At 41.5% G+C, this 230,686-nt stretch carries 201 protein-coding genes, 3 tRNA genes, 1 other RNA gene and 5 pseudogenes (2 of these 210 only partly in view); 130 read left to right on the forward strand and 80 right to left on the reverse strand.

From position 1 onward, the window contains the following. Positions 1-135: the start of a hypothetical protein gene (locus tag CWC29_RS01705; protein ID WP_128728643.1), read on the reverse strand. The gene continues 378 nt to the left of window position 1, outside the view; only the first 135 of its 513 coding nucleotides appear in the window; its start codon is at positions 133-135; its stop codon lies off the left edge, out of view. A 12-nt stretch (positions 136-147) separates the two neighbouring features. Beyond that, positions 148-1,773: an LruC domain-containing protein gene (locus CWC29_RS01710; RefSeq protein ID WP_138522117.1), complete on the reverse strand. Its 1,626-nt coding sequence runs from the start codon at positions 1,771-1,773 to the stop codon at positions 148-150. 350 nt (positions 1,774-2,123) lie between these two features. On the opposite strand from CWC29_RS01710, the gene CWC29_RS01715 reads away from it, so the two are divergent. The 7 genes from CWC29_RS01715 (at position 2,124) to CWC29_RS24055 (ending at position 10,888) form a co-directional block, all read left to right on the forward strand. Beyond that, positions 2,124-2,861, forward strand: coding sequence for a hypothetical protein (locus CWC29_RS01715; RefSeq protein ID WP_128728641.1), 738 nt, complete (start codon positions 2,124-2,126; stop codon positions 2,859-2,861). Between the two features lie 185 nt (positions 2,862-3,046). Beyond that, complete coding sequence (locus tag CWC29_RS01720; protein WP_138522116.1) at positions 3,047-4,288, forward strand: WecB/TagA/CpsF family glycosyltransferase; 1,242 nt, start codon at positions 3,047-3,049, stop codon at positions 4,286-4,288. 2 nt (positions 4,289-4,290) lie between these two features. Beyond that, complete coding sequence (locus CWC29_RS01725) at positions 4,291-4,965, forward strand: sugar transferase (RefSeq protein WP_235956509.1); 675 nt, start codon at positions 4,291-4,293, stop codon at positions 4,963-4,965. A 389-nt stretch (positions 4,966-5,354) separates the two neighbouring features. Next, positions 5,355-6,491, forward strand: a complete 1,137-nt coding sequence (locus tag CWC29_RS01730) for a polysaccharide pyruvyl transferase family protein (protein ID WP_138522115.1) — start codon at positions 5,355-5,357, stop codon at positions 6,489-6,491. Further along, entirely contained in the window at positions 6,451-7,368 is a 918-nt protein-coding gene (locus tag CWC29_RS01735) for a glycosyltransferase family 2 protein (RefSeq protein ID WP_167815408.1), read from the forward strand. Before CWC29_RS01730 ends, CWC29_RS01735 begins: the two co-directional genes overlap by 41 nt. A 281-nt stretch (positions 7,369-7,649) precedes the next feature. After that, the gene (locus CWC29_RS01740) at positions 7,650-9,041 is read left to right on the forward strand and encodes a diguanylate cyclase domain-containing protein (RefSeq protein WP_138522113.1); all 1,392 of its coding nucleotides are present in this window, start codon (positions 7,650-7,652) and stop codon (positions 9,039-9,041) included. Between the two features lie 44 nt (positions 9,042-9,085). Next, entirely contained in the window at positions 9,086-10,888 is a 1,803-nt protein-coding gene (locus CWC29_RS24055) for a sensor histidine kinase (RefSeq protein WP_128728635.1), read from the forward strand. 144 nt (positions 10,889-11,032) lie between these two features. Here CWC29_RS24055 and CWC29_RS01750 read toward each other — a convergent pair whose 3' ends face one another. The 7 genes from CWC29_RS01750 to CWC29_RS01780 form a co-directional block, all read right to left on the reverse strand. Further along, positions 11,033-12,865: a DUF885 domain-containing protein gene (locus tag CWC29_RS01750; RefSeq protein WP_138522112.1), complete on the reverse strand. Its 1,833-nt coding sequence runs from the start codon at positions 12,863-12,865 to the stop codon at positions 11,033-11,035. A 79-nt stretch (positions 12,866-12,944) separates the two neighbouring features. Continuing rightward, positions 12,945-14,081: a radical SAM family heme chaperone HemW gene (hemW, locus tag CWC29_RS01755; RefSeq protein ID WP_128728633.1), complete on the reverse strand. Its 1,137-nt coding sequence runs from the start codon at positions 14,079-14,081 to the stop codon at positions 12,945-12,947. Next, the gene (locus tag CWC29_RS01760; protein ID WP_138522110.1) at positions 14,078-14,671 is read right to left on the reverse strand and encodes an XTP/dITP diphosphatase; all 594 of its coding nucleotides are present in this window, start codon (positions 14,669-14,671) and stop codon (positions 14,078-14,080) included. The genes hemW and CWC29_RS01760 overlap by 4 nt, the downstream gene beginning before the upstream one ends. Before the next feature lie 8 nt (positions 14,672-14,679). Then, complete coding sequence (locus tag CWC29_RS01765; RefSeq protein WP_138522108.1) at positions 14,680-15,114, reverse strand: DUF4426 domain-containing protein; 435 nt, start codon at positions 15,112-15,114, stop codon at positions 14,680-14,682. Positions 15,115-15,124: 10 nt separating this feature from the next. Further along, a complete protein-coding gene (locus CWC29_RS01770) occupies positions 15,125-15,658 on the reverse strand; it encodes a YggT family protein (protein ID WP_128728630.1) in 534 nt (177 codons plus the stop codon). 9 nt (positions 15,659-15,667) lie between these two features. Further along, a complete protein-coding gene (gene proC, locus CWC29_RS01775) occupies positions 15,668-16,489 on the reverse strand; it encodes a pyrroline-5-carboxylate reductase (RefSeq protein ID WP_138522106.1) in 822 nt (273 codons plus the stop codon). Positions 16,490-16,502: 13 nt separating this feature from the next. Then, positions 16,503-17,186 carry a YggS family pyridoxal phosphate-dependent enzyme gene (locus CWC29_RS01780; RefSeq protein ID WP_128728628.1) on the reverse strand — a complete coding sequence of 228 codons (684 nt, stop codon included), beginning with the start codon at positions 17,184-17,186 and terminating at the stop codon, positions 16,503-16,505. A gap of 30 nt (positions 17,187-17,216) precedes the next feature. Here CWC29_RS01780 and CWC29_RS01785 point away from each other — a divergent pair, with 30 nt between their 5' ends. From CWC29_RS01785 to CWC29_RS01850, 14 genes are all read left to right on the forward strand, one after another. Then, positions 17,217-18,263, forward strand: coding sequence for a type IV pilus twitching motility protein PilT (locus tag CWC29_RS01785; protein WP_128728627.1), 1,047 nt, complete (start codon positions 17,217-17,219; stop codon positions 18,261-18,263). A 14-nt stretch (positions 18,264-18,277) separates the two neighbouring features. Beyond that, entirely contained in the window at positions 18,278-19,399 is a 1,122-nt protein-coding gene (locus tag CWC29_RS01790) for a PilT/PilU family type 4a pilus ATPase (RefSeq protein WP_128728911.1), read from the forward strand. Positions 19,400-19,927: 528 nt separating this feature from the next. Then, positions 19,928-22,957, forward strand: coding sequence for an SDR family NAD(P)-dependent oxidoreductase (locus CWC29_RS01795; protein WP_138522105.1), 3,030 nt, complete (start codon positions 19,928-19,930; stop codon positions 22,955-22,957). Between the two features lie 26 nt (positions 22,958-22,983). After that, positions 22,984-24,750 (forward strand): non-ribosomal peptide synthetase, encoded by a 1,767-nt coding sequence (locus CWC29_RS01800; protein ID WP_138522103.1) that lies wholly within the window; start codon positions 22,984-22,986, stop codon positions 24,748-24,750. A 64-nt stretch (positions 24,751-24,814) separates the two neighbouring features. Next, a complete protein-coding gene (locus tag CWC29_RS01805; protein WP_138522101.1) occupies positions 24,815-26,005 on the forward strand; it encodes a beta-ketoacyl-[acyl-carrier-protein] synthase family protein in 1,191 nt (396 codons plus the stop codon). A gap of 31 nt (positions 26,006-26,036) precedes the next feature. Beyond that, positions 26,037-27,317: an acyltransferase gene (locus tag CWC29_RS01810; protein ID WP_138522099.1), complete on the forward strand. Its 1,281-nt coding sequence runs from the start codon at positions 26,037-26,039 to the stop codon at positions 27,315-27,317. Next, the gene (locus CWC29_RS01815; RefSeq protein ID WP_138522097.1) at positions 27,317-28,927 is read left to right on the forward strand and encodes an AMP-binding protein; all 1,611 of its coding nucleotides are present in this window, start codon (positions 27,317-27,319) and stop codon (positions 28,925-28,927) included. The genes CWC29_RS01810 and CWC29_RS01815 overlap by 1 nt, the downstream gene beginning before the upstream one ends. A gap of 3 nt (positions 28,928-28,930) precedes the next feature. Then, on the forward strand, positions 28,931-30,295 hold the full coding sequence (locus CWC29_RS01820) for a salicylate synthase (protein ID WP_138522095.1): 1,365 nt from the start codon (positions 28,931-28,933) through the stop codon (positions 30,293-30,295). Between the two features lie 5 nt (positions 30,296-30,300). After that, complete coding sequence (locus tag CWC29_RS01825; protein WP_138522093.1) at positions 30,301-30,528, forward strand: acyl carrier protein; 228 nt, start codon at positions 30,301-30,303, stop codon at positions 30,526-30,528. A 48-nt stretch (positions 30,529-30,576) separates the two neighbouring features. Beyond that, on the forward strand, positions 30,577-30,897 hold the full coding sequence (locus CWC29_RS01830; RefSeq protein WP_128728619.1) for a phosphopantetheine-binding protein: 321 nt from the start codon (positions 30,577-30,579) through the stop codon (positions 30,895-30,897). After that, complete coding sequence (locus CWC29_RS01835) at positions 30,894-31,358, forward strand: 3-hydroxyacyl-ACP dehydratase FabZ family protein (RefSeq protein ID WP_138522091.1); 465 nt, start codon at positions 30,894-30,896, stop codon at positions 31,356-31,358. The genes CWC29_RS01830 and CWC29_RS01835 overlap by 4 nt, the downstream gene beginning before the upstream one ends. Then, on the forward strand, positions 31,348-32,343 hold the full coding sequence (locus CWC29_RS01840; protein WP_138522089.1) for a beta-ketoacyl synthase N-terminal-like domain-containing protein: 996 nt from the start codon (positions 31,348-31,350) through the stop codon (positions 32,341-32,343). Before CWC29_RS01835 ends, CWC29_RS01840 begins: the two co-directional genes overlap by 11 nt. 17 nt (positions 32,344-32,360) lie before the next feature. Continuing rightward, positions 32,361-33,380 (forward strand): Rieske 2Fe-2S domain-containing protein, encoded by a 1,020-nt coding sequence (locus tag CWC29_RS01845; RefSeq protein ID WP_128728616.1) that lies wholly within the window; start codon positions 32,361-32,363, stop codon positions 33,378-33,380. A 114-nt stretch (positions 33,381-33,494) separates the two neighbouring features. Next, positions 33,495-34,301 (forward strand): metal-dependent hydrolase, encoded by an 807-nt coding sequence (locus CWC29_RS01850; protein ID WP_128728615.1) that lies wholly within the window; start codon positions 33,495-33,497, stop codon positions 34,299-34,301. A 36-nt stretch (positions 34,302-34,337) separates the two neighbouring features. On the opposite strand, the gene sdhC is transcribed toward CWC29_RS01850, so the two are convergent. The 7 genes from sdhC to CWC29_RS01885 form a co-directional block, all read right to left on the reverse strand. After that, a complete protein-coding gene (sdhC, locus tag CWC29_RS01855) occupies positions 34,338-34,721 on the reverse strand; it encodes a succinate dehydrogenase, cytochrome b556 subunit (RefSeq protein WP_128728614.1) in 384 nt (127 codons plus the stop codon). A 202-nt stretch (positions 34,722-34,923) separates the two neighbouring features. After that, the gene (ruvX, locus tag CWC29_RS01860) at positions 34,924-35,373 is read right to left on the reverse strand and encodes a Holliday junction resolvase RuvX (protein ID WP_017217006.1); all 450 of its coding nucleotides are present in this window, start codon (positions 35,371-35,373) and stop codon (positions 34,924-34,926) included. 42 nt (positions 35,374-35,415) lie between these two features. Next, a complete protein-coding gene (locus tag CWC29_RS01865) occupies positions 35,416-35,973 on the reverse strand; it encodes a YqgE/AlgH family protein (RefSeq protein ID WP_128728613.1) in 558 nt (185 codons plus the stop codon). A 19-nt stretch (positions 35,974-35,992) separates the two neighbouring features. Further along, a complete protein-coding gene (gene gshB / locus CWC29_RS01870) occupies positions 35,993-36,952 on the reverse strand; it encodes a glutathione synthase (protein WP_010379037.1) in 960 nt (319 codons plus the stop codon). A gap of 57 nt (positions 36,953-37,009) precedes the next feature. After that, entirely contained in the window at positions 37,010-37,744 is a 735-nt protein-coding gene (rsmE, locus tag CWC29_RS01875; protein ID WP_138522087.1) for a 16S rRNA (uracil(1498)-N(3))-methyltransferase, read from the reverse strand. A 69-nt stretch (positions 37,745-37,813) separates the two neighbouring features. Further along, positions 37,814-38,311, reverse strand: coding sequence for a hypothetical protein (locus CWC29_RS01880; RefSeq protein ID WP_128728611.1), 498 nt, complete (start codon positions 38,309-38,311; stop codon positions 37,814-37,816). Between the two features lie 11 nt (positions 38,312-38,322). Then, complete coding sequence (locus tag CWC29_RS01885; protein WP_128728610.1) at positions 38,323-39,216, reverse strand: DUF350 domain-containing protein; 894 nt, start codon at positions 39,214-39,216, stop codon at positions 38,323-38,325. Between the two features lie 79 nt (positions 39,217-39,295). On the opposite strand from CWC29_RS01885, the gene glnE reads away from it, so the two are divergent. Then, positions 39,296-42,094 (forward strand): bifunctional [glutamate--ammonia ligase]-adenylyl-L-tyrosine phosphorylase/[glutamate--ammonia-ligase] adenylyltransferase, encoded by a 2,799-nt coding sequence (gene glnE / locus CWC29_RS01890; protein WP_138522085.1) that lies wholly within the window; start codon positions 39,296-39,298, stop codon positions 42,092-42,094. On the opposite strand, the gene CWC29_RS01895 is transcribed toward glnE, so the two are convergent. From CWC29_RS01895 to tolC, 3 genes are all read right to left on the reverse strand, one after another. Beyond that, positions 42,091-42,699: a TcpQ domain-containing protein gene (locus CWC29_RS01895; protein ID WP_128728608.1), complete on the reverse strand. Its 609-nt coding sequence runs from the start codon at positions 42,697-42,699 to the stop codon at positions 42,091-42,093. The genes glnE and CWC29_RS01895 overlap by 4 nt on opposite strands. A gap of 26 nt (positions 42,700-42,725) precedes the next feature. Next, entirely contained in the window at positions 42,726-43,649 is a 924-nt protein-coding gene (gene lpxL, locus CWC29_RS01900; protein ID WP_128728607.1) for an LpxL/LpxP family Kdo(2)-lipid IV(A) lauroyl/palmitoleoyl acyltransferase, read from the reverse strand. Between the two features lie 105 nt (positions 43,650-43,754). Continuing rightward, entirely contained in the window at positions 43,755-45,101 is a 1,347-nt protein-coding gene (tolC, locus tag CWC29_RS01905; RefSeq protein ID WP_128728606.1) for an outer membrane channel protein TolC, read from the reverse strand. Between the two features lie 247 nt (positions 45,102-45,348). Between tolC and CWC29_RS01910 the strand changes: the two genes are divergently transcribed. The 8 genes from CWC29_RS01910 (at position 45,349) to CWC29_RS01945 (ending at position 54,149) form a co-directional block, all read left to right on the forward strand. Beyond that, positions 45,349-45,960 (forward strand): NUDIX domain-containing protein, encoded by a 612-nt coding sequence (locus CWC29_RS01910; RefSeq protein WP_128728605.1) that lies wholly within the window; start codon positions 45,349-45,351, stop codon positions 45,958-45,960. A gap of 11 nt (positions 45,961-45,971) precedes the next feature. Further along, the gene (locus CWC29_RS01915) at positions 45,972-46,427 is read left to right on the forward strand and encodes a DUF1249 domain-containing protein (RefSeq protein WP_128728604.1); all 456 of its coding nucleotides are present in this window, start codon (positions 45,972-45,974) and stop codon (positions 46,425-46,427) included. After that, on the forward strand, positions 46,414-47,190 hold the full coding sequence (locus tag CWC29_RS01920; RefSeq protein WP_138522083.1) for a metallophosphoesterase: 777 nt from the start codon (positions 46,414-46,416) through the stop codon (positions 47,188-47,190). Before CWC29_RS01915 ends, CWC29_RS01920 begins: the two co-directional genes overlap by 14 nt. Further along, positions 47,175-47,738: a YqiA/YcfP family alpha/beta fold hydrolase gene (locus CWC29_RS01925; protein ID WP_138522081.1), complete on the forward strand. Its 564-nt coding sequence runs from the start codon at positions 47,175-47,177 to the stop codon at positions 47,736-47,738. The genes CWC29_RS01920 and CWC29_RS01925 overlap by 16 nt, the downstream gene beginning before the upstream one ends. A 77-nt stretch (positions 47,739-47,815) precedes the next feature. Next, a complete protein-coding gene (parE, locus tag CWC29_RS01930; RefSeq protein WP_128728601.1) occupies positions 47,816-49,705 on the forward strand; it encodes a DNA topoisomerase IV subunit B in 1,890 nt (629 codons plus the stop codon). A 1-nt stretch (position 49,706) separates the two neighbouring features. Continuing rightward, positions 49,707-50,816 carry a PQQ-dependent sugar dehydrogenase gene (locus tag CWC29_RS01935; RefSeq protein ID WP_128728600.1) on the forward strand — a complete coding sequence of 370 codons (1,110 nt, stop codon included), beginning with the start codon at positions 49,707-49,709 and terminating at the stop codon, positions 50,814-50,816. 8 nt (positions 50,817-50,824) lie between these two features. Further along, entirely contained in the window at positions 50,825-53,128 is a 2,304-nt protein-coding gene (parC, locus tag CWC29_RS01940; protein ID WP_128728599.1) for a DNA topoisomerase IV subunit A, read from the forward strand. 457 nt (positions 53,129-53,585) lie between these two features. Continuing rightward, positions 53,586-54,149, forward strand: coding sequence for a phosphoribosyltransferase (locus CWC29_RS01945; RefSeq protein ID WP_128728598.1), 564 nt, complete (start codon positions 53,586-53,588; stop codon positions 54,147-54,149). 58 nt (positions 54,150-54,207) lie between these two features. Here the strand turns inward: CWC29_RS01945 and CWC29_RS01950 are convergent, their stop codons facing one another. Beyond that, positions 54,208-54,864: a Crp/Fnr family transcriptional regulator gene (locus tag CWC29_RS01950; protein ID WP_128728597.1), complete on the reverse strand. Its 657-nt coding sequence runs from the start codon at positions 54,862-54,864 to the stop codon at positions 54,208-54,210. 284 nt (positions 54,865-55,148) lie between these two features. On the opposite strand from CWC29_RS01950, the gene CWC29_RS01955 reads away from it, so the two are divergent. Further along, positions 55,149-55,367 (forward strand): YgjV family protein, encoded by a 219-nt coding sequence (locus CWC29_RS01955; protein ID WP_010379202.1) that lies wholly within the window; start codon positions 55,149-55,151, stop codon positions 55,365-55,367. Here CWC29_RS01955 and CWC29_RS01960 read toward each other — a convergent pair. Further along, positions 55,358-56,998, reverse strand: coding sequence for an amidohydrolase (locus CWC29_RS01960; protein WP_138521991.1), 1,641 nt, complete (start codon positions 56,996-56,998; stop codon positions 55,358-55,360). The two genes, CWC29_RS01955 and CWC29_RS01960, sit on opposite strands and share 10 nt — an antisense overlap. Positions 56,999-57,106: 108 nt before the next feature. On the opposite strand from CWC29_RS01960, the gene CWC29_RS01965 reads away from it, so the two are divergent. After that, complete coding sequence (locus CWC29_RS01965; protein WP_128728595.1) at positions 57,107-57,607, forward strand: DUF1543 domain-containing protein; 501 nt, start codon at positions 57,107-57,109, stop codon at positions 57,605-57,607. A gap of 17 nt (positions 57,608-57,624) precedes the next feature. Here CWC29_RS01965 and CWC29_RS01970 read toward each other — a convergent pair whose 3' ends face one another. Next, entirely contained in the window at positions 57,625-57,852 is a 228-nt protein-coding gene (locus CWC29_RS01970; RefSeq protein ID WP_128728594.1) for a hypothetical protein, read from the reverse strand. A gap of 361 nt (positions 57,853-58,213) precedes the next feature. Here CWC29_RS01970 and proB point away from each other — a divergent pair, with 361 nt between their 5' ends. The 4 genes from proB (at position 58,214) to gltX (ending at position 62,413) form a co-directional block, all read left to right on the forward strand. After that, on the forward strand, positions 58,214-59,359 hold the full coding sequence (gene proB, locus CWC29_RS01975) for a glutamate 5-kinase (protein ID WP_138521989.1): 1,146 nt from the start codon (positions 58,214-58,216) through the stop codon (positions 59,357-59,359). Positions 59,360-59,422: 63 nt separating this feature from the next. After that, entirely contained in the window at positions 59,423-60,391 is a 969-nt protein-coding gene (locus CWC29_RS01980; RefSeq protein ID WP_138521987.1) for a GGDEF domain-containing protein, read from the forward strand. An 85-nt stretch (positions 60,392-60,476) separates the two neighbouring features. Then, the gene (locus CWC29_RS01985; protein ID WP_128728591.1) at positions 60,477-60,842 is read left to right on the forward strand and encodes a glutaredoxin family protein; all 366 of its coding nucleotides are present in this window, start codon (positions 60,477-60,479) and stop codon (positions 60,840-60,842) included. An 83-nt stretch (positions 60,843-60,925) separates the two neighbouring features. Further along, positions 60,926-62,413 carry a glutamate--tRNA ligase gene (gltX, locus tag CWC29_RS01990; RefSeq protein ID WP_128728590.1) on the forward strand — a complete coding sequence of 496 codons (1,488 nt, stop codon included), beginning with the start codon at positions 60,926-60,928 and terminating at the stop codon, positions 62,411-62,413. Between the two features lie 117 nt (positions 62,414-62,530). Here the strand turns inward: gltX and CWC29_RS01995 are convergent, their stop codons facing one another. From CWC29_RS01995 to lptD, 7 genes are all read right to left on the reverse strand, one after another. Beyond that, positions 62,531-64,546: a methyl-accepting chemotaxis protein gene (locus tag CWC29_RS01995; RefSeq protein WP_128728589.1), complete on the reverse strand. Its 2,016-nt coding sequence runs from the start codon at positions 64,544-64,546 to the stop codon at positions 62,531-62,533. 233 nt (positions 64,547-64,779) lie between these two features. Further along, positions 64,780-65,577: a symmetrical bis(5'-nucleosyl)-tetraphosphatase gene (locus CWC29_RS02000; protein ID WP_138521985.1), complete on the reverse strand. Its 798-nt coding sequence runs from the start codon at positions 65,575-65,577 to the stop codon at positions 64,780-64,782. A 97-nt stretch (positions 65,578-65,674) separates the two neighbouring features. Further along, entirely contained in the window at positions 65,675-66,064 is a 390-nt protein-coding gene (gene apaG / locus CWC29_RS02005; RefSeq protein WP_010374721.1) for a Co2+/Mg2+ efflux protein ApaG, read from the reverse strand. After that, positions 66,048-66,854 carry a 16S rRNA (adenine(1518)-N(6)/adenine(1519)-N(6))-dimethyltransferase RsmA gene (rsmA, locus tag CWC29_RS02010; RefSeq protein ID WP_010606006.1) on the reverse strand — a complete coding sequence of 269 codons (807 nt, stop codon included), beginning with the start codon at positions 66,852-66,854 and terminating at the stop codon, positions 66,048-66,050. The genes apaG and rsmA overlap by 17 nt, the downstream gene beginning before the upstream one ends. Next, complete coding sequence (gene pdxA, locus CWC29_RS02015; protein WP_128728587.1) at positions 66,851-67,843, reverse strand: 4-hydroxythreonine-4-phosphate dehydrogenase PdxA; 993 nt, start codon at positions 67,841-67,843, stop codon at positions 66,851-66,853. Before pdxA ends, rsmA begins: the two co-directional genes overlap by 4 nt. Positions 67,844-67,848: 5 nt before the next feature. After that, positions 67,849-69,141 carry a peptidylprolyl isomerase SurA gene (surA, locus tag CWC29_RS02020; protein WP_138521983.1) on the reverse strand — a complete coding sequence of 431 codons (1,293 nt, stop codon included), beginning with the start codon at positions 69,139-69,141 and terminating at the stop codon, positions 67,849-67,851. A gap of 15 nt (positions 69,142-69,156) precedes the next feature. Next, positions 69,157-71,403, reverse strand: a complete 2,247-nt coding sequence (gene lptD / locus CWC29_RS02025) for an LPS assembly protein LptD (protein ID WP_128728585.1) — start codon at positions 71,401-71,403, stop codon at positions 69,157-69,159. Positions 71,404-71,515: 112 nt separating this feature from the next. On the opposite strand from lptD, the gene CWC29_RS02030 reads away from it, so the two are divergent. From CWC29_RS02030 to djlA, 3 genes are read left to right on the forward strand one after another with little or no spacing between them, the layout of a single operon-like run. Beyond that, a complete protein-coding gene (locus CWC29_RS02030; RefSeq protein WP_128728584.1) occupies positions 71,516-72,511 on the forward strand; it encodes an aminoglycoside phosphotransferase family protein in 996 nt (331 codons plus the stop codon). 8 nt (positions 72,512-72,519) lie between these two features. Continuing rightward, positions 72,520-73,212, forward strand: a complete 693-nt coding sequence (gene murU / locus CWC29_RS02035; RefSeq protein WP_128728583.1) for an N-acetylmuramate alpha-1-phosphate uridylyltransferase MurU — start codon at positions 72,520-72,522, stop codon at positions 73,210-73,212. Continuing rightward, the gene (djlA, locus tag CWC29_RS02040; protein ID WP_138521981.1) at positions 73,202-74,047 is read left to right on the forward strand and encodes a co-chaperone DjlA; all 846 of its coding nucleotides are present in this window, start codon (positions 73,202-73,204) and stop codon (positions 74,045-74,047) included. Before murU ends, djlA begins: the two co-directional genes overlap by 11 nt. 8 nt (positions 74,048-74,055) lie before the next feature. Here the strand turns inward: djlA and CWC29_RS02045 are convergent, their stop codons facing one another. Beyond that, positions 74,056-74,901 carry a DUF3530 family protein gene (locus CWC29_RS02045; RefSeq protein WP_138521979.1) on the reverse strand — a complete coding sequence of 282 codons (846 nt, stop codon included), beginning with the start codon at positions 74,899-74,901 and terminating at the stop codon, positions 74,056-74,058. Positions 74,902-75,013: 112 nt separating this feature from the next. Here CWC29_RS02045 and CWC29_RS02050 point away from each other — a divergent pair, with 112 nt between their 5' ends. Further along, positions 75,014-75,949: a DUF368 domain-containing protein gene (locus CWC29_RS02050; RefSeq protein WP_128728580.1), complete on the forward strand. Its 936-nt coding sequence runs from the start codon at positions 75,014-75,016 to the stop codon at positions 75,947-75,949. A 45-nt stretch (positions 75,950-75,994) separates the two neighbouring features. Here CWC29_RS02050 and CWC29_RS02055 read toward each other — a convergent pair whose 3' ends face one another. After that, the gene (locus CWC29_RS02055) at positions 75,995-76,684 is read right to left on the reverse strand and encodes a 2OG-Fe(II) oxygenase (RefSeq protein ID WP_128728579.1); all 690 of its coding nucleotides are present in this window, start codon (positions 76,682-76,684) and stop codon (positions 75,995-75,997) included. A 146-nt stretch (positions 76,685-76,830) separates the two neighbouring features. Between CWC29_RS02055 and nhaD the strand changes: the two genes are divergently transcribed. After that, positions 76,831-78,279: a sodium:proton antiporter NhaD gene (nhaD, locus tag CWC29_RS02060; protein ID WP_128728578.1), complete on the forward strand. Its 1,449-nt coding sequence runs from the start codon at positions 76,831-76,833 to the stop codon at positions 78,277-78,279. A gap of 58 nt (positions 78,280-78,337) precedes the next feature. On the opposite strand, the gene CWC29_RS02065 is transcribed toward nhaD, so the two are convergent. The 4 genes from CWC29_RS02065 to CWC29_RS02080 all read right to left on the reverse strand — a co-directional run bounded on the left by CWC29_RS02065 (position 78,338) and on the right by CWC29_RS02080 (position 85,886). Next, a complete protein-coding gene (locus CWC29_RS02065; protein WP_128728577.1) occupies positions 78,338-79,348 on the reverse strand; it encodes an ATP-dependent 6-phosphofructokinase in 1,011 nt (336 codons plus the stop codon). A gap of 146 nt (positions 79,349-79,494) precedes the next feature. Further along, positions 79,495-79,890, reverse strand: coding sequence for an MmcQ/YjbR family DNA-binding protein (locus CWC29_RS02070; RefSeq protein ID WP_128728576.1), 396 nt, complete (start codon positions 79,888-79,890; stop codon positions 79,495-79,497). 824 nt (positions 79,891-80,714) lie between these two features. Continuing rightward, positions 80,715-82,952, reverse strand: coding sequence for a putative bifunctional diguanylate cyclase/phosphodiesterase (locus CWC29_RS02075; protein WP_128728574.1), 2,238 nt, complete (start codon positions 82,950-82,952; stop codon positions 80,715-80,717). Positions 82,953-83,216: 264 nt separating this feature from the next. Continuing rightward, a complete protein-coding gene (locus CWC29_RS02080) occupies positions 83,217-85,886 on the reverse strand; it encodes an insulinase family protein (protein WP_128728573.1) in 2,670 nt (889 codons plus the stop codon). Between the two features lie 286 nt (positions 85,887-86,172). Between CWC29_RS02080 and sixA the strand changes: the two genes are divergently transcribed. The 5 genes from sixA to CWC29_RS02105 all read left to right on the forward strand — a co-directional run bounded on the left by sixA (position 86,173) and on the right by CWC29_RS02105 (position 91,563). Beyond that, entirely contained in the window at positions 86,173-86,634 is a 462-nt protein-coding gene (gene sixA, locus CWC29_RS02085; RefSeq protein WP_128728572.1) for a phosphohistidine phosphatase SixA, read from the forward strand. 554 nt (positions 86,635-87,188) lie between these two features. Next, the gene (locus CWC29_RS02090) at positions 87,189-89,492 is read left to right on the forward strand and encodes a TonB-dependent receptor (protein WP_128728571.1); all 2,304 of its coding nucleotides are present in this window, start codon (positions 87,189-87,191) and stop codon (positions 89,490-89,492) included. Positions 89,493-89,575: 83 nt separating this feature from the next. After that, complete coding sequence (locus CWC29_RS02095; protein WP_010374748.1) at positions 89,576-89,875, forward strand: hypothetical protein; 300 nt, start codon at positions 89,576-89,578, stop codon at positions 89,873-89,875. Between the two features lie 27 nt (positions 89,876-89,902). Next, positions 89,903-90,556 (forward strand): HAD family hydrolase, encoded by a 654-nt coding sequence (locus CWC29_RS02100; protein WP_128728570.1) that lies wholly within the window; start codon positions 89,903-89,905, stop codon positions 90,554-90,556. 167 nt (positions 90,557-90,723) lie between these two features. After that, positions 90,724-91,563, forward strand: a complete 840-nt coding sequence (locus tag CWC29_RS02105) for a DNA ligase (RefSeq protein WP_138521977.1) — start codon at positions 90,724-90,726, stop codon at positions 91,561-91,563. Positions 91,564-91,646: 83 nt separating this feature from the next. Here the strand turns inward: CWC29_RS02105 and efpL are convergent, their stop codons facing one another. Together efpL and CWC29_RS02115 are read right to left on the reverse strand one after the other, a co-directional pair. Continuing rightward, positions 91,647-92,216 carry an elongation factor P-like protein EfpL gene (efpL, locus tag CWC29_RS02110; RefSeq protein WP_010606026.1) on the reverse strand — a complete coding sequence of 190 codons (570 nt, stop codon included), beginning with the start codon at positions 92,214-92,216 and terminating at the stop codon, positions 91,647-91,649. An 83-nt stretch (positions 92,217-92,299) separates the two neighbouring features. Beyond that, positions 92,300-93,631 carry a tetratricopeptide repeat protein gene (locus CWC29_RS02115; protein WP_138521975.1) on the reverse strand — a complete coding sequence of 444 codons (1,332 nt, stop codon included), beginning with the start codon at positions 93,629-93,631 and terminating at the stop codon, positions 92,300-92,302. A gap of 1,998 nt (positions 93,632-95,629) precedes the next feature. On the opposite strand from CWC29_RS02115, the gene CWC29_RS02120 reads away from it, so the two are divergent. The 4 genes and pseudogenes from CWC29_RS02120 to CWC29_RS02135 all read left to right on the forward strand — a co-directional run bounded on the left by CWC29_RS02120 (position 95,630) and on the right by CWC29_RS02135 (position 100,312). Beyond that, complete coding sequence (locus CWC29_RS02120) at positions 95,630-96,481, forward strand: hypothetical protein (protein ID WP_138524075.1); 852 nt, start codon at positions 95,630-95,632, stop codon at positions 96,479-96,481. A gap of 110 nt (positions 96,482-96,591) precedes the next feature. Beyond that, positions 96,592-98,118, forward strand: coding sequence for a potassium channel family protein (locus CWC29_RS02125; RefSeq protein WP_138524077.1), 1,527 nt, complete (start codon positions 96,592-96,594; stop codon positions 98,116-98,118). A gap of 141 nt (positions 98,119-98,259) precedes the next feature. Further along, positions 98,260-98,553, forward strand: a pseudogene (locus CWC29_RS02130) (ISAs1 family transposase); the annotation flags it as partial. A gap of 967 nt (positions 98,554-99,520) precedes the next feature. After that, on the forward strand, positions 99,521-100,312 hold the full coding sequence (locus tag CWC29_RS02135) for a hypothetical protein (RefSeq protein ID WP_138524830.1): 792 nt from the start codon (positions 99,521-99,523) through the stop codon (positions 100,310-100,312). An 88-nt stretch (positions 100,313-100,400) separates the two neighbouring features. On the opposite strand, the gene ltrA is transcribed toward CWC29_RS02135, so the two are convergent. Then, complete coding sequence (gene ltrA / locus CWC29_RS02140; protein WP_138522546.1) at positions 100,401-101,738, reverse strand: group II intron reverse transcriptase/maturase; 1,338 nt, start codon at positions 101,736-101,738, stop codon at positions 100,401-100,403. A gap of 917 nt (positions 101,739-102,655) precedes the next feature. Further along, positions 102,656-103,810: an IS110 family RNA-guided transposase gene (locus CWC29_RS02145; RefSeq protein ID WP_128725700.1), complete on the reverse strand. Its 1,155-nt coding sequence runs from the start codon at positions 103,808-103,810 to the stop codon at positions 102,656-102,658. 113 nt (positions 103,811-103,923) lie between these two features. Here CWC29_RS02145 and CWC29_RS02150 point away from each other — a divergent pair, with 113 nt between their 5' ends. The 4 genes from CWC29_RS02150 to CWC29_RS02165 all read left to right on the forward strand — a co-directional run bounded on the left by CWC29_RS02150 (position 103,924) and on the right by CWC29_RS02165 (position 107,710). Further along, complete coding sequence (locus tag CWC29_RS02150) at positions 103,924-104,766, forward strand: pPIWI-associating nuclease domain-containing protein (protein WP_138524083.1); 843 nt, start codon at positions 103,924-103,926, stop codon at positions 104,764-104,766. A 101-nt stretch (positions 104,767-104,867) separates the two neighbouring features. Further along, a complete protein-coding gene (locus CWC29_RS02155) occupies positions 104,868-105,020 on the forward strand; it encodes a hypothetical protein (RefSeq protein WP_209319006.1) in 153 nt (50 codons plus the stop codon). A 25-nt stretch (positions 105,021-105,045) separates the two neighbouring features. Next, positions 105,046-105,291, forward strand: a complete 246-nt coding sequence (locus tag CWC29_RS02160) for a hypothetical protein (RefSeq protein WP_138524081.1) — start codon at positions 105,046-105,048, stop codon at positions 105,289-105,291. Positions 105,292-106,591: 1,300 nt separating this feature from the next. Then, complete coding sequence (locus CWC29_RS02165; RefSeq protein ID WP_138524079.1) at positions 106,592-107,710, forward strand: hypothetical protein; 1,119 nt, start codon at positions 106,592-106,594, stop codon at positions 107,708-107,710. Positions 107,711-108,291: 581 nt separating this feature from the next. Here CWC29_RS02165 and CWC29_RS02170 read toward each other — a convergent pair. The 3 genes from CWC29_RS02170 to CWC29_RS02180 all read right to left on the reverse strand — a co-directional run bounded on the left by CWC29_RS02170 (position 108,292) and on the right by CWC29_RS02180 (position 112,192). Beyond that, positions 108,292-109,370, reverse strand: a protein-coding gene (locus CWC29_RS02170; RefSeq protein WP_138524894.1) for an IS3 family transposase whose coding sequence is annotated in 2 segments (ribosomal slippage) — positions 108,292-109,118 and positions 109,118-109,370 — 1,080 coding nt in all. Because the reading frame shifts where the segments join, the coding sequence is not laid out codon by codon here. Between the two features lie 407 nt (positions 109,371-109,777). After that, positions 109,778-110,650, reverse strand: coding sequence for a glutathione-dependent disulfide-bond oxidoreductase (yghU, locus tag CWC29_RS02175; RefSeq protein WP_045965146.1), 873 nt, complete (start codon positions 110,648-110,650; stop codon positions 109,778-109,780). 363 nt (positions 110,651-111,013) lie between these two features. Beyond that, positions 111,014-112,192 (reverse strand): multidrug effflux MFS transporter, encoded by a 1,179-nt coding sequence (locus CWC29_RS02180; RefSeq protein WP_138524838.1) that lies wholly within the window; start codon positions 112,190-112,192, stop codon positions 111,014-111,016. 163 nt (positions 112,193-112,355) lie between these two features. On the opposite strand from CWC29_RS02180, the gene CWC29_RS02185 reads away from it, so the two are divergent. Continuing rightward, positions 112,356-112,826, forward strand: a complete 471-nt coding sequence (locus tag CWC29_RS02185; RefSeq protein WP_138524836.1) for a hotdog fold domain-containing protein — start codon at positions 112,356-112,358, stop codon at positions 112,824-112,826. Here the strand turns inward: CWC29_RS02185 and CWC29_RS02190 are convergent. The 6 genes from CWC29_RS02190 to CWC29_RS02215 all read right to left on the reverse strand — a co-directional run bounded on the left by CWC29_RS02190 (position 112,823) and on the right by CWC29_RS02215 (position 122,284). After that, on the reverse strand, positions 112,823-113,218 hold the full coding sequence (locus CWC29_RS02190) for a bactofilin family protein (protein ID WP_128728565.1): 396 nt from the start codon (positions 113,216-113,218) through the stop codon (positions 112,823-112,825). The genes CWC29_RS02185 and CWC29_RS02190 overlap by 4 nt on opposite strands. A gap of 37 nt (positions 113,219-113,255) precedes the next feature. Then, positions 113,256-114,338, reverse strand: coding sequence for a M23 family metallopeptidase (locus tag CWC29_RS02195; RefSeq protein ID WP_128728564.1), 1,083 nt, complete (start codon positions 114,336-114,338; stop codon positions 113,256-113,258). Positions 114,339-114,480: 142 nt separating this feature from the next. After that, a complete protein-coding gene (gene fahA / locus CWC29_RS02200) occupies positions 114,481-115,794 on the reverse strand; it encodes a fumarylacetoacetase (RefSeq protein WP_138524834.1) in 1,314 nt (437 codons plus the stop codon). A 132-nt stretch (positions 115,795-115,926) separates the two neighbouring features. Continuing rightward, a complete protein-coding gene (gene hppD, locus CWC29_RS02205; protein WP_128728562.1) occupies positions 115,927-116,973 on the reverse strand; it encodes a 4-hydroxyphenylpyruvate dioxygenase in 1,047 nt (348 codons plus the stop codon). A gap of 418 nt (positions 116,974-117,391) precedes the next feature. After that, complete coding sequence (locus tag CWC29_RS02210) at positions 117,392-118,828, reverse strand: peptide MFS transporter (protein ID WP_138524832.1); 1,437 nt, start codon at positions 118,826-118,828, stop codon at positions 117,392-117,394. A gap of 576 nt (positions 118,829-119,404) precedes the next feature. Further along, entirely contained in the window at positions 119,405-122,284 is a 2,880-nt protein-coding gene (locus CWC29_RS02215; RefSeq protein WP_128728560.1) for a hybrid sensor histidine kinase/response regulator, read from the reverse strand. 764 nt (positions 122,285-123,048) lie between these two features. On the opposite strand from CWC29_RS02215, the gene CWC29_RS02220 reads away from it, so the two are divergent. The 9 genes from CWC29_RS02220 (at position 123,049) to CWC29_RS24195 (ending at position 130,120) form a co-directional block, all read left to right on the forward strand. Then, positions 123,049-123,124, forward strand: a tRNA-Phe gene (locus tag CWC29_RS02220). Between the two features lie 63 nt (positions 123,125-123,187). Beyond that, positions 123,188-123,263 (forward strand) — tRNA-Thr (locus CWC29_RS02225). Positions 123,264-123,405: 142 nt separating this feature from the next. After that, positions 123,406-123,481: transfer RNA gene (locus CWC29_RS02230), tRNA-Phe, on the forward strand. A gap of 170 nt (positions 123,482-123,651) precedes the next feature. Then, entirely contained in the window at positions 123,652-124,338 is a 687-nt protein-coding gene (locus CWC29_RS02235; protein ID WP_138523834.1) for a response regulator transcription factor, read from the forward strand. Further along, on the forward strand, positions 124,335-125,672 hold the full coding sequence (locus CWC29_RS02240; RefSeq protein WP_138523832.1) for a HAMP domain-containing sensor histidine kinase: 1,338 nt from the start codon (positions 124,335-124,337) through the stop codon (positions 125,670-125,672). The genes CWC29_RS02235 and CWC29_RS02240 overlap by 4 nt, the downstream gene beginning before the upstream one ends. A gap of 89 nt (positions 125,673-125,761) precedes the next feature. Beyond that, the gene (locus CWC29_RS02245) at positions 125,762-127,912 is read left to right on the forward strand and encodes a TonB-dependent receptor (protein WP_128728541.1); all 2,151 of its coding nucleotides are present in this window, start codon (positions 125,762-125,764) and stop codon (positions 127,910-127,912) included. A gap of 59 nt (positions 127,913-127,971) precedes the next feature. Next, on the forward strand, positions 127,972-128,262 hold the full coding sequence (locus CWC29_RS02250) for a DUF3649 domain-containing protein (RefSeq protein ID WP_102057403.1): 291 nt from the start codon (positions 127,972-127,974) through the stop codon (positions 128,260-128,262). Positions 128,263-128,264: 2 nt separating this feature from the next. Further along, entirely contained in the window at positions 128,265-129,821 is a 1,557-nt protein-coding gene (locus CWC29_RS02255; protein WP_235956511.1) for a PepSY-associated TM helix domain-containing protein, read from the forward strand. Then, a complete protein-coding gene (locus CWC29_RS24195) occupies positions 129,818-130,120 on the forward strand; it encodes a DUF3325 domain-containing protein (RefSeq protein ID WP_138523830.1) in 303 nt (100 codons plus the stop codon). Before CWC29_RS02255 ends, CWC29_RS24195 begins: the two co-directional genes overlap by 4 nt. A 36-nt stretch (positions 130,121-130,156) precedes the next feature. On the opposite strand, the gene CWC29_RS02265 is transcribed toward CWC29_RS24195, so the two are convergent. Both CWC29_RS02265 and cysZ read right to left on the reverse strand, forming a co-directional pair. Beyond that, positions 130,157-131,374, reverse strand: coding sequence for a glycerophosphodiester phosphodiesterase family protein (locus CWC29_RS02265; protein WP_138523828.1), 1,218 nt, complete (start codon positions 131,372-131,374; stop codon positions 130,157-130,159). A 79-nt stretch (positions 131,375-131,453) separates the two neighbouring features. Then, positions 131,454-132,179, reverse strand: a complete 726-nt coding sequence (gene cysZ, locus CWC29_RS02270; RefSeq protein WP_138523826.1) for a sulfate transporter CysZ — start codon at positions 132,177-132,179, stop codon at positions 131,454-131,456. A 416-nt stretch (positions 132,180-132,595) separates the two neighbouring features. Between cysZ and CWC29_RS02275 the strand changes: the two genes are divergently transcribed. Both CWC29_RS02275 and CWC29_RS02280 read left to right on the forward strand, forming a co-directional pair. Then, positions 132,596-132,871 carry a hypothetical protein gene (locus CWC29_RS02275; protein ID WP_128728536.1) on the forward strand — a complete coding sequence of 92 codons (276 nt, stop codon included), beginning with the start codon at positions 132,596-132,598 and terminating at the stop codon, positions 132,869-132,871. A 47-nt stretch (positions 132,872-132,918) separates the two neighbouring features. Beyond that, a complete protein-coding gene (locus CWC29_RS02280) occupies positions 132,919-133,512 on the forward strand; it encodes a CBS domain-containing protein (protein WP_128728535.1) in 594 nt (197 codons plus the stop codon). 103 nt (positions 133,513-133,615) lie between these two features. Here the strand turns inward: CWC29_RS02280 and trmL are convergent, their stop codons facing one another. Beyond that, positions 133,616-134,080 carry a tRNA (uridine(34)/cytosine(34)/5-carboxymethylaminomethyluridine(34)-2'-O)-methyltransferase TrmL gene (gene trmL / locus CWC29_RS02285; RefSeq protein WP_128728534.1) on the reverse strand — a complete coding sequence of 155 codons (465 nt, stop codon included), beginning with the start codon at positions 134,078-134,080 and terminating at the stop codon, positions 133,616-133,618. A gap of 295 nt (positions 134,081-134,375) precedes the next feature. Further along, a complete protein-coding gene (locus CWC29_RS23635; RefSeq protein WP_235956684.1) occupies positions 134,376-134,513 on the reverse strand; it encodes a hypothetical protein in 138 nt (45 codons plus the stop codon). Here CWC29_RS23635 and CWC29_RS02290 point away from each other — a divergent pair. Continuing rightward, positions 134,458-135,264: a cation diffusion facilitator family transporter gene (locus CWC29_RS02290; protein ID WP_235956618.1), complete on the forward strand. Its 807-nt coding sequence runs from the start codon at positions 134,458-134,460 to the stop codon at positions 135,262-135,264. The two genes, CWC29_RS23635 and CWC29_RS02290, sit on opposite strands and share 56 nt — an antisense overlap. Here the strand turns inward: CWC29_RS02290 and CWC29_RS02295 are convergent. The 3 genes from CWC29_RS02295 to CWC29_RS02305 are packed head-to-tail and all read right to left on the reverse strand — an operon-like array spanning position 135,216 to position 138,232. Continuing rightward, positions 135,216-136,178 carry an alpha/beta fold hydrolase gene (locus tag CWC29_RS02295; RefSeq protein ID WP_138521993.1) on the reverse strand — a complete coding sequence of 321 codons (963 nt, stop codon included), beginning with the start codon at positions 136,176-136,178 and terminating at the stop codon, positions 135,216-135,218. The two genes, CWC29_RS02290 and CWC29_RS02295, sit on opposite strands and share 49 nt — an antisense overlap. A gap of 2 nt (positions 136,179-136,180) precedes the next feature. After that, the gene (locus CWC29_RS02300) at positions 136,181-137,542 is read right to left on the reverse strand and encodes an ATP-binding protein (RefSeq protein WP_128728532.1); all 1,362 of its coding nucleotides are present in this window, start codon (positions 137,540-137,542) and stop codon (positions 136,181-136,183) included. A gap of 3 nt (positions 137,543-137,545) precedes the next feature. Beyond that, complete coding sequence (locus CWC29_RS02305) at positions 137,546-138,232, reverse strand: response regulator (RefSeq protein ID WP_128728531.1); 687 nt, start codon at positions 138,230-138,232, stop codon at positions 137,546-137,548. Between the two features lie 207 nt (positions 138,233-138,439). Here CWC29_RS02305 and CWC29_RS02310 point away from each other — a divergent pair, with 207 nt between their 5' ends. Together CWC29_RS02310 and CWC29_RS02315 are read left to right on the forward strand one after the other, a co-directional pair. Beyond that, positions 138,440-138,901, forward strand: a complete 462-nt coding sequence (locus CWC29_RS02310) for a Spy/CpxP family protein refolding chaperone (protein WP_138521995.1) — start codon at positions 138,440-138,442, stop codon at positions 138,899-138,901. Positions 138,902-139,278: 377 nt separating this feature from the next. Further along, complete coding sequence (locus tag CWC29_RS02315) at positions 139,279-139,587, forward strand: helix-turn-helix domain-containing protein (RefSeq protein WP_128728529.1); 309 nt, start codon at positions 139,279-139,281, stop codon at positions 139,585-139,587. 79 nt (positions 139,588-139,666) lie between these two features. Here the strand turns inward: CWC29_RS02315 and yacG are convergent, their stop codons facing one another. Further along, entirely contained in the window at positions 139,667-139,909 is a 243-nt protein-coding gene (gene yacG, locus CWC29_RS02320; protein WP_128728528.1) for a DNA gyrase inhibitor YacG, read from the reverse strand. A 154-nt stretch (positions 139,910-140,063) separates the two neighbouring features. On the opposite strand from yacG, the gene CWC29_RS24060 reads away from it, so the two are divergent. Next, on the forward strand, positions 140,064-142,394 hold the full coding sequence (locus tag CWC29_RS24060; protein ID WP_138521997.1) for an ATP-binding protein: 2,331 nt from the start codon (positions 140,064-140,066) through the stop codon (positions 142,392-142,394). Between the two features lie 78 nt (positions 142,395-142,472). After that, complete coding sequence (locus CWC29_RS02330) at positions 142,473-142,922, forward strand: response regulator (RefSeq protein ID WP_128728526.1); 450 nt, start codon at positions 142,473-142,475, stop codon at positions 142,920-142,922. Between the two features lie 45 nt (positions 142,923-142,967). Here the strand turns inward: CWC29_RS02330 and CWC29_RS02335 are convergent, their stop codons facing one another. The 4 genes from CWC29_RS02335 to rapA all read right to left on the reverse strand — a co-directional run bounded on the left by CWC29_RS02335 (position 142,968) and on the right by rapA (position 148,722). Then, positions 142,968-144,326: an L-cystine transporter gene (locus tag CWC29_RS02335; RefSeq protein ID WP_128728525.1), complete on the reverse strand. Its 1,359-nt coding sequence runs from the start codon at positions 144,324-144,326 to the stop codon at positions 142,968-142,970. 361 nt (positions 144,327-144,687) lie between these two features. Then, positions 144,688-144,870: non-coding RNA, 6S RNA (gene ssrS / locus CWC29_RS02340), on the reverse strand. 197 nt (positions 144,871-145,067) lie between these two features. Next, a complete protein-coding gene (rluA, locus tag CWC29_RS02345) occupies positions 145,068-145,721 on the reverse strand; it encodes a bifunctional tRNA pseudouridine(32) synthase/23S rRNA pseudouridine(746) synthase RluA (protein WP_193554590.1) in 654 nt (217 codons plus the stop codon). 103 nt (positions 145,722-145,824) lie between these two features. Further along, positions 145,825-148,722 carry an RNA polymerase-associated protein RapA gene (gene rapA / locus CWC29_RS02350; protein WP_138521999.1) on the reverse strand — a complete coding sequence of 966 codons (2,898 nt, stop codon included), beginning with the start codon at positions 148,720-148,722 and terminating at the stop codon, positions 145,825-145,827. Here rapA and CWC29_RS02355 point away from each other — a divergent pair. From CWC29_RS02355 to CWC29_RS02390, 8 genes and pseudogenes are all read left to right on the forward strand, one after another. Further along, the gene (locus tag CWC29_RS02355; protein ID WP_128728522.1) at positions 148,721-148,927 is read left to right on the forward strand and encodes a hypothetical protein; all 207 of its coding nucleotides are present in this window, start codon (positions 148,721-148,723) and stop codon (positions 148,925-148,927) included. The two genes, rapA and CWC29_RS02355, sit on opposite strands and share 2 nt — an antisense overlap. A gap of 89 nt (positions 148,928-149,016) precedes the next feature. After that, a pseudogene (locus tag CWC29_RS02360) lies at positions 149,017-149,883 on the forward strand (PIN domain-containing protein); the annotation flags it as partial. A gap of 219 nt (positions 149,884-150,102) precedes the next feature. Then, on the forward strand, positions 150,103-150,303 hold the full coding sequence (locus tag CWC29_RS02365) for a hypothetical protein (protein ID WP_138522003.1): 201 nt from the start codon (positions 150,103-150,105) through the stop codon (positions 150,301-150,303). 1 nt (position 150,304) lies between these two features. Beyond that, entirely contained in the window at positions 150,305-151,687 is a 1,383-nt protein-coding gene (locus CWC29_RS02370; RefSeq protein WP_138522005.1) for a PhoH family protein, read from the forward strand. 194 nt (positions 151,688-151,881) lie between these two features. Next, positions 151,882-152,247, forward strand: a complete 366-nt coding sequence (locus tag CWC29_RS02375) for a hypothetical protein (RefSeq protein ID WP_138522007.1) — start codon at positions 151,882-151,884, stop codon at positions 152,245-152,247. Positions 152,248-152,452: 205 nt separating this feature from the next. Further along, complete coding sequence (locus tag CWC29_RS02380; protein WP_138522009.1) at positions 152,453-153,490, forward strand: hypothetical protein; 1,038 nt, start codon at positions 152,453-152,455, stop codon at positions 153,488-153,490. Further along, the gene (locus CWC29_RS02385; RefSeq protein ID WP_138522011.1) at positions 153,487-153,804 is read left to right on the forward strand and encodes a hypothetical protein; all 318 of its coding nucleotides are present in this window, start codon (positions 153,487-153,489) and stop codon (positions 153,802-153,804) included. The genes CWC29_RS02380 and CWC29_RS02385 overlap by 4 nt, the downstream gene beginning before the upstream one ends. A gap of 13 nt (positions 153,805-153,817) precedes the next feature. Then, positions 153,818-154,165, forward strand: a complete 348-nt coding sequence (locus CWC29_RS02390; RefSeq protein ID WP_138522013.1) for a hypothetical protein — start codon at positions 153,818-153,820, stop codon at positions 154,163-154,165. A gap of 157 nt (positions 154,166-154,322) precedes the next feature. Here the strand turns inward: CWC29_RS02390 and CWC29_RS02395 are convergent, their stop codons facing one another. From CWC29_RS02395 to CWC29_RS02410, 4 genes are all read right to left on the reverse strand, one after another. After that, positions 154,323-157,523, reverse strand: a complete 3,201-nt coding sequence (locus CWC29_RS02395) for an efflux RND transporter permease subunit (RefSeq protein ID WP_100912750.1) — start codon at positions 157,521-157,523, stop codon at positions 154,323-154,325. Between the two features lie 11 nt (positions 157,524-157,534). Continuing rightward, positions 157,535-158,824: an efflux RND transporter periplasmic adaptor subunit gene (locus CWC29_RS02400; protein WP_100912751.1), complete on the reverse strand. Its 1,290-nt coding sequence runs from the start codon at positions 158,822-158,824 to the stop codon at positions 157,535-157,537. Between the two features lie 53 nt (positions 158,825-158,877). Then, on the reverse strand, positions 158,878-160,095 hold the full coding sequence (locus tag CWC29_RS02405) for a TolC family protein (protein WP_100912752.1): 1,218 nt from the start codon (positions 160,093-160,095) through the stop codon (positions 158,878-158,880). 84 nt (positions 160,096-160,179) lie between these two features. Continuing rightward, entirely contained in the window at positions 160,180-160,530 is a 351-nt protein-coding gene (locus CWC29_RS02410) for a hypothetical protein (protein ID WP_138522015.1), read from the reverse strand. A gap of 178 nt (positions 160,531-160,708) precedes the next feature. Here CWC29_RS02410 and CWC29_RS02415 point away from each other — a divergent pair, with 178 nt between their 5' ends. From CWC29_RS02415 to CWC29_RS02435, 5 genes are all read left to right on the forward strand, one after another. Then, positions 160,709-161,611, forward strand: a complete 903-nt coding sequence (locus CWC29_RS02415) for a cation transporter (protein ID WP_138522017.1) — start codon at positions 160,709-160,711, stop codon at positions 161,609-161,611. 61 nt (positions 161,612-161,672) lie between these two features. After that, complete coding sequence (locus CWC29_RS02420) at positions 161,673-162,320, forward strand: class I SAM-dependent methyltransferase (protein WP_138522019.1); 648 nt, start codon at positions 161,673-161,675, stop codon at positions 162,318-162,320. 438 nt (positions 162,321-162,758) lie between these two features. Beyond that, positions 162,759-164,051, forward strand: a complete 1,293-nt coding sequence (locus tag CWC29_RS02425; protein WP_138522021.1) for a TolC family protein — start codon at positions 162,759-162,761, stop codon at positions 164,049-164,051. A gap of 52 nt (positions 164,052-164,103) precedes the next feature. Then, positions 164,104-164,994 (forward strand): efflux RND transporter periplasmic adaptor subunit, encoded by an 891-nt coding sequence (locus tag CWC29_RS02430; RefSeq protein WP_138522023.1) that lies wholly within the window; start codon positions 164,104-164,106, stop codon positions 164,992-164,994. A gap of 10 nt (positions 164,995-165,004) precedes the next feature. Then, the gene (locus CWC29_RS02435; protein ID WP_138522025.1) at positions 165,005-168,133 is read left to right on the forward strand and encodes an efflux RND transporter permease subunit; all 3,129 of its coding nucleotides are present in this window, start codon (positions 165,005-165,007) and stop codon (positions 168,131-168,133) included. Positions 168,134-168,200: 67 nt separating this feature from the next. On the opposite strand, the gene CWC29_RS02440 is transcribed toward CWC29_RS02435, so the two are convergent. From CWC29_RS02440 to CWC29_RS02450, 4 genes and pseudogenes are all read right to left on the reverse strand, one after another. Further along, positions 168,201-169,088 carry a cation diffusion facilitator family transporter gene (locus CWC29_RS02440; protein WP_138522027.1) on the reverse strand — a complete coding sequence of 296 codons (888 nt, stop codon included), beginning with the start codon at positions 169,086-169,088 and terminating at the stop codon, positions 168,201-168,203. A gap of 51 nt (positions 169,089-169,139) precedes the next feature. Next, entirely contained in the window at positions 169,140-169,538 is a 399-nt protein-coding gene (locus CWC29_RS23640; protein WP_328820798.1) for a transglutaminase-like domain-containing protein, read from the reverse strand. An 8-nt stretch (positions 169,539-169,546) separates the two neighbouring features. Next, positions 169,547-169,678, reverse strand: a complete 132-nt coding sequence (locus CWC29_RS23925) for a hypothetical protein (protein WP_268960295.1) — start codon at positions 169,676-169,678, stop codon at positions 169,547-169,549. Between the two features lie 10 nt (positions 169,679-169,688). Then, positions 169,689-170,348 (reverse strand): annotated as a pseudogene (locus tag CWC29_RS02450) (cation transporter). 79 nt (positions 170,349-170,427) lie between these two features. Here CWC29_RS02450 and cadR point away from each other — a divergent pair. The 40 genes and pseudogenes from cadR (at position 170,428) to CWC29_RS02650 (ending at position 210,000) form a co-directional block, all read left to right on the forward strand. After that, positions 170,428-170,817 carry a Cd(II)/Pb(II)-responsive transcriptional regulator gene (gene cadR, locus CWC29_RS02455; protein ID WP_138522029.1) on the forward strand — a complete coding sequence of 130 codons (390 nt, stop codon included), beginning with the start codon at positions 170,428-170,430 and terminating at the stop codon, positions 170,815-170,817. A gap of 482 nt (positions 170,818-171,299) precedes the next feature. After that, the gene (locus CWC29_RS02460; protein WP_138522031.1) at positions 171,300-171,680 is read left to right on the forward strand and encodes a hypothetical protein; all 381 of its coding nucleotides are present in this window, start codon (positions 171,300-171,302) and stop codon (positions 171,678-171,680) included. Between the two features lie 107 nt (positions 171,681-171,787). Further along, positions 171,788-172,285, forward strand: a complete 498-nt coding sequence (locus CWC29_RS02465) for a DUF411 domain-containing protein (protein WP_138522033.1) — start codon at positions 171,788-171,790, stop codon at positions 172,283-172,285. After that, positions 172,285-173,697 (forward strand): TolC family protein, encoded by a 1,413-nt coding sequence (locus tag CWC29_RS02470; protein ID WP_138522035.1) that lies wholly within the window; start codon positions 172,285-172,287, stop codon positions 173,695-173,697. The genes CWC29_RS02465 and CWC29_RS02470 overlap by 1 nt, the downstream gene beginning before the upstream one ends. Next, a complete protein-coding gene (locus CWC29_RS02475) occupies positions 173,697-175,454 on the forward strand; it encodes an efflux RND transporter periplasmic adaptor subunit (protein WP_138522037.1) in 1,758 nt (585 codons plus the stop codon). Before CWC29_RS02470 ends, CWC29_RS02475 begins: the two co-directional genes overlap by 1 nt. A gap of 15 nt (positions 175,455-175,469) precedes the next feature. Next, on the forward strand, positions 175,470-178,634 hold the full coding sequence (locus CWC29_RS02480; RefSeq protein WP_138522077.1) for an efflux RND transporter permease subunit: 3,165 nt from the start codon (positions 175,470-175,472) through the stop codon (positions 178,632-178,634). Further along, on the forward strand, positions 178,627-179,334 hold the full coding sequence (locus CWC29_RS02485; protein WP_138522039.1) for a PepSY domain-containing protein: 708 nt from the start codon (positions 178,627-178,629) through the stop codon (positions 179,332-179,334). The genes CWC29_RS02480 and CWC29_RS02485 overlap by 8 nt, the downstream gene beginning before the upstream one ends. Beyond that, positions 179,334-181,166 (forward strand): 2Fe-2S iron-sulfur cluster-binding protein, encoded by a 1,833-nt coding sequence (locus tag CWC29_RS02490; protein WP_138522041.1) that lies wholly within the window; start codon positions 179,334-179,336, stop codon positions 181,164-181,166. Before CWC29_RS02485 ends, CWC29_RS02490 begins: the two co-directional genes overlap by 1 nt. A gap of 24 nt (positions 181,167-181,190) precedes the next feature. Then, complete coding sequence (locus CWC29_RS02495) at positions 181,191-181,538, forward strand: copper resistance CopC family protein (RefSeq protein WP_100912761.1); 348 nt, start codon at positions 181,191-181,193, stop codon at positions 181,536-181,538. A gap of 174 nt (positions 181,539-181,712) precedes the next feature. After that, on the forward strand, positions 181,713-182,519 hold the full coding sequence (locus CWC29_RS02500; RefSeq protein WP_100912762.1) for a DUF4198 domain-containing protein: 807 nt from the start codon (positions 181,713-181,715) through the stop codon (positions 182,517-182,519). 34 nt (positions 182,520-182,553) lie between these two features. Continuing rightward, on the forward strand, positions 182,554-183,450 hold the full coding sequence (locus CWC29_RS02505; RefSeq protein WP_100912763.1) for a copper resistance D family protein: 897 nt from the start codon (positions 182,554-182,556) through the stop codon (positions 183,448-183,450). 14 nt (positions 183,451-183,464) lie between these two features. Next, positions 183,465-183,935 carry a YybH family protein gene (locus CWC29_RS02510; protein WP_100912764.1) on the forward strand — a complete coding sequence of 157 codons (471 nt, stop codon included), beginning with the start codon at positions 183,465-183,467 and terminating at the stop codon, positions 183,933-183,935. 27 nt (positions 183,936-183,962) lie between these two features. Beyond that, positions 183,963-185,786 (forward strand): copper resistance system multicopper oxidase, encoded by a 1,824-nt coding sequence (locus CWC29_RS02515; protein WP_138522043.1) that lies wholly within the window; start codon positions 183,963-183,965, stop codon positions 185,784-185,786. Then, positions 185,783-186,643, forward strand: a complete 861-nt coding sequence (locus CWC29_RS02520; protein WP_138522045.1) for a copper resistance protein B — start codon at positions 185,783-185,785, stop codon at positions 186,641-186,643. The genes CWC29_RS02515 and CWC29_RS02520 overlap by 4 nt, the downstream gene beginning before the upstream one ends. A gap of 278 nt (positions 186,644-186,921) precedes the next feature. Further along, positions 186,922-189,102: a TonB-dependent receptor family protein gene (locus CWC29_RS02525; protein WP_138522047.1), complete on the forward strand. Its 2,181-nt coding sequence runs from the start codon at positions 186,922-186,924 to the stop codon at positions 189,100-189,102. Positions 189,103-189,144: 42 nt separating this feature from the next. Beyond that, on the forward strand, positions 189,145-189,963 hold the full coding sequence (locus CWC29_RS02530; protein WP_100912768.1) for a methionyl-tRNA formyltransferase: 819 nt from the start codon (positions 189,145-189,147) through the stop codon (positions 189,961-189,963). Positions 189,964-190,041: 78 nt separating this feature from the next. After that, positions 190,042-190,461, forward strand: coding sequence for a hypothetical protein (locus CWC29_RS02535; RefSeq protein ID WP_100912769.1), 420 nt, complete (start codon positions 190,042-190,044; stop codon positions 190,459-190,461). Between the two features lie 232 nt (positions 190,462-190,693). Next, positions 190,694-191,380 carry a heparan-alpha-glucosaminide N-acetyltransferase gene (locus tag CWC29_RS02540; RefSeq protein ID WP_100912770.1) on the forward strand — a complete coding sequence of 229 codons (687 nt, stop codon included), beginning with the start codon at positions 190,694-190,696 and terminating at the stop codon, positions 191,378-191,380. Between the two features lie 2 nt (positions 191,381-191,382). Further along, complete coding sequence (locus tag CWC29_RS02545) at positions 191,383-192,219, forward strand: formyltransferase family protein (protein ID WP_138522049.1); 837 nt, start codon at positions 191,383-191,385, stop codon at positions 192,217-192,219. A 466-nt stretch (positions 192,220-192,685) separates the two neighbouring features. Further along, positions 192,686-194,851, forward strand: coding sequence for a TonB-dependent receptor (locus CWC29_RS02550; protein ID WP_100912771.1), 2,166 nt, complete (start codon positions 192,686-192,688; stop codon positions 194,849-194,851). A gap of 236 nt (positions 194,852-195,087) precedes the next feature. After that, positions 195,088-195,510, forward strand: a complete 423-nt coding sequence (locus CWC29_RS02555) for a hypothetical protein (protein ID WP_100912772.1) — start codon at positions 195,088-195,090, stop codon at positions 195,508-195,510. A 121-nt stretch (positions 195,511-195,631) separates the two neighbouring features. Further along, on the forward strand, positions 195,632-196,828 hold the full coding sequence (locus CWC29_RS02560; protein WP_232732230.1) for a porin: 1,197 nt from the start codon (positions 195,632-195,634) through the stop codon (positions 196,826-196,828). Positions 196,829-196,842: 14 nt separating this feature from the next. Then, positions 196,843-197,370 carry a c-type cytochrome gene (locus CWC29_RS02565; protein ID WP_138522051.1) on the forward strand — a complete coding sequence of 176 codons (528 nt, stop codon included), beginning with the start codon at positions 196,843-196,845 and terminating at the stop codon, positions 197,368-197,370. Between the two features lie 82 nt (positions 197,371-197,452). Further along, positions 197,453-197,866 (forward strand): MerR family transcriptional regulator, encoded by a 414-nt coding sequence (locus CWC29_RS02570; protein ID WP_138522053.1) that lies wholly within the window; start codon positions 197,453-197,455, stop codon positions 197,864-197,866. Between the two features lie 101 nt (positions 197,867-197,967). Then, entirely contained in the window at positions 197,968-200,211 is a 2,244-nt protein-coding gene (locus CWC29_RS02575) for a heavy metal translocating P-type ATPase (protein WP_138522079.1), read from the forward strand. 24 nt (positions 200,212-200,235) lie between these two features. Next, positions 200,236-200,589: a cupredoxin domain-containing protein gene (locus CWC29_RS02580; RefSeq protein WP_100912776.1), complete on the forward strand. Its 354-nt coding sequence runs from the start codon at positions 200,236-200,238 to the stop codon at positions 200,587-200,589. A gap of 8 nt (positions 200,590-200,597) precedes the next feature. After that, positions 200,598-200,951, forward strand: coding sequence for a P-II family nitrogen regulator (locus CWC29_RS02585; protein ID WP_085282000.1), 354 nt, complete (start codon positions 200,598-200,600; stop codon positions 200,949-200,951). Further along, positions 200,941-201,276, forward strand: a complete 336-nt coding sequence (locus CWC29_RS02590) for a DUF2933 domain-containing protein (protein WP_100912777.1) — start codon at positions 200,941-200,943, stop codon at positions 201,274-201,276. Before CWC29_RS02585 ends, CWC29_RS02590 begins: the two co-directional genes overlap by 11 nt. After that, on the forward strand, positions 201,269-201,904 hold the full coding sequence (locus tag CWC29_RS02595; RefSeq protein WP_100912778.1) for a methyltransferase family protein: 636 nt from the start codon (positions 201,269-201,271) through the stop codon (positions 201,902-201,904). The genes CWC29_RS02590 and CWC29_RS02595 overlap by 8 nt, the downstream gene beginning before the upstream one ends. A 12-nt stretch (positions 201,905-201,916) precedes the next feature. Beyond that, positions 201,917-202,339 (forward strand): hypothetical protein, encoded by a 423-nt coding sequence (locus tag CWC29_RS02600; RefSeq protein WP_138522055.1) that lies wholly within the window; start codon positions 201,917-201,919, stop codon positions 202,337-202,339. A 10-nt stretch (positions 202,340-202,349) separates the two neighbouring features. Beyond that, complete coding sequence (locus CWC29_RS02605) at positions 202,350-202,721, forward strand: hypothetical protein (protein WP_085282006.1); 372 nt, start codon at positions 202,350-202,352, stop codon at positions 202,719-202,721. Between the two features lie 44 nt (positions 202,722-202,765). Beyond that, entirely contained in the window at positions 202,766-203,116 is a 351-nt protein-coding gene (locus CWC29_RS02610) for a hypothetical protein (RefSeq protein ID WP_233143760.1), read from the forward strand. A 39-nt stretch (positions 203,117-203,155) separates the two neighbouring features. After that, positions 203,156-203,416 carry a DUF5676 family membrane protein gene (locus tag CWC29_RS02615; protein WP_085282010.1) on the forward strand — a complete coding sequence of 87 codons (261 nt, stop codon included), beginning with the start codon at positions 203,156-203,158 and terminating at the stop codon, positions 203,414-203,416. Between the two features lie 233 nt (positions 203,417-203,649). Next, positions 203,650-203,958 carry a flagellar hook-basal body complex protein FliE gene (fliE, locus tag CWC29_RS02620; RefSeq protein ID WP_157813456.1) on the forward strand — a complete coding sequence of 103 codons (309 nt, stop codon included), beginning with the start codon at positions 203,650-203,652 and terminating at the stop codon, positions 203,956-203,958. Between the two features lie 137 nt (positions 203,959-204,095). Beyond that, entirely contained in the window at positions 204,096-204,671 is a 576-nt protein-coding gene (locus CWC29_RS02625) for a recombinase family protein (protein WP_100912781.1), read from the forward strand. Positions 204,672-204,682: 11 nt separating this feature from the next. Then, entirely contained in the window at positions 204,683-206,443 is a 1,761-nt protein-coding gene (locus CWC29_RS02630; protein ID WP_100912782.1) for a KAP family P-loop NTPase fold protein, read from the forward strand. A gap of 1 nt (position 206,444) precedes the next feature. Then, positions 206,445-207,332 carry a hypothetical protein gene (locus CWC29_RS02635; RefSeq protein ID WP_075594018.1) on the forward strand — a complete coding sequence of 296 codons (888 nt, stop codon included), beginning with the start codon at positions 206,445-206,447 and terminating at the stop codon, positions 207,330-207,332. Further along, a complete protein-coding gene (gene qatC / locus CWC29_RS02640) occupies positions 207,325-208,659 on the forward strand; it encodes a Qat anti-phage system QueC-like protein QatC (protein WP_100912783.1) in 1,335 nt (444 codons plus the stop codon). The genes CWC29_RS02635 and qatC overlap by 8 nt, the downstream gene beginning before the upstream one ends. Further along, the gene (gene qatD / locus CWC29_RS02645) at positions 208,656-209,387 is read left to right on the forward strand and encodes a Qat anti-phage system TatD family nuclease QatD (protein WP_062566148.1); all 732 of its coding nucleotides are present in this window, start codon (positions 208,656-208,658) and stop codon (positions 209,385-209,387) included. The genes qatC and qatD overlap by 4 nt, the downstream gene beginning before the upstream one ends. A 51-nt stretch (positions 209,388-209,438) precedes the next feature. After that, positions 209,439-210,000 (forward strand): annotated as a pseudogene (locus CWC29_RS02650) (manganese efflux pump MntP). Position 210,001: 1 nt separating this feature from the next. Here CWC29_RS02650 and CWC29_RS23645 read toward each other — a convergent pair. The 10 genes from CWC29_RS23645 to CWC29_RS02695 all read right to left on the reverse strand — a co-directional run bounded on the left by CWC29_RS23645 (position 210,002) and on the right by CWC29_RS02695 (position 221,447). Beyond that, the gene (locus tag CWC29_RS23645) at positions 210,002-210,220 is read right to left on the reverse strand and encodes a GDCCVxC domain-containing (seleno)protein (RefSeq protein WP_062566147.1); all 219 of its coding nucleotides are present in this window, start codon (positions 210,218-210,220) and stop codon (positions 210,002-210,004) included. Beyond that, complete coding sequence (gene merC / locus CWC29_RS02660) at positions 210,208-210,597, reverse strand: organomercurial transporter MerC (protein WP_100912784.1); 390 nt, start codon at positions 210,595-210,597, stop codon at positions 210,208-210,210. The genes CWC29_RS23645 and merC overlap by 13 nt, the downstream gene beginning before the upstream one ends. A gap of 60 nt (positions 210,598-210,657) precedes the next feature. Then, a complete protein-coding gene (locus tag CWC29_RS02665; protein ID WP_138522057.1) occupies positions 210,658-211,035 on the reverse strand; it encodes a MerR family transcriptional regulator in 378 nt (125 codons plus the stop codon). A gap of 52 nt (positions 211,036-211,087) precedes the next feature. Then, positions 211,088-211,792: a coiled-coil domain-containing protein gene (locus tag CWC29_RS23650; RefSeq protein ID WP_235956513.1), complete on the reverse strand. Its 705-nt coding sequence runs from the start codon at positions 211,790-211,792 to the stop codon at positions 211,088-211,090. A gap of 74 nt (positions 211,793-211,866) precedes the next feature. Further along, entirely contained in the window at positions 211,867-212,448 is a 582-nt protein-coding gene (locus CWC29_RS23655) for a hypothetical protein (RefSeq protein WP_235956514.1), read from the reverse strand. Continuing rightward, the gene (locus CWC29_RS02675; RefSeq protein ID WP_138522059.1) at positions 212,441-214,672 is read right to left on the reverse strand and encodes an AAA family ATPase; all 2,232 of its coding nucleotides are present in this window, start codon (positions 214,670-214,672) and stop codon (positions 212,441-212,443) included. Before CWC29_RS02675 ends, CWC29_RS23655 begins: the two co-directional genes overlap by 8 nt. Continuing rightward, positions 214,672-215,115, reverse strand: a complete 444-nt coding sequence (locus tag CWC29_RS02680) for a hypothetical protein (RefSeq protein ID WP_209319008.1) — start codon at positions 215,113-215,115, stop codon at positions 214,672-214,674. Before CWC29_RS02680 ends, CWC29_RS02675 begins: the two co-directional genes overlap by 1 nt. A gap of 3 nt (positions 215,116-215,118) precedes the next feature. Further along, the gene (locus tag CWC29_RS02685; RefSeq protein WP_138522063.1) at positions 215,119-215,823 is read right to left on the reverse strand and encodes a hypothetical protein; all 705 of its coding nucleotides are present in this window, start codon (positions 215,821-215,823) and stop codon (positions 215,119-215,121) included. After that, complete coding sequence (locus tag CWC29_RS02690) at positions 215,816-218,185, reverse strand: hypothetical protein (RefSeq protein ID WP_138522065.1); 2,370 nt, start codon at positions 218,183-218,185, stop codon at positions 215,816-215,818. The genes CWC29_RS02685 and CWC29_RS02690 overlap by 8 nt, the downstream gene beginning before the upstream one ends. After that, complete coding sequence (locus CWC29_RS02695; protein WP_138522067.1) at positions 218,169-221,447, reverse strand: hypothetical protein; 3,279 nt, start codon at positions 221,445-221,447, stop codon at positions 218,169-218,171. The genes CWC29_RS02690 and CWC29_RS02695 overlap by 17 nt, the downstream gene beginning before the upstream one ends. A gap of 110 nt (positions 221,448-221,557) precedes the next feature. Here CWC29_RS02695 and CWC29_RS02700 point away from each other — a divergent pair. The 4 genes and pseudogenes from CWC29_RS02700 to CWC29_RS02715 all read left to right on the forward strand — a co-directional run. Next, positions 221,558-222,097, forward strand: a pseudogene (locus CWC29_RS02700) (PhoH family protein); the annotation flags it as partial. Positions 222,098-222,165: 68 nt separating this feature from the next. Continuing rightward, on the forward strand, positions 222,166-225,861 hold the full coding sequence (locus tag CWC29_RS02705) for a response regulator (RefSeq protein WP_128728520.1): 3,696 nt from the start codon (positions 222,166-222,168) through the stop codon (positions 225,859-225,861). A gap of 9 nt (positions 225,862-225,870) precedes the next feature. After that, positions 225,871-226,773, forward strand: a complete 903-nt coding sequence (locus tag CWC29_RS02710; RefSeq protein WP_138522069.1) for a GGDEF domain-containing response regulator — start codon at positions 225,871-225,873, stop codon at positions 226,771-226,773. Positions 226,774-226,912: 139 nt separating this feature from the next. Further along, a complete protein-coding gene (locus CWC29_RS02715) occupies positions 226,913-227,302 on the forward strand; it encodes a hypothetical protein (RefSeq protein ID WP_128728518.1) in 390 nt (129 codons plus the stop codon). 121 nt (positions 227,303-227,423) lie between these two features. Here CWC29_RS02715 and CWC29_RS02720 read toward each other — a convergent pair whose 3' ends face one another. Then, entirely contained in the window at positions 227,424-227,804 is a 381-nt protein-coding gene (locus CWC29_RS02720; RefSeq protein WP_128728517.1) for a DUF3192 domain-containing protein, read from the reverse strand. A gap of 197 nt (positions 227,805-228,001) precedes the next feature. After that, positions 228,002-228,949: a D-2-hydroxyacid dehydrogenase gene (locus CWC29_RS02725; RefSeq protein ID WP_138522071.1), complete on the reverse strand. Its 948-nt coding sequence runs from the start codon at positions 228,947-228,949 to the stop codon at positions 228,002-228,004. Between the two features lie 91 nt (positions 228,950-229,040). Between CWC29_RS02725 and zntR the strand changes: the two genes are divergently transcribed. Both zntR and CWC29_RS02735 read left to right on the forward strand, forming a co-directional pair. Continuing rightward, positions 229,041-229,448, forward strand: coding sequence for a Zn(2+)-responsive transcriptional regulator (zntR, locus tag CWC29_RS02730; protein ID WP_010606066.1), 408 nt, complete (start codon positions 229,041-229,043; stop codon positions 229,446-229,448). Next, a protein-coding gene (locus tag CWC29_RS02735; RefSeq protein ID WP_138522073.1) for an SO_0444 family Cu/Zn efflux transporter crosses the window boundary here: on the forward strand, positions 229,441-230,686 show its 5' portion. It continues 29 nt past the right edge of the window; 1,246 of the gene's 1,275 nt are visible here — the first part of the coding sequence; the start codon lies at positions 229,441-229,443; its stop codon lies beyond the right edge, outside the window. The genes zntR and CWC29_RS02735 overlap by 8 nt, the downstream gene beginning before the upstream one ends.

A 230,686-nucleotide genomic window follows, 5' to 3' on the forward strand; every position in this document is an offset into this window, starting at 1 on the left:
AAAGCTGTTAGTTACCACCTGCGAGGTATGTTTGGCTATTTCGTTTGTGTCGGCTTCGCGCTCACTTTGACCACACCCTAACAAGGCTACGCTCAGTAATGTAACTAATATTGAATATTGATTATATGTATTCATAATTGCCTCCGGTTATTTTTTGCTGTATGTGTGCGTTGTTCTTTCATTGGTGAGATACCAGTCTTGTGCTTCTTCACCGTTACTTTCTACCCACTTTTCATAATCAGGATAAGCCCATACGACGTCGATATACTCTCTTGGATAATTCCAGTCTTCACTTATCATTAGTGCCCAAGATAGGTTATCTGCAGTCCTAAAGTAGCGACCATTCTGTGCATCCGATGTATCATCTTTTCTGCCAAGTCGACTGTCATCGAATAGATCCGTTGGTGGATAATCCGCCATATGCACCTCAAGTGAGCGGTCCCATGTGCGGAAAAGGAAAAAGTCAAAGTCCGCCACTGTCAAAGTTGGAATGCTGTACTCGAACTTGACATCAAGAGTAAAAGGCACTGGGGTGAAATAGTCGCAGTTCATCACTGTGTTGAAATGTGAACAGCTACCTGCTTGGCCTGTCGTGGTAAACGCTTGGGTGTTACGCCATAGCGTGATTACGGCATTGGTTTGATATTCTTCAGCCTGCTTTTTATAATTTTTGTCGTTAATTGTGATACTCGCATCACCAATCAAGCCAGGTTCGCTATCCATAATTCTGAGGCCAAAGCCGTTATTATTTGCCGCACCTCGTGCCGTGATAAAACCATTTAAAACAAAACCGCTGACTTGGTTATTGTTGTCGAACGTGATTCTGATCCGCTGCTTTACTACTAAATCGTTGAGATCATGGTCACCGCGATAAGGCCAGTTGTCTTCAAAAGCAAAGGTTGCTACCCCATCTTGTGAAGGGAAGTATTGACTGCTCACCCGGGTATGATCATTTGGAAACTCGTCCTGGTCGTCGGGTACGCCATCAGCATCACTATCATCTGATTCAGGCATTGTGCTTAAATTTGAGGCTGAAATGGCGGTTTCTGGTGAACTTTTAACGCTGAACAGGGCATCGTTGAAATCATTATCTCCCCAAGTTCGTGGTAAGTCCTCAAATCCGATCACCACTTCATTTTGCTCTTCGTCGTGAAGTAATACACAGTGCTGTTTGAGCGACTCATCAGATTCTGGATTGAGATGAGACAGCGAGTAGTAATAGGGAACTTTGAAGGGCTTAACCCCTGTGTAGTACCAAAATCCATTAGCTGCAATAAAAAAGCCGATACTAGTTCCAGCTGGGAACTCTCCAATGCTCACACGGTGACCATTAGTTAAGTGGGGGTAGCTCAAATTTGGAAAAACAATTTTCTCTTGGACTTCTTCTGGTGTTTGAGGAGGGTTTTCGGGATCGAACGTAAAGTAACCGAAAGAGTTTTTATAACCCGCACCCTCATGGATAAATGTGATGAAGACCTCTGCATCCTCAGTCAAATGTATTGTTGAGCCTTGATCTCCAGTTATAAACGCTTCATTTACTCGACTTTCTGGTAAAGCGTTTGCAATCCGTTTAAAAAATTCAGGCGTATATTCCCCTCTGGCGTATGTTAGTTGGTCGGGTTTTCCTGTCGCTTGATTGTAACCCAGAGGCCAGGGCTGGCCAGAATTGAATTGCCAAACATAGTTTGAACCCTGCTTTTCGACTGCCAGTGCGTTAGAGACTATGGCGCTTAACGCAAAAATTGAACATGTTAACTTTGAAATGTTTTTCATGATTGCCTCCAAGGGCTGAAGTTCGCTTGGAGTACTTTAGTCAGTTTCCGTGCCAATTTTATAAATCATTATTTATCATTGAGTTATGATTTATTTTGGGAAGGGTGTTCATGTTTTTCGCATTTTGCAGTGCAGTCTGACTTGCAGATTGGTGATATATCTAAAATAAGTAGTTAAAACGACTAGCTCATTCTTCTAAAGAAAAGTAGCTTAGTGAGTGAAGATAGGGATACGAAATTTTATTTTTAATAAAAATCATATGTTTATGAATTTTATTTTTGCTAGGTGTTACTTAGGATTAATTGCTGGAGCAGTATTTGCACTGCCTGTTACAGTAAACAGGAGGCTTTATGGCAAGCAAAAATACTACACTTATATTCAGCATAGCACTTAACGGGTACCAAATTAGATATCGCCGCCATCTTGAGAGTCAGCGCAGATATGCGGAAAAAATGGGATACGAATATATTGTTGTTGAAAAGCCGTGGGTGACAAATCTTGGTGCTGAGTGTTGTTGGCTCAAGTTGTACTTATTACGCGCAGCATTGACAGCCGGCTACCAATACGTCTTATTTGTTGATGCTGATGCCTACATTCAAAATGATTGTCCTGAACTGACAAGTCTAGTAAAACCAGATAAATTTTTGTTTATGGCGAAAGGATATAGCGGCAAGCTAAACTCAGGGGTGATGTTAATGAAATCATGCCCTGAGTCTATTGCGTGGCTAGATCAAATCATTAACGCAATCCATGAGCCTGTTTCAGACATAGATACCGTGGGCTGGGGAGAAAACGGCCATGTAATTCACTTTGCAAAAGGCTGTGATGGGTTAGAAGTTATTAATGAAAAGTGGAATAACACAAGAAGTGAACAGTGTGAAGATTATATAAGACATTTTAATTATGGCCCAATGAAAAGCTCTTTCCTCGATATCATCTTCCATCGAATTGTTTTTAAATTTTCAAAATTAATGCTGCGTTGCAATTTAAATAAAAAGTCTGAGATGGCTGAAAAGTTGAAAAAGGTACAAGAGCGGATCCCAATATTGTTTAACAGGGTAATTTCAGAATATAAAGTTTTTTCATAAGACCTTTAGGTCTTTTTTTTTGTATTTTTAATCTTTTCTAAATTCATTTTCTAATTCGGAATTTATTTTGCATTTTGCGACCATTAACTTCATTTAATTTCCACATTTCAAATAAAAACAATAGCTTATACTTTTGGCACGGTAGTAGCAAAAGCTAGGTAAGGAAACTGGAGTCGAGGTGATTTATGAGAGAGTCAAATTTTGAAAAGAAAATCTCAAACGCAGCAGTAACAAGATATACATCGCTACTTATCGCGGCTATTTTTTTCATTCTATTATTGCCAATCTACAGCGTAAATTTTTTACTTTCAATACTGCTGATGAAGGCTCCGATAGAGAAAAAATCTTGGATTGATATCAGTGGTTCTAGAGTTGAGTTATATCAGTGGAGAAAAGGTTTTTTTATTGATAGCGCAGTGGTGTTCAATGTTTTAAAAGGAGATATTGGTTTCGTTGGAAACCCATTGCTGCGAGATAACATATCTATACCAAAAATCGACAACTTCAAATCGCCATTTACTCAACCAGGGTTATTTGACTACCTCCAACTTCATAGCCTAACAGGCTTAAAGGCAGAAGATCCCCAAACACTGCTACAGAAGCAAGCACAGCAAGGGTGGCAAGCTGATCTGTCCATGGTTGTAAGAATTTTCTTCTGCCGTTTATTTTATTCGAGTAAAGCAAAGCAGTGCGATGCTCGCTCAGTTTTTGGTATTCAGTTTAGTAACTGCCAGATGGAAGAGGCTGTAACTTGGGTGCTTAGCGCTTCGAATTTACCGGTCTGTCGTAGCGCTTATTTTATTAACGCAAACTCTATCAATCTAGCCGCCGATGACGACGCATTATTCTCTGTACTAAGAAGAAGTAACCGTAATTTCATTGATGGTTCAGGCATGCGTTTAGCGGTGAAAAAGGTTGGTGTTCAACTTGCTGACAACTGCAACGGCACTGATATGTTACCTATCCTTTGTGAGCAGATGGAGAAATCTGGGCAGTCGCTATTTCTACTAGGTGCTAAGCCTGGCGTTGCAAACAAAGCAGCGAAACTCTTGATACAGTCCTATCCCAAACTAAAAGTGGCGGGGGCACATCATGGTTATTTTAGTGATGACGACGCGGTAATTAAGCAAATCAATGAGAGCCAAGCTGACATTGTGCTAGTTGCATTAGGATCACCACGACAAGAGCTCTGGATTGACCAAAACAAACATAAAATCAATGCCAATTGTGCGTTAGCCGTTGGTGGGCTTTTCGATTTTTTCTCGGGTAACGTGCCAAGAGCACCACTTTGGATGCGTGAACTAGGTCTAGAGTGGGTTTGGCGTTTGATACAAGAACCCAAAACTAAGTTCTATCGCTACGTTATCGGTAACCCTACTTTTTTATTCCGAGTTTATATTCTTAATCAAGCATTGAGAGGGCTTTAATCATGAACACTACTAAAAAATTATCTAGTAACATGACATTTGCAGCAACACCTTCAAGCGATAACCCTGACGGTCTTCATCATGGGCTCCCTGTCATGCTTCAAAGACTTTTCGCAGGTATCGGCCTACTTCTTATATCTCCGTTATTATTGCTGGTAATGATGCTCATAAAGATAGAGAGTAAAGGTCCTTGCGTTTATAAGCAGGTGAGAGTTGGAAAGTTAGGTCGCCGTTTTACAATGTATAAATTTCGCTCTATGTATACTGCAGATGACCCTAAATTCAGTGCGCCAGACCCAAGAGAAAGTAACAGAGAAGGTGTATGCGCTAAGTTTCGTAATGATCCTAGGATCACGACTGTGGGACGCTTTATTCGCAAATATTCAATTGATGAGTTACCTCAGCTTTTCAATGTTGTTTGTGGTGATATGCTTTTGATCGGACCTCGGCCAGCCCTTGAGAAAGAGGTGAATGCTTATCAGGTAAATGAGCTTGAGCGATTGAACTGTGAACAAGGACTAACTGGTTTATGGCAAGTAACTGGGCGTGCTGACACGACATTTCAACAACAAGTAATGTTAGACAAGCTTTACATAGAAAACCAAAGTCTTACGCAAGATATTAAGATTATCCTCAAGACAGTACCTTGTGTTTTGGGCGCTAGAGGGGCCTATTAACATCAATCCACATTGATACGTAATCGTTTACAGGGAGTAAGTCCGGCGACAACGCTACTAACAGTTTCTTTCTTAGAGCAAGCAGTAGCAAAAATTTTTCCTTGTTGTCGCCGAGATTCTCTTGATTCTGACTTGTCTGAATCTTGGATACTTAATGCTTCCGCTGGTGTAAAGCATCAGCTGTACTCATCCACTACATATGTCAGCAAAAGCGTTAAAGCTAAACTGAGTTGCTCTGACTGGGACTCAGTTTTCATTTTAATATGCGATGCAATCTGCGAACAAATTGATAAGATAAAATAATATTTGTTTTAAATCAAGTGGTTACATATTGGCATGTTAACTGCTGTAGTAAACGTATCTTTTCATCTTAGTGGAAGCTACATAATATGATTAATCACTTTGACGCATACTTGGTTGGTTATTATGGCATGAGGAACAGTGGCGATGATGCACTCATGCAAGCGACTATTTTGGGCGCCAAGACGTTTTTAGGAAGTACAAAAATTGCCGTAAATGCTCCCATCGAAAACCCAATTTTGAAAGAGCTTGGCTGTACCGGTCAAACCTTAAGTCAGTTTCGTGGGCATCAGCGTATCAAACATTATCAGCGTGCGTTGCAATCAAAAGCAGTTATATTTGGCGGTGGTTCCGTGCTTCATAGTAGTCGAGACATCGCGCAAAAGCGCCACATGCTTGCTTTAGCAGGTGCGAAAAACTCGATGGCTTTAGGCGTTGGCATCGAAGGTTTCCGTGATATCCACGCTGAAAAGCAATGTAAAAAGCTGTTAAATGAGTGTGGCTTGGTCACAGTCAGAGACAAGCAAAGCTTTGAGATCGCAACGGCGTTAGCTCCTCAAGCTAACATCAAACACACGTTTGACCTTGCTCCCTCATTGCTACATCACTTTAGTGGCAAATTCAGCCCACTTGCCAGACAAGGCATTGCTTTTAACTTTTGCCCCAAAGTGATTAATCCTTTTGGTGATGTCAATACATATGCAGAGGAGCAAAGGGTTGAAAAAGCTGTGAAGCTAATCACGTCAATTTGGGAGAGCACGCAGGAGAAGATTTATTTAATCGAGCTCAACGATCAGCCGCTTATTAGCGATAAGCTTGTACATGACAAAATCGTTTCCGCATTGCCTAGTTGGGTTGACGTACAGCGGATCAGCTATGTCGCCAACCCTTTTGCAATGTTGAAATGCATGTCGATGTTTAAGGCGGTTGTTGGTATGCGTTTACACGCACTTATTTATGCCTACATGATGGAGACTCCGTATCTTAGTCTCGAGTATCATAATAAATGCACTCAGTGGTGCCTTGAAACAGCAACGAGCACTGACAATCGCTTTGACGCTGACACTTTTAATGTTGCGGATGTCCATAACCGCATTACCAACGGGTTAAGGTATGGTTTCACCCAACCTAAGTTACCCCTTCAACAAGCCGTTTCTTTATCAATTTCCAACTGGAGTGAAACTCATGAGCAAAGTACAGTTCTCCGTAATTATTCCGCTATATAACAAAAGCGACTGCATTGAACGTGCGCTACAGAGTGTAGCTGCTCAAAAGTTTCAAGCAGCTGAGATAATCGTTGTTGATGATGGGTCTACAGATGATAGTGTGGACAAGGTGAAAGCACTGAACTTGGAGAATTTACGTGTCATTCAACAAGCTAATCAAGGGGTGTCTAGCGCGAGAAACAATGGTGTTAAACACGCTACAAGCGACTATGTCGCGTTTTTGGATGCTGACGATGAGTGGTCGCCATTTTTCTTAGCCAAGGTTAGTAAGTTGATCCGTCGCTTCCCTGAAGGCGGTCTTTATGCGACTCGTTATCAAAAAGTGTTAGACAAGCAAAAATACATTGATGCAAAGATAGCGCTAACCAGCTGGGATCCAGATGGTTACATAATGAATAATTATTTTGAAATTGCTGCAAACGGTGATTTGCCTTTTACCGCATCAAGTATTGTACTAGATAAGTGTACCTTCACTAGTTTAGGCGGCTTTCCAGAAGGGGAATGGATGGGTGAAGATCAAAGTTTGTATGTGCAAATAGCGTTAAACTCAACCATCGTATATACCCCTGCAATAGAAAGTTTTTACTATATTGGGATTACTGATAGTGCTTGTGATAAAGCGCCACCAAGCACAATTTGTCCTTTTGCTGAAAGGCTGTTTACAGATATCCATATTGGTAAAGTAGCTGACTGTTCAGCAAAAATGGCAGAAAAATACATTGGTGCCCACTTGTGTGATTTAGCAAAACGAAACATCAAACACCGTAGCTATCGGCATGCACTAAGATTATTAGCGCATCCAGCGGCGAGAGCTAAATTATTACACTGGGGAATATATAGTTTAATTGCGGGTCCGATGTCTCTAATTTCTAGATAGGGCTGGGTGAAGGATGAGTAAGTTCATTTTTGATATTCATGCAATGAACTTCTCAGTTCGCCGTAAACTATTAGTCATGAAGCCAACCAAGAGCGAGCCATATTAGCTGTTAAAGTAACCTAGCTAACATAAGGTTTCAGTGTATTGTGTTAAGCCTAGCAAGAAGCCTCTTTTCGCGGACTTAGCGGAAAATTAGCGATTTCTGTGTTTTCGCCTATGCTTTTGTAACCAATCTGGTTTATTGTAAGACAGTGTTCAAACCTTGGTAGGTAAGAGAGGCGATGAAGGTAACCGTAGAAAAACAAACCATAGTGCTGTTATCGTTGTTTACCATCGTGTTCTGGAGTTTGACTTTCTACGCGGTAAAGCTTATTTCTCACTCTATAGTGGTTCAGGAGGTAAGTGAAAGAACTGAAACGGTAAGGTCAAATATTTCACTTATTCGTGCCAAAATTGAAAATGCCATTTTTATGGACACCTATCTGGCTGAAAGTTTAGCGACTTTCGTAACAATTGATCCTGATTTTGCTATCGAGCACTGGTCTCATGTGGTTGAAAAAGCGGTTGAAAAGTCGACGCTAATTCGCCATGTTGGTCTTGCACCAAATAATATTATTAGCCATGTTTATCCTGTTGAAGGAAATCGAGCGGCTATCGGTTTTGATTTTCGCACTAACCCTGAACAATATCGCACTGTTGAAATTGCAAGAAACTCTCGAAAGGTATTTATCGCAGGTCCATTACAGCTCGTACAGGGTGGAGAAGCCTTGATAGCGAGGTTTCCTGTATTTTCAGACTATCCGAGAAATAAGAACTATTGGGGCGCGATAAGTGTGGTTTTGGATTATCAAAAGTTGCTCGAATACAGTGGAATTAATGAGCTGGAAAACGCAGTTTTAGCTATTCGAGGCCGAGATGGGCAAGGGGAAAGCGGGGATGTATTTTATGGTACCGCCACCTTGTTTGCTACACCGGATTTAGCCATACCAATCAATTTACCATCTGGTGAATGGCAACTTGTGGCTAATTATCAAATTGACGAGAGCACTTACGCAAAAGCGAAGCAACAAGCTCAGGTTTTGGTTACTGCTGTCGCGTCGATATTGTTTCTATCATTATTAGTGCTCTATCGAGCTTATCATTTGGCGCGTATCGCATCGTTGCAGGATGATTTAACTAAATTGCCTAACCGCCGTTATGCGATTAGGCAACTTAATACCCTACTCAGTCGTTCAGAGCAGCCGTCATTTGTACTACTCAACCTCGATCTAAATAATTTTAAGCAAGTAAATGATAAGTTTGGTCATGAGGTTGGAGATAAATTGTTACTCCATGTCTCGTCTATTTTGATGAATTCAGTACGCGTGTATGACTTTATCGCGCGTTTAGGGGGAGACGAGTTTGTTATTATTTTACACAGAGTGTCAGAAGACGCTTTGGTCAACTCTATTATAAAAAATATTAAAGAGCAGGTTGCAAGTCAACCTCTACAAATTGATAAGCATACCATTCAAACATCGATAAGCGTTGGGTACGCTTTTCCTGCATCAAAACGGAGCAGTGTGTCTGAACTCATGGCGAGAGCGGATCACAATATGTATTACGATAAAAATCTGTCACAACATCAAAGCAAAGAAAATCATATTCTAAAGACAAATCAGGAAACTCATTAGAACTATACTAAGCTTACAGAGTATTAGTTAGGCGAGGGTGTACCGTGCAGTTAAAGCAGTCAGTTCTATTTTTTAAAATCGCCGCGTTTACCTCTGCGATAGTGATCATATTCGTCAGCTGGTTTTTGTATTATGAGGTGAGCCGTAGTGCACGTCTGACCGCGCAGTTGAGTCATGTACAAACAGCGCTGCAGCGCACTATGGACCAAGAAGAGCATATTCTGATTAGAGTAAAGAAGGAGCATGTGTCTGCTATTCCACAATTAAAATACAGCTATCAGGATAGCTTTAGCAATTTGCTAAATTCGATGGCCAATGAAGAGGATTTGCTACCTCTACTTTTAACCCTGAATGAGTTGTCAAAAGCCTATTTTGCAAAATTAGATGAACTCATTCGTTTGTATGAACAGCTTGGCTATGATGAAAATGCTGGCATTTATGGTGAGTTTAGACGCAGTGCTCATGCTTTGCAGGATAGGATTTCAGGCAAAGCTATGCCTCAGCTAGAAATTGCAGTATTGGAATTAAGACGCCGAGAAAAGGACTTTTTATTAAGATCTGACTTAAGTTATTTACAACAGCATGAGCAACTAGTGAAGCATGCTGAACAACTAATTAAAAGCAATGCGCTAAGTGAAGAAATAAGCAACTTGCTAAAGCGGTATGACGCGGGTTTTGCAAGCTATGTCACTATTTTGAGAAAGCTAGGTTTACACGACGGTGAAGGCGTTCGTGCTGAGCTGTTCACCGAGAAGCAAAAGTTAAGAAGCCAGTTTGAATTAGTATCAATCCGTACCCAAGCCGTTACGCAAGAACGTAAAGAAAGCATCATTTTATATGGCCTCATTTTAATTGTACTAATGAATATTGCCGTGCTTATCTTACTTAATTACCAAAATAGCAAAGTCACACGGCATATATTGGCTATCAATAAGGTACTGGTGAAAGTTGCCAAGCTTGAAGATTTTAGCCTAAGGGTGAATATTGACGGTAATGATGAAATTGCACAAATTGCTCATCAACTCGATGACTTATTAGCATTTATTGAAACCTTACTAGCGCGGCTGAGCGCAGCACAGCAACGCTTAATCGAAGAAGCCAAAATGGCGAGCTTAGGAAATATGGTAAGTGGCTTTGCTCATGAGTTAAATACGCCGCTTGGTGTTGCTATTACCAGCCAATCGCATTTAAAAGAGCAAGTTGCTACACTAAAATCGCAACTTGAACTTGGTAAGTTACAGCGACAAACCTTAACGACACTAATTACTGAGGCAGAAGCAGCATTATATTTATTAGAAAATAATCTGCATCGCACAGCTTCGCTGGTTGATGACTTTAAGCTAGTGGCCGTGAATCGAGAGTTTGAAGAAAAGAGCTCTTTCAACCTCAAGCATTTGGTTAAAAATGTCTTTGATTGCTACCAATCAGAGTTAAACCATGATGAGTATGCCATTGAGCTCGAAATCCCAGACAATTTAGTGTTGAACAGTTACCCATCCGTGTTTAGTCAAGTTGTTGGTTACAGTATTAATAATTGTATCAAGCATGCCAAGATTGACGGGCAAAAGCTCAATATTGTGGTATCTACCGTGTTAATTAACGATTATATCCATTTTTATTTTAAAGATGATGGCGCGGGAATAGATAAAGAGCTATTACCTGCCATTTTTGAACCTTTTGTTACTTCAAAGCGTTTTTCGGGTGGTACAGGACTGGGCTTGAGCATTGTGTATAACTTAGTAACGCAGAAGCTGAAGGGTGAAATCAAAATGCAAAGCCCAGCGCATGGCGGTGCCTGCTTGCATATTATTTTAACCGGAACAGAATTTAATTTTACAGAAGAGTAACCTGAGGGCGGAATAACAACTCGTTCTCTAGCGGCCATTATTTCTGATACCGATTTGCTTCTCCAAATACAGCTTATGTAATTGAAATAAAAAACCAGCATGATTGAGCATGCTGGCTTTCATTAAGTATATTGATAGTAGGAGTTAGCCTTTTTTGCTCGCTACCCACTCATCAACAAATGATTCAAGCACGTTTAGTGGAACCGGGCCATTTTTCAGTACGACGTCGTGGAACTCACGAATATCAAACTTATCACCCAGTTCTTTTTTAGCGGCTTCGCGAAGTTCTAGGATCTTCAACATCCCCACTTTGTATGCTGTCGCCTGTGAAGGCATAACAATATGGCGCTCTACCATCTTCACAGCGTCTGACTTAGCGTTGGGTGTGTTGTTTACGTAGTAATCAATACCTTCTTGACGTGTCCACTTCATTGCGTGGATCCCCGTATCTACCACTAAGCGGCACGCACGCCATAATTCCATCGCTAAGCGACCAAAATCTGAATAGGGGTCTTCGTATAACCCCATTTCTTTTGGTACAAGCTCAGAATATAAGCCCCAACCTTCGATGTATGCAGTGTAGCCACCAAACTTACGGAATTTAGGCATATCTTCTAGCTCTTGAGCAATCGCGATCTGCATGTGGTGACCAGGAATACCTTCATGATAAGCCAAGGCTTCCATTTGGTAAGTAGGCATGGCTTCCATATCGTAAAGGTTTGCATAGTATACACCAGGACGTGAGCCGTCAGGTGCGGGTTGCTGGTAGAAAGCTTTACCGGCTGATTTTTCGCGGAATGCCTCTACGCGTTTTACTATCATGTCTGCTTTTGGCTTAACGATAAACAACTCATCCAAGCGTGACTTCATATTATCGATCATCGCTTTCGCTTCGGCCAAATATTGTGCCTTACCAGCTTCTGTATTTGGAAGGTAGAACTGCTTGTCGGTTCTCATAAACTCCATAAAGGCTTTTAAATCGCCTTTGAAGCCCACTTTTTCTTTGATTGCTCGCATTTCGTTATGAATACGTGCCACTTCAGATAAACCGATTTCGTGAATTTCTTCAGCGCTTAGCGCTGTGGTTGTCGTGCGGGCTAGGGCGTTATTATAAAATTTCTCGCCATTAGGAAATTTCCATGCACCGTCACGCTTGTCTGCTTTTTTCTCAAGTTTATGTAGGTAACCAATCAACTTGTTATAAGCAGGTTTTACTGCTGTTGTTAGCGCGTCTGTTGCTTCTTTTACCAGTGCCGATTTCTCGTCTTCACTGATTTCAAGAGTTGCTACTTTGCGTTTGAAATCTGCCAGTAATGTTGAGTCGTCACCTGCTGCAAATGGCGCACCTTTGATGATATTTTCACTTGACTCAATGACGTGAGGGAAAACGAATTTCGGTGCAATAATACCTTTATCTGCACGCGCTTTTAAGTCGATGATGAGCTGATCAAATACAGCCGGTACGCCGTTTAAACGTGAGATATACGCTTTGGCATCTTTCACATCGGTAATTTGATGTTGGTTGATTAAAAATGCAGGCACCATTGAGTGTGTACCATACATCTGATTTACTGGATAAGAATGGTAACGCCATTTAAAATCTGCGATGGTGTTTTCAAGGCCTTGCTTGAATAAATCGTAGCTCACTTGCGTATTGGCATCTAGCTTACTGCGATCAATTGCATTAAGCGCAGCTAAGTCTTGTTTCGTCAGCTCAAGATCTTCAAGTTGGCGCGCTTCGCTGCCGTCATCCCACTTGTCGTAGTCTTGTTTGATACCCATATAAGTTTGGTAAACTGGGCTACGCATTACGCCACGGGTAAACGACGCTTCAAAAAGTGCGTTCGCCTTTTCAACTTCACTTTTTACGACTTGTTGTTCAGCTTTTTGAGCTGGTGCTGGAGAGTGTGTGGTTTGTTGACAGCCAGCAAAAAGCGCGACGCTTACCGCTGCTGCTAAAATGGTTAATTTACGCATTTTATACCCTTTTATTATATGTTGCCGAATGGCGGTTTTCATGCGGGTTGCAGTGAATATTACCCGCATAATTTCTATATTAAACAAATAACTCTAGCAGATCATTGAGGTATCGGTGGCCTTTATTTGTAACTAGCCATGAATCATTGGTTTCCTCAATCAAACCCTTATCTACGGCCTCAGCAATTTGCGTCGCAATAGCGCTAAGTTCAAGGCCAGTGTAGTCAATAAACTGTTGTTTTGATGCGGCAGTTTTTAAACGGAATACATTCATAAAAAACTCAAATGGCCTGTCATCGCTTGCAACATGCCACTGCTCATATAAATAGGGTTTACTCAGATCCATATAGCCGCGAGGATGCTTTACTTTTACGGTTCTTAGGATCTGTTGCTGCTCAGGCAAAGTGATTTTGCCATGCGCACCACAGCCGATCCCGAGATAATCGCCAAATTGCCAATAATTCAAGTTATGTCGACATTGAAATCCCGCTTTGGCATAGCCTGAGATCTCATATTGCTGATAGCCGTGCTCCGCAAGTAATGCCTGACCTTGTTCTTGGATGTCCCACAGTGTTTCATCCTCAGGTAAAACCGGAGGCTTAGAGGCAAACTGCGTATTTGGTTCAATGGTTAATTGATACCAAGAAAGGTGTGGCGGTGCCATTGCAATGGCTTTTTCTAAATCACTTAAGGCATCGCTAACAGATTGATTGGGAAGACCATGCATCAAATCAAGATTAAAGCTGTTTAACCCTGCTTGATGGGCTTCTTGTGCTGCGTTTAGCGCTTCTTGCTCGCCATGAATACGGCCAAGTTGAGTGAGCTTTTCCTGTTGTAAGCTTTGCACACCTATCGAAATACGATTGATGCCAGCCTCGACATAATGTTTAAAACGATCTGTTTCAACTGTACCTGGATTTGCTTCTAAAGTGACTTCAATGTCATCCTCAAAACCAATTAGCGCCTCGATTTCAGTGAGCAAATAGCGGTACGCTTCACCTGAAAGCAGGCTAGGGGTGCCACCGCCAATAAAAATACTACTGAGTTTACGGCCCTGAACATAGTGAAGATCGGCTTTGATATCGTGGAGTAAATGTTGAATATATTCCGTTTCAGGAATATCGCCTTTTTTACCATGGCTGTTGAAATCACAGTAAGGACACTTTTGCACGCACCAAGGTACGTGCACATAAAGACTTAATGGAGGTAGTTTCACGCGAGGCCTTGAAAGTGACTGACGAGTTGTTTAAGTGCCTGTCCTCTATGGCTGATTGCGTTTTTTTCTTCCTTGGTTAGCTCTGCTGATGTACAGTCTAAACCTTGTACCTTAAAGATTGGATCGTATCCAAACCCTTCTCGGCCTTGTTGTGTTGTGGTGATTTCACCTTCCCAACTTGCCTGACAAATAATCGGCGTTGGGTCGTCAGCGTGGCGCATATAAACTAAAACACACCAAAAACGAGCGCTGCGCTCAATTTGTTCACCAAGCGCTGCGAGTAAGTGATCAATATTTTTTTGGTCGTCGGCGTTAGCGCCTGCATAACGCGCGGAATATACTCCAGGTGCGCCGTTTAAGGCGTCTACCTCAAGCCCTGAGTCATCGGCAATGGCAGGTAAGCCAGAAATCTTAGCAGCATGACGCGCCTTGATAATAGCGTTTTCCACAAAGGTCGTGCCGGTTTCTGCAACCTCAGGCACGTCGAAATCACTTTGCGGTAATACCTCAATGTCATACTGGTTTAGCATCGCGCTAAGCTCTTTGACTTTACCTTGGTTGCCCGTGGCAAGTACCACTTTATTTGCCATAAGTTTCTCTACTCTACATAAAACTTTTGTGAGAACGTGAGTTTACGGCTTTGCTTACCTTCACTGATCTCAATGTCGAAACGAAAAATATCTTCATTGTCGTAATCTAATTGGGCGAGATAGTATATAGCCTCACCTTCTACGACTTCTTTAAACTCTAGTTGTACGGTTTTACCAAGCAGGTTCTTGGCACTCCCCGCAACGCGAGCTTGGACCGCTGGTTTGCCTGGCTTGTCGGCCAAAACCGAGATATTCACAATTGCTTTTTTGCCGCTACGAATTAAGCCATACGCTTTTGCAATTGTAGGCTGAACAAAGGTAGACGGGAAGGCGATATAATGCACTTCCCAAGGACCTAAGTCTTTAAATTGACCGCCTTGCTCATCTTGAGCGAACACGCTTGGTGCAAGCAGCATCATTAATGCAATAATAAATGGTTTCATTAGGGCGCTCCTATCTCAGTAAATCCATCATTAGAATTTGCAAAAATTGCATGCCGATAATTAGGACTAAAATAGATAAGTCCAGTCCGCCTAACGGTGGGATTACTTTACGAATAGGTCTTAGCATCGGCTCTGTTAATTGCTCGAATACGGCGGCAACTGGATTGTAGCCTTGCGCTACCCAACTTAAGATGGCGCGAATAATAAGGATCCAGAACACCAGACTAAATGCTTCTTTTACTACTGTAATTGCACCACCAACCAGCGCACCTAACGCGTCAAAGTAACCACCGAATAACGCCATCAGCGTCGCCATTTTGGCAAAGCCAATAATGAATGCCAGCACCAAAGAGGCAAGATCTAAACCGCCCACACCCGGAATGATTTTTCTCAGCGGGTTCACGGCAAAAGAGGTTGCTTTAACAACCGCTTGGCTTAGCGGGTTATAAAAGTCCGCTTTGACAAGCTGCAACCAGAATCGTAGTAATACGACCATTAAAAATAGATCAAATACGATCCCGACTAAAAATTGCATGGCATTCATTGGTCACCTTTAGATTTCTTTTTCCATTGCTTCAGCGCGCGCGATACATGCATCCATCGCGTCCGCTACGGTTTTTGGTAATTGCTGTGCTTTTAAGTGCTCAACGGCCGCATGGGTTGTGCCACCTTTAGAGGTGACGTTTGCGCGTAGCTGAGCGATGCTAATTTCTGGTTGTGATAATGCCATTTCAGCCGCACCTAGCGCAGTTTGCTGCACAAGCTTTCTCGCTTCCTCAGCATTAAAGCCTAGAGATTTAGCTTTTTCTTCGATGGCTTCCATAAACAAGAAGAAATACGCTGGAGATGAACCCGTTACCGCGATCACGTCGTTGATTTTCGACTCTTCATCAAGCCATAGGGCAATACCGGTGGATGAAAATACTTGCTCTACATAGTCTTTTTCTTCATCGCTGATGTCGACGCCATACAAGCCAGACACGCCGCGTCCGAGCAATGATGGCGTGTTAGGCATACAGCGCACCATTTTTACTGGTTGGCCGAGCATTTCTCTCAGTCGTGCAACGGTAATACCGGCGGCGACAGAGATAAACAGTTTATTACTAATATCAATATCTGCATCTTGAAAGGTCTGACACAGCTCGGCCATCATCTGTGGTTTTACAGACAAGACGATGACGTCGGCAGCAGCGACTGCTTCTAGATTATCTTGTGTTGTTCTTACCGATAATTGCTCTGCGACTTTGGCAAGTTTTTCTGCATTGCGGTTGGTGGCAATAATGGACTGCGCGTCAAAGCCACTTTTGATCATGCCACCGATAATGGCATAGCTCATATTTCCCGTTCCAATAAATGCAATTGTCTTGTTTGACATTGTGTTATTCACCTCACTGTCGTTTGCCAAAAATATCAGTACCAATGCGAACCATGGTGGAACCTGCTGCAATCGCAGTGTCTAAATCGCCACTCATTCCCATCGATAAGGTATCTAGCTGTTGATATTGGTCCTTTAGTCTATCAAAGCAAGCGCGCATTTGCTGGAAATATTGTAATTGCTTTTGTCTGTCATCGGTTTGCTCTGTGATAGTCATCAAGCCACGAAGCTCCAATTGACGACAGTCATTAATAAACTGCGCAAGCGTATCAACCTCATCAGGATGACAACCTGATTTGTTGTCATCACCGCTAATATTGACCTGCACCAGTACCTTGAGTGGCTTTAAGTTTGTTGGTCTTTGCTCATTCAGCCTGCGTGCGATTTTTTCTCTATCCACGCTTTGCACCCAATGGAAGTTTTCGGCGACTAATCTTGATTTATTGGACTGGATTGGACCAATAAAGTGCCATTCAAGCGCTTTGTTCTGTTTAAAATAGGCAACTTTATCAACCGCTTCTTGTACGTAAGATTCACCAAATTGGGTTTGGCCTGCCGCAATAGCAGCCTCAATATCGGCGATAGGTTTGGTTTTAGAAACCGCGAGTAATTGTACTGTTTCGCTGAATTGACAGTTTTGCTTGGCTTTTTCTATCCTGCCGTAGGCGTTATCTAAGCGTTCTGCTATTGTAACCATATAGTACTAGTGCTCATTGTGGAGTTATAAATGGATATTACTGAATTATTAGCTTTTAGTGTTCAACACAAAGCATCTGACTTACACCTTTCTTCAGGTGTTTCCCCTATGATCCGCGTTGACGGGGACGTACGCCGGGTGAATATCCCGCCGTTAGAAGCAAAAGACGTCAGCAGCCTCATCTACGATATTATGAATGATAATCAACGTCGTGACTATGAGCAAAACCTTGAGGTAGATTTCTCGTTCGAAGTGCCAAATCTGGCACGTTTTCGTGTTAACGCGTTTAATTCAAATCGTGGTCCTGCTGCGGTGTTCCGTACCATTCCAAATCAAGTGCTGAGCTTAGATGATTTGGGGGCGCCAGACATTTTTACCAAAATTTCAGATAACCCGCGTGGTTTGGTGTTGGTAACCGGCCCGACAGGTTCAGGTAAATCAACCACGTTGGCTGCCATGGTGGATTATATTAATAACAACAAACACCACCATATTCTAACCATCGAAGACCCGATTGAATTTGTTCACGACAACAAGCAAAGTCTTATCAACCAACGTGAAGTACATAGAGACACGCACAGCTTTAACGCGGCGCTGAGAAGTGCACTCCGTGAAGACCCTGACGTTATTTTGGTCGGTGAATTACGTGATCTTGAGACCATTCGTTTAGCGCTAACTGCCGCAGAAACAGGTCACTTAGTATTTGGTACTTTGCATACTACCTCAGCACCTAAAACCATCGACCGTATTGTGGACGTGTTCCCAGGTGAAGAAAAAGACATGGTGCGCTCTATGTTGTCAGAGTCGCTACAAGCGGTTATTTCACAAACGCTGGTGAAAAAAGTTGGCGGCGGGCGAATAGCTGCGCATGAAATTATGCTCGGGATCCCTGCTATTCGTAATCTTATTCGTGAAGACAAGATTGCACAGATGTATTCTGCCATTCAAACTGGTGGGATGCACGGTATGCAAACTATGGATCAATGCCTTACAAACCTATTAAACCGTGGCTTGATCACACAGCAAGATGCGCGTGCGAAAGCGCATGATAAAAACCAGTTTAATAGCGGCTATTAAGTAGTGGTGTAATGATGAATATAGAACCGTTTTTGCAAACGATGGCCAATCAGCAGGCATCTGACTTATTCGTTTCGGCTGGGCTTGCTGTGAGCGCCAAAATTGATGGAGAGCTAAGAGCGTTAAGTGAAGAAAGATTGGATGCCGCGCAGTCACTGAATCTTGTTACCTCGATTATGAGCGACAAGCAAAAGCAAGAATACTTTGACACTAAAGAGTGTAACTTTGCGATTGCTAACGATATCGGGCGTTTTCGTGTTTCTGCGTTTTGGCAACGAGATTGTGCGGGTATGGTTATTCGCCGTATTGTGACCGCTATTCCAGATGTCAATGAGCTAGGTTTGCCGTCAGTTTTGACTGATGTGATCATGTCCAAACGTGGTTTGGTGTTATTTGTGGGTGGTACGGGCACGGGTAAGTCAACCTCGCTTGCGGCATTACTTGGTTATCGTAATCGTAACCAGCGTGGTCATATTTTAACCATTGAAGACCCCATCGAGTTTGTGCATCAACACCAAAAAAGCATCATTACTCAGCGTGAAGTAGGCATTGATACTGACAGTTTCGAATCTGCCTTAAAAAGCTCATTACGCCAAGCGCCAGATGTTATTTTAATAGGTGAAATTCGTTCGCAAGAAACCATGGAGTATGCACTGAGTTTTGCTGAAACGGGGCATTTATGCGTTGCGACCTTGCACGCCAATAATGCTAACCAAGCTATTGACCGTATCATGCACTTAGTCCCTAAAGAAAAGCACGATAAACTAAAGTACGATTTGGCGCTGAACTTGCGTGCTATTGTGGCGCAACAACTTGTGCCTTCTTCAAAGGGAGAAGGGCGAGAAGCTGCCATTGAAGTGTTACTTAACTCCCCACTCGTTGCTGAGCTTATTAAAAAAGGCGATATTGGCTCAATTAAAGAGGCAATGGCAAAATCGAAAGACATGGGCATGCAAACCTTTGATCAAGCGTTGTTTGAGCTTTATAAGCAGCAGCGGATCAACTATGCAGATGCACTGCATCATGCTGATTCGCCAAACGATTTGCGCCTAATGATCAAGCTGCAAAATAATGAACAAAAAGGTGCGGGCTTCCTACAAGGGGTTACGGTAGATGGCCTAGACTCAAAAAATTAAACATTATACTAAAGTATAATGTTAAAAAATGTGCTCCATCTTGTTTGAATTTCAGATGGAGCGTATTGCAAAATCCCTTCTACCGATTTCCTTTTTGTTAATTTTTTGTTTTTTGCATTTCTGGTGAAATACAATTTAGTTCATCCTTTTTTCTGTCTTTATTTGCAATTTATTTTGCTATTAGTTACTGCCAATTTATTGATTCGCGTAATCTCTCATAAGTTATATTTTATCTAGCTAATGGGGGATTTTAACTTTCTGTTATTTATGTGATTTAGCTGCGTTTTAGCCTTAAATGTTAGGCTAGAAGTAAACCTTTTTTTCTCTCCTGATTATGAAAGAAATATTTCACTGAAAATATCTTTTATTGATTTGTATGCAATTTGTTTATTTGGTTTATGTAATGTTTTTTATGTAAATGTAAAGTTGCGCTGGTGTTTTTTAGGTTGTATATTCTTGCCTGCTTTGCGTTTACGGGGACAGCTTGTGAGCGCTGTCATCTTTGTTGTTTTATAAAAGGACGTTGCTGTGAATAGTATTCATAAGCGGGAGATAGAGGTTTCACCAGTTAACGCATCGGTGTATGCGTGTACATCAAGCGAGTTTTTAGAGCATGCGCTAACATTTCATCAATCAGAGCGCGTAAGTATGCTCATTGTCAGCTTATTTGTGTCGGAAAGTTTAGCTCAGTTAGCAAAAGTCTACTCAGACCTATTACAATCTTCTATAATCAAAGAGGATTACAAAACCTTTTTCAACAACTCATATGATGAGGCTATACACGCTGCAATCAAGCTGTGTCGTCACAAAGCTTATGAAAACAGCCGTAAACCCACCTTAAAAAAAATCGCTTTCCTCGGTGACTATCATTTCTTCCAAAAGTGGCTTCATGCTGGGTTGGGGGGGAGTTGTGAATTTACCACTGGTATCACCTTTTACGACTCCATTGAAGCGCTGTTAAACGCGTCTTTATCTGACGAAGTACATAGCGTGGTAGTTCAAGCTGAACCGGTAACTTCAAGCGATGAAGTTAAAGCTGAAAAACGTCGTCTCAATAAATTAAGAAGTGTTTGTAAAAAGAGCAATATCGCGTTTGGTTTGGACGAATCGCGTATTGAGCTAAAGGCGCAGCTATTGCTGTCCAAGCAAGTTGAACCTGACTTTATTTTATTAGGTGAGTCAGCCGTCGACTATCAAGCGCCATTTGGAGCGCTCATTATGTCGTCAGAAATGTATAAACCTTGGGATGACCCTCAGATGTGTTTTTTGCATTCCTCGACGTTTGGCGGCAATAATTTAATCTTGTCTTTTGCAATTGAGCGCTTAAAAAAAGCCGGAAGGCTATCTGAGGCGTTACGTTATAAACTAGATCAAATTGAGACTGATTTTGAAAGTCGCTTGGCGGCAACGGCTAGGTATATCAACCCTCAGGGCACTAGGTTATATCGTTTACTCGGCTTGGATGTTAACGTTAAATCGGCGAAAAGACTGAGTTTAAAGCTTAATAGTGGTGAGGATATTCTAGACTGTACTGGTAATTATGGGTGCAGTTTACGAGGTCACAACCATGATGCCATCGCGACTCACGTATTGCAGTCGCACAGTCAAGATAAAGATTATTGGGCGTTACTGTGTAAGAAAATATCTGAGCTTACAGGCTTCAATGTGGCACTACCCTCGGTGAGTGGTGCAAGTGCTGTTGATAATGCCATTTTAGCTGCTCGAATGGCTAATCCAGACAAACAATATATTGTTACCTTCAATAAAAACTACAGTGGAAAAACTCTGTTATCGATGAGCTTAAGTCAGTATGCATCCGCTGCGACTTGGGCCGATAGTACCGTATTTGCTCCTTATAGTGATAATGTCATCTATGTTGACCCTCATGCTAGTGATGCCGTTGAGCAGCTGGTAAAAGTATTGAGTAAAGGCAATATCTGTTTGGTTTGGTTTGAGGTCGTACAAGGGTTTGATTGTTTACCGATCCCGCAGGACATTTTAGATATCGTTGACTCCTATCGTGAAACGAGTGGATATCTAGTTGGAACTGACGATGTCCTCGCAGGAGTGTGGCGAACGGGGCGATTTTTGTCCTATCAAGGCAAAATTAACAAGCCAGATATTGTCACCTTGGCTAAATCACTAAGCGATATGTTTTTCCCAATTGGAATGACTCTTTTGAGCCAATCGATTGCGGCATCAGCGCAGCAGAATCAACCAGAGCTCTATAACAAACTCGCATCCCGTTATGTTAACCAACTAGGATCTCATATTGCGTACCAAGGACTTGAGGACTTATCTTCACGCCTAAACGAATCTCAAATCACACAAACTTATGCTCAATTTCGTACGGGATTAGAAACTGCAATCTCTAAGTCGAAGGTATTTTCTGCTGTGAGAGGGGAAGGGGGGCTGATTAAGCTGGTGCTGAATCAAACGTATTTTCCTTCAGCCAAAGCGCGCAAAATGCTGTTTGAGCCAGTGGTTTCTAATATGCTGATCACGCATGCGAACTTACTTATTTTTATGTCTCGACTCAATATGCCGCGAGACATGACTGAGTCTGAAATTGCGGTTGTCACTGAACGCTTGAAGCATGCACTCGAACACCAAATCAGTGTTAAGCGAGTTTGGATTAATACCTTTAAGTTGTTATTTAAACTCTGTTTACCCCTTAAAACGCCAACTGAAAGCAATAAGGCGTTTTATCGCGGCAAGCGCATATTAATTACAGGCGCCACATCTGGAATTGGCTTGAGCTTGGCAATGAAGTTAAGTGAGCTTGGCGCACACTTAGTACTTATTGGACGACGAGAGTTTGATAAGAAAAGCATGAATATGCTGAGAAAAAACACTAAGTGCCTCTTTATTCAGGCTGACATTTGTGACGAAAGTGCACGAAAAGACATTTACGAAAAGACGATGCAGCAATTCCATGGTATTGATATTGTCATTAATAATGCTGGTATGTCACTGAGAAAAAGCGTCCTTTCCATGTCCAGTGTACAAGCCCACGATGCAGACAGAACAGCGCAAGTCAATTACATCGCTGCGGTTGAAATGACCCAACTATTTCTTGCTCAAATGATAGAGCAAGGCGGGGGGCAAATTGTTAATTCTCAGTCTATTGTAACCAACTATCCTTCTCCAATGTTTGCGTGTTATGCGGCAAGTAAACAGGCACTTAAAGCGTATATGGGTACTCTGTCTGTTGAGAATATGGGAAACAATATAAAAGTAACCGATCTCAACCTGCCGCTTGTTGCAACGCCGATGTCGATGGCGACCAACGCTTATGGGAATGATGCATTGCTGTCGGTAGAACAAGTTCTTCCACAAATTTTAGACGGCATACGAAAGCAAAAGAGGACGGTCTATTTTGATAGATCCGCGTCGGTGGCTGATAAGTTGACTTCAATGCTTCCAGAATCCACTGAACGACTCATTGGAACTAAGTATACGGTAGATATGAATCGCCTACTTGGACGCAAAAATCCGCCATTTAAAGAAGCTGTCGAGAAGGTAATTACCAAACTTACTTGTCGCGCTGATCGTTAATTTACCTAGTCTAAGGAAGGTTCTAAATGACGGACTTATCTTTCAGTCACTCAGAGCGAGTGATGAATTCGTGTGCCATACGCGATGATAACCATAGCCTAACATATGCCCAGCTGTGCGATAAGACAGCGCAACTGGTTGCGGTATTGAATAATGCGATTTCAGCATCTCAAGCGGTTGCTATTTGTTTGCCTCGGTCTATGGCATTAGCAGCATCGGTAAATGCTTGTTTTGGTGCTCGCATTCCCTACATTCCCATCGATCCTGATTTGCCTGCTAAACGCGTCGACTATATGTTAGCTCAAAGTCAGCCAGCAGCTATCTTAACGACGCGTCAGATCGCTGAAAATTTAGATTACGATGCAAATTTTATTTATTTGGATAGCTGGCTAACAGATGATTCGCCTCTTTTAATTGCACGCGTGGCAAAGGGAACATGTGGGGCAAACTATTCTACAGACACCGCTTACATTATTTACACATCAGGCTCGACAGGAAAACCTAAAGGGGTCGAGATGACGCATTCCGCGATTGCAAATCTGCTTCAGGTCCAGCAAGAATTGGAACCCGAAATTGGCAAGTCATACCGTACAATTCAATTTACTTCGATTAGTTTTGATGTTGCTGTACAAGAAATATTGACGTGTTTTTATAGCGGCGCAGAGCTTGTGATCACCACAAAGGAAGACGTTCGTGATCCCAAGGCTTTGTTGAGAAAGTTATGTCAGCAGAGTATCGAACGTATTTTCATGCCGTCTCCAGTTCTTCAAGCTCTAGCTGAAGAAGCAAAACTTTGCCCTGAGCTTCGCCCTGTAACTCTGCAGGTGGTGATAGTCGCTGGTGAAAAGCTGCTTATTACATCTGAGATCAGAGCCTTATTTGCAGGTCTCCAAACACGATTGGTGAACCAATATGGCCCGTCAGAAACACATGTTGTGACTCAATACTCATGCTTATCTCCTTTATCGGATGAACAAGATGTCCCCGCGATTGGAGAAGCAATAAATTGTGTTGGCATTTACATTGTCAATGAGCAAGGACAAGTTGTGCCGTACGGTGAAGAAGGGGAAATTTGGGTAACGGGCGTAGCGGTTGCAAAAGGTTATTTACACGACGCTGCAAAAACAGCTGAAGTTTTTGTCCCAAATAAATTCGATAACTTATCGGAGAAACTATACAAGACAGGTGATCTGGCAATTAAAAATGCGCAAGGTGTGATCCATTACCGGGGACGTCGTCAGGGGTTGGTTAAGCTGAACGGCTATCGCATTGAGTTGGCCGAGATAGAGGCTGTCACAGCTGCACTAGCACAAGTGAAATATGCTCAATGTTTTGTACTTTCATCAACGACAGACGAGAGCAAAAAACAACTGGCACTGTTCGTTCAGGTAGAAGATGAAACGCTGAGTAGCGAGGAGGTGAGAAGCGAGCTTAGTGCGCACCTACCCAGTTATATGATCCCTACCCAAATACTTGTCTCAACCACACTGCCTCTGAATATCAACCAAAAAGTTGATCGCGAAAAAATAAAATCCTTATTTTCTACTTCGTCAGCGGCTACTTCCAAATTACCTACAGGTATTAATGAGCAGTTGTTACACCTCTTCCGTGAAATGTTAGGGCAGCCTAACTTCATGATGGCTGATGATTTCTTTCATGCTGGAGGCAGCAGTGTACTTGCGATGCTATTGGTAAGAAATTTAAGAAAACGGCTGAATATTGCAATTGATGTTAATGACTTCTATCGCTTGAAAACGCCAGAGGCATTGATGGCATTATTGAGCGGAAAATAAACAAAAGAGCACAACAAGGAATGGCGTTTCATTTTATTTTTAAAATCGAAATCAGGAATAACAAATGAAAAATAAAGTTGTAATTACTGGAATGGGTGTGTCTACAGGGTTAGGCCATACGGTAGAGCACTGTTGGCAACAACTTGACGCTGGAGTATCAGCGGTCAAGGCAATCGATCGCTTTGATACAACAGGTATGAAAACACATATTGCTGCTTATTATCGAGATAATGGCACCTTTGGAACACCTCGAGGGATTTTAGAGCAGTTGCTAGAGAAAGTAGTCGATGAGGCGATTGCCGCAGACGATGAAGGTTTTGATCGCTGCTACTATAGTTTGCCTAACGGTTTGTATGATATTGAACCGCGTTTCGCCAAGGAAAATGCGGACTCAGGTATTGAAGATCACTTTACGACCTTCTTCTACGAGTCAAATCTTGCGGCGCGAATTGCAGAAAAATATCAGGTTAAAGATTATCCCACTTTGGTTTCTACTGCCTGTGCATCATCGGCTTCAACATTACAAATGGCTTTTAATGCCATTCAGTCTGGGCTTGCAAATCGTATCTTAGTTATCGCTTCTGATTGCTCTGTGTCCAGAGAAACAATCACAAAGTTCTCCAACCTATCAGCGTTATCGACACGTAATGACTCGCCAGAAACTGCATCAAGACCATTTAGCGCGAGTCGCGATGGCTTTGTGATAGGAGAGGGGGCAGGAGCAATAATTCTCGAAAGTGAGGATTACGCGATACAACATGGCCACAATATTTATGCTGAGCTTGCAGGTTGTGCAAGTACCACTGACAACTATCACAGAACGAGAAGTAACCCCAAAGGGCATAAGATCCTAAGTGCAATGAGCAGCGCAGTTAAAGCAGCTGAGCTTGAATTGAAAGACATTACTTTTGTGAATGCGCATGGCACCAGTACTCCTGAAAATGACAAGCTTGAATCGGACACATTGAGCGACCTGTTTCAAGGCATGTCGATACCCGTGACGTCAATAAAGTCAATGACAGGCCATTGCTTGAATGCCTCTGGGATCGTGCAAAATGTCTTTAGTGTGAAAAGTATTATAGAAGATGTTGTCCCACCGACAATTAACTACGACGGTACCTGTGAGCATGACAACATTGTCGTGGTTACGCCTGAATCAGTACGTCAACGCCCTGTAAATCATATTTTGTCAAACTCGTTTGGTTTCGGTGGGCAAAACGTGTCCCTTGTATTTTCAAAATATAAACGTTCATAAATCTCTGCAATAGGAATTTAAGGGACATAACATGCAATATGAAAAACTAATTTCGCCAGTATCTCCACCACCACCTTGTGCACTAGGCGGGGTTGATCTGCTACTCGATACGTGGACGGATTATGTGCTTGAATACGACTACCCTTTGGATGACGCAAAGTTGTTTAGTGCCTTGTCGCAGGCTGTTGAACGCTATCCATATTTTTCTGGCCGTAAGGTCAGTGGGGTAGAGCAAGATCAAAATGTGTATATCGATTGTTTTAAAGGGATCAGCTTCAGCTTTCAACGAGTAGATAAACGTTTTGCTGATGAGGGAGGCATAACAGAGCAAGATTGGCAGATGTATTTGCCTGACAACTCAAAACGCAGAAAGCATAAGTTTTCAGCAACAAGTTTAAAGGTCCCTTTGTTTGCCGTAAAGCAGACAAATTATGATGATCACACCGTATTAGGTCTGAGCGTATGGCATGCGATTGCGGATGGCGGGGCCTTTTTTGATTTTCTTGCGGCTGTTGTTGCAGCCTATCGCGAAGAGGTAGTCGGTTGTTATCAAGCAAAGGATCCGCTACCGAATAATGATGAACACCAAGGCGAGTACCACGATAGCATTCGCCAAGTTTCACTTGCATCAGATGCAAGACAAGGTGAGAGTGCGATCGCCACCGCTGAATTTACTTTTGGCGGTAAAACGCTAGACAACTTGCTGACTTATATTACACCGCATGGCGTCCCACTTTCTGATTATTTATATGCTCTGGCGTGGAAAAGTGCGCATCATGCAATGTTAAGCCGTACATCAAATTCAGAGGTGACTAGCTTATATACGGTATATGACATTCGACAATTTACCGACATTGATAAACCGCTTGGCAACCACCTTTACTATCCAAAGACAGAGTTAACGAGCACTGAGCTTCGTTCTATAACCTCCATTGATATCGCCAAAAAAATACGTACATCGGTATTTTCAATGGTGGAGCATGCGCAAAGGATAGAGCAAGAGTTTGCTTGGCTTGATAAGCACATTACGAACAAAAACTATAAACAGTTTGCGATACGACCCGTTTTTGACGCCATCTACGAACCCGCCATTATGTGTAATAACCTCATGCATATCAGCTATGACATGTTTGATTTTGGTGCGGGAGGACCGGTGAGTTTTGACACACCGAATGAAGAATATATGCGGTTTATCTCAATACTACCAAGTCGTAATCAAACTGATGAAATACGCTTTAGAGTATCGTTATTTGAATCTGAACTTGCTGAGTTTAGCCGTAACTTTAATCAAGAACTTAAGGAGCTCGGCTAATGTATCCGCCAATTTCCTCAAGCGCTTTAAAACAACGAGCAGAGCTTAGTAACTGGAAGAGAGAAACGCTGTGTGATTGGTTACTGGAGTCTTGTGCATTGCATGGCGATCGTCTTGCATTACAAGATGAAGCTCATCGTGTCACCTATTCGCAATTAGCATCAAAGATAACAGCAAATGCCGGCTATTTTGCCGCATTGGGTATTTCAAAAGATGCGCGGGTCACCATAAGGTTACGTAACCGGGTGGAGTTTTTCATCAGCTTTTTTGCATTAATACGTATTGGCGCTATTCCTGTTTTGGCGTTGCCTGCGCACAGTGTAAATGAAGTCAGTGGGGTGATCCAAGATTCGAGTTCTGTTGCTTACATAGGTCATTATGCGGATGAGCCTACAGAACAACTTATTCTTGATTGGCTTGATAAGTCGGAGCAGATCCAAAACATATTTCTTGACTGCATGCCGGCGAAACCGCTAACGAAAACAGCAGTTCATACTTTGTTGCCTCAACCTGAGCAATGCTTTGAAGAGATACTCAAGTGCTGCGAATACAGTGAGCCCGAGGAAGTCGCTTTTATTCTTCTATCGGGTGGGACTACTGGTCGTTCTAAATTAATACCACGAACGCATAGTGACTATATCTATAACATTGAAATGATGTCTGCCCACTGCCACTTAGACGAAACCGTAAGGTATCTGGCTGCGCTCCCTGTTGCACACAATTTTGCCCTAGGATGTCCTGGTGTGTTGGGGGTGCTTGCTAATGGGGGAGCTGCGTATTTGGGAGATGCCAATAATATCTTGTCCCTTATTACGATTGTAGAAAGCAACTCAATCACACATACCGCGTTAGTGCCTTCGCTAGCGGATATGTTTGTTGAATCTAAAAAGCTAGCGGTTAGTGAGTTTTCTTCGTTACGTCAAATTCAAGTTGGGGGGGCGTATTTTGCTCCAGATAAAGCCAAAAGCGTAATTGATGAATTGCAGTGTGAATTACAACAAGTGTTTGGCATGTCTGAAGGTTTGCTTTGCTGTTCTAAGAAAGGTGATTCGTTAGAGCAAATTATTCACTCGCAAGGCTCTCCAGCCAGCCCAGAGGATAAGGTTCGCATCGTATCTTCTAGCTTGCAAGATGTATTACCTGGTGAAGTAGGTGAACTGATCACTAAAGGCCCTTACACCATTCATGGCTACCTCTTTAATGAGCAAGCAAATCACAAAGACTTTACTGCTGACGGTTGGTTTATCACAGGAGATCTCGCAAAAAGAAGAGCGGATGGCTGTATTCAAATTATGGGAAGAGCAAAAGAGCAGATCAATCGTTTTGGCGAGAAATTTTCACCAGCTGATGTGGAAGATGTGCTCCTTGAAGGGAATAAGATAATTCACAGTTGTTTAGTTGCTGTGCCTTGTACTGAACAAGGCGAAAAAACCGTGTTATTTGTCGTGAAGCAGTCAGAGCTCGACGAAAGTAAAGTACGTGCTCGGTTACATGAACACAATCTTCCTGCCTACAAACTGCCGGATGAAATAAAACTAATTAATCAATTACCGCTTACTCCCATAGGTAAAACGGACAAGCATCAACTCATCAAACTCTACGAGGAATAGAGCGTGAATAAAGGATATTTACAATACGAAATAGCTGGTGGCATAGACGCTTCACAGTGGATAAAAGGGATCCGAAAAAGTGGCCTGCAGCAAAAAGAGCTTTTTATTTATGAAGACAATGGCACTTGGCAAGTTGGCTTAGGTTGTGTCTACGAAGTGTCACTTGATGCAAATGGTCAATTGCTCGCTGGTAAACAAGGGGCATTACAGCCGGTTTCGTACCAAGGGTTGTCTACAGGTATTGAAGCGGCATTAGAGCAATGCGGTGTTAAAAATCCAATTTGTTTTGGATTCGCTAACTTTGAGCTTGCCTATTTAACACACGGTATTTCGGTTCAACGACTTGATGAGCCAAGTGAACTACTGCGTATTGTTGTTCCACAAGTGGTACTCACATTGGAAAGAGACAAGCATATTGAGGTGAAGCTGGTCGATGGTCTCGCTCAGACTGAGGTGGATGAATGGTTAGTACAACTAGAGAATGTTGCTGAACATATCAGTGAGCCGACGCTACCAGTTAAATTAGGAATTGAGCTGGAAGACTTACATCGCCATGAGCAGGAGTACAAAGACAGCGTACAGCTTGCGATTGAGAAGATTAAGCAAGGCGCATTTGAAAAAGTGATCCTCTCGCGACGTGTTCGCCTTGCCAATAAAGTCGACATGATAAATACATTTGTAAATGGTCGTCTAAATAACACCCCTGTACGTTCATTTATGTTCGACATCGATGGTTGCTCAGCAGCGGGGTACAGCCCTGAGCTGGTGGTTAAGGTTGATGTAAACAGAAAAGTTTATACCCAACCGTTAGCTGGTACGAGAGCGCTGGGTAACAATGCAGAAGAAACGTGGATGCTGAAACAAGATCTTTTGAGTGACCCAAAAGAAATTGCAGAGCACGCGATGTCAGTGCGCCTATCCGTTGAAGAGCTGGAAGCAGTGTGTGACAAAGAAAGCGTGATTGTTGATCAGTTTATGCATGTGGTCGAGCGCGGTACCGTTCAGCATTTAGCGTCTATGGTAGTTGGCGAGCTGAGTGAAGACAAAAATAAATGGGATGCATTTATTAAGCTGTTTCCTGCCGTGACCGCATCAGGAATAGACAAGTTAAATTCGGTTGATTTTATCCGCGTCACTGAGCCTGAACCACGCAAATTGTACAGTGGCTCCGTGTTTATGGTGAAACAAGATGGTTGTCTTGATGCCGCTTTAGTGTTGCGCTCTATATTCAATCATAACGGCAGCTCTTGGCTGCAAGCTGGTGCTGGGATTGTTAAGAACTCAAGGCCAGAGCGAGAGTTTGTCGAAACATGCGAGAAAATGAGCTGCGTTGCAAACTACGTCACTTTTGAAGAAGAACTAGGATAAAGCACATGTCAGTAGATCGTGGGAACTTAACAATGTTATTTGTCGACACGCTAAAGATTAATGACGCTGACTTGAATAAAAGTTTCAGTGAATCAGGTGGCAATTCTGTTTTGGCTATGAAGTTCATTCTTCGTGCCAAAAAAGAGTCTGGATTAGAGATCCCGATGGAGTGGCTATTTAATAATAAGCCGATTTCACAATTAATAGACGATATTCACGATTTATCGCTCTAAAAAATTATTAACCCCAATATTTTCAAATAAAAAACAAAGGATAGCAAAATGAGCAACTCAATCTCTTATGACGAAGCTTACGAAAAAATCACAGCACTTATTTTAGAGCAATGTGACCTGGAAGATCTAAATATTGAAAAAATAGAGCCGCATCACATTTTAAATGCGGATTTGGGACTAGATAGTGTCGACTTTTTGAATGTTATCTTTGACATCGAAAGTGAGTTTGGAATTTCCATTCCTTCAGAAGAGTGGATGAACCGTGCAAGTGAGCAAGCTCCAAATGCTGAAGATAGCGTATTCCGCCTTAGTAACTTTGTTGAAAGTGTACTAGAGCTGGTTGAAGAGCAAGGAGCTGTTCCTGCATGAACATAGAGTATAACCAGCTTATTGATCGGATTATTGAGCATAACAGCTTGGATGCGATCGTCTGCGAAAGTGAGGTGCCCGAAAGGGCGCCGATCTTTGAAGGGCACTTTCCTGGAAATCCGATTATTCCTGGCGTGATCCTTATCGAAATGATGGCGCAAGCAGGTGGCTATATTCACATGCTAAGCAAAAATTTTGAAGAGATGGCTTATTTAGCGACTGTTCGCTCTGCCAAGTTCAGAAGCTTTGTGACGCCTAATCAAGTGCTAACCATTAGAAGCAAAATAGCACACCATGGAGACGGTTATCTTATTTGTAAAGCTAAAATCTATGATGCAACGGGAGCTGTTGTTGCCGACTCGGAACTGATGTTAAAACTACAACGCTTTGCTAATGAACAAATGCGATCACATATAAAAAATATTGCATTGCAAGCAGGATGGAAAGGACATGATTTATAATGCGTATATCTTAGGTGTTGGAGCATCTTTAGAAAATGAAATATTTAATACATTTTCAGATATTAATATAGATAACGATAGATTAATTGGGTTGGAGCAGATCCAATATTCAAATTATATTAAAAAAAAGCGTGATTTGAATAATATGTCGGAAAGCCAATGCTTATTGGTCGCGGCATCTGGTGAGGCCATTAATACTTCACCATTTTCAACGAAACCAGAGGTACTTGAAAATGCAAACATATATACGGTTTGCTCAATTGGTGAGCGTGATGTAAAGGTTGACGAGCGCACTAAACATGCTTGGACACAAGATGTGTCGACGGTTAACGCCGAAATAGCAAGGTTAAGACCGACTCAGTTGCTAATGGAACTTGCAAACCTATACTCAGCGAACATTTCTATACTATTCAACATTTGCGGCGAAAGTTTGACCTTTATCGGTGAGCAAAGCGGTGCTTCTCAAGCTTTTAAGCATGCAATTGAACACACGTTGACTGCGACTGAGTCGCCAATTTCACTCGTTGGTGGTGTCAGCAATGGCAGTCGAGAGATCATCGCTGAAGCAATCGAGCATTCGGTAAACTCGCTTGCTGAAGGTCGAAAGTTTGCGAAAGCTTCTGCCAGTGCATTGATCTCGACTAGTGAGGCTCATCGTGATATCGCAGTAGCTAAGGTCTCACTTGTAGGATCTTATGATGATGAAGCCGCTTTGCTTGAAAAAATCAATGAGCCGCAGTACGTAAGTTGTTTAGTTACCACAGAGCTTACTACGGATGTTGAAGGCAGTCTTGACTCAATCACTGAAGGAGATGGTACCAAGATTATAAATTTAACTAAGCGCTTTGGGTATCTTGCAGAGGCGTCATTGAGCTTCCAGTTTGCACTTGCCGTTGTGTTATTAAATAAGCAGCCAGAAAAGCACTTCCTTGTTGCTTGTCAAATGATAGATGGTCGCTATCAAACGTATGAAATATCTAAATAAAACTGAGAGATAGAGATATGTTAGTAGGTAAAGAAGCGCTCGAATACTCTTCAAGGAATATACTGAACAATCAGCGTTATCCTTTTTCTCCTTATCCTGAAGGGTGGTATGCCGTGGCAATGGCGGCTGATATCCCGGTTAAGGGCGTAGAGGCAACGAGAGTGTGTGGTGAAGAAGTCGTTGTTTATCGTGCACAAAGCGGTGAGATTAACGTCGTCAATGCTTTTTGCCCCCATCTCGGTGCACACTTGGGCTTTGGAGGCATTGTACAAGGAGAGTCTATTCGCTGTCCTTTTCATGGCTGGAGGTTTGATTGCTCCGGCAGCTGTGATGATGTCCCTGAAATGCAAAAACCCATAAAAGTTAAGATTGGTACTTTTCCCAGTAAAATTGTCAACGGAATGGTGATGGTTTGGTGGTCACCGGAGCGAGACAAAAAGCGCCAGCCAAGTTGGGATATTGAGCCGGTTGACTTAACGGGGTGGACTGAGCCTGTGTTGCATGAAGAGTGTATTTGGATATTGAATACCCATGTGCAAGAAATTGCTGAAAATGGGGTAGATATTGCACATTTCAGCGTGGTACACGGGGCAAATAAGGTCGGTGAAATCGAGTCGGTTGAATATGATGGTGCGGTCGCTACTTGGCAGTCGATAAGCCAAATTTCTACTCAAACTGGCGATGTTGACTCTGTTACACGCGTCCGTTTATTTGGCTTAGGATTGCAGCAAGTTCATGCACTATCAGCGAACAAATTTCCGTCTGCGAGAACCTTTCTACATTCTACCCCAATAGATGAACACTCTATTTGTATTCGTTTGGCGGTTTCGATTCAAAAAACCGGTAAAGAAAATCGCGACTCGCAAATGCTTAGCTTTTTAATCCCAAAACTTGCGGCTGAATTGGCTAAAGATTTTGATATTTGGGAGCGAAAAAAATATCTAGTAAACCCGCCAATAAGTAGAGTTGATGGTCCAATCCGACAATTTAGAAAGTGGGCAACACAATTCTATATTGAGTCACCAACTTCTGATTGATATCAGTTTTAGGGGGGACGGCAGTATTGTGTTTTTACGATATCAATGAAAACCCATTGATATTGACTAAGTCTCCCAATACAGAATTACAATTTTTGAATAGGGAACCTTTCTATGTATCTTTCTACAGAGGTTGAAAAAGTCGCGAGTAAATTCAGTGCGCCACCGTTTGATTTTGATGGTTGCTTTATTCATGACTATGACGGAGAGGCATATTTTAAGTTTATTCTGATTAATGCGTTTTCTATCGCTTTACCGAGTGGTGAAAAGTTTTTCATTGATAGCTTAAAAAAAAGCCTATCTAGTATTGAAGATCCAGAGACTAAAAGTGCAGTGCGTATCTTCATGATGCAAGAAGCGGTGCACAGCAAGTATCACAGCATTTATAACAAAACATGTTGTAGGGAAAACGGCTACTCGCTGGCCCGCTTAGAAGCGCCATTTTTATTTAATAGCGCTTATGTAGCAAACAATAATAGTGACCAATATTGCTTAGCCTTAACGGTGTGTTTAGAGCATTTGACTGCTGTGGCGAGTGAAGCTTTGCTGACCCATGATTGGCTAGATATTTGTGCACCATCAGTCGCAGAATTTTGGAAATGGCATGCCTTAGAAGAAATTGATCACCGCTCGGTTGCCTATGATCTGTATATGACTACGTATAAAGATAAGGCATTTTTAAATCAAGTGATGAGTGAGGTTTATCTAAAATTTGCACGCTTTTTGGAAAAAACCATGCACACAATGGCAAGTAGTGATGGTAAAAGCGCCAAAGCACTAAAAGTTTGGCTTCGAGAGTCTGATTTTATGGTAGGGCAACAAGGGGTGATCCCCTATTTTATGCAATTAATTGAGCGCTTCTATGAAGCTGACTTTCATCCAGATACACATTTTGACTTATCAATTTTAGCGTCTTTATAGTGAAATCGCCTCGCCGAGTTGGCGAGGCAATTAAAACTAGCCAAAAAGCTTATAAGCCATGCCAATTACAGCCACTGCAGTGGCGAATAACACGACGTAAGACATCTTCTTCGCTGAATCAAGTTCTTCACCATAGCCCATATCGTTGATCATGTGCTTGATACCAGCAAAAACATGGTAGATAAAGGCAGTGAAAACTCCTAAGGTGATCAGCTTAACAAACCAGTGGTCAAGCGCTGATACAACGGTATTAAAACCCGCTTCTGAAGCTAAGCTCAGATAGAAAGCGTATAGCACAAGAGGGAAAGAAAGAAAAAATAGTACACCTGTTACCCTATGTGCAAAAGACACATAAGCCGTGATCGGCACTTTCACTTTATGAAGACTAATAAAGACCGGTCGTTTCTTACTTTTATTCATACTAACTTCCGTTTACGATAGACATTTTGTTTACGCATTTTACGAAAAATGCAACATTGACACAAGTTATAAATATATTCAGATTTGCTACCGGACTCTATTAAATTTTTATTATTTATATACTTATCGTGCGCGCTGAGTCATGTGTAAGGTGGGGGACTCTAGCGCCAAAAACAAAGCTTTTAGCATTCGCTCAGAGATATCACTCCCACATTGCTTCAAAGTAGCTTTCAAGAATGATACAAGCAGACATGCCATCTACCTTACCTTTTGCAAGGTTCTTATAGCCACCTTGTTCAAATAAGCGTGCCCTGGCGTCTGCTGTCGTCAAGCGCTCGTCTTGCGTTTCTACCGGCAACCGGAAGTGGTTATGCAGGCGGTTGGCAAACTTTTTTGCCCTGAATGTTAAATCTTGATTAGTACCATCCATATTCAGTGGTAAGCCAACTACTAATAAATCAGGTTGCCATTCGTTAATAAATACCGCAATGTCATCCCAATTTGGGATGCCATCGTTTGCCTTAACGGCACCCAAACTTGATGCGGTTGCGGTGATTTCTTGGCCGATGGCCAAGCCGATACTTTTAGTGCCAAAGTCAAAACCGATGACGCTACGTTTACCTTTTGGTACTTTTTCTTTTTTGTTTTCCATGAATACTTCGTTTATTAACCTAAGCTCAAAATGGCAGGTTAGTTAAGCATGGCCTGCTTGTGAGCTTAATTGTGCAACGTCGATACCAAGCATTTGCACTGCTTTTTCCCAACGTTTTTCGGGTGGTGTATTAAATATGATTTCGGGGTCAGCCTCGACAACCAACCAAGTGTTGTCTTTGAGTTCTTCCTCAAGTTGGCCGCTAACCCAGCCTGCATATCCCAAGGTAATGATAAACCCTTCAGGAGAGTGTGCCGATGTTAAAGAGGCTAAGACGTCTTTGGAAGTGGTGATCATAATTTCAGAGCTAAGTTCTTGGCTTGAGGCGTAACCAAACTTTGGCGTGTGTAATACAAAGCCTCTATCGGTGTGAACCGGCCCGCCAGCGTAGATATTTACCTTAGCCGCATGACTAGACTTATCATTATCTATATCAATTTGATCAAGCAATTCGCCCACGGTGATATCGATAGGGTGGTTTACCACCAACCCCATCGCGCCATCTTCGCTGTGTTCACAAAGATAGGTTACCGTATGATTGAAAAAAGGGTCGTCCATGCTGGGCATTGCCACTAAAAAGTGATTAGCGAGTGATTTCATAACCAGACCCCCTTAATGGTTAGTTTTTAGTATGGTCGAGTTTTCGCTCGATCGCATCATAAAACTTATCCATAATTGAAATGTCATATGCTGCTTCAATTTCTTTCACACAAGTTGGTGCGGTGACGTTGATCTCGGTGAGCTTATCGCCAATGATATCTAGGCCAACGAATATCAGACCCTTTGCCTTTAACGTTGGGGCAATGGCTTCGGCAATTTTCCGGTCCGATTCGCTAATAGGTCTTGCTTCACCACGGCCGCCTGCCGCGAGATTACCACGAGTTTCACCGCCTTGTGGAATGCGAGCTAAGCAGTATGGCATCACTTCACCGTCTACCACTAACACGCGCTTATCACCGTCTTTAATGGCTGGAATATAGTTTTGCGCCATAGCATAGCGAGAACCATGCTCGGTAAGCGTTTCGCAGATCACACCAATATTTGCGTCATCTTGTTTTACTCTAAAAATAGACGCGCCGCCCATCCCATCTAAAGGCTTGAGAATGATATCGCCATGTTTAGCTAAAAACTCGCGAATTTGTGATTGATTACGTGTAACCAAAGTATCTGGAGTATGTTCGCTAAACCACGCTGTAAATAGCTTTTCATTGGCGTCGCGCAGGCTTTGTGGTTTATTTACCACCAGCGAACCCGCAAGTTCGGCGCGCTCAAGAATATAAGTGGCGTAAATATATTCGGTATCAAAAGGCGGATCTTTACGCATTAAAATAACGTCAAGGTCGCCTAAATCGATTTCTTGTTTCTCAGCTAGTTCATACCAATGGGAAGTATCGTCAAATACCTGCGCTTTTGCTGCGGTCGCTTTGGCAACGCCTTGGTACAAGAAAAGGTCATTCATTTCCATGTAATACAATTCATAGCCGCGCTGCTGTGCCGCCAGCATCATGGCAAACCCGGTGTCTTTTTTAATGTTAAAGCCACTGATTGGATCGGAAATGATCCCTAATTTAATCGTCATAGACGCTCCCATTGCGCTTGCTGAGTTTACCCATGATATGGGGGTTGCTCGGTGTATTTAAAGTGCTAAATCGCCAAATTGCAGCTGTAGTGCGCTCAGTACCGTTAGCGCTGCGGTTTCTGTACGAAGTACACGTGGGCCTAAACGGACATCAACAAACCGCTGTTGAGCAGTGGCGTCTAGCTCTTCATCGGTAAAACCGCCTTCTGGTCCTACTAAAAAGCGGATCCCAGACTGAGTATACGGCAGTGTTTTTATTGAATGTTCTGCACGAGGATGTAGCGTAATTTTTAGCTCGTCGCTTTGCTGTGCAAGCCACTCAGACAACTCCATCGGCGGGTGAATTACGGTGATGGTATTGCGCCCGGATTGCTCGGCTGCGGCAATTGCAATCTTTTGCCATTGCTGGTGTTTTTTTGCTAGACGCTCACCACTTAATTTAACGCCACAGCGTGTGGTAAACAAAGGAGTAATTTCGCTCACACCCAGCTCTACCGACTTTTGAATAGTGAAGTCCATTTTATCGCCGCGAGAGATCCCTTGTCCAAGGTGTATGGCAAGTGGAGATTCTACATTTTTGTCTTCAAATGACTCAGGCACAGCAACGACTTTCTTTTTCCCAACTTCACTTAATTGACATAGGTATTCGCCGCCTTGCCCGTTGAACAGGCTGACTTTATCTTTGGTTGTCATTCTAAGTACTCGGCCTATGTGCCCAGCAGCGTCGTCATCTAAAGTAACTGGCACACCAATGGCCAAAGGTGAGTTGTGATAAATGTGTGGAATACGCATAATTCGATTATTCAGTTGCTGTTTTGTGGCAATGGTAAGCGCTTGTGCGCGGTTAGTCTATAGGCTCTATTATCCCAGCACTTTAGCTTTACCACATAGTAACCCGGTGAGCTTGGCAAGCATCAAGTCAGGGTCGGGCAGGCCTGCGGTATCAGGATGGCAGGATAAGTGATTGATAGTCGCTTGTGAATGTAGTTTAGTAACTTGAAAACCTTGCAAAGATTGTTCAATTAAAAACCGGAGTGGATGAAGGGAATCAAAAATGAAGCGCTGCTCCTCGGTGGCTAAATGGTAGTCAAGAGAATAGAGCAGCACGGCATGAATGTTATGGTGACGATGCAAATAGCTCGCAAGTTCAGAAACGCTGATTTCATTGCTAAAGTCGCAATAGCAATAGTCTTTTATTTGTTCTTTAAACATCATCTTGAGCATTTGCTTAGTATTGTCACCTGCGATAACTATGTTGCTGGCATGGTTAGCGCGCACATTTTGCAAATGTTCGACGAGTTCTTGGCTAAAATCCCAATTACTATCGACCAGTAAAAATCCATCACTTAAAACATTCATGCAGTATTGCGTTACACCGAAAACAAGTTAATAAGTAAATAGCCTATGGAGCAGAAAACCGCAAACTCCAAGCACGCTATGCCAACGTTATCTTGGTGGTCTACCTCTAGACCAATATTGACCTTAGGTAAGGATAAGTGCAGTAACACGTAACTGCCGATGTAAAGGAAAAGCCACATTACACCGCAATGCATGACAACTGAAAACAAGTTTTCTACCACTTTTGCTCCATGGTAGGGAGCGCTGTGCAGTCCCGCATACATGGCTAAGGAGAGACCGATAGATTTACCCGCATAACGAATACCGATAGAAGTGTTTCTGAGATTAAAATTTTGCTGCAATGAAGCGCCTTGATTAAGCTTGGCAAAACGACTTTCTCTGATTTTACTATCTAACGCGAAAAGCAGTTGCAATAGCATAAAGCCGAGGGCCACGACTAATAAATCACTCCAGCCTTTCGGATGCACCCAATGATATAAGCCGAGTACCAAAATGGTATTACCAAGTAACATGCCTGAGTCCACCATAGCAGCGCAGATATTTTGTTTTAAAATCGCTTCTTCTTCGTCAAACTGGTACAAAATCCATTTGCGATGTATCCATTGGCCAAAGTATACAAAGGCAATGATCAACCCAATATGCAAGGCAACTTGCAGAGGGTGTGTTTGTGCTCTCACCACGCCTAAATCATTAAATAAGTAAGCAACACAAATACACAGCATCGTCACTTGACTGGCATAGCTGATCCCAAGTGCAAAGTTGTCACGTTGTGCGAGCTCATCATCAAGTAGATGATTGGCGCTACGTTGGATCATTAAGCGTAGCGATATCGTTAAACCGCAGACAATGGCAAAGCAAATCAAAATCGCTAAAAAGTTGATATTGTTTAAAGACAAGTAACTCATACTCGGTGTAAGGTTGTGTTTTAGATAGAGTTACTATAACACTGCTCACAAAGAGAGCCAGTCTACCGGGGAGTTTTTTATGTCGGAATTGTTTGTTCAAGCAGCGCTAAATACGCTTGCGCAAGAGCGGTACCAAATGATTTATGGTGACGCGCCGATGGAGCCCAAACTGGCACGGTTGCTGGCGCTAAGTGATTTTGCCGAGCGTACACTTGCACGATTTCCTGAGTGGGGAGCTTGGCTGCTTGATGATACACAGATGCAAATGCGCGACTGTCCTGATGTGTTTGACTTTTCCGCGCCATTGATTGAAGAAAAGCAAGCTTGGCAGCAACTGCGTCACTATCGATTAAAGTATTGGCTTAAAGTGATGTGGCTGGATTTGGTCGCAGGCAATGAGATTGATGACAGTATCCGCTACGTCTCGCAGTTGTCCGATACCTTGATTTCAAACGCTTATCAATGGGCATACTTAAGCGTAGAAGCACAATCATCAGGCTCACCAAAAGATGAAGATGGTAGCCCGATACCCATGACGGTATTAGGCATGGGGAAGCTTGGCGGTAAGGAGCTGAATTTTTCCTCTGATATCGATTTGATCTTTGCCTATCCAAGAAGCGTCGATACATCCGGTGGTCGGCGTAGTGTTGAGGCGCAAGTTTTTTACACTCGAGTGGCACAAAAACTTATTTCGGCGTTAAATCAAGTCACGATTGATGGTCAGGTATTCAGAGTCGATATGCGTTTAAGACCATTTGGAGATAGTGGTCCTTTGGTGATGAGTTATGCCGCAATGGAAGATTATTACCAAGATCAAGGTCGCGAATGGGAGCGCTATGCGATGTTAAAGGCGCGGCCAATTGGCGAGCCATCGCCGTATTGGCAGGAGTTTTACGACCTAATTCGGCCGTTCGTTTATCGCCGCTATATCGACTTTTCTGTGATAGATTCACTGCGAAAGATGAAAAACATGATTGCCCAAGAAGTGAGACGCAAAGGCTTAACGAATAACATTAAGCTGGGCGCGGGTGGCATTCGAGAAGTAGAGTTTATCGTGCAGGCTTTGCAACTGATACGCGGCGGTCGCGAAACGCCATTACAAACCCCTTCATTGTTACAGGCATTAGAAGAGCTTGAAGCGCTTGAGATTGTCCCTGTCGAGGTCAAAAATCGTCTGCATGAGAACTATTTAGTGCTGCGTAAAGTTGAGCAATACCTTCAAGCATTTGACGACAAACAAACGCAAACTTTACCCGATAACAACATAGACTGTCTGCGTCTGAGCCACTTATTGCAATGTAACGATTACGCTGAAGTAGAGCAAATGCTAAAGGTTGTGACGCAGCATATTCGAGCTGAGTTTAGTCAAGTCATTGGTGAACCGCCTGAAGAAGAATTAGATGAAGACGATAGCGCGGTTTATGCGTGGCAAACGGGAGAAATCGCGCAGCTGGGCCAGTGCCGAGCTGCACCGTGTTTTGATACATGGCAAACTGACTTGATGGAGTTTAAGCAAGGGCTAAGTAAAAAGCAGGCGGGCACTCGTGGTCGCGATATTCTCGATAAGTTAATGCCTGCTTTATTACGAGAGCTCAGTAAACAAAACATGGAGCCTGCGCTCGCTCGCGTGCTCAGTGTGATCAATAAAGTGGCGTCTCGTACAGCCTATTTGGAGCTACTGTATGAAAATCACGGTGCGTTGACTCAACTTATCAAGCTTTGTTGTCATAGCGCGTGGATTGCTGAGCATATAGCTAAATATCCAATTCTCCTTGATGAACTTATTGATCCGCAAACTCTTTATAAACCTTTGCCATTAACGGCCTATAAAAATGAGATCCAGCAAGCATTTTTGCGTATAGATGAACAAGATGTCGAGCTACAGATGGAAGCGCTGCGACAATTTAAACAAACGCATCAGCTAAAAGTTGCGGCTGCAGATGCCACAGGCGTGTTGGATATTATGAAGGTGAGCGATCATCTAACTGCGCTTGCTGAGGCGATTATTGCAAAGGCCGTTGATATTGCTTGGGGGCATATGGTGGCGCGTTTTGGTGCGCCTGAAGGTGCAACAATAGAAGAAAAAGGCTTTGCTGTAATAGCGTATGGCAAGGCGGGGGGATATGAACTCGGTTACAACTCAGATCTAGACTTAGTGTTTGTGCATAATCGTGACGGCGAAAGTCAAACTCAGGGTGATAAACCTATCTCTTCAAGACAGTTTTATATGAAGCTGGCACAGCGCTTAATGCATTTGTTCAATACCAAAACGCTCTCTGGCATGCTTTACGAATTAGACACTCGACTTCGCCCTGAAGGAAATTCGGGCTTACTCGCTATCAACCTCGAAAGTTTTTATCAATATCAGTTAGAGCAAGCTTGGACTTGGGAGCATCAGGCGCTAGTGAGAGCTCGTATGGTGTTAGGTGAGTCGAAAATGGCCACACGATTTGATGAAATACGTCATGCAATACTAATGCAGCAGCGAGACGTGCCTAAATTAGCGGAAGATGTTCGCAATATGCGTGAAAAAATGCGAGCTCACCTAAATCAAGATAGTGTCAGTCATTTTGACTTAAAGCAGGGGAGCGGTGGCATGACGGATATTGAATTTATCAGTCAGTACATTGTTTTACGATATAGCAGTCAGTATCCAGCACTTTGTTCTTATCCAGATAATATTCGTATTTTGGAGCAAGCGGGTGAAGTTGAAGTGATTGATGGTGATGAAATGAAGCATTTAATCTCTGCATATTGTTTGTTTAGAGATCAATACCATTTTAATAGCTTAAATCAATTAGGTAGAGTTGTGGAGCGTGAAGCATTTGACCAACACGCTCAACAAGTCGTTCAAATTTGGCAGCGGGTACTGGCTTAACCCGCTAGCTTACGGCAGTTTTCACGTACATAGATTGGTGGGTTTTCGGTGATAACCGCGGCGCGCTCTCGCGGACAGAAAAAAGTATAGACTTGAAATTCAAAGTCGTCGTTTATCGCCGTTCCAACTTGGTAAAGAGCCGTAATAAAGTCAGTATCAAGGCGGAAATTATATTTCACCACGTAATCACGCTCTAGATACCAAAATAGTTCCACACCTTCTTCTTTGGCTTGCTTGGTAAGCACATCTTTTAAGGTGTCGCCTGTATCAAAGCGTCTTGGTTGCTTTTCACCGGTCCATTTAGGATTAGATGGCTTAACAGCAAGTGCCCTTTGCGCCAGTGCATCATCAAGAGGATAGGTCGGTTTCCCGAGTGTGATAACGTACTTTTCACGATCAGTATCACGATTGCTCATGCTATTTCTAAAGCTTTCGTAAAATTGCGACAGGCCTTGCGCTGCAACATTGGTGGTCTCCCTAAAGTTCATATCTTTAGAAGCACCAAAAAGGAAATAGTAGGCAGCCCAAATGAGTAACACACCTAGTGATAGGTGTTTAGTCCAAAACCAGATTGACGATAATTTATTTTTTTTCTTCTTAGCCATTTCAAACTACTCCAAGACTCTAAGCCCTAATAAAACGAAGGTGCCTTTTCATCAGGTCGCGTTTTAAAGCGACGATGTACCCACATGTATTGATCCGGCGCACAATTGATTGCTTGCTCCATTCTCTCGTTGACGCGAGTAACATCCGCAAGATTATTGCCACTTGGGAATGATTCTAAAATAGGTTGTATATCTAAATGATACATCCCTTTTGCGTCTCTCGTACAGTGTAAGCTTAAAGTCTCAGCCTTTTTGCTTGCAGAAAATAATAAAGTACCAGTTGTTGTCGCTGCATCAGGGACCGCAAAGAAAGGTGCGAACTCACAGCGCTTGCGGCCATAATCTTGATCTGGCAAGTAATAACAAACGCGTTTGCTTGAGAGTGTTTTCAATAACCCTTTGACGTCTCGCTTGGTGACTAAGTACTCATTTGAGCGTAGTCGCCCACGGGTCATAAAAAACTCCATAAGTGGGTTATTGTGTGGGCGATAGAAGCCAACACCTTGCATTTTAGTGCCTAGCACTCGGCTGGCCATCTCAAGGTGCAACATATGGGGAACCAGCATAAGTACCCCTTTTCCTTGCTTTTGCACGGCTTCAATATGTTCTAGCCCTTTAATCGAGCCTACCACTTGATTGATGCGCCACTGTGGCCACCACCATGCCATCCCCGTTTCAAGTGTTGCTATGCCGGTATTTTCCATGTTTTTTAGTAGCATAGCTTTGTGTTCTGATTCACTTAGGTGGGGAAAGCAAAGTTTCAAATTGACATCAGCAATATGACGGCGACGCTTCATATATTTATGGACCAGACGTCCAAGGCCTCTACCCAGTGCAAATTGAACACTTTGCGGGAGCCATGAGATTAAATACAGGGCGAAAACACCAAGCCAAGTCAGCCAAAATTTAGGTGCTAAGAATGACCATTTGAAAGGTGAGTGAGTAACCAAAGTAATATACCTAAGACTTAATTTAAGCGGCTAGTTTATCTATATTGCTGTAAAAATACAAAAAGCCAGCATAGCTGGCCTTTTCAGAGGTGATAATCGAAGTACTTAGCCTTCAATCAAACCTTGGTTGATTGCTTCAAGGTCGGCACGAGATAGCGTACCTGCAGCTTGCTTTAAACGTAGCGATGATAGTACATAGCGATAACGAATATCAGCAAGGTTACGCTTCGCGTTATAAAGGTTTTGTGTGCTGACCAGTACGTCCACGATGGTACGAGTACCTACATCAAAACCAGCTTCCGTTGCTTGCAACGCACTTTCTGCAGAAACAACTGCTTGCTCTAGCGCACGGTAAGTTGCAACGTCAGACACCACTTGGTTATAAGACGTGATCACTGAGCGCGTCATGTTACGCATTGCCGCTTCCATATCTTCGCTGCTAGCAACAAAGTTTGCACGAGCTTGATCGGTTGCTGCAACCGTACGACCACCTGTGTAAATTGGTACGTCTAACGTTAAACCTACTGAAGTTCTGTCACTACGTGGTGCGTGTTGTCTACCTGCACTGTCAGCTAATGAATCAGAATAAGTAGCGTTTAAGTTTAGTGTTGGGTAGTGTCCAGCTTGAGCCAAATCAATTTGATCTTTGGCGATGTCTACCGCAGATTTTGCAACTTGAAGATCTAGGTTCTTCGCTTTTGCAATCTCGATAAAATCGCTCGTATTTTGCGTAGGCTTTACCGTTGAGAAGGTTTCAGTATTCAACTTATCTAGTTTAGCGTGATACTTACCCGTAATTGTACGTAATGTTTCACGTGCCGTTTCAACAGCATTACCCGCTATAATTTCGTCAGCAACTGCACGGTCAAATTGCGCTCTTGCTTCATGCACGTCTGTAATTGCAGTCAGACCTACTTCGTAGCGCTGTTTTGTCTGCTCTAGTTGACGTTCAATAGCACGCTTCTCTGCTTGTACAAATTCTAAGCTATCTAATGCGCTTAGCACATTAAAATAGCCTTCAGCGATACGGACGATCAAAGTCTGCTTTTGCTGCTCATATTGAGTCGATGCTTGCATTGCACGTTTTTCAGCGATCGATAGCCCCTGCCAAGATGCCATATTAAAAATGGTTTGGTTTAGGGAAATTGAACGTTGAAAAGTATCTGTGTCAGACTCATGTAATGTATAACCTGTGCCGTCATGTTGCTCGCTCAACGCACCTTCTGACGTGACATCGGTATAGCTCATTTGAAAGCCAAGCTGAGGTAGTAATACACCTAACGCTTGGTCTTGAGCATATTTTTGCGCATCAGCCTGCGCTTTAGCTTTTAATACGGTAGGATCGTTAGCAGTTGCAATGTCGTATACTTGCAGTAGGTCTTCCGCGTGGGACAGGCTGCTTGAAAGTGCGCACGACAACCCAACGACTAATGATAGTAGAGTTTTTTTCATTTTTCGCTCAGTCCTTAGACAATTTTTATACTGTCAGCATGTTACCCTGTTTTTGCGGCCCAATTAAAGACCCAATGCGTAAATCATCGCCAACAAGTGTAACAGAATATATTAATACCACTTGGGTATTGTAAAGTGGAAAAAGTTAAAGGTAAACGACTTCGTTTACTTATTCAGGCATGACCCTAATATAAGGGTGATTGGTTAGCTTTTAAACCATTGCTGTAAAAAAATGCAGGATTATTTTATGAAACCTTTGAGTCAGTTCAGTAAAGTCGATGTCACTGTTTCTTCAATCGAAACAATCTTCAATGGCTTTTTTACCATTCACAAGTACCAGTTTACCCATGCACTATTTAATGGTGGGGTATCAGAGCTTATAACACGCGAGATCTTAGAACGCGGTCATGCAGTTGCAATACTGCCGTACGATCCTATTACTGATAGCGTGCTGCTTATTGAACAAGTTCGAATAGGGGCGTTGGCTTCAAAAAGTTCCCCTTGGCTTTTGGAATGTATTGCAGGTATGGCTGAAGGGAGCGAAGATTATGAGTTTGTTGCGAGAAAGGAAGCCAAAGAAGAAGCTGGACTTGAGCTTGATAAGCTCATTTATATGCGCTCTTATTTATCAAGCCCTGGTGGTACAACAGAGCGACTATATTTGTATTTAGCGCTTGCTGATTTATCTGAAGCGGGTGGAGTCTATGGGCTGGCTGAAGAAGGTGAAGATATCAAAGTGCATGTAATGCCATTTGATGAAGCCCTCGCGCGCCTTGATAATGAGGAAATCGATAACGCTGCCACTGTAATTAGTCTACAATGGTTGGCATTAAATAAAGCGCGGATAGAAGCAGTTTAGGAGTCGTATTTTTGTCACAAGTGCTGAGCTCAAAGCAGTATATTCAATCTCTGCCCCGTTATATCACACTGTGCGAACGTAATTATTTACGGGCGCTAAAATTGCTACCTGAAGAAGTGGTCGGCGAAAGCCGAGTGATTGACTTAGCGTCTGCACGCTACTGTTTGAGCGTAGCTGGGGTCAGTAAATACACAACGGACGTTCACATCGAGCAAATGGCGACGATAAGCGCCCATTTACCACACTTTTCGTTGTCCGTGCGCCTTTATCATGATGCTAAAGTGGCCGAAGTTATTCACCGTGATTATCATCGCCGAATAAAGCCATCCTATGGTTACCCAAATCCAGATATGCATCAAAAAGATGAAAAATATCAAATTAATGCGTTTTTAGCTGATTGGCTTATGGTGTGCTTAGAAAAAGGCCGCGTACATTTAAACTGGGATGTTAACAATGGCTTGGTTTGATCTTGAGCTACAGTTCGATACTGCGCAAATTCGTATTGGCCATTTTACGGATTGTCATTTGTTTGCCACGCCCTCAGGGGAATATTTTGCGGTAAATACCGCCGCTAACCTTAAACGCACTCTAGCAGCGATGGCCAAGGATCATTTTGATTGTGTGGTGTTTGGCGGTGATTTAACACAAGATCACAGTGCGGCTTCTTATCATGAGTTTGCCCGTATAGTGAGGGAGAGTGAGTTGCAATGCCCTGTGCTTTGGGTGCCGGGAAATCACGACGAGCTAGCTTTACTTGAAGAAATAAGTATAGGGCAAATCGTTCGTCATAAGCGCATCTCAGGTCCGTTTGGCCAAGTGCTATTGTTAAATTCAAAAGGTGAAACTCCCGCCGGATGGTGTGCAAAGTCACACTTAGCGGCGCTCAAAGACATGCTTCACAATAATATCAACAACAATACGATTGTTTTTACTCACCACCATCCTAGGCCGATTGATGGCTATTTAGATAAACACATGCTCGAAAATGGTCCTGCACTTTTAAACCTGTTGGTGGACTCAGGGCAAGCTTCAGGGCTATTTCATGGTCATGTGCACAATGAATATCAACAACAATTTCGCACTTTACCTATCTATGCTACGCCTGCAACATCAATCCAATTTGATAAGCACACAAAGGACTGGTGTCAGTCTGATTTGGGTCCCGCTTATCGTGTCATCGCATTTAGTAAAAGCGCTATAACAACAGAGGTAAAATGGCTCGGAAAGTAGTTTATATTCACGGCTTTAATAGCTCTGAGCTATCCTATAAAGCAACGGCATTTGGTGAATATATGTTGGATAAACAAACGCCATATATTGTTCCAAGACTGCATTATGACCCGAGAGTCGCATTGGCACAGTTGGATAGCGTCATTGATTCTGATACTGTGTTATTAGGTAGCTCGTTAGGCGGTTATTACGCCACCTACTTTTCGCAACATCTTGGCTGTAAAGCGGTGGTGATAAACCCTGCAGTTAGGCCTTTTTCATTATTAAATGACTACCTTGGACCACAATACAATCCTTATCAGGATTGTCATTATGAGCTGCTGCATGAGCATATTGATGCGTTAAAATCCTTGTATGTCGAGCAGCTTAGTAATCCAAAAAACTTGCTATTATTGCAACAAACGGGCGACGAGGTGCTGCCTTTTGAAGAGGCTGTGCGTTATTATAGCCACTGTCGTCAAATTATTGAGTTTGGTGGGGATCATAGCTTTATTGAATTTCCACGCTATTTTGACACCATCACCAAATTTTTAACTATCAAAAATTAGAATTTATGCACAAAGCTCTGCTCAAAGCTGTACGTTGTGCATATACTAGCGGATAAAAAGATAACTAGAACTAGCCTATGAGTCAGCAAAACTATAATGCCGAAGCTATTGAGGTACTCAATGGCTTAGAGCCAGTTAAGCGCCGTCCAGGCATGTATACCGATACCACCAGACCTAATCATTTAGGCCAAGAGGTTATCGATAACAGTGTCGATGAAGCCTTAGCCGGACATGCCACCAAAATTGACGTGATCTTGCACGAAGACAACTCTTTTGAAGTCATCGATGACGGTCGAGGAATGCCTGTGGACATTCACCCAGAAGAGGGCGTGCCTGGGGTTGAATTGATCCTGACCAAACTTCATGCCGGGGGCAAGTTTTCCAATAAAAACTACCAGTTCTCCGGTGGTCTTCATGGGGTGGGTATATCAGTTGTTAACGCGTTGTCGACTCGAGTCGAAATTACCGTTAAACGCGATGCGCAAATCTATGAAATGGCATTTGAAAACGGCGATAAAGTCGAAGACTTACGAGTGACAGGAAGTGTTGGTAAGCGTAATACCGGCACCTCAGTACACTTTTGGCCCGACGCGAGTTATTTTGACTCAGCTAACTTCTCAATTACTAAGTTAAACCACTTGCTCAAAGCCAAGGCTGTATTGTGTCCTGGGCTTAGAATTCGTTTTGTAAATAAACAGACGAAAGAAACGCAAGAATGGCACTATGAGGCAGGTCTTGAGGATTACCTAAAAGACAGCGCTGAAGGCTATGAAGTGCTGCCGAAATCTCCATTTACAGGCAGTTTCAGTGGCTCAACCGAAGGGGTTGATTGGGCGCTTCATTGGTTGCCAGAGGGCGGCGAATCTATCGCTGAAAGCTATGTAAACCTAATTCCAACGGCACAAGGTGGAACCCATGTAAATGGGTTACGCCAAGGCTTACTTGAAGCGATGCGGGAGTTTTGTGAATTCAGAAACCTGATCCCGCGTGGCGTGAAACTGACGCCTGATGATGTTTGGGATCGCTGTAGTTATGTCTTGTCGGTTAAGATGCAAGACCCACAATTTGCCGGTCAAACCAAAGAAAAGCTGTCATCACGTTCGTGCGCTACTTTTGTATCAGGCATTGTCAAAGACGCCTTTAGTCTATGGTTGAACGAACACACTGAAACTGCAGAGTTACTTGCTGAACTGTGTATCAGCAATGCGCAAAAACGTTTGCGTGCTGCGAAAAAAGTGGTTCGTAAAAAAGTCACTTCGGGTCCTGCTTTACCGGGTAAATTAACCGATTGTTCTGGAAGTGAAACCGAACGCTCAGAAATCTTTTTGGTGGAAGGGGATTCAGCAGGTGGCTCGGCAAAACAAGCACGAGACCGCGAATTCCAAGCAATCATGCCACTGCGCGGTAAAATCCTAAATACTTGGGAGGTGGAATCTGGGCAGATCTTAGCCTCGCAAGAAGTACATGATATTTCTGTTGCCTTAGGTATCGACCCTGACTCTGAAGACTTATCTGGTCTACGCTATGGTAAAATATGTATCCTTGCGGATGCAGACTCCGACGGACTTCATATTGCTACTTTGTTATGCGCGCTCTTTGTAAGACACTTTCCAGAGCTTGTTCGTAAGGGACATGTTTTTGTTGCTATGCCGCCGCTATTTCGTATCGATGTTGGTAAGGAGGTTTACTATGCTCTTGATGAAGATGAGAAAAAGGGCATTTTAGACCGTATTGAGGCCGAAAAGAAACGCGGTAAAGTTAACGTACAGCGCTTTAAAGGATTGGGTGAAATGAACCCGTTGCAATTGCGTGAAACCACTATGGATCCAAATACTAGGCGTTTAGTTCAGCTGACATTAGATGAGCCTGAGCAAACCCTCGAAATGATGGATATGCTGCTAGCTAAAAAGCGCTCTGGCGACCGTAAAATTTGGCTTGAACAGCACGGAGATAAGGCAGAGGTTTAACATGAAAATACATAGTAAATTGACCACGATAGCGACGACGCTGGCAGCTGCGCTATTAAGCTCACAAGCACTGGCAAACGATATGCTTTCGCGCCTTTCAGTACCTAAAGGGTATGAGCTGAGCTATTTTGCTAAAGATGTTGAGAATGCAAGACAAATGGCGGTGGGCAAAGACGGCACTGTGTACGTTGGCTCTCGCAAAGCGGGCAAAGTTCACGCACTCATTGACAATAATCGTGATGGTGTAGCCGACAAGAAAATCTTAGTTGCAGAAGGGCTGAATATGCCCTCCGGTATCGCCCTAAAAGATGGTGACTTATATGTTGCTGAAGTTGAGCGTATTGTACGTTTTAAGCAAATCGCAAAAAACCTCAAGGCACCGATAAAAGAAGTGGTGTTCGATGATTTGCCTGACAAACGTCACCATGGCTGGAAGTACCTGACAGTATCGCCTGAAGGTGAACTGATCATTCCTGTTGGCGTGCCTTGTAATATTTGTGCCGAAGACCCGAAGTTTGGCCGTATATTTTCACTAAATCTTGAGACGAAAAAGCTTTCGACGATTGCCAAAGGCGTGCGTAACTCAGTGGGTTTTGATTATCACCCAGTAACCGGAAAGTTATGGTTTAGCGATAATGGTCGCGACATGATGGGAGATGACATTCCACCATGTGAAATTAACCGCGTTGACGAAATAGGTCAGCATTTTGGCTTTCCGTATGTTCATGGCGGCAGTGTGCTAGACCCTGAATTTGGCGAGGGTAAATCGGTGACTGACTACACCATGCCAGCACTTGCATTACAAGCACACGTTGCACCGCTGGGCATTCACTTTTACCGTGGCGAGCAATTTCCAAAGGCAATGAAACATCAGCTTTTTGTTGCTGAACATGGCTCTTGGAACCGCAGCAAAAAGGTGGGCTATCGAGTAATGCGAGCAAACGTGCAAGATGGCCAAATTAGAGGCTATGAGCCTTTCCTTACCGGCTTTATGGAAAACGAAACAACCTATGGTCGACCTGCCGCAATTGCAGAGCTTAGCGACGGTAGCCTGCTCGTTTCCGATGATTACGCCAATGCGATATATCGCATCAGCTACAACAACAAGTAAGGTGTAACATGACAGATCCTCAAGCCTTGTCCTTGCAAGGCATTGAACAACTTCCGATGGGGCGTTTTACTGAAGATGCCTACCTGAACTACTCCATGTATGTGATCATGGATAGGGCGTTGCCGCATATTGGCGATGGCCTGAAGCCTGTACAACGTCGTATTGTATATGCGATGAGTGAGCTGGGCTTATCTGCTCAAGCAAAATACAAAAAATCTGCCCGTACCGTCGGTGACGTATTGGGTAAATATCATCCTCATGGCGATAGTGCTTGTTATGAGGCCATGGTTCTCATGGCGCAGCCGTTCTCTTATCGCTATCCGTTGGTGGATGGCCAGGGTAACTGGGGCGCTGCGGATGATCCTAAGTCATTTGCTGCGATGCGTTATACCGAGGCGCGTTTATCTAAGTTTTCAGAAGTACTGCTGAAAGAGCTTGGTCAAGGTACGGTTGATTGGACCGCTAACTTTGATGGTACCTTAGATGAGCCACAAGTGTTACCCGCGCGTTTACCACATATCTTATTGAATGGGGTGACAGGTATTGCGGTGGGAATGGCAACTGATATTCCACCGCACAACGTGCGTGAAGTTGCTGAAGCTTGTTGTTTGTTATTGGATAAGCCTAAATCCGAACTAGAAGAAATTCTAGAATTGGTCAAAGCGCCTGACTATCCAACCGATGCGGAAATCATTACGCCGCAAGAAGAAATCAAAAAGCTTTACACCACAGGTCGAGGCTCAATCAAGATGCGTGCTGTGTACACCGAAGAGCAAGGCGAAGTGGTGATCACCGCGTTGCCACACCAATGTTCGGGTGCCAAGGTGCTAGAGCAGATAGCAGCGCAAATGACAGCGAAGAAACTCCCCATGGTAGCGGATTTACGTGACGAATCGGACCATGAAAATCCGACGCGTATCGTCATCGTACCGCGCTCAAATCGAGTTAAGGTCGAGCCATTAATGGCACACCTATTTGCCACGACGGATCTTGAAAAGAACTACCGTGTTAACATCAATATGATTGGTTTAGACGGCCGTCCACAAGTTAAAGACTTGCGTCAGATTTTATCTGAGTGGTTAGTATTCCGTCGTGAAACGGTACGTAGACGTTTGCAGTATCGTTTAGACAAAGTACTTGCGCGTTTGCATATTCTTGAAGGTTTGATGATTGCGTTTTTGAATATCGATGAAGTCATCGAAATCATTCGCAACGAAGACAAGCCAAAAGAAGAGTTAATAGCGCGTTTTGGTCTTTCAGATAAGCAGGCAGAAGCAATTCTAGACCTGAAATTACGCCACCTTGCAAAGCTTGAAGAAATGAAGATCCGTGGTGAGCAAGATGAGCTTGAAAAAGAGCGCGATGGACTGGAAAAAACCTTAGGCTCTGAACGTCGCATGTCGACGTTGATGAAAAAGGAAATTCAAGAAGCTGCTGAATTGTATGGCGATGATAGACGCTCACCGGTAGTTGAGCGTGGTGAAGCCAAAGCGCTTAGCGAAAAAGATTTGATCCCATCAGAGTCTGTAACTGTTGTGCTATCTGAAAAAGGTTGGGCGCGTTTTGCAAAGGGTCACGATATCGATGCTGAAGGACTAAATTACCGCTCAGGAGACAGTTATAAAGCTTCTGCGAAAGGCAAGAGTAATCAGCCTGCGGTGTTCTTGGATACCTCAGGGCGAGCCTTTGCAACCGATGCGCATAGTTTACCTTCAGCCCGAAGTCAGGGTGAACCGATGACGGGTCGCTTTAACTTGGCGCCAGGATGTAACTTTGAACATGTAGTCATGGGCGAAGAAAAGTCGACTTACCTGATGGCGACTGATGGCGGTTACGGCTTTATTAGCGATTTTGCCGATATGGTGAGCAAAAACAAAAATGGTAAAGCGTTCGTTAGTGTACCAAAAGGTGCCCATTTGATGGCGCCAATTCAAGTATTCGATGTTGCCACCGATATGTGTATGGCGATTTCGAGCGAAGGCAGAATGCTGCTATTCCCATTACGTGATTTACCTAAGCTTGGTAAAGGTAAGGGGAATAAGATTATCTCAATCCCTAGCGCGAAAGTGCAAAGCCGCGAAGAGTTTGTCAAAGTGTTAGCGGTAGTACCTGAAGGTGTTTCTGTTACCTTACATGCAGGTAAGCGCAAGCTAACCTTAAAGCCGAGTGATTTAGAGCACTATTACGGTGAGCGAGGTCGTAGAGGTAATAAGTTACCGCGCGGATTACAGCGTGTTGATAGCTATGACTTAGAGCACAGTGGTGGCGAGACACCAGAAGGCAATGACGCTAGCGTAGATACCGAAGAATAACCGATATAGGCCGCCCACCGCGGCCTTATTTTTATCTCTTGAAAACCATCGCGAGGTGAACTCGCTCCCACCAAATTAACAACCCTGTGTAGATTTCTGTTCACCCATTGAACTTTGTGTAGGAGCCGGTTCACCCGGCGATCTTTTAGCAGCTTAGCACATCGCGAGGTGAACTCGTTGCCACCAATTAAATAACGCTATGCGGTGTCTGTTCACCCATTGAACTTTGTGTAGGAGCCGGTTCACCCGGCGATCTTTAACTTTAGGATACGGCGTCCCAAATCAAAAAATGAAAATAAAAAGACACTATTATTGCAGCATTTTATTGCGCTTTACGTTAAAATATTCGGTTATACCAATCACACAAGTGCCTATGACTTGCAAATAATTGTAATTGGTATCAATTGGCAGCGCTTGCTGCTTGTCACCATTACACGGGCTTCCTAACGGGGTATTTATGTCAGATAAGTGCTATATCACAGCGCAACAATTGCTAGAAGATTCATTTCGCTTAGCCGCTAAAGTTTATGAAGACGGATTTAGACCTGACTTTATTATCGGTATTTGGCGTGGTGGTGCGCCTATTGGTATTGCAGTTCAAGAATACTACGATTACAAAGGTATAGAGACTGATCATATCGCAGTGCGTACTTCTTCTTACTATGGCATTGGTAAGCAATCTAAAGAAATCAAAGTACACGGCCTGCATTACATCGTTGAAAATGCAAATGCTGGCGATTCATTACTAATCGTTGATGATGTATTTGATTCCGGTCGCAGCATTTTTGCGTTGAAAGAAAAGCTCGCAGAGCTAATGCGTTTGAACTTGCCTAGCGATATTCGTGTTGCTTGCCCATACTACAAGCCTGCGAACAAGAAAGTACCAATGACACCAGATTATTTTATTCACGAGTCTGATGAGTGGCTGGTATTCCCTCACGAGCTATCAGGTTTAACACCGGAAGAATTAGTGGATGGAAAGTCTGACTTAGCAAATATTAAACACCTATTTGCAAAATAAGCTAATCAGTACTCAAGGGCGAGCAAGTACTCGCCCTAGTTATTCTTATCGAGAAAGATTAAGCTTGCGCGAAGCTATCAACAAAATCCTCAAGCGCATCAATATCGACTGGCTTTAAGCCTTCACTACTGCGTACTATCAAGCCCTTTTCGACCAATTCACTGACCACACGACGATATGCACGCTCAGTGGTCGCAAATCTTTCGGCTTCAGCACTTACCGTTGAGTAGGCACGAAGTAAAGTTGGATTTGAATTCTCGGCACGTAATAAACAATCTTTAGCGATGTTGTAGCTAAGCGGGAGCAGCAACTTGTCTAAATTTATCTTTTGATTTTCAGTAAACTTAGCGGCGATGGTCTGCGCGGTATATAGGCTCAGTTCCGGTTGCTCTAGTAGTAATTTTCGCCAATATTTTAGCTCAATGAGGTGATAGGTTACATCACTCAAGCAAGTCACGGTATAAATACAAGGCTGGTGATTCAGCGCTTCGATTTCACCAATTAGCGTGTTGTTACAGTCCAGCTGACCGAGCAATAAGCGGCGGCCGTTACCGACATCATAACTAAAAGACACAGTACCACTGGTCACCAATATGAGTTTACTCAATGGTTCATCTTGGTGGATCAAGACTTCTTTTTTACTGTGCTGAAAACTATTACCAGCAAAAGCGAGTAACTGTTCGACCAAATTGGTTGAAAAATGATATTGAAACATCTAGATGGCTCTTCGGACAAATGTCCTATTTATTAAACTATAATGACGTTAGCATGAATTTTTCAGTTTTACGCTAACTCACACCGTTTAAGTAGTATCGGTTTTATCTCAGCGCTGTGGCGAAGAATTTAATAAACGATATTACCATTAAACCCCCACTTCCCGTGTTAGAGCTAATTTATTGGTGCTAATTTCTAGGGGCTTGTGGGTTAGCCTTTTTATTCTGCTCGATACGTAAATCCGAGCATAAACTATATGCTAACGCAACTTAGGGGAGAGGACAAATGAGTTGGGAATATTTAGGCTATTTAGCCTCTGCTTTTTTGGTCGTTTCTTTGATGATGAGCGATGTTGCTAAGTTGCGTTGGTTCAATTTAATGGGTTGTATTTGTTTTACTGCCTATGGTGCACTTATACAAGCTTGGCCGGTGGCATTAACTAATGGTCTATTGGCACTAGTTAACACCTACCACTTGGTTAAATTACAAAAAGATCAACGCTGATATTTAAGTTCACCTGCAATCCACGTCTGCTCGACTTTAATATCATCAATTTTATCTTCGGTTACGGTAAAGTAATCTTGGTCAATTAAAATAAAATCGGCCCACTTTCCTTGTTCTAAACTTCCCAGTTTATACTCTTGAAATGCGGCATACGCAGCATCAACAGTAAATGCTTGTAGTGCTTGTTCTCTGCTTAGCTTTTCTGTTGGGCGCCAGCCATCTTTGGGTAAATCCTGATGGTCTTGCCTGGTGATTGCGGCATGCAGACCATGGAAGGGGTTTGCAAGCTCCACTGGAAAGTCAGAACCCGCCGCCACTCTACTTCCTTGCTTTAAGAATGTTTGCCATGCGTAAGCGCCACTAAGTTGTTTGTCGTCTAGGCGCTTTTCGGCCATATGCATATCAGATGTGGCATGAACAGGCTGCATTGATGGAATGATATCTAACGTCTTAAAGCGGGGGATATCATCTAGATGTACAATTTGTGCGTGCTCAATGCGGTTTCTGAGCAGTCTTCCACCTGCTTTTTTAAAAACGTGTTGGTATGAGTCGAGCACAATGCGATTCGCTCTATCGCCAATGGCGTGCGTGTGTGCGCTGTAGCCGCTGCGTATGGCTTGGGTGATCAATGCTTCAAGCGTCGCTTGATTTTCGAGCATCAGCCCTTTGTGGCCTTTGCGATCATGATAGTCGCGAATAAGTGCCGCACCTCGGCTGCCAAGTGCACCATCAGCATAAATTTTTACGCTACGAATAGAGAGTTGATCTCGTGTATCTTTGATTACTCCGGCGTCTAACATCTCCGCGAGTTTAGGTGAGCTTGCACTGAGCATAGCGTAGACGCGTAGAGGCATTGAGTGTTCCTTAGCGCGTGCTTGGTAAACCTGCCACGTGGTGTGGTCAATCCCAGCATCATGGGCTGAGGTAATACCTAGACTCAGCAAGTGTTCTCCGGCTTTATTCAGTGCCTTATTTACCTGTGCATCCGACTGAGCAGGGACATGAGTGCGAATAAGATCTTCCGCTTTGTCGATAAAAATTCCGCTCGGCATACCGCTATTCAGTGTAATGATTTCACCGCCTTCAGGCGTCTTTGTTGATTTCGAAATGTTGGCAAGCGCCATCGCCTTTGAGTTTACCCAAATAGCATGACCATCTACTCGAGTGAGCATGACGGGCTTATCTTTTACGTATTTGTCGAGATCGGCTGCGGTTGGGAACTGTCCGCCGGGCCATAAGGTTTGATCCCAGCCTCGACCTATTATCCATTCACCTTCATGGGTTTTTGCGTAGTGGCTAAGCCGCTTTCCTACTTCTGCAATGGTTTTGCTACCGCGTACGTCGAGTGTGAGTAAATTGTTGCCAAGGCCTATGATGTGGCCATGTGCATCAATTAAACCAGGTAATAGGGTTTTTCCCTCACCATCAAATTTGGTTGCACTCGGATATTGGGCGCTGAGATCCTTTGGACTCGTTTTTACGACTTTACCGTCTTTAATGACCAAAGAAGAAAAGCGCTCAACTTGCTGTGATTTAGTCGGTGTATAACCATTTACATTGTGAATTACGGTTACTTGAGCTGTTGATGACAGGCTAAAGCTAGCCAAAAGCGCGAGGAATGTTTTTTTCATTATATTGTCCTTCACTGAGAGTGTTTATTCAGAATAATCATCTAACTCAATAAAGCCAAGTCTTTGAGTTGAGAGTATACTTGGGTTTTAAAGGAGTGGAGTGTCAAAGTGAAGTTGTTTGTTGTATACCTAGGCGGCCGTATTCAAGGTTGCCATATTGAAATGCATGATGTGCGCTTTGTCGCGGCAAATACAATTGAAGAAGCTTATCCAAAATTAAAGCAGCAATGGGTTGGTGATAAAAACTCGGTGCATATGGATAGCTACACAATCATTGAACATGCCGATGGCTATGCTATTGAACTTACCGAAGAGCGTGTTGAGCAAGCTGAGCATTTGTATTTTGTGAACTTGGGAGGATATAAGCCTGATAGTTTAGTTGAGGCGCATGACTTTGGGCTGTTCGTTGCAACGAATGCGGATGAAGCAAAAGAGAAGGCAAAAACGTTTTTGCTTAACGGCTTTAGCCATATTCATAAAGACGATTTACATGATGTGGATGACTGCTTTGCGATTGATTTATTTGATCAAAACTTAAATATCAAGCTCTCGCACAGTGGCCAATCAACACCGCTTACCCCGTTGTGGTTTGGTTATTATCCTCTATAACCAATGTGAGGGATATTCTAACCCTCACCTTCATTGCTTTCATCGTTATCTGCCTTTATAGCTATTTTGATAGCGACAATCACAATGGCGAACATTAAAAATGGCAGTGCAGCTAGAGAATACTCAACTATGTGGCTGTCTTTGTAGCTAGGTTGCAAAATAAAATGGCCACCCACACACATTAAGATCACCACAAACAGCAAAGGCAGCATCATAATCTCTTTGTTCTTTTTGTGTTTTTTCATTCTGAACTCAGCTAGTTATTCTTAATTGAACAGTGATCACTCTCTCACACACGGTGCAAAAAAGCCTTGATCGAAATCAGTGCGGCGGATTATACCAATTCACTCTGAGTTAGAAATAAAATTCATGAGTTTATACCAATTGTATTAATTAAATGAGCTATTTGAAGCGGAGGAATAGCTTTAGTAGCAAGGCAAAAATTTTGCTATTTAGTTGTTCTAAATGAGAAATTTTTAACGACGCTAATATGGTATTTCACCCTTCAAATTGGTTGGAGAGTTAATGCAATTGGTATTATTACTTGGGAGGGGGGAAGGTCCGTGGTATAACGAAAGCCTATCGCTGTAAAAACCAACAAATACTATGACCAAAAACAATAAACAAACCATTGTTATCAAGCTCGGCACAAGTGTTTTAACTGCAGGCAGCCAGACCTTAAACAAACCCAGACTTGTTGAGCTGGTAAGGCAGTGTGTAACGTTACGCCAAGCAGGCCACCAAGTCATTGTTGTCTCTAGCGGTGCTGTGGCCGCAGGGCGCGGTGTATTACAGCAACCAATTGGTCATTCACTAGCTGAAAAACAGATGTTGGCTGCGATTGGGCAAGGCCAATTAATTCATTTATGGCAGTCATTGTTTAGTATTTACGACGTCAATGTGGCGCAAATGCTACTGACACGAGCCGATCTTGAACACCGCGAACGTTATCTAACGGCACGGGACATGCTCACTAAGCTTTTAGAGCATCATGTTGTGCCAATCATAAATGAAAACGATGCAGTGGCAACATCTGAAATCAAAGTTGGCGATAACGACAACCTCTCAGCCTACGTCGCAATTTTAGCAAATGCTGATAAATTGGTATTACTCACCGATCAGCATGGTCTCTTTACTGCGGATCCCAGAGCCAATCCAGATGCGCAGTTAATAGAGCAAGTAACACATATAAATGATGAGCTTAGAGCACTAGCGGGTGGCAGTGGTACACAGCTTGGCACGGGTGGCATGGCTACGAAGCTACAAGCGGCGGACATTGCTCAACGAGCAGGCGTTGATGTCGTGATAGCAAAAGGCAGCGAATATGACATTTTACCGCAAGTACTCAACCAAACCGCACCAAGCACGACGTTTTTGAAGTTTGACGCGCCTGTTGGAGGACGCAAGCGCTGGTTGCTTTCTGGCCCTAAATCAACAGGCAGGATAATTTGTGATAGTGGGGCTATCAAGGCGATATGTCACCAAGGTGCAAGCTTACTCGCCAAGGGAATTATTGCCGTTGAAGGCCAATTTCAGCGTGGTGAGTTGGTACAGGTATTTTGTCAAAAAGGCAAACTCAAAGCACAAGGGTTGACCAGTCTAGATAATCAAGAGCTCAGCCTTGTGCTTGGCTGCCACAGCAGTGAGTTTGCGCAGCGCCTTGGTTGTGAGAGCGCGGAGGAAATTATTCATCGTGATAATTTAGTTGTGTTAAACCAGCCTGATCATCAAGATGCGATAAATACGATATAAATTGCAGTAAATTCAGATAGCTGTTCTACACTTATTAGAGTCGCGTTTGCTAAGAGGTCTTGAATGTCTATCAGCTATTCACCTTGTGGTCATGAGTTGGCCCTAGAGCTTTTAGCGCAAAAGAGTGAACTGGTGTTAACACAGGCACTTGAACGGGTGATCTCCGGTGTTTGTAAGGAAAGTTACGCGTTTTATTTCAGCAAAAGCTTATCGGAAAAAGAAGTCCCCAAATCCATATTTGTGAGCCATCGCGACTTTTGTGTTGTGGTGGGGCCAGTGGATGCGGTGGTAGATAAATTACAGCAGCGCCAAGACGACAAACATCTCATACAATACCACGGCGATAGTGTCATCCCGTTTTATCACCAAGCTCAGCTCGTTGGTTTTTTATATATAGAAGGCCAAGTAAATCTAACCACTGCGACTTTAATGAAGCACTTACTCACTGTTTTTGCACATCAAATGGCAACGTTGTACTTTGCTCGTATCGATCCGCTCTCCGATCTACTCAATCGCCAAACGTTTGATGAAAAAGTGATGGAAATAACCAATGGGGACGGGTTTACGGTATGCCGTGATGACAGTGAAGACCGCAAGTGGTATTTAGCGATGGTAGATATCGATCACTTTAAACAGGTAAACGACAATTTTGGTCATGTGATTGGCGATGAAGTGATCCTGTTGGTAGCGCAAAAGATCAAAGCTAACTTTAGAGCAGAAGACTATGTGTTTCGCTACGGCGGAGAGGAGTTTGCGGTGCTATTTCAAAGTCGCAATGATGACTCTGCTGCAGTAGCACTTGAGCGCTTGAGAAGTACAATAGCTTCCAGCCGATTTCCGCAAGTAGAGCATGTTTCTGTGAGCCTAGGTTTTACTGAAGTGGTCGATACACTACAAGTTTCAGAGCAAGTTCATAAAGCCGATTTAGCGCTTTACCATTCCAAAGAGCATGGCAGAAACCAAGTCACAAATTACCTCACCTTAGGGTTAACTGAATCACAATACGCATGCGTGGAAATAGAACTGTTTTAAACTCACCTTATATATAGCGCTTAAAGATTATGCTAAACTCCCCAACCTATTTTTTAGCGAATTTAGCAAAGGTTTGGGAAACGTTATGCAATTTGTAAGATGGTTTTTAGGACGTCTGATTTTACTTTTTGATTTTATTTTTACCCCACGCAGTAAAAAACGTGCCGCAGAACAACAGCAAAAGCTAGATGCAATGACGGCAAACTTAAAGTTATATCAATTTAAGGCATGTCCATTTTGCGTTAAAGTGCGCCGTGCAGCCAAGCGTGAAGGGCTTAAGCTTGAAACCCGTGATGCCAAAAATGATGAGCAATATCGCCAAGAGCTACTAGAGCAGGGTGGTAAGGTGAAGGTGCCATGCTTGCGAATCGAAGAGCAAGGCAAAGTCACTTGGTTGTACGAATCCAATGACATTGTTGCTTATCTAGAAAAGCTTGAAAAAGCAGCTTAATTCACGCGCCTTACTATGCGCTAATCAGGCGCTATGCTAGCATAGCGCCATTAATCGACTAATCTATTTTTAAGAGAATTTTGATGACTATCCGTACTCGTGTTGCACCCTCTCCAACAGGTGATCCGCATTTAGGAACGGCTTATATTGCCTTATTCAACTATTGCTTTGCGAAGCAGCAAGGTGGTGAGTTTGTATTACGAATTGAAGATACCGATCAGGTACGTAGTACTGTTGAGTCTGAGCAAGCTATCATGGACAGCTTGCGCTGGTTAGGGCTTGACTGGGATCATGGTCCGGATGTAGGTGGCGAGTTTGGTCCATACCGTCAATCAGAGCGTTCTGACTTATATAAAAAGTTTGCACAGCAGCTTGTAGATGATGGTAAAGCGTTTTACTGCTTTGCAACGGCTGAAGAGCTAGACCAAATGCGTGAAGAGCAGATGGCAGAAGGCTTGCGTCCTAAATATGACGGCCGTGGCTTACGTTTATCTGAAGAAGAAGTAAAGGCAAACCTTGAAGCAGGCAAGCCTTACGTTATCCGCATGAAGATCCCAGAAGATGGCACATTTAAATTTAATGATTACCTGCGCGGTGAGATTGAGATCCCATGGGAAAACGTAGACATGCAAGTATTGTTGAAAGCTGACGGCTTCCCAACTTACTTCCTTGCGAACGTAGTAGATGACCACCACATGAAGATAAGCCATATCTTCCGCGGTGAAGAGTGGATCAACTCTGCACCTAAACTACTAAAGTTGTACGAAGACTTCGGCTGGGAAGCGCCTGTACTTGGTCACTTACCGCTACTTCGTAACCCTGATAAGTCTAAGCTGTCAAAGCGTAAAAACCCAACTTCAATTAACTACTACAAAGAAATGGGTTTCTTACCAGAAGCACTGCTTAACTATTTAGGTCGTATGGGTTGGTCAATGCCGGATGAGCGTGAAAAGTTCACTTTGGCTGAGATGATTGAACACTTTGATATGAAACGCGTATCACTTGGTGGGCCTATCTTTGATATCGACAAGCTTAACTGGTTAAACGGTCTGTGGATCCGCGAAAACCTAACCGATGCCGAGCTTATCCAGCGCTTTGTTGACTGGAAGTTTAACGGTGATATGTTGGCTCGCGTACTTCCTGAAGCCAAAGCGCGTATCAACACGCTATCTGATTTGGTGGGGCTAGCCGGTCACTTTGTAGCGGGTTTACCTGAATACGATCCCGCGTTATTAACGGCTGGCAAAGCGGACGAAGAAGTGGTTCGTCAAGCTCTGCAATTCTTTATTTGGGAATTGGAAAAGCTGCGTACGTGGAACAAGTCTGAGATCTTCTCTATCGCAAAGGCCGTTTCGACACACCATGAGTTGAAGATAAAAGAGTTCTTAGAGCCTATTTTCGTTGCTATTACAGGCAAAACATCATCGACTTCAGTAGTAGATGCGATGGAAGTGTTAGGCTCAGACCTTTCTCGTGCGCGTTTAAGAGTGGCGCTAGAGCATATTGGTGTATCTAAAAAGCAAGCTAAAAAGCTTGAAAAAGCATACCGTGAGTATCCGTCTATCGCGTAATGACGAGACTACATGAAAAAAGCCGCTAATGAGCGGCTTTTTTATTAACTGAGCTTTTAGTATCACTTAAGGTGATGAAACGCCCATGCAATCCATGAGTGTTTCATCGTTGTGTATTTATACTTTAAACTGCTCTACTGATAAGCGTAACTCTTCGGCGAGTTTAGCGACCTCAGAACTGGAGATTGAAGTTTGGCTTGCCCCTTCAGCTGTTTGCTCTGCAATGGTTACAATCGACTCTAAACGTTCGCTAATTTCCTGTGCTACTTGCTGTTGCTCATTCGCAGCGTTTGCAATCTCTTCACTCACATCGTGGGCTTGAGAAACGGCAGCAGTAATAGAGTTGAGTGCTTCATTAGCAAGGTCGCTCTGAGTTACGCATGACTCCGCCTGCTGTTTGCCTTTCGACATTGCACCTACAGCTTCTTCGGCACCAGCTTGTAAGGATTCAATCATTGCTTGAATTTCTTGAGTCGATTCTTGAGTCTTACTTGCAAGCGAGCGCACTTCGTCTGCTACCACAGCGAAGCCACGACCCTGTTCACCAGCACGGGCCGCTTCGATTGCTGCGTTTAGTGCAAGGAGGTTAGTCTGCTCGGCAATGCCACGGATAACATCCAAAATACTACCTATCGACGCGCTGTCTTGGTGTAGTTTGTTAATCACGCGAGAGGCTTCATCTACCTCTCTTGCGAGTTGCTCAATGGTATGTTTGTTCTCATGTGAGATACCTTTGACACGCTCAGCTTCTTTATCAGCATTTTTAATTTCTTGTAATGCCTGATGCGCGCTGTTACTCACACCGTGGGACGTACTACTCATCTCAGTTGTAGCGGTAGCTGCTTGCTCTACTTGCGCCTGCTGATTCTTAATTGCTTGGCTTGACTCTGTTGTGATGGTCGATGTCTCTTCGGACGCTGCAGCGAGCTGTGTTGAACGAGAAATAATGCCAGTGATAAGTTCACGCAAGCTTGAGATCAGCGTGTTACAACTTTTAGATAGTTCGCCAAACTCATCTTTTGCCGTATCATCTAAGCGCTGTGTCATATCGCCACTGGCGACAATGTTTAAAACTCGGTTTACTTCCGATAGTGGTTTCGTGATTCGGCTAACGGTAATGTAAGCAACACCCACGGCCATTAGCGTTGCCACAATCATCCCAATCCAAGTCCATAGGTTTGCTGTGCCTACATCGGCACGTACGCCTTGCTGTAAGTTAAAGGCGACTTGGCTTGCTTCAGAGAGTAAGTCATCTAGCTGAGATAGAGCGGCTTTTGTGGTTTTCTCTGCGTCTGATAATTCTTTACGCGTTTCGGCTAATGCATTGATCAAGCGTTTTTGATTTTCTGCGATGCTATTACTGCCAGTGACGGCATCTTTCAAGTTAGTGTAATAACCTTCGAGATCAGCAAACAAACTACTATCTAGTGTGCTAACTGGGCCGCGAATTAAATCAATATTACGACCTAACTCTTCAACGAGATAGCTTTGATCTCTACTTACAATTTCCAGCGTATTGATATCTTCAACAGTGACAATATCGTTGGCGCTGGTTACAACCGAAGAAAAGTTGTTTTCTAAGTTATTTGCAGCTTGAAAAGCGCGCTTGTCAGCATCTTCCAAGCCATCCAGATCGATAATATCAACTGTCACCATTGTCGCATCTTCTGCGGCAATATCGATAGTTGATAGCTGTTCTTTCAACTTGTCGCGTAGCGAAAGCTCAGATGTTTTCTCGTTTAGCAAGCTGTTCATCGCTTTGACGAAAGCATCGTAACTTTTGCCAACATCACGGCTGCTTGAGGCTAGTTTATTATTAGCGGCAACGACCTGCTGCAGCTCAGAGTAGGTTTTGTCAAAGATCTTCTGACGCTCAGTGAATTGTTGTTTAAGCGTCGCCAGCTCAGTCTCTGAGCGCGCGTAAAAACTTCCCTGAGCCATTTTGCTCATTAAAGTGAACTCTACTTGCAGCGCAGAGCTCTTCGAGAGCGCAGGTAGAGACAGGTTATTAACCTGCTGAGTTGAGTTGTCAATGTTTGCAATTCTTAATAAAGAATTGCCCCCGATAAGAAGAAGCAACAAAGTGATGGTAATAAAACCACCCCAAATACGTTGGCTAACAGTCAAATTCATAGCTGTCCTACAAAATTTACAAAGCAATACGGATACTTATCGGATTTATTGCGGATAAGTTAAGTATTTTATAGCAGATGTGACAAAAAATTTCAGTAAAAAAGGTCGGATTACAAAAAATAGCAGCTCAACGGATAAAAATAAAAGCTTCAGGTTTTCTTCGAGTGTAGTTCAGTTTAATAAAAATTGAAGTAAGTGTTTACCTTATCGTCGATTTAGGGCCGCTAAACGGGTTAACTGTGCTGATACTTTTCGCCACTGTCGATATTTACCATCGTCATAGGGCCTCCCCACACGCAGCCGGTGTCGAGGGCAATAATATTTTTTTTGTTAGTTTCGCCTTCTAAAGCAGCCCAGTGGCCGAAAAGTAGGGTAGTGTCGGCTGGTGTTTGGCTGAGTTCAAACCACGGAGTGAGATCAGCAGCATCTTTTAGGCCAGATTTGTTCTTAAGATCCAGTTCGCCATTTTGTTTTAGAAAGCGCATTCGAGTGAAGACGTTAACAATGGCTTTAAACTTATCTTGTTCACTGAGCTTATCGAGTTCAAGTCCAGGGTGAGCGCCGTACATATTTGCGTAAAACTCAGGGGCTTTTGTTGATTGATAAATAGCTTCGGCAAAGCGTGCATATTCTAGCGCTTGCGTAATACTCCAGCTTGGATGAATACCTGCATGAGAAATAAAAGTTTGCTGCGTTTCAAGCCAAATAGCGAGGGGCTGTGCACGTAACAAGTCAGCATATTTCTGGCATTTAGGACTAGCAAAAACCGCGTCTAAATTATCTTTTGGGTTCGCAGCGGTTCCCAAAGCAAGACAAGCTAAAAAGTGGAGATCGTGATTGCCGAGTGTAATGCTAATAGAGCCAGCATGTTGATAGAGGAACTCGAGGCAAGCAAGTGAGTCAGGCCCTCTGGCGATGATGTCACCGACAAAATATAAATGGTCTTGGCTTGGGTTAAAGTCGACTTGGTCGAGTAGCCCGATGAGTGGAGTGAAGCAGCCTTGCAAGTCTCCAATTGCGTATTTTGCCATCTATTACCTGTGTTTTTTATAACTCGATGTTTTTATTCCGATGTCTAACATGTATGAGGAACGCGGGCAAACCCGCTTCCGCACAATAAAAACGATATTAATGCAAAATATTTGGACAGGAGAGTCTAAATACATTGATTGGCGCTTTAAACTCGGTGCCAAACTCATTACGCATTAAATAATAGCCTTCCATCGTACCAACTGGGGTATCGAGTACCGCGCCGCTGGTGTACTGATAGCTTTCACCAGGACGAATGGTAGGCTGCTCACCAACAACACCATCGCCTTCTACTTCGGTCTCTTTGCCATTCGCATCGGTAATGAGCCAATAGCGACTATGTAGCTTAGCGTTACATAAGCTATGGTTTTTGATGGTAATTGTGTAGGCAAACACATATTTGTCCTTTTCAGGCTGTGATTGCGCTTCAACGTAAAAGGTCTCCACCGATACTTTGATCGGTGAGCCAATATTAGTTTGAGTTGTCATATATCCAATTTGCAATTTCAATAAACTGGTTAAGCGACAGATTCTCAGCGCGAAGCGTAGGGTCGATACCTAAGTTTCGCAACTGCTCTTCGGTTAACAGGTTCGATAAGCTATTTCTTAGTGTTTTGCGACGTTGATTGAACGCTTCCAAACATACAGTATTCAAAAGTTTAGTGCTCTTAGCTGTACGTTGTGACGGATCTTTTGGGATCAATCGAACAACGGCCGAGTCAACTTTTGGTGCAGGTTTAAAGCAATGTGGCGGTACTTCAATCACAGGAATAGCGTGACAATAGTACTGCGTCATTACGCTTAAGCGGCCAAAGGCTTTGCTACCCGGGCCCGCAACCATGCGGTTAACCACTTCTTTTTGCAGCATAAAGTGCATATGCTCGACTTGATCGGCAAATTCAAATAGGTGAAATAGCAAAGGGGTTGATACGTTGTAAGGTAAGTTACCAAAGATCTTTAGTTTTTCCCCTTCTTTGATTAAAGAAGAGAAGTCAAACTTCATCGCATCACCTTGGTGAACTGTTAATTTAGGTCCCAAAAATGGATGATGGATCAAGCGCTCGGCAAGATCTTTATCGAGTTCTACAACGGTTAGGTGACCACTTAAATCACAAACTGGCTCAGTGATAGCACCCAAGCCAGGACCGATCTCAACCAGATTGTCTTCAGGTTTTGGGTCGATAGCAGTTACTATCTTGTCGATAATATTGTTGTCATTTAAGAAGTTTTGACCAAAGCGTTTACGCGCTCTGTGTCCGAGATGTACTTTATCTGTCATGCATTCTGTGCTTTTTTGGTTGCGAGCTTAATTGCTTCGCGGATCGCTAATTCAAAACTACCCACTTCAACATCACCAGAGCCGGCTAAATCAAGCGCTGTACCGTGATCGACCGATGTGCGAACAAAAGGTAATCCTAGGGTGATGTTTACTGAGTTTCCAAAACCTTTATATTTTAACACAGGTAAGCCCTGATCGTGATACATTGCAAGCACAGCATCAGCATTATCTAAATATTTAGCTTGGAAAAGGGTGTCAGCTGGCAGCGGTCCAACCAAGTTCATGCCTTGTTTATTCAGCATTTCCAGTGTTGGCTCAATGGTTTCTATTTCTTCACGACCAAGATGACCACTTTCTCCAGCGTGCGGATTTAATCCACAAACTAATACTCTTGGTTGTTCAATACCAAACTTGGTTTGTAGGTCGTGATGTAAAATATGAATGACTTTGCTGAGACGCTCAGGCGTTATCGCCTTTGATACATACGCCAGTGGGATATGCGTCGTTACTAGCGCTACACGCAGCCCTTCGGTTGCGAGTAGCATAACGACATCAGCGGTATCAGACTGCTGTGCAAAGTACTCAGTATGACCGCTAAACGAGATCCCAGCTTGGTTAATTATACCTTTATGAACAGGGCCCGTGACTACCGCTGCGAATGTCCCATCCATATTTTTTTCAGAGGCAATGCGCAAGGTTTCGAGCACATAATGGCCATTAGTTTCATCTAATTGACCAGCGATCACTTCAGCACCTTTGTCTACTTGAAGGTAGTAAATGGCACCAGCGGGTGCCGCTTCAGGCGTAGCATCACTATCAAATGGCAGTAACTTGATTTGCTCACCAAGTTCTTTGGCACGTTTTTCTAGAATGCTTTTATCAGCCACCGCAACCAACTGAGCAGGCCATGCATGCTGAGCCAGTTTGATAACAAGATCTGGGCCAATACCTGCAGGCTCACCTGGTGTAATTGCGATTCTGAGTGTCATAGCCGTTATTCCGTTTCGATAATTTCAATATGCGCTTGGTCACGCATTTCTTTAATCCATTTAAAGCTTTCTTCTTTAAATTTACGGTTAAACAGCAGACGGTGTGCGCGATTTAACTTGGCTTGTTCTGTTTTATCGGCTACGCGTTTATCTAGCAGTTGTACTATGTGCCAGCCAAATGTACTTCTAAATGGTTCACTGATCTGATCTTTTTCTAGCGACAACAAAGTGTCTCTAAACGCTGGTACGTATGTAGTCGGATCTGTCCAATCGTATTCACCACCTTTAAGTGCAGAGCCTGGGTCTTCAGAATATTCTTTAGCCAGTTCTGCAAAGTTAGCGGTACCTGCGCGCAAGTCTTTTACAAAGCCCGCTAGCATCGAGCGTGCTTTTTCTTCACTTAGGATAATTGACGGCTTGATTAAGATATGACGTGAACGCACCTCGACAGTTTCAACAACTTCACGACCACGAATATCTTGTACTTTTAGAATGTGGAAACCCGCGCCTGAGCGCAGTGGACCAACGATGTCATCTTTTTTCGCGCCTTTAATCGCTTCAGCGAACAAGGTTGGCATTTCGTTAATCCCCATCCAGCCTAGTTGACCACCATCTAGCGCTTTTGAGCCGCTCGAGGAGGCAATTGCGATACGCTTAAATTCTTTGCCTTCGTTCAAAAATTTAATCACGTTATCAGCACGCTCACGAGCGTCTTCAATCTCTTCTGGGGTCGCTTTGTTTGGGATTTTAATCAAGATATGGCCGATATCGTATTCTTCTGAGTTACCTGTTTGCTCACTCAAGATTTTTTGTAGGTTAGTAACCTCTTGAGGGCTAATATAAATACGGCGATCAACGCTAGCACGACGCACTTGGCTTGTGGTTATTTCTTTACGGATCTCTTCTCGATATGCCTGAAAGCTTTCGCCACTCGCTTCCACTGAGCGACGTAAGTCAGCGATAGTACCGCCTTGATCTTGGGCAATATTTGCAATGGTCTGGTCTAATTGTGCATCAGAAATTTGCATTCCCATGCGATCACCCAATTGCAACATTAAAGATTGTTCAATGAGTTTATCGATGGCTTGCAAGCGTAATGTTCTATCGCTAGGAAGTTCTGTACCTTGCTGCTCAGCCTGTTCTTTAACACGATTTATTATTTGATCGACTTCACTTTGTAAAATTACACCATCATTAACCGTGGCAACAACAGTATCTAACTTTACACGCTCGGCATGTGCTTGAGTAAACAGGCCTGCACTTAATGAGGCCACTAATAACAACTTTTTTAAATTCATACGGCTTTCTAAATTCTATTTATTCAAAAAATACGGTCTACGGTAACCAAAAATACCCTGTTGAAGGAGTTTACTCGCATCACCACTGCTTTGGCTTCCAAGCCCTGTAAGGACAAATTTCAGGCTGAAGCCAGAATCAAACACTGCTTCATCATTGGTAAGTGTTTGGTTTAAGTTTGTTTCAATTTGACGATTCGCAGTCACCTGAATGGCCCAACAACAAGACTGATATTGAACACCCACAAAGGATTCAACGCTTCTGTTTGCTGTCATATCACGGTGATAGCTTGCTACAAATTGCCAGTTATCGTCAATTGGTAAACTTGTAAATAGACCGACTTGGTCAATTTCATAGTCTGAGACATCATTAACATAACGATGGTTCAATTGTACTAACTGCTTGTTGTCTCCTTTATAGTCCAAGGTAAAGTGAGACTGCACTAACTCTTTGCTATCCACGTCATATTGTACCCCACCCGAAAGGTACCACCGCTTATGCCAATGTAACATGGATTCGGCGGCAAACAGTGCATTATAGTTAGTATCATCAGTAAACAGCTGTTCAGAAGGCTTTACAGATGACTCGAGGTAAATGATTTGACCTGCACTGAAGTTAAAGCGTTCGACATTACTGCTATCGAATACACGAGTGGTTGCCCCCACGGTGAATTGGTTGGCTTCTGCAATACGGTCATAACCTGAGTAGCGGCGTGCTCTAAACAGACCAATGAAGTCATCTTGTAACTTAGCCGTGTCGTACCAGCCAATTTGGCTTTGCTCTCTGTGCGGTGTGTAAAGGTACTGAATTTGTGGCTCAAGTGTTTGTGTACCTTGTTCAAAAAAGAACTCGGTACTGCGTTCAAAATTCAGTTGTCCATGTACTCGTAAACTTGGCAAGGTACGTGTGACGGACTCTTCATAGTCTGTATCGGGGGCATCTATATTTTGTTCGTAGCGAGTGTGAAGTAGACGTGCTTCTGAGGTAAATGACCAAGCGTAGTCGCTGCGCGAAAAAGACACGCGAGGTTCTAAATGTAACCTCGATGCTTCAGAGATTGCCAATGTATCATTTTGAAAATAGGCAAACTCACCCTCAAAGTCCCAATCGAGGCCAACAAGTTCATAACTGTCACGTGTACGGAAGCTAATTTGCGGTAGTGCAGTGTAGGATTCTCTATGATCACCCAATACTTCAAAATCTTGCAGTTTTAAGTCAACCAACCAGTCGTCACCTAGATAACTCAAACTGCCAGTACGATACAATTGGGTGTCGGTTTCGTTGGCGTACTCGGATGTTAAGTCAGTGAGGTAGTTATCGTCACTGACATTGGTGACATCAACAAATGCGCGCCATTTATCACTTAAATAGCTTTTTTGTTGCCAATGCACTAAATAGCGATCGTCTAGCTGCGGCTCTGAATCATCCTTACTGAGATATTCCACCCCGATTTTACCTTGATGTTGTTCAGTTAGATATCTGAACTCGGTAATAAGCTGAAATCCTTTATTGGCCATGTATCTTGGCGTTAAGGTCGCATCATAGTTAGGGGCTAGATTGAGATAATAAGGGGTGATCAGCTCTAAACCAAACTTATTCGAGCTAGAAATTGTTGGCGTCAGCAAGCCAGATTTTCGTCTATCATCGATTGGAAACGTAAAGTAGGGTAAATAAATAATAGGCGTGTCCATAATTTTGAACACCGTATTATAGGTCTCACCCCAACCGTCTTCACGAGAAAGTACAATACTGCTTGCCTCGATACTCCAAAATGGGTCATCAGCAGGACACGTGGTAAAGCTGGAGTTGTCGAGTGAAATTTTGCTGCCAGAGGCATGCAATTTCTCTGCACCACCTCGGCCCTGCTGGTCTGTTAATTCATATTCAGCACCAAGCAAGCTCACGGTGTTAGCATTTAAATCCGCGAATAGCCCATTACTGTGAACTTTGGTAAATTGATCACGATAGAGTAGTGGTCCAGAAGCGCTGAGCAGGCCTTCTTTTTTATCGATTAGCGCACGTCTAGCTTCTAAGCTCATGGTTTCAGTGTTAATCACCACATTGCCAGAAAACTCAGCACTATCAGTACCTTGTAGTTCTAAGTCATCGGCAACGATATCAATGGCATGTTTGGGCAGCGAGGCTAACGGCTTCCAGTTTTCTGGCTGCATATAGTCTTTACATTGTGCGGTGACAATGTTCGTATTAGCAAAAGCTGTAGAATGAATAGCGGATAATACAGCCAAGCCCCAAATTTTGCGCATTTAATAACCTATTAGCTGAGCATTTAATAATAAGCTCATCATGATAAATGAAAACTGTCGGAAATACAGTAGCATTTAAATATTTACAAGTAGAAGGTGTAATAGTAAATCCATGAATAGTCAAAACCAGCGCGTCGAGTTTATTCAGCAAACACTACAAAGCGACGATTTTACATGTGAGGCTATCACCTCGGATGCCAGTTTCCGCCGTTATTATCGCGTCAAACAACAAACGAAGTCGTGGATCTTAATGGAGACACCGGTCGATAAACTCGATAATGCCCCTTTTATTGGTTTAAATACGGTGTTTGCAAAGCAAGGGCTCAATGTGCCACAAATCCTTGCGCGTAAAGAAGAGCAAGGGCTGTTACTGTTACAAGATTTGGGTTCTGAGCATTTGGCCGATAGGTTGGCATTGCCTTCTCGGCTAGAGGACTATCGTGCGTTGATAGCGCTTATTCCTAAAATAGCCAAAACACCAAAGAGTGAATGGATGAAACCCTATGATGCTGGGTTCGTTGATATGGAACTTAATATCTTTTATGAGTGGCTTGTAACAAAATGGCTTGGCTTAACACCCACCGAATATCAACAAGTGCAGTGGCATAATGTGAAGTTGAAACTCGTTGATGCGATGACTCGTCAGCCGCAGGTTACGATGCATCGAGACTTTCATAGTCGCAACCTGATATGTCATCAGTCTCAGTGGTATCTCATTGATTATCAGGATGCGGTACAAGGACCTGTCACTTATGATGCGGTTTCTTTGTTGCGGGATTGTTATACTCGCCTTGATGCACATGAGTTAACTGAGCTTCAGCAACATAGCTTTGATTGCTTAAAAGCGGCAAATTTATTAGGCGGTATGGATTTTAGTACCTACCAACATTACTTTGACTTAACGGGGATGCAAAGGCACCTTAAAGCGGCCGGAATTTTTACTCGCCTATTGCAGCGAGACGGCAAAGGCGGGTACTTAGAAAATATTTTGCCAACCTTACACTACCTCGTTGAAGTGGCGAATAAGTATAAAGAATTTCAGTGGCTTGCAAGCTGGCTAGAGAATGACATAATGCCTCAAGCTCAGGCCAAATTAGGCACAAAATAGAAGTAATAATGAAAGCGATAATTTTATCTGCTGGTCGTGGTAAACGTATGATGCCACTGACCGCAAACCAACCAAAACCTATGCTTAACGTTGCAGGAAAACCACTACTAGAGCACCATCTCGAGCGCTTAAAAGCGGCTGGGATCTGCGATATCGTGATAAATCTTGCATGGCAAGGTCAGGTGATAAAAGACTATTTCGGTAATGGTAGTCAATTTGGTGTCAATATTGAGTACAGTGATGAACCTGAGGGGGGATTAGAAACCGCAGGTGGAATCATTCAAGCTCTGCCGATGTTATGTGAACAGGATGACAGCTTTATTGTACTCAATGGCGATATTTTTACGGACTATGATGTTAGCAGCTTGGTGCAGTTACAGCTCGGCAGCGCAGCAGAGGGCCATTGCGAAGCGCACATTGTATTGGTAGAAAATCCCGAACATAACCCTGAAGGCGACTTTTGTCTTGCCCATCAGCCGCTCAATCAGCAAAAGTATACCTTGTCCGGCATTGGTAAATATCACCAAAGTTTTTTTGCCGAGCTTGGGGCTGGCTTTATAAAACTAGGGCCGTTGCTGCGCAGTGGGCTTGAGCAGCATAAAGTTTCTACTGAACTGTATTTAGGCGCATGGGACGACATCGGCACGCCGGAGCGACTAAAAATGATCAATGATAAGTTAGGATATAGCGATGTGGGGTAAGTTATTAGGCACAATTTTCGGCTTTTTATTTGGTCGTTGGTTAGGCGCTATTTTAGGTTTTTATCTCGGCCATTTATTTGATAAAAGTTTGCGTCAGGATTTTGATAAGGTCGGTGGCTTTCAAGGTTTCATGAAAGGTGAAGATTTACATGAGCGCCAAGCTTTGTTCTTTTCCAGCTGTTTTTCTGTGATGGGACATATTGCAAAATCTAATGGTCGTGTCAGCGAAATCCACATTCAAGCCGCGTCTGCATTTATGAGTGAAATGGGCTTGCAGGGTGAAGAGCGAAAAGAAGCGCAACATGCGTTTACAGCGGGAAAAAGCGGTGACTTTTCGATAAAAGAGGCTGTGACTGATTTTAAAGAGGCTTTTGCTAGACGCTATGATTTGAGACAGCTGTTTTTAGAAATTCAGATTCAAATGGCATTTTGTGATGGTCATGTGTCTGACGCGGAGAAGGCCTTACTTAAACAGGTTAGTAAGTATTTAGGCTTTGCAGAAACCCACTTTTTATTCCTGCTAAAGCGCTACCAAGCAGAATTTGAATTTCGCCGCTCGCAGGCGTCGGGGAGATCGCAACACCAACACCAGCAACAGGGCGGCCGTCAACCGGCATCACAAGATAATGGCTTAAACCGTGCTAAAGCGCTGGCTGTACTGGGGTTGAGTGAAGAGGCCAATGAGCGTGATATCAAAAAAGCCTATCGCAAATTGATGTCGCAGCATCACCCTGATAAATTGGTGTCACAAGGCTTGCCTAAGCATATGATGGAAGTGGCAAAGCGCAAAAGCCAAGACATTCAGTCTGCTTATGAATATTTAAAAAAGAGCTAACCTGAAAACTATAAGACGCTTAAAAAGCCGAGTAATTCCTTTCTGAGTCTTTGATGTTGGAGAGGATCGGTTTTTTCTCCAAAAAGCTCCCGTTGGCGATAATCAAGCTTACTATTCTTTCTTGCCCAGCGCGCTCTATCCTGCGTATTATCGACCACAATTGGATTGTCAAAACTGTAGTAAACATCCAGCAAAGCAGGGCTTATCAGAGAAAGGTTGGATGCCAGATGCTTTTGCCGTGTTGCATTAGGCAATTGTGGGCTAACAACGGCAAATGCATCTATACGTAGGTTGGGCAGTGTTGCTAAATACTCACCGAATAAACCTGCGCTATTACCAAATGCGACAACCACCAACTTTTCTGTTTGAGTCATGGATAGCGTGTTATAAAGTACCTCGAAGCGGCTGACCAAGGCCATTTTATATTCATCGAGATTTGATTCAGAAATGGGTGAAATCAGTTTCTGAACAGGCTTTTCAGCGTCGGGGAGCACGATGTCTTGCTCCAGCAAACTCGGTGCATAAGAAAGATCGGGCGGAGTGAGGGTATAAGTATCATAACCATCGTCGCTTAATCGCTTTGCAAGAAAGCTTATGCCGCTGTTATTGAGCGGTGGAGTTTGCATGTCGGGCAATAAGATCACGATGCCTTCGCGAGCGGCTGCCATATATTCTTGATGAAACACATAAAAGCTTTCATTTTCACTTTCCAGCTTGATTAGCTGCGATGGCTCGTAGAAGCGATTAGCGTCTTGCTGATAAAGAGAACCAAGCGGTGCTGCATCAATGTGCTCTGCTGCAAAAGTCGTGATGGATATAGAGGTTGCGAGTAATAAAAGCGTTCTTATGATCATGGTACAAGCGCATAAAACATCATAATTTGTTATCGACCAGTTAAGTGAAAGCTTTAGCTGTCGCTATTTTTTGGGTTAAACTGCTCGGCAGTGAAAATGAAAGGAGAAATTTGTGCAGTACAAAGATAGCAAACGAGACTATCTCTTTATGTTTTTAAAAGGGGCTGGAATGGGCGCTGCGGATGTGGTCCCGGGCGTTTCTGGTGGTACCATCGCTTTTATTACTGGTATCTATGCACGTTTTTTAAATGCCATTAAAAGTGTAAATTTACAGGCCTTGAGCACATTGCGCCGTGACGGTCTAAAAGCCACTTGGCAGCACATTGATGGTGGCTTCTTACTGGCGGTATTTTCTGGTTTGCTCATCAGTGCAGCGTCTTTGGCGAAGGTGATCACTTATTTATTGGAGGCACACCAAACACTGGTATGGTCATTTTTCTTTGGTCTTATCGTCGCATCTTTTATCTATGTTGCAAAACAGGTCTCTCATTGGAGTGGCCAAAATATTATCGCCTGCGCAGTCGGTGCTATCATAGCTTTTGCTATTACTTCCCTTTCACCGGCTGAAGCGCAAGCATCTCATTGGATGTTTTTTATTTCAGGTGCTATCGCCATTTGCGCGATGATCTTACCTGGGATCTCAGGGAGCTTTATTCTACTGTTGCTGGGTATGTATGGCCATGTACTCAGTGCGGTGAACCAGCTTGAATTTGGCTTAGTGAGTCTATTCTTACTCGGTTGTATTGTGGGGTTAATGTCGTTTTCGCGTCTACTCAGCTGGCTATTGGCGCACTATCAGCAAGTAACGTTCTCGCTACTAGCTGGCTTTTTGCTGGGCTCGCTTAATTTATTGTGGCCTTGGAAACAAGTGCTTACGACTTACGTGAACTCCAGTGGTATCGAAAAGCCATTGAGTCAGGCCAACATTCTGCCTGCGCAATACAGTACGCTGTACGGTCAAGACCCGAATACGCTGGCATGTATTGCGCTTGCCGTCGCTGGCCTTGCGTTGATCTTAACCATCGAAAAGATAAGCGAAAAATATTAATAAAATAGACATCTAGAACAATAGATACGTAAGCTCAACGAACGCCTATATGTCTATTGTTCTAAACCATCCCGTGACAGAGAGTCGCGGCGCTTTTGCAAATGGCGCGACGTAAGTCACAGAATGAATTTTACTCACATCGAAAACCACCAGTGAATTAAACTTAGGTGCATAACTTTTAGTGGGTGTGCCATCGGGTTCAAAAAACTGCAGTAGCCCGCCCCAGTCAGGGTGCCAACTTTTGCTTAGGCTGAGTACATAGGCATAAACCCGGCCCTCAGCTTCTACAATATCATTATGTCGCGTTAAATACTGGCCACCTATAAAGCGCGTTGCTTGGGCTGAGGTACGGATAATATTCTGGCTAGAAATTGCTGAAAAGCACGACTGTATAGCGTTACTGTTGAGATCACTGTAGAGCCTTTGCAGAGTCTCAGGGCTTGAGGATGCTATGGAATGGCGGCCATACATAAAACCAACACCACGCGAAGCATAACTATGTATATCTTCAAGCAAGGCTTGCTGCTCTTGTGGTGTTAAGGCAAGAATATCACTGTCCTTGACTGATTTTGCTGTCCCGTTATGAAACAGTGCGAGCTGGTAGTCTAGATTACAGAGGCACTCATGTAGTTGTTGAGCGTTTGTATCGTCTAGAATATTTTCAATCCGTGCAAAGCCTTCGTTGCTCAATTTTTGCTGTAATTCTGTTTGTTGTTGCTGCGAAAGTTGAAGCATAAATACCTACTGCTGATGTATGAGCCTGTTTGTACTACTGTAAACAGGATGCCTTAGACTTCAGTCCAATGCTGATTATTTTTTATCTATGCTAAAGTGAGTTTGGCTGAAATGCCATCCCTCTGCACTCATCGATAGGCAAAAAAATGAAAATCAATGGACTACTGCTATTCTGTTGCGCATGGGTCATATCCGTGATCCCATCACCAGCCTTGGCGGCTCAAGGCACCTTAGATCTTACTAGCTCGACACTCGGTTTGGTTTGTATTGTTGTCTTCGTTTTAGCATACGCACTTGTAATGCTTGAAGAAAAACTCCATATGCGAAAATCAAAGCCAGTGCTTGTGGCGGCAGGCATCATTTGGCTCATGATTGGGGCGTATTACGTTAATCAGGGACAACCTGATGTTACCGAGCACGCATTTCGGCACAATTTGTTAGAATTTGCGGAGTTGATGTTGTTCTTGCTGGTTGCGATGACTTATATCAACGCGCTTGAGGAGCGCCGCCTTTTTGATGCGCTACGAGCATGGATGATCCAAAAGGGTTTTAGTTATAAGAATCTCTTTTGGATCACTGGGTTCTTATCCTTTTTTATCTCTCCAATTGCAGACAATCTAACCACAGCCTTGCTAATGTGTGCCGTGGTGATGAAGGTAGCTGAAGGTGACAAAGAGTTTATCAATTTAAGCTGTATCAATATCGTGATAGCTGCCAATGCTGGTGGAGCATTCAGCCCCTTTGGTGACATTACCACTTTGATGGTATGGCAAGCCGGTATGGTACATTTCAGTGAGTTCTTAGCGCTTTTTGTTCCTTCACTGGTTAATTACATCGTACCAGCAGTCGTAATGAGTTATTTTGTGGCGGATAGAAAGCCCAGTGCAGTTTACGAAAGAGTAGAGCTTAAGCGCGGTGCTTTAAGAATTTTAACTTTGTTCCTATTGACTGTTGCAACTGCTGTGCTTTCACACAGTTTGCTGCATTTACCACCGGTACTTGGCATGATGATGGGCCTCGGTTACCTACAGTTTTTTGGTTACTTCCTGAGAATGACGTTACCGGGGTCATTAGCACGAAAGCGAGCGATGGCGGAAAGAGAAGGGGATCAAGAGCGTCTCGAGAAGCTAGGAAGTGTTGTGCCATTCGATGTCTTTAGCAAAGTTTCACGCGCTGAGTGGGATACCTTATTATTTTTCTACGGTATCGTTATGTGTGTTGGCGGTTTGGGGTTTCTCGGCTATTTAAGTTTAATGTCAGAGATATTATACGGTGAATGGTCTGCAACCTATGCTAACGTATTCTTAGGGGTTATCTCCGCTGTGATCGATAACATTCCTGTAATGTTTGCTGTGCTGTCGATGCAACCTGAAATGTCACACGGCCATTGGTTGTTGATCACGCTCACAGCAGGGGTAGGAGGGAGTTTACTCTCTATTGGCTCGGCGGCTGGGGTAGCACTCATGGGTCAGGCTAGAGGCTATTATACTTTTATGGGGCACCTAAAATGGGCACCTGTGATCTTGCTTGGTTATATCGCGAGTATTTTATGTCACCTGTGGCTCAACGAATCTGCTTTTAGTGTGTTTGGCTAGCGCTTAGGTAAGACGTAGTGAGAGTGAATAATAAATATGTGTTTCACTCTCACTGCATTTATCGCTCGGCGAGGTAGTGTTGATATCGTTGTACCCATTCCTGTGATACTGGCTTTTCCATATTTAGCACTTTCTCGACTTCAGTAACTACAATTGCACCATGTATTTTTCCCACCATAACGGGCGTCGCAACATCAGTGTTTGCTTTGATGTTACCATTAATCACTTCCACAGCAGCTACCCCTAATTCCGTTGCGAGCATTCTATCTTCAACAGATGGTGCGCCGCCTCGTTGAATATGGCCTAACACGCAAAGTGCGCAATTGATATCGGCATTGTTATTTAACTCTGTTTGAAGCGCTTGAGCGCCACCTGGCCATAAATTTTCCGCTAGTATAATCAAAAAGCTACCGTGTTGATGTTGATGCTTTATGGCATTTTTGAGATGAGCTAAGACCTGAGAGGTATTCTCTGCCGTGCAGTTTTCAAATGAAATGATAGCCTCAGCGCCTGTCGCTATGCCTACATGGTAAGCGATATGTCCGTTATGACGACCCATTACCTCGGTGATAAAGACCCGCTCAAAGGCATTTGCAGTATCGCGGATTTTATCTATTGCAGAAGTCGCAGTATTGATGGCGGTGGAAAAACCAATGGTGTTGTCACATCCCGAGAGGTCGTTATCTATAGTAGCGGGAATACCGACTAGTTGACCTTGCCAGTGCTCTGCTAATACTTGCAATCCTTTAAGTGAGCCATCACCACCAATCACAATAAGTACGTCAATATGGAGTTTTCTAAGTGCGTTTGCGGCTTGAAGGACGCCTGAGGGTCCTAGCATCGCAGGGCAGCGGGCACTTTTTAGAATTGTGCCACCAAGTTGGGTGATATCTGTGACAGAATCAGTATTGAGCTCAGTATATTCTTGGTTAATTAGACCATTATAACCATGAAAAAAACCAAAGCATTGAAATCCGGAACTTAGGGCACTTAACGTGATAGCCCGAATTGCCGAGTTCATACCCGGCGCGTCCCCGCCACTTGTCAGTACTGCTATCCGTTTTGTCATGTCGTCACTCTAACGTTACTTGGTTATTCTTTTTGTATACTACCAGAGTAACTTTAAGACAAGTTGATCGACATTAAAGATAGCCAATAAGTGTAGGGAGATAGAAAGGTAAAACGGCATTTAGCTTTACCTAAATGCCGTTTTAATTAACGTTGCGTGATCTTGCTAGCAAGTTCTTCACGTTGTGCGGTCGGTAGGTTATCTACGACGATTTGATAAGAATCATCGATCATTTTCTTTATTTCGTCTTCTGGAATAGTGCCATCCAAGATGACTGTATTCCAAAGCCGCTTATTCATGTGATAACCAGGCACAACAGATGAATACTTGTCTCTAAGTAACAATGCTTCGTCAGGGTCGCATTTTACATTTAACCACCAAACAGGTTCACCATTTTCATCTATTTGCCCCTCCTTCCCCTCAGTTAGAGTTGCAAACATTTTATGCTGAACTTTGTACACATCTACGTCTTGCGCAAAAGGCTTAGTGATAAAGGTAGCAGGCTTGGCCTGCAAATATTCATGTACGCTTTTCTGATCCATAGCCCGTGTCCTTGAAGTAACAGTTAATACTACATGAGAGTAAGTTTAGCAGCTCTTGTGATAATACTGTAATCGTCTATCAGTAAAAACTATCAGAAAGTCTATACTATGGCGTTATAACGCAGACAATTATTGAATAACTGACCGATTTGTATCGGTTTAACTCACAGTTGACGATTAAAATAAATACAGTGTGTAAAAGCACCAAAATTTCAGTCGTCTACAATATTAGAAAAGCTAACTTTTAATTTCCAGTTAAGGACTAAGCTGGCTTCACAAATTATGCTAAAAACACTCTCATAACCTAAGTGGACTAAGCTAGGAAATCATTGCTAGTTGACCGTAAAAATTTCCCCACTTGTCTCTGTTTCCCTAATCAGGGAAAGTTATGGAATAGCACTCCTTACGTAATGCTATACCTCTAAACAGTCCGCTATTAAATTAAATAATACAAAAATATGCAACAATAATTTCTGTATTGATTAAATATTGAACGTTGTGTAGACTCGTCGGCCGCATTAGTAAATAGTATCGAAATGCGATGTTTCTGCGCCAAGGAGAAAAGCCCTTGGTTTACTTGATAGATGAAAAACTTCAGGAGTATCAGTGGCTTTTACAATCATATCCTTGGTCTGTGCTGTGGTAATTTATCTTCAAACCCTCTGGACTGGAATGCCTAGAAAGCGCTGGCTGAGCTTAGCATTAATTACGGGCCCTGCGGCGCTTATTCTTTTTCGGGTGCACTACCGTAGAGCTTGGATGCGTCGTTGCGCGAATTTAGTTAGTTGGAAAGCGTAAATGGAGCTAGGTTAAATGAAATAGGGCTACTGTACGAGTTGAAGGTTTGGTTTCTCGCTCGGAGCATGTTGTTTCAAGAACTGTTCAAATTCACTGCTTGATAGCGGTTTTGAGTAGTAGTAGCCCTGAACCGTTTGGCAATTCAGTTGCTCTAAAATATTAAGTTGTTCTTCATTTTCAACACCTTCAGCAACAACGTGAAGGTCTAAGTTGTGCGCAATAGTAACGATGGAGTCTACCATGTTTCTACCACGTTCATTGTTCATATCGTCGATAAATGCCTTGTCTACCTTAAGTGTATTCAGTGGAAATTGCTTGAGATAAGCCAGCGAGGAATAGCCGGTGCCAAAGTCATCCATGGCTAAATGTATTCCCCTCGCACTAAGCGAGCGCATTATCGAAATTGCTTCTTTTGGATCGTCCATTACTGTTCCTTCCGTGATTTCTAATTCAAGAAAATAAGAGGGAAGTTGATTTTTTTGCAAGATGATATCGATCCGAGTTGTGAGATCTGGCAGGCTAAACTGTTTTGCTGATAAATTCACCGCAACTCTGCCATTAAACAGCCCTTTATCAATCCAATGTTTAACATCGCGGCATGCTTTGTCTAAAACGACTTCACCAATTTCGATGATCTGCCCAGTTTCTTCCGCGATAGGAATAAACACACCTGGACTTATCACCCCTTTTTTCGGGGTAATGAAACGGACGAGTGCTTCCATACCAACCAGTTCACCGGTTTTAATATTCATTTTTGGCTGATAGTAGACGACAAAGTGATCTTCTTTGAGGCCATAACGCATCAGGTTTTCTATTTGTAAACGCTTTACCGCTTGTTCGTTCATCGAGTCATTGAAGAACAAGTAGTGATTGCCTTTTTGTTTCGCATGATACATCGCTGTATCTGCATTTTTTAGTAAACTTTCAGGTGATTTACCATCTTCAGGGCAAAGCACAATTCCTACAGACGAGGTGATCACTAACTCATGATTGGCAATTTTAAAAGGTGTCGCAATCGCAGCCAAAAACTGTTTTGCTGTTCGTGTAATGGTGTGAATATCATTGGTGCCAGAAATAACCAGCGCAAACTCATCACCACCTAGGCGATAAAAAGTATCTTGTTGGCGGGCGAGCTTATTCAGTCGCATTGCGAGTTTTGCAAGCAGAGTATCACCAAGCTGATGTCCTAATGAGTCGTTGATTTTTTTAAAGTTATCTAAATCAAAAACAAGTAAAGCATGGTGAGTGCCCTGCTGAGATAGTTTTTGTAGATTAGTGAAGAATAAGTTGCGATTGGGAAGACCTGTTGTACGGTCGCGATTCGACAAATTGTGGAGTTGAGATTCCGCTTTTTTACGCTCGGTTAAATCAGAATAAACAACTACATAGTTGCTGATCTGGCCATGGTTATTTTTAATTTCATCTATGGTTATTTCAATTGGCAAGAGTACATCGGCTGCATTTCGTAGTTTTAACTCTTCTTGCCAGTGTTCAGTTTGCTTAAGTTGGGCTTTTACTTGAGCGACAAACTTTTGATCATAGCCTGGTAAATTGAAATGTTTATTCAGATAATGTTCCCGTTGACCACCAAATAGTTTCAAGTAGCTTGGATTTAGATCAACTAGATTATAGTGCTTATCGTAAATTGCAATTGCGTCAGTGAGCGACTCTACACATTTCGCAAACAGGTTTAACCTCTCCTCAGTGCTCTTAAAGTGGCTGATATCGCGAACTGTGCCTGTCATTCTCAGAGGGTTGAGATTGGCGTCTTTCTCAATAATTTTACCTCTGTCTAACACCCAGTGATACTGACCTAGTTCATCTTTAATTCGGTAGCTCGCTTCAAAAAAAGGGGTTTTTTCTGCGAAATGCTGCTTCATCAGTTTTTCGACGATTAATAAGTCTTGTGGGTGGATCCTATGCTGGTTGGGTATGATGCTGCCGGGCTTTGCGGAGTTCATACCGTACTTGTCATTGATCCGTACAATTTCTCCTGATTGAATATTCCAATCCCAAAGCGTATCGCCACTGCCTTCAATGGTGCTTTTAAATCGTTGTTCTGAGTGCTTAAGTTGAAATGTAGACTTCTTAAGTTGATGGTTTGACCAGATTAAGTAGGGGATGCTAAGTAGAGCAATAACACATGGCACAAACCAAGCGAGCTGGGCTGCAGTTAACACACTCACGTCACTGGCGTACGACGAGTACGAAATCAGTGATAAAAGTAGAGTGTTGATTGTTATTGTTTTTATTTTTAGGCTCATAAAGTGCGTAATTCATAACTGCAACCTTTAATCTAAATCAAGCTAGTGTTGTAGTCAAAAGGAAAACGTTGATTAAGGGGAAATTCAGGTTAATTCAGGCTTTTTACAATAGTGAAGCAAAGTTTAGGATGAAATTCATTGTACTAACAAGTAACGCTGAATATTTACTAAGCTCAAATAAAGCCTGAGGTCTGTGTGCTAAGTGAAAAAAGCCTTGATAGTAAGTGAAAGTGCGATAAGCGTCCCTTGCTTACACTAGAACTGCTAATTACACTTTAAAATCAATCGCGGAGCACTTGGCTCTAGCATCTTATCTATATAGGTAATCATGTCCTCCAATTCTAAATTGGTCAAAGCTTGGATTAACCTTTGTTGCATATCAAACTGGTGAAAGTCATTGGTAATTGAGATCCACAACCGTTGTGCTCTAAGTCTTAGGTTTTTGTCTCTCTCAGAAATATGTAGTAATAAGCTTTCTTTTGAACGTTGCCAGTCAGACTCATCCAATTGACGCAATTGCTTAGCGAAACACTTCAGAAATGCATTATGTCTAGTTAGTAGGTATTCACTATCAAAGTTGGGCGATTGAATGTAAAAAGCAATTCCCGCACGCGTATTGAATGGTGCATACCCCGCGCCAACTAAGTAACCAAGTTGCTCTTTGGTCCTCAATTGTTCGAAGTAATCTTGATTAATAAGATTATTAATCGCCATCATGGTGACTTTTTCTTTAACGGAATCGGTGCGTGATTGAAAATATTCAATAAAGGCATGATCACTGCCTTCGCGTTCGATGTGTTGTTCAGTCAGTCTAGTTAACTCGTTTAAGGGGCGCTTTAAATCTTCTAAAATTTCGCTGCTTGAAAACAGCCCGTGGACTGATGTTTTTAATTTTTCAGCATGTTTTAGTTGCCAGTTACCATGCATAAAGGCTTTGACGTGGATTGCTGAAAAGAACTGCTTTCGAAATAGCTGAAATTCATTAAAACTGGCACTTTTAAGTGCACTGGCTAAATCTTCAGGGCTTGGGTTCCATGGCATCAAATGTGCCCCCAGCCGGCTAAATAGTTCGCTAACTGGCTTATTTTTATTGTGACTTCTCCAGTGGCGAATAAGTTGCTTCTTATATTCGGCAAAACGAGCAGCATGAATTGGTTGATTCAATAGCGCCTCGACCAGCTCTAAAACTAAGGTGATTTGGTTACCAGTAAGTCCAGCAGTATGTAATGTTAGACCCCCTTGGTGAGAATTTATGTGATAACTAAGGCCTGCTAGTTCTGCGCTATAAAAACGTTCTGCGACTGCATCCATAAATAGATCGGCAAATAGACGGGAGAGTGCCATATGCTTGTGACTAGTAACGGATGGGGCAGAGTCTATTTCGAGATAAAAATGCCCTTTGGTGACTCTAAAAGTTAAGTCCTGCTTAAACCAAAACTCAAACCCTGGCTGATCAGCAAGTCGGATCGGCGTATCTTGATCGCTCTCTACATCGTGGAGTGGATTTTTCGCACTAAGGTATGGATTAATTAGTGGTAGCGACATTTGTGGTAAAGGCATATGCACATTATAGAGCGACTCAATCCAGTCCTTTGCTATCGGTGAGACACTGTATGGCGTGTTGTACCACTTGGCCTTTTTATTTACCTCTGCATTAGGGTGGATAAGCACGAGGCGCATATTGGTAGGGCACAGATGCATCAGTAGTTTTTCGTGCTGCTCTTGTGAAAAGCCATCCATGCGATAATCACCATAGAGAAAATCTTCTTCCTCATAGTGGTGCATATTAACGCTGATTGAATTTACCCAGTCCAACATTCGGCCGACTTCTTGGTTATCGAACGCGATATTCAATAATGTACTTTTATCTTGGTAAAGACGTGGCAGCGCTGCGGTGTTCTGCTTAATTAGCGCCAAGTACTCAAAGAGCATTTCCACTATGTCTTCATAGTATTCAATCCCTTCATCGGTCAGTGCAAAACTGATGTTAAAGTCTCTGAAATTACTACCTGTGATCCCACCACCAGCCGATAGTGCATTGATCCAACCTTGTGATTTGAGGATAGAGTACAGCGAGCCTTTACCTTCATACCCCAACAAATGGGCTAAAAAGCTCACACTTTTATGACGGTATAAGTCTGTAGGGTTGGGCATAGCAAAACTGACAATAAGCTTTTGCATATGCTTTCGGGGTTTGATCTTTAACTCTAATTGTAAGTCGCATTCACGATACATTGGGGCTTGTATCGTGGGCTTTTCCTCTTTAGTACCAATTATTTTCGCAAACGGTAAACTGTAGGATTCCAAGGTTGTCAAAGGTTGTGGTCCGGCAACAACAAGAGTCATCCACTGAGCTTTATAATACTTATTAAAAAATGCGCGTAGTTCACTGGCTATATTGCCATTACGATCCGCGAGAGTGTCGCGCGTACCAACAGAAAACTTGGCAAAAGGATGCTTAGGATTGATGGTTTCTTTGTGAACTTGGTAAATGCGACGGCCATCATCTTTGATTTTCATTTTAAACTCGGCATCAATGGCTTCGCGTTCTTTTTCGGTATCGCTTTCGTTCAGCAGTGGAGATACAAAAAACTGGCTAAAGCGTTCTAGCGCTTCATCTAATCGTTCGGCGTCACAGTCAAAATAATAGCTTGAGTGCTCGGTGCCAGTCCAGGCGTTACTCTGGCCACCATATTGACTAATAAACTGCGAAAACCCGCCAGAATCGGGGTGTTCAACGGTACCAAGAAACAGCATATGTTCCAAAAAGTGCGCCATACCTTGGCGATTTTCAGGATCGTCAAAGTGACCAACGTTAACGGTTAATGATACGGCGCACTTGGCGGTTGAATCGTCATTAATCAATAAGATTCTAAGACCATTGTCCAGTGTTAGGAATTGGTACTGCCGATTATCATTATTACTCAGTTTCAATATGCTGCTGCCGATAGATTAGTTAAAAGATAACTGAAGGTAATTAGAATTTCATTTCGTGTTAATCCTTCATTTGTTTTAATATAGCGAACAAACCAGTGAGATAGCTACCGGTTTAGAAGAAAATAATATCGAATTGCATATATGAGTAGTCAGTAAGCATAAGATCCTCTGTTGTGAGCGGCATAAAAGGGAAAGGCCATTAGCGACAATAGCTTAAATGCGGATCTCATTGTTCATGAGATAAATATATGCTGGGTGATATAAACAGAAGGTGCTGAACAGTATGAAGACTATCTTGATAATGCGTCATGGTGAAGCTGAGCCAATGCAGGCCGATGATGCGAGTAGAAACTTAACTGAGCTGGGGTTACAACAAGCCAAGGATATGGGTCAATGGTTGAAACAGTACTTTGAGATAGATGCGGCATTAATAAGTCCGTTTACCAGAGCGCAGCAAACGGCCGAGCAAGTGCTTGCTGTACAAGCTCCCCAATTGGTTGAAACCTGCGCAGATATCGTGCCGAGTGGCTCAGCACACACAGCCATTGATTATTTAGAAACGCTTATTTCTTTGCATCCTGAACACCAAACCTGGATTTTAGTGGCACATATGCCTGTCGTAAGTTATCTAGTTGACCGCTTATGTCCCGATACTATGCCTATTTTTTCAACCGCAGCTGTCGCTATCATTGAGTACAATGAGCAAACAGGCCGAGCGGAATTTACTTCGATGCAATTACCTTAAATTTTTCTCATATTTTAATGTAGAAAGGCTAAAACTTACCTTTAATCGGTCTAATGTCCTCTTTTTAATTTTGTTTGAACTTTATCATTACACCGGTGTCATAGCCTTGGCACCGCAATCATGATTACCGGAACAGTCAGTACATTTGTTTGGGCGCAAATCGTATTGTTCAGATAACCAGCACAGTTTCGACCACTGTGTTATGGTTCTGTTATCGGTAAATTTGGTTTTTTGGAACTTATATAGCCATAAGTTTAAAGGACAATTGTCCGCTTTTTTGTGTTTTTTGTTGCTAAATGTCGTAAACTGTCAGCTAACGTCGCTAAAAGTTACAAAAAAATTGATTTTTTAGTTCGGTTTATAAAGCAAAGTAGAATTTACCTGCTATAATTACCGCCGTCTCGTTCAGCCTTACAAAGTTGTATCGCACTCTCGACTGTAAGGTCCGCGTTTTTACATTTTAATCGCGAAAAATTGAACGTTCACGCCTAGTGAAACGGCGCCCAAATTTTAAACCGTTGAACAAAGAGTGCACTAAAAGGTCGAAAACCAACATGAAAGCAATGAAAAGATCTACGTTAGCTACCCTAATAAATGCTACGTTGTTCTCTGCTGTGGCAGGTACTTCATTTTCTTCACTTGCTGAGGAAGAGCAAGCCAAAAAAAATCAATTGGAAGTTATTCAAATCACCGCTCGTAAACGTGTTGAAAACGCGCAGGAAGTACCTGTATCTGTTTCTGCACTTCAAGGTGATAACTTGAATGCTTATAGCTCAGCGGGTATGGACATTCGCTTTATGAACGCGAAGATCCCAAGTCTATCGGTAGAATCTTCGTTTGGTCGTACTTTCCCACGTTTTTACGTACGTGGTTTAGGTAACACAGATTTCGATCTAAATGCGTCACAACCTGTATCTTTGGTTGTTGATGAAGTGGTTCAAGAAAACCCAATTCTAAAAGGCTTCCCTGTATTCGATATTGCACGTATTGAAGTATTACGTGGTCCTCAGGGCACGCTATTTGGCCGTAATACACCTGCAGGTCTTGTTAAATTTGACACTGTTAGACCAAGTCAAGAATTTGATGGCTATGCTGCTGTTTCTTATGGTAGCCGTGGTGCAGTGGACTTTGAAGGTGCGGTAGGCGGCTCAGTAACCGACCGTATCTCAACACGTATTTCTGCCTTGTGGCAGGAACAAGAAGATTATATCGATGTAAAAGCGCCAGGTTTTGAGAAAAAAGATTCGTTAGGCGGTTACAGCGAGCAAGCCGTTCGTGTTCAATTCTTATATGAAGGCGATGACTTCAACGGCTTATTGAATTACCACTACCGTGATTTAGATGGTCGCCCAATTGCATTTCGCGCAAATCTGATCGAGAAAGGCACAAATAACATTAACCCATTGTATGATAACGATGTGGTATACCATGATGCAGCCTCTCGTTCGACGCAACAGGTTGAAACTCAAGGTTTGAGCCTAAAACTTGAGTGGGACTTACCTGAGCATACCGTGACGTCAATCACTGCTTGGGAAAGTGCTGAAATCTACTCACGCGCAGACGTTGATGGTGGTTACGGTCCAAATGATGCAGGTGTTTCAGGCCCTGGTTTGATCATATTTACTTCAGAAACTGCGGATGTTATTCCTGAGCATAATCAGTACACGCAAGAGCTGCGCTTATCAAGCAACTTTTCTGGCGATTACAACTACCAAGTTGGTGTCTTCTTATTTGAAGAAGACCTAATGATTGAAAGCTATAGCTTCAATACTAATGGTTATGATTCTGCATATGCACAGTATGGCGTGCAAAATGGTTATGCTTACCAAGATCAAGACACATCAGCATGGGCAGTATTTGGTTCTTTTGATTACACCGTATCTGATGATTTAAAAGTAACAGCTGGCTTGCGTTATTCTGACGACGAGAAAGAGTTTTACGCCAAGCGTACTAAGAACCCAACACCTTGGAACGGTTCTCCAGATGTACTTGACGATACCGCTAACCCAAGCGATAGCCACGTAAGCTGGGATTTAAGTGCCACTTACAAGCTAACTGATGATGTAAACTTGTTTGGTCGCGTTGCTAACGGTTTCCGTGCACCAAGTGTTCAAGGTCGTATTTTGTTTGGTGATGAAGTGACTGTTGCTAAGTCAGAAACGACCAACTCAATCGAAGCGGGCATTAAATCTGATGTACTTGATGGCCAAGGCCGCGTAAACGCGACGGTATTTTACTATCAAATGGATGACCAACAGCTAACGGCTGTAGGTGGTGGTTCGAATTTCAACCGCTTAGTGAATACTGATAAAACAACTGGTTATGGCTTCGAACTCGATACCGAGTGGGTGTTAACAGACGAGCTAAATGCAACATTTAATCTGAGCTATAACAAAACCGAGTTGGAAGATAAAAACTTAGCTGTAGCGGTTTGTGCGCAGTGTACAGTGACTGATCCAACTTATATGGTTGAAGGTACTAATGGCCCTGAGGCGCGAGCAATTTTGGATGGTAACAGCTTACCTCACGCTCCTGAGTGGATTGCAAACGCAACACTTCGCTACACGAAAGAGTTAGAAGATGGCGAGTTCTTCGTCTATGGTGATATGTCTTATCGTAGTGAAGTAGACTTCTTCTTATACAAATCAGTAGAGTTTGAAGGTGAAGCGTTGTTTGAAACAGGCCTGCGTGCTGGTTATATGTGGTCTGAAGGCGATAACGAATATGAAGTGTCAGCCTTTGTTCGTAACCTATTTGATGAGCAAGTGGTTATCGGTGGTGTAGACTTCAATAACAACACGGGTATGCTAAATGAAGCGCGCTTCATTGGTGCTGAATTCAAAGTGAAATTCTTCTAATTCACGCTACAGTGATTATAATAGAGTAACTAAAGCCCGCGTTAAGCGGGCTTTTTAATGAAATTTTTATGTTAGGAGTGGATATGTCAGGTTTTTGGAATTATCGGGTGATATATTGTGAAGCGACAAAAGATGAAGCGGCTTTATATCAAATCCATGAAGTGGAATATAACTTAAATGGCAAGGTAACGAACTGGTCTGAAACGGGTGCTGCACCCTTTGGTCGTTCGATGGAAGAGTTGCAAGCGGATGCAGATAGACTGAAGTCAGCTTTCGATAAGCCAATTCTAAAAGTAATTAGACAGCCACGGGGCTATACATTAGTTGAAGTTGATAGCGGTGAAGAAGCTACTGCTGAGCCACCAGCAGGGATCAACGGTTAATTAATACAACCAAATTAAGGAGTGTAAATGCGTTTTCAGGCAGTTTTATTTGATTTTGACGGTACATTAGTTGATTCAGAAGCACTCCATTACCAAAGTTGGATGAAGGTGTTAGCCCCGTATCAAGTTACTTATACGGAGCATGATTTTTGTGATGAGTTTTCGGGTGTACCAACGCTTAAAGCCGCCAATATACTTAAAGAAAGGCACCAACTTGCGCCTTCTGCCCGTGATTTATGTGATGAAAAAAATATCGTCTTTGTCGCAACAGCTGCGGAAGTACTCCCCAGATTAATGCATTTTGCAAAACAAATTGTTGAACAAACCTCAAAACGTTGTTCGATCGCACTCGTGACTGGAAGCAGCAGAGCAGAAGCGCTCCCAGTTTTACGACACTATCAGCTACTAGAGCTGTTTTCTGCGATAGTGTGCAAAGACGATGTCGAACGGCCAAAGCCTCATCCTGAACCTTATCGCAAAGCGCTCGCTGCGCTAAAAATTGCGCCACATGAAGCTGTGGCAATAGAAGATACCTACACAGGGTTAACTTCAGCCAAAGAAGCTGGGTTAACCACGGTTGTTGTACCAAACATGCACTCAGCTAAGCAAGATTTAAGTCTTGCTGATCATTCATTTACCGATCTCGAAGCGGTTTTTGACTGGCTTTGTCCTGAAAGCTAATACGGATTGCTATAAAGAGGGGGCCTTTTAGTCAAAGCTTGTTTGATTTTACAAACTTCGATTGTTGTGTAATCTTTAAGCATGAAATTTATTAATTTTTAATATCAGTGAACGTAAACAATGCACCTAGTCGCTGGTATTAAATATCCACTGCAAAGGATTATGCTATGCGATATTTACCATTCTTATTCTGTCTATTATTAGGTTTTTCCAATCTCCTTTATGGAAATGAAACCGACACAAAAATCCAGCTTGCTTCGGTATATCAAGGCAACGAAGATATTTCTAATTATCTTGTTAGTGAAAAGTTCGATGGTGTGAGGGCCATTTGGGATGGCTCTCAACTGCGTACGCGTGGCGGTCACTTAATTAAGGCACCAGACTGGTTCACGCAAGGATTACCTGATACTTGGTTAGATGGCGAGTTGTGGGCTGGGTACAATAACTTCGCTTTTGTGAGTGCGATTGCAAGGCGCCACGCCCCTAATAACGAACACTGGCGTCAAGTGACTTATTATATATTTGACGCACCAAATTCTACAGAAATATTCGCTAAGCGTCATGAGCGTTACTTAAGCCTTCTCAGCCATACTGAGCTATCACACATTAAACCCGTCAAGCAGCTATCATTTGGCTCCGTTGAGGAGCTAAACGATTATTACCATAGTGTATTAAAACGAGGTGGTGAAGGGGTCATTTTGCATGCTAAAAATGCTAAGCACGAAGATGGAAGAACAACCAACGTATTAAAATATAAGCCGTATTTGGATGACGAAGCCATCGTGATTAAGCATTTACCCGGTAAAGGAAAGTACCAAGGAATGATGGGATCGCTTCTGGTGAAGAATGCACAAGGTAAGGAGTTTAAAGTCGGAACAGGGTTTAGCGACGAAGAGCGCGCATCACCACCACCGATTGGTAGTCAAATTACCTATCGATATCAAGGATATACTAAGTTTGGTAAACCGCGTTTCGCGCGATTTTTAAGAGTAAGGCCAAAATTATAGAATGGCACTACCGCTGCAAAGAAAACTTGGGGATTTTTATACGCTAGCGAGCACTACGGCTCGCTATCAAAAGCGCAATGGGCTTATTCTGCACGGCCCATGAACTTAGATTCAGCGGTGTTGATCTTAATTTTGTCACCGCTTGAAATATGTTCAGGAACTTGAACAACAAGGCCTGTCGTTAATGTTGCAGGCTTTGTTCTAGCACTAGCAGATGCACCCTTGATTGAAGGAGAAGTATCTTCAATCACAAGCTCTACGCTTGAAGGTAAGTCGATAGAAACTGGCATGCCCTGAACCACGACGATAGATAAACCTTTCGTTGATTCATCGATAAATAACAATTGCTCAGCAATAGACTCTTTATTCAGGTGGTATGGCGTGTAGTCTTCATCATCCATAAACACATATTCATCACCATCTACATATGAAAGCATTGCAGGGCGACGGTTAAGATCTGCAAGTGTTAGCATCTCTTCCGCTTTAAAAGTCTCATCTACTTTAGAGTTATCTACTACATCGTACATACGCATACGGTATAGGCTACCACCAGCGCGACCTTGTGGTACTGAGCGCTCAATATCACGAACAATCATTACGCGGCCGTTATACTCGATCGCGGCATGTTTTTTAATTTCACTTGCCTTTGGCATAGCTTAATTCCTAATACAAATAAAGTTGGCACAATATAATCATTTTTCGGCTTTTTGGCGAGTTTCAAAATTCACTCTCAGCCTCAAATACCGTATAAAGTCGTCATTTCTGAGTACTTGATCCCAAAGTGCTGGTCAAACCAACGGTTGATATAGTCATGCTCGGGCTCAAGCTTGGCACAGCGCAGGATATTTTCGCCTTTATTGGTGCCAAGTGCCTGTCCACAGTAATTTTGCTTCCAAGTTAGCGTAAGATCTTGAGAGAATTTTTTTAGTAATTCGTCAAATGTCTTTTCTGTTACCTGTGAAAGGTTAAGAAAGTCTGGAGACAGTGGTGTGATATTAAGTTGCTCAAAATCAGCCTGATGTGCGCGGGTTTTGTTATGCTTACTATCGCTTGCACTGCCTTTGATATAACGATGGGCTAAACTCGCCTCATAATTGACATTGATATCAAATTTTTCATCGTAGATGGTCACGGGATACGTGAACTCTCTTGTGACTTCTGCGGTATGCGTGTTATCTAAGTTATTTGGATCAGGTCGTTCAACTTTCTGTTGATAATGCTTACGCTGAATATATTGGTTACTGGTACGGTAATAGTCCGCATCTGCGTATAGCTCTAATGAAAGCTGTTGGCTACCATTACTATCAAACCAGAGGCTGTTATTAAATGCCGTATTTAGGTTTGAAATAAATGCGTTGTATTGTCCTTTGATTGAGTTGCCAAAGCGCAAGCCAATATCGACACGATCTCGTATGTTCATCGCAAAATAACGACTTTTATCTTGGTTATCTACACGTAAACGTTTTGGAGTTTGCCACGCTAAACAGTATTTTTCGGTGAAACTTTTTAAATAGAAGCGTTGTCCGCTGACTTGTCCTGCAAGTTCATCACACTTTTTCTGCGCTTGCGTTCTTAGCGTGTCGTAGTGGATGCTCATGGCGCTTGCTAATTGCGCATTGCTGATCAGGTGGCGATAGTTATGTTCAAAAAGCTTAAACTTGTCGGGGTAGGGGGTGTTTGAGAGCGAGCGGGCTTCGTCGAGTAACCATTGCCTCGCGTAATCAAGCTCTTCTCTTTGGGTATTTGCCATTGCACCATTCGGTTTCATCTGCCATTGTGCTTGGTTTTTTACGATTTCCTCAAGTCTGGTCGCTGCTGCCGTGTAGTTATTTGCTAAGCGAAGCATACGCACATCGATAAGACCTTTATCTATAAGCTTGTCTCGCGCCAGTGTTAAGCCTTGCTTTGCTTCAAGATCCTCGGGGTCTTTCGCGAGTGCTTGTGAATAATATTCAGCAGCTTGGCGGTACATACCCGCTTCGTAAAGTTTATTGCCTTTATAAACCAGCGATTTACAGCCGCTGATAGCTGCCAATATTGCAATGATGATGGCGGTTTTCTTGATCATAATATCATTCCATTCGCGCAAAAAGTTCCATAAGCACAGTTATTGATTTTAGTATCCATTCGCTTCAATTACAGGCGCACCCGTTCCTAAGCTTTTAACAGGCTTATAATACATAGTTCTGGCGAAATCTACATCACTGAATTGTTACGATTTTGTTTTGGGAGGTATTGAATCTCGCTGTGTTGGTTTGTTGTCCTCCTGACAGGTTTCGACGCCCATCCATGGGCTACGACATACTTTTCTTTGATGCCCAAAGAACAAGTATGCAAAAGAAAGGGCACTCCCAACATCACACTGACTCCTCAAGTAAATTGCCAATATGAACGTCACCGCTGTGTAAGGGACATCCCTGTCACAGCTTTTCACGCATCCATGCGTTGAAATGACTCATTGGTAATTTACTTTCGGGTGTGATGAGGGAGGAAAACGGTGCTGATAGTTTTGTTTGGTGCTTGCAGGCAAATTTGCTGCTTTGAGAGGAAAACTAGAACTTGCAGTCAATACTAATCCCCCTTTACCACACCCGAAAAACATAACAGCTCGGCGGGTGAACCACCTCCCACAAAACTATATGCACTGCTAATTAGGAGGCTATGCTGATAGTTTTTGCAACCCTTGCAAACAGCTTTATCGTCAAAATCGTAGAAGATCTCACAAGCAACTTATTCCCCCTCATCACACCCGCAAAGCATCAGTTGATATGCAATGTGCCGACAGGATGTCGGCCAAGTCTTGTCTGGCACACGGACGTGCCTTACAAGACGGTTGCACTATATCGGCTTAGGATTTGAGGATTGAGTGTGATGTTGGGGCGACGTTTTCTTGGTTCGTTCTTTTTCGTCGTTTAGAAAGAATGAACGAGGAGCGCATGGATGCGCTTTGATATTAAACATGGAGGTTTATGTTACTAACGGCTGATAACTCGAAATGTGTCGTAAAGCCAGCTCGTCCTCCTGACCGATTTCGACGCCCATCCATGGGCTACGACTACCTTTTCTTTGCTTGCCCAAAGAACAAGTATGCAAAAGAAAGGGCACTCCCAACATCACACTGACTCCTCAAGCATATTGCCAATATGAACGTCACCGCTGTGTAAGGGACATCCCTGTCCCTGTCACAGCTTTTCACGCATCCATGCGTTGAAATGACGCATTGGCAATTTACTTTCGGGTGTGATGAGGGAGGAAAACGGTGCTGAGAGCTTTTTTGGTGCTTGCTGGCAAATTTGCTGCTTTTAAGAGGAAGATCAGAACGCACGGTCAATATCACACCAGAAAAACATAACTGCTCGGCGGGTAAACCACCTCCCACAAAACGATTTAGACTGTTAATTAGGCGCTCACTCGGATCGCTTTTGTGGTGCTTGTAAGCAACTTAATCATAAAAGCAGTAGAAGTGTTGTGGTTCAAAAGATCTTGAAAGCAACTTATTCCCCCTCCATCACACCCGCAAAGCATAAGTTGATATGCAATGTGCCGACAGGATGTCGGCCAAGTCTTGTCAGGCACAAGGACGTGCCTTACAAGACGGTTGCACTATATCGGCTTAGGATTTGAGGATTGAGTGTGATGCTGGGGCGACGTTTTCTTGGTTCGTTCTTTTTCGTCGTTTCAAAAGAATGAACGAGAAGCGCAGGGATGCGCTTTGATATTAACCAAGGAGGGGATGCTTGATTAGGACTGATGTGTAAAATCAATTAGTTAACCTGCTTAATTGCTCAGGCTAGCGGCCTCCGTACGCTAAAAAATATAATTGATTATTAAGGCAAATTTAGGTGTAATGAATACATAATGAGCGCTGCAGGGAAAGCTTAATTAATAATAGATTAGCTGTTCAAACCAAATGATTTGGCTAATGTCTCTAAAAAGCAAATTCCCATAGCATAAACAACACCAACTCTGTCACACCGAGCAGGTAGCAGCTCAGTCCAACAAGCGATTATGCAACACAAACTGCGTGTCGCATAAATGCTAAAGTGTTATGTCACAAGGAGTATTCATGGCGAATCCAAAGCCTAAAGTAGTAAAAGATAATAAAGAGTGCTTTATCATTATGCCAATAGCCGATGCCGAGGGTTATCCTAACGGGCATTTTAAGCATGTGTATGACAATATAATTTCGCCTGCTTGTGATATGGCTGGATTCAAGCCAGTACGTGCGGATGAAGTCAAACAAACCAACTTGATTCATCTTGATATCTTAAAACAGCTTATTGAAGCTCCAATTGCAATTTGTGATCTAAGTAATAGGAACCCAAATGTACTTTTTGAACTAGGAATTAGGCAGGCTTTTGACAAACCAGTTGTGTTAATTCAAGAGAAAGGTACCCCCAAAATATTCGATATTGCTCCACTTCGATACCTCGAATACTGCAAAGAAATGAAGTATCACGATGTATTATCTATTCAAAAAGAACTAAAAGACTCAATTGAAGCTACGTTTGAAGCTGACGGAAAGCAAGGTAATGTAAACTCTATCGTTAAACTTTTGGCACTAAATTCACCTGCTCAATTGCCAGATATTGAACACAACAGAGAACTGCTATCTCTAGATGTGATGCATGCCGAAATGAGACAAATGAAGAGTCTAGTCGAGAATATGGCTATTCGTGGGGTTGGCAGTAAATCTTCAATTGAGATGATTGAATACGAGCGTATATCAAATGAACTTACGAACATTGTAAATAACAAACGAATGCCAGAGGGTGAGCGAAATGAACGTTTGCACTACCTCCTAATGGAAACAGAAGAATTTATGATGAGAAGCCCGTCAAAAGAAAATCATAGACATTATCGTAGTTTGATGGAAAGAGTTCATCGTGCGCTAGCAAGTGACATAACAAGCAATTAAACAGGGATAAAAAACTTGCGGGCTATTCGCTTTGCTCAATTTTAGCCCACAATTTTTTACCCGTTAATCGGGCGTTAGCCGTTTTAGATAATAATTTATAGTGTATAAGTATGTTGAATTTTAACAAAAGTGCTGAGCAGCTATGGTCAATGCCGCCACATGAATTTAACGAATGGCGAGCAAATAATGACTTGCCAAAACTATTTAGCTACTTAAAAGAACTTCTTCCTAGTTTTAGTGATTGGCTGGAAAGCTTACCCTTTGGTATGGATGTGGTACTTCGAATTGTGCCAACAGGAGCCATCTTTAGAGGAAAGAACAAAGTCGTTATTCGAAGAACAGAATATTCTCAGCATGACTTGATTGAATGTTACGAGGGTACAGAGAACGAAGCTAAGCAATGGTGGCAAAAACGGCAAAGTGATATTGAAATACTAGGTGAAATCGAACCTTATTTCAAGTGGGCTAAAAGAGAACTAGGAAGAAAGCGTTTTTTTATATGGGACCAACTTAATAAGCAAACTTCAGATAAGTTTATTCGAGGATCATGCACTGGGATCAACGTTCCAGGATGTGTAACTCACGCCCACCTTTTTAGAGATTATACACTTTTGAAATTGGGACAGGTCTGTTTAGGTAGTAGCGCGTCAATAGGAGGTAAAAACCTTGACTTTTGTGACTTAGACTTCCTAATAATAAAAGGTGATATGCATGGGTATGGTTCAACATGGAAAACTATAAGTTATTCTTCCTTCAGAGAGCTCACATTCGAAAATGCATCTGTACACTTTTATACTTTTCATGAATGCTGGCTTGGTAAGTTGTTCGTAAAAGATTCTAAGCTTCAAGATTTTTATTTTGAAAAAACCAATATAAGTGAATTGTATTTCGAAAATTCAAATATTTATAAGATTGGTTTTAAAGATTCAAGAATTAAACCTTTTATTAAATATACAGAGATGAGAGAAGTAACTTTTCAACCTAGTAAAAGTGTTGAGCCTTCAGAAATAGCTATTACCTACAGAATGTTTAGAGCAGCCTATCAGAACAACGGCCTAACGAAAGAAGCATCCGAGTGTTACTTCAAAGAAAAAACATTTGAAAGAAAGTCTTTCTTTCATCCTTATCACATAGATCGTCAGAGTTTTACGGGTATTATTTTTGATGGAAGAATTAGTAAAGTATTGGATTTGTACACTAGTGGCTGGTCTGATTTATCAGGTCTTCCTTCTTTAATCAATAAAGCCCTAGCCTCAAAATTAAAAAAATATATAAGACCTAAGTCACTATTATCCTTGTTAAAGTATCGGTTTAAGTGGCTTGTTTCTATGGTTAATAATATGGTTTGGGGATACGGTGAGAGACCTCTAAGGATAATGCTCTTTGCGGTATTTGTTATATCTTTATATGCGGGTGTTTATAATTCAGTAGACTGGGTTGATAAAGATGGTAATAGTTATGATTTGAGTCTTTTTGATAGTTTTTACTATTCAGTCGTTACATTTAGCACTCTTGGATATGGCGACATAACTCCTAATACGGAAGTTTTGAAAGTTTTGGCTGGTTCTGAAGCTTTGATTGGTGCTTTGACTATAGGCTTACTGATCGCTGGATTTTCTAATAAAAACAGATACTAATGACAGCTTTCGTACTTGACTAGCTACAACGGCTAACAAACAAATCAACGTGGACTAAAAATTGTGTACTCGCCAAGGCGGGATCGCACTTTTAGCTAGTTTATGATCAAATAGCACCAATCCCATTGCTAGGCGCAACCAATGAACCAGATTGAACACCTTACAGTTGTAGAAGAAACTTGCTCTGATATTAACAAAAAACACGACTTAGTTGATGTCATTTTCCTTGTTATTAGTGCCATCATGGCAGGTGCTGAAGGTTGGCAAGATATCCAGCTCTATGGCGAGTCGAAGGAGGATTGGTTGCGGCAGTATCGGCCATTTAAAAACGGGATCCCAAAGCGCCATACCATCGCTCGGATCCTCAAATCTGTGGTGGCAGAATCACTGCTGGAAGCTCTGTTAAACTGGGTCAACGAGCAGCGACAAACTGACTCCTCAAGTAAATCGCCAATATGAACGTCACCGCTGTGTAAGGGACATCCCTGTCCCTGTCACAGCTTTTCACGCATCCATGCGTTGAAATGACTCATTGGCAATTTACTTTCGGGTGTGATGAGGGAGGAAAACGGTGCTGATAGTTTTGTTTGGTGCTTGCAGGCAAATTTGCTGCTTTGAGAGGAAAACTAGAACTTGCAGTCAATACTAATCCCCCTTTACCACACCCGAAAAACATAACAGCTCGGCGGGTAAACCACCTCCCACAAAACGATTTAGACTGTTAATTAGGTGCTCACTCGGATCGTTTTTGTGGTGCTTGTAAGCAACTTAATCATAAAAGCCGTAGAAGATCTCACAAGCAACTTATTCCCCCTCCATCACACCCGAAAAGCATAAGTTGATATGCAATGTGCCGACAGGATGTCGGCCAAGTCTTGTCAGGCACAAGGACGTGCCTTACAAGACGGTTGCACTATATCGGCTTAGGGTTTGAGGATTGGGTGTGATGCTGGGGCGACGTTTTCTTGGTTCGTTCTTTTTCGTCGTTTAAAAAGAATGAACGAGGAGCGCATGGATGCGCTTTGATATTAGCCAAGGAGGGTATACTTGATTAGGACAGCTGTGTAAAACCAAGTACTTAACATGCTTAATTGCTCAGGCTAGCGGCCTCTGTACGCTAAAAAAATATAATTGCTTATTAAGGTAAATTTAGGTGTAATGAATACATAATAAGCGCTGAGCAATGCAGGGAAAGCTTACATAACACTAGCTAAACTGAATACACTAGCTAGGAAAGTGAGAGCCTCCAAAAAGCCTATTTTTTCTAAGTAAGCCATAGCATAAACAACACTAACTCTGATACATCGAGCGGGTAGCTGCTCAGCCCAACAAGCGATTATGCAACACAAATGGCGTGTCGCATAAATACTAAAATGTTAAGTTTTTAAATAGGTATGGTGCAATGTCTATAAAAACAGATGGAATTGATCCCGCAGTTGAGTCTAGTGGCGATAAAGCTCATAGAGTCACAAGAGCCATAATTGGAATGTCGCCAGTTCTCAGTGGTACAGTTTTAGAGGTGTTTAATGCATTAGTTGAACCCCCTTTAGAAAAGCGAAAAAGGGAATGGATGCTTGAGATTACAAGAGTTGTGAATGACCTCCAAAACAAATTCAGACTTAATATAGATGACTTGGTTGATAATGAACAATTCATCAGTATTCTGCTTCATACAAGCCAAATAGCTATAAAAAACCATCAAAAAGAGAAAATCAATTCGTTAAAAACAGCTTTGTTGAATAGTGCTCGGAATGAAGATCTGTCTGATGATCTGCAATTTATATTTTTAAGGTTATTAGATGAATTTACTGTTCCTCATATAAAGATTCTTGAATCCACAGCCATGGGTTTTTGCTGGTCACCAATAACAAGAGAATCAAGCCATTCAACTTGGTTAGAGTTTTCTAGGGTATTGCTAGGTGAATTTGATGAATTTAAAGGTAGGGCAGATTTGATTTACCAACTGGTGTCAGACTTAGAGTCAAAAAAGTTGCTCCGTACATTTAGAGTGCAGCAATTACAGGAACTACCCAATAATGAGGTATCTGTTGTTGGCACTTCTGAGTGGGGGCAACTTTTATCGTTTAAACCAGCAAAGCTCCATAGACTTGACAAGGAGTCTAGCTTCAAATATGTAACACTACCAACACAGCTTGGAATAGATTTTCTAAGTTATATTCTGTGCGATGAGTAAAAACTTAATCGGGTAGCCGAGGGTATCTAGCCCTCAGCCCCCACAACACCCTGCATGCGGGTCCGCACAGGGCGTTTCATCTAACAGATTACCCGTTTGGGTAATGCACTTTTATCCATCCGTCTCTGAGTGAATATAGTCCCTCGTTTTTCAGATAATTTAAGCTTAAAGCCTGTTGAATACCGGGTGTTTTGGAACTGCGCCAAGGCCCTTTACTTGTGATGCCACAGGCAACGGCTGCTTGCACATGAACTCCACGCTTCATCAGGTTTCTCACTTTAGTTCTCGGTTTTCGCCATTGTCGCCAGTAGCACATCCTGATCCTGCGCCTTATCCAGTGGTCTAGGTCAACACATTGCTGGTATGCGTTTGCAATACCAAAATAATTGATCCATCCGCTTAGATATTGGCTTAATTTAAACAACTGATATTGCATGCTCACGCCCCAATTACGGTTAGTTAGAATGCGTACCTGTCGCTTAAATTTATGCAGGGTTTTGTCATGCCATTTGATTGCACCACGTTTAAAGGTAAACCCTAAGAATTTACTTTGTGTGGTTTTAACCACCTGACTTTTATCCGTGTTAACAAGCAATTTGAGTTTAGTTTCAAGGAACCGAGTAACGCTGGCAAGTACACGTTCGCCCGCACGTTTTGATTTTATTAAGATTATAAAATCATCAGCGTAACGGGCAAATTGGTGACCTCGTTGCTCCAATTCTTTGTCTAAATCATCCAACATAATGTTGGATAATAAAGGAGAAAGAGGGCCGCCTTGCGGTACTCCTTCTAAACTCGGAATTAGCGTGCCATTGTCATCAATTCCAGCTCTGAGATAACGGCCAATGAGTTTGATCAAGCGTTTATCTTTGACATGACGTGATAAATTTCGCATCAATAAGTCGTGATTGACTCGGTCAAAGAACTTTGACAAATCGACATCTACCGCAATATTGCGTTTAGATTTAATGATTTGTTGAACTTGCTTCACAGCTTGTTGGCCGTTACGGTTAGGACGAAAACCAAAGCTGTTATCTGAAAATGTGTTATCAATGATGGGCGATAAAACCTGAGTAATGGCTTGCTGGATAACTCGGTCGACCACGGTGGGTATTCCGAGTTGCCGCTTTCCACCATCGGGTTTATCAATTTCAACGCGTTTGACCGGCTGAGGACGATAAGTCCCATTTTCGAGTTGAGCTTTGCACTGTTGCCAGTGTTGTTTTGCCCAGTCGATAAATTGGGCTATTTTCATACCATCCACACCCGCTGCGCCTTTGTTGGCTTTAACCTGCTTCCATGCGCGTTGAAGGTTATCGTTTGATAAAACGTGTCCGAATAAATCAAAGTTGAAGGTTGATTGCACTGCATTACGCTGCATATCAGAACCACAGGGCTGTGGCGTATAGTTATGTAAGTAAGACATGAAGTATTCCTTCGGTTAAATGTTCAGGCCTTCACCGTGTCTCATCCATTACGATGGGTGTTTGGCTACTATGCCGTCTGCTGACTGCTGGATAATCACAAAATAAATTGCTCTAAATTGCGCTGCGTGCGTATCGGTGGGTGTTGCAGTGGTTTCGCTCGTAGACTATTTCGCAACCAAATAGCAACGCCAAGGGGTTGATTGACCAGCCACTTACTGGTATTTTCCGCAGCGATAGCGCAGGCCGCATGTCATCCAGCTCTCCCCGAATAAGAACATTAACTTTCATTGCACAACTGCATCATTTACGGTGGCCGTTAGATCACGTGACTTCGTTATCTTGTGCTAACTCGTCTTCAGCCTACGCCTAGTATGATGTTTTTGTTCATCAGCTCGCAATTTTGCTAGCGGCTTCCTCCATACAAACCCTCGCGGATTTGCACTTGCCATTCGCTAGTAGTTATCTTTTAATAACAATCAGTTATTTAAACGGTGATCTTCCTACAGAGGACTTTCACCTCATTAGTTAATGCCCATGTCGGGCGTACACAAACGCATGTTGCCGGACTGGTTTTCCGCTGCGCTCCAAACCAGCCGCAAATGCGAACGTTGGTATGACTCCCACTGTCAAGTTAAACACACTGATCCTTGCCTAACTTTAAGCCATAATTTCTTAACTCGAATTAGAGAGAGTTAATGCATAGGATGAAGCAAGTAATTTCGTCGGTTTTCTTGCTGGTATTCGTTGGTTACTCATTTTCATGAGCAGAGCAGACCTTACTTAACTCGACGTGGCACCTGTTTTCAGTCTATGTTCGTGGTTCAATGCTGCGTTAGCTGCATTGCCATCCTAACGCCGTCGGTGGTTGTGCCACACCCGATGCTTGACCCAATACATTAACTCTAATTCGTTCATTTTAAGCTGGTACTCTGGATAATCTTAATTTGGGATTTACCGGTGAGAGCACAACCTGTTTTGCGATTGCCCAGATATAAGCAATCATTTCACGGGCAATGGCGGTGACAACGAGGTTGTAATGCTTGCCTTTATTTATAAGCTTTTTATAACGTTTACAGAGCCTTAATTGTGCTTTCCATGCAATATCAATAAGTTGCTTTGGTAAGCCTTCTTGTCGTTTTTGTAACTCAGTCGATATGTTGGCTGCATGACGGTAACTGTGAGCACCTTCGACTAATAAGCGCCTTGCACGACCATTGCCACATTTAGTAATTGCGCCAATATGCCTTTTACCACCACTCGAGTGTTCACTCGGAACGAGCCCAAGATAACTCATGAGTTTTCGCGGATGGTCGAAGCGGGTTAAATCACCAAGCTCAGAGACAATACCAGCGGCCACGAGTAAGCGAACGCCGCGCATAGCTTGGATTGCTTTAACTACAGGGTAGTAACGCCATTGATAAACATGATGAGAGAGCTCATTGTCGAGTCGCTCCAATCGTGCAGTTCGCTCGTTTATGGTTTGAATAAACTCTTGTAAAACGATTTGTTGTGCAGGATGTGGCAATACCAGCTCTGTGAGCCAACGTAAGTGTTTGAGAGACCAGTTTGCTGTGCCAGCATAGTTAATGTTGTTGCGAAGAAGCATTGCTTTTAGCTGGTACTTTGCATCTTTTAAATCTTTCATCGCAACTTCTCGAGCACGAGATAAATCACGAATAGCTTCATCTTCCGGCTCAGGTACATAAATAGGGGTTAAGTCTTCAGACTTAAGTAATTTAGCTAGTTTAAGTGCATCACGTTTGTCAGTTTTTACACGCTCGCCAGGTTTTTTAGGAATGAGAGAAGGGGCAACCACATAGCAGCAATGACCAAGACTAGTGATTAACCGATAAATCCAGTAACCGCAGGGGCCAGCCTCATAAACGAAATGGAGCGTAGTGTTAGGGTATTTAGATTCAAATTGTCTGATAAGCTTTTTAATAGTGACTTTAGATGAATAAATACGACCGAAATGAATGGGTTGTGCACCTCGATTGTCTTCAATATAGGCAACTTCAATGAACTCTTTATGAGTATCTAAGCCAATGAAAAGTATGTTATGTTTAGTCATGCTAGCCTCTGCTATTTAGTTATTTGACAAACTAATTATGGCTCTGGCTTTAAGCTAACCCACGAAATGCGGAGGCTAGCACCGTGTGGGAGTCATTATGTCTAGGAGGGTAGATGGATCGATTGAGAGAGCAATACCAAGAAAGAATTAACAGTGTCCTTCTTGATGGTTTTGAGAAAGAGTTATTGGACTCTGCCTTTGCTAACCTTTTGACACCAAACCCACTTAGATTAAACAACTTTGCTTACGCTCTGCGCGAACTGACAAGGCATGTTTTGCACCGATTAGCGCCAGATGATGAGCTTCGGCAATGCCAATGGTTTGCGCCGGATAAAACATCATCTACAGGGATTACTCGAAAACATCGCATTAAATTTGCGATTCAAGGTGGCCTTTCTGATTTCTATGTAACGAAAAAACTTTGCATTGATGAGATAGATGAGGTTTCAAGCGAATTGATAGCTATCATCAATCGTCTAAGTGGATTTACACACATAGAAGAAGCAACATTTAAAAGTTCAATAGAAGAGACGGAAAGAACCGCAGATGAATGCCTTTCAGCAACTCTTGATTTTGTAAACAAGATTGATGAGCTGAGAACAGAAGTTGCGGATAAGCTCTTCGATGATATCGATGGCGTTTTGATTGACAGAATAAACAGCGAATCGGTTGTTGAGTTAATGGAAATATCGACCCACCAGTACATTGAGGAAATAACAGCGGAAAAAATTCATGTTGTTAAGATCGGCGTAAACTCTCTGGAAATGCACGTCGAGGGGAGTATTGGCGCGAACTTAATGTATGGGTCAGCATCCGATCGGCGTAAAGGAGATGGGGCTGAAATTCCAGCTTCGTTTCCCGTTTACAGTGAAATGGAAGTTCTATTTAAACAACCATTGGGTAGCTCTATTAACCTTAATAGATTCAGCGTAGATATTTCGAGTTGGTATGAGTAAGTCTCCTAACAAGGCCAGGCACGGCGACGGCTTTTTCGTTGCGGCTTCGCCTTCACTACGAAGCCGCGCATGCTGGCGGCGTTAATTCAAAGAGAATTTAGATGAAATTTCCAGAACTAGAAACATCTCGGTTAATTCTTAATAAACTATCAAGAGATGATAGTCTTGCTTTGTTAGCTATTTTTTCCGATTACGATATTGAAGCATATAAAACTGAACATCAATCATTAGCGCTGATAGACTATTTTCAATAGTCGTTTTGCCGAAAGTAGGTAATCAATGAAACGCCTGCTGATAATCTATCTACTTGCCTCATGGGGCTGTACCGGGTTAGCTTGGATCAACGGCGCTATTCTTTTATGGGATGGTTTTGATAATCCAGAGTATCGGGTTATTACTTTCGCGGTCGCACTGCTTTTTGGCTTGATCGGCGGCACCGTTTTTGGGGTGGAAAGAAGTTTGCGTAGAATCTACCGATGCGCTTTGATATTAAACATGGAGGTTTATTTTGCTAACGGCTGGTAGCTCGAAATTTATCGTAAAGTCAGCCCGTCCTCCTGACAGGTTTCGACGCCCATCCATGGGCTACGACATACTTTTCTTTGATGCCCAAAGAACAAGTAAGCAAAAGAAAGGGCACTCCCAACATCACACTGTCTCCTCAAGTAAATCGCCAATATGAACGTCACTGCGGTGTAAGTGCCATCCTTGACCCTGTCACCGCTTTTCACGCATCCATGCGTTGAAATGACTCATTGGCAATTTACTTTCGGGTGTGATGAGGGAGGAAAACGGTGCTGATAGCTTTTTTGGTGCTTGTAAGCTAATCGGCTGCTTTAGTAGATAAAACCAGAAACAACAGTCAATACCACGCCCGAAAAGCGTAACTTCTCGGCGGGTGAACCGCCTCCCACAAAACGATTCAGACTGTGAGTTAGGAGGCTACGCTGATAGTTTTTGTAACCCTTGCAAACAGCTTCACCGTAAAAATCGTAGACGATCTCACAAGCAACTTATTCCCCCCTCCATCACACCCGAAAAGCATAAGCTGATATGCAATGTGCCGACAGGATGTCGGCTAAGTCTTGTCAGGCACAAGGACGTGCCTTACAAGACGGTTGCACTATATCGGCTTAGGGTTTGAGGATTGAGTGTGATGCTGGGGCGACGTTTTCTTGGTTCGTTCTTTTTCGTCGTTTAAAAAGAATGAACGAGGAGCGCATGGATGCGCTTTGATATTAAACATGGAGGTTTATGTTGCTAACGGCTGGTAGCTCGAAATTTACCGTAAAGTCAGCCCGTCCTCCTGACAGGTTTCGACGCCCATCCATGGGCTACGACATACTTTTCTTTGATGCCCAAAGAACAAGTATGCAAAAGAAAGGGCACTCCCAACATCACACTGACTCCTCAAGTAAATTGCCAATATGAACGTCACCGCTGTGTAAGGGACATCCCTGTCCCTGTCACAGCTTTTCACGCATCCATGCGTTGAAATGACTCATTGGCACTTTACTTTCGGGTGTGATGAGGGAGGAGAACGGTGCTGACAGTTTTGTTTGGTGCTTGCAGGCAAATTTGCTGCTTTGAGAGAAAAACTAGAATTAACAAGTAGAGCTATTACCCCCATATTCAAGAAAATGCGCAAGTTGCGCATTTTTATCTTTCTCAAAAAAATCGTAACTTGAACTTTTAATAATGTTGGCAATGAGTTATCAATTTTGTTAAAACTAAATCAATCATAAAAGTGCGCGATTGCAAATCAGAAATATGCGCGATTTGCGCACTATTAAATTGTTAGTTTTTTTATGAAGAGTCCTTGAACATGGATATTGATATCTGGAAAGTGTTTGCAAGCCTAGGTGTGCCAGGGTTGGCGTTAGGCGTATTTTATATGCTGTTCAAAAGTTTTCACTGGAAATTTCCTTCAGTACCTAGGGTATGGGTAGGCCCTTTAATTCTTTTGTTTATGCTAATAGTTGGGTCAATTACACTGTATGCCCTTACACTATGGGCACCGGTTAATGCAAATGGTGGTTCTGCAGATAATGACAAAACAAAAGTAGACGACTCGATCGATAAGGAAAAAATTGCAAGACTTATTGCACCATTGAAACGATGTTCTTTGGAAGATGACAGCTCTAAAGTAATTTCATATGACCTTATCTATAAGTTTGCGAATCCATTTTATCAGACCGAGTGGGTATACAGGTCGTTGAACCCTCGATTAACAGCAAAAGAATTAGATTATCCAATTAGGCAAAAACAAGACAGTATAGAAAATGGGTTCTATATCGCACGCTTTTGCTTATATACTGAGGATAAAGGTGTTACTGACACAACCATCACAATTGGTGCTCGGGACCACGATAAACGATTGCAGTCTACTAGATGGGAACAGCTTGATGAAAAAGCTTATGGTACCGCTAAACCACTGGTCCTAATCGACCAACCAGACCCAGATTGGGTTATCACAAAAAGCGCAAAGTGGCTTACTTCTAGTGAAGGCAAAAAAAGACTGGTCGTATCGCTCTATAATCCTTTTGACACTACTTACCCTGGGGCCAATATTAGCATGGCTCTAGGTGATTCCTATATGTACTGTATTTCAACTGGTAGCACTCAAATTATGAAAGTCGCATTGCGAAAAAGTGCAGATTTGGATCTCAGGTCTGAAGATCCTGATTTAGGTGAGCTCATTGAGAGAACGGCAAATATTCAATTGGGGCCGTGTGGAGAACATGATCTGCGTCTTGATTTTGGCGAATTTTCGAGTTTGAGTCCAAAAGAAGAAAATCGAATTATTTACACATTTGAGATATCTGGTGATTCAGATGGGATGAATCCTGATTACTTAAGCCGCTTCAAATATGGTGCGGTCTTTATAGATTCAGAGAAAGTAGTTCCAAATAAAGTCAATATCACTAATTTTGATGCGCTCTAAATTGAAAACTAACAATCCGCTACACAAGGACAAAATTTCTCGCTGGCGCTCGCAATTTTGCCTGTGAGCGGTAGCGTTAATTCAAAGAGAATTTAAGTGCAATTTCCAGAATTAGAAACATCTCGGTTAATTCTTAATAAGCTATCAAGAGATAACAGTCTTGCTTTGTTAGCTATTTTTCCGACGAAAACGTTGTTAAGTTTTACGATATTGAAGCATATAAAACTGAACATCAATCATTAGCGCTGATAGACTATTTTCAATAGTCGTTTTGCCGAAAGTAGGTAATCAATGAAACGCATGCTGATAATCTATCTACTTGCCTCGTGGGGTTGTACTGGGTTAGCTTGGATCAACGGGGCTATTCTTTTATGGGATGGTTTTGATAATCCAGAGTATCGGGTTATTACTTTCGCGGTCGCACTGCTTTTTGGCTTGATCGGTGGCACCGTTTTTGGGTGGAAAGAAGTTTGCTTAGAATCTACCGATGTTCCGACAATACTTCAGAGGAGCAGGAGAGGTCAAAATCTTCCAGTGCTTGTGTAACTCCACCCAATTTAGTACAGCTATTTCATAGAATTTTATGCAGCCTCAAGGTAACCAATTGGTGTCATATCGCCAAGTGAATCATGTGGTCGCTCATAATTGTAAATATCTAACCACTCATCAGTGATTTCACGTACTTCTTGAAGTGACTCAAACAAGTATAAATCTAGCACTTCTTCACGGTAACTCCGATTAAACCTTTCAACAAAACCATTTTGGTAAGGACTGCCAGGCTCTATAAATTCCAACTTGATGTCATTTTTCATTGCCCAATCTTCGAGTGCCGTTGAAGTAAATTCTGGGCCATTGTCCGCTCTAATCTGCTTTGGTTTTCCTCGCCAAGCAATAATTTGTTGTAGCGTTCTAATAACGCGTTCAGAAGTTAAGCTTGTATCGACCTCAATCGCCAGTGCTTGTCGGTTGAAATCATCCAGCACATTCAGTGTTCTAAAGCGATGTCCATAGCTTAATGCGTCACTCATAAAGTCCATTGACCACGATTCATTATGTTGTGTCGGTGCACTTAATGGTTCAGGTGTTCTTGTTGGAACACGGCGCTTCCCCTTACGTCTCAAGTTTAGTTTTAGCATGTTGTAAACGCGTTCAACACGCTTTTTATTCCACGGCTTACCTTTATTGCGAAGCCTTTTGAATAGCTTAGGCAGCCCCCACCTAGGATGGCGCTCTACCAGCGCAAGTAATGCGTCGATAACTTCATCATCTAACGGCCGTTTATGTTTGTAATAAAAAACTGAGCGGCTTAGCCCTGCCACTTCACAAGCAAATGCGACGCTGACGTTAAATTGAGCTCTTAAATGCTCTACCCAAGCTCTGCGCCTACTTGTTTTTACAGCTTTTTTGCGATGATATCCTCAAGCATCGAGTGCTTTAGGCTAAGCGTTGCAAACATATCTTTTAGCTTACGGTTTTCTTCTTCAAGCTCTTTGAGGCGTTTAATATCAGACGCTTCCATACCGCCATATTTTGAGCGCCATTTGTAAAATGTACTTTGGCCGATGCCATGTTTACGGCAGATTTCTGGTACAGGAATACCTGACTCAGCTTCTTTGATCATGCTGACAATTTGGGTTTCGGTGAACTTGCTTTTTCTCATCGTAAATTTTCCTATTTTAGTTAATGGAAAATTCTACTTATAAACTGTTTCATTTTTTGGGGGAGTTACACTTGGACACTACTCTATGTATGTCTTATTTTCGGAACGCTTCTTATAGGGGTGATAATGGGAAGCGGTTTAGTCGCGATAGTCGGAAGATTACATAGTGGATTTCATATCTTTGGGTAAACACTAATGCAGATGTGTTCGATGCTCTAATAAGAAAGTGCTGACTAAAGTGCTAAAAATCCGTTGAAGAATACCAGCAAAAGCATTTTGCGCTTCTAGCAAGGTACTAACACCATTCTTTTCTGACATACAGACAATCGGGTTTGATTAAATCTGATTATTCAAACCCGATAGATAAAGCTAACCCTTGTTAAACCAAGAATTAAACCAAGGTAAGGTTATGGTTCTAGTTTGTCTTGGGTGCTGGTATCAAAGTCGCTGGCGTCGTGTCTTTCATGAAGCTGCTCATGAGGTTCTCCCCATGTTCTATTTACCATTTTTCCGCGTTTGACCGCATCTCTTGAGGCGATGAGTCCAGCCCAGCGGATCACATGTTCATAGCCATTGACGTCTAAAAACTCTGCCGCATCATATAGGTGTCCTTGGGCTAGCACGCCATACCACGGCCAGATCGCCATATCCGCGATAGTGTATTCATCGCCACAAATATATTCTCTTGTAGCTAGGTGTTGATTCAGTAAATCCAGTTGGCGCTTCACTTCCATCGTGTAGCGGTTGATTGGATATTCGTAGTGCTCGGGTGCGTAGGCATAGAAGTGGCCAAATCCACCACCAAGAAGCGGCGCAGCCCCCATTTGCCAAAATAACCAGTTGAGGCACTCGGTGCGTTTTGTGGGATCTTGTGGAATGAACTTTTGGAACTTTTCAGCTAAATAAAGCAAAATTGAGCCAGACTCAAAGATTTTGGTAGGTTCCTTGGTGCTGGTATCTAATAACGCGGGGATCTTAGAATTTGGATTAAGTGCAACGAACCCTGAGCTAAATTGCTCACCTTCCATGATATTAATTAAAAAGGCATCATATTCTGCTTCTTTTACCCCGGCTGCTAAAAGCTCTTCTAGCAAGATAGTCACTTTCACGCCGTTTGGGGTTGCTAGGGAGTAGAGTTGTAACGGGTGTTTGCCTTGCGGTAGGGACTTTTCGAATCTTGCGCCTGCAGTAGGGCGGTTGATATTTGCGAATTTACTACCATCGCCACTTTGCCATGGCCACTGCCAAACTTTAGGTGGGGTATAACCCGATGTACTCATTTTATGAACTCCTTCTGTGACTGTCCAAATCCATTATAGAGTGTAGAAGTGAAATGGAAATGAACAAACTTCTGTGGTCACAGGCTTACTCGTTTTATCCAGATCTTAAGAGAGGGATATGAACAAGCTATCAACAAAAGGTGGGGGAAAGTAGTAAAATAAAAAATGCCGATCAAAAGACCGACATTCTTGAATTGGTTGGGAGTTAAAACACAACAGTTTGTGTTGCTAAACAGGCTGCATTGCTACCTTGCTCACATACTTGGTAGCATTATGTACCGCCGTCCTTAACACTGATGCTGTCTGTATGATTATTATCATTGTTAGTTGTGACAATTTTACTACTGTTACGATAAATAATGTTTAAGCTGCGCTGTGAAGCTGGTGGCGATGCTTTGTGGCTAGTAATAGCAAGAAAGGTAACGCCAGTAATAAGTGCAAGGCAAGTTGCATGGGGGCATCCAGTGCCAGTGGTTGCGTCATGGTTGCAAGCACACCCGCACCGCTCATCTGTAATACTCCAATCAACGCTGAGGCCGCCCCTGCTTGTTTAGCAAACCCTGATAACGCTTTACCAGCCGCAGCTCCGATCGTAAATGCAAAGCCAATTGATGCCATATACATTGGCAGTACAAAATGCGCTATTTCAGTTTGTGGCAAAGCCAGTAGCAACAGACCACTAAAGCTAAAAACGGCGAGACCGAAAGTTAATGACTTTTGGCTATTGCGTTTGATGAAGTGGGGAGCAACAAAACTTGCGACAATACTCAACGCCGCGTTGCCAGTAAACCAAAAGGTAAAGTCGGAAACACTGCCGCCCATTTTTGCCATGATCCACCCCGGAGCTGAGATCACAAATACCAGCATTGCTGCCATACCAAGCATCGTTAAGGCGGCATTGTATAAAAAAGTTGAGCTACTGAGCATTGGCTTAAAACGTCTCAAATCTAGGATATGACCGCTGTAATGTGTATCTTCGGGGCGAGTCTCTTTATAGATAAGAGAAACTAAGATGAGGCCAAGAACGGCAAAGCCAAACAAAAAGCTAAAATTACTCTGCCAGCCAAATTCGACAGTGAGCCATGCACCTAAAATTGGCGCTAACGCTGGGATAAAACATACAATACCATTGAGGTAAGTGATCATTTGGCCACTGCCTTTGTGCCCAAAACTATCACGAACAATGGCAAAGGCGCTGACAAAAGTAGCACACGCCCCCAAGCCTTGCAGCACTCGAGCTACCATCATGAGTGGCCAAGTGGAGGCATAGCTTGCCATTATAGCACCAAGCGCAAATAAAATTATTCCAACTAGCGCAATCGGCTTACGACCATATTTATCCGCAAGCGGACCTGCTATCAACTGCCCAAGACCCACAGCTAGCATATAGATACTCACTGTTTGTTGAATTTGGCTTTCCGATACTTGAAGACTGGACTGCATATCCACAAATGCAGGTAGATAGAGATCGATACCTAAAGGGCAAAAGATAACAAGTAAAGCGAGAATAAAAATCAGTGCTTTTGAGTTTGATTGGGTCATGGCGTCTCCTTTTGGTCGCTATTGTATTGTGGAGAACGAGAAAAGACAGGACAAAGCGCCGATTTAGCAAATTTTTAAGATATTTTATTCGCTGATAATTATAGATGGTTGATTAACTGGTCAGATGTGTTAATTTTAAGCAAAATCATTATAGAAAAATCTTATGTCTGCACCACTTTTAAAAATTTATAAAAGGATGAGTTGGTTGCCATTTGGTAAATGGATGTTCAGTAAGGCGGTATGTCGTAAAGCTCCTTACTTTGGTACCATCAAGCCTAAAATCACACAATTGAAGCCTGGCGTTTGTAGGGCGACCATTCGCAACCGTAAAGCCATTCATAACCACATAGGCACGGTTCATGCGATTGCACAGTGTAATCTTGCGGAGCTATGTGCTGGAGTCATGACAGACGCGACCATCGATCATAAGACCCATCGCTGGATCCCAAAGGGGATGTCAGTGCAATACTTAGCCAAAGCCGAGACCGATCTGCATGCCGTGGCGCAAATAGAGTACCCAAGAGCATGGCAAGATAAAGAAGAGTTAGTTGTACCGGTGGAGGTCTTTAATACTACAGGGGAGAAGGTATTCCACGCCGACATTAATATGTATATCAGCGCGAAAAGATCTTAATTGTTTATGGTTTGATCACCAGAAGAGTCAATTGCCGTGACGTTATTGGCTCGCTCATTACGGTGTGTTAGTTTTCCATCGACGTGCGCACCGGCTTCGATCGTTAGGGTTTCGTGTTCTATGTTGCCAAAAACTTGAGCGCTGGGAAGCAGCGTGACTTGTTTAGCCTGAATATTACCTTCCACTTTGCCTAATATAGTCAGCTCATTGGCTTGGATATTACCTTGTACTAAACCTTTATTGCCGATGATTAGTTTTTCTATGTCGAGGTTACCATGAACGGTGCCATCTAATTGTAGTTCACCTTCACAGACAATATCGCCCGTGACTTTAGTGCTATGAGCAATAATAGCTGGGACGTCGTTTCGTTGGTTTTTAAAAGAGTTAAACACGAATGCCTCACTATCGCAGCGTAATTGCAATTAGATGTTACTTATTGAATGCGCGAGCGATTTTAATTGGGTTAAGGTGTTTTTTACCTTGAATCACTTCATAGTGCAAGTGTGTCGCCGTACTTCTTCCTGTGCTGCCCATTAGTGCAATTACGTCACCTTTATTGATCTGCTGGCCTTTTTTTACCTTGATGGTGTGAAGGTGGCCGTAGCGTGTGGTGATGTTATTGGCGTGTTCAATTTCAATAAAATTGCCATAGCCGCCATTTTTCCCCGCTCGTTTAACGGTGCCAGAGGCTGGGGCTACGATCTGTGTTTTGTGCCAACCTGCGAGATCGATACCTTTATGATAAGCACGGCGGCCAGTTATTGGGTCTTTACGAAAGCCAAAAGCACTAGAGACATAATATTTTTCCTGAGCGACAGGTAATGTGTCTGGCAGTTGGCCAATCATCGTCGATAGCTGTGCATAAACTGCGTATTGGTCAATGGCATTAATAAAGCTGGCTTCTACCAATTCTAAGTCGGCTTGGAAGTAGGGGCCACCTTGCGCTTCTGAGAAATCAGATGATAATTGTAATCCCGCACTATCGATGGATTGTTGCATCGCAGCAATTTCAGCGCTGAATGATTGCCCAAGCTGTTCGCTGAGCTGTCGTTGTTGAATGAGTAGAAGACTGGCTTGGGGAGCAAACTCAGCTGTAGAGCTTGGTTGTGGATTTTCAATGTCTGAAGATATTTCTTCTAGCTCGCCTTCCGCTACGTTGTCGTCAGTTGTTTGGGTCGAGTCAACTAATGACTCAAGCACACTGTGCTGCTGTGACAGTTGGTCAAGCATGCCTTTTTGCTGTGCTAATCGTGCTTGAAGCTGTGATTTTTCTGCTTGCCACTTGGCTTGCAGCTGCGCAAAGTTTTGTTGCTCTTTAGTGAGCTTGTCACCGTTTTCTTGTAATTTGAGCGAGGCATTGGCTATCCACATAGCGAGCGCAAGCAAAATCAAAATCGAGCAAGCTTGAACCCAAGATGGCAATTTCAACATCTTGACAGTTGCGTCTTGACGAACAATTAATTGAGTTGGCTTAAACAGCTTTAGATATAGGCGCTTGAGTACTTGCAACATTCAACCTCGGATTTAAATCAGCGCTACACTCTAACAATTTTTAGTCAAATTTCCAGTTTTTAGAACTAAAAAAAGGCATGAAATCATCATGCCTTTGATTTAAAAGTAAATAAAATTGCGATTAACTCACAATTAATTGCGATTATTTTGCTGGAAGTATAGTGCCTTCAACAGAACCAAAACCGATACGGTTATAGCCATTAGCTTCACACCAGCCGCGCATAATTACTTTATCACCATCTTCTAAGAACTTACGTTCTTCGCCATTTTCTAGAGTAATGGTTTCTTTGCCGCCACGGGATAGTTCGAGTAATGAACCCGCTTCTTCGTGCTCAGGGCCTGATTGCGTACCCGAACCTAGCATATCGCCTGGTAAAAAGTTACAGCCATTCACTGTGTGATGTGTCACCATTTGCGCAACCGTCCAATAGCTGTGCTTGAAGCTGGATTCAGACAATTTGCTTGGTTTAGCGCCTTCGCTACGCATTTTTTCAGTCTCTAGTAAGACATCCATGCGAATATCAATAGCACCAGACTCGCGGTTTTGCGTTGATTCTAAGTATTCCAGCGGTTGTGGGTCGTTTTCATCACGGTGCCATTGAGTGCGGTATGGTGCCAGAGCCTCTGTGGTTACAACCCAAGGAGAAACCGTTGACGCGAAGTTTTTCGCAAGGAATGGACCTAATGGTTGATATTCCCAGGCTTGTAAGTCACGTGCAGACCAGTCATTAAATAAACAAAAACCAAAAACGTGATCTTCAGCATCTTTAATCGCGATAGAGTCACCAAGTTCATTACCTTTACCTAGATAAATACCTAGCTCAAGCTCGTAGTCTAGGCGCTTACAAGGACCAAAAGATGGGGTATCCGCATCAGGTGCTTTAGTCTGGCCTTTAGGGCGAGGGAATGTTTGACCTGAAACACCTATAGATGAAGAGCGACCATGATAACCGATTGGTACCCACTTGTAGTTTGGTAGCAGAGGGTTATCAGGGCGGAACAGGCTACCCACCGCTGTTGCGTGATAGATAGAGGTATAAAAGTCGGTGTAATCGCCAATGTGGCAAGGTAAAGCATATTCCACGTCATCTTGTGCAACCAATGCGCCTTCTAGGCTCGATTGCAGTTCAGAGCCTTCACGTAATGCACGAGAAAGCGCAAGTCTTAGAGCTGACCAGTACTGTTGACCCATACCCATAAATTCGTTTAATGCTGGGGCATTTGCCGCTTCTGCAGCCTCTGCTGCATCACCTGAAAGTAGGTTAGCGTCAACAACAGCACCAAGATCTAGTACTTGATCGCCAATCGCAACACCGCCACGAAATTCTTCGTTACTGTTCTTACGGCGAAATACTGCAAAAGGTAAGTTTTGAATAGGGAAATCAGTTCCAGTCGCATTCGCACTAGCTACCCAACTCTTTAATTGGATGTCGTGTGTTTCGTTAATTTGAGACATTGCCCTTCCTTTAATTTTGGCTTTCAACTTGAGTTATGGTCAAAAGTGAAAAACTCAAGTCGTAATAGCAATTTGATAAACCACAAAAAGCAGCTATCGCTAGCTGCTTTTTAATTAATTTAATAGGTGTACTTAGATCACGCCACGGCGCTCTTGGTCACGTTCAATTGACTCGAATAACGCTTGGAAGTTACCTTCACCAAAGCCGCCATCGTCAACACGTTGGATCATTTCGATGAAAATTGGGCCAAACAGATTTTTAGTGAAAATCTGTAGTAGGTAGCAATCTTCGCTTTGGCTATCTACCAGAATTTGGTGCTGTTTGATCTTTTCTTTATCTTCTTTAACCCAAGGCACACGGTCAAAGATAGTGTCGTAGTAGTGATCTACGATATCTAAGGTGGCAATGGTGCTCTTGTCGAGCTTATCTAATGAGCCAACCAAGTCGTCAGTCAAAAAGGCTAAATGCTGTACTCCTGGACCATTGTACTCATCTAAGTACTCATCGATTTGGTTGTTGTTGTCATCTTTACCTTCGTTGATTGGAATAGAGAAGGTGCCACATGGTGACTTAAGTGCATAAGAAAGTAGCGCCGTTTTTTGACCTTTGATGTCAAAGTAACGAACTTCAGTAAAGCCAAATACGTCTTTATAGAAGTTAGCCCAAGTTTCCATCGTTCCTTTATAAACATTGTTTGTTAGGTGATCGATGCGCTTAAAGCCTTTGTCTTCAACAACCTTTTGCTCTTCTAGGTCTACGAAGTCTTGCTCGTAGATAGAGCCTTTATCGCCAAAGTTTTCGATGAAATAGATAAGGCTATCGCCAATACCGTAAATCGCTGGGTATGGTAGGTCTTTGTGTGTTGAATCAGTCGCTGGTTTTGCACCACGCTCAACCGCAGTATCAAATGCCTTTTGCGCATTTTCTACACGCCAGCCCATAGAACAAATTGCCGGACCGTGGCTTTTCGCAAACTGTGCCGAGAAGCCTTCACGCTCGTTATTCAACAAAAAGTGAATATCGTGCTGGTTGTAGTAAACGATATCTTTGTCTTTAAATTTCTTTAGTTTTGAGAATCCAAAGTCAGTGAATACCTTATCCATGTAATCAGCGTCTGGTGTTGCATATTCTGTAAACTCGATGCCGACTAGGCCTAGTGGATTATTTACTTCACTCATTGTTTTACTCCCGTATTAAGCACTGGGTGACTTGTTAGTATTTATGACTGGATGATTAATCAAATTACTGCAAAGGGGAAGTTAGAGGCAGTAAATAGCAGTAGGAGAGTTTGTAAATTTAGTTGCACAATTGCCATGTAAAAGACACAAAATTGATACTGGCTTGACGATAATTATTTTTGCTTAAATTTTGACTGAAAATAGCAAGAAGTTTTGCAGGATATTCATTGGGGTTACTCTCTATTACTATGATTTTATTTGGTTTTTATGCTTTTTGTTGAGGGGTAACATGAAAAGGAGGTTTTTTATCATATCACTAAATTGAGAGGTCAAATGACGCTAAGTGTATTTAAATGTTTACATTTGACTGTTGAGAGAGAAGTAAACCACGCTAAATTAGCGTGGTTTACAGCAAATATTATTGCTTCTCAGCGGATACTTCTAGTTCTTCTGCAAGGTAATGCTCTTGCGTATGAGGTTCGTGCTTACCCTCAGCGCCGTGCATCCAATCTACAAGCTTGTTGCTTAATAGATACATTAACACAGCAGACAGCAAGGCTACGCCACCTAAACCAATGAAGATGCTCATCGCATTTTTCATCGCTTCTTGGCCTTCACCGATGAAAGAGCCCACAAGACCAGCAAGTTTGTTTGCAACAGCCGTACATAGGAACCAAATACCCATTAGTAGTGATGCTAAACGTAGTGGCGCCAATTTACTTACCATAGAAAGACCGATTGGTGATAAACATAGTTCGCCAAGTGTGTGGAACATATAGAACAACACCAACCAAATCATGCTGATCTGCAGTGTGTCACCCGCTTCGCCGCCCTCTGTTGCAAGTGCTAGCATCATAGTTAAGAAGCCTAACGCAAGGAAAACAAGGCCAATGGCAAACTTAACAGGAGAGTTTGGCTCTTTGTTATCTAGCTTTAACCAGATCATGGCTACTAATGGCGCAAATACGATGATGAAAATAGAGTTCAGCGACTGGAACCAAGAAGCAGGGATCTCAAAGCCCATAAACATACGGTTGGTATAGTCGTTTGCGAATAGGTTCATCAGGCCACCTGCCTGCTCAAAACCCATCCAGAAGATAATTGAGAAAACACTCATAGTGAAAATAACACGAATACGATCTTTTTCTTTCTTCGTAAGCGGCTCTTTTGTCAGAGAGTCAGACATCTGTTGAGAAAGTTTAGCTGAAGGTACTTTACCGATATCGCCAAGGTATTTCTGGCTTAAGATAAGCTGCATAACCACAGAAATGATCATACCTACACCCGCCGCGATAAAGCCAGCCTGCCAGTTAACTACTGCCGCTACATAACCGGCAACAAGTGGACCTAATGCACCACCTAAGTTGATACCCATATAGAAGATAGTAAATGCACCGTCACGGCGCTTGTCACCTTCTTGGTATAAATCGCCAACCATCGTTGAGATATTAGGCTTGAATAAGCCATTACCTAGACAAAGCAGTGCTAAGCCAAAGTAGAAGACGTTTACTTCTTGTCCTGCCACAACACTGTGAGGAATACCCATAATAAAATGACCTGCGGCCATTAAAATACCACCAATAATGATGGCTTTACGCTGACCTAATACGTTATCTGCAAGCCAACCACCAAACAGCGGAGTAAGATAAACGGCCATGGTAAATGTGCCGTAAAGGCTTAGTGCGTCGGCATTGCTCCAACCAAAGCCGCCATTTTGTACTTGTGCTACAAGATAAAGAACTAAGATGGCACGCATACCGTAGTAGCCAAAGCGCTCCCACATTTCGGTACCAAATAATAAGAAGAGGCCTTTAGGGTGACCCAGAAATTCTCCGGCCTTCGGAACTGAATTCATATGTACTTCCTAATCTAATCAATGTGTTGTATCTGGCCATTTTTATAAAGAATGCGTTATTGCATCTAATGTTTTCAATCAACACTGAATAATGAGCCATATACTTAGCATGCAACGTTAGAAACGATGCGCGGTAAATAGAACACTTTTCAATGCAGATTGGCATTGCTTGTTGAGTCACCGAGTAAAAACCTTAATCAGATATCTACTTGTTGAGCTCAGGCATGCCTGTACTTTTTTTGAACGGGTGGCCAGTACCTATTTCAACTAGCGTTTGTTGTATGTAACGACTAACTAATTTAAAAAAGCGCGTCAGTATACTCAGTGAAAATTAATAGGGGAAGTGTTTGGAGTCAGAAAGCGAATAAAATGCGGTCAGTGATTCAGGGAGGGATCATTCTTGTGGGTGGCGTTTATATCTAAATGAATGGCGTGAGCATAAATATCGCTGATATTTACCATTCATTGCAGGTGTCGGTGCAGGTCGACCCTGCGATCCATTTCTCTTTACCTTGTTGAGAAAACGCTTGCCCCTAGTGGAGGCTGGAGTTGCGAGGGGGCAGTGCCCCCACATCATTAGGCCTCTTGGCTCAAATATTGTTGAATAAACTCTGTAGCGGCTAAAAAGTCCTGCTCCAACTTATCACGCATCTGAATAAGCTGATCGGTGGTAAGTGTGCCTTCTTTACACAAAGATTCAAACTCGATGGCTGTTTCTGCTACTTTTTCGGCACCGATAGTTTTAGAGATAGACTTAAGTTGATGGCAAGCTTCAATGATTTCCTCTTGGCTCATCGTGATCACCGCGCCGTTTATATCTCGTGTTAACTGACTACTTTGTTCTAAGTACATTCTGAAAAAGCGATTTCGTTTTGCTTCATCATGGTTTACATACTTGTTGAGCATGTCCATATTGATAGCTGGTGCAGGCTCACTGCCCTCTGTCGCAATAACTTCAGGCTCTACAAGCATAGCTTCATTAATCGCAGGCTCTAGCTCTGTTTCTTGCTCTTCTCCTGCCTGTACCTGGCTAACGGCTACTGACGCAGCTGATGGCTCAGTATTTTGTTGTGGTTGCTGTGTTTTTGGTAAGCTTTCAATACACTTATTGAGTGTTGCTTCTAGTACATTTAACTCAACCGGCTTAGTAATATAGTCATTCATGCCACCAGCCTCACAACGCTCCCTTTCGCCTTTTAGTGCATTAGCTGTCACGGCAATGATGTATGGTTGCTCAATGGTATCGGTTGCGGTTTCTACATAGTCTCTAATATGCTTTACCATGTCGTAGCCCGACATCTTCGGCATATGTAAATCAGTCAGTACGATAGGAAAGTGCTCTTTTTTCCAAAGTTCTAGGCCTTCCTCACCATTTTCCGCAACTTCGACGCCATAGCCTAGCAGGTGTAATTGGTCGGTCAGCACTTGTTGATTTAATACGTTATCTTCAACTAACAACACCAATTTGTTGGTTGCTCTTGCTTCATCAACGCTTAAGAAGTCGTTGATAGTGCGTGAAGGAGTGGTATCTTTTGGTTTATGCAAGCCCGCAGCGACCAAGATGGCCGTCATAAAGCTAGACTTACACAATGGCGAAGCATTGAGGTAGAAAATATTTTTATGATTGAGCGCAGCTTCGTCCATTTTACTTAATACAACAACTTGTTGTTCATTTTTCTCTAGCGAATAGACTACGGTTCTTAGCTCTTCATTGACCTTATCCATGCCGTCTAAGCCGTCGAGCACCCAAATTAATTGGTCTTCGTGCTGGTGTTCAGTTATCTCGCTTTCATCGATGGCAATCACGTTTGCACCCATAAATGATAGGTAGCGATTCAAAATAGTGCGTCTCTCGTTATTTGGGGTGAGTAGGGCAATGGAACGCCCGTTTAACATTTGCTTGTTCGCGTAATTTACTTTGCCATCCACACTAAATGGCAACTCCACAACAAACTCACTTCCCATGCCAATATCAGAATTAACATGGATACTACCAAGCATGAGCTCGATTAAACTTTTACAAATGGAAAGGCCAAGTCCTGTACCGCCAAATTCTCGGGTGATAGAGCCTTCAGCTTGAATAAACGGATTAAAAATCTCTCTTAATTGGGCTTTTGTCATACCTTTACCATTATCTGTAACGGTAAAGCGCAAAGTATAGTGCTCCGAGGTATTTTGCGAAACTTCTACGGAGATTTTTACATAACCTTGTATTGAGTCGTCTGTAGTCGTGAACTTGATGGCGTTACTGCAAAGGTTATAAAGTACTTGCCTCACGCGGACGGTATCACCAATTAAATTGGTTGGAATGTCAGGAGCGATAAATAGTTGCAAGTCTAGCTTACGCTTTTTCGCTACAGATGAAAGTACACGTGCGACTTCCTCTGTGGTTTCAGCCACTGAGAAAGCACTATTATCTATGCGTAATTTACCCGCCTCAATTTTAGAAAAGTCGAGAATATCATCGAGTATACCAAGTAACGAGAAAGCCGAGTCGCGAATAATAGTGGTAAGGCGATGCTGAGCACCGTCAAGATCAGTTTGACGTAGTAAATCAATGGTACCAATTACACCATTCATTGGTGTGCGGATCTCGTGGCTCATGGTGGCTAAGAAAGTGGTTTTTGCATCACTTGCACGTTCCGCATTTAAAATCGCCTTTTCTAGCGCCAGCGTGCGGGCTTGAACCTCAGTTTCGAGACTTTCTTGAAGCTGTTTTAATTCATTTTGTGTTGCTTGGTCGGATTCTATGGATGATTGTACTTGCTTTAATAGTGCATTTATTGCTTTAGCAACCTCAGCCAAGCCACCACTATAATAAGTACCAACCGCCGACTTATAGTTTTTATCCATCGTCAGATGATTGATTTCTGAGATAAGCTCTTCAGTATCGTTACTCGATGCACCAGAAAGCTTGCGTGCAGTAATCACAACAATCAGCAAGGTACTAATAATAGCGACAGCGAGTAGTATATAAGCAAAGAACGGGTCGCCTGATGACGCAGCTGAAACGGGTGGGGTATAAGTCAAAATAAGCTCACCAACACTTTGCTCATCTAACCGCAGTGGGACGTGGTAAACCTGCATCATGCCTTTGATATAAGATTCTTCACGATTCAATGCAATGACTTGCTCACCTGAACTTTGTTGAAATACCAAGTTTGGTTGTCCCACCCCTGTATTGACATACAAATAGGCGCCCAAATGTTCGTTAGATGCTATTAATGCGGACACAATCTGCTTGGCACTATCAAAACCATGTTGTGTAACTACCTTAGCAAGGGGAGCTGCAACTGTTGTTGCTTGCTGTTGCAGGTTCACGGTCGGCGCGGAAGAGACTGCAGCTTGCTTTGGCAGTAAGTAAGCACCTACGGCGCTGCACAGTCCAACAGTCAGTATTGCGATGAATAAAAAAAGTATCCGTCCATTTGCATTGGTATTCGCGCTATTTGCCATGCTTAATCCCAAAAGAATTATTTATACTTAGTAGTTGTAGTAATCCTATCACCTTCGGCAAGTTTTTACCTCTCGTTTTTCAATCAATAGTAGTAATAGGGTGAGAGGTAAGACTATTTTAAATCTCTGAATAATCAGGTTGTTACAAGTGCATTGTCGGTCTCGGTAAGAGAGCTTGGAAGGTTGGGTTTTAATAGAAGCTAAATTTTACTTAATTCTTTTGTTAAATGATGAGTGTCCATGACGGTAATTGCGGTGGCTAATATAAACTTTAGCTCAAAGGCAATATTGCTTGCAGAGTTAGGTATAGGTAGCTCAGGTGAATGAGAGTTGCGGTAAACTAATGGCCGGCATGTCGGCTAACTACTGCTGCGTAAACTAGCTTCGTAATCAGAGGGTCAGTGCTAGAGTTGTCGCAAGGTAGCTACCTGTATTTTGACTTTATATAAAGATGAGAATCTAAAAGAGTGGGTAAGTGTCGTTTAGCTGTGATATCGGAAGAATAAAAAACATACCTTCTTGTTTGTTTCACTTCTTTATATGTACATTAGCCTCAAGATGTGGATTTCTATTTGTTATAGGCCTACGGTAATTTGTCTTACTCATAGAAATAAACCGATAAATGCAGTAAAACATGGCTAGTCGGGCGTTTTTTCATCGAAAAAGCGGTATTTTAACCGCTTTGTCTGAAAACTGTGCAAACGATAAATGTATTTAAAAAAAGGGTTGACTTAGAACCGCAAAACCCGTTTAATACGCCGCACGCCCAGATAGCTCAGTCGGTAGAGCAGAGGATTGAAAATCCTCGTGTCGGTGGTTCGATTCCGCCTCTGGGCACCAAATTAAAATCATTGCATTAGCAATGTGGTGCATGCAGAAACTGCATGGTACACGAATTAGTGTGCCGACTTAGCTCAGTTGGTAGAGCAACTGACTTGTAATCAGTAGGTCATCCGTTCGACTCGGATAGTCGGCACCACTTTATTTAGGCGAAAGCCTGTATTTTCTAGATATTTTAGTTATTTAGATACCAGAAAAAATTGCCCAGATAGCTCAGTCGATAGAGCCATTTGGAGTTGTATTGAAAATCCTTTTAAGGATTTAGATACTAGAAAAAATTTGCCCAGATAGCTCAGTCGGTAGAGCAGAGGATTGAAAATCCTCGTGTCGGTGGTTCGATTCCGCCTCTGGGCACCATCCTTTAAAAAACCTCGCAATCGCGAGGTTTTTTGCTTTCTGATACTTTGTATTTCTTATCTTCGCAAAAAATAGACCCATCTGGTTACAACTGAGATTTACTTTTCAAAATACAGTGCTTAATATGCAAAAATGAAACTGGTTATCATTTGCATTTTTAAAGGTTTGATGTGAGAGAGAGCAAGGTCTTGCTAATCGAAGACGACTGTACTTTAGGTACCTACTTGGTAGGTTTATTGCAAAAGTCAGGATATCAAGTTGATCAGTGCTTTGATGGTGAGTCGGGATTACGAGTTGCGCAGTTACAGCAACATGATTTGATCCTTTTGGACAATATGTTGCCAAAATTAGATGGTGTTTCTTTGTTAAAAAAGCTGCGAGCAACGAGTCAGATCCCTGTTGTAATGGTGTCTGCAAAGGGGGCCGAGGAGGAGCGCATTATAGGTTTGGCGCATGGGGCTGATGACTATATTGCTAAACCTTTTAACTCCACAGAGTTGCTCTTGAGAATGGAAAGTATTCTTAGGCGAAGCCAAAATATGATTCAACTCTCTATACCGTCAGAGATTTCCATTGATGGCCTCACACTAAACTCGCAGACTCAATCGGTTTATGTCCATGGCGAAATATTAGAGTTCACACCAATTCAGTTCAAGTTGCTTTGGGAGCTTGCTTCACGGCCACATACAATCATAACCAAACCTGACTTATATCTGTCTGTGCTTAATAAAAAATTAGGAGCGTATGATAGGAGTTTAGATATGCACTTAAGTCGAGTACGCAGAAAGCTTAATGAAGCAAACTGGCATGGTGAGCGTTTACAAACTGTGCATGGAAAAGGTTATTGTTTTAAATGAAACGAAATATTTTGTGGAAACTGAGCTTAATCCTAGCTGCTGGTTTGGTCGCTTTTTTCTATTTACTGCATGTTTTAACACTTAAAACAGAAGAAAGTATGAGTATGATAGCTGTAAGCGATAGAATCCAGATGAAGAATTGGAAGTCTGAAGCTGAAAGACTCTACTTGGCTAACAACCAAGAAGCGCTAGAGGCTTGGATAAAAAACCTGATGGAAGAAGAATCTACATGGGTATCAATCGCGAGTTTTGACGCTATTCATTTAGCTGGAGAGCCAATAGATCAGAATATCGTTGGAAGCTATCACTTTGGTCGGAGCATTGAATGGAAAATACATTTATATTTTGAATCAAATCCAATAATGGAGCTTCCATTCGAGTCTTCTAATGCAAGCTTACTCATAAAGTTGCCAGAGCGAATGCGGCCTGGGATCTACTGGAATACGACTAAATTTATGCTTCAGGTACTTATTCCTATGGCAGTATTGGCGGTATTATCCATCTTTCTTTATCGACATATCATTATTCCATTGCGACAGCTGGATAGTGCAACAAGTGCTTTTAGTAAAGGCAATTTTAAAGTAAGACTTGGAAAGTATCTTGGCAAGCGCAATGACGAGTTTTCACATTTAGCCTCTACGTTCGATCAGATGGCATCAAGGATCGGGGAGCTAATTGCAAGTCAACGTCAGCTAATCGCTGATCTGTCACATGAACTTAGAACTCCGCTAACTCGACTAGATATTGCGGTTAGTAACTTTGAAGAGAATGATAGCCAACGACACTTAGAGCGTATTGCTCGTGAATCTCAACAGATTAGAAAGTTGGTCGAAGATTCACTCACTTTGGCTTGGCTAGATAATGAAAATCCAATGTTACAGAAGGAAAGCGTAGATTTAGTAGACCTGCTGGATGTGTTGATCGATGACGCCAAGTTTGAGTTTCCTGATCGAACGCTGTTATTTGAATCGCCAAAAAGTGCCGTTGTTGTAAATAGTTGCCATAGAGCACTGTGCCCAGCAATCGAGAATATCATTCGTAATGCCTTACGCTTTACGCCTGAAGGTAAAAAAGTCGAGATAAAACTACAGCGAATAAGCAACGATTATTTAGTTGAAGTGCTAGATCAGGGGCCTGGGATCCCCGAAGAGTTTATTGAGAAAGTATTTGAGCCATTTTTCCGTGTGGACAATGCTCGTCTCGCACAAAGTGATAGTTTTGGTCTTGGTTTAGCACTTGCTAAGCGACACTTGAGAAGTGTTAGAGCGCGCGTGTCAGCACGTAATTTAGCCAGTGGAGGGTTGGTTGTACAAGTAATAATTCCGGTTTCGTAAAATGTAACAATTGTAAAAGTGATTGCTTGAGAAAGCTAAATAGTAATAATTCTGATTCAGCCTTTTAACTGTTGTTTGAGACATGAATCATGCCATTTTTATCCCAAAAAAGTCATTTCTTTAGAAAAACTACCATAGCGTCAGCCGTTTCTCTTGCTTGCTTTAGCCTGAGCTTTGGTGTACTCGCAGAGCAATCCGATACAGAAAAAGAACTAAAAAAAGTCGAAAGAATTACCGTTGTCGGGGCAACAACAAACTCCGAAATTACACCAGCAGTATTAGCTAACTACCAAGCAAATGACCTAGAAGATATTTTCCGCCATACTCCCTCAGTTACTGTTGGTGGATCGCTGGGGATTGCACAAAAAATCTTTGTTCGTGGAGTGGAAGACTCAATGGTGAATGTCACTGTAGATGGTGCTCCACAAACAAGTACACTATTTCATCACATAGGTCGTGTTGCCATTGAGCCTGAGTTATTGAAAAGTGTAGAGGTACAAGCTGGTGCTGGTGAAGCAACATCAGGAAGCGGTGCAGTTGGTGGCGCAATACGGTTTAAAACGAAAAGTGCGGCGGATCTATTGGATGAAAATGACAGGTTCGGTGGAACTGCCAAAGTAAGTTATTTTACCAATGACGGGCATAAAGAGAGTTTATCTTTATACGGTAAGGCAACTGATTCAATCGGTATTTTAGCTTCGTATGTAACAGTTAGCCGCAAAAATATGGAAGATGGTGATGGTAATACGCTTCCTGGAACCGCAGCAGATCAAACATTAGGATTTATTAAGCTGAATGCCAAGCTGACAGAATCTCAAGATATTACAGTTAGCTACGAACAAAGAAAAGAGGACGGTGAGTTTGGCAAGCAAACAAACTGGGCACCACTTGAAAGCGACCCACTGTTTGCATCTTGGGGTGAGCGCGAGACTTTAGTGCTTAACCACAACTGGTTTTTAAATTCTCTGGTGAATTTAGAGACAACAGTGTACCAAACAAAGTCATCATTCAAGCGCGAGTTATATACCTGGGATGCCTCAATTGAAACGATAGGTTTTGATATTCGCAATACCAGTGATATCGGCACTCACTCTATTACTTATGGAATTGAGCACAAAAACGATAAGGTACATTCGCACTCCTATGAAGACTTTGGTGGGATTTTTGACGAAGATGGTACTGTGTTAGGAGCTTATGTCCAAGATCATTGGCAAGTTTTTCCTGATCTGCGTTTAAGTTTCGGTCTACGTTTTGATTCCTATGAGTTGGATCATCAAGGTGTGGAAGCAAACTGGGTGAAGGTTGATGGTGTTTGGGTTGTTGAGACTGATGCAGCTGGTGCACCAGTTACATCAACCAGTGAGTTCTCAGCCAAAAAACAGGATGGTTTTAGTAAAAATGTTGGATTGCTATACAACCTTACTGATAACTTGACGTTGTCACTTGGTTATGCGGAAGCGCTGCGAGGCAGACAAATTGCAGATGCATTCACGATCGGTGAGCTAACGCCGAATGCAAACTTGGTTCCTGAAGAAGTAGAAAATGTTGAACTCGGTATTCAATATAATGATGGTACTTGGATGTTTGAAGCATCCGTATACTCTAGCACAATTAATGGTGTTGTCTTCGACAAGTTTAAAGGGCGTGAAGGGGTTTTCTACGAAAATATCGGTGACTTAGGTAGTGAAGGCTTTGAACTAGTTGGTGGTTATCAAGCGGACAATTTTGATGTAATTGTCAGCTTTAACCATAACAACGTTGAATTGGATAATGTGATATTTGATTGGCCAGATCCCACAGACGCGACATCCACAAACCGCATCGAAGTTGACAACATTGACTTGGCTGCCTACGAATACGGTGGTCTAGGTAATGCGGTTGGAGACTCATTGAACGTAAACTTTAACTATCGTTTAAACGATCAGATTAAACTTGGCTGGAATTACAAGTATGTGGCGAGCTTAAATGATATTGAAGTATTTCACCGTTCAATTGAGCTAGGTTGGGTTGAAAAGCTTGAGACAATTGACAAACCAAGCTACCAGTTAGTCGATGCTTATGTTAGCTACGAGCCATTCGACTCTTTGAGAGTCGACCTTTCAATACAAAATTTATTAGATGAGTCTTACCGTAGCCATGGTAGTGTCGCCGATTACGGTCATATTCCTGGTTATGAAGGTGTCGTCGGGATCAAAGAAGCAGGTCGCGATATTAGGCTGACAGTTGCCTATCAATTCTAGTGTTATTGTCAAAAGAGCTAACTTACAGGGTTAGCTCTTTTCATTTGGTTATTATGCTAATGAAACCTTTATTTAAGCCAACGCCAGCTGCGCATATTACTTGCCGAGTTTTACTTAGCGTGATTGGTGGTTATGTTATCGCTAACTTGAGTGCCATGCTTATTTCGTACTTACCATCAGACAATAAAGTCGATGGTATTGTCGCGGGAATGATGTCGAGTTTTATTATTTACACCTTGATTGTGATCGTGGTGTTTGCTGTTAAAAGCACTACTAGAGCAATATTTTTTATTGCGCTTTTAGTTGTTTTGCTAAGCGTTTTAGTCATGTATCTAGAAAAGGCTATTTGAGAATGAAAGCGAGATTTCGACAGTCTATGAGTTGGCTACATACGTGGACCGGCGTTGTTTTTGCGTGGATGCTGTACTTCATTTTTGTAACTGGCAGTGTCGGGTATTTTGAAAACGAAATTGATCGTTGGATGAAACCTGAAATCATGGTTTCGAAAGGACTTGAGGATAGCGCAATAACGAATATCGCGACCAGACAACTCAGCATACATGGTGATAATGCATCACAGTGGTATGTAAGCTTTCCCACATCAAGAGATCCATTTATTGAAATCTCTTGGTTAGAACCTGAGAATGCCGAAAGAAAAACAGCGAAACAATGGCACGAAAGCAGCCTCGACCCAATGACGGGAGCGCTTATCCGTAATAGACAAACTAGCGGAGGTGAGGCGCTTTACCGTTTGCATTATAATCTACATTATGTACCGCAACTTGTAGGCTATATATTAACCAGTATTGCTGCAATGCTAATGCTTATAGGGTTAGTTACTGGTCTAGTTATTCACAAGAAAATTTTCGTTGAGTTCTTTACGTTCCGGGCTCAAAAAGGGTTGCGTTCTTGGCTAGATATTCACAATATTTTTAGTGTGCTACCACTACCGTTCCACTTGATGATCACCTATAGCGGGTTATTGCTGCTGATGGGGATCACTATGTCTCCAGTTATTGACCTGCGCTATGGAGAAGGTCAGCAAAATCATCGCCAATTTTATGCGCAATCACAGATAGAGCAAAAGTCACAGCAAATAATCGAGATGCTCCCCACAGAGTTAAGCGTTCAAGCTGCTTTGGCCGATGCTAAACGTCGCTTCAAATCACATAAAGTTAGTTATGTTGGAGTCGTTGAAAGAAATACAGAAAAAGAACACATTGAGATCTGGTTTGAATCGAGAAGTGGTGTCGAATTCGCCTCGTTGCTTGAGTATCGTGCTATTGAAGATAAAGTTATGCTCGAAATCTCACTCGGAAAAGCTGGGGGAGCTGCAAGTGTTTATGATTTCTTGGAGCATTTACATGAGGGGCTATTTGCTGATATTTACCTAAGATGGATTTACTTTTTATCAGGTTTGTTTGGCGCAGCGATGGTAGCTACTGGCCTTATGATATGGTTGAAAAAGCGTAAGGCAGTGAGTAGCACTAATAAAATCCTAACGAGTATTATAGAGCGCATAAATATTGCGATGATCCTTGGGCTTCCTATCGCGATAGCGTCTTACTTTGCTGGTAATCGGTTATTGCCAATAGACTTTCCAAGCCGAGCAGCTTGGGAAATGCATATACTTTTTATAACGTTAGGTTTATGCATACTCTATTGTGGATTAGCCTCAAAAAAATGGCTTTGGCAGCGAATGTTATGCTGTGCTGCTTTGCTATATGGGGTACTACCTATACTTAACGCACTAACAACGGAACATAATATATGGCTTAGTTGGATAAATAGCGATTGGCTGATGGTTGGATTTGATTTAACGGTATTATTTATCTCTATTTGCTTTGTAGCAGCTTTTTGGGTTGTACGTTGCCGACAAGAAGACATCAGAGCTAAGGTGGCCCAATGAAGTTAATTGTTGTTTTGTTTGTATTACTTTTCTTAGCCTTTGCGTTGTTGAATTTATCCTTGTCACGACATAGGGTGAAGCTCTCTAACAGAGACGGAGCATTCGGTGTGGGTCAACAACGACGATTTAGGATATTCGGATACTTACTGTTATTCATTACGGTGGCTTTTGCTACAACGATGTGGGGTGTCTCTTTAGGGCTAGTTTATTGGTTCGCCACAGCAACACTCACATCAATTTTGGTGGTTTTGCTGTGGACTTACAAACCTAAATTTTTCAGCTTTTTAAATAGGTGCTAATGACTTTCTAATGGGTTTTAGTTTAATGCAGCTGGCTTACTCAATTCCCATGCAGTTGGCGTAAAAGCTGGTAGTCGCAGGCCAGTCACTAAAAACAGCAACTACGCCAACCTGTTTTGCCAATATGTCTAGCACCCTAAGTATATCGCCATCATGCTTAATTGCGTTCTTTACGGATTGATAATACCAACCACCGCCGTTCGCTAAAGGGCCTGAGCGCTCTAGCGACCAAGCAACTATCTTTAATCCTGCGCGTTTAGCGGCTAGGGCGTACTGCGACGGAATGATCTCGCCGTTTTTATCTTCGCTAATGAGCATCCAAATTGGTGGGGCGATAATTTTTACCTTATTTTTGGCTAAGTCTTCCATTGACGGTTGCCAAGTACTTGGTTTGTTAATATCAAAAGGTTCGCCAGCTTCTCTACCATCAAGAAATACGGCATGGTTTGCAAACTCTGGCGCATGTTTTATCCAGTACTGAATATCTTGGTAAGAAAAGGATTGTGGAAAAACTTGAGATGGGGGGACATTGTGCTCAGTATATTCATCCAGCATTTTTTGTGCGAGCTGACTTTGGCTTAACCCATTAAAGGGCATTGGCACTTCTGGCGTTTTTAACTCAGGAGTCATATTTACACCCAGCTGCTTAAATAAAGCAATGCTTTCACTGTGGGTCATTAATGTACCAGAACTTGCATAAAGATCTGTACGCCAATTGGGCGTACCTTTTACGTATTCGGCGGCAGTTGTGGCTTTATTATTTACGCCATCCATTTTACCGGTTAGCTGTTTAAACTCCGCTAATGTGAGATCTGAGGTACAACACTCTGCAAAAGCGGGCTCATTCGTGTCTGGATTGGCTGGTGTGAAAGGTTTTTTACATTTAGCCGCAAGCTGGGGTTTTAGTAAGATATCGGTTGTTGCATGAAGGTCACATTGTGCATGGCGGCAAACGAGAGTCTTGTCTTTGGTGAAGGTTACATCGCATTCGAGCGTGCCTGCTCCCATTTTTGCGGCGGCAATATATGATTCTTTGGTGTGTTCAGGGTAGAAAAGTGGCGCACCGCGATGTCCTATGGAAAAACGTGTGCGCTTGATTGGTTTATCTAAACAGCTTGCAAGCTTTTCTTTAAGCTCACCATCTGAAAGTTGCGAGACTAAAAATTGAGGCCGTGTACCGACATCAAACTGTTTTGTTGTTTGGCAACCCGGTAAAAATACCGTTAACCAGATAAGGCCTAATGTTAGGCGCATAGCGACTCCGCTTAATACTTGCAAAAAAGGTAAGTAAAGCATGAGTTTTTGACAGCTAGATGTCAGTCATACGAGCGTCTTAGCGATATTGCTGACGATAGTTCTCTACCCACAGTTTGGTAGCTCCGCACACTGCAACAGGCATCACGATGAGGTTAACAAATGGAATTGAGGTCAGTATAAATACCGCAAAGCCAAAGCCATAAGACAGCCCTTGTTTACTCTTCAAATCATCTTTCATTTGCTTGAAATGAATTTTATGGTTATCAAACGGGTAATCATTGTATTGCACGCTGTACATCCAACATGTAAACATAATCCATAAAATTTGCCCAACAATCGGCAGCATCCAAAGTAAGATGAAAAAGCCGAGTGCGCGTGGAAGGTAGTAGCAGAGTTTGGTCCATTCTCTACCCAACATTCGCGGCACATCTTTTATGGTATCAATTAACTTATCATCATTGATGTGTTGGTTGGTCAGGTAAAGTTCTACTTTTTCGGAGAGTAAGCCATTGAAAGGCGCAGCAATAAAGTTGGTTATCACCGTGAAAATCATACTATAACTGAAAAGTATCACTAAGATAGCAATTGGCCACATTAGCCATTCCAGCCAACTGAGCCAGTCGGGTAATAACCCGTTGAGGTAAGTAAACCCTTGAGTCAGCCAGTCATAAAGAAAAAAGAGCGACGCACCAAATAGCAATACATTGATTGTTAAAGGAATAAATACAAAACGTTTTAATCCTTTTTGGGTGATCAAAGAAAAGCCGGCAATAAAGTACTCGATACCGCGTGATAGTTGCACTGTACACCTCGTGTTGTAATACCAATTGGTCTTAATACTTGCTCAATTTGAAGGAGTAAACCTGACGCTAGCTGCGTTAAAAATTTCTCATTTAGAACAACTAAATAGCAAAATTTCGCCTGGTTATCGACAAGATTTTCTCGCCTCAAAATAGCTCACTTAATTAAGAAAATTGGTATGATTTAATTCTTTTGATTTAAGGTACATACCAAAAATATCAGCGTTAGTATAACGCTAAACGGCGCGCTACAAACAGGAGATTAGTAACAATTCATCTCAGCTCACACAGTGCTGAATGTGCGTACAAAAATTAACCTTAGTATATTTAAAAGCTTAGTAAATAGATTAGAAATAATACTTGTAAACGCAAGAAACTGCCCATACACTCAAAGTAAGGCAGTAGAAGTGAGAATACTATGCGGTTAGTTCGTTGGATGATTACATTTTGTATGTTGAGTCTGTTGACTGTGTCAACGGCCGATGCTGCTAAATGTGATACCACGCTTTCAATCGCACCTATCGTTGTCGACCTAGACAACTCGAGCTCCAGCCCTGATTTAGATGATTGCGTTGTATCAACGACTCATCGTTTCGCGGTTCCTAGTAGCTTTATCATAGCGCAATCGCAACCAGCCTATTCTTATTCAAACTCAGTAAGCGAGTCTATTAGAGCACCACCTGTCGCAGATTAATTTAGTCCTTTTCCGTGCTTAATTAATTTTAAAGATAGAGGTGATCTATGAACACTTACACAGTATTGAAAACTCAACCTGTTGCAAATCATGAACTTGCTGAAAATAACTTCCCAGCTTGTAACACTGACAACCTAGAGCAAGCACCAGCGCATTGCCTAATGCACAATTTACATTTGGCACCAATGCAGCATATTGATGAAAACAGTAGCATAGATGAAGCTACGTTAGTGCTAGATAAAACGCACCGCAGAGCAAGCTTTGTCGTAGATAGTAAAGAAAAGCTTGTAGGTATGATCTCTAACGCAAGAATTGGTAGTCGCTACGTGTTGAGTATTGCAGAAAGACGTGGCTGTACGAGACGTGATTTAAACGTCAATGATGTCATGATCCCACTATCCGATCTTCGTCAAATCACCTTAAAACAAACTAGCCAAACTGTGGTTGGCAATGTGCTAAAAACAATGGAAGAAGGTGGCTTCGAGTTTTTGCTAGTGATCGATGAAGTGACTCAGCATCCAGTTGGTTATTTTGACCTCATCGATATGATGAAAGCTTGTGGACGTGCAGTAAACTCAATGAAACCGGCAAATAAATTCAGTGATATTGTTGGTACGATTTTGCACCACGCAGAAATTTAAAAGAATCCCTATAGTTAATGTAAATTAAAGTTAGCAAGGCGTCGTAAGGCGCCTTTTTTGTGCTTCAAGTTTGCTCCTATGCAGCAGAAGCTAGGAGCGGTTTTTACTTTGCGCCTGCAAACTCAAGTTGTCGCCAAGACTCATAAACAAAAACAGAAACGGCATTAGATAGGTTCATGCTGCGGCTATCGGGGCGCATTGGAATACGGACTCGTTGAGGCTCAGGCAGTGAAAAAATAATGTCTTCTGGCAAACCACGAGTTTCAGGGCCAAACAATAGGCAGTCACCTGCCTCATAGGCTACTTCATGATGGTATTTGCTACCTTTTGTCGTGCAAGCAAATACTCGCTTAGGATTTCGTTTGGCTAAGTATGCTTCAAAGTTTGGGTGGCGCTCAACTTCGCTAAACTCATGATAATCAAGGCCTGCACGTCTAACCCGTTTATCATCCCATTCAAATCCTAGCGGCTCTATTAGGTGTAATGAATATCCTGTATTGGCACACAAACGAATAATATTGCCAGTATTAGGCGGGATCTCGGGTTGGTATAAAACGATATCTAACATGATAGGCCTCTATTAAATTTTGCCCGGCAGTATAGCTGAAACTTGTCGACATTTATATGTGCTGCGCTTGATAGAGCGAAAGGCATTACCCTGCAGCTTTTAAAGTGAGATTGTTGTGAAAAAGTATACAACCGTAATCTGTTTTTCATTTCAAACCATTACCCTGTAATATAATAGCATCGCGATGCATGAACATGTTGCGAGTGGTTTGAAGACTAATCAGAAGTTTAGGTTTTCAGTTAGCCAAACTTCAGATTAAATAACATGAAAGAAATGAGGTGCCAGTGGATCGCAGCTATGAGTTTTGGGTGAGGTTTTCGAGTGTATTCACCATAATAATGGTGGGATTGATGATCGCGGCTAAATGTTGGGCTTGGTTGTCTTCGGGTAGTGCCGCTATGCTCGGCTCTTTAACTGATTCACTGCTTGACATTAGTGCCTCTTTAATGAATTTCTTTGTACTGAGCTACGCATTGCGTCCTGCGGACGATGATCATCGATTTGGTCACGGAAAGGCAGAAGCTTTAGCTGGGCTTGGACAAGCTGCATTTATCGCGGGCTCTGCGAGTTTATTGGCTTTTCATGGTGTAGAGCGCATTATCAATCCAACCCAAATTCCACATTCGTTGTTTGGTGTGTGGGTGAGTTTATTTGCGATAGTGTGTACTTTGTTGGTGGTTGCGGTGCAGTATCAAGTGGTTAAACGCACGCAGTCCATCGCCATTAAGGCCGACTCGTTGCATTATAAGGGCGACATTTTATTAAACCTTGCTGTGCTCCTAGCGGTATTGCTTAACTTTTATGATGTAGGTTACGCCGATCCAATTTTTGGTATTTTGGTGGCGATGTATTTACTTTATAACAGTTGGGATATTGCTAAGGAAAGTGCTGCGCACTTGATGGATAAAGAGCTGCCAGACGAAGAAAAAGCACAGATCATACTTATCGCGTCGAGTCATGAGGATGTTTACGGAGTACATGATTTGCGTACTAGGCAAGGTGGAAAAATCAAGTTTATTCAACTGCATCTAGAGCTTGACGATGATATGCCGCTGATGCGAGCACATCAGGTTGCAGATGAGGTGGTTGCTAGCATTAAAGAAGAGTTTGATTGTGAGATGGATGTACTTATCCATCAAGACCCTGTTTCTTTAGCGGTAAGTAGCTCCGCTGTAAACGCATAAAAATCATCTAGCACAGCTTTGCGGGTGTTATCTTGCTCGCAAAGTAGTTCATGTTTCCCGATAAATTTTGTAAGTGTCACATTGTCTCTGTGTGCGGCAAATTGACTCTGCGCCTGATTATCAACAATGCTGTCTTCACTGGCTGTCGCGATACGGATTGGCAGATCTAATTTAATATTCTGGAGCGAGCGGCATTTATGCAGCGCCGTGTATAGCCAAGCAAAACTGACACCACCGAGCTGTAGCTCGGGAAATTGATCGTACAGACCTCTAAATAGCGCATATCTGATTGGGCAATCAGTAAGGTCATTATCTTGAAAAGGCTTGTTGTGGTAGTGCACTTGTCCCAATGCATAATGCTTACCTAGCCCAAATAAACAAGCTGTGCCCGCCAGTCCCTCGGCAAACCAAGCTGGGTAGGGAGTCGTATTGATCCCAAGCATCGGGGCTGATAAATACACTCCCTCAATGTTGTGAGGCCGAAATAACGATAAATAGTCGCAAGTAATGGCACCACCCATCGAATGCGCCAATATAAAAAGTGGTAAGGTATTTTGCTCGGCAACGATTTGATCCATAAAGCAGTGCAATGTTGCGGCATAATCTTCAAAGCGCCTAACATAGCCGATTTGCTTGTCTTTAAGTAATCGTGGCGAGTAGCCTTGTCCTGGATGGTCATAGGTAAATACCGCTATGTTGTTTTGCGCCAACTCCCACAGTAGTTCTCTGTATTTATGCGCCGATTCAATACGGCCATTAACCAATACTAGGCTGAACGTTGCCTTTTCTGGAATGTGGTAGGCGTAAAATAGCCTACCATAAGGGGTATCAAAAAAGCCTTTTTGGCAGCCTTGCCAGTGCTTATCAATTTCAGGAAGATGTGATTCAAGTTGCTGACTTTGGCTATAAAACATGGCTACCTGTGTAATGGAATTCGAATACTGACCTGCAAACCAATATTATTACTAAATTCGATATGGGCGTCATGTACTTTTAACGCATGCTGCGCAATGGCAAGACCCAACCCAAAGCCTCCCATTTGATTTTTAGTCGGCGTACGTGCACTCGACACTCTGAAAAATGGAATGCAAAGCTTGTCCAGTAGATCTTTATTTACGCCTTTACCATCATCACTGATAGTGCATAGCAAGTGTTTACCATCACTTTCAATCTCGACATTAATAAGGCTAGTTGCATATTTAATCGCGTTACGAATAATGTTTTCGAATGCGCGGTTAAGTAGCATTGGGTCGCCATAAAGTATTGCCTCGGGTAGCGCTGAGACGACAAGATCCTTCCCCAATTGTTGTGCTTCAAACTGAGCATCTTCCAGTATCGGGTCGAGCAGTTCATTGAGCTTAATTAGTTGTTTATCGATTGGCGCTTGATCCGCTTCAAGCTTAGATAAATGCAAAATATCGCTGAGCATATTTTCAACTAACTGAGCTTCGCGCTCAATGCGCTCGATATAACTTTGGCTTTGCGCAGTGGCATGGCCCGCCGCAAGCCCTGTGGCCATTTGCAAGCGGGTGAGCGGTGAACGTAGTTCATGGGATATATCAGCAAGTAAGCGCTTTTGATTGTTAACTAAAGACTCTAATTTATCAGCCATTAGGTTAAAATCATGACCCAGTTGACCGAGCTCGTCTTGGCGCTTGGTATTTATATCGGCTCTGCTCGACAGCTCTCCACGAGAAAGTTTTGCAGCGGCTTTTTGTAGCTCTTTAATAGGTAACAATAGATCTCGAGTAAACCAAAAACATAGCAACAAGCTTGCGCCCAGTACGACCGCGACTTTTATCCAAAGTGGTAGGGCTCTTAATTTGACGAGTGCAGTTGGAGTATGGTTTTCAAAAATTAAATAAAGACGATAACTTTCACCTTGAAGTGTAAGCTCTAGGGGGCCAAAAGCCTTGTACTCTGGGGTAAAAATAGCGGTCGGTTTGGCATCCTCAGTAAAACTGAGTAAATCTAAATTCAGCGTTTTTATATTGGGATCGGCGGCAACGCTTTTTTCGGCATCGCGGTGGCTCAAATAGATATTTCGCGCCTTTCTTTTACGTAGTTTGGTGATCTCATTTAACTCAAAATTAGGACGCTCGCTTGCGCGTATTAACGCTTTTTCTAATTGTTTTAGATTTTGCAGCATGGATTTTGAGATACGCTGAGTTTCCACAACATCAGGTTGTAGCATGCTGATCCCGAGTAGCAACAACATAGTGGCAATGATAGTGAGCCAAAACCAGGCAAAAACCTTAACAAGTAAATACCGCTTCATTCATTACGCCTTTAGAAAAATATAGCCAGCGCCGCGGATCGTTTTGATATAAGTATGCTCACTTAATGCGGCAATTTTTTTACGAACATTAGAGACATGCATATCGATAGAGCGATCATAAGGCACAAGTGGTCGGCCTAGTACTTGTCGTGAAATAGTCTGCTTGTCGACCACTTCTCCTGCGGTTCTGACCAGTAAGTGTAGTACTTCGTATTCGGTGCCCGTCAGCGACAGCATTTCGCCATTAACAGTGGCGCTTCTCGAAGCCACATCTAAACGCAATTGATGGATAGTAAAGGTATCATCCGGACTGTGTTGCTTATAATGATCGACGCGACGCGTAATGGCTTTAACGCGCGCAAGTAGCTCCCGGTGGTTAAACGGTTTTGGAATATAATCGTCAGCACCTAGCTCCAAACCAAAGATGCGGTCAAAGTCATCGCCTTTTGCCGTTAACATAATAACGGGTGTCATCTTCTGGACACGTAGCGCTTTCAGTACTTCAAAACCATCCATTTCGGGAAGCATTACGTCTAATAATATTAGGTCGAAATTTTGTTTTAATGCCAGCTTCAGACCTTCAGTTCCAGTGTGGGCCATCGCCACCTCAAAGCCTTCAGCAGTAAAGTATTCTTTTAACAGGCTGCAAAGTTCTTGGTCGTCATCAATAAGTAAAATGGAATGTTTCATTGTCATACTTAGTCCAGCATTGTTGTTTGGCGTTGGCCTGAATAGTTTGGCTCTAGCATATTACACCTTACTTCAACGCCTTATGTAAATTGCCTTTGCTTTTTTTTGCAAAGCACTGACAAAACTTTACCTCTGTCTGACGTTCCTTTTCTTTGCGCTTGCTAAATTTGATGGTGACAAAGCAATGGCGAACAAGGAGCCAACATTATGAAATTACTATCTACTTTAGCATTAGTTACAGCGCTTGGCGTATCGACTTTCAGCTTCACCGCAAGTGCAGGTCCTGCGGGCGGGCATCTTGAACACTCAGCAAGGTTGTTACTATCAGATAAAGGGCAGAAGTTATTAGAGTTAACAGAAGCGCAGCAAGGCCAACTAAAGACAATTTATGCGGACTACAAAACTGCCAAAAAAGCGCTAAAAGAAAGTGGGAAAGAAGCACATTCAAGTTATCGTGAAGAAATGAAAGCACTCATGTTAGCGCCAAATTTTGATAAGGCTCAAGCGCAACTTTTATTGGAAAAAAGCCAAGATAAAAAGCAAGCGTGGGCACTACTTTCGATGGAAACTCGTCACAAAGTGTTTCATGTGCTAAGCGAAGAGCAGCGCGATAAACTCCAAGCACTTAAGTCACGTCGAAGCCACAAAGGTAATAAAAAGGCAGATTAAATCTCAATGTTTTCCTCCAATCTAGCCCTGGCCTTCCTGGTAAGGGCTCTATCAATCACTTGCTACTTATCATCTTCTTATAAAATAAGAGCCTGTACTCCAGTTTGATATAAAGAACTGATCCATTGCAATCAATGTATAGAATAATACGACTGTTTACATAGGTTTAAGTTACATGTTGATAACATGTGTGCGTTGTGGTACTTTTCGATTAGGAGTACATCTAGCGAGTCTGCGGATAACTCTTTGAAATAGTGTCGAATTGAAAAATTCTTAATTTACGCACACAAACTTTCCAATAACTTTTATTTTCTTCAGAGTAACTAAGGGTATTCTTTGTTGTTGGCTGTTTGTTACTAGGTATCACTGAGGGAGACATGCAGACACCTGAAGAGTACGAGGTGACACTTAGGATCCGAGAACTGCTAAAAGAACTCAAAAAGCGTAGAGGCTATACTAAAAAAACCATTAGCCAAAAGCTCGGAATAGGTCTCACCACACTAGACGATTACCTCAACGGAACAAGCTCATTTCGCTTGGGCACCTTAATTAAATTGTCGGAAATTTGCCGGATCCAGCTAAGTGATATTTTAGAAGGGGCGGGGCATATAGCTAAAACCTATCAAAGTGAGGTGAGAAGTACGGAGCAAAAGGGGGAAGAGGAACAAGCAAAAAAAGATAGCTAGTGATTTGTCGAGTTTGCTCTTTTACTAGTTTAATAAACTAATATCAGAGAGTGAAAGCCGAGGAAACCGGCCCGCAGGTCTATTCTTTAAAAAAGCTATCGTCGTTCTTGGCCAGCATCGCTTCTATATCTTCAATCAAACTTTCCGCATCTTGGGGGGTGAGTTCACCACTTTTTATCGGTGTAGAAATCGCGTTTGATTCGTCAGACCAATCACCTAAATCAATTAATTGGCAGCGCTTTGAGCAAAACGGGCGAAATGGACTTTTATCTGACCATTCAACAGCCTGTTGGCAGGTTGGGCACTTTACTGTGGTTGTCATAATACACTTACTTTTTTACTTCCTAATTGTGCAAGTCTAATCGCATTTAATCGCTTTGTGAACCGAGTGTGTATCTACTTCGAGCTGCTTGCATACTAGGTGGGGATCCATGATACGATGATGAAGCTAGATAAAAGGAGGGGGGCATATAAAGGTGGAGAAGTTCGAAGCAACACTAGACAACTGTCACAAAGAGCCAATTCATATTCCAGGCTCGATTCAGTCGCATGGTTATTTATTGCTACTTGATGCTAACACATTGAAACTTCGTTACTTTAGTGAGAATTTTGCCGAGCTTGTAGGCTTTGAACCTAGCGCTTTAGTCAATACTCATGCTGAAAAGATTTTTGCGTCTCCATTTTTTGAGTTGCTTGCCAGCAATTATAAGACCTCTGATATTCACCGCTTAAATCCGATGGTGACCACGGTAACAACCAAAGATTCAAAACGTATTGAATTCTCTGTGGTTGCTAGCCAAAACGAAGAAGGGCTGATTTTAGAGCTTGAACAAAATACGGTGCATGGCATTGAAGGCAACCATTCAATGCAGCACCTTATGAAGCACTCCTTGTCTAGTATGGTTGACTCTCAATCTTTGCAGGCTTCTTACGAAATGGCCGTGGAAGAAATTAGAGAATTAACGCAGTTTGACAGGGTGATGCTGTATAAATTTGATCACGAGTACAATGGTGAGGTGGTTGCTGAATCGAAGCGTAGTGGCCTTAATTCGTTTTTAAACCAGCACTTTCCGGAGTCAGACATTCCAAAACAAGCAAGAGCACTTTATTTAAGAAATCCTGTTCGTTTACTTGCCGACGTTGATGGCGAAAATTCACTGCTTTATCCGCAAGATAAGCCAATAGATTTAAGCGCCTGTATTTTACGGAGTGTTTCGCCAATTCACTGCCAGTACTTACGTAATATGGGTGTAAAGGCGACCATGTCTATCAGTATTATTGTCGCTGGTAAATTGTGGGGGCTGATTGCTTGTCACCACTACGAAAAGCACGTAGTGCCATTTAACACTCGTGAAGTCGCCCAGTATATGGGGTTGATGTTATCTTATCTGATCTCTCTCAAAACCTCATCCTTAGAAGCAATGGCTGAAGCTAATGCACTGACATTAAGCTCTACTGTTACAGAGCGTATGGCAAAAGAGATCTTCTTTGCTGATGGTCTGCGGTATGAGTCTGCGGCATTGCAAGAAATGATGAAAGCTACGGGTGTCGCGTGGCGTGTTGAGAATGATTTGGAATGCTACGGGCAAACTCCCGCAAAGGTGGATATTGAAGCTATTTACCAATGGCTCGTAGAGCACCAACTTGGGGATGACTCTATTTTTTATTGTCATAACTTAGGTGAGCTTAACGAAACATTCAAAGCCTTTGCGAAAACCGCGAGTGGGGTGTTATTGATGCCACTTTCTGCGGATGCTAATCACTTCATCATATGGTTTAGAAAAGAAGTTATTCAAACCAAAAACTGGGGAGGGAAGCCTGAAAAATCCATTGAGTTTTTGGATGATGGTAGCCATCGCTTAATGCCACGCAGCTCGTTTAAGTTATGGGTCGAGAATGTGAAATGCAAGTCTCACCCTTGGACAGAAGCTGAAGTCAGTTGTGCATTGAAGTTTAGAAATACCTTGGTTAATTATGTGCTGGCTAAATCAGAGCGATATAAAAAGCTCAATGCAATTTTAGAGCAAAAAGTCACTAAGCGTACCGAAGCTTTGGAAAACGAGATCACCTCGCGTCGTACTGCAGAGCAACTACTGACGATAGCACTTGAGAAAGCACAAGAATCGAATCAAGAGCTGGAGCGCTTTGCCTTTTTAGCATCTCATGACTTACAAGAGCCGCTTAGAAAAATTCAAATGTTTGGTGATCGGATCCAATGTTCAGCTGAGGGGCTCAATGAAAAACATGCTTCTTATCTCAAACGCATGATGGATTCAGCCGAAAGAATGCAAAAATTGATTAAAGGGTTGCTGAGCTTTTCACGGATTGATCGTAAAGGTGAGTCATTTAAATCATTTGATGGTGATGAGGCGTTAGCTGAAACTTTACTGGATCTTGAGTTAGTGATTAAAGAATCAAACGCACAAGTGGATACCACAGGGCTTGGTGATGTATTTGGAGACCGCAGGCAATTGCAACGAGTGCTGCTAAACTTAATCAATAATGGGATTAAATTTAGTGCGCCACAAAGAGCGCCAAGAGTCACCATTAGCAGCGTACGCAAAGACAACGAACTGGTTATTGCGGTGAAAGATAACGGAATTGGCTTTGATCCTGAATTTAGTGAGCAGATCTTCAATCTTTTCGAAAGATTACATGGTCGTAGCGCATATGCCGGTACTGGGCTTGGACTTGCTATTTGTAAAAAAATCGTCGAGAGACATCATGGTCGCATATGGGTCGAAACGAAAGTAGGGCAAGGCTCTACTTTCTACTTTAGCTTGCCTGTTTCAGCGCAAGACAATTAATTTAGCTGTAGAGCCACAGATACGGCTCTGATATCAGCATACAAACTCGAGGTTAATGCGAGTTTAAGGAGAGTGTGAATGATCCATCATCATGATTTAATTAAGCGACTTCACTCTGTGAACTATATCTTGGTTGCAGATGATGATTTCGACGACCAAGAATTGATCCGTGATGCGTTTGAAGATAACGGCGTGGTGGATACGAAGTTGCAATTTGTAAGTGACGGCGTTGAATTGATTGAAAAACTTAATAGCTCTGAGCTATTACCTAGCCTTATTATTCTTGATTTAAATATGCCCCGAAAAAGCGGCAAAGATGTATTAGCTGAGATGCGCGGGGCGGCAAACCTTAAGCATATTCCAGTTATTATGTTTAGCACATCAGACTCAGAGTTAGATATAAAACAGTGTTATTTGCTAGGGGCAAATTCTTATATGACCAAACCGTCCCAATACCACGAGCTGGTGGATTCAATGAAGTCCTTGTTGTCTTTTTGGCTTGGCACTGCAAAGCTTGTGATTGATTAAAAGTGTAGGGCCAGATAACTAACTGGCCCTTAAGCTGTCATAGCACTACATTGCTTCGTTAGTATGCTTTTGCTTTAACAAGCGACTTGTCACTGTACCTGCGGTCATTGAACCCGATACATTGAGTGCCGTTCTTGCCATATCAATTAATGGCTCAATAGAAATTAGTAGCGCAGCAATTGTCACTGGTAATCCCATCGCAGGCAGTACCACCAGCGCCGCGAAAGTGGCACCACCTCCAACACCCGCAATACCAAACGAGCTAATTGCAACCATAGCCACTAAAGAGATAATAAAGTCGAGTGCGAATGGGTCAATTCCTACGGTTGGCGCGACCATAACAGCAAGCATAGCAGGATAAATACCAGCACAGCCATTTTGTCCGATAGTTGCACCAAACGATGCAGAAAGGTTTGCAATCGCAGGTGGAACATTAAGCTTGTGGATCTGCGCTTCAACGTTCAGTGGGATGGTTGCCGCAGAGCTTCGTGAGGTGAAAGCAAAAGTTAAAACAGGCCAAATTTTTTGGAAGAAATGCTTTGGATTTTCACCCACTAAAGTAACTAACAAACCATGTACGGCAAACATCAGTAAAATGGCAACGTAAGAGGCAATAATAAAACCGAGCAAGCTAATAATGTCAGCCATGCTTGATGTGGCTATCACTTTGGTCATCAAACCTGCTACACCATAAGGCGTGAGGGCGATGATCATACGTACTAATCTCAGTACAACGGCCTGTGCGCCTTCTACTGCATTTTTTATAGGACTACTTAAATCAGACTCTTCCATGATAGCTCTACGAGCGGCAATACCAGTTAACACACCAAAAATCACTACGGCGATAATCGAGGTAGAGCGCTCGCCTGTTAAGTCAGCAAATGGGTTGGTTGGTACAAAGCTAAGCAGCATTTGTGGAATGGTTAAATCGGCAACGGTTGTTGCGCGTTCCTCAAGTACCGCTATTCTGGCTGTTTCGCGTGCGCCTTCTACTAAGCCAGCTGCACTTAGTCCAAATGCTTGAGTGATAAAAATACCAATAAGGGCAGCGATGGCCGTGGTAAACACTAATATAGCGATAGTGACAAACGAGATCTTTCCAAGAGAGCCTTGATTATCTAGTTTTACGACCGCGGCAATCATAGAAACTAAGACCAGTGGCATAATCACCATTTTGAGTAGATTGACATAGCCGCTACCAACAATCGCAACCCAATCTAGTACAGTCTGTTTGGTGGTTAAGTCACCAGAGAAAATAAATTGCAGCGCGAGTCCAAATAGGCTACCTGCAACTAAGCCTAGTAATACCGTCCGTGACAGGGTTTCGGAGCGCTGTTGGAAGCGATAAAGACCGAAAAGTATGGCAATAAAAACCGCCAACGCGGCGATAACAGCAAAAGACATCAGAATACCTTTCGAAATACATGAAAATAACGCGCTACTATAGAGGTTTTATTGGCTGGGCTAAAATATTCTTTGACTATGGAATAGAACAAAAGGTTATCAATAAAATGAAAGTTTATGACAGCTTTTTCTTTCATATTAAGATGCCTTGTGGTGAGTTGGTACTCACTTGCATTAAATAAAACACTAAAATATGAGATTGGCTTGTAATTGTCTTTCGTAGACTCGTTTTAGCGTTTATTTCTTGACTCTCTTTCCCCTACCTTACCCGAGAGGTTTTTTTATATTATCGGTTTTATCGTATTGAATTGGGATTGAGAGCGCGTGAAGTCGATGGTAATCAGGTACATAATGAGGAAGGTTGTTCCCCGGCTTCGCGGATGCCGATGTCAGCCCTTGAACCCTGAGGTTCAAGGCGGAGAGCAACAGCCTACCGTAGGCTTCTCGGTACATGCCGAGCATGCTCAATAGTAAACAAACTGCTATCCTAAACGAAATTTATCGGCTCAGGGACTTAATCAGCTGTCCTACGAGCTAGGGAACAATTACAGTATATAAAACATATGCCGATCACGAAACCATAGTAATGCAATTTATGTGTTAACCGCGTGCTTTTTACCCGCTTTGTTTAGTGACTAAGCAAACGTTAATCTGAGCGTTAGCTGGCAACGCTCAATTTGCTTAATTTTTCGAAGGCCACAGTTTCGAAACCGTTTCTAACTAACACAGTAAACAGGTTACTTAGAAAGGAGCCGGTGCGGTAAAGGTCATCATCTCATTGGTTGTTGGATGTGAAATTTGCAACATCTCAGCATGTAATTGTAAACGTGAAGCAGCCGCTAACGCCTCGCCTTTGGCATATAGTCGATCGCCAAGAATTACATGCCCAAGCGAAAGCATATGTACTCTGAGTTGATGAGAGCGTCCAGTGATGGGGGTTAGTTTAACGCGTGTTGCCTGTGCTTCATATTCCATGACTTCAAAATGTGTTAATGAAGGTTTTCCGGTCTCATGACAAACCATTTGCTTTGGGCGATTAGGCCAATCACACACCAGCGGTAAATCAACAGAACCCGTTTGCTGTTGTAATTTGCCATGAACTCGGGCGATGTAGTGCTTGTGGGTCAAACGGTCTTGAAATTGAATACTCAGATGGCGATGCGCTGCTTTATTCATAGCAAGGCATAGCACGCCAGATGTTGCCATATCAAGGCGATGCACAATTCTTGCCGTAGGGTAGACAAAATTCACTCTGGCGATAGCGCTGTCCCAATGCTTTGGATCTTTACCCGGTACGGTGAGTAACCCGCTTGGTTTGTTGATCACCAACATATCTTCATCTTGGTACAAAATATCAAGATAGGGAGAAAGGGGGGGAGCGTAATTTAGTAACACCAGCTGCCTCAGCATGAACAGAACGAAGCCGCGTATTATATATGAGTTGCTAAGTGAGCGGTAGCGAGAAAGAGAGCCGAGGCTCTCTTTCGGTGTGGGAGATTTATTGGTTGGCAACCACAATTAAACGAATCGCGTCCAACTTAAGCTGCGCTTTTTCAATGTGTGTGCTCAACTCAGCTCTTTGTTTATCAAACACTTGAACTTCCTCGTCACGGATGTTCGGATTGATAGCTTTAAGTGCTTGCAAACGACCTTGCTCATCACCTAATTGCTTTTGCATTTTATCCATCGCGTTGGCTTGAATGCTTTCAAGTTGAGCTTGTGCAATATCGCCAGCTTGAGTAATAAGCGGGTGAATAGCGCTTTGTAGGGCATTAACTAGTTTACTGCCAGTTTGCCTACCAACGGCAGAAAGCTGTTGATTAAATGCATCAAACGCAACGTTTTGGGCTAAGTCATTGCCACCTTTATCCATTAGGACACGAATTGGTGTTGGTGGTAAAAAGCGGCCCACCTGAAGAGACTTAGGCGCAGAAGCTTCTGCAACGAAGATCATTTCAACAAAGAAAGTACCGACAGGTAGTTTGTTGTTTTTGAGCAGCGCCACTGACGCACAACCAAAGTCATCGTTACAGATCATATCCATCACGCCGCTGACCATGGGGTGATCCCAGCTGATGAAATGTGCGTCTTCTTGTGACAGTGAGGTGTTACGGTCAAAAGTCACTGTGATGCCATCGTCTTTCAAACAAGGGAAAGAAGGGTTTAGCATGTGTTCGGTTGGTTTGAGAATAATCGTATTCTCACCTTTGTCTTCCTGGTTAACACCAAAAGTATCAAACACATTAATCATAAACGCAGGCAAAATCACGTCGTTATCAAGTGCTTCAAGTTCAGCAACGATATTATCTGTTTTACCTTGACCACTTGAGTGAAGCTCAAGTAGGCGGTCTCGACCTTGCTCCATCTTTGTTCGCAGCTGAGCATTTTCTTTTGCGGCTTGCTCCAATAAAGGGTCTAATTCGTCTTCGTCACAGTTGTGCTCGGCGATCAGTGCTAACAAATCATCAGAGAAAGACTTATACAGCATTTGCCCCGTGGTGCTGGTGGTTTCAAACGCATCTAAGCCTTCGTGATACCAACGTAGTAATACTTCTTGTGCGGTGTTTTCAAAGTAAGGCACATGAATATTGATGTCATGTTTTTGCCCAATACGGTCAAGACGACCAATACGTTGCTCAAGTAAGTCAGGGTTAAGCGGTAGGTCAAATAATACTAAGTGATGCGAAAACTGGAAGTTACGACCTTCAGAGCCAATTTCTGAGCAAAGTAATACTTGCGCACTATCGTATTCATCTGCAAAAAATGCTGCCGCACGGTCACGTTCAATGATGGACATGCCTTCGTGGAATACCGCAGCTTTAATGGCTTCGCGTTCGCGTAATATTTGCTCAAGGCTAATTGCGGTTTCTGCTTTGGCACAAATAAGCAGTACTTTTTCATGCTTTAACTCTTTCAATTTAGCAATTAACCACTCAACGCGGGGGTCGAACTGTGCCCAGCCGCTTCCTTCACCTTCAAACTCTTGGAAGATCTTTTCAGGAAATAACGCACGCATCGCATTAAATTCAGGGCTTTGAATACCGCCAATGTTACCCATTACCGACATTGCTGTTTTATATTGCTTAGGTAAAGGTACTGGGTATTGATGTAATAAACGACTTGGGTAGCCATCAATGCCACTGCGGCTATTTCTAAATAGAATACGGCCAGTACCATGACGGTCTAATAGCATAGACAAGATTTCTGCTTTGGCATCGCTATCGCCATTTTGTGCCTTTGCTAGAAGCTCAGAAATATCGGTTTCTTTTAGCAGTGTACAAAGTGTTTGCTCTTCTTTTGCATCTAGCTTTTTATCTTGTAGTAAGTTGTTAGCGGCTTCTGCAACCTCTTTATAATGACTTTCTTCTTCAACAAATGCGTCGTAGTCGTAGAACCTATCAGGGTCTAGTAGCTGTAAACGGGCAAAATGACTGCGATGGCCCAGTTGGTCCGGTGTTGCAGTCAACAAGATAAGTCCAGGAATGTCTTGAGAAAGCTCGGCAATACGTTGATATTCAGTGCTTGGCTTTTCCTTAGTGACCGTCAGGTGGTGTGCTTCATCGACAATCAGTAGATCCCAATCAGCGAGTGTGGCTTGCTCAAACCAGCGGCGCTTTTTGGTAATAAACTCTAGACTAACCAAAACTAGTTGTTCTGTTTCGAATACATTCGGTGCATCTGCATAAGCTTCACTACAACGTTCTTCGTCAAAAATCGAAAAGTGCAGGTTGAAGCGGCGTAGCATCTCTACAAGCCATTGGTGCTGTAAGTTCTCTGGGACCACGATTAACACACGGTTGGCACGACCAGAGAGAATCTGCTGGTGTAAAATCATGCCCGCTTCAATGGTTTTGCCTAGGCCTACTTCATCAGACAGAAGTACGCGAGGTGCAAAGCGCTTACCGACTTCATCGGCAATATACAGCTGGTGCGGAATAAGGCTAGCGCGCTGACCTATCAATCCTTTAAGATGAGATTGCTCTTTATCAAACTGGTGTTGCCAAGTTTGATAGCGCAGTGTGTAGCGATCAAAACGGTCTATTTGGCCTGCAAACAGACGATCTTGAGGTTTATTGAACTTGAGGAAGTGATCAAGAAAGGTCTCTTTAAATGAAGTCTCTTCTTCATTATCTACTCGAGTACCATGATAGCAAAATAGTCCATTTTGCTCTTCCACGCTGTCAACACGTAGTTCCCACTCTTCAACATGGCGGATCACATCGCCTGGGTTGAATACGACTCGAGTTACAGGTGCTTCCTGTACTGAGTAAACACGGTTTTCTCCGCTAGCGGGAAATAAAATAGTCACTTGACGCCCCTCAAGTGCCACTATTGTACCCAATCCTAAATCTGATTCAGTATCACTGATCCAGCGCTGACCTAAGGAAAAATTCATGGTTATCTCGTCTATGCAGAAAAAAGGCGGCTATGTTACCTATTCATGTCGGTTTGTTCAATACACAACAGCGACTCAAGCCTTTATTTATCAAGCGCTGGTGCTTTTTCAATTTAGTTGGCATGACAATCGCCAACTAGTTGTTTTTTATCAATATGCAAGTTGGATTTTCTACTGTCATAAAAGCGACTTTTGTGACAAATAGACTAAACTTGAACTATATCCAAAACATAATCAGTCACATCGTTGTGTATTGGGTATAGCATAATAATCTGTAAACAACAGGAATGCGCTATGGTAAAACAAGACAAAGACCATAAAGTGTACGTGCTCGACACCAACGTACTTCTCCATGAACCACTCGCTTACCTCTCCTTCCAAGAACATGATGTCGTTATTCCCATGACTGTCCTTGAAGAACTTGATCACATTAAAGATCGAAAGAGTGACGTGAGCCGAGACGCAAGAGTTGCAATTCGTGGGTTAGATGATGTGCTTCGCGATGCAACACCAGAGCAAATGCTAGAGGGGGTAGCGCTACCAACATTGAGGATAGAAAGTCACCGAACGCCCAGTTCAGGTAAATTGATTATTGTAAACGATCACCTTTTTCAAGACTCCATCTCCGGGTTACCCGGCAACGAAAATGACCACCGCATTATAAATTGTGCTGTACACCTGCAAACTCAGTACAGTGACAAAAAAGTAGTGCTGGTTACCAAAGACATCAACATGAGACTTAAAGCGAAAGGCGCTGGACTCAAGTATGTTGAAGATTACCGTACCGACCAGCTAATTGACGACATTGCGTTGTTGACCAGTGGCTTTAAAAAAGTTGAAGGCGACTTTTGGCAAAATGTAGGTGAGTGCCAAACGCAGCAAGATGGGCGTTACACCGTGCATGATGTACCAAAGTCGCTCGTACCCGATGTGTTCTGTAATGAATACTTAATAGATGATACTAATCACTTTGCAGCCCGGGTTGTGGGATACGACTCTGAACATATTCGATTAAAAGACTTAGGTGTTGAACGTTTGATGCACCGTCAAGCATGGGGAGTGAAACCGAAGAATATTAACCAAGGTATGGCACTGGATGCGTTACTTGATACTGACATAGAGCTGGTGATACTAACCGGGCCTGCGGGATGTGGAAAAACAGGTATTACTGCAAGCTTTTTTTCAATATTTGTGCAGACCTATCTACAGACCTTATTCTTACTGAAGAAATTGAGTATTTATAGCAGGCTCAGATCTAATCTCTCTAACATGTCATTACGTGTGACTTAAAGGGTAGAACCATTAATCAATAAATATAAATAACGGATTTAACCTGCAAGAAGGCACAAACAAAAATAATAAAGCTAAGGTAAATCTAAAATGACAATAAATAGAAATCAACTCGATACCTTTTCAGTTAACTGGTATTTGAACGAAGAAAGAAAAAGAAAAGAAAGAATCGCAAGATTCAGGAAAGCAACAGACAAAAGCTCATGTGAAGATGGGTTTGATGAATATTGTGATGACGAATGTTTAAGTGAACAGAATCATCAAGAAAAAGAATTAAATGAGGGAATCTAGTATGAAGAACCCAAATGAAAACAGAAGTCCGCGAGTATTAGATACATCGGCATTAGTTCATGATCCAAAGTCATTGCTCGCTTACAGTGAAGATGTATACATTTGTCTAACAGTCCTAGAAGAATTAGATAATTTAAAAGAAAGAACTAATAAATCGGTAAGTGCTGATGCTCGTGTATGTATCCGTATGCTTGAAGACATTATAAACGGGCATAGTGCAGAAGAAATGGAAGCAGGTATTCCACTGCCTTCTACTGAAACAGCTAAAAGAGGCAAGTTGTTCATTGGTATTGATACTCAATTGGACATGGCAAAAGAGTTAAAGCACACGATTGGTAGCGATGCTGACAACAGAATAATTAACTATGCACTACATCTTCAGAAAGAGTTAGATAAAGACGTTACCATTGTTAGCCGCGACATTAATATGCGACTAAAAGCTCGAACTGTTGGTGTTATGGCTGAAGATGTATCCGTTGATAATCAAATCGCAGATATAGATTTGTTATATACAGGAGTGCAGGCATTTGAGGGAGATTTGTTTGATCGAATTGAATCAGATAAAGATTTCAAAGTGTCAGGAGAGGTTTATACATTCCCAATAAGCTTGTTCAACGATGAAGTTCAGCCAAACATGTATTGGTACGATGAAGCCGGACACATTGGCCGGATTTCAGAAGTAACTGATACTGAGGTTTACACAAAGTTATTGCCGCGTAAGCAAGAAAAAGTATGGGGCATATTGCCTAAAAACCAGCGTCAGGCGGTAGCTTTAAGTCAATTAACAGACCCTTACTATGACTTAAATATCATCCTTGGCCCTGCTGGCTCCGGAAAAACTTTTTTGGCAGTTGCTTCGGCGCTGCATCAAGTATTGGAGTTGAAAAAGTACAAAAAAATTGTTGTGGTGCGGTCAAGAGACTTTATGGATGACGATCCGGGATTCCTACCGGGGGATTTAACCGAAAAATCAATGCCTCTTCTAGCAGGTATTACAGATGCCTTAATTTCGATGCATTCAGATGATAATCATGAAACAAATATTCATGCAACAGTCGAGCATGTGATTGAAAAAGCCAATATAGAATTTACTAGCATGGCTTACTTTCGTGGCCGTTCAATAGACGATGCTGTGTTAATCATTGATGAAGCTCAAAACATGACTAGAGCGCAAATCAAAGGCATGTTAAGCCGTGGTGGGAAAAATTGTCGGACAATAGTATTGGGAAACCTAGCCCAAATTGACGATAAGTTTGTAACACCAGCTTCGTCAGGTGCAAGTGCGGCTGTTAATGTATATAGAAATTATGAGAAAGGATCAGTTCTGATTTTTGATGAGGTAGAACGTAGTAGCTTGGCTGAGTTCACTGAAAAGAATATGTAGACATCAAACTACAATTCACATTTCCTTATAATATTGCGACAATAGCCACTGCTTTTTGCAGTGGCTTTTCAGAGAAGCCAGTTTCCACACAAGCGGACGAAATGGATTTACTCTGGGTTTAAAAGATTAATCATACATTGAAGATGTAATGACTTGGGTGCTGTGGACCTTAGTTGTTATGTTTTGGTGTGCGTATGTCTTTTGAATCAGAAGCGCTTATAAGCAATGTAAAGCGTCAGGCAAAGAGGTTGTCAAAAAAATTATCACTTCCCCTTGGACAGGCCCAAGAAGGGGTATCTATTTGTCTTTACGGCTGTGACAGTTACAGCGATTTACTAGTAAAAATAAAAGCTGAATCCTTTGACAATCCTTTGATAGCACTGTCTGCTCTCTCACCAAACTCGGAAATATTTTTAGTAAAAATATTAGCTAGCCACCTAGATAGCATCATCGGAAATTTTGAAAAAAAATTTCCCGGCTCCAATATTAATGAAGAAATGGTCGTATCCCTTTTCGGGCTTAACATTGAAGAGTTCAACGTCAAAGTATCTAGCCAATAATTGTACAAATACGTAAGTTGTTATTTTATTTTTTGACGATAATATGAGGTGAAGGCTGAACGGACAGCCTACGCCTACACATGTTTTTCGCCTGAAGAACGTGAACAGTGAAGCGGAGCATCCGTAAAAATTTGGTTATTTGAACAATAAATAAAGCAATGTGTTGGTAGGCCATTGTTTATTGGAAAGTTGTTTGGAGAACTAAATGATCTCACTTTATCAATTAAAGAATAAGCTTAACAAACAAGCAAAAGAGTTTGCTGAGTTATTAGAGTTTCCTGATCTTTACGCCCAAGGTCTGTGGGCGAGAGGTGTTTATAACAGCCCTCATTTTTCTGACACCCATAGCTGTCTCACTGAGGCATTTGAACAGAAAAAGCTGGACTCAATTCTAAAGCACGATTCCCTGAAATACTTATTGATCAACGAATATGATGATCAAGAAATTATTGAGTCGCTTCATAAAGAAATTGAGTCAATGGCAAACCGTATTGAAAGCCTAATGCTAGTCGATATCGAAACGCTAGAGTTAGTTTCGGTTATATATCAAGTTTTAGGACTACCTGATGACGCTAAATTTGTAATAAATACAGGTCCTGATTTCCGTCTAGAATGGCGACCATACTTTGATGCCTTTGATGATCCGTTGATAGTCCAATATGCTGATTTAAAAGTTCATGATTGCTATTTCAGGCTAATCGCGTGCAAGTTTCCGTTTGAAAAGCTTTCCTTGGATAACATTAAAAAATACATGTACATCAATCATGTAAACCATGATGGTGAGTTCGAAGGCTGTATTTCTGAAGGCAATACATTTTCTAAGCATGAGCACTGGCTGGTGTTGACACTTGAATTATTCAGTAGCGGCAAAGTAAATAAGGCTCAGTTCAATCCAACAACCTTCAAAATTGAAGGTATGCGCTATTTGGTATATGGCTTCCCACTGATTCCTTCCTTTGTATCTGATTGGCACAAACCTGATTTATGTCTACAAGTCAAAAATCTAGATGGCGATCAGAAGTTCATTGTTCGTGTCGACCAGCAAGCTCTTGTTTTCCATGCACGCCGTGTCGATACCAATTTTTTTAACACCATCGATTATGAAAAATACATTTCGTTGTATCAAGCTAGCGTTCTGTCACATTTTGATGCTGACAACAATTTACTAAAAGTTGATGGGGTTAAGTACCTTAGTTTTTTCCGCCCGTTTTGCCTAGAAGACAAGAAGGAAGTAAAAGCATGAGACCAAGAGTAAAACTAACTAACGCCACACTCATCTCAATTAAATCTGACTTTGAAGACAAGGTTGAAAAGGTGCTTTACGCCGCATTTGCTGAGGATAATGAAAGCGGTAAAAAAGGTGAGGCTTTGTTCACTACAAAAATTATGGAAGTCAATGGTCTTGAATATAGAACTTTTGGTGCGGATTTTTATACCTTAGATGCTGAACCCAAAGAGTTTGATGTAAATGTATTTGAATTCAATTTAATGCATGAGTGTATGTACTCTCCTAATGAGTTATTAGAGCTGAGAGAAATGCTCCCTGCTGGCTATTAGTAGGGAGTAACAAATGGACAAAACATATTTAAAGGATGCTTACATACTCTCGGTCTATGACTATAAAGACTTTGAAAAATCATTTATTGGGGAGTTTTTATCAGGAGTTGTTATTGACGATGAAACATTCAGGTTTAGGCCATTTGAGCAAATCGTGACTTCAAAGATTGTTAGCAAATCTGATGTCGAGGATAAATTAGAAATCATCACACATAATGGGAGTTATTATGTGATTGATGCTGACCATAAGTTAATTGATATTTCGTTTGTTGAACTGGTTGTTATGAGAGCAGGAGCTTATTCAGCAGATCGAGTTTTAGAAATGAGGGAACAACTAAAGTCTCGAAATAAAATTCATTAAATAACGAAAATAAGGAGTCTAGAATGACTTCAACAAATTCAATATTCGATCAGATTAGTAATTTTACGTAATAGCTAGCTTTTTAGTGATAGCAATAAAGTGAAGCTTCCAATTCATATTCCTTGATTCGGAAGCTTCACAATTGATGAAAATTGAATTAGCGGGATAACTCCTCAATTTTCTTTTTGGAGAACCAGCGATATAAAACAGGCAAAACAAACAATGTGAGTAATGTTGCTGTTATCAAACCACCAACTATAACACTTGCCAGTGGTCGTTGTATTTCAGCTCCTACACCATTTGACATTAACATCGGTATTAAACCTAATGCAGATGTTATTGCTGTCATAAGAACAGGTCTTAAACGCGAAGTTGCTCCTTCAAATACTGCTTGGGCAACATCCAAGCCATCCCTAATTCGTTGGTTTATACTCTCAACCATAACCACACCATTTAACACGGCAACACCAAATAGTGTAATGAAGCCAACGGAGCTTGGCACGGACAAGTATTGCCCAGACAAATATAAGGAGAAAACACCGCCGATAACAGCTAATGGGACATTAACTAAAATCAACATGGCTTGACCAACTGAGCCAAATGCGAAGTAAAGCAAAAGAGCAATTAGGGCTAAAGATAGAGGAACCACTATAGCTAACCGTTGTTGTGCTCGTTGTTGACTTTCAAATTGACCACCTATTGAAACAGAGTAACCAGCAGGCAAATCAACCTTTTCTGCGATGACTTTACTGATGTCGGTAACAACACTACCCATGTCTCTATTTTGCACGTTGGCTTGGATAACAACACGCCTTTGCACGTCGTCTCTTCTCACTTGTGGTGGGCCAGATTCAAAGGAGACAGTTGCTACATCACCCAGACGAACCCAAGCCCCTGTTGGAGACTGAATGCGAATATCAGAAATAGCTTCTTTATTACTACGATATTCTTTTTCTATACGCACATATATATCATAACGCTCATTACCGTTGATGATTTGTCCTGCTTCTATACCACCAATGCCATCTCGTACAATTTCCATAACATCACTGACAGAAAGGCCAAAGCGAGAAAGCTCTTGTCTGTTAGGCTTTACAACTAACTGAGCTTCACCAGCGATTTGTTCAAGAGCGACATCTCTAGCGCCTTCAACGTCTTTGATTGCCAATTCAATTTCCTGCCCTTTAGCTGCCAATATGTCTAGATTTGGGCCAAAAAGTTTTATCGCTAATTGTGCTTTTACACCAGATAATAGTTCGTCAACTCGTGTCGCAATAGGTTGAGAAAAGTTGAGTAAAAGACCCGGAAACTCTTCTAAAGAACGTTCCATTTTATTTTGCAGTTCATAGCGATTCGAGGCAGAGGTCCATTCGGCGACTGGCTTTAAACCTATATAAATTTCAATATTATTAACAGGCTCAGGATCACCTCCGATTTCGGCTCGTCCTATTCGGCTAAGCGCATAGGTTACTTCAGGAAATGCCATCAATTTATCCTCCAAGATAGGTGCGACACTTAATGCTGTATCCAAGCTTGAAGAAGGAGCGAGTGTAACCCTTAAGTTAATTGTACCTTCTTCCAGTTCTGGAACGAACTCTGTGCCAATATAAGGCACGATTGAAAATGCAGACACAACCATTATTAAGGATGCTGATACAATTAATTTGGTGTGTTTAAGTGCGAACTTAAGCCCTTTTCTATAAAGGTTATTTAATGGTTTAAGTACAAAGCTTTCTCTCTCCTTCACTCCTTTTTTGAACATATAAGTAGCAAGTGCAGGAACGATAAATAAAGCAACTACAATGGCCGAAATAATAGCCAAAATGATACTAACAGCCATCGGTTGGAAGAGTTTGGCTTCTACGCCTTCAAAGCTAAACAAAGGTAAGAACACTACCAAAATGACAGATGCAGCAAAAAAGACAGGTCTTGCAACTTCTTTCCCTGCTTGTTTTAGTCGTAATTTAATTCCATGATCGTCTTGCTCTACAGCATGTGGATCAATATCAGAACTTGGTACGCGTTCTTGCACATTTTGTTTATGAGTAGCGTCTGGTCGGTTTAAATGTTTAAACATGTTTTCAACCATCACAACCGAGCCATCGACCAGCATACCAATTGCTACCGCAATGCCACCTAGCGACATAAGGTTTGCCGATATACCCCACCAAGCCATTATCATCAGCGCAATGCCTATTGAAATAGGGATCGAAATAAGGACAAGAAAAGTCGCTCTTAAATTCATTAAGAAAAGTGCTAGTACGATACAAATAAAGATAAAGGCAAGTGAGAGTGCATTTACTACGGTACTGACTGCTTTTTCGATTAAATCAGCTTGATCATAGAAGGGTTCGAAGCGAACACCGTTAGGTAACGCCTGATTGATCAAAGGGATTCTTGCGTTAATACCATCAATGGTTGCTTTTGTATTTGAACCCATACGTTTTAGCACAATGCCTGATACGACTTCACCCAAGTTTTCAACCTTTCCATCTGCTGTTTTTCGGGTCATAGTGACCGCACCTTGTCGAATCTCACTGCCTAATTCGACTTTGGCGATATCGGAAACTGTCACGACTGTTCCATCAACGGTTTTTACAGGTACTTGCTTAATGTTGCTAATGCCTGCTTCACCACTTTCGAACCAGCCTGTTCCTCGGATGACAAGTTGCTCTTGCCCTCGATTCATATACCAACCGCCAACGTTGGCATTGTTACTATCAAGCGACTTAACGATATCTTCTTGTGATAATTTATATGCAAGGAGCTTAGATGGATCTACGTTAACTTGATACTGCCTAACGTTTCCGCCGAAAGATAAGACGTCGGTGACACCATCGACTGGCATAATGAGCAATTTAATTATCCAATCATTTAAACTTCTTAATGCCATTGAGTCATATCCTGCGTCTTTATCTGACACGAGCAAGTATTGAAATACTTGTCCTAGCCCAGACGTATTTGGTCCCATTTCAGGCGTACCTACACCGTCAGGTATCAACTCTTTTGCTGCTTGAAGCCGTTCAAAGACGAGCTGCCGAGCAAAATAGATATCTGTCCCTTCTTTAAAGACGACAGTAACGCCAGATAATCCTGTTTTGGAAATTGAACGTACTTGTTCAACATCAGGTAACGCATACATGACCGCTTCAATCGGATAAGTAATGAGTTGTTCCACTTCTTCTGCTGCAAGCCCCGGTGCTTCAGTGTTAACAGCGACTTGAACATTGGTTACATCTGGGAAAGCATCTAAGTTCAGTTTGGGGATCACCATTATTGCGCCAACAATAGTGGCAAATAAGGCAATCAATATAAGGAGTCGGTTGTTTACAGACCAATCTATAATTTTATTAAACATAGCGTCTCTCCTTAATGGTTATGCGGATCAAATCCGCCTTTAGCTATTTCAGAAGCAACAAAAAACGCTCCTTGAGTTACCACACGAGTACCACTTTCTAAACCAAAAATTTCTCTGAAATTACCTAGTGCACGACCTAACTCAACCTCTTTCGCTTTGAATTCACCGGGATGATCCTCAACAAAGACGGTCCAGTCTCCGTCCGCACTTCTAATTAAAGCTTCTTCTGGAACAGCCATAACTTTTTGTTCAGTGGCAAATTGAAAATATACTTTAACAAACATGCCTGAATGGAGATTGTCATCTGCATTATTAACACTTAGGCGAATGATTCGAGTTCTAGTGATGGGATCAATCGTGTGGGCTTCCTGAATAACTTTTGCCTTATAATCCTCTCCTTCTAATTTAACTATTGCCGGAGAGTTGATTGATAGATTGAGCTTTTTGTTGGGTGATACTTTAGCTTCCACCCACAGCTTATTTTCATCTGCCAAAAGCATGATAGTATCACCCGCATCGACTCGTTGGCCTTGGGTGAAGTCATCTTGTAAAACTACTCCTTCTCGCTGAGCTACTAGCGAATATTGGCCAAACGAAGTTATGTCTTTATTTGATATGTCTTTTATCGCTTTTTCAGTTAACCCTAGTGCGATAAGTTTTCCGTATGTGGCGTTAAATGTGGTTTGAGCCTGAAGTAAACGACTTTCACTTACTGTTTTGTTGCCTAATTTCTTTACTCGCTGCCATTCAGTTGACGCAATCAAGTAGTCAGCTTGAGCTTGAGCCATTGCTTCACTAAATAGGGTGACCAGCTTTTGTCCTTTTTCTACGTGTTCACCGAGTGCAGTATGTCTGCTTATTATCACTGACTCGGTACGGGGAGAAACGACATAGCTGCTATAACCATCTACTTTGACCTCTCCGGGCGCATAGATTGTACTGAATTGATAATCAGGTCTTATGCTTTGAACTTTAATATTGGCTAGTGACATTTTTTGAGGGCTTAGAGTAATACCTTCTTCATGTTCCTCTTCAGTTTCTTTATTTTTGCTCTCTTGGTCGTGACCATGTTCGTCATGTTCTGTGTCTTTTTCAGAATGGTTGCCTTCATTTTCCTGATGGCCTTCTTCTACATGATTTTCTTCACTTTCCGAGTGTTCGTGTTTATGTTTTTTGGGATTTGCTGTTACAGGTTCAATTGTATTTACTTGTAGAGCATACACTTCACCGCTTAATGTCCCACCTAAAAAAAGTCCACTAATTACTATTGCTAATAATTTTTTGCTAAATAATGTATTCATTTTTTACCTATATTCTTTTAACGTTTAAGATTTCTAATTGCCGTTTTAACTAATTAAATCTTAAACTTAGATAATTGACCCATGCTCCAAATGAAGGCTATTTCAGAGAGTCTAAATTGTTTTTCTAGTTGAATGCCCGAGTGCAATCCATCAGCTCTTTGGCTCAACGCTATTAGATAGTCTGAAGTATTGATGTCTCCAGCCTCCCAACGAGCGTTTAGCAACCTCGCGCTATTATCAATTCGGTTTTGCATAAGGTTTTGCCATCGCTGATAGTATTTTTTACTGATCATGAGGGATTCATAGTTGGCCTGAGCTTCAAAAGAGCGTTTTCGATAAATGGATTGGAAATAAGCTTCCGCAGCAACGGCTTCTGAATATGCCGCTTTAGTAGCATCGGAATAGTTATTTCTGATATTCAAAGGCATAGAGAATGTTAAGCCAACGATATTATCGTCACTATTTTTTCCTGCGCTAATCCCTATGGTGGGATTAGCTTTATTCTCTATGGTTGTTAGTTGTGCTTTAGCTTGTTGCTCTTTCCATTTTGCTTTAGCCAATTGTACTTGGGGGTGTTGTTCAATCCATTCAGCTTTGTATGAATAGTTTTCAACATCGAAATCAATAGAGATTTTACTGGCTAACTCTGGTGTCCAATCAGGCAGCAGCTCTTTAACTTTAACCTCAGCATTTTTTAGCTCTATTTGATATTCAGCTATTTCACTAAAAACTTGAGACAAGTTTAAGTAAACCAGCTCAGCATCTAGAGGCTCAAGTATTCCCGCCTTTTGTTTGTCTTCCACAATACTAAGTAAGGTTTGCAGTTGACTTTCTCTCTCCGTAGATAGCTGTGCAGTATCTTTCGCTGATTGCCAATTTGTCAAAGCAATTAACGCATCGGCCTTTTTTGAATCGATTAAATTCAATAAGTGCTGCTGGCTGGCATAAAGAGTTATCTCGCCAATTGACGTATTGGCAGAGCGTTTATCCCAAAAATCAATGGTCTGACTCAAACCGATTGAATAGTTATTAAAATCACCTTCTTTCTCAAAACTTGCGTCAAGCTCAGGGTTATAAATTGCCTGAGTTAAGCTTTTTGCATGATGATTGCTTGCGATTAACAACTCTCTCGCTTCAATGATTTCGGGATCTTTGTTTATTTGAGCATCTAGCCACGAAACGTTTTTTTGCTTGCTATAAGCCACATTTGAAATGCTTACAAGCAGGCAAAATGACAGGCATACGCCTGTATTTTTTAAATATTTATACATAGGACTTCTTAAATTTTTAATTAATAAACATCAACCCATTTACCGATTTTTAATCGATGAATGGATGGTTATAAATCTACAAATTTAAGAAATAGGGGGGCGCAGAATTGCGTTTAAAAACTCTTTTGTCTGATCAAACTGATAAGGAATATTAGTGTAAGTGAATAACTTGGTGGAATTGTTAATATTATTGATCAGAATCCATGATAAATGACTGCCACTGCAATGACCGCAGTGATGACAATCTTTGATGTCGTGGTCATCTTCCCCAATTTCTTCAGCATTATTGCTCAAGTCATCACTATGATCATGTTGAGTTTGAAGGTGCTCAAAGTCTATCTGGTGGCTTTGTGAAGTGGCAGACGCAATAGAGCTTATCGATTGCAAAGCAATCGAAACTATTAACAGTAGTTTAAGCACAACACCAAAGTTCAAAGTAACCACTCAGTGGGAAAATAACACAAAAACGATAGCATATAGTTTTATGAGGAGCTAGTAATTTCAGTCAAGTTCATACCGTACCTTGCAAAAATCTAATTGTTTGATAAATATTCTTGACTCTATAGTTGGTATAGAGTCTACACTGATTGCAAAAATTTAATGGAATGATTTTATGTCTGAAAAATGCACTGGGCAATGTCAGTCCTCTCCAACTAACAATGACCTGAATAATAACCACATCGATTCAGACGATTTTGGCGGAAAGTTTGTCAGTACATTTAAGGTTCCCAAAATGGATTGTCCTTCTGAGGAGCGTTTAATTCGACTGGCTATAGAAGGAATTAGCACAACTATTGGGTTGCAGTTTGATATTCCCAGTCGGTTAGTTAAAGTTTTCCATGATGACAATTTAGATGAGATTACTAACAAAGTGCAATCTCTCAATTTAGGTGCTTCACTAGAATCAACAAGTGAAAGTTGCAGTAAAGAAGCTGCAAAAGCGAGAAAGTTAGATCAATCAAACAAAGCAAGTGAAATGTCAGCACTTAGATGGCTGTTATTGATTAACGGAGTTATGTTTCTTGTTGAAGTGGTCGCCGGAGTTATTGCTCAATCTGCCGGACTCATTGCGGATTCTTTGGATATGTTTGCGGATGCTGCTGTGTATGGACTAGCTATATATGCTGTTGGTAGGACAGTTAGCCTGAAATTAAGGGCAGCACATATATCTGGATTATTGCAGGTTATTTTAGCGCTTGGAGCTTTAAGTGAGGTAATTCGGCGCTTTATTTATGGGAGTGAACCGATTTCATCGTTGATGATGATATTTGGTGGGGTCGCTCTAATTGCTAACGTGGCTTGTTTGTTTTTAATTTATAGAAATAAAGAAGATGGTGCTCATATGAAAGCGAGTTGGATATTTTCAGCCAACGACGTTATTGCAAATGTTGGTGTTATCTTAGCTGGCCTTCTCGTGACGCTGACAGATAGCCGTTATCCAGACTTAGTTATCGGGTTAATAATTTCCCTTGTTGTATTGAACGGCGCACGCCGAATTCTACAGTTAAAGTACTAATAGCCATTATTCATGACTGTTTGAAAGCAACGTATTCAGTATCAAGACAGGGAAATTTACAATGAAAAAAAATACACCTTATATACCTCCGTTACGTTTTCACTGGTTGACTCGTTACTATGACAGAATCGTTGCAATTACTACACGAGAAAAATTTTTTAAAAGTTTAATTGTGAAGAAAATAGCTCAAACCAAAGGAAATGAACTGCTAGATGTGGGCTGTGGTACAGGAACATTAACGAAAACAATTGCTGAAAATTTTCCTCATTTTAAGGTGACAGGCTTGGATGCTGACCAAACAGCATTAGATATTCTTCGAAAAAAACTCAGTGAGAAAGTACTTAATATTTCGCTGATACAAGGTTTTGGTCAAGATATGCCTTTTGGTGAAAACTCTTATGATATAGCTGTTTCGAGTTTGTTTTTTCACCACCTTACTCGTTTAGATAAAATAGCAACACTAAAAGAAATTCGTAGAGCGCTCAAACCGAGCGGGGTATTGTACATTGCTGATTGGGGCAAGCCGACCTCCATTTTACAACGAGCATTATTCTTAATAGTTCAATGTTTAGATGGTTTTAAAACGACAAAAGATAATGTTGATGGATACCTCCCGTCATTGATAGTAGAAGCGGGGTTTGTCAACGTTTATGAACAAGATGCTATCCCTACTGTATTAGGGACAGTTAGATTGATTAAAGCATGTTAGACTTGAAATGACCTTTCTACGCTTACCTAGTTACACAACATATTTAACATATGTGATGCTGTTATTAATTGCAGCACATTCTGTGATTTGTTCGCCGAATGATTTTGATGATCTTTCTTTTTTTTCGCCAATAAATTCTTCTTATGTTTTAGAGCAATCAACAGAAGCTACGGAGCTTACTCAGCTCCAGAATAGCAGCTCGTTAGTAGATGAGTGCAATTTTTGTTGTTGCCAATTATTCATATATACAGATGTGCCTTCCGAGCCTAACCAAGTGATTGATTTTCCTTTTGCTGAGACCATAGTTTCTAGCGAGCAAAAAGGTTATATATCCTTGCCATTTCGACCACCAAAACTAGCTTAGATTCCCCCAAGAATTAGGTAGAGCCATCTTCTACTCCCACAGTTTTATAGAATAAAATTAATAGGAAAGTATACATGAGACTTAATGTATCACCGCACCGAAAGGTAGCTAAGGTGAGGTGTATAACACCTCGGTATAAATATTTTGCGTGCTTAATGATTTCGCTTTTAACATTTAATGTTAACGCTTTTGAAAAGGAGCTTAATCTACAAGAGGCAATACGTTGGACACTCAAGCAAAATCCAGAGTTAAAAATATTTGATTTCAAGCAACAAGCTTTAATTGGACAAGAACAAACAGCAAGCTTAAATCCGGCATTTGAGCTTGAAGTAGAAGCTGAGAACTTTGTAGGTTCAGGTGATTTCAATAAATTTGATAGTGCTGAATTAACGATTGCTCTTTCTTCCGTGATTGAAATGGGAGATAAGCGTTCTGCAAGAATTGGACTTATTTCTAATTCTAAAAAGCTGTTGAATGCTAAAACGGAAGTTGAGGCGTTAAATTTGATAGCTCAAGTTACTCAACAATTTATCGAAGTGCTCGCCTCACAAGAAAGAGTCTTATTAGCCGATAATGCGTTAAGCCTAGCTCAAGAAGCATTCAATGTTGTTGATGAACGTAATCGTGCAGGAGCAACCCCTAATGCTGAGGTAAAGCGAGCGAGGGCAGCGATTGCCCAAGCTAAGCTAACCTCTCAATCAGAAAAGAAACGCCTAGAATATTTAAGGCTGTCTTTAGCCGCTTTTTGGGGAGAATCAACGCTGAACTTCTCGAAGGTAACAGGTGATTTATTTCAATTTGGAAATGATAGTGATTTTGAGACGCTTTTTGCAAAGTTAGAAACAAATCCTGCCATTCAAATTTACGCCAATGAGGAGCGACTTAAGGAAGCTGAGTTGCGTTTAGCCAGAACTGAGTCAACTGCCAATATTCAGTGGTCTGTAGGGGTTAGACGCTCTCAAGAAAGTAATGATACTGCCTTAGTCGCAGGCTTTAGCCTACCGTTATTTGCTGACAAGCGAAACTCAGGAGCAATCGCGAGTGCCTTAGCTGAGCGTGATCAAGTTGCCATTGAAAAAGATGTAACGAAATTAAAGCTTAGAAATCATTTGCTGCGAGCATACTCGAATAGGCAGCAAGCTATTTTGACGACAAATGCACTAAGACAGTCGGTAATTCCAATGTTAGATCAGGCACTAGATGATACCCAAATTGCTTATCAAAAAGGTCGTAATGGCTATCTTGACTATGTATCAGCTAGAGAAGAACTACTAAACGCTCGTCGCACGCTGATTGATGCTGCTTCTGCTGCTTTGTTTTACGGGGCCGAGATTGAAAAATTAACGAATGAAGCGTTATCACTTTAATTTAAAAATTGATTTTTAATTCGACCGATAATCGAATTACTTAGGAAAAAAAATGAAAAACTATTTAATTGCATTATTTATTTTTGTAGGGATTTCGTCGCTGTCTCAATTGGTTTGGGCAAGTGATGAGGACTCCGAAGAGAGTATAAGTAAAATAAAAAACGAGATGTCGGAAAAAGTAGGCATAGAAACAACTAGGTTATCACCTAGAAGACTTAATCAAGAAATTTCTGTTTATGGTAAGACAACCATAGGGGTAGAGCAACTGTTTCAGATAAACGCTAGATACAATGGCGTTATAAAGACGATTAATTACACTATTGGAGATAAGGTAAAAAAAGGAGATCTTCTAGCTGTTATTGAATCGAATGAAAGTTTAAATACCTACGAGGTAAGGTCTCCGGTATCAGGTTTAGTTATACAAAGAAATGGGAATGTTGGAGCAACAACACAACAACGAATTTTATTTGAAATAGCCAATGTCGATACGCTGTGGGCGGAATTTAGAGTTTTTGCTACTCATTTTATTAAAGTTGAGGTCGGTCAAGAAATCGAAATTGAATTTAATGGGGAGGTAATCACCTCAACAGTAACCAATATTATTCCAACTAAAGATCAGCCATTCGTCTTTGTTCGAGCACTTTTAGATAATACAAAATTTAACCTTTCTTCAGGCCAACTGTTAAAAGGATATATTACGACAAATCAATTCGACGTTGACTTAGCAATCGAAAAGCTTGCATTACAAGAACTAGGTGGGCAGCTAGGTGTATTCGTTAAAGAAGGTGAAGAATACGAATTTACACCGTTAATATTGGGCCGTTCAGACAAAAATCACATAGAAGTTATCGATGGACTTGTACAAGGTTCTGAGTATGTAAGTAAAAATAGCTTTTTGATTAAAGCGGATATTTTAAAATCTGAAGTAGAAGACGACGATTAGGAGACGTAAGATGATTGAATCAATTCTGCGTCTAGCTATAAATAGGCGCTATCTAATATTAAGTATGCTGTTTGTCATTGTTAGTGTTGGCTTATGGAGCTATCAAAAACTCCCTATTGATGCAGTTCCTGACATTACCAACGTGCAAGTACAAATTAACACGTCTGCCCCCGGTTATTCCCCTTTAGAGGCTGAACAACGGATAACGTTTCCGATAGAAACAGCATTGGCTGGGTTGCCAAAGCTATCTCACACTCGATCTCTGTCAAGATATGGCTTGTCTCAAGTAACTGTCATCTTTGAGGAAGGGACAGACATTTACTTCGCAAGAAATTTAATCAATGCCAGATTAGGGGCGATTAAAAGTGTTCTTCCTAATGGATTGGAACCTGAAATGGGGCCGATTTCGACAGGGCTTGGCGAAATTTTTATGTATACCGTGCAAGCTTCACCTGATGCAAGAATGCCTAATGGTAAAGAATATACGGCCATAGCATTAAGAGAAATACAAGACTGGATCATAAAGCCTCAATTGGCCCAAGTTAAAGGGGTCATTGAAGTCAATAGTATTGGAGGATATAACAAGCAATATCATATCACTCCAAGCCCTGAGAAGTTGTTGTATCATCAAATAAGCTTTGAAGACTTGTCTAACGCGTTGCGAAATAGTAACGATAACCGTGGAGCGGGTTATATAGAGCAAAATGGGGAACAAGTGCTTGTTCGTTCTGTAGGTCAACTTGCTAAAATTGATGAAATTCTCAATGTTGTTGTTAAAAAAGATAATGGCATTCCTGTAAGAATTAGTGATGTTGCCAGTGTCGCCATTGGTAAAGAGCTTAGAACTGGGGCCGCAACTCAAAACGGCATTGAAACCGTTTTGGGCACCACTATGATGTTGATTGGCGAAAATTCTCGCACAGTTGCATTGGAAGTTGAAAATAAGCTTAAACAAATTCAAACATCTCTTCCTAAAGGTGTAATAGCAGAGCCTGTTTATAATCGTACAACGCTCGTTGATAAGGCAATTGCAACAGTGACAAAAAACCTTGTTGAAGGGGCACTTTTAGTCGTTGTAGTTCTATTTCTATTATTGGGGAATTTACGTGCTGCCCTAATTACTGCGGCGGTAATACCTTTATCAATGTTGATGACAATAACAGGTATGGTAAAAACAGGCGTCTCTGCAAATTTGATGAGTTTAGGCGCATTGGATTTTGGCTTAATCGTCGATGGTGCCGTCATTATCGTCGAAAACTCAGTTCGTCGTCTTGCTGAAGCTCAACACAATGGGCATAGGCAAGATTTAAGAGAACGACTCAATACCGTTTTCGAAGCGACCTCTGAAGTTATACGACCCAGCTTATTTGGTGTTGCCATTATCACAGTAGTTTATATACCGATTTTCACGCTCACAGGTGTAGAAGGCAAGATGTTCCACCCAATGGCAGCAACAGTAGTCATGGCTTTAATTTCTGCAATGATCTTGTCAGTTACTATCGTGCCTGCTGCCGTCGCAGTGTTTATGAAAGGTAAGATTAGTGAAAAAGAAAGTGTTGTGATCAGTTCAACAAAATCTGTGTACAAGCCACTATTAATTCTGGCATTAAAATTTCGCTGGGTCATTGTATCAATATCAATTGCTTTAATGGGGTATAGCCTGTGGATAGCGACAACGCTGGGTACAGAGTTTGTCCCGCAGTTAAATGAAGGCGATATAACCGTGCAGGCTTTAAGAATACCATCAACCAGTCTAGATCAGTCTGTTGAAATGCAGGAAGTATTAGAACAGAGAATAAAAGCTTTTACTGAAGTTGATAAAGTCTTTTCTAGAATAGGGACGCCTGAAGTGGCGACAGATCCAATGCCACCGAGCATTGCTGATATTTTTGTCATCTTAAAACCTCGAAGTGAGTGGAGCGAACCAACAAAGGCGAAGAGTGAACTTGTTGAAGAAATGGAAGAGGCATTAAAAAGTATTCCCGGAAATAATTATGAATTTACTCAACCAATCCAGATGCGTTTTAATGAGTTGATTTCTGGTGTTCGAGCAGATCTAGGTATAAAGGTATTCGGGGATGATTTGGATCAATTGTTATTTACTGCTAACGATATACTCAATATTGTCAAAACAGTTGATGGAGCTGCCGATGCACGTATGGAGCAAGTTACAGGAATACCATCGTTATCAATTCTTCCTAAAAGAGAATCTTTGGGAAGGTACGGGTTAAATGTAACTCAGCTTCAAGATTGGGTAGCGGCTGCAATAGGAGGAGAGTCAGCCGGAATTATATATGAAGGTGATCGCAGATTCGAATTAGTGGTGCGCCTCCCTGAACTAATCAGAATGGATATTGAAGGGTTGAAGTCATTACCACTTCCGCTTGGCAACGGTAATTATGTACCTCTTGAAGAAGTTGCATTACTCAAATCGGAGTCATTGCCAGCACAAATTAGCCGAGAAAATGGAAAACGCAGAGTTGTAGTTACCGTTAATGTTCGTGGCAGGGACTTAGGAAGTTTTGTGAAGGAAGTTAAGGCCAAAATAAGTAGTGAGGGTGAAGTTCCAGCAGGCTATTGGCTTGATTATGGAGGTACATTTGAGCAACTTGAGTCGGCAAGTAAGCGACTGAGTCTGGTTGTGCCTATTACATTGGTTGTTATATTGGGTATTTTAGTTATTGCTTTTGGTTCGATTAAAGATGCCTTGATCATTTTTAGTGGTGTGCCTTTGGCTTTAACTGGCGGGGTATTTTCGCTCTATTTTCGAGATATGCCTCTTTCAATTTCAGCAGGTGTTGGCTTTATTGCACTGTCAGGAGTAGCTGTTTTAAACGGCTTAGTTATGTTGGCTTTTATTCGCGATTTATGGCACGAAAAAGGCGATCTTTATTTAGCTATTGTAGAGGGAGCTATTGTTCGTCTTAGACCAATATTGATGACAGCCCTAGTGGCAAGTTTAGGTTTTATACCAATGGCTTTAAACACAGGCATTGGTGCAGAGGTGCAACGTCCACTTGCTACCGTGGTCATCGGAGGCATCATATCTTCGACCATTTTAACTTTATTTGTATTGCCAGTTTTATACCAATGGGTACATGGCTCAGGTAGTAGTAAGCAACTTTCAAATGATATATAAGTAAAGCCTAGCAGCTTAATTCGCTATTAAAATTAAGCTGCTTTTTTAAGGCTAAAGGACGGAAAGCTTAAAGTTTAGACATTGTATCTCGACAATTTTCATTAGGGAATTCAAATTCAATTGTTGTATGTGACAAATTATATGATGAAAGCTCTATCGATATTTCTTGTTTAAGCTCGATAAGTTTATCTATATCTAAATCTTGAGCTAACTCCAAGTGCGCCGTTAATACATGACTCTCTCCATCTAATGACCAAAAGTGTATATGATGAACGTCATTAACTTCAGGTAATTTAATAAGAGATTGTTTGATACTTTGTTGAGTTTGTTCATCCGGTGCGGCTTGAAGAAACAAGACAAGTGTAGATTTTAGATTTCTGAAAACATTGAACAAGATAAATAATGTAAAGCCAATTGATAACAGTGGGTCTAATATTGGTAATTCTACAAATAACAATACGATTGAAACAATAAGAACTGCAACCCAACCCAGAATATCTTCAAGTAAATGCCAAGTTAGTACTTTTTCGTTTAAAGTTTCCCCAGCTTTTAATTTGAAAACGGCATATCCATTTACGGCAACACCGAGTATCGCTAACCCTAACATTCCTTCAACTACAGGCATTTCAGGGTTGGTTAGCCTTGGTATTGCTTCAAACAAAACCCAAATTGAGCCAATAACCAATACAATGCCATTTACCAAAGCGCCGAATAGTGTAAGTCGGCGATAACCATAGCTGTATTTATCTGGTGCTGCTTTGTTTGAAAAGCGACTTAATACCCATGCAAAGCCTATAGATAAACTATCACCCAAGTCATGCACCGCATCAGCCATAATAGCCGTACTATTGGTAAGCCAACCACCAATAAACTCGATGATCGTAAAGGTAACATTCAGAAAAAACGCCCAACCAATCCTTTCGTCTGTTCCATGTTGATGACTATGGCTATGCATTTTGTACCTCCAACGCTTTACTTTTTCTTAGATTAGCGACATTGAAATTTATTAGGTGTCGGTTCCGCGCCAATCTGTATCTGGAGATGATAAACATTTTGTTGCAACACCATAACCACAGAAATTATCTTTTATTTGATTAAACTTCTGTTGTAACGAAGTTAGATATTTATCATCTAAAATAAAGCCTTCTAAATTGATCCAACGCTCTTCAAAGTAAACTTCAACCCAACTGTGAATTATGTATTTAGGCGCTAACCAAAATACGTAAGTTGGAATAGCTCCTTTTTGTAATTGCTGATCTATTGTAAACCCGTGAAATCGGCACTGAATTCCTAATCCACGTAATAAGGCCATTAAAAGGTTGCCCTTAGTGTTACATTGCCCGTATCCGTCAGATAAAACTTCACTTGCGGAAATATCGTCGCTTTCGTTATAGCAAAATAGTATTTCGTCTTTTACAGACTGATAAGTGGTGCAATCTTGTTGTAGTCATCAAGCTCATGCCATTTTCGCTCTGTTATTAATGATTGGATAGTGAGGTGTTCAAAATTAACTATCTCAGTTTTTTCTAGATATTCTTGATTCATAAGAGCTTCCTTACTTTGAATTGCAGCAGGTTGATTGTTTATTTTTATCTGATACTTCAGATGTATATTGAGCCGATACTAATTCTTGTTTGGTATCCGTTAATATCCTGTAAGCACCTCGAAGAATTAACATTGAAATGATGCTACCAATGACAATATCAGGCCAGCGCTGTTCTAGCACCATGACAAGTATGCCAGCGAATACGACACCAAGGTTTGCGATCACATCATTAGCTGAAAATATCCAGCTAGCCCTCATATGTACTTCATCATTATTGTGCTTTCGTATAAGCATCAAACAAATGACATTAGCGATTAAAGCCACAGAACCAACTCCAATCATAAATCAAGAGTGAGGCTCACTTTCTCCAGCTAGTCGTCTAGCTATATCGAGAAGAATTAGAACCCCTAACCCCAATTGGAAATAACCACTTACTAATGCTGCATTAGCTTTATGTTGGGTTGACTTCCCCACGGCATATAAGGCAATGGCATAGACGATTGCATCAGCTAGCATATCTAAAGAATCAGCAATTAATGCGATTGATTCAGATAACCAACCTAAACCAATTTCAAATACAAACATCGTGGTATTTGTAGCTAAAAGCCCATAAAACACAGTTTTTTGTTGGTCATCTTTTAATTCTACTTTATAGCCACAACCGCTCATTTTTTAACTCCGCCTTGCTTGTATAATTCAAGTGTAAAACCTATAGTAACTATAGAATCAAGTTTAAAAAGAAAATATTATGAAAATAGGTGAATTATCGAAAACATCCGGCTGTTCTATACAAACTATCAGATACTATGAAAGAGAAGGATTACTTTCTGATCCAGAGCGTACAGAAGGTAACTTCAGATTGTATGACGTTACTGCTTTGAAGCAATTAGAATTCGTAAAACATTGTCGCAGTCTCGATATTTCTCTTACTGATATCAAACGTCTTATCGACCTAAAAAATAAACCAGAAGAAAGTTGCTCAAGTGTAAATGCGCTGATTGCGCAACAATTAGCTTTAGTAAATAAACGTATGAAAGAATTAAAAGCCTTAAAAAACGAATTACAACAAATGGCTAGTACGTGTAATTCTGATAATACCATTGAAGAGTGTGGGATAATTAAGTCATTAGATAGCTAAAGTGAATACAAAAGACTCGGTTTTAACTCACCTTAATTATTGATACAGACTAATTAATACTTATTTTCTTACCCTCACGAACAGATTTGAGTTCCCCGGCAAAACTCACTCTACTGACAAGAGAGATTTGCCGCTTGTATCGTGAGCACCTAACGTGACCATTTTGAGCTTACGGGACATTAAATTTATGTCATTAAGGACGTAATGTTTATCAATAAGTGAGCATACTCCTTCGCTGTATATCAATTAATTTGACGGGGATCTATATGCATTACAAGATAAACTAGTTGGACTTATAGATGTTCCAATTATGCGCAACGGTTTAACTTTTGACTACTAACAGTCAAACGAGATTATTAATGTTACATGTTCCCCTTTCAAAAATTGACGATAGTCAAATATTCAAAAATATTTACATGACATCAATTTACTTATTCGAAAATTTGCATTAGCATAGAGGTGTATATTTTTATGAGAATTTTATGTCTAAAGCATTTTCAAAAGTCTTAGTAATAACGCTTATGCTGGTTGCCTTTGTAGGGCAAGCATTTGCGTATTCTGCTATGTCTTGCGAAATGTCATCAGGTTCTCACGAATCACACATGAACATGGATCATTCCAAAATGAGTCATCATGAAGGAATGAATCATGGTGATATGAATAAAAGCAGTAATGGTCAATCAGAAGATTGTTGTGATGTTGAATGTGTTTGTCCTGCAAATGCTTGTTCATCTACTACAGTCCTAAATTCCAGTTTTGATTCGACAGATATTCAAATATTGAGTGAATCTGTAGCTGCTCTGCAATCTAAACAACCTCATTCAATTTCCACTTCCCTTTATCGTCCACCAATTTTTGCCTAATATAGGATTAGTGCGTCCAAATTTCACGCACAAGTAATTAATTTTTCTGTTAGTCAATATAGCGTCGTAGCGCTATAGCTATTTTCCAGCGATGTCTGGGGGCAAAAGTGATCAATAAGTATTTAAAAATAGCAGTTGTAATGCTGCTTTCACCTGCGTTTGCAAACGCTAATGAACATAAACATGCACACAATAACGACGTAACACCTTTGGAGTTAATCGTTTATAAAACCCCTACTTGTGGGTGTTGTAAAAAATGGATAACTCATATTGAAGACGAAGGGATCGTTGCGCATTCCAAAGATTTCCGAAACATCGGCAATATCAAAACTAAGTATGGTATTAAGCCTAATTACCGCTCCTGCCACACGGCAGTGAGCAGAAATGGATTTGCCTTTGAAGGTCATGTACCCGCTAAATTTATTCAGCAGTTCTTATCAGAAGAGCACCCGAATGCGATTGGGCTTTCAGTTCCAGCAATGCCAGTTGGCTCTCCCGGTATGGAAGTCGGTGACCGCTTTATGCCATACAACGTGTTAATTCTATTCAAAGATGGAACGAGCGAAGTCTATGCAAAAGTTAAAACATACGAGGAGCAATTCTAATGAAATTGAACGCTTCAAACCTTACTTCACTTTCAACTGCACTAATACTCGGCTTATCTGTATTCTCAGCTCAGGCTGAGAAAGTAGTGTCACTCGAACAAGCTATCACTTTAGCTCAGGAAAATGATCCTTGGCTTCATGGTAGCCGATTGAAACAAAGTGCGGTTGAAAATAGAAGTATCGCTTCAGGTACTTTGCCTGATCCGAAAGTATCTCTAGGGATAATGAATGTACCAACAGATACTTGGGATTTAGATCAGGAAGGAATGACTCAGCTAAAGGTTGGCGTCTCTCAAATGTTTCCGAGAGGAGATAGCCTAGAGATCAAACAAGACCAGTTAAAAATAGAGTCCACGAAATTTCCACTGCTACGCGAGAATCGTAAAGCGAAGTTGAAAAGCCAAGTGTCACAGCTCTGGTTAGATGTCTACTTAGCCCAACAAACCATTAAATTGATTGAATCGGATTGGGCGCTTTTTGAGCAGATGGCGGAGGTGGCTAAAGCTAGCTACTCAAACGTTGTTGGTAAAACCAGACAGCAAGATGTTATTCGTGCTCAGTTGGAAATCGTGCAGTTAGATGACAGATTAACTTCGCAAAAGCAGAAACTAGAAACGACAATCGCTCGTCTTAATGAGTGGCTTCATATTTACGATTCTGCTCGCTTAAATGAATCATTCAACTTTGATGCACAACCACTAGAGTTTAGCGTTTCAAAAGAATTGCCTTCGATTCGATTAAAGAATCCAACCGTTCTTAAAGCATCTAATTACTCACGAAATCGATTGGCTCAGGAACTTGCGAATCATCCAGCAATACTGGCAATTGATGTGAAACGCAAAGCTTCAGAAAAAGGTGTTGAATTAGCTAAACAGCAATATGAGCCGCAATGGGGTGTCAATGCAAGCTATGCCTATCGTGACAATATGCCTTCTGGTGATAACCGAGCTGACTTATTTTCCGTTGGGGTAACGTTTGACTTACCGTTGTTCACAGAAAATAGGCAAGATAAGCAAGTTGCAGCTTCTATTGCTGAATCAGAAGCGGTTAAAACCGAGAAGTTATTGCTGACAAAACAAATGATCAGTGAGGTGGAAAAGGAGCTTAGACAGCTTAAACGCTTATCTGATAGACAATCTATCTATCAAGAACAACTCCTTAAACAAACTCATGACCAAGCGGAAGCGTCTTTGACGGCATACACCAACGATGATGGTGATTTTGCCGAAGTTGTTCGAGCAAGAATCGCAGAATTAAATGCCAGAATATCAGCCTTAAGAATTGATGTTGATGCCCTTAAAACAGTTGCTCGCATCAACTATTTCTTTGCGCATACTCAATCTAAATCAAATGCTGAACATAAGCCAATGCACACTCAGCACTTATCCAATCATCAATTTGGAGAAAAATAATGTCAACGAATACAAAAACAGTTATTGCCATCATCATTGGGGCAGCACTAGGTGCTGGAGCATTAAGTTTATATCAAGGTACAGGTTCAAGCAGCAATGGCAATGAAGCTACATCAGCAGAGAAAAAACCGCTGTATTGGGTTGCACCGATGGATTCTAATTACCGCCGGGACAAGCCCGGTAAGTCGCCTATGGGGATGGATTTAATCCCCGTGTATGAAGAAGAATCATCTAGTGACGACTTTGGCCCCGGAGCAGTAAAAATTGCGCCTCATGTTGTGAATAACCTTGGGGTTCGCACTGCACCTGTTGAACTGAAAAATATGCATACTGAAATATCAACGGTAGGTTACGTTCAATATGATGAAGATAAGCTAATTCACATCCACCCACGTGTTGATGGTTGGATTGAAAAACTCTATGTCAAAGCCGCAGGTAATCCTGTAGAGAAAGGGCAGCCTCTGTACACACTTTATTCTCCTCAGTTGGTTAATGCTCAAGAAGAGCTGTTAATAGCGTTAAAGCGCAATAATAGTTCCTTAATTTCGGCGGCGAAAGATCGCCTTAAAGCGTTACAGCTTTCATCAGACTTCATTCAAAAGCTAGAAAAGACCCGAAAGGTTCAGCAAACCATCACCTTTTACTCCCCTCAGGCGGGTGTTGTTGATGGCCTGAAAGTTAGAGAAGGCTTCTACGTCAAACCGGGTAATACTCTTCTAAGCATTGGTCAGTTAGATCAAGTTTGGGTTGAAGCAGAGGTGTTTGAACGGGATGCCGCCCTGATTAAAAAAGGTCTGCCAGTATCAATGACACTTGACTATTTACCTGGTGAGGACTGGGCTGGTGTCGTTGATTATGTCTATCCAACATTGAACAGTAAAACACGCACACTCAGAGTGCGATTGAAATTCGACAACACAGATTACCAGCTAAAACCAAACATGTTTGCACAAGTCTCTATTCACGCTAATCAAGCTGATAACACCATACTCGTGCCTAAAGAAGCCGTTATTAGGACAGGTAAACAAGATAGGGTAGTACTTGCTTTAGGTGAAGGGCAGTTTAAATCAATTGAAGTAACCATCGGTCGGGTTGATAGCAACAATATCGAAATTTTAGACGGGCTTAATGAAGATGATGTTGTGGTGACATCAGCTCAATTCTTGATTGATTCTGAATCAAGTAAAAGCTCTGACTTTAAACGAATGACTCATGATGAAGTACCTAACTCTGTTTGGATGCAAGGTGATGTTAATAGTGTCATGGCTGGGCACCGCATGGTTAATATCAGTCACGGCCCTGCTGAAGCTTGGGATTGGCCTGAGATGGTTATGGATTTTACTGTAGCTGAAAAAGTCGATATTGACTCATTAAAGTCTGGTCAATCTTTGCACTTTGAGGTGAGTAAAACCGAAGATGGTGGATATGAAATTACTGGAGTTCATATCATGAATGAGTCTGCTGATATGAGTGAAGAAGTATCTTTTGCAACAGTATCAGGTCTAATCAATACGATTGATACTGATACACGGATTCTAAATATTAGCCGAGGCCCAATAGATAAATGGGATAGACCTGCTGCGACGATGGATTTTATCGTCGAGGACAACATAGAAATAGTTGATTTCAACGTTGGTGATAACGTCATTTTTACTTTCGAGGTGAGAGAGGATTTGGTTATCACAGAAATCTCCCTTGAATCAGATGATCAACACGAGCATGAACAAAAAAGTGCTGTTGACCACTCAAACCATTAAGTAGGGAGATAAATGATGATTGAATCAATTATTAGATGGTCGATAGGCAATCGCTTCTTCGTTATCTTAGCTACCTTAATTTTGATTGGTGGTGGGCTATTTTCAATAAAGAATACGCCTGTTGATGCACTACCAGATTTATCTGACGTTCAAGTAATAATTAAAACGAATTACCCCGGTCAGGCACCGCAAGTTGTTCAAGATCAGGTTACTTATCCACTGACAACTGCAATGTTGTCTGTTCCCGGCGCTGTTACTGTTCGTGGCTATTCATTTTTTGGTGACTCATTTGTTTACGTCATCTTTGACGAAGACACTGACTTATATTGGGCAAGGAGCAGAGTACTTGAATATTTAAGTCAAGTAGCCCCTTCACTACCCGCTAGTGCGCGTCCACAACTAGGGCCAGATGCGACAGGTGTTGGCTGGGTTTACCTATATTCTCTTGTAGATAAAACGGGCAACTTGGATATTAGCCAATTGCGTAGTATTCAAGATTGGTTCTTAAAATATGAATTGCAAACTGTCCCCGGAGTGTCAGAGGTTGCTGCCGTTGGTGGAATGGTTAAACAATATCAAATACAAGTCGATCCCGATAAGTTAAGAGCCTACGGTATACCACTTAGTCACATTCAAATGGCCCTTAAGCGTGGTAACCAAGAAACAGGTGCCTCTGTTGTTGAAATGGCTGAAGCAGAGTACATGGTTACCGCTACTGGCTATATCAAAAGTATTTCAGATATAGAGTTGATCCCTCTCGGTGTGAACGAACAAGGAACGCCGCTTACTATTGGCGATGTGGCAGAAGTTAACTTAGGTCCACAAATGAGACGGGGCATCGCTGAACTTAATGGTGAAGGAGAAGTTGTTGGTGGTGTGGTTGTTATGCGCTTTGGTGAAAACGCACAAAAAACCATTGATGGAGTAAAAGCCAAATTAGAAGAGTTAAAAAAAGGTTTACCCGAAGGAGTTGAAATAGTTACGGTTTATGATCGCTCTGGCTTAATAGGAGAGGCGGTAGAAAACCTATGGAGTAAATTGCTCGAAGAGCTTGCTGTCGTCGCGATTGTATGTGTTGCATTTCTGTTTCATTTGCGATCTTCGATTGTTGCAGTTGTCACTCTACCTATTGGCATCTTAGCTTCATTTATCATCATGCATATGCAAGGTATCAATGCGAATATTATGTCATTAGGTGGTATCGCTATTGCAATTGGTGCGATGACAGATGGCGCAATAGTGATGATTGAAAATATGCATAAGCATATGGAAAAGACACCGCTAACAGATGAAAATCGTTGGCAAATAGTCTCAAAGGCGGCAAGTGAAGTCGGTCCTGCATTATTCTTTAGTTTGCTCATCATTACAGTCTCATTCTTGCCTGTATTTATTTTGGAAGCGCAAGAAGGAAGAATGTTCTCTCCTCTTGCTTACACAAAAACATATGCAATGGCTGCATCAGCAGGCTTAGCGATAACATTGGTGCCTGTATTAATGGGGTACTTTATTCGAGGCAAAATTGTTTCAGAAAAGAAAAATCCGTTAAACCGATTGCTAATTGCTATTTACATGCCTGTTTTAAAGCAAGTAATGAAGTTTCCAAAATCGACAATTGTAGCAGCAATATTAGTGACTATCGTCGGTTTTTGGCCTGTTGATAAGATTGGTAGCGAGTTTATTCCTCCTCTAGATGAAGGAGATTTAATGTACATGCCGACTACATATCCGGGGATCTCTATTGGTAAGGCAAGAGAGATTCTACAGCAAACCGACAAGCTAATTAAAACAGTGCCTGAAGTTGAAACTGTATTTGGTAAGGTCGGAAGAGCTGAAACTGCAACTGATCCCGCGCCTTTAACTATGATTGAGACCTTCATTCAGTTGAAGCCTCAAGAAGAGTGGCGTGAGGGAGTTACAACAGAATCTCTAAAAGCTGAGTTTGATAAGTTGGTTAAGTTTCCGGGCTTGACGAATGCTTGGGTTATGCCAATCAAAACTCGTATTGATATGTTGGCAACAGGTATTAAAACGCCAGTAGGTATTAAAGTAGCAGGAGCTGATTTAAATACGATTCAAGAGATAGGGCAACAAATAGAGCAATTGTTACCAGAGGTGACAGGGACAGCTTCAGTTTATTCTGAACGAGTTGCAGGTGGACGATATATAAAAGTTGATATTTCTCGTGAGAAAGCAAGTCGTTTTGGATTAAACATCGATGACGTACAACAAGTAGTTTCAACTGCTATTGGTGGGATGAATGTCACTCAAACAGTAGAAGGTCAAGAGCGTTATCCTGTCAACTTGCGATACCCACAAGATTATCGTGACTCTCCAGAGCAGTTGTCGCGCTTGCCTGTTGTCACTCCAAATGGACAACGCATCGCACTAGGTGACGTAGCTGAAATAAAAGTAGAAGTAGGCCCTCCGGGGATTAAAAGCGAAAATGCTCGTATTAATGGCTGGACATTCATTGATATAGAGGGCGTTGATGTTGGTACTTATGTTGAAAGTGCAAAAAAACACTTAGCCAACAACCTAATATTACCAGCAGGATATTCAATTACGTGGGCTGGCCAATATGAATATATGGAAAGAGCGAAGGCCAAGCTAACTTATGTTGTTCCATTGACGCTCGCCATAATTGTTATTTTGCTTTATTTGAATTTCAGAGCGTTTAGTGAGGTTGCGATCATCATAGTGACCTTGCCAATGGCGATGATCGGTGGCTTATGGCTGATGTATTTAGAAGGCTTTAACTTCTCTGTAGCAGTTGGTGTAGGCTTTATTGCTCTGGCTGGAGTAGCTGTTGAGATTGGCGTAATAATGTTGGTATATCTCAATCAGGCGCTCGCTGAACTTAAGGAAAAAGCGAAAGAGCGAGCAGAACTCATCTCAGAAGATGAATATCAAGATGCCTTATTGCACGGTGCTGGATTACGTGTTCGTCCTGTAATGATGACAGTAGCGACAATCATTATCGGCCTAATGCCTATTTTATATGGTACAGGAACAGGCTCTGAGGTAATGAGTCGTATTGCTGCACCAATGGTAGGTGGGATGACAAGTGCAGTCCTGCTAACTCTAATTGTTTTACCCGCGATTTATTCAATCGTTAAAAAGCCCGAAGTAAACGCCTTTAACAAGGAACTTTCTAACTCGGAGCTAAAAAACAATGCTTAGAAAAGCTAGGAAGTACCACAAATGGCTAATGGCTTTTGTCGGAATACAATTTCTGTTCTGGTCTATTACTGGTGTGTATATGGTGACTATGGATATTCACTATATACACGGCGAAACCTTGGCTAAGAGTGAGGAAGCCAAAATAGATTTAGCTAGTGTGGATTACTCCATTGCAAAGCTTGCTGCTGATTACTCTGAAGCTAGCCAAGTCACGCTTACCCAAAGCATGGGCGACCCTTTGTATTCTTTTATTAATGGAGAACAGGGGAAAGTAGCAATTGACGCTAAAACTGGGGCTGTTCGTCCACCTGTTGATGAAGTCAAAGCTAAAGAAATCGCGCAATACCATTACGCAATGAATCATGAAATCAACGGCATAAGGCTGATTCAATCAATCACAGATATGCCTGCTGAGTTATCTCCAAGACACTTACCCGTTTGGAGAGTAACGTTTGACCAATTCGCCACGCCGACATTTTATATCAGTCAACAAACAGGCGCACTTGTTGCCAAGCGACATGATTTCTGGAGGTTGTTTGATTGGATGTGGCGTTTTCACATTATGGATTACGATGATGGAGAAAACGTATCTAACTGGTTTTTGTTCTTGGTCGCAACTCTAGGTCTAATGGGAGCAATTACTGGCGCTGTATTGACTTATTATCGAGTGCTTTCCCCAAATAAAAAGGGAGTCATTTGATGCGACTATTTAAGTTGAATACAACGTTACACAAATGGCTTTCTTTATTTGTTGGTTTACAACTGCTTATTTGGTTGGGAACGGGTCTTTACTTCAATTTGATGGATCACAGTAAAGCCAGTGGTAATGAGCTTAGAGTTCATTCTCATCATGAAGGTAACATTACAGACTTTATCTTTACCCCTATTAAAGACATTACTAGTGAAGCACCTCAAGAAGTAAAACTTATATGGATTTTACATCAGCCTTACTATCATTTTGTGTTCGATAAGGGCCAGCATAGCTACCAAGAACGCCACTCAAAGCTATTTGATGCTGTAACAGGAAAGCCATTTAATCTGTCTGAAGAACAAGTACTAACTTTGGCAAAAAACTCTTACTCAGGTGAGGGCAAGCTAGCTACTCCAGTGTTATCTCAGCCCCCATTTTCTGATCACGTAAGGCAACAAAATCCTATGTGGCAAGTTGTCGTTGAGGATGAGAATAATACAACTATTTATTTAGATAGTATTACAGGCCAAGTGCTTCGCCATGCCAATGATGATTTCAGATTGAAAGATCTGATGATGAAGCTTCACTTTATGGACTATGGCAATTCTGGCGGATTTAACCATTGGTTGATCATTGCATTTGCTTTTGCAACGCTATTCCTTTCAGTTACTGGTGTTACTTGGCTGATACAACAGTATCAAAATGGTTTGCTGAAGCTAAGTTGGGGCAGCAACAGGCAAAAAGTATCAGTGACTTTTTCCAATGAAAATACTATCGCCGACGTCTCAGCAGATGCTAATTCAACAGTATTAGAAGGACTAGCAAGTTCACACGTATACCTATCGTCAAGTTGTGGTGGCGGCGGTACATGTGGCAAATGCATGTTCTTAAGTTCAACTCAATTACCTATCACACTTTCTGAGCAGGAACATTTATCAGATGAGCAGCTAAAGGAAGGTTATCGGTTAGGGTGTCAGCATCGGTTCTCTGAAGTTAGCTCGATTGAAGTTAATACGGATCTCAATATTGAATATCATGAGCTAGTTGTGGTTGCGACTAACTTCATTACTCCTTTTATCAAGGAATTGAAATTTAAAGTGAAATCAGGAAAACGATTGGCATTTAAAGCTGGTGCATATATGCAATTTGAAGTGCCAGCAGGGATGAATAGTTTACGCCCAGATGATATACCAGAGAACTATGAAAAATACTGGGAAAGTTACTCTCATGGAAGATTTTCTCATGACGGTGTAATTCGTCACTACTCATTAGTTAACTTTGACGAGGAATCAGATGAGTTAACGTTTAATATCCGCTGGCAAACTGCTAAGGATGGTTTTAGAGCAGGTATAGGTTCAAGTTATTTAAGTTCACTTCAAGTAGGTGAAACTATAACCGCAAAAGGTCCTTTTTCTGACTTTTACGCCACTTCAAATAAAAAGGTTCGTCGCATCTTTATTGGTGCTGGATCAGGACTTGCCCCACTGAGAGCCATTATTTTTGAACAGTTGAAAAAGCACCATTTTCAAGGTGATATGACACTCATCTATGGTGCGCGAACTGAAGAACATTTGCTATACCGCGATGAGTTAAACTCATTGAGTGAGCAGAATAAAAACTTTTCTTATATTCCTACACTTTCTAACCCTTCAGAGCAGTGGGAAGGACACTCAGGCTATGTGCAGCAGGTGCTATTGAATCATTTGGTTAAAGGAATACAAGCCTTTTCAACAGAATTTTACTTGTGCGGCCCAGAAGCAATGATGAGTGAAGTGGAACAAATAATTACTGATGTTGGTATACCCAGCAATCAAATTTTCAAAGACAAATTTAGTCGTTAATACATAAATTAAATAGAGGTAAATATGAAAACATTAATTAAATTTTTAACCGTAATCAGCATTGTTTTTAGTAGTGCGGTGTTCGCGCATGTGCATCTGGAAAAAAGTGTGCCTGCTGATAATGCAATGTTAATGAAGACTCCAGAAAAATTGACATTGGGGTTTAGCAAAGAGGTTCGTGTAGTCAAAATCACATTGAAAAATAAGCATGGTAAAAAGATTAAGTTTGGCTTCAAACCTACTAAAGAAACTAATACCGAATTTACGTGGAAACTACCGAAACTAGCACCTGCTAACTATGTAGTTGATGTTACTTTCTTAGGTAAAGATGGGCACAAAATGAAAGATAGCTTTGGCTTTATGGTTCACTAATTTTGAATTGAAAACATCTAGCAGATGTTTAGCAAACTCAGGTTTAAATAAGGCTGTAATGGTGCTTTTTTAATAGAGCACCCTTATTGCTTTATTAGCTCTCATCATTCAGAGAATGTAGTAACTCTGTAAGATTATTGGGAATAGTATTTATAACGAACACGGGAATTTAGAGTGAACATAATTAAAAACTTAAAAGTTAAACGAGTAATTACTCGACTATTAGTTACCTTGAACATGCTTGTATTGCCTACAGTTCTGGCTCACGAGACATTTTTGCTTCCAATTCAAAGTGTTTGGGAAATGAATAGTAACGTAGAGGTTAGAATGGCGAGCGGATTAAGCTTTCCTGACCTTACATGGGGCGTAAACCAAGAGCGTATTTCTTCGTCAACGGTTCAACTTAATGGAAAAAATGTAGCCAGCCCATTATTTAAAGATGGTAAAGCTTTTTTAACCGTTAGTTTCAAGGCAAGCGAAGCTGGCTTTGGAGTGGTAGCTATAAGCACTAAAAAGCGCTCTGGTGATATCGAACATAAAAATACCGAAGAATATTTGGAGGAAATAGGTGCATCAGAATCTATTAAGCAGGCTTTTAGAGCATTACCGGGCAAGCCTCCATTACACAGAAGTTACGTCAAACATACAAAAAGTTTGATTTGCGTTAAAAGCTGCAAAAAAAGCCAAGATTTAAGTTTGAAACCTGTTGGTCAAAAGCTTGAATTTATAACTGCTAACGAAGATTTAAATCGTTTTCAACTTCTGCTCGATGGCAAGCCTTTACCTCATCATGACGTGAAGGTACGAAACTCTGAGAAAGAGCTTTATCAATATAGAACTGATTCTCGCGGCATGTTTTCTATTGGAGAGCAGGTATCGGGTGCTGTCATGCTTGCAGCCGTTGCTATAACTTTGCCCGAAAAACCAGATGGGCTGTATCACAGTGATTATGCCTCTTTAGTGTTAAACACTAAGCAATAGGTTTGTATTTTCTCAATATAAAAGAGTGTTTGTTATGGAAATGATTATCTGGAATACCGTTATTGTACTGTCCAAAATTGTATTTTACGTTGGCTTTGCCTGTATTGCTGGTTATACATTTTTCAGGCAAATATTTGAGCATAACGAATCTCATAATAATGTTGTAATAGCGAACCTAAAATGTACAAAGACTTCAGTCGTCGTAGCTTTGATTGCTAATGGCGTTTGGTTCTTTTCCAGCACTGGCGCAATGGCGGAAGAAGGCATTCAAGGGGCACTGGACACTGATATGTTGGCTATTATGTGGGACTCGTCTATTGGTGATGGCGCTTTGCTTCGAGCCACAGGATTAGCACTAGCGATAATCGCATTAGCATCTCCTTTCAAGTTCAAATCAGTTGTACTGAATAAGTACTTAAAACAAGGTGTTTTGGTGTCTAGTTTATTATTACTTGCCTATACCTTTATCTTAATAGGTCATGTATCTGAGCTAGGACTGTTCGAAAAAGCGTTATTAATACTCCATGTGCTTGTCATGACTTGGTGGTTTGGGGCGCTTTTCCCACTTAAACAGGCTTGCCAACAACTAAGTAATACAGAACTTCATTTGCTGATGGAAAGCTTTGGTAAGCAAGCAAGTATTGCCGTGAGTTTATTGCTGGTTGCTGGTTTTTGGCTAGCTATCCAATTAGTCGGTAGTGTTCAAGCGCTGTTGACTTCAAGCTACGGGCAAACTTTGTTATTTAAGCTCTTTCTCGTTATTTCGATATTGGCTATCGCCGCTAAGCATAAATTAAAACTCGTGCCACAACTTAAAAATAACGATGGTAGAGAAGCACTATCTAAATCTATCTCGGTAGAAATGATAGTTGCTTTTGCCATTTTAACCGTAACCGCAGGGCTAACAAGTGTTGTTGGTCCAGCAAATTAAAACCTAGATAGAGAATGAAAATGAAAACAATAAATATATTACTCGTTTTATTAATGACGTTTAGTTTCGCAGTAAACGCGCACGGTGATAAACACAAAGGAAAAGGCTTGTTTAAAGGTGTAGATACACCTGCCGCAAAAGTCGTTTTGGCATTTCATCAGGCACTAGAAACGGGTAATAAGGAGCTAGCGAGAGAACAGCTAGCGGATGATGTCACCATCTACGAGGGAGGTCGCGTTGAAAGAAGTGCTGATGAATATGCTCATCACCATATGTTGTCGGATATGAAATATTTAGCAGCCATGAAGAGCGAAACACTCGAACATCAAGTGACGATTCTTGGAAATACCGCTATATCTGCTTCGCGCAGTCATACTAAAGGTACTTACAAAGGTAAAGAGCGCGATTATCAAGGCATGGAAACGATGGTGCTGGAAAAACAAAACGGTGAATGGAAGATCAAACACATTCATTGGTCACATTAATTTATTGGTCAAACAACGGAGAGTAAAATGAGAAATAACAATCCATTACATCAAGTTTCTACGCCACGTAGACGCTTTGTACAAGGATTAGCTGCTGGCGGTGTATTAGCTGCTTTTCCAAGTATTCTTCACGCTGCTTCATCTTTAGTGGAGGGAACAATAACAGGTACTGTGCCCGAACTAAGTGGGGAAGTAATAGATCTGGTGATAGGTGAGTCACCAGTAAACTTCACAGGTGTTGTAAGAACCGCTACGACAATAAATGGCTCAATACCAGCGCCTACCTTGCGCCTAAGAGAAGGTGATGATGTTACGATTAGAGTAACGAATAAATTATCAGTACCGAGTTCAATTCATTGGCATGGCATCATTCTTCCGTATCAGATGGATGGCGTTCCGGGTATTAGCTTTAAAGGGATAATGCCGGGTGAAACCTTTGTTTATAAATTTAAGCTGCAACAAAGTGGCACGTATTGGTATCACTCACACAGTGGCTTTCAAGAAATGACAGGTATGTACGGTGCATTAATCATTGAACCAAAAGAAAAGGATATTATTAGTGCTGATAGTGAACATGTTATCCAATTATCTGATTGGACAGATGATGACCCAATGGATTTGTTTCGTAAGTTAAAAGTACAAAGCGATGTATTTAACTTCAATCAACCTACCGTTCCAGAGTTTTTTGATGACATTTCAAATAGCAGCGTTTCAAATGCGCTACAGCGCCGTGAAATGTGGAATAAAATGAGAATGAACCCTACAGATCTTACAGATTTATCAGCATCAGCAATGACTTTCTTAATGAATGGCACTGCGCCAATGGCAAATTGGCGTGGAATGTTTAAAGCCGGAGAAAAGGTTAGACTCAGGTTTATTAACGGCGCTAGCAATACGTTTTTTGATGTAAGAATACCTGAGTTGAAGTTAACAGTTGTACAAGCTGATGGACAAAATGTTGAACCTGTGACAGTAGATGAATTTAGATTTGGCCCCGGTGAAACTTATGACGTGATTGTTGAGCCAAAAAATGATGCGTATACCATTTTTGCTCAAAGCATGGATCGTTCAGGTTATGCTAAAGGAACTTTATCAGTGGCACCTAATATTGATGCACCAGTACCTGCTCTAGATCCTGTTGAATGGCTAACGATGACAGATATGATGGGTAAAATGGCCCAAGGCAGTGAGCATTCCACAATGGCTGGTATGGCAGACATGCAGGGTATGAATTCTAAAAAAATGGATCATAGCTCAATGGGCCACGGTTCGATGGCGATGGATCATAGTAAACATAGAATAACTAAAAGCCCATTGGCTGTTGCTAGCACCAAAGTGCGTCATGCAAAAACAGAGTATGGAGCTTCAGTTGACATGCGTGTTGATATGCCTAGAACAAATCTTGATGATCCCGGTATAGGTTTACGTAAAAATGGTCGCCGTGTTTTAACACTTGCAGATTTACATTCTCTTGAGGGAATTACAAACCAGCAAGAGCCAGAAGCTGAAATTGAATTACATTTAACTGGAAATATGGAGCGTTATAGCTGGTCATTTGATGGCTTGGAATTCGGAAAAAGCACGCCAGTTCACATGAAACACAATCAACGTTTAAGAGTTATTTTACAAAACGATACAATGATGACACACCCCATGCACCTGCACGGTATGTGGAGCGATTTAGAGAATGAGCAAGGAGATGTTCAGGTTCGTCGCCATACTATCCCCGTGCAACCAGCGCAAAGAATTAGTTTTTTAACAACACCTCATGACGTAGGTCGTTGGGCATGGCATTGCCATTTATTATTCCACATGGATGCAGGTATGTTTAGAGAGGTAGTTGTATCATGAAATCATCAATACTAACCAATACGTTAAGATTATTATTAATAGGTTTACCTATTATAAGTGTATCTGTATCTGCAAAAGATGAGATGGCAGAGATGAGTGACTCTAAAATGCAGGCACAAGGTGGTGATGCACCTAAAGATGCTAGAGACCCTCATGCTTATGCAGCAGGTACAACATTGACTGAAGGTCCTTATGCACTCGATAGCGACAAACGACTGACTTTGGCAGATGAACATTCATTTTATGCGCTACTAGGGGATCGTCTTGAATATAATGAGCAAACAAACGCAGGTGTATTTGACTTTCAGGCATGGTACGGCACTACTTTTGATAGATTAGTCATAAAAACCGAGGGTGACTTCAGCAAAGGTAGTTTAGAAGAAAACCAAACTGATATTTTATGGAGTCACGCAGTTTCAACATATTGGGATACACAAACGGGGATACGATTTGATTACAGCAAGGACGGTGAAAACCGCCAGTGGCTAGCCTTTGGCATGAGGGGGCTTGCTCCATATTGGTTTGATCTCGACATGACTGCCTACTTGGGCGAAAAAGGCAATACAGCACTATCGCTTAGAGCGGAATATGAGCTATTACTTACACAAAAGTTAATTGTTCAACCACGTGCAGAGTTGACGCTTTACGGTAAGGATGACGTCCAAAATAACCTTGGTAGCGGTTTATCGAGTAGTGCTATTGGTTTTCGTGTTCGTTATGAGTTTACCCGCCAGTTTGCTCCCTATGTTGGCGTTGAGTGGACAAATAAATTTGGTCATACAGCCGACTTTGCCAAGTTAAGTGGGCAAAGTACTCGTGATACTGCTTTTGTTGCAGGTATCAAATTTTGGCTTTAAATACATTTATTAAAACGTAATTATGAAACTTTCAGCACTAGTCTTCGTTAAAAGTGTTCCAAACGTTTCTTTTTTAAAAGGTAAATGGAGAGTGGAAGGTATTTCATACGCATTCTTCAGCGAGAAACCGCCGTTAGTTGATAAAGGCTGGGGGTCTAGCTAAGTCGATAAAAGGACTTATCGCTATCTAGATAACCCAAGCTGGTTTTAAAGGGTGTAGTCGATAATTATTTAAATAATTATCGTTTTGGTTGTTGTTGTTTTTAAGTATAAAAAAAATGAATTGTATTGTTAAATTAGTAAAAAATTCGATAAGCATTAGTTTAATTGTAAGTTTTAGTCATACGGCTATGGCAGAAGTAAATAGCCCAAATAGTATTGAACGCTTGACCATTGTAGGCAAATCCAATGGCATTAGTAATATTCCGGGAAGTGTTCAGGTTTTAGCTGAAAAAGAATTAGCCACCTTTGATTACTCTGACATTATGCGAGTACTAACGAGTGTCCCCGGTGTATATGTGTTAGAAGAAGACGGTTATGGTCTAAGGCCAAACATAGGAATGCGGGGGTCGGGCCAAAACCGGAGTGAGAAGATAACGGTTCTTGAAGACAATGTGTTAGCTGCACCAGCGCCCTATTCAGCTCCTTCCGCATACTACTTCCCAACATTTGGGAGAATTCAGCAGTTAGAAGTTCATAAGGGAGCATCGAGTGTACTTTATGGTCCTCGCAATATAGGAGGAGCTATAAATTTGTTGTCGAGGCAAATACCAGAAGAGAACCTTTCAGGCTTTTTTCAAGTGAACGGGGGACAAGATGGTTTCGCTAAAATACATACCTATGTAGGAGGACAAAGCGATAATATTGGTGGCTTGATTGAGGTTTTTAGTTATCAAGCTGACGGCTTTAAAGATATTAATCAAACGGAAGTAGATTCGGGCTTCAACAAAAATGATGTATTGATGAAAACGATGTTTAGCTCAGATGCTTTCTTTGGTACTTATCAAGAAATCGAATTTAAACTGAAGTATTCAGATGAAAAAGCCAACGAAACATACATGGGTTTAACTAATGACGATTACCAAAAAAGCCCTTATAGCAGGTATGCCGCATCCCAGAAAGACAACATTGAAACAGAACACTTTCAATTTCAAGTAAATCACTTTGTGCAATTAAATAGTTTTTCTTCAATCGTTACAAGCTTGTATTTTAACGACTTTAATCGTAATTGGTATAAAGCGAGTAAAATTGGAGGGAAAGGTTTATCTGACGGTGGGATTGAGCTAGCGGCTATGTTTGATCATGGGTTGCTAGATGAACCGCTAAACGTCGATTTGAAAGCAAATAATCGAAGTTATATATCTAAAGGGCTTCAGTCTCACTTCGACTTCGATATTGAAGATCACAATCTAAAACTAGGCATAAGAGTTCATTATGATGAAATGGATAGATATCAGTGGATAGATAGCTACAGTCTGAATACAGATTCTTCCATGACATTAACCTCTGCTGGAGTAGCTGGTACTGATTCAAACAGAATTGATAGCGCCGAAGCCTTATCACTATTTTTATTAGATGAATATCAACATGACGATCTGAATATTCGGTTGGGGTTTAGATTTGAAGATGTAGATATAAAAAGAAAAGACTGGGGGAAGGCTGATCCAAGTAGAAATTACTTACCTAAAGAAACTAAAAATTCGTCATCAGCTTTTCTACCCTCTTTAGGCTTCACATACGCTATGACAGATAATTTTGTTGTATTAGCCAACGTTAATAAGGGGTTTTCTCCTCCAGCTCCCGGAAATGAGAGTAGTGAAGCTGAGAAAAGTACCAATTACGAAATTGGCTTAAGAAGTAGTCTAGGTTCTGTTAACAGCGAGGCCATAGTTTTTTATTCGGATTATAAAAATATGCACGGAAACTGTACGGTCAGTCAGGGGTGTAGCGATGATAATGTGGGTGACCAATATAATGCGGGTAAAGTGCAAGTAGAAGGGGTGGAGTTAAAGCTAGGGTATGATTTCACTGCGAGTAATATTCGTTTTCCTATAAATGCCTCCTATACCTATTCAAAGAGTAGGTTTAAGAATAGCTTTGAATCCAAGTTGGATACTTGGGGAGAGGTTTATTCAGGTTTTGAGTTACCGTATATCCCTGAAAATCAATTACAGCTATCACTAGGGGCACATGGAGAAAGCTGGGAAGGAAACTTACTCTTTAGGTATGTTGGGAAATCGCGTTCTTCGGCGGGTAAAGGACAAATACCAGTTGATCAATTAATCGAAGCTAGAACATTGCTAGATTTTCGAGCTATCTATGAACTATCTCATAAACACACAATGAGTATTAGTGTAGATAATTTATTAGGAAAGAAATACATGGTCTCTCGCGCACATGGGTCGATTATGGTTGGAAAACCGCGCTCATTAATATTGGGGTATGAATACTCTTTCTGATTTGAGTTTTATTAGATCGATTATTTTTTGTAGGAGTTAATTATGAAATTAGCTTATTTTGGCGGAGATGTATTTTTTTCCTGCTTCGAATCAATTTTAAATAAAGGCTTTGAAATTACTAAGGTATATATTAATGAGCCAATAGACAGTGCAGTCAAAATTTCACACTACTGTGAAAAATTAGGTATTGAACTGGTGTCAACTAGGCCCTGTTATGAGGATTTATTGCGGTTAATTGACGACGGAGTTGAACTATTTGTTGTTGCTAGCTACAAATTTAAATTACCTCAAACAAGAGTCAACTATGCAATCAACATTCACCCGACTCTACTGCCTGCTGGTCGAGGACCCACTCCTTTACCTTATGTTGTTGAAGCCCCTGCTTTTGCTGGAGCAACAATTCACAAATTGGCAGGTGAGTTTGACGCTGGAGATATCATATTACAAGAGAAATTGAGCATTTCAGAAGGTGAATCCGTATCTTCTATAATGGTAAAAACAAGTTTACTGGCAAGTAAACTGTTGAAGAAATTTTTAAACAACTTAGAAGAAGCTTATAGCAACGCTATCCCACAAGACTGCAAGGATTTAAGTTATTGCCCAGCCTTATCTCTGGAAGATAGAGTGCTTAATTGGGATATGAATATTGAAGAGATTAAACGTTTAGTTCGACGGTTTGGTCACTGGGGAGTTTTTATGAAAATTGACAATAAGCCTGTATTAATAAACAACATTGAAGCGGTCTGCTTTGAGCATAATTATGGGACCGGAACTCTAATCTATGAAGACTGTGACTTACTGGCAATTGCTGTAATAGACGGTTTTTTATGTATCCCCAAGTGTAGAAGTATTCAGGGGTAGAGCAGCCATAACTCCATTTTAAGTTATTGGAATTTATTAAAGTGTAAACTATCGTGTTACTAAGGTTTATAGGAAAAAATGTTAAAACTGTTCAACTGGTTAAAAATAGTAATTCTTACGGTGTTAATGACGCAGCACAGCTATATTATTGCTAAACCAATGAACTGCATTGAACATTCCAAAGAGCCTTCAATTACAGAAATAACCCAAAGTAAAGAGCATAAGTATCAGAGTATCGATGTATCCAGCCATCAACACTTAAGTGATAATGACAATATGCAGCACAGTCATACTGATAAAGATTGTGAGAAATGTAAAGTTGGGAATTGTTTGTGTTGTGAAGGTGGCTTTTGTACAAGTTTTCTAGTGACCGCTTACCTATCCCAAGAAGGGCCTTCTTATTTTAAGGTAATTGATTCAGCATCAATTATGCACAGGATCTCATCTCCAAACTCAGGTATTCATTTTATACCCTATCGCCCTCCAATAATAGGCTAATCACAGGGGTCTTTGACTAGTCAATACAACCCAATATTAAAACATCTTGTTTATTGAATCGGTTCATTAGTATCAGGCAGCTATTTACTGCTACGAAGGGCTTAACTTATGAAATGGTCAATAACATAGAACGAGAGTTGAGAGCTTCGCTTGGTAAGTTTTTTCTAAACATATTTCGCTTAGCAATTAGATAGTCAGTGAAAGTTCTTTCTATATATTTAAAGAAGGTAAAATGCAAAGGAACAGTTATATCGATTTTATGAGGGCAATTGCAATTATTTTGATGGTTGCGTTTCATTTTGTCTGGGATTTAAACCATTTTGGTTACATTCGGGCAGACATACCTAATGGTTTTTTCTGGAAAGAGCTAAGAGCAGTAATCGTCAGTTTGTTCTTGTTTTCTGTTGGTGCCAGTTTGGTTTATTCCTACCAAGGTGGAATATCATCGAAGAAGTTGTATTGGCGGCTATTTAAGATATCTAGTGCAGCGTTTCTGGTGACTTTATCCTCACTCATTACTTTACCTGAGCATTGGATTTACTTTGGTGTTTTACACTTTATAGCTGTTGCTACCTTTTTGTTAGTATGGTTGGTCGGGAAGCCTAAACTTGCTTTGCTATTATCTATGCTTACTTTTACAGCATATATAGTTTTAGATATACCTTGGAATTGGCCATTCAACTATATTCAAGGTTACATTTCAAAACACCCTAGTGACTTAGTTACTCCGTTTCCTTGGCTAGCTTTGCCCTTGCTTGGTATCTGGGCTACACATTTTCGAATTTTTGCTTTAGGTCCAGCCAATCAAAAAGCAATATCCCCTTATGTGACATCGCTTAGTCGACACTCTTTACTGATTTATTTACTTCATCAACCTTTACTTTTTGCTGGTTTTAGCGCTATAGAATGGCTCAATTGAATATGAAAGTCGTCTATTTTGGGAACAATCTATTTTCAAATTGTTTAGCATTTTTGATTAAGCAAGGCTTAAGTGTTGAAGCTGCCTATATCAATGATATAAAGGAAAACGCAAGTTTCGTTAAACGGCTTTGTGATACACATAAAATAATGACACGTTCATTAAAACCGACGAAAGAAGAGTTTGATGAACATATAAAATCTGGAGTGACTCTTTTTGTCGTTGCTGACTATGGATATAGACTGCCGATAACGAATGTAAAATATGCTTTCAATATTCACCCCTCACTTTTACCTAAAGGAAGAGGACCTACGCCACTAACATACTTAGTTGACTTACCGGAATTTGCAGGTGTTAGTTTACATAAACTTACGGATATGCTCGATGGTGGAGATATCTTACTCCAAGAACAATTTGAAGTTGAAAAAAATGAATCCATTTCCTCTTTAATGGTGAAGTCAAGCTTGCTTGCGGAATCTTTACTACAAACCTTGTTAAATGATCTCGAAACTATCTATGAGAGCGCTACGCCACAAGAAGAACGATTAGCTACTTATTGGAAGCTTCCTAGTATAAAAAGAAGAATCATGTCGTGGCGTGATGACACTCAGCAATTTAGGCAAGCACTACGTCAATATGGACATTTTGGCATCTTAGTCGAACTGAATGGCCAACTTTTCATTGTAAGTCATTTGGAGGTAACTGATTTCAAGCATGACTGCGACATAGGCAGCATAATTTTTGAGGATCAAACAGTAATTAGTATCGCTATTAATGGCGGTTATGTCGTTTTTACGAAAAACAATATGGCGTTTTCCAATTCTTCGGTTCAAAAATAATGCGTGTTGATGAAAGTTTTATGGTCTAGCTACATGATGAGAAATTTAAGAGCAGAGTATAAGGGTTTTAATGCAAAACAGATGTGCTATGTGTTTTGTTTATTATTCACGTTTCTGTTCACTTCGCATTTGGCTATTGCTCATACATACGACAATTAAGAGCATATAGCGTATGAATATTGTCAACACTGTGCGCAATATACTCCTTTTGATAATAACAATTGTGGAAGTACTGTTTCCCAGAAGCTTTTAAGAAAACAACCGCCTTCTCCAATATTATTTTTGAGAGATTTACACCCCTCTAGTTTTTTCACAAAAATAGAAATTAGAGGGCCTCCTCGTATCTAGGTTTAACGAATAAGTAAAGTTTTCCCCTCCGCTATCTAGGTAGCAGAGGTTTAGTTTATTGCTACTTCCTCACAAAGAATATCACGGAAGTAGCTCGTTATTGATATGAGAGGAAGCTATGAAATATATAGCATTATTATTTAGTTTAATTTATTCGATCCAAGGGATTGCGTCCCCGCAGTCTATTGAAGGAAAAATTGTTTTTACAGATGGAACACCTGTAAAGAATACCTTATTGCATTTGGTTGAGCCTCAGATAAGTGTTACAACAAATGAGTTAGGCACTTTTAGTTTATCCAAGCTTAAACCGGGTTCTTATACCATCCAACTACATCTTTCAAGCGGCCTAGTTGTCGTAGAAAGGGTTGATTTTTCAAATGACAAAAATACTAATGTAATTTTGGATAAACCTGATATTGAAAGGATAGTAGTTACTGCTAGTTTAACGCAACGCTCGGCACTTGATATGTCTATTCCTGTCAATGTGTTGAGTAATGAAGAGTTAGTTAGTAAACGAGGTTCAACAATTGGTGAAACCCTTGCTGATGAACCGGGTATATCGGCGTCACCTTATGGAGCGGGTGCTAGTCGCCCTGTAATTAGAGGTCTATCAGGAAATCGTGTAAGAGCTTTGCAAAATGGTATAGGTACATTGGATGCATCATCAACAAGCCCAGATCATGCTATTTCTAGTGAACCATTACTAGCTCAACAAATTGAAGTATTGAAAGGCCCGATCACATTGCTTTATGGTAGTGAAGCAATTGGTGGTGTTATCAATGTTGTTGATGGAAGAATTCCAAATCAATCATCAATTGAGCCTTTAAATGGCTCCGCCGAAATTCGTTACAATTCTGGCAATAATGAAAAAGCTGGTGTCGCTAGGCTAGATGGTGGAACTGGCATGGTAGCTTATCATGTAAGTGGTTACTTTAGAGATAGTGGCGATCAGTCTTTACCGTCCTCACTAAATGGCGATTTACTTAATAGTGACGTTGATGCGAATGGGGCTACGGCAGGTATATCATTATTTGATGGCAAAGAAGGGTATTTTGGGGTTGCGATAGGTAAGTATGCTAATAATTATGGACTGCCAGCAGAGTCCAAACTAGAGGAGTTCATTAGACTTGATATAGAGCAGAACAGGACGGACATTGAGGGTAAATTGTATTCGCCATTCAATGGAATAAAGTCAATACACTTAAAGTGGGGTAAAAATGATTACCAGCATGTTGAGCTGGAAGGAGAAGAAATTGGGACTGTATTTTCAAACGATGCTGATGAATCTCGTCTTGAAATCATGCATGAAGCTTTAAGTGGCTGGCAAGGTGCGCTAGGAATTCAATTTAATAATCGTGATTTCTCAGCGCAAGGTGAGGAGGCTTTTGTACCGCCATCAACTACAAAATCTACTGGAATATTTTGGGTAGAAGAAAAACGTTTTGGTGAGATAAAAATAGAGTGGGGTCTTCGTCATGACACTCAAACAGTAACGTCAAGTGCAATATTAGAGGAAATGGAAACGAAATCTTTTAGTACCTCGATAGGTGCTTTGTGGCGACTTAATCCGTCGTACTCGTTTGCACTGGCTCTTTCAAGAGCACAACGTCCACCAAATGCAGAAGAATTGCTTTCAAATGGTCCACATTTAGCAACTCAAACATACGAATTAGGTAATATTAATCTAGCTAAGGAAACAGCCAATAATATTGACATTTCACTAAGGAAACACTTAGGAAAACTCAATTTTACAATCAATGGTTTCTACAATAAATATGATGACTTTATCTATGAACGAGCTACTGGCGAGATAGAGGATGAACTACCTATCTTCCAATTCGAACAAAAAGATGCTTCTTTTAAAGGTATAGAGATTGATTCAGATTGGCTTTTGTTTGAAAACGGCTTGGATAAAATATCAGTTCAAGGCCAAGTGGATTATGTAAGGGCAACGCTTTCAAATGGAGAAAATTTGCCAAGAATTCCTCCTATCCGCTTCGGAGTTGGAGCTTTGTATGAAACAACTAACTGGTTTGTTGACGTAACAGCTAGACGCTACTTTAACCAAAATAAAACTGCGCCGTTTGAAACGAGCACTGATGGTTACACTTTGGTTGATGTTAAATTCAACTACCAATTAAGCTCCGGTTTTTTTGACTATACATTCTTTATTCGCGGTCAAAACTTATTGGATGAAGTGGTGAGAAACCATGCTTCTTTTATAAAAGATATTGCGCCTTTACAAGGGCGCTCAATTACAGCCGGAGTTAGAGCAGCTTTTTAATTGGTTTAATTTTCTTTAAAGACTATATGGAGCCTTTACTAAGTGAAACTTTTATATTTTGTACTGGCTTCCTATTAGTTATAGAGAGCTAAGGTATAAAATAAAAAGTGCACAGACATTTTAGATGTAGAAGAGTTACAAGGGTTAGAACCTAAGTTTCAGTTCAAACTTTGATCAAGATCATTGAAATATTTGCATAAGCTGTTAGTGTTAGTTGTACTATAGAAGGAATTAAAATGTTTAGACTTTTCAAGTGGTTTAAAATAGTGGTGATTACCGTGCTGCTTACGCAGCATGGCTTTGCTGCGACTAAACCAATGAATTGTGAAGAACATCATAAGGACTCTTCCGATACGCATATTATGCAACCAAGCGAAAATATGCATCATCAAACAATGGATAGCAATAGTCACCATCACGCTGAAAATTCAAAAGATGCTAAGCACAATCATGCTGATGAGGAGTGTGAAAAATGTAAAGCTGGTGATTGTCTTTGCTGCGAAGGTGGCTTTTGTGCAAGCTTTCATTTAAATGCCTATCTTGTGCATGAGGAAGAAGAAAGTAACAGCAATATTAACTTAGACTTAATTATTCAACGGATACCCCCGCCAGCCTCTGGCATCCACCTCTTACCTTATCGTCCCCCAATTATTGGCTAATCACGGGAGCAGTGCGTCTTTTTTTCGCCAGTCCCATCAAAAATAGAACGATTTATTCATTGGTTTAAATAACCAACTGTTTTGAACAATTAGCACAATATTTTTGGGAGGCATGATGAACATGCTCAAATTATTGCCGTTTGCAATAGCTACCGCTGTTGCGAGTGGGCACCTCTTAGCGAATGAACAACAAAATAATAGTCGCTTCGCGTTAGCGGGGTATGGAGACGTAAAATACGAAGACAGTAAATTGATGGATACAAGTGCATTCAGTGCGCGATTTGTACCTATTTTCTTGTTTAGTCTCAATGACAAAATGCATATAGAAGCTGAAACTGAGATCTCAGTCGATGAAAACGGGGAAACTGAAGTCGAGCTTGAATACGCTGATATTCATTATTTCCTTTCTGATACAACTACTTTTACCGCAGGTAAATTTCTACTCCCATTCGGCCAGTATGGGCCGAATCAACACCCTAGTTGGATAAATCGCTCAGCATTTTCTCCCGGTATTTATGGCGGGTTAGGTGGTCATGGTGGTTATCAACCTATGCAAGGTTTGTTACCCGTGATGAGTGATATTGGTGTTGGCATTCAACACATTATTCCTTTGGGTAAAAATCAGAAGATTTTCTTTGATGTATATATGACCAATGGTCTTGCTGCCGAGGCTCCGCATGACGATGAAGAAGATGCCCATGATGAAGAACCTGTGCAGGATGGACACGAAGAAGAGGTTGTCGATGAACATGCTGAAGAGGAAGACGAGCATGAAGAAGTTGATGATCACGCTTTGGAACTTCCTGAACTAGCGTTTGAAGCAACGAGTGCGGATAACAACTCTGATAAGGCGTTTGGCGGTCGTATTGCTTATGCTTTTCTTCCCGGTATTGAGGTTGGCGCTTCCTATTACACTGCAAAATACGATGACGATGAAAAGCTAGGATTTACAGCAACTGGCTTTGATATCAACTGGATTGGTAACCATTACATCGTCAGAGGGGAATACATCAAAACAGAAACCGATGCCTTCGAAGAAGATGAACATGAAGAAAACAAAGTGATCACATTTGATCGCAATGGTTGGTATCTCCAAGCAACCTTTATGGCTGGAAAAATGTTCAATGTATTACAGGGGACAGATTTCGTCGTTGAATATGCCGAAACCAATAAAATTAACGAAGCGGAGCGTTGGGCTTATGGCATTAATTACTGGTTAGACAGCCGAGCAGTCATTAAGGCGACATACGAAGATACAACCGTTCACGATGGTGAAGATGACAAGCGCTTCGCTATCCAATACAGCTATGGCTTTTAAGGGGAGATACTTAGATGAAATCAACTATTCAAATATTACTGGTTGTCAGCTTATCTCTTTTGTCTGCTTTTAGCTCTCATGCAGAAGAGAAAATTTCCGGTGCGGAAGTGATCAATAACAATTGTGCAAGATGCCATAACGCTCGCGCTGTTCATGAATTTTCTATTCCCGAATGGAAAGTCATTATGCCGCATATGCGAGAAAAGGCGCATTTAACAGGTAAAGAAACGCAAGCTGTTCTTGAATTTTTGGAACTCACTAGCCAAAGCGTACCTTTGGCAAAAAAAGTAGCGCCAGAAAAGATGATAGCGCCTGATGGAAAGCAATTGTTTACTCAATTTGGTTGCCAAGGCTGCCATTCATTGAAAGGTGATGGTGGCACTGTTGGGCCAGCGTTAGATGAAACGATTAAAAACAAAGGGATCGGCTTCTTTATTAAGAAGCTCCAAAACCCTCAGTTTAATAACTCATCTTCTCCTATGCCTAAAATGCCGCTAAACGAGCAACAGATAAAAGCGATAGCTGAGTACATTAAATCATAAGGATGTGCTTGACCTGTGTCTTAGACACAGGTCTAGGCTGTAGGTGAGAGTACAAACTTAGGTGAAAAACTAAGGAGTAAATATGAAAGTAACAGAGCTGGCAAAAAGCCTTGGAACGACTGCTGATACGGTGCGCTATTACACGCGATTGGGACTGTTAAAACCTGCTAAGTCAGTGAACGGCTACAAGTCATACTCGAATAAAGAGGTATCGAGACTTAAATTCATTTTAAGTGCCAGAAACCTTGGTTTTTCTGTTGCTGATATCAAGCAAATCCTTAATGAATCTGAAGATGGTAAAAGTGCGTGCCCATTAGTCAGAAGTCTGATCAAAGAGCGGCTTGAAGAAACAGAAAAACAGTTTCAAGCAATGTTGGCACTTCGAGGAAAAATGTCTTCAGCTCTTTCTCAATGGGAAGAAATGGAAGACAAAGCACCCACTGCAAACATGGTTTGTCATCTCATCGAAAACTTTGAACAAATTAAAAAGGCATAGGAGGAAAAATGGTGACTACTAATACAAATATAGAAACCGAATCAGGCTGTTGCTGTCAGGAAAAAGCTCAATCCTCTTCGTGTAAAAATAAGAAGAGTACGTTGGAGAAAGTATCACATAACCAACAGCTCATCATTGAAGGAGCTGGGTGTGCTAGCTGTGTAGGCAAAATTGAAGGAGCGTTAAAGGCAACTCTTGGTGTCGTCAGTGCGGAAATGAATTTTGCTGATAGGACTGTAACAGTTTCTGGGACAGCCAAGACAGAAGAATTGGTCAAAGCTGTTGAGTCTGTGGGGTATAACGCGAAGCCAATTGATGATAGCTCGGCAGCAGATGCGCTTGACGAGAAAGAAGCGGCTGATTGGGCATATTACAAAAAGCTAATGCGCGATACGTTTATTGCCCTTTCACTCGGTGTTCCTTTGATGATCTACAGCATTGTGGTTGGAGAAATGACGGTTGAAACAAACCTTGAACGCATGTCTTGGTTGATTGTAGGCATTTTAACTTTTGGTGTTATGTATTTTTCAGGTAAGCATTTTTATGTTGGCGCATGGAAAAGCTTTAAAAACCACTCCGCTAATATGGACACTCTAATAGCGTTGGGAACAGGTACTGCTTGGGTGTATTCGATGGTGGTGGTGTTTGCACCTGACGCCGTTCCATTGATGGCACGGCATGTTTATTTTGAAGCTACCGCCATGATTATTGGCTTAATTGATTTAGGTCTAGCATTAGAAATAAAAGCCAGAGGCAAAACCTCTGAGGCCATTAAACGTCTTATCGGCTTGCAGGCTAAAACAGCAACCGTGGTTCGTGACAACAAAGAAGTTCAGATTGGTATTGAGCAGGTTTTACTTAACGATATTGTGAAGGTAAAACCGGGTGAAAAAATTCCCGTCGATGGTGTGGTATTGGAAGGGCACACCTCTATTGATGAGTCCATGCTGACAGGCGAACCTATGCCTGTTGAAAAAGCCGAAGAAGATGAGGTTGTCGCTGGTACTTTGAACAAATCAGGCATGATTTTATTTAGAGCCACACGCGTTGGTAAAGACACGGCGCTTGCACAAATCATCAATATGGTTAAACGAGCACAAAATTCAAAACCGCCGATTGGCCGCTTGGCCGATGTTATTTCAGCTTTTTTCGTGCCTGTTGTCATGATCATCTCTGTGTTAAGTGCGCTAGCATGGCTTAACTTTGGACCTGAGCCAGCAATTGCTTTTGCAATCGTATCAGCAACTACCGTACTCATTATTGCCTGCCCATGTGCTTTGGGCTTAGCAACGCCCATGTCTGTCATGGTCGGAGTAGGAAAAGCAGCAGAAGCCGGAGTGCTTATTCGAAACGGTGAAGCACTGCAAACCGCCTCTAAAATCACTGCCATGATTTTAGATAAAACGGGCACTATTACTGAAGGGACACCTAAGGTAACCGATATTGTTTTAGCAAAAGCTACTGACGAAAAAGACGTACTACAGCTTGCAGCAAGTTTAGAAAGTGGCTCAGAGCACCCTTTAGCGCAAGCGATTGTTGAAAGTGCATTAGATAAGGATATTGAGTTACTAAAAATTGAAGCCTTTAACGCCATTACGGGTTTTGGTGTAGAAGCAAACTGCAACAATAAAGCCCTGCTTTTCGGAAACGATAAACTAATGAAAATTAAGGGCATTGACCTTACAGGTTTCGTTGGAAAAGCCCAATCTTTAGCAAAAGAAGCTAAAACACCAATGTATTTTGCTGTTAATGGCGAGCTGGCAGCAATTATTGCTGTTGCAGATCCTATTAAGTCAGACTCAATTTCCGCGATTAAACGGCTTCAAACCAATGGGATTCGCGTCATCATGCTAACGGGCGATAACAAGGAAACCGCCGCCGCTGTTGCCAAAAAAGCGGGTATTAGTGAGTTTCTTGCTGAAGTACTGCCAGAAGATAAAGCCAACAAGGTTCAAGAATTACAAGACAGTGGCGAAATTGTTGGTATGACAGGAGATGGCATCAACGATGCTCCTGCACTAGCGTTAGCCGATGTTGGTTTCGCCATAGGCACAGGGACTGATGTAGCAATCGAAAGTGCTGATATTACCCTGATGCGTGGCTCACTTCATGGCCTTGCTGATGCCATAGCGGTAAGCAAAGCCACTTTACGAAATATCAAACAAAACTTGTTTGGCGCGTTTGTCTATAACGTAGCCGGGATTCCTTTTGCTGCGGGGATTCTATATCCCTTCTTTGGCATTCTGCTTAGCCCTGTAATTGCAGGTGCTGCAATGGCGTTTTCGTCATTGACTGTAGTGTCAAATGCAAATCGACTTCGCTTTTTTAAAGCCCAAAACTCATAGAAAGTAAGCATTAGGAGAATCACAATGATGATAATTAACTTATTAGGCTTAGTGTTAATCGCACTGATTGTTTGGTGGTTTTGGCTATACAAACCCAATAAAACAATTGTTCAAGATAATGAAGTACTCATTGAAGTGAAAGATGGTGTGTATTCACCATCCTCAATCCAAGTGTCTGCTAGTCAACCTGTCACCCTGAAGTTCATGCGCAAAGATCAATCACCCTGTGCTGAAACAATGCTTATTCCATCATTAGAGATAAGCGAGCAGCTTAAATTAAATGAAATTACTCAAATTACCTTATTGAACTTATCAGCGGGAGAGCATGAGTTTCATTGTCAGATGCAAATGTATCGCGGTGTTTTAAAGGTTGTTTAGGAGGGGTTATGAACATGAAAAAAGTGACAGCCATTTTTGATGAAATGGTGTTAACACGAGTAGAAGAGGCACTACTTTCACATGGCTATAAAGGCTTTACCATTCATAAAGCAACAGGCAGAGGTGCATATGCTGATACTTACAACAGAAATCACTTATCAGCACATATAGTAATGACCATTTATGTTGCTTTTGATGATGCTGAACATGTTGCTGAAGTTTTGCTCGATGCTGCGCATACCAACATTGAAGGCGAAGGATTAGTTAGCATCTCTCCTGTGGATAATCTCTACTGGATAAATTCTAAGTCTGAAGCTTCAAAGGAAGATTTAAGGTCAATAGGAGGCCAATATGAAAAATGAGCACCCTAAATTTTGGTCAACACCTACGGGTTGGGCTGCATTGGTGCTTATTGCCGCAGCCACCTATTTTTTAATCTTTGAACATGGACAGCATGTACTGCAATTTCTTCCTTATTTGATTTTATTGCTATGCCCGTTGATGCACGTATTTATGCATGGCAGTCATGGCAAACATGGCCACGATCATTCACATGCGCCTGATGAGAAAAAGGAAGAGAGCTTTCAAGAACTAACGGATAAAAATGCTGCCTATCGCGATGGCTACATACAAGGCTTAGAAGAAGGACGTAAGGAATCACATAAAAAGGAGAAAAGTGATGAATGAGACATATGATTATGGCTTATGGTCAATGGTGATACTGAACTCTGCAATTTTTATCTTTTTTGCCTTTAGTTTTGTCAAACCAAAAACATCGACTGATTGGCGAAGTTTAGGAGCGTTCTCCGCCTTTATTGTCGCCCTATTTACTGAAATGTATGGCTTTCCTTTAACTATCTATTTTCTATCGGGGTGGCTGACGGAGACCTATCCAGAAGTAAACTTCTTTGCGCATGAAAATGGACACTTATTGCATACTTTCTTTGGTTTTGAAGGTGATGCCCATTGGGACCCATTTCATATAGCGAGTATGGTGTTTATTGTTGCAGGTTTCTTTATGTTGTCTTCAGCATGGAACGTATTGCATCACGCGCAAAAACACCATCAATTGGCTACTACAGGATGGTATGCGAGGTGTCGTCACCCACAGTACGTAGCTTTCATTCTAATCATGTTTGGCTTTTTATTGCAGTGGCCGACCATCCCGACACTTACGATGTTTCCAATCTTAGTCGTTGTTTATGTCAAGCTAGCCAAACGCGAAGAAGCACAAGCTATTGCAGAGTTTGGCTCTGAGTACCGCAGGTATATGGAATCGACACCAAGTTGGATTCCAAATTTTAATAAAATGTAGAAGGTAAAAATTATGAAAACATTAGGTAAATCAATTCTATTTTCTGGCTCACTGATGGTAGCCACAAGCTCATTTGCCCAAGATCATGACCATAAGCATGAAAGTGTGAACAAATATGATATGCATCAAGGCATGGAGATGTCACACGAAAATATGGAAAAAATGCATAAAAAGATGATGGAAATGAAAAAAGAAGTTTTAGCAATTAAATCTGAACAAGACCCTGATAAGCAACAGCGAATGATGCATCAACATAGACGTTCAATGATGAAAATTATGCAGATCATGCATCGAGGTATGGAAGACAAACCTATACATAAACAAATTGCAATGGCTGAACATCATCTGGAAATGATGGAAAACATGATGCCTCAAATGAAAGAAAAGATGACAGAAATGAAAGGCAAAAAACAAAACCACTCGCACTCTCATTAGGAGGTAAATTATGAGCGATTTAGAGCATAGAGTTGGCGTTAGAGAGCAGAATTTAGTTGTTCGCAATTTGAGGCTAAGTAATGTTACAGAAGAAAATTGTGACGAGCTAGTAAAAGAAATTGATCAGCTTTTTGGTATTGATGAAGTTAGCTACAACATCAAAGAAGGTGAAATACATCTCGCATATGATGCGGTGAACATAAACCTTGATGGGGTTGAGGAAGTAATTCGCAAACATGGTGCTGATGTTCATGATGATTGGTGGACACATACTAAAGAAAGCTACTACAAATTTGTTGATCAGAATGTTAAAGACAACGCTGCTCATAAACCGTGGAGTTGTCACAAAGTTCCTCCGGGTGCAAGCCGGAAAAATAAGTAAGCTTACGAAGAGCTTGCTCAGTTAATAAGTAAGATGAGGAGAAAATGATGAAAACATCCAATATGAAGATTCTACTTTTATTTGTATTTGGTATCTTTCTAGCGGGTTGTTCCAATACTGCGTTTTATCACAAAAATATGATGAGGGGTCAAGTGGTTGAGCAGTCTACTGATCGAACTCTGATTTGTATTGGTGCCAAACATGGCGCGGAGGTTGGACAAAAATACAGTGTTATTAGATTCCATGAGGAAATAGCGCCGGGTGAAGGTGATGATCCGTATACCATAGAAAAAGTGGGAACTGTTCAAATTACTAAAATTGTGAATGATCACTTCGCTACGGTAAAACTACTATCAGGTGATATTGCAGCGAAAGATATGGTGGAGCTTGAATAGTAATTAAGTGGTGGCGCAAGCCACCACTGGAGAATAACGATGAAACTTAATGAGAAAGCTTTTGCGTTGGCTTGTGCAGCCGCTTTTGGCATTGTTTGGTTGGTTTGTTCAATGGTGGTAATGATGCTGCCTGATATGATGTCTAGTATGACGGGCAACATGTTGCATACTGACTGGAAAATTCTGGGCTGGCAGATGTCCTTTATAGGAGTATTTATTGGTGGATTTTTTTGGGTGTTATTTGCAGGTGTAACAGGGGGAATTGTAGCAAAGATTTACAATAACCTGAATTCGAAATAGTAGTCACATTTAGATTGGTGGAAATAATTAAATTAACAACAGCGAATCCATTTAATCAATCATTAATTGAATGACGCTAAGCAAGAATGAAAAACTTTTTTCAGTTTTAAATATGAAGTCTAAGGTGTGTCTTAAACACACCTTAGCTGTTGAGTTTTAAGGAAAAAACTATTTTCTTTGGCACTCAATTTGCAATGTTCGTGAGAGACAATTAATTGACGAAGAGTATGTTTATGCTTCATATCGAAAACACTTTAATTAGCCAGCTCCAAAACTCATCTGTTTATAAATCAAGCTTAGAGGAACAAAAAACTAATAATAATGAGTTCTCTAATCTACTTATTAAGGCGATTGACAATGTAAATGAATTGCATCAAAAAGCAGGTAAAGCGACAAAAGAATTCGAGTTAGGGACAACAGACATTAGTTTAGCAGAGGTTATGATTGCAAGATCAAAAGCAGGAGTTGCTACTGAAGCCACTATACAAGTTAGAAATAAAGCAATAGAAGGGTACAAAGAAATTATGAATATGGCTCTATAAACTTTTAGTATGTTAGAGTAAACAACTAGAATTTATGATAGAAAGTCATCGTTTTATTTCGTTCATGTACGAAATTATCAAATGGACTTTCGTTCATGTAATTGTTATGGTGTACGAAAGGTATAGGTTTCGTACATATGAAAGTTGGTTTTGCACGAGTTTCGACTCAAGAACAAGATTTACAAGTTCAACTGTCCAAGTTGGACCGTTATGGTTGTGAGAAAGTATTTCAAGGGAAGCAAAGTGGTGCTTCGATTAAAAATGATGAGAAGTTAAAAGATCTCATAGATTTTATACGAGAAGGCGATGAAGTAATTGTTACTCGCCTTGATCGGCTTGGCCGATCATTAAAGACTATTCTCGAAGCTATTGAAAGTATCCATAAAAAAGGAGCGTGTTTAAATATCATCGACGGCTCTCTTAACACTGGTAATGATAATCCATTCTCGACGGCGATGATCAACCTATGTGGAGTCTTCGCTCAGCTTGAGCGGGATTTAATAAAAGCCAGAACAGCAGAAGGTCGTGAAGAGGCTAAGGCTAAAGGCAAACATATGGGGAGAATGCCTGCTTTGTCTGATAAACAAGCGAAGGAATTATATGAAGATAAATTAAATGGTGAATCGATTTCTGCATTAGCAAAAAAATATTCTGTTAGCCGCCCTACGGTTCACAGAACTATTAAAAGAATGGAAAAGCAAAATAATAAATAAAGGGAGATGTTATGTGGTCTGACAAAGAATCAAAAATTGATTTCTTAAATTTTAATGAAGCGGCTGAGTCGATTAAAGACCTTATAACAGAAAAGGAATTAATGCCTATTAGCGTCGGTGTCTTTGGTGATTGGGGCGCAGGAAAATCTACTATTCTTGAACTTACCAAAGCATCTTTGGAAACTGATGAACAAGAATATATCCAAGTACATTTTGATGCATGGACTTTCCAAGGGTACGATGATGCTAAAGCTGCGCTATTAGAAACAATCGCATCTACTTTAGTTAAAAAAGCAGCAGACGATAAAAACCTAAGTGCAAAAGCAAAAGAGTTTGCTGGACGAATAGATAAGATCAGACTGATGGGACTACTTATGGATGGTGGTGCAGCATTAGCTGGTATACCGACTATGGGTGGTATACAGAAGATCATGGGACTATTCAGTGGTGGTGACGATGGTGAACTGGATGTTGATGATGTAAAAGGTGCTGTCGATGGCGCTAAGGATGTCGCGAAGAAAAACAAAGGTTTGATCAAAGATAAGAAATCATTCTCACCTCCTAAAGAAATTAAAGAATTCCGAAAAGCATATTCAGATCTGCTAAAGGAGTTTGATAAACCACTTATTGTCTATGTCGATAATTTAGATCGCTGCTCTCCATTTAATGCCATTTCAACACTTGAGGCGATCAGATTATTTCTATTTCTACCAAATACCGCATTTGTTATTGCCGCCGATGAAGACATGATCCGCTTGGCTGTGCCGGAATATCACAAAGGTGCATCTCAACGACATCAAACTGATTATTTAGACAAGCTTATTCAAATTCCTGTGCATGTACCAAGACCCGGCGTTCTGGAGATAAGGGCATATTTAATGATGCTTACTGCTCAAGACCACGGCGTTACCGATGCTCAATTAGAAACGATAAGATGTGCCCTTGAAGAATCATTAAGGCTGTCGTGGAAACAACCACAAATAACCATTGATGAGCTACTTCAAGATCACGCTATCGAAAAGCATTCAGAACTCAGAAGTAAATTTGTAGTTGCTGAGCAGTTAGCTCCACTATTAGCTGAATCTACAAACATTAACGGCAACCCTCGCATAGTTAAGCGATTACTGAACCAAGTGAAGATGAGAAAGAAAACGGCTCACCGTCGAGGTATGCAGCTTGATGAAAAAACCATCACTAAGCTGGTAATTTTTGAGAGGTGCTTAGGCACTCAGGCTACCAATAAGCTTTATGAATTAATTGACAAGGAAAAGGGATTCCCAAAAGTATTGGCGGAACTCGAAAATTCAGAAGTTGAATTTGACGAAATTAAGTTACCTGAAGAGTGGAAGCTAGACCTAGCTTTTATTGATAAATGGTCAAAATTACCTCCAATGTTTACTGAGATGGATTTGACTCCAGCGGCGTATCTGAGTCGAGAAAGCATTCCAATGGGCGCTGTTAATGCGGTAATGTCAGGAGCCGCTCAAAAACTTGTAGAAGACTTAATGAAGCAAAAGGTAAGGGTCAGTGGCGTTAACTCTACTGCGATTACCACAACTCCTAAGGAAGAATACATGTCAGTCATGGATGGTTTGATTGAAAACTTTAAGTTGATTGGTGATTGGACTGAAAGACCTACAGGCATTTATGGAGCAGTGCTACTTGCCAAGCAGGATGATAAATGTTGTTTAAGTCTTCTTACATTCTTAAAAAGCTTGCCCCGACAAAGGTGGCTTAATCCAATTTTAAAAGAACTAGAGGGAACTAAGTAATATGGGTACGTCCGCATCGTCAACAGGACCGAATAACAAGAGTCCGCTAATTCCATCGTGGGCAGAGCAAGGAGACCCCGTCACGATAGAACCTGCATCAGGTACTGATGGGGATGATCAAACAGGCTTTGACAGTGGTCAAGCAGATGATCAGAATGACAATAGTAACGATATTGACAATGACAAGGTTCAACAAGAAATCGGCGGTTCACCAACAGCAACACCGCCTCCAAATAGGTTTGCTAGTGCAAGAAGAGCATTTGGTAAGTACGCTCAAACAGGTGGATCAACTTCGGATCTAAGGCGTTCATTAAAAAGTTACTCTAGAAAAGGCTCTGGTGGAGGTAAGAGTACTAGCCGGAGACTAGCAAGCGGCATAACTGCTGGTTCTGGATTGCTTGGTTTCATGCGTGGCGACACAGTAACGGTTAATAATCAAAGCTTATCATTAGGTGATCTAACTGGGCTATCGACTGACCAAGCAATTGACAAAATTGCTAGCCATTTAGCGCCTCATAATGCCGATTCGGATGCTGTAAGAGTTGCGTTGGATTACGCACTAGAGGAAGCATTACCCGATACTGAAGAGTTTGATCCTAACAGTTTTACCGACGAAGTTATCCAAGAAGCCATAGGTTGTTATTTAACAGATCTTATATTTCAGGATGTGGTTGAAGGCATGGGCAGAGCTTGGTTTCATGTAGAGCCAGCAAGCAAGCATCATCAAATGGAAGTTGAATTAAGGGAATTAATAAAAGTGATCACACAAGAACAGTTAGACAAAGTAACTAATGGCAACCCCAGTACTATCAGTAAGGAAAATATTACTAAAATTCAAGCCGATGCTATTGCCATGACAGTTGATGAGTGGGAGAGCTTTGATGACTAATTTTTATTTTAATCATGACCCAGCTAACTTGCCTGATTTTTCTAATGATTGTCATCCTGTCCAGATGTTCCATACGCATCAAAATGACATCACTAAGCACAGCTTAGTGTCAAAACAACTACTACAAACAGTTCGTGATTTGGGATTGAATGTAGATGCTGATGCAATAGATCTGATAACAATTGCAACCGCTGTTACCGCCGCTGATACATTTGAATTGAGGGATAATGCAGAAAATGCATGGGCTAGAAAAATGCATTTACATGTTCCTGTTACCGATGAGGATATGTGGAATACTGTTGAGCCTGAACTAAGTTCTTTGCTCAACTTTCTAACGGGCGATCAATGGCAGTTTACTTTTGAAAAAACAACTATGCCGATGCCGACTCCTAAAACAAGTGAGCAAGCGAAAGCAAAAGCAAAATCATTAATTGGACTCAACTCAGTCTGCCTTTTTTCAGGAGGTCTTGATAGCGCAGTTGGTGCAATTGACATTTTAAACGGAGAGTCAGCCTTAAAACCGCTTTTGGTTAGTCACGCTTATCGTGGTGATGGCGCAAAACAGGAAGATATTAAGCATTTATTGTCCCCGCCATTCGGCGAATTGTCCTATTCAATGTCTCCTCATATTATCAAGCAATTAGAAGGTAAAACTGACATTAGCATGAGGGGAAGAAGCTTCAACTTCCTAGCTATGGCGGTACTTGGTATATCAGCCTTAAGAAATGCTAATTGCGATAGCAGTATTGAAACTATTGTCGTCCCTGAGAATGGCTATATTTCTATAAATCCACCGCTTACCAGAAGACGGATTGGTAGCCATAGTACTAGAACTACTCATCCTAATTTTCTAAGCAGGCTTGAATCTTTGCTTAGAGACACTGGGTTTCATGTCAAATTTGTAAACCCCTATCAATTCAAAACTAAAGGTGAAATGTTAGCGGAATGTGTTGATCAAGACGCAATTAGAAAAGCAGTTCCTCTGAGTGTTTCTTGTAGTCATTGGCACAGAGAGCATAAACAGTGTGGGCATTGTGTACCTTGCCTTATTCGAAGAGCGTCAGTTTTTCATGCTGGTTTTACACAAGATGCGCCATACAAGACAAAGCGGTTGAGAGGTCTTATTAAAGAAAAAGATACTCGCGATGATCTCCAAGCGGTTCAAACTGCCATTATTAGATTGAAACAATCAGATAACTATCGTTCTTGGCTTCGAAAGTCAGGACCAATACCACAAGAAAAAGATATACGAGAAAAATTAGAATCAACTATTAAGCGAGGATTGGCAGAGGTTGAATTATTTCTCCAAGCGGATAAATCATCATGATGGATCTTCATTGCCATGTTGATTTATATCCAGATTATCAAGAGGTATTGAACGACATAAAAAGCAGTAATTATTACGTGCTATCAGTAACTACGGTGCCGTCAGCTTTTGAAGGTACTGTCCAGTTAACAAGTGACATAAAACACTGTAAAACGGCTTTGGGTCTGCACCCTCAACTTGCTCATTTAAGGAAAAATGAACTACCTCTATTCGATAAGCTAGTTGATAGAACTAGATATATTGGAGAAATTGGGCTGGATGGCTCAAAAGGTTATGCTGATTACTTTGATGATCAATTAGAGGTTTTTACGCATATTTTGAAAAAATGTGAAGGCTTTGATAACAAAATATTAACTATCCATAGTCTTAATGCGACAGGTGAAGTACTTGAACAACTTAAGTTATACCCCGATGCTGGTACTTCTATTCTTCATTGGTTTTTAGGTACTAAGAAGCAAGTTCTAGAAGCCGTCGAGCTAGGCTGTTTCTTTTCTATTGGGCCAGCCATGCTTACTTCAGCCAGAGCTAAAAAAGTAATATCGTGGATACCTCAAGATAGGATTTTACTCGAAACTGATGGCCCTTTCGCCAAAGTGGCGGGGAATATTCTGTTTCCTTCAAGTGTTGGCACTGTTACTGAATATCTGGCTGAAATTTGGTGTAAAAATAAGGCTTCGATAATTGAGCAACTGTCAGCAAACCTTAGGTGTTTAACATCAGTCAAGTAACTAATTATACGTCACGTAATCTTATAACAATTTTATTCAGGTTTAATCGATTTGTTTGAAGTATTTGTATTAGCTATAGCACTCAGTATGGACGTGTTTGCAGTATCCATAGGCTTAGGTTCTAAAAAAGTAGCAAATGCTGAAAAACTCTTTATTAAAGCCGTTGCTTATTTTGGATTTTTCCAAGGCTTTATACCTCTTTTAGGCTATTACAGCGGTAAAGGATGATCATCTTGGATTGAAGATTATGCACCTTGGATAGCTTTTATTTTGCTATTATTTATCGGTGGCAAAAATGATTTATGAGTCCCAATCTGAAGGAATTGAAGAAGATATTGCTAATGTTACTCATCGTGTGCTATTTGTTCTTGCTATTGCCGCCAGTATTGATGCAATGGCGGCAGGTTATGCAATCACATTGCTTGAGGTAGATATAGCCGTAGCTTGCTTGATAATAGGCGTCACGACGTTTGCCTTTAGCTAGATTGGTGTGAATATCGGCGAAAGAAGTGGCGTATGGCTGGAGTCTAAAGCTGAACTATTTGGTGGTTTAGTGTTAATCGCAATCGCATTTAAGATATTACTTGGTTGGCACAGAACCACCGAATACTAGGCTACTTACCTGAGCAACATGCATTGCCTTCTTGAATAGGAGGACACTTAACTGTTCCATAAGAGCAGTAAACGCAACAATCACCTTTGAACGGTTTAAGTAGTGCTTTACAGCTTTCGCATTCGTAATACCATTGGCAAGCGTTTGTAGGCATGGTTTCAACTTTGCTAAATCCACATTCAGGGCAAGTTATCTTAGATTTTAATTCTATACCTTGCATACTGGTTCCTTAATGGGCTTAACAATATCTAAAATAGACATTACGACCATCCAAATGGTCCCAAAGTAAAATAAGTAAGTGCTCCAGTCGTATTGCCATAAAGGATAAAGGGTCAGCAATACTGCAATTGGGCCAATGACACTTAAAATGCCTCTTAATGACTCTCGATGTTGATACCAATTATAGAAATTAACTAACAACGCTAGTGAAGCAAATAATGGCAATAAGGTGTTCACCGCTATCCCTTCAAAATGTGAAAGAAAACCTAACCCAAGAGCAGATGCCAATGAGCCGAGCGCAGGAAAACATGCTGTGCAACTAAGGGCGGCTAGCCAAACGCCACCAGAACCTACTTTATCTAGAATTTTATTGATCATAACTATCTACCTCAATTTTTAAGGTAGTATAAACTCCGTACATAAGTACGGGGTCAATAGCTATTTAAGTGAATTTATTACCGGGCAGGATTGAGGGTCTTGATTGGCCTTGCAAGAATCTGTCATATCTTGAATTACTTTCTCTAACCGCTGTAAATCAGCAATTTTATTACGGATGAGATTAAGTTTTTGCAATCCCATCGATTCTATATCAGCGCAACTGCTACTTAGTGACATCAGTGATTCAATTTCTTTCAGCGTAAACCCTAATGCTTTAGCTTTCAGAATAAATTTGAGTTGATTGGCTAGAGCATCGCCATACATTCGGTAACCAGATTCTGGTTTTAAAGGCTGCTCTATCAGACCTTGGCGCTCATAGAAACGGATTGTTTCAACGCTAATGTTAAGTTCTTTAGCAAGTTTACCTATGGTTTTCATTTACAGAACCCTTAAATAATGTGCTGGATGTGTCTAACAAATGCTATTAATTTCATTGTGTTTGTAACTTCGTTTTTAACTTTTCAATTTCTAATAACAGTGCCTGATTCTCTGCATCTTTTTGCTCTGCGCTTTCTATCGCTTTTTGCCTTTCTAGCTCAAGGCGAGTTTTGTCTGATTCTAGTTCGTTAATCTTTAACGACTTTTTAAATGAATCAGTTTCTTGCATCGTTCTTTTTCGGCTCGAAATATAGTCATCTAGAGAGCCAGAGCTTCGGTGGGTCATTTCTCTTTCCATTTGAAGTACAGTAGCCGTTTCATTAACGCTGAACCCTAACTCTTTTGCGGCGTCCAGATGATTATCAAGGCTATCTCCAGCAAATTTATGACGTAAAGAATAAATCGATTTCCCTTTAGGCCAGCCAAGTTCTGTGGTGATTTCACTGAAGATCTTGCTGATATTCTCAGCGGTTAATGGTTGAAAGCTGTTGGGGTCTAAGAACAAATGACCATCGTAGTTACCAGTATCAATGTTGGTGAGAAACTCTTCCAAATCATTCTCAATGAAATTCCTGACAGCGAGCACTGTAGAGAATCTAAAGCTCACTGGCATAGTATTTCCTTGCTTAGCCAGCTTTGGAACAATTGATAAACTATCTTGCTTGTTGAGGAAGAACTCTCTTTCGATGATTTCTTTAGAAAATTGAAGCCTACGATAGCTACTAACCGAAATCGGGCGGCTACCCGTTTCATTCATGATCTGCGCAATTAGCAATAATGACGCTCGCTCATAGCCCTGATATTCATTAACTATGTAATTATTTAGCTCTTCTAATTCATACTCACTTGCGTCTTTTCTGTTTCGGCTTCTGGTATCACAATCTCTGAATAATTCTGAATAATTCTGAATAATTCTGGATAAAGTGAATTATTGTTTGGCTTTTCATTTCTAGATACGGCGATTTCTTTCAACAGTAATGATGAGGTTATCTGATATGAAAACTTATTGGCCGGATCAAAACCAAGAATATTTGGGTGATATGTACCTTGCTTTTGTACCCAATGATAAAAGTTATAGATTGGCATCAGAAAATCACTGTTGACCGTTTGCTTGGCAACGTTTTCATTACCTCTGTAGCGTGAATCTGCTGTTGTTTCATTTAAACAGAATGCTCTAAATTCCCTCATACGTGAGTCATTCATTTCGAGCCAGCTTAGTTTATGTTTGCCGGAGTTTAAGAATTTAAATAATCGTCTGATAGCCTTTCGGTAAGTGCGTATAGTTTTGGGATCTCTATCTAGTTCAATGATAAAATCTGTCGGTCCCCAAAGAACCTCTCCGCTTATATCTTGGTAAACATAATGATCTCGACGATCATAGCGTACCTTTGTTTCAGTAATACCGTTACTCATCTGAAACCTCCAGTTCAAGCGGAACACCACAATATCTTTTAGCGCTAAACTCTGTGGCATCAACCGTGTTGACTAATTGACTCTTATTTCCGATAAATAACATCGACTCTTTAGATGCGTTTATACATGTGTAAAGCCATGATTTATCAATCAAATAGAAATTATCCAAAATGACCAAGGAATGACTAAATTGACTCCCCTGAACCTTGTGCGCCGTAATTGCATAACAAAGCGCAATACTTTCAATATCATCTAAAGACAAATCGATACAATCACCGCCAATGTTTATCTTCATCCAGCACTCACGTCCATATGCAACGACAGGCTTTTCGTAAACTTCTACAATGTCTGCTAATGTGCCAACTGGTACATCGACAAATTTATTAGGCTTAGCAAAAATAATAGGCTCACTTGTATAGAATACAGATTCACCACTTTCTAGCTTTGCTACTTTTTTCCGGTCAAAACGAATCCGCTGAACCTGAGAATTTATGTCATCGCACAATTGTGGACTAGAACAAATGATCTTAGGTACATCACTTAACATTGAAGCCAATTCGAACCAAATATTGGTCGTAATGGTACTAAGCATCTCGTGAGATTTATCTTCAGTATGGTAAATACTTAGGCTTTGCTCTTCTGACACGTCAAATGCAGGAATAGCATCAAATACTGATGATGCAGCGCTACCAATTAAAGAGCTATACAGCCGTTGGATATCAGACTGGGACTCGGCAACGTTCACTTCAATTAACTCTGTTAGGGCTTCACCTTTTAATTCAACAGCCTGTTTGAAAAACGATCCCGGACCTATAGGCGGTAATTTAAACTTGTCACCAATGAAACAAATGTGAGCGTTAAGAGGTATAAGCTTTAATAGTTTATACAAGGTTAATATATCAACTGAATTTGAATTTTCTATCAGTATTAGTGCCCCAGACAATGCGCCTTTTAGGTTTCGCTTTTTTGCCTGTGAAATGAAGCGATTAATAGATTCTCCCTTTAAATTAGGCAGTATATTGTCTTCATTACGAACAACTGAATTAACTTTCCAAACGTTAATAGCATTATTAAGGCATACATCAATGATGATCTGGGAAAGCAAAGACTTTCCTGTTCCAGCTTCCCCGACAATAAAAGAAACAGGCTGATTAAAGGCATTACCTAATGCCTGTAACTGGAGAGGATTTAGCTCAATATTATTGTTTTCTAGTACTGATAACGTTTCGTCAAACGCCAATGAATTTGTATCAAATAGCAGCTTTGTCATAGATAAACGCTTGTGAAGCAATGTGTTAATTGCCTTCTCAATCGCCTGATGACCTAAGATTTGTATAGTGTCATTTTGTTCGTTGAAGCAAAGCGTTTGAAAAGCGCTTTCTTCAATTTCATTTATATCAAATACAATACCAGCCTTATTCAGCTCAGCTTTGACTTCATTAGCAGGCAATGCCATATCACCGTTATTACTGAATGACGAATACAGTATTGATTCAATAAACGAAATAGCTCTGCGCTTATCGTTTAATTTGATATCAAAATTAGCTCTTAATTTTTTGTCTAGTGATTTCCATGTCCGCTTTGCAGCATTTACAGAGGCTATAGGATAGAGCAGATATGGATTCTTTTTTATCAGGCTACTTGCGTCATGTCCTAATAGCTGACGAGTCGTTTCAACATACTCAATTGGTAATTTGTGTCGTCCAAAAAATAGATTTAATTCACTTTCACCAACAGCCTTAGCCCAACCATCACAAAGATTTTGAGCCATAACTGGTGAGATTTTTAGCTTTTTACAGTTAGATAACTTTTTAGCTGAGTAACTTTGTAAAACTGCAAATAAACTTTCACCAAAAGCGACCTTAAGTTTCTTGGTCCAATAGCTATTTATACCGACAAAATGAGCGTTGTAGATAAGAAAATCACAAAGAACATCTGTTGAAATTTCTGCGTTGGGGTGCAGCTTTAAAGCCTCATCAACAATGAACTGTGAGCCATATTCTTTATCAAAGAAATAATCACCAGTAGCTTTCCAGATTTCTCCCGTTTGTGGGATTGAGGTGATCGCGCCGAATTCAGCCTTAACGACTATTTTCTCACGGGCAACCTTTAATAGAAAAATAGATGAGATACCACGTTTATCTTGTGTATGGTGCCGAACTAAAGTGACTACGCCTGTTAATTGCTTAACATCTTCGTGAAACGATATATTGCTTATTTGCATCACACGTCACCATCATCCAAGTAAAGCTTTGGAATATATCGCCCTGTTGCCAACAAAAACTCTTCTGAAGCCAGATCTAATTGAATAGAGTTAAGCTGTGTTTCTAAAGCCTTAACTTTCAATTCAAGCTCACTATTGGAAGCTGTGTTTTCTAAATCTTCTTTTGCTGAACTTTCTTCTTCAACATCTTCAGGCAACTCAATCTCAAGTCCTTTTTGTTCTCGTACTAGCTTTTCTATTGGGCCATCAGGATCAAATAACTTTTGTAGATCTTCATTCGTATCAAGCGTTGATTTAGGCACATTATGCATTTTGAAAATTTGAGTCTTGTTAACCCGACCTTGATACAAAGGGATAATAGGCGAAGTATTTACCCAATCTGCTATCTTTTTAGCATTCTGTTTACCGATATCCTGAGAAGATTTTCTGCGCTTATTCACCATGATTTACTTCCCCGGAAAATCAATAATAGAGGTGTTCTCGTCAGCATTGTCGTAGTCGATACCATGTTCGTCTAAAAGCTTTTTCAGCTTTGCATTTTCGATGCTGAGCTGCTTGCTCTTTAGCTCAGACTGCTTAAGTTGTTTTTTCTTGAGATCAAGCTGTGATTTTATAGACAAGCGGACACTTTCAATCTGGTTTTCTAACGTGCTGTTTTCTTCTTCCAAGTGTTTGTTTGTCACTCGAAGTTCAATTAATTCATACGCTAATCCCTGATGATTAGCTTCAGATATTTTTAGCTCTTCCTCTAGCTCTTGCAGAGCATTCTTTTCTTTAGTGCTGCTTTGAAGCTTCGCCTTAAACTTCAGTCTTTCCCAAATGTTTAGTTTATTTTTATCGCCATAGATTCTTAGCTTTAAGCTCGTTGGTATTGCATCCAGAGACTTTGCAGATGTTGTATATGGCGGAATATCATATTGCTTAACAACCTCCTTACTGTTTTGTTTACCGTTCCACTTTCTAAGTCCTGTAGGGCTGGTAGGGAAGAATTCAAAGACATATTTTCCTTTGTCATCAACCTGCTTGTTACCATTAACCAATACAAAGGGAATACCTTCGTTTGCCCATTTTTCAAGTATTTCTATTTTTTTTTCAATGCGCTCAAAAGCCTCAATTTGTTGAGGATCTCGGTTTTGATTTGTCTTAGCCATTAGGTTGTCCCCCATTGAAAATACTCTTACTTCTTTCCATTGTGCGTTCATGGCTCTCAATTAAAATCTCTAAATTGACGCTTTGTTCCTTAGCTCGCATACGTTCAATGGGGAGTGTCAAATAATCAGCTTGTACTGCCTTTAGTGCGATTAAGTCTTCTTTCATGATATTAAGCTGGGTTCGTTTTACTTCTTGGTATGCACAACCCTTACATACAGATGGTTCACAAGGAGCCTTATGCTTTTTAGCTTCTCCCTCTTTTTTATGGCAAGTAGCATGGGGTTTAGGCTTGTGTTTATGACCCCTAGCATCAAGCACTTGAGCCATTTCATTACTTTTTTCTTCGTCAGGTAATTCGCTAAAGTCTTTACCATACTTGTCTTTGGTATAGTTGTTAAATCTGACACTCTTTTGTAAAACGCGGTAAACCTTTTTCAAATAAGACGTATATTTACCTGCCATTTCTTCGGTGCCCATAAGTAAAGCCAGAATGTCTTTTGCCGTTGTTTCAATACCTACTTCAGCAATGATTTTATCTAGAGCCTTATTTTCTTCTTTTATCGCAATGGTTGATTCAGCTCTCTCATTTCGAGTCAGCTTGGTTTTATGATGAAGTTGCTCATGCGTTTCTCTAGCAGCAGGCTCCGTCACATAAACAGTTGTTTCTTCAGGATCTACATGTCCTAGCTGGTGACATAATGCTAGTAAGTCTGCGTTTTTATACTGATAATGGTAAATAACAGCGTAGATACGTCTGAATGGGTGGCTTTTCATATCCACTTCTGCATCCCCTAGCATCATTTTTAAGAAGGCGCTGCCAGTGATCTTTGAATCTTTACCCTTATTAAAGTGATATTTATAGTGTTTGAAGTTACCTTGTTCATCAATTCGAAAAGTAGGCACATTAAACAAACCGTCAACATCAACAGCGCCCCATGCTTTTTTCAATTTGATTAAACATTGAATTGCCTTGGTACTACCGTTATTAGTTGTGTACCAACGGCGCTCACCATTTTTTTCGTTATAAAAGCATGCCTGATACCAATTGAATTTTTTATCTTTGCAGCGGAAGAACTCTTCCGTTATACCAATAAGAGGGTGCTGAATTTCTGCTTGTCTTCTTGCGTTGTAAGTTTGCAATATGACATAGCATGCGGTCATCAATAACGTGATCACCTCGGTGACAGAAAACGCCTCAGAATCTTTATCTGAAGCGGTTAAACTCGATTTATGGATTTCAATGCCTAACAGCTTTTCAAGCTCTTTAACTTTTTTCGAACTAACTAAAAATTCTGGAAATCTACCTTCAGTAAGTGTGCGATGGCGAAGCCCTTCATCAAGATATTGATTTTTTAAGCTGGTAATCTCATTTACCAAAGAGATTATTTTTGATGAGTATTCATATACCCAAAGGTGTGAACCGCCCAATAGATCAACAACATGCTCTAAATCCAAGTTTTTTGTGCGACCAGCTACTTTACCTAGTTTTTTAGAAAGCTGGTTGGGGTTAGGAAAAGGAATAAACTGCATCCGATCTTCATTATCTAGTTTTGCAAACCTATTCCAAGTACCAAACCAGTTATTTAAAGATTTAACGGCTGGTTGGGAAGGTGCGGGTGCTCCTTTGGATGCTAAACGAGCACTGAATTTAACTCCCTTTGATTTTAGGTGTTCAGTTACCTTTTGGTAAACACTAGTTGGAACTTGATTTTCAAGACTGACTGCCCCGATACATTGGGCAATCTTAGGTACTCTTATACTAGTTACTTTAGAGTTTTCGGTATTACCGTCTTTGATTAAAAATGGCTCTAATTCGTCATTCTCGATTAACAAATCGACAAATGAATTAACTCGTTCATGCAAGGCCAGTGTTGCTGGGATACCGCCTTCTTTGAGCGTTACTTTCATCTTATCGATTTGCTTTTGATTTACTCCATTTAGTACGAGATGACCATGTAAGCACATATATTCAATGAATTGCGCTGCAACGTTAACTTGCGACATTACCCCTGTTTTTACAAATGTCGGCGTATGTTTAGCTCTGTTTGCATAGATATCGATGATTTCAACAAGTGCCTTGGCATAGTCAGGGTAAACCAAAATAGGCACTGGGTGCTGCCACCCCGCAGCACCGGGAACCCATATATCACGTAGATCTATAGAGCCTTTTTGCAATACCGTTTCATTGGCTTTCGCGCCAGTGATCTTTGCATGATAATGTAAAACAGTACCTACAATAGCGAGCTTTTCATCTGTAACTTGCAACAGTTTTGCATTTTCTAAAAGCAGGTCGTCATGCTCTTCCAATATATCTTCCGGCTTTATGTCTTCTAAGAACTGGTACTTAAGATTGCTGTTCATTTTCTAATCTCCCTTTAGCTTCTTTGAACATTAGAGGATTGGATAACTCTACATACTTCACTAAACCAAATGTAAATCGCATATCAGGTGCAATATATTCATCAAAATATTCTCTACCATGCTTTGCCAACAGCACCTCACCGCGTGCTATGTAATAAGCCTGATGTCGCAAGGTTCGTACAAATTCATCAACACCCAGTTCAACGCGATTAAACTCGCAGCCTTCCCCTGAATGGCACTTTCGACCTTTACAAATGCTATCTTGCTTAGATTTATCAACAGCAGCGAAGATATCTGTGCAAGATGAACCGTCTGCTAAAATGAACCAATCTGGCAATTCTTCTTTATGATCCGCTGGTGCTACGATCAAATCCTCGTCAATGTTGCTACGATCTAAGCCGTATTTCTCTATAGATGCTTCTTTATGTCTAAACTGAACGGTTGTCTCAAATTTTCGCTGAAAGTCAGCATTGTTGGCTTCATATTCAATCACGGCGATAGGGTGCGTTAGATAAGCAGAAGTGACTCTACTGCTTGCATGATTCCGTTCTCGTTGTGAATTAACCAAGTTACCGTCGATACCTTTTCTAAGGTTCATTTGATGTTTGGCTAATAACTCCATCCGAAAATATGGAAGGGTGTAGTGATCACGTAGCCTGTCTATAATAGCTGCCGATAGGAAATTTAGTTTTGTCGAACCCGGAGTATCCCAAATACTATCTGGTTGAAAGTCCATTCGTATCATGTTGTCATGGTGTTGAATAAGAAAGCTGATCACCTCACGAATTTCTTTTTCATGTGGCTCAATCGTAACGGGCGTAGTCTCTTTACCTACTTTTTCTTTGAAGCCAGCAAGTACAAAAGGTCCTTCTGGCATTTGCTCTGGCAAATTTGCACGAGTCAATGTAGCTATTACATCTTTATTCCAAGTGGTTCTAATAACTAATCTGATAAAGCACACAAGAAGAATGTTTTTTGGTAAAAATATGCCTGACCAAAAAAAATCTCTCATACCTGTACTTGAGTTAGGAAACCAGTGTTTCACATGAGTTGGGATTAATTCAGATTTTTGAGAGCAGTAAGTTGAGCCTGATATGCCAATGGATAGTTGATGTCGAAGGTAAGCCCCCATCACAACTTCATTTGTAAATTCTTTTCGGATGGAACTCGCTTGTGACTTTAGAATTCCTCTACCTTCGTCAACTTGATTGTTTTTAACTAAAGCAAGAACTTCTTCTGGGATATCTTTGATGTAAACCCCATTTTCGTCTTTTTTCGTGTAATCGTTAAAAGTAGATACAAGCTGTTTATAGCATTCAACTTCTTTCTTACACGCATTTAGTATCTGGTTAATTGGCTTTTCAAAGTACTCTTGTACATTTTTTCTTAACTCTGACAGCGATTGTTGTTGGTTTAAAATAGGGCTGGATAAAACATCGCCATTCTCATCTACAGGCTCAATTAGCTTTTGAGCATTCATTTCGTCAGAAGCACTAAACCGAGAATTAAAACCACAGTTTTTTATATCAATCAAGCCGTTGATTTTACCAGCATGATTACTTAAGAATGTACGTAGACCTTGGCTTCTAGGTGCCTTTAATTGTATATCTTGCTCATCGATGATGTCTTCAAGTTGAGCAAAACCTAACCTGAAATCTCGCTGCTCTAATTCAGACAATGGGCTGGTAAGGATATGCTTGAGTTGTGCCGACTCTAATGATGTATCTACGACATAGCCCAAAGTTCGCTCTATATCAGATAACGATGGGGCAGGCATTGGCGTGGTCGCTGTGTGAGTTTGTAGGTTGTTCAATGCTGTAACCAGAACGCTATTTGGCTTTAACAATGGCGCTAATTTAGTAAGGTTAAACTTTACGGTGACATCATACTTTTTACCGTTAGCTTTGGAATAACCTTTAAAAGCCATAGTGTTAATTTTTTCTTTTGGATTAATGGTTGAATCAATCTCAAAATCTTTTAGTAACCTCCCGTTTTGAGTTGGACTATCGCATAGGTTCAGAAAGTCACGAATGAGTTGCAGCTTTTCTTGCTTCTTATTTGGGAAATGTTCGGTGATTAATAACTCTAGATCTATTAAGCCCTTGGAAACATTATAAGTAATCAAGTCTTCGGGCTTTTTAGCAAATAGTAATCTCGCGTCACTATATCCTCCTTGCTGAAGCAGCATCAATATTTCTATTAGGTCAGTTACGCTGTCCTTATCGGCAGCGCTGGTTTCTGATATTTTTTCGAATTGGTTAAAACAATTCTCGCCTACACTTTCCAGCGGCAGGATGGATGGTAGTTGGAATGAATCTACAATATGCTCATTGTTTTCACATTGTATTATGAAGCGTGGTTTAAATTTTAACTGACCTGAGCTGTTGAAGTTGGTTTTGAAGAGATCTTTCGCTTTATTTAGCTCAGGAGCAGTGAGTCCATGATCAAATAGTTTCTGTCTAAACAGTGTACTTAGCTGATTCAACTTTCTGTTTGGCTGCGCCTTATGTAAGTTTTTCTCAAAATCGATTAATGCCTCGTTAATTCCGGTTGGTGTTAATAGGTTTAATGGTTTGTTAAGCAAAATCTTTATTTCAGAATACTCAGGCCATTGGTCAATTTCACGTAATATTTTTTTGAAGCCTGCAATGACAGAATACTCAAAAGGCTTTTTCTTTGAAGCATTTTCTAAGTTGATTAAGAGCTTGTGTAGAACTGAATCCTGAATAAAAAGATTTGGGAATGTATCGGGATCAATAACGGTAAACTTAATCTTATTTTTTACATCAATGGTAAAAAGATCGATGTTAGGATTTTTCTTAAAGTCTACATTTGTTGATAAGAGTGTTTCATATGCCAATTCTGTCGCATTAAATCCATTTTCTATGGGGGCACCGAATGAATTGAAAAAATTTCTGACTGCGGTGCTGTAGCTTTTGGCTCTGCTTAAAGGAAAGCTGTTTACTAATGCTAGCTCAATTGACTTGTAACCTTGGATAAGAGCTGTGATGGTTATAGTCTCTGGTTTACTCACTAATAAATGGATTAATGCTTGGTGCTCTTCTTCGTTAGCATTTATCAGTTGCAGTAACTTTGATATCGCTAATCGTAAATTGTAATGCGCAAGAGATGAGGTTTTTTCGTTTTCATCATCCCATTTAGAATTGATTAAACAATGTTGTAAAAAGCTGCCTTTTGGGGCTAAGCTTTGGAAAATTGTATCGTCGATGTTGAGGATGCTTTTATTTTTATAGTTTTTCATGGGGCTAACTTAGGTATACCTTAAAATTGTATCGACTTTCTAATGGATGGATATATATAATAGCATCTAATCGGTCGGTCGGTGTGTCTATTTTTAATTCATAATACCTAAAAACCTTATTGGCGCTTGCCTGCGCGCTTGAAATGATCATTGAGAAAGGGATTTACGACAAGGTAATTGTAACGCGAAATACCCCTGAAATAGCAGAGAGTATCGGCTTCTTACCTGGCACGGAAGAAGAGAAAATGGCCCCTTGGCTTGCGGCGATCACAGATACCTTAGAAGTGCTTCACAAACATGATGAAAGCCCTGTGACTAGCCGTAATTACATTATGGAAAAGGCGAACATTCAGTTTAAATCGGTGAACTTTATGCGTGGCCGAAGTATTCAAAATGCGGTTGTTATTTTAGACGAAAGCCAAAACTTAACGGCATCACAGCTAAAAACCATCATCACTCGCTGCGGTGAGGGGACTAAATTAATTTGCACTGGAAATCTCGCCCAGATTGACAGTAATTACCTCACTCCTGTGACATCTGGGCTAACTTATATTGTTGAGCGCTTTAAAGACTTTGAAGGCAGCGCTACCATTAACTTAAACGGCGTAGTACGAAGCCGCTTGGCAAGTTTTGCCGAAGAAAATTTATAACTTGCCTTGAGCCGACTGGCTCGTTACTCTTTTGCTAACACTGTGTGCAAACGGGAACGAGCCAGTAAATGGATGCGACAAAAGAGTTTTTACCACTAAAAAGTTATCGAAAGGGAATTTTAGTGGCGGTAATAATACCCATCCTACTTGTCCTCGTCTTAGCCTACCATCTCTACCAAATTAAACTCGAACGTCAGTACAAAGTTCGTTTTGGGCAGTATGAATATGTTGCTCAGCAGCTGAAACAAGAATTTTATGCCGCGCATGTTGTCCTTGATAGTATCGCCGTCAACCTAGCGCAGCCCATTTCATTTAAAAGACCGCCAGAGTGGTTGGAAGATATAGAACAACACCCTAAACACTATTATCATGCGCTACCTAACAATGGTGGAGAAATTGTTGGTCGTGGGCAAGTCAGTGAAGCACTTTTTGCCACCAAGCGATGGCAAACCGTATTGTCGCTTAACACTGCTTTTGATGCCGCGCTTGCGTTACAAGGTGGGTTGTATGCAGTTGCATACGTAGAAGATGACGGCTTTGCATATATTAAACGTCGAGAAGCCTCTAGCAGTCATTTTATAACGCGGCTAGTTCAAGGCAAGTTCGAACCCGATTTTAGCTTGGGCAATGTAGTCGTTGGTCCACCTGTGAAGTTTTTCAATAGACAAATGTTTGCGCTCGGTAAGAAGCTATCAACGGTGGATAACGCCCATGTATTGATGATCTACGATAGCGATATTATTGACAGGTGGTTGTTAAACATCGGCTCCTTAGACGGTACGATGGAATTTAAAAACCAAAGTGATGAGATTATAGCTGGCAAGCGTTACGAGCATGATCACAATAGACTTACTAACTCTGCTACACCTTGGCAGCACGGGTTACACTTTATTGCCAAGCCAGCCAAAGAACCCATTAGTTTAAATTATCATGAAAGCTATGAGCAGTTTGCCGCTCCGCTACTGCGGGAAGTCTTACTTGAACTCGCACTTTTGCTATTTTTTATCCTTTTTACCTTTGTGACGATTGTATGGTTAAGCGGGCAAATATTCGTTCGACCTTTAAAGCATTTTGTGAACTATTTGTCTTTGCAGGAGCACTCTCCACAAGCTACCTTGAGCTACCCAATTCCTACCGAATGGCAACCTTGGTTTATTCAGATCAAGCAGGTGGTCGAGCAAAAGTCCCGCTTAATGCATGCACTCAAACAGCATAATCAAGAACTTGACGATGAGATTAAGCGCAAACAGCAGGCACTAAAACAAAGTTTTGAAATAAAAGAGCGGCAAGCTGCTTTACTTAATGCAGTACTGGACTCAGTACCCGACATCATCTACTTCAAAAATATCGATGGCTCATTCATTGGCTGCAATCGGGCGTTTGAAGAGTTTATGGGCGTCGATAAGTCGGACTTAGTTGCGAAAACACAACCTGAAGTGACATCTGGGCTAAGCATATTACTTGAGCAAGAAGCGGCGATGGAGCGTTTGCAAGAGCAAGTCGCAACTAACTTTGTACTAGGGGCAAATACCTACTTCTTGACGATCACCCCATTAAAGTCGGAAACCGGAAAGCTAATTGGTTGTTTGGGAGTGGCAAGGGACATTACCGCTGCACAAGAGGCGTACAATGCCCTGAGAGACTCTGAAGAGAACTTTAGAGCTGCGACCGAATTTGCGCCTAATGGCGTTATTTTGGCCGCGATCAGCGGAAAAATCTTGGAGATGAATAAGGCGGCTAAACGTTACTTATCACTTGACAAGAATACGGGAGAAAAGCAGCTGGAGCGCTTGTTTGATGAGCAAAATTGGCAAGATCTAAAGCCTGTTCTAGCTGGGCTGTTAAAAGAGCAAAAGAAAGTTGTTGAGCATACGATTTCACAGTCGGGTAAGCATCGTTGGTTACAACTGAGTATTTCCTTAGTTTGGGATAAAAACAAGCGCCCTAAATACTACGTGATCCATATTCAAAATATCACTGGTCTGTTACTAGCGAAGCAAGATGCCGAGCGTGCAACGCTCGCAAAAAGCCGCTTTATCGCCAATATTAGCCATGAAATTAGAACGCCAATTAATGCCATATTAGGTTTGGCGGATATGATCAAAAGTGAGACTCTTACTCGCGTTCAAAATAAAAAATTACAGCAGCTTTCTGGGGCTGCAAATGAGCTGCTTACTATGCTCAACAGTATTTTAGAATTTGCCAAAGTCGAAAGCCACCAAGGCACAATTCAATATGAAACGTTTCAAACCTGCCACTCATTTACTGCGATAGAATCGCTGATTAAACCCTTGTGTATACAAAAAGGCTTAGGGTTTGAACTACAGGTCGACCCTCAGGTTTGGCCTTATCTATACAGCGATGAGGATAAAATAAAGCAGATTTTGGTCAACCTGCTTGGCAACGCAGTTAAGTATACTAATCATGGCAAGGTTGGTTTGAAGGTGACATTACTTCTAGATAGAGCTGCAAAGCAAACCGTTAAGTTTGCTGTTTGGGATACCGGGGTTGGGATCAAATCACAAGAAGTAGAGCACCTTTTTGATGCCTTTACTCAAGGAGATGAAAGCTTCACGCGCCGCCATGAAGGTATTGGTTTGGGTCTTGCAATTGTAAAGCAAGAGGTTGCACTCCTTGGCGGCGATATCGGGGTAAACTCAACCCCCAACGAAGGAAGCTGCTTTTTCTTCGAGCTGGTACTAGATAAAGGAGCTTGTCCGGTTGTAGACAGTCACAAAGAAGTGTACTGCCTCACCACTGAAGCTCAATGTCTACCAAGCTATTTTGAGGGTCTCGCAGAGCCTTTATCTATCGAGCAGCTACACCAGATGCGCACTCAGCTTGATAAATCTATTGTAGTTATTCCACCAGATGTAGTGCCTAACCCTTCTTATTCTTTACCTGGAAATACTACGTTATTACTACATTGTGAAGGGGAGTTTCCTGAGCAAAGTAACCATATTGCGCTTAATCAGTATGTGTTTTACCAATCGGCTTATACTTGGCTTGCTGAGTTTGCCCATATGACGCAAACCGTCGACAACGTGTGTATGCAAGTTGCTGGCGCGCTTTGCTTAGTGGTTGATGATAATAGCTTAAATTTAGACATTACTGAGAATATGTTGAAGCAAAACGGTATTTCTACTGTAGGGCTACAAAGTGCTGAAGATATCGATGAAATTTGTCGATCGTTGCGACCCGATATTATTCTGATGGATATCCACATGCCAAATATAGATGGCTATCAAGCAACCAAGCTGATCAGAGAAACATGGTCTGAAACTGAACTACCCGTTATCGCTTTAACCGCCAATGCGAGCAAAGAGGAGCGAGCAAAAGCCACAGCTGTTGGTATGAATGATTATTTGGTAAAGCCAATTAATAGTATGCAGGCGTGTAAGGCATTGGCAAGCAATATTTTCCAGCTAGATAAAACAGAAGAAGCATTTTTTGATTATGAGTTTGCGCTGTCACAAATGATGCAAAATGAAACGTTTTTGCAAACAATGTTAGATAAATTTGCTAAACTTTGTCATGATTACCTAGAACAGGTCGCTGACATCGAGCAAGGCTCGGCATTGTTTGAGCTAGCACATGGAATTAAAGGCGCGGCAGCAGGTTTGGGCTTTAAACGATTAGCGAAAGTCGCAAAAGACCTTGAAACGCAAAGCAAAACGATCACAACAATAACAAATCGCACTGACTTGGAGGTGTTAACAAATGCACTTTCACAGGTAATGTGCTTTATCGAGCTAAAAAGGTAGCGTTACAAGATGCAGCAAGCGGAGCACATATTCATTATTGACGATGATCCAATAAACAAGATGGTTCTAAGCAATATATTGGCTGAAGGTCAAAGGCTATCCCATAGCGCGGATCCTAACTCATGTCTTGATGAATTAAAAATAAGCAAACCTGACCTGATTATTTTAGATGTGCTAATGGCTGATGGTGCTGGATTTTCTGTTTTAGAAAGTCTAAAAAGGGATGCGGGTACTTACGGTATTCCGGTTGTCGTGATTTCAGGTAGTGTGAGCTTTAAGGATGAAGCAAGAGGCTTAGAGTTAGGCGCGGTAGATTATATAACCAAACCGTTTAATCCGCTGATTGTGAAAGCCAGAATCAAAAATCATTTAGCGATAAAAAAGAAAAATGATCTGTTAGAAAAGCTAGCCTCTATAGATGGCTTAACAGAGTTACCCAATCGCAGGTATTTAGATGAAGCCATGAACTCAGCATTAGAGAGCGCAAAAGCCGATGGCAGTGCGTTTACTGTTATGCTGGTTGAGGTGGATTACTTTAAAACGTTTAATGAGCACTATGGCTATATGCATGGCGATGATTGTTTATTTAAGGTTGCCAAAGCGCTAGAAGAAGCCGCAACCCAGCGCTCCTTATTTATTGGCCGTTTCGATGGTACTCGCTTTGCTTTGGTGCTAACTCAGCATAATATCGACGTCATTAATGAGATAGCAGAAGCACTGCATACCTCGGTCAATGCTTTAAAAATCCCCCACATTGCTTCTCCAATATGTGCGCATGTGAGCGTTAGCATCGGTGCGGCTCATATTGAAACTCATTGTAGCAGTGAGCTTGGTGAACTAATAAAAATGGCTGATAATGCTCTTGCTGTTGCACAGAAACAACAAAGTACGGTATTTATTAATGCATTATAACCATCTAAAGTCATATGCAGGGGCAAGTGCGCATCTGTATTCGAACAAGAAGTGCACCGCATAAAGCTTGGCTATGCTCGTGCTTTATAGACCTTTAACCGATATTTAGTGCCTTTTAGCGCGGTGTTAGGCTTATTCTATGAACATACAACGTAAGATAATTTGGGTGGATTGCATAGCGGCCATATCCGTGGGATTAATCGTATTGCTTTTCCACTCAATGATTGGTGCGATCTACCATATACCTGAACAAACCATTATCTTTATCGCAGTATCAAATCTGTTGTATGGCTGGTACTCATTTAGCCTTGCCATTCAAAAGTCGAGGAGCATAAAACGTTTGCAGCTTTTGGTGTTCGGCAATCTTTTTTGGGCGTTAGTCTGTGTTGGAGTGGTTGTTCAGTATTTTAACGTTGCAAGTCTAATTGGTATTGCTTTTATTGTTTGTGAAGCTATGTTTGTCATCATGCTTGCCTATTTCGAGTGGAAGTATAGATATGAGCTTGTATCAAAGGACGGCTCAGCTTAATAGGCTGGTTTATTAAAATTTGGCAGGGTTTCGTTTTTAACTTATGAAGATGACGGGAAAATAAGGAGCTTGCCGCACAACTGCACGCGAGTTTACCCACCGTCCTTGGTGCGATAAAGTCTTACTGAATTTGTTTTAGTGCGTTGTCGCCAAAGCCAATCAATTGGTTGTTTTTGAATACCAATGGCGTGCACTCATCTTTTGTTACTTTGCCGTCCGAGTGTTTGCTGTTAGTCGCATAGTACAGCACTTGATAGTTGTCGCCGTCTTTTGACACCAACTCGCTAAAGTCAGGGGTTGCAAACATGTCTTTTACTGATGAGTAAGATGCGCCCATTTCAAGGTTGGCAATCTTTTCACGATTTTTACGCTGTTTATGTTCCCAGTTAGATGAATTGTATTCAGAAGCCCAACCGTGCTCTACTTCACCGTCGGATACAGCAACGATACAGCCTGATAATAGAGTAGAGCTAAGCGCAGCCACTAACATTAATTTTTTCATTGTTGTTTTCCTTTTTAATTTTGTTGCTGAGCAAATAATGCAAACAGCCATTTATTTTTGCTTGAATTATCACAAGGGTTGCAAACTCTTTGCCAACTAATAAAGTATATAAATATCAATTTGTTGTTGGTTTTTAATCAGTTCTTGGTTGATAATTTTCACTAACATTTAGCGAGAATACTCACTAAAGCAACAACCTAGACCACTTGGTTTCTCGTTGTGCCGGCCACAAAACTTTCAATATTAATGGCAATTTCGCCGACTAAACGTTCGATGGCCTCTTTACTTGCCCACGCCGTATGCGGTGTCAAAAGCAAGTTCTCACCTAGGTATTGAACGAGTGGATTGCATGCTTGTGCCGGCTCTTGTGTGAGGACATCCACAGCAGCCCCTGCTATTTGCTTGTTAGTTAGTGCATCCACCAACGCTTGCTCGTTGACTATTCCGCCTCTTGCGGTGTTGATAAGATAAGCATGATTTGGAAGTAGGGCGAACTCAGCGCTCGTAATCAGGTTTTCAGTCTCAGCGGTAAGTGGGCAGTGAATAGATACAATATCCGCAATACGCAGTGCTTCTTCAAAAGCCACGCGTCCTGCTCTAACCTTGGTTACACCTCTACGTTCAGCGATAATTACTTGAGCCCCAAATGCTTGCGCGACTTTTGCGACGGCTTCTCCTAATGTTCCGTGGCCTATGATCACAAAATTTTTGCCCGAAATTTCGTTGATGCTGTAGTCCAAGCGACAAAACATGTCACTTTGTTGCCAAAGTCCTGCTTGGCAGTCTTGCTGATAACGATGAATATTTGTCATTAAGTTACCAAGCATAGTAAAGGTGTGCTGCACCACAGAGGGAGTTGAGTAACCTGCCACATTAGTGACCGTAATTTGATGGGCTTTTGCGGCTGCTAAATCGATGTTGTTTACGCCTGTGGCCGCAACACAAATAAGTTGTAATTGCGGTAACGCCGCGATTATTTCTTCATTTAACTTCACTTTATTGGTGACGATTACCGCTGCATTTTTACAGCGTGTGATGATTTCATCACTGGATGTGGTGTCGTAAGACGTTAATGTGCCTAGTTTGGCAATGGGGGAAAGATCGGTTCCTGCAAGGGTTTTAGCGTCTAATACCACTATTTGCATTATTTTTATCCTTTTCTTGACTTTGGAGTTAACTCTAAGGTTTATACTTGTGATGTCGACTAGGATAATCTTCAGGACTTGGGAGTGTAAAGTGGTAAAGATTGGTGAGCTGGCAAAGCGGCTTAACGTATCAACCGACACGTTAAGGTATTATGAAGCAAACGATCTCCTACACCCTTGCACAAGGAGCGAGGGCGGGTATCGGTTGTTTGATGAGCAAAGTGAAAAGCAAATGCGTTTTATTCTTCGCGCGAAGGAAGTGGGGTTCAGCCTTAAAGAAGTGCAAGACTTGCTGAAGATAAAGTTTGAAAAGCATCAGCACAGTTGTGAAGAAGTGAAAACGCTGACTATCACTAAACGGGATTTAGTGAGAGCGCGGATCGCTGAGTTACAAAAATTTGAACAATCGTTATCGACGCTAGCAGAGCAATGCTGCGGCGGTAAGGAAGCGGCAGTGAGCTGCTCGATATTAACGGCCTTGGAGGCTATCGATGAATGAACTGATAGTAAATTTTTGGCAGCTATTTTTAGTATCTGCCCCGTGGTTACTGCTTGGCCTAATATTGGCCGGGTTACTTAATGTATTTATTCCAAAAGATTTGTTGCAAAAGCATTTAGGGAAAGAGGGGTTTTGGACGACGATAAAGGCAGCGTTGATTGGGGCGCCTATGCCGCTTTGCTCTTGCGGGGTTATCCCTGCTGCGGTGGGACTGAGAAGAGCAGGGGGCTCAAAAAGTGCGACAACCGCATTTTTAGTCTCAACGCCTGAAACTGGAGTGGACTCTATCTCAGTTTCTTATGTGCTACTGGGTCCTTTTATGGCGATAATTAGGCCAATTGCAGCTGTGGTTAGCGCAATTACAGCAGGGCTGCTCGTTGGCAGTGAAAAAGACGATAAGCCTGGATCGCTAAAACACCCTAATACCTCAGATAAACCAAGCGCGACTAGCGGCTGTTGTGACGCTAATCATCACTCAGAGCCAAAGCCTACTGAAAAGCATCACGGCCATGATAGTTGTTGCGCCAGCGCAAAAGTGGAAACCGCAAAAGTAAGCGCAAGCTGCTGTGCGCCTGCTGGTCCGCAATTAGCAACAGCAGGGGCGAATATGTCTTGTTGTGATACTACGGAGCCTGCCGTAACCAGTTGTTGCGATTCTTCATCAGCTACGGCAAGCTGTTGTGAGCCAGCCCCCGTACCTGAAAACCAAGGGGTTTTTGGTAAAATTGTAGAAGCTGTTAAGTTCAGCTGTAATCAATTATTGTCCGACACCGCGGTTTGGCTACTTATTGGTTTATTCTTTGCTGCGTTAGTACAAACCTTTGTCCCTGAGTCTTTCTTATCTCAGTGGGGCGACGGTATTATCGCCATGCTAGTGGTGATCCTTATCAGTATCCCAATGTATATTTGTGCGACCGCTTCAACTCCAATCGCTGCGGGTTTATTAATGGCAGGTGTGTCACCCGGTGCAGTATTGGTATTTATGCTCGCAGGTCCTGCAACTAACATCGCCACAATTGGGGTGGTTGGTAAAGAATTGGGGCGTCGTGCCGTGTTTGCCTATTTGGGTGGTGTCATCGGGGTTGCACTTATCTTTGGCTATTTAACCGATTATTTGGTCAATACTTACGGTTTTGTAGTAACGCCTATGATAGGAGAGGAACACGAAGTGCTACCACATTGGTTAACAGTATCAATGGGCGCATTATTAGCAGCACTCTTACTAAGATTAGCTATAC

Origin of the sequence: Pseudoalteromonas galatheae (genome assembly GCF_005886105.2) — a bacterium.
Taxonomy (GTDB): domain Bacteria; phylum Pseudomonadota; class Gammaproteobacteria; order Enterobacterales; family Alteromonadaceae; genus Pseudoalteromonas; species Pseudoalteromonas galatheae.

What these genes read in the sequence shown, in the direction of transcription:
- CWC29_RS01710 (WP_138522117.1), bottom strand. Translation starts at nt 1,773, where the DNA reads ATGAAAAACATTTCAAAGTTAACATGTTCAATTTTTGCGTTAAGCGCC.
- CWC29_RS01715 (WP_128728641.1), top strand. Translation starts at nt 2,124, where the DNA reads ATGGCAAGCAAAAATACTACACTTATATTCAGCATAGCACTTAACGGG.
- CWC29_RS01720 (WP_138522116.1), top strand. Translation starts at nt 3,047, where the DNA reads ATGAGAGAGTCAAATTTTGAAAAGAAAATCTCAAACGCAGCAGTAACA.
- CWC29_RS01725 (WP_235956509.1), top strand. Translation starts at nt 4,291, where the DNA reads ATGAACACTACTAAAAAATTATCTAGTAACATGACATTTGCAGCAACA.
- CWC29_RS01730 (WP_138522115.1), top strand. Translation starts at nt 5,355, where the DNA reads ATGATTAATCACTTTGACGCATACTTGGTTGGTTATTATGGCATGAGG.
- CWC29_RS01735 (WP_167815408.1), top strand. Translation starts at nt 6,451, where the DNA reads ATGAGCAAAGTACAGTTCTCCGTAATTATTCCGCTATATAACAAAAGC.
- CWC29_RS01740 (WP_138522113.1), top strand. Translation starts at nt 7,650, where the DNA reads ATGAAGGTAACCGTAGAAAAACAAACCATAGTGCTGTTATCGTTGTTT.
- CWC29_RS01750 (WP_138522112.1), bottom strand. Translation starts at nt 12,865, where the DNA reads ATGCGTAAATTAACCATTTTAGCAGCAGCGGTAAGCGTCGCGCTTTTT.
- CWC29_RS01760 (WP_138522110.1), bottom strand. Translation starts at nt 14,671, where the DNA reads ATGGCAAATAAAGTGGTACTTGCCACGGGCAACCAAGGTAAAGTCAAA.
- CWC29_RS01765 (WP_138522108.1), bottom strand. Translation starts at nt 15,114, where the DNA reads ATGAAACCATTTATTATTGCATTAATGATGCTGCTTGCACCAAGCGTG.
- CWC29_RS01770 (WP_128728630.1), bottom strand. Translation starts at nt 15,658, where the DNA reads ATGAATGCCATGCAATTTTTAGTCGGGATCGTATTTGATCTATTTTTA.
- proC (WP_138522106.1), bottom strand. Translation starts at nt 16,489, where the DNA reads ATGTCAAACAAGACAATTGCATTTATTGGAACGGGAAATATGAGCTAT.
- CWC29_RS01780 (WP_128728628.1), bottom strand. Translation starts at nt 17,186, where the DNA reads ATGGTTACAATAGCAGAACGCTTAGATAACGCCTACGGCAGGATAGAA.
- CWC29_RS01785 (WP_128728627.1), top strand. Translation starts at nt 17,217, where the DNA reads ATGGATATTACTGAATTATTAGCTTTTAGTGTTCAACACAAAGCATCT.
- CWC29_RS01790 (WP_128728911.1), top strand. Translation starts at nt 18,278, where the DNA reads ATGAATATAGAACCGTTTTTGCAAACGATGGCCAATCAGCAGGCATCT.
- CWC29_RS01800 (WP_138522103.1), top strand. Translation starts at nt 22,984, where the DNA reads ATGACGGACTTATCTTTCAGTCACTCAGAGCGAGTGATGAATTCGTGT.
- CWC29_RS01805 (WP_138522101.1), top strand. Translation starts at nt 24,815, where the DNA reads ATGAAAAATAAAGTTGTAATTACTGGAATGGGTGTGTCTACAGGGTTA.
- CWC29_RS01810 (WP_138522099.1), top strand. Translation starts at nt 26,037, where the DNA reads ATGCAATATGAAAAACTAATTTCGCCAGTATCTCCACCACCACCTTGT.
- CWC29_RS01815 (WP_138522097.1), top strand. Translation starts at nt 27,317, where the DNA reads ATGTATCCGCCAATTTCCTCAAGCGCTTTAAAACAACGAGCAGAGCTT.
- CWC29_RS01825 (WP_138522093.1), top strand. Translation starts at nt 30,301, where the DNA reads ATGTCAGTAGATCGTGGGAACTTAACAATGTTATTTGTCGACACGCTA.
- CWC29_RS01830 (WP_128728619.1), top strand. Translation starts at nt 30,577, where the DNA reads ATGAGCAACTCAATCTCTTATGACGAAGCTTACGAAAAAATCACAGCA.
- CWC29_RS01835 (WP_138522091.1), top strand. Translation starts at nt 30,894, where the DNA reads ATGAACATAGAGTATAACCAGCTTATTGATCGGATTATTGAGCATAAC.
- CWC29_RS01840 (WP_138522089.1), top strand. Translation starts at nt 31,348, where the DNA reads ATGATTTATAATGCGTATATCTTAGGTGTTGGAGCATCTTTAGAAAAT.
- CWC29_RS01845 (WP_128728616.1), top strand. Translation starts at nt 32,361, where the DNA reads ATGTTAGTAGGTAAAGAAGCGCTCGAATACTCTTCAAGGAATATACTG.
- CWC29_RS01850 (WP_128728615.1), top strand. Translation starts at nt 33,495, where the DNA reads ATGTATCTTTCTACAGAGGTTGAAAAAGTCGCGAGTAAATTCAGTGCG.
- sdhC (WP_128728614.1), bottom strand. Translation starts at nt 34,721, where the DNA reads ATGAATAAAAGTAAGAAACGACCGGTCTTTATTAGTCTTCATAAAGTG.
- ruvX (WP_017217006.1), bottom strand. Translation starts at nt 35,373, where the DNA reads ATGGAAAACAAAAAAGAAAAAGTACCAAAAGGTAAACGTAGCGTCATC.
- CWC29_RS01865 (WP_128728613.1), bottom strand. Translation starts at nt 35,973, where the DNA reads ATGAAATCACTCGCTAATCACTTTTTAGTGGCAATGCCCAGCATGGAC.
- gshB (WP_010379037.1), bottom strand. Translation starts at nt 36,952, where the DNA reads ATGACGATTAAATTAGGGATCATTTCCGATCCAATCAGTGGCTTTAAC.
- rsmE (WP_138522087.1), bottom strand. Translation starts at nt 37,744, where the DNA reads ATGCGTATTCCACACATTTATCACAACTCACCTTTGGCCATTGGTGTG.
- CWC29_RS01880 (WP_128728611.1), bottom strand. Translation starts at nt 38,311, where the DNA reads ATGAATGTTTTAAGTGATGGATTTTTACTGGTCGATAGTAATTGGGAT.
- CWC29_RS01885 (WP_128728610.1), bottom strand. Translation starts at nt 39,216, where the DNA reads ATGAGTTACTTGTCTTTAAACAATATCAACTTTTTAGCGATTTTGATT.
- glnE (WP_138522085.1), top strand. Translation starts at nt 39,296, where the DNA reads ATGTCGGAATTGTTTGTTCAAGCAGCGCTAAATACGCTTGCGCAAGAG.
- CWC29_RS01895 (WP_128728608.1), bottom strand. Translation starts at nt 42,699, where the DNA reads ATGGCTAAGAAGAAAAAAAATAAATTATCGTCAATCTGGTTTTGGACT.
- tolC (WP_128728606.1), bottom strand. Translation starts at nt 45,101, where the DNA reads ATGAAAAAAACTCTACTATCATTAGTCGTTGGGTTGTCGTGCGCACTT.
- CWC29_RS01910 (WP_128728605.1), top strand. Translation starts at nt 45,349, where the DNA reads ATGAAACCTTTGAGTCAGTTCAGTAAAGTCGATGTCACTGTTTCTTCA.
- CWC29_RS01920 (WP_138522083.1), top strand. Translation starts at nt 46,414, where the DNA reads ATGGCTTGGTTTGATCTTGAGCTACAGTTCGATACTGCGCAAATTCGT.
- CWC29_RS01925 (WP_138522081.1), top strand. Translation starts at nt 47,175, where the DNA reads ATGGCTCGGAAAGTAGTTTATATTCACGGCTTTAATAGCTCTGAGCTA.
- parE (WP_128728601.1), top strand. Translation starts at nt 47,816, where the DNA reads ATGAGTCAGCAAAACTATAATGCCGAAGCTATTGAGGTACTCAATGGC.
- CWC29_RS01935 (WP_128728600.1), top strand. Translation starts at nt 49,707, where the DNA reads ATGAAAATACATAGTAAATTGACCACGATAGCGACGACGCTGGCAGCT.
- parC (WP_128728599.1), top strand. Translation starts at nt 50,825, where the DNA reads ATGACAGATCCTCAAGCCTTGTCCTTGCAAGGCATTGAACAACTTCCG.
- CWC29_RS01945 (WP_128728598.1), top strand. Translation starts at nt 53,586, where the DNA reads ATGTCAGATAAGTGCTATATCACAGCGCAACAATTGCTAGAAGATTCA.
- CWC29_RS01950 (WP_128728597.1), bottom strand. Translation starts at nt 54,864, where the DNA reads ATGTTTCAATATCATTTTTCAACCAATTTGGTCGAACAGTTACTCGCT.
- CWC29_RS01955 (WP_010379202.1), top strand. Translation starts at nt 55,149, where the DNA reads ATGAGTTGGGAATATTTAGGCTATTTAGCCTCTGCTTTTTTGGTCGTT.
- CWC29_RS01960 (WP_138521991.1), bottom strand. Translation starts at nt 56,998, where the DNA reads ATGAAAAAAACATTCCTCGCGCTTTTGGCTAGCTTTAGCCTGTCATCA.
- CWC29_RS01970 (WP_128728594.1), bottom strand. Translation starts at nt 57,852, where the DNA reads ATGAAAAAACACAAAAAGAACAAAGAGATTATGATGCTGCCTTTGCTG.
- proB (WP_138521989.1), top strand. Translation starts at nt 58,214, where the DNA reads ATGACCAAAAACAATAAACAAACCATTGTTATCAAGCTCGGCACAAGT.
- CWC29_RS01980 (WP_138521987.1), top strand. Translation starts at nt 59,423, where the DNA reads ATGTCTATCAGCTATTCACCTTGTGGTCATGAGTTGGCCCTAGAGCTT.
- CWC29_RS01985 (WP_128728591.1), top strand. Translation starts at nt 60,477, where the DNA reads ATGCAATTTGTAAGATGGTTTTTAGGACGTCTGATTTTACTTTTTGAT.
- gltX (WP_128728590.1), top strand. Translation starts at nt 60,926, where the DNA reads ATGACTATCCGTACTCGTGTTGCACCCTCTCCAACAGGTGATCCGCAT.
- CWC29_RS01995 (WP_128728589.1), bottom strand. Translation starts at nt 64,546, where the DNA reads ATGAATTTGACTGTTAGCCAACGTATTTGGGGTGGTTTTATTACCATC.
- CWC29_RS02000 (WP_138521985.1), bottom strand. Translation starts at nt 65,577, where the DNA reads ATGGCAAAATACGCAATTGGAGACTTGCAAGGCTGCTTCACTCCACTC.
- apaG (WP_010374721.1), bottom strand. Translation starts at nt 66,064, where the DNA reads ATGACAACTCAAACTAATATTGGCTCACCGATCAAAGTATCGGTGGAG.
- rsmA (WP_010606006.1), bottom strand. Translation starts at nt 66,854, where the DNA reads ATGACAGATAAAGTACATCTCGGACACAGAGCGCGTAAACGCTTTGGT.
- pdxA (WP_128728587.1), bottom strand. Translation starts at nt 67,843, where the DNA reads ATGACACTCAGAATCGCAATTACACCAGGTGAGCCTGCAGGTATTGGC.
- surA (WP_138521983.1), bottom strand. Translation starts at nt 69,141, where the DNA reads ATGAATTTAAAAAAGTTGTTATTAGTGGCCTCATTAAGTGCAGGCCTG.
- lptD (WP_128728585.1), bottom strand. Translation starts at nt 71,403, where the DNA reads ATGCGCAAAATTTGGGGCTTGGCTGTATTATCCGCTATTCATTCTACA.
- CWC29_RS02030 (WP_128728584.1), top strand. Translation starts at nt 71,516, where the DNA reads ATGAATAGTCAAAACCAGCGCGTCGAGTTTATTCAGCAAACACTACAA.
- murU (WP_128728583.1), top strand. Translation starts at nt 72,520, where the DNA reads ATGAAAGCGATAATTTTATCTGCTGGTCGTGGTAAACGTATGATGCCA.
- djlA (WP_138521981.1), top strand. Translation starts at nt 73,202, where the DNA reads ATGTGGGGTAAGTTATTAGGCACAATTTTCGGCTTTTTATTTGGTCGT.
- CWC29_RS02045 (WP_138521979.1), bottom strand. Translation starts at nt 74,901, where the DNA reads ATGATCATAAGAACGCTTTTATTACTCGCAACCTCTATATCCATCACG.
- CWC29_RS02055 (WP_128728579.1), bottom strand. Translation starts at nt 76,684, where the DNA reads ATGCTTCAACTTTCGCAGCAACAACAAACAGAATTACAGCAAAAATTG.
- nhaD (WP_128728578.1), top strand. Translation starts at nt 76,831, where the DNA reads ATGAAAATCAATGGACTACTGCTATTCTGTTGCGCATGGGTCATATCC.
- CWC29_RS02065 (WP_128728577.1), bottom strand. Translation starts at nt 79,348, where the DNA reads ATGACAAAACGGATAGCAGTACTGACAAGTGGCGGGGACGCGCCGGGT.
- CWC29_RS02070 (WP_128728576.1), bottom strand. Translation starts at nt 79,890, where the DNA reads ATGGATCAGAAAAGCGTACATGAATATTTGCAGGCCAAGCCTGCTACC.
- CWC29_RS02075 (WP_128728574.1), bottom strand. Translation starts at nt 82,952, where the DNA reads ATGAGCCTAAAAATAAAAACAATAACAATCAACACTCTACTTTTATCA.
- sixA (WP_128728572.1), top strand. Translation starts at nt 86,173, where the DNA reads ATGAAGACTATCTTGATAATGCGTCATGGTGAAGCTGAGCCAATGCAG.
- CWC29_RS02090 (WP_128728571.1), top strand. Translation starts at nt 87,189, where the DNA reads ATGAAAGCAATGAAAAGATCTACGTTAGCTACCCTAATAAATGCTACG.
- CWC29_RS02095 (WP_010374748.1), top strand. Translation starts at nt 89,576, where the DNA reads ATGTCAGGTTTTTGGAATTATCGGGTGATATATTGTGAAGCGACAAAA.
- CWC29_RS02100 (WP_128728570.1), top strand. Translation starts at nt 89,903, where the DNA reads ATGCGTTTTCAGGCAGTTTTATTTGATTTTGACGGTACATTAGTTGAT.
- CWC29_RS02105 (WP_138521977.1), top strand. Translation starts at nt 90,724, where the DNA reads ATGCGATATTTACCATTCTTATTCTGTCTATTATTAGGTTTTTCCAAT.
- efpL (WP_010606026.1), bottom strand. Translation starts at nt 92,216, where the DNA reads ATGCCAAAGGCAAGTGAAATTAAAAAACATGCCGCGATCGAGTATAAC.
- CWC29_RS02115 (WP_138521975.1), bottom strand. Translation starts at nt 93,631, where the DNA reads ATGATCAAGAAAACCGCCATCATCATTGCAATATTGGCAGCTATCAGC.
- CWC29_RS02120 (WP_138524075.1), top strand. Translation starts at nt 95,630, where the DNA reads ATGGCGAATCCAAAGCCTAAAGTAGTAAAAGATAATAAAGAGTGCTTT.
- CWC29_RS02125 (WP_138524077.1), top strand. Translation starts at nt 96,592, where the DNA reads ATGTTGAATTTTAACAAAAGTGCTGAGCAGCTATGGTCAATGCCGCCA.
- CWC29_RS02135 (WP_138524830.1), top strand. Translation starts at nt 99,521, where the DNA reads ATGTCTATAAAAACAGATGGAATTGATCCCGCAGTTGAGTCTAGTGGC.
- ltrA (WP_138522546.1), bottom strand. Translation starts at nt 101,738, where the DNA reads ATGTCTTACTTACATAACTATACGCCACAGCCCTGTGGTTCTGATATG.
- CWC29_RS02145 (WP_128725700.1), bottom strand. Translation starts at nt 103,810, where the DNA reads ATGACTAAACATAACATACTTTTCATTGGCTTAGATACTCATAAAGAG.
- CWC29_RS02150 (WP_138524083.1), top strand. Translation starts at nt 103,924, where the DNA reads ATGGATCGATTGAGAGAGCAATACCAAGAAAGAATTAACAGTGTCCTT.
- CWC29_RS02155 (WP_209319006.1), top strand. Translation starts at nt 104,868, where the DNA reads ATGAAATTTCCAGAACTAGAAACATCTCGGTTAATTCTTAATAAACTA.
- CWC29_RS02160 (WP_138524081.1), top strand. Translation starts at nt 105,046, where the DNA reads ATGAAACGCCTGCTGATAATCTATCTACTTGCCTCATGGGGCTGTACC.
- CWC29_RS02165 (WP_138524079.1), top strand. Translation starts at nt 106,592, where the DNA reads ATGGATATTGATATCTGGAAAGTGTTTGCAAGCCTAGGTGTGCCAGGG.
- yghU (WP_045965146.1), bottom strand. Translation starts at nt 110,650, where the DNA reads ATGAGTACATCGGGTTATACCCCACCTAAAGTTTGGCAGTGGCCATGG.
- CWC29_RS02180 (WP_138524838.1), bottom strand. Translation starts at nt 112,192, where the DNA reads ATGACCCAATCAAACTCAAAAGCACTGATTTTTATTCTCGCTTTACTT.
- CWC29_RS02185 (WP_138524836.1), top strand. Translation starts at nt 112,356, where the DNA reads ATGTCTGCACCACTTTTAAAAATTTATAAAAGGATGAGTTGGTTGCCA.
- CWC29_RS02195 (WP_128728564.1), bottom strand. Translation starts at nt 114,338, where the DNA reads ATGTTGCAAGTACTCAAGCGCCTATATCTAAAGCTGTTTAAGCCAACT.
- fahA (WP_138524834.1), bottom strand. Translation starts at nt 115,794, where the DNA reads ATGTCTCAAATTAACGAAACACACGACATCCAATTAAAGAGTTGGGTA.
- hppD (WP_128728562.1), bottom strand. Translation starts at nt 116,973, where the DNA reads ATGAGTGAAGTAAATAATCCACTAGGCCTAGTCGGCATCGAGTTTACA.
- CWC29_RS02210 (WP_138524832.1), bottom strand. Translation starts at nt 118,828, where the DNA reads ATGAATTCAGTTCCGAAGGCCGGAGAATTTCTGGGTCACCCTAAAGGC.
- CWC29_RS02215 (WP_128728560.1), bottom strand. Translation starts at nt 122,284, where the DNA reads ATGGCAAATAGCGCGAATACCAATGCAAATGGACGGATACTTTTTTTA.
- CWC29_RS02240 (WP_138523832.1), top strand. Translation starts at nt 124,335, where the DNA reads ATGAAACGAAATATTTTGTGGAAACTGAGCTTAATCCTAGCTGCTGGT.
- CWC29_RS02245 (WP_128728541.1), top strand. Translation starts at nt 125,762, where the DNA reads ATGCCATTTTTATCCCAAAAAAGTCATTTCTTTAGAAAAACTACCATA.
- CWC29_RS02250 (WP_102057403.1), top strand. Translation starts at nt 127,972, where the DNA reads ATGAAACCTTTATTTAAGCCAACGCCAGCTGCGCATATTACTTGCCGA.
- CWC29_RS02255 (WP_235956511.1), top strand. Translation starts at nt 128,265, where the DNA reads ATGAAAGCGAGATTTCGACAGTCTATGAGTTGGCTACATACGTGGACC.
- CWC29_RS24195 (WP_138523830.1), top strand. Translation starts at nt 129,818, where the DNA reads ATGAAGTTAATTGTTGTTTTGTTTGTATTACTTTTCTTAGCCTTTGCG.
- CWC29_RS02265 (WP_138523828.1), bottom strand. Translation starts at nt 131,374, where the DNA reads ATGCGCCTAACATTAGGCCTTATCTGGTTAACGGTATTTTTACCGGGT.
- CWC29_RS02275 (WP_128728536.1), top strand. Translation starts at nt 132,596, where the DNA reads ATGCGGTTAGTTCGTTGGATGATTACATTTTGTATGTTGAGTCTGTTG.
- CWC29_RS02280 (WP_128728535.1), top strand. Translation starts at nt 132,919, where the DNA reads ATGAACACTTACACAGTATTGAAAACTCAACCTGTTGCAAATCATGAA.
- trmL (WP_128728534.1), bottom strand. Translation starts at nt 134,080, where the DNA reads ATGTTAGATATCGTTTTATACCAACCCGAGATCCCGCCTAATACTGGC.
- CWC29_RS23635 (WP_235956684.1), bottom strand. Translation starts at nt 134,513, where the DNA reads ATGTCAAGCAGTGAATCAGTTAAAGAGCCGAGCATAGCGGCACTACCC.
- CWC29_RS02295 (WP_138521993.1), bottom strand. Translation starts at nt 136,178, where the DNA reads ATGTTTTATAGCCAAAGTCAGCAACTTGAATCACATCTTCCTGAAATT.
- CWC29_RS02300 (WP_128728532.1), bottom strand. Translation starts at nt 137,542, where the DNA reads ATGAAGCGGTATTTACTTGTTAAGGTTTTTGCCTGGTTTTGGCTCACT.
- CWC29_RS02305 (WP_128728531.1), bottom strand. Translation starts at nt 138,232, where the DNA reads ATGAAACATTCCATTTTACTTATTGATGACGACCAAGAACTTTGCAGC.
- CWC29_RS02310 (WP_138521995.1), top strand. Translation starts at nt 138,440, where the DNA reads ATGAAATTACTATCTACTTTAGCATTAGTTACAGCGCTTGGCGTATCG.
- CWC29_RS02315 (WP_128728529.1), top strand. Translation starts at nt 139,279, where the DNA reads ATGCAGACACCTGAAGAGTACGAGGTGACACTTAGGATCCGAGAACTG.
- yacG (WP_128728528.1), bottom strand. Translation starts at nt 139,909, where the DNA reads ATGACAACCACAGTAAAGTGCCCAACCTGCCAACAGGCTGTTGAATGG.
- CWC29_RS02330 (WP_128728526.1), top strand. Translation starts at nt 142,473, where the DNA reads ATGATCCATCATCATGATTTAATTAAGCGACTTCACTCTGTGAACTAT.
- CWC29_RS02335 (WP_128728525.1), bottom strand. Translation starts at nt 144,326, where the DNA reads ATGTCTTTTGCTGTTATCGCCGCGTTGGCGGTTTTTATTGCCATACTT.
- CWC29_RS02355 (WP_128728522.1), top strand. Translation starts at nt 148,721, where the DNA reads ATGGTTATCTCGTCTATGCAGAAAAAAGGCGGCTATGTTACCTATTCA.
- rapA (WP_138521999.1), bottom strand. Translation starts at nt 148,722, where the DNA reads ATGAATTTTTCCTTAGGTCAGCGCTGGATCAGTGATACTGAATCAGAT.
- CWC29_RS02365 (WP_138522003.1), top strand. Translation starts at nt 150,103, where the DNA reads ATGACAATAAATAGAAATCAACTCGATACCTTTTCAGTTAACTGGTAT.
- CWC29_RS02370 (WP_138522005.1), top strand. Translation starts at nt 150,305, where the DNA reads ATGAAGAACCCAAATGAAAACAGAAGTCCGCGAGTATTAGATACATCG.
- CWC29_RS02375 (WP_138522007.1), top strand. Translation starts at nt 151,882, where the DNA reads ATGTCTTTTGAATCAGAAGCGCTTATAAGCAATGTAAAGCGTCAGGCA.
- CWC29_RS02380 (WP_138522009.1), top strand. Translation starts at nt 152,453, where the DNA reads ATGATCTCACTTTATCAATTAAAGAATAAGCTTAACAAACAAGCAAAA.
- CWC29_RS02385 (WP_138522011.1), top strand. Translation starts at nt 153,487, where the DNA reads ATGAGACCAAGAGTAAAACTAACTAACGCCACACTCATCTCAATTAAA.
- CWC29_RS02390 (WP_138522013.1), top strand. Translation starts at nt 153,818, where the DNA reads ATGGACAAAACATATTTAAAGGATGCTTACATACTCTCGGTCTATGAC.
- CWC29_RS02395 (WP_100912750.1), bottom strand. Translation starts at nt 157,523, where the DNA reads ATGTTTAATAAAATTATAGATTGGTCTGTAAACAACCGACTCCTTATA.
- CWC29_RS02400 (WP_100912751.1), bottom strand. Translation starts at nt 158,824, where the DNA reads ATGAATACATTATTTAGCAAAAAATTATTAGCAATAGTAATTAGTGGA.
- CWC29_RS02405 (WP_100912752.1), bottom strand. Translation starts at nt 160,095, where the DNA reads ATGTATAAATATTTAAAAAATACAGGCGTATGCCTGTCATTTTGCCTG.
- CWC29_RS02415 (WP_138522017.1), top strand. Translation starts at nt 160,709, where the DNA reads ATGTCTGAAAAATGCACTGGGCAATGTCAGTCCTCTCCAACTAACAAT.
- CWC29_RS02420 (WP_138522019.1), top strand. Translation starts at nt 161,673, where the DNA reads ATGAAAAAAAATACACCTTATATACCTCCGTTACGTTTTCACTGGTTG.
- CWC29_RS02425 (WP_138522021.1), top strand. Translation starts at nt 162,759, where the DNA reads ATGAGACTTAATGTATCACCGCACCGAAAGGTAGCTAAGGTGAGGTGT.
- CWC29_RS02430 (WP_138522023.1), top strand. Translation starts at nt 164,104, where the DNA reads ATGAAAAACTATTTAATTGCATTATTTATTTTTGTAGGGATTTCGTCG.
- CWC29_RS02435 (WP_138522025.1), top strand. Translation starts at nt 165,005, where the DNA reads ATGATTGAATCAATTCTGCGTCTAGCTATAAATAGGCGCTATCTAATA.
- CWC29_RS02440 (WP_138522027.1), bottom strand. Translation starts at nt 169,088, where the DNA reads ATGCATAGCCATAGTCATCAACATGGAACAGACGAAAGGATTGGTTGG.
- CWC29_RS23925 (WP_268960295.1), bottom strand. Translation starts at nt 169,678, where the DNA reads ATGAATCAAGAATATCTAGAAAAAACTGAGATAGTTAATTTTGAACAC.
- cadR (WP_138522029.1), top strand. Translation starts at nt 170,428, where the DNA reads ATGAAAATAGGTGAATTATCGAAAACATCCGGCTGTTCTATACAAACT.
- CWC29_RS02460 (WP_138522031.1), top strand. Translation starts at nt 171,300, where the DNA reads ATGTCTAAAGCATTTTCAAAAGTCTTAGTAATAACGCTTATGCTGGTT.
- CWC29_RS02470 (WP_138522035.1), top strand. Translation starts at nt 172,285, where the DNA reads ATGAAATTGAACGCTTCAAACCTTACTTCACTTTCAACTGCACTAATA.
- CWC29_RS02475 (WP_138522037.1), top strand. Translation starts at nt 173,697, where the DNA reads ATGTCAACGAATACAAAAACAGTTATTGCCATCATCATTGGGGCAGCA.
- CWC29_RS02480 (WP_138522077.1), top strand. Translation starts at nt 175,470, where the DNA reads ATGATTGAATCAATTATTAGATGGTCGATAGGCAATCGCTTCTTCGTT.
- CWC29_RS02485 (WP_138522039.1), top strand. Translation starts at nt 178,627, where the DNA reads ATGCTTAGAAAAGCTAGGAAGTACCACAAATGGCTAATGGCTTTTGTC.
- CWC29_RS02490 (WP_138522041.1), top strand. Translation starts at nt 179,334, where the DNA reads ATGCGACTATTTAAGTTGAATACAACGTTACACAAATGGCTTTCTTTA.
- CWC29_RS02495 (WP_100912761.1), top strand. Translation starts at nt 181,191, where the DNA reads ATGAAAACATTAATTAAATTTTTAACCGTAATCAGCATTGTTTTTAGT.
- CWC29_RS02505 (WP_100912763.1), top strand. Translation starts at nt 182,554, where the DNA reads ATGGAAATGATTATCTGGAATACCGTTATTGTACTGTCCAAAATTGTA.
- CWC29_RS02510 (WP_100912764.1), top strand. Translation starts at nt 183,465, where the DNA reads ATGAAAATGAAAACAATAAATATATTACTCGTTTTATTAATGACGTTT.
- CWC29_RS02515 (WP_138522043.1), top strand. Translation starts at nt 183,963, where the DNA reads ATGAGAAATAACAATCCATTACATCAAGTTTCTACGCCACGTAGACGC.
- CWC29_RS02520 (WP_138522045.1), top strand. Translation starts at nt 185,783, where the DNA reads ATGAAATCATCAATACTAACCAATACGTTAAGATTATTATTAATAGGT.
- CWC29_RS02525 (WP_138522047.1), top strand. Translation starts at nt 186,922, where the DNA reads ATGAATTGTATTGTTAAATTAGTAAAAAATTCGATAAGCATTAGTTTA.
- CWC29_RS02530 (WP_100912768.1), top strand. Translation starts at nt 189,145, where the DNA reads ATGAAATTAGCTTATTTTGGCGGAGATGTATTTTTTTCCTGCTTCGAA.
- CWC29_RS02535 (WP_100912769.1), top strand. Translation starts at nt 190,042, where the DNA reads ATGTTAAAACTGTTCAACTGGTTAAAAATAGTAATTCTTACGGTGTTA.
- CWC29_RS02540 (WP_100912770.1), top strand. Translation starts at nt 190,694, where the DNA reads ATGCAAAGGAACAGTTATATCGATTTTATGAGGGCAATTGCAATTATT.
- CWC29_RS02545 (WP_138522049.1), top strand. Translation starts at nt 191,383, where the DNA reads ATGAAAGTCGTCTATTTTGGGAACAATCTATTTTCAAATTGTTTAGCA.
- CWC29_RS02550 (WP_100912771.1), top strand. Translation starts at nt 192,686, where the DNA reads ATGAAATATATAGCATTATTATTTAGTTTAATTTATTCGATCCAAGGG.
- CWC29_RS02555 (WP_100912772.1), top strand. Translation starts at nt 195,088, where the DNA reads ATGTTTAGACTTTTCAAGTGGTTTAAAATAGTGGTGATTACCGTGCTG.
- CWC29_RS02560 (WP_232732230.1), top strand. Translation starts at nt 195,632, where the DNA reads ATGCTCAAATTATTGCCGTTTGCAATAGCTACCGCTGTTGCGAGTGGG.
- CWC29_RS02565 (WP_138522051.1), top strand. Translation starts at nt 196,843, where the DNA reads ATGAAATCAACTATTCAAATATTACTGGTTGTCAGCTTATCTCTTTTG.
- CWC29_RS02570 (WP_138522053.1), top strand. Translation starts at nt 197,453, where the DNA reads ATGAAAGTAACAGAGCTGGCAAAAAGCCTTGGAACGACTGCTGATACG.
- CWC29_RS02580 (WP_100912776.1), top strand. Translation starts at nt 200,236, where the DNA reads ATGATGATAATTAACTTATTAGGCTTAGTGTTAATCGCACTGATTGTT.
- CWC29_RS02585 (WP_085282000.1), top strand. Translation starts at nt 200,598, where the DNA reads ATGAACATGAAAAAAGTGACAGCCATTTTTGATGAAATGGTGTTAACA.
- CWC29_RS02590 (WP_100912777.1), top strand. Translation starts at nt 200,941, where the DNA reads ATGAAAAATGAGCACCCTAAATTTTGGTCAACACCTACGGGTTGGGCT.
- CWC29_RS02595 (WP_100912778.1), top strand. Translation starts at nt 201,269, where the DNA reads ATGAATGAGACATATGATTATGGCTTATGGTCAATGGTGATACTGAAC.
- CWC29_RS02600 (WP_138522055.1), top strand. Translation starts at nt 201,917, where the DNA reads ATGAAAACATTAGGTAAATCAATTCTATTTTCTGGCTCACTGATGGTA.
- CWC29_RS02605 (WP_085282006.1), top strand. Translation starts at nt 202,350, where the DNA reads ATGAGCGATTTAGAGCATAGAGTTGGCGTTAGAGAGCAGAATTTAGTT.
- CWC29_RS02610 (WP_233143760.1), top strand. Translation starts at nt 202,766, where the DNA reads ATGATGAAAACATCCAATATGAAGATTCTACTTTTATTTGTATTTGGT.
- CWC29_RS02615 (WP_085282010.1), top strand. Translation starts at nt 203,156, where the DNA reads ATGAAACTTAATGAGAAAGCTTTTGCGTTGGCTTGTGCAGCCGCTTTT.
- fliE (WP_157813456.1), top strand. Translation starts at nt 203,650, where the DNA reads ATGCTTCATATCGAAAACACTTTAATTAGCCAGCTCCAAAACTCATCT.
- CWC29_RS02625 (WP_100912781.1), top strand. Translation starts at nt 204,096, where the DNA reads ATGAAAGTTGGTTTTGCACGAGTTTCGACTCAAGAACAAGATTTACAA.
- CWC29_RS02630 (WP_100912782.1), top strand. Translation starts at nt 204,683, where the DNA reads ATGTGGTCTGACAAAGAATCAAAAATTGATTTCTTAAATTTTAATGAA.
- CWC29_RS02635 (WP_075594018.1), top strand. Translation starts at nt 206,445, where the DNA reads ATGGGTACGTCCGCATCGTCAACAGGACCGAATAACAAGAGTCCGCTA.
- qatC (WP_100912783.1), top strand. Translation starts at nt 207,325, where the DNA reads ATGACTAATTTTTATTTTAATCATGACCCAGCTAACTTGCCTGATTTT.
- qatD (WP_062566148.1), top strand. Translation starts at nt 208,656, where the DNA reads ATGATGGATCTTCATTGCCATGTTGATTTATATCCAGATTATCAAGAG.
- CWC29_RS23645 (WP_062566147.1), bottom strand. Translation starts at nt 210,220, where the DNA reads ATGCAAGGTATAGAATTAAAATCTAAGATAACTTGCCCTGAATGTGGA.
- merC (WP_100912784.1), bottom strand. Translation starts at nt 210,597, where the DNA reads ATGATCAATAAAATTCTAGATAAAGTAGGTTCTGGTGGCGTTTGGCTA.
- CWC29_RS02665 (WP_138522057.1), bottom strand. Translation starts at nt 211,035, where the DNA reads ATGAAAACCATAGGTAAACTTGCTAAAGAACTTAACATTAGCGTTGAA.
- CWC29_RS23650 (WP_235956513.1), bottom strand. Translation starts at nt 211,792, where the DNA reads ATGAATGAAACGGGTAGCCGCCCGATTTCGGTTAGTAGCTATCGTAGG.
- CWC29_RS23655 (WP_235956514.1), bottom strand. Translation starts at nt 212,448, where the DNA reads ATGAGTAACGGTATTACTGAAACAAAGGTACGCTATGATCGTCGAGAT.
- CWC29_RS02675 (WP_138522059.1), bottom strand. Translation starts at nt 214,672, where the DNA reads ATGCAAATAAGCAATATATCGTTTCACGAAGATGTTAAGCAATTAACA.
- CWC29_RS02680 (WP_209319008.1), bottom strand. Translation starts at nt 215,115, where the DNA reads ATGGTGAATAAGCGCAGAAAATCTTCTCAGGATATCGGTAAACAGAAT.
- CWC29_RS02685 (WP_138522063.1), bottom strand. Translation starts at nt 215,823, where the DNA reads ATGGCTAAGACAAATCAAAACCGAGATCCTCAACAAATTGAGGCTTTT.
- CWC29_RS02690 (WP_138522065.1), bottom strand. Translation starts at nt 218,185, where the DNA reads ATGAACAGCAATCTTAAGTACCAGTTCTTAGAAGACATAAAGCCGGAA.
- CWC29_RS02695 (WP_138522067.1), bottom strand. Translation starts at nt 221,447, where the DNA reads ATGAAAAACTATAAAAATAAAAGCATCCTCAACATCGACGATACAATT.
- CWC29_RS02705 (WP_128728520.1), top strand. Translation starts at nt 222,166, where the DNA reads ATGGATGCGACAAAAGAGTTTTTACCACTAAAAAGTTATCGAAAGGGA.
- CWC29_RS02710 (WP_138522069.1), top strand. Translation starts at nt 225,871, where the DNA reads ATGCAGCAAGCGGAGCACATATTCATTATTGACGATGATCCAATAAAC.
- CWC29_RS02715 (WP_128728518.1), top strand. Translation starts at nt 226,913, where the DNA reads ATGAACATACAACGTAAGATAATTTGGGTGGATTGCATAGCGGCCATA.
- CWC29_RS02720 (WP_128728517.1), bottom strand. Translation starts at nt 227,804, where the DNA reads ATGAAAAAATTAATGTTAGTGGCTGCGCTTAGCTCTACTCTATTATCA.
- CWC29_RS02725 (WP_138522071.1), bottom strand. Translation starts at nt 228,949, where the DNA reads ATGCAAATAGTGGTATTAGACGCTAAAACCCTTGCAGGAACCGATCTT.